Here is a 230,686-nt window from a genome sequence, read left to right as displayed (position 1 = left end):
TTTTTTGCCCGATTTTTTCCTCGATTTTTCGCCAAAAACCACTATATCTTGTGGTAAACCCCCTCTATTTTCCTTCCAAACCACAATCCCGCATCATTATTACCACCTCGACATTCCCCGTCCCCGGAAACATATCCACCCCACAAACTTTCTCCACCCTATACCCTCTATCCTGCAGCACCACCAAATCCCTGACCAAACTGGTTGGTTTACAGGATATATATACAATCCGGTCCACTCCGAAATCAATGATTTTTCCCAATGCCTTTGGATGTATCCCATCCCTGGGCGGATCCACTACAATCAAATCCGGCTTATCCTGAAGCTCATCAATCACTTTGAGCACATCGCCGGCCAGGAACTCGCAGTTCTCCAGTCCGTTGAGCCTGGCGTTTACCTGGGCTGACCTGACTGCTTCCTCTACAATCTCAACGCCTACCACCTTTTTAGCCACAGGCGCCAGTATCTGTGCAATGGTCCCGGTACCGCTGTATAGGTCGAATACCACCCTGTCTTTTGTATCGCCTACGAATCCCCGTGCCGTATCGTACAACACCTCCGCACCAAGGGAATTGGTCTGAAAGAAGGAAAAGGGCGAGATGCGAAAACGCAGCCCCAGCAGTTCTTCGTAAAAGTAATCCTGTCCATAAAGGATGTGGGTAGCATCGCTCTGAACCACATCTGCCAGGGAGTCATTTTCTGTGTGGAGGATGCCCGCCAGCTTGCCGTCCAAAGGAAGGCCCACCAGCTTTTTCGTCCACTCTGCCAGTACCTCTTCCTCCGTCCTTTCACCCAGATAATCCCTCTGTGTGCTGGTCACCAGGTCTACCAGAATTTCCCCTGTCTTTACCGCTCTCCGGACCAGCAGATGGCGAAGATACCCCTGATGCTGTAATTTTTTATAGAATGCAACCCCCAGCTCCTCAAAATATTCTTTTGTGGCTACCAGTATTCTGCAAAAATCCGGATGTACAATCCGGCACTCCGGAGTGGTTACGATATCGTAAAAGCTTCCCCTCTTGTGCATTCCCAATGCCAGCGGACCATCCTTTACCTCATCCCCAAAGGAGAACTCCATTTTGTTGCGGTATCCTGATGAGATGGGACTGGCCTTGATTCCTTGGAACTCATAGGTACCGTCCTCTACCACGGTGTCCAGCAGGGATTTTACCTGCTCCTTTTTAATGTTTAACTGTTCTTCATAGGGCAGGCTCTGGTAAATACAGCCGCCGCATATCCCAAAATGGGGACATGCCTCCTCTGGCTTTTCTGCCGGGGAATGCGCCAGTATCTCCAGGGTTCTGGCTTCCGACTTCCCTTTTCTCCGCTTGGTAATCACACACTGAATTTTCTGGCCTGGTATAGCATTCTTTACCACTACTCTCTCGCCATCTATATGAAGGATCCCCTTATTGGGGAATTCGATTTTTTCTACTGTTCCTTCGTAAATATCGCCTTTTTTCATAAAATATCTCCGTTCTGCCCGCTGCTTAGGCATTTTTTTATGGTCCTCTTTTGCCGTATCATTATATCATGCAATAGGGTCCGCATCAAGCCAGACCCAAAAAGGACCGCCACTTCCGCGGCGGTCCCAACAACTATCCTGTTCTATCATCCTACTGTATATCTTACTGTGTATCTTATGATGGTCTTAAGGCAGCCTCTGCTATTCAGCCTTTTCTGTCTTCTTTTCCTCAGGCTCCTCATCCTCAAAGAAGTCATCGTCAAAATCATCATCGAAATCATCTTCAAAATCTTCCAGATAATCAGGAGTAAAGAAACGGTATACAGCGTATGCAATTCCTGCAACTGCTGCAACTGCTCCAATGATGGCCAGTACCCAGAGAATACAGTTCTTTTTCTTCTCGTCCTCTTCTCTCTTGTGAAGCAGTTCATTGATCCTGCTGGAATTCATCAGTTCTTCTACACGGCTTAATGCCTCTTTGCCCATCTGATCAAACCTGTCTCTGTCAAATCTGTTCATTCTACCCACGTCCTTTCTTATATATAAGCACTGCTGCCCTCTTGCTTGTTTTTAATTATTATATCATGGAAGCTCTTGATTTACTATCCCAATTTATTCAAATTTTATCCAATTGTTTCAATCCAATTTTAATTAAATCCCAGTCCTGGCAGAAATCTGCTGGGCAGATACCTGTTTCAGCCAGGCAGGCGCCCGATTCCGCTGAGCAAATGCCGCTTACCGCCAGGCATCCCAGATGCCAGCACACCCATCAGACCTTTTTCAGCTTGGCAAAGGATGCAAACATTTTCTTCTGGCCCGCACCGTCAAATACCACCGTGACTTCGTAATCCTTACCTCCGTCCCTGATGGACTTCACCGTTCCCTCTCCGAATTTGATGTGCCTGACCCTGTCTCCCTCGCTGTAATCCAGGGTTGCTGCCTTCTGCACTGTAAATGCCTTGCCAAATCCCGGATTTCCCGCTGTGCTGCCGGTGCCCAGACCTGACAAGGGCTGGGATGAGCCGGATGCATATGCGTTATATCCCTTTCCAAAGGTGCTTGTACGCGTATTCCCCGCTGCCGGCTGGTTCCACGGCAGGCCTGCCTCGCCGGAAATACCGGTCTTGCCAAATCCGCCTGCACCGGCACCATTGTTCCGGCTGCCATAGCTTCCCAGCACTGGTTCCAGACGCTCCTCTTCCAGCAACTCACCCGGCACCTCCTCCATAAAACGGCTGGGCTTGCAGTATCTGGTTTCGCCGTTGACCATCCGCTGTCTGGCGCTGGTAATCACCAGCTCATTTTTGGCCCTTGTGATACCCACATAGCAGAGACGGCGCTCCTCCTCCATGTCCGTCTTGTCATCGGAATTTATGGACATCATACTGGGAAACAGCCCATCCTCCAGGCCTACCAGGTACACCTTCGGGAACTCCAGTCCCTTGGCGCTGTGCAGGGTCATGAGGGTGACCCGGTTCTCGGATTCATCCATATTATCTATATCAGCCACCAGGGCCACCTGCTCCAGGAATTCATCCAGAGATGGATGCTCGCTGTCTTCCTCGTAACTCACGGCCTTGTTGACCAGCTCCTCTATATTCTCCAGCCTGGTCTGGGACTCCACCTCTCCCTCTGCCTCCAGCTCCTGCTGGTAGCCGGTCTCGTCCATGATGCCCTCTATCAAGTCCTGGATGGTGTAATCATCTGACTGTGCCCTGGCCCGGAAGCTTTCCATCTGTCCTATAAAGGCTCCGATTTTTTCAGCAGCCTTACCCAAGCCCGGAATCTGCCTGGCCTCCCTGAGAGCATCGTACAGGCTCATGCCATGTTCAGAGGCAAAGATGGTAACCTTCCCCATGGTGGTGGCGCCGATTCCCCGCTTGGGCACATTGATGATGCGCAGCACCGACAAATCATCCACTCCGTTGGCTATGGTCTTTAAGTAGGCCAGAATATCCTTGATTTCCTTTCTCTGATAGAAATTCACGCCTCCCACCAGACGGTAGGGTACGTTGTAAAAGATACACCGCTCTTCCAGAAGACGGGACTGGGCATTGGTGCGGTAGAGCACAGCCTGCTCCTGATAGGCATAGCCGCTGTCCCTTATCTCCCTGGCCACAAAGTCCGCTTCCTCTCTGGCTGTGTCAAACTGTTTAAAACGAATCAAATCCCCTTCGCCATTGGCAGTCCACAGGGTCTTATCCTTACGCCCGCGGTTGTGGCGTATAACGCCGTTGGCCGCATTCAGTATGTTCTGGGTGGACCGGTAATTCTGCTCCAGTTTAATGACCTTTGCCCCGGGAAACATCTCCTCAAAGCTCAGAATATTCCCTATATCCGCCCCCCTGAACCGGTAAATGGACTGGTCGTCATCCCCCACCACACACAGGTTCCTGTACTTGGAAGCCAGCAGGCTGACCAGCTTGAACTGGGCCAGGTTGGTATCCTGGTACTCATCCACCATGATATACTTAAACCGCTCCTGATAATAATTCAGGACCTCACTGTTATTCTGGAATAATTCCACTGTCTTTACAATGAGATCGTCGAAATCCAGTGCATTGTTCTTCTTAAGACGTTTCTGATACTCCTTATATATCTCTCCAATCCTGCGCTGTCTGAAGTCCTGCCCTGCATTTAACAGGAATTCCTCAGGACCGGTGAGCTTGTCCTTCGCAGAGGATATGGTGCCTAACACGGAACGCTCCTTGAACTGCTTGGTATCCACATCCATGGCCTTGAACACCTGTTTCATCAGGGTTTTCTGATCATCGCTGTCATAGATGGAAAAATTCGTGGTATAACCCAGATACTCTATATGCCTGCGCAGGATGCGCACACAGGTGGAGTGGAAGGTGCTGACCCAGATGCTCTCAGCCCCAAAGCCTACCAGCTGGTCCACCCTTTCCCTCATCTCCCCGGCCGCCTTGTTGGTAAATGTGATGGCCAGTATATTCCACGGGTTCACCTGCTTCTCCTCAATCAGATATGCCACCCTGTGGGTCAGCACCCTGGTCTTTCCGGAACCGGCCCCAGCTAAAATAAGGAGAGGCCCTTCCGTTTGAAGGACTGCCTCCTTCTGCATGGGATTCAATGTATCGTAAATACTCATAAATTATGTACCGCCTTTTTAACTGCAATTATGTTTATTAAGTATACCATTCTGAACCCCATCCTGCAAGACCTGCCTTTCGGACGATTGCAGCCGCATTACAGGCAGCTGTCTCTCCATTGCCATATCTCCTGTTTCCTGTCTTACAGGCATTCCCCCATAAACCCGCATAGATTTTCATTTCCCCCTTGTCATCTAGTATTCAATACTATATAATAGATATAGCAATGTGATAAGAATGACAGAGGTGACACATAGATGAAGACAAATGAAGAACGTCTGCAGGACCTGTTTTCCTATCTGGGGAACCTGTCCCATGTCAAGGCGGACGAGATTCCTGATATTGATTTGTACATGGACCAGGTTACCACCTTCATGGACAGCCATTTAAAAGATATGAGACGCCATCCGGGTGATAAAGTCCTGACCAAGACCATGATTAACAATTATGCCAAGAATAATCTTCTGCCTCCCCCGGTGAAGAAGAAGTATTCCAAGGACCACATGCTGATGCTTGTGTTCATATATTATTTTAAAAACCTTCTGTCCTTTAGTGATATTGAAGAGCTTTTCCGTCCTATTACATCAAAGCATTTCTCAGGCCAGACATCCCAACTGTCCCTGGAAGATATCTACAACGAAGTATTTACTTTGGAAAAGGGCGAGATGAATAATCTGAAGTCTGATGTGGCGGCTAAGTTTGCCCGTGCCCAGGATACATTTTCAGATGCTCCTGTGGATGACAAGGACAGGGAATATCTGAAGCTGTTTGCTTTTATCTGCGAGCTGTCCTTTGACGTGTATCTGAAGACACAGATGATTGAAATGATCGCGGATCAGCTCAGGGAGGATGCGCCTGCCCCCCGCAAGAAATAGGTTCCATAACCTGTCAGCCCCGCCTTGACGTACAAAAAATGGATTGCCGGGGCTGCCGGCATACCTATAGAAAACAAAACGGATATCGCAGCAATCCTGCCGCAATATCCGTTTTTTAATACACCCTTTATCATACTCAGCTTTCATTATCCCCTTTGTCTGCCTGCGTTCCCCCTGTGAGCCTGGCGAACACCATGTCGTATCCGTCACTTCCATAATTCAGCGAACGGTTTACCCGGCTGATGGTAGCGGTGGATGCGCCTGTTTTCTCCGCAATCTCCAGGTAGGTCTTGCCTTCCCGCAGCATCTTGGCCACTTCATAGCGCTGGGACAGGGACAGCAGTTCATTGATGGTGCACACATCCTCGAAAAACTTATAACATTCATCCGGAGTCTTTAAAGTTAGTATGGCATCAAATAGATGGTCCACTGCTTCTGTTTTAATTTTCTTGTTCATGTCCTGGTTATCTCTCCTTATAATTCATACGGCCTTCCCCCTCCGCATGTGTATTGTAAAATGATTACAGGTCATATAAGCCCCATACTTGTTCATTTTAGCATATTAAAGTCTGAAAGTCCATACGTGACGGGAGATTTTATAAGGGCATTTTTTCCGGCGCTTTCTCCGCACTTTTTCCAGGTATGTTTTCTGCTATTTTCCCTGACCCTTTCAGGACAGCATGAACTTCTCAACCACAAGTCCCACGCCGTCGTGATTATTGGATGCGGTAATATAATCAGCGGCCTGCCTCACCGGGAGAACAGCATTTTCCATAGCCACGCCCAGACCGGCATACTTAATCATAGTCAGGTCATTGTAACCGTCGCCGCAGGCTATCATCTGCTCCCGGTCAAGCCCCAGCACTTCCAGCAGACGGGCCAGCGACCGGGCCTTATCAATTCCCTTTGGCATGATTTCCAGGAAATACGGCTCGGAACGGTACACGCTGAAATCGCGGCCCATGGCAGCCTTTACCTTAGGCTCCACAGTCACCAGGTAATCGCCGTCATCCAGCATCAGGAACTTGGGGACTTTAAAATCCACATAGGACTTCATGTCTTCCACCTGACGCAGGGGCAGGTGGTTGATGTTGGACTCGGCAATGGCATAGGGGCATTCCACATTGTTAGTAATAATTTCCTCACCCTCATAAGTAAGGATATCTACCCTGTGCTCCTCTGCCAGCCCGATAATCTTCTGATTGGACTCCCTGGGCAGCAGTGAAGAAAACACGGTTTCACCTGTCTTGCAGTTTGTGATCATTCCGCCGTTATAGGACAGGATATAGCTGCCGAAACGTGACAGCTCCAGCTCCCTTGCCAACGGCTCCACGCCGGCCGTGGGCCGCCCGGATGCCAGCACCACCACGTTTCCCGCTTCCTGGGCATTCATCAGGGCCTCTTTTGTCCTGGGTGTGATGATTTTGTCACGGTTGGTCAGTGTACCGTCCAAATCCAGTACGATAATCTTGTAGTCCATCGCCTTTTCTCTCCTGTATCCGATTCTTTATTTCCGGTTATCTGCTTATGCGTTTCCATGGAACCATTTTATCAGAAATACAGCGCAGTGACAACCGGAACAGGTATTCATCCTTATCAGCTAATCCTTATGAGTCTTATCCCGGAGACCGAAATTCAGCTCCACCAAAGCCCTGGGGCGGCCGCCCTTGGCAGCGCTTTCCCTGGCACAGACCGTCCCCAGTCCGGCTGCCTGAATCTTACTGAGAATACGCCTGGCGCTCCTGACCGTGATGCCCAGACATTCCGCCAGTTCCGAAGCGTCAAACACATAGCTCTTCCTCACATCCGCAATAGCCTGAATTTTCAATATGGATTCCATACTGAGTCCGGTCTTTTCGGAAATCGTCTGTATTTTGGGGTCAAAGGATATCATGCTGTACTGAAGCTGCTGCTCCAGGCCCAGGGGGCCCTGGATCTTCTCTTCCTCATCAATCTGGAAGATCCCTCCCTCCCCCTTGCCAAGAGAATATTCCAGGGCTTTCCTGGCATGCATCTCTGCCTGGTAAGCCGTCAGGCCCATGCCCAGGCCTGCATTTACCACCAATCCCAGGTTCTTTCCCTCCCTCTGAAGAATCCTCAGGTCCTTGTGGTTCTTTTTTCCCTTCACCACCCCGGAGTTGGCGTAAATCACGTATTCATCACGCCCAAAGGGGAATACAGATCCCTGGATTCCCCTTACGTAGCGTATCAGTTCCACTTCAAATTCAGCCTTGCTTGCCATGGCACTGTAATACTGGTCCTCCTTCTCCGGGAAGTTGGACATCTGTATCAATTCCACCGCAATCTGCGAATACTCTGCCTGGGCCAGGGCCCAGCCCTTTTCCAGATCGGCCAGGGCATCCCTGACCTGGGAGCGTTTGGGCTCCAGGTAAAAAACCCTGCCGCCCTTTTCTTCTATCATATGATAGACTGCCACATAAGCAGTGACCGCCACATCGGTCATCTTCTTCTCCAGCAGCTCCATATGCCATGCAACATACTCTTCCTCCGCCACACCTGCAAGCAGCGGGCAGGTATATATATTCCTGGGCTGTATGTGAAAGGCATCCAGGATATCCTCAATAATCTGCTTCTCCACCACGTCAATACTGAAGGTGTCGATTTCCCGCCCTTCCCTGACCATTTTCAGAAATACTTCCGCAATACTGCTGGCGGACCGTCTGATGTATGTGTAAGGTTTCTGCATCTGGTGATGCCCCAGCACATAGTCGCAGATGCCGCTTCCGGTAAATATCACGCCGTCGCACTCCTGCTCGCAGGTATCAATGACATCCACGGCCTCCCTTACCAGCTCTCTTGTATATAAACGCACCTCATGACTCTGGTCAATCTGCTGTATTGCTTTCCTGATGATTACGCAGGATTCCCTTGGCCCCACTACTCCCACTATCATTTATACTGTCAACCTCCCGATTCTTTGCGCACAGCGCGCCTTATACCGATTATAAATCAGAAGCATCGTATAAATCAACCACCTGATGATCTTTTAAGAGATTTAGATATTCTTCCTTTGTCAGTGCGGGCCGGAAATCCCTTATGATTTCCTTTCCTTTAGCGCCCTCATCCCACAGCAGATCAATGATGGTAAGGGCCATCATCTTGGCTGGCACAATGTAGGCGGTGTACGGGTCGTCCATCCGGTAATTCTCCGTGTGGAGACCGCCCTTTATGCCGCCTGCCCAGATATGCATACAGGGCATGATCTGGGAAATGTCCCCCAGGTCCGTGGAGCCGGCTGTCTCCCAGTCCTCCACAAACGCATCTTCCCCGGCATGTTCGTAAGCCATCATGTTGTCACGGTACAATCGTGCAATCTGACGGTCCGTGTTCAGAGGCAGATAGCCGATACAGTCGTGAATCTCCACCTTGCCCCCCAACGCCATGGCAGCTGCCTTCATGCTCCGGTTCACCTTATGGGAGGCATCCTCCATGGCGTCAATGGTAAAGGCACGGACCATGATTTCCATGGTAACACGCTCCGGCACCACATTTACCAGGCCTCCGCCCTCCTTGATTACAATGCTTACCCGCACCTTGTCCTCGTCTCTGAAGGTTTCCCTCAGTGCATGAATATTGTTCATGGCCAGCTCCGCCATGTTCAGGGCATTGATTCCCTGTTCCGGGGCAAAACCGGCGTGAGCCGCCTTTCCCAGGAAATGCACGGTCTTGCTGATGAATCCATTGCCCTTGGTGTCCAGGATACAGCATTTTCCCGGCTCCATCTCCATCATATGGCACTGAAGAACCATATCCGTATCGTCCAGGCCACCGCGGTACATAAGCTCCTGTTTTCCTCCCAAATAGTGGATGGTTCCCTGACTCATGAGGCGGTTTCTGTACTCATAATCCACACATTCCTCTGCTGGTATGGCTATAAAGTCAGCGGCGCCCCCCAGGTGCTCCATGACGCCTGACGTAAGGATACCTATTGCTGCCCCGTACATGTTTGCCAGCTGCACATTATGCCCGCAGGCATGAACCATTCCGCCCTCAGCTGCATCCGGGTGGGAGTCGCACATGATGCAGTCCAGCTCTCCCATCACCGCCACCCTGGGCCCGTTTCCCTTGGGACCGGAGGACACACGGCAGCCTGTATAGGATACACCTGTCTCCGGCTCCAGCCCAAGCTTGCAAAAAGCTTCCTCCATAAGTTTTCCCGTCCTGAACTCCTTAAAGCCCAGCTCCGGCGTTTTATAAGCTTCCTTTCCCAGGGCAATGATTTCGTCCCGGTGTTCCTCAATCACATTAAGGCATCTCTGTTTCAGTTCTTCTTTGTCCATATCATCATTCCTTGTCATCTATACTTACAGTTCTGTCATCCGGCTCATGACCCTGGTGGCCTTCCACAGTTCGTCCATATCCAATGCTTCCTGCACAGTATGTACGTCCATCATGCCAACGCTTAATATAAGGCTGCTGCAGCCGTATCCGGCCAATATATTGCCGTCGCTGCCGCCGCCGATAACCATGGGCCTGGGTTCGATTCCCTCCTTCTCCATGGCCTGGGCTGTCATGCGGTACAAATCACTGTCAAGACTTACCTCCAGGGAAGGATATGCCAGTTCATGTTCCATTTCATAGGCGGCCCCCATCTCCAGGCAGGCTGCCTTCAGGCATTCCTCCATGTGAGCCGCTTCATCCCTCAGCTTATCCATGCTGTGGGAACGTATCTCGGCGGTAAATGTCACCTCATCGGTCACGATATTGGTGGCTGCCCCTCCCTCGATCCGCCCGATATTGGATGTGGTCTCCTGGTCAATCCGCCCAATATGCATCCGGCTGATTGCCCTGGACGCTGCCACCACTGCATTGATTCCTTTTTCGGGTTCAATGCCCGCATGGGCCTTACGGCCTCTCACTGTGCACCTTATGGCCTCCATGGCCGGGGCCTTATAAGCAATGATTCCTGCCGGTCCTGTGGCGTCTGCTATGACCATGTTCTTACATGGCAGGCGGGACGGGTCCATGTGTTTGGTCCCCTGCATGCTTGTCTCCTCAGAGACAGTAAACATGATATAAAACTCCTTGTGGGGCCTGTTGGTCTCCGCAATATCTTCCACGATTTCCAGTATGGAGGCCACAGCCCCCTTATCATCTCCCCCCAGGGTGGTGGTTCCGTCCGTGCGGATAATATGTCCATCCACCACCGGTCTCACATCCTTACACGGCTCAATCTGGTCCAGATGGGCCACAAAGCAGAAGGGAGGATTACATGGCTCTCCCTTGACATGGGCGATAATATTTCCGCCGTTTCCTCCATATGCCTTCCCGGCTTCATCTATGGAGGCCTCGATTCCTCTCTCCTTAAAATAGTCCATAAGCCATTGGCACTGCTCCATCTCCCCACCGGAAGGACTGTAAATCTGAACCAATTCCAAAAAACGTTCCTGCATCCGTTCGCGTGACAGCATAGTTATCCTCCTCATTATATAAGCCTTCATATGCACTTAGCGCCCATGTCCCGGGCGCTTGTGCAAAGTATCCTATCCCTTTTTCTTGTCTATCTCTTTTTCTTGTCCATCCCTTTTTCTTATCTGTCTCTGCCTATTATTCTCTGTCTATCAGTTTATGCCTTTCAGTTTATGCCTTTCAGTTTCTGTCTGTCAGTTTCTGCCTGTCAGTCCCTGCTTATCAGTCAACCTGAAGCTCTTTCTTGTAAAGAAGCTTGCCGGCGTAGATGGAGCCAAATACAGCTACCAGAATAACCACATAGGATGGGTTGCCCGGTATGAAGCTTAAGAAGCCCAGCTTCATGAGCCAGTTCATTCCGATGGCGATGATGGCAGCCACCACGCCCAGTTTGGGACGTGTTGCGGCAAACTGTCCGAATACAGCGCCGAAAAGCGCGGGAAGCAGGAAATTAAGCGCCTCCTTCACAGGTGCAGGGAGAATGTTCAGGATAACGCTGCCCGCAACAGCCCCCACGGTAAGAATCACCACATTAACAAGTATGGACGTTGCAATACCGATGGTGGAAATAATGGAGCCTTCCTCCGTACCCATCTCCACTCCGGCCGCCTCCTGAGCCACGGAAGAACACGGCACACGCATGTTGGAGGTATTGCCTGAAAGGAAGGTCAGGTAGGTACCCGGAATGCCCAGAATCGGGAAATAGGAAATGGGCTCAACAATGTAAAATGCTCCGCTTACGCTGATCTGCATCAGAGTGCCGGCGATAATGGCGGACACCGGAGGCATATAGCCCCGGAAGGCCATCACAAGAGCAGGAAGGAATCCTGCGAAAATGCCCAGCAGCAGTGTAATCTTTCCCCATTTCACGATTCCGGGGATATATGTACCAGAATAATAATCGTTTTTCATCTTCTAACCCTCCTTAGATTACGCTGACAGCATATCCGATGAACATGCCGCTGAACATGGCAATTGCAAATGCCCACTCCCTGAGCCAAGCGATATCCCTGGCCCTTGACAGCTTCACCAGTACCATCATGATAACACAGCCAGCTATGGTAGCGATTGCCGGTGCGTTGGTGAAGGTAAGGGAACCCTCTGCCGTAAAGAAGTTGCCGGAAGCCAGGTTGGCAAACGCCCCCAACATGGCGCCTGCGGAAATGATGGGAACCATCTTGGCATTGCCCTTTGACATTAAGTGGTTAACCTTGTCCATCTTATCGCAGAACAGGAAGGTAAAAATCAGCCAGCCCAGCGAACCGCACACCATGGTCCATACGCCGCAGGCAAATGCCATGGTATCCATGGTCTGAAGTGTCTTTCCCATGGCCTGGGCGCCGAATCCGGCCGCCATGGCCTCATAGTTGACAGAACCGATAAATGACAGACGCATCCACGCCACCGGCGCACCCATGGTGACCAGCAGGGATATCATGGTGACCAGGATTACTACGGACGGGCCAATGGATGATATCACGCTGCTCTTGATTGCCTTATGTACCTGGTCCGTGGTAAGGGCCGACTCACTGGCTGCCTTTATAGACCTTTTCATAAACAGAATTGACTGAAATACTACCACCGCTACTGCCAAAGCCGCTGCTGCCCACATCAGAGGGCTGTTGGCATAATCCAAATAATTAACACTTTCGTTCATTCCGACCTCCTTGGTTATTCCCCTTTCCAAAAGCTGCAGTCTTTTGGATTTTCTAGTTTCGGTCATGTCCATAACATGTCCTTATATTTATATTTACTACATTTTATCGGTATTGTCAAGGGTTTTTGTTGAATATTTGTTTGGATGATGGAATGGGATTTGGCATAGGTAGTGCAGAATATCTTAAAGGACGGGGCGGGAGTTGGCTGCGGGCAGCTATCTGCACGGGCGGGAAGGAACAGTGTAAAAGCGCCGGTATTGTTACCGCAAAGGAATATTGCAGTAATAATACCGGCGCTTTACATCAACCGATTCATCTGTCTAATGCTTATTCTGTTTTCCCTTCATACCGCTTCCGGTAATAATCCATGGTCCGGTAGTCAATCACATCCTTCATCTGTTGGGAAAACCCGTCCATTTCCACCGCCTCATATAACTGCGGATTCAGAGCCAGTACATAGCCCTCTTTACGCACAAAAAAACCTTTTCCGGACTGCAGCAAAAAGCGGACCGGGTTTTTTAAGGCTTCTCTGGTACAGCGTTTCTTATCCCATGTACGGAAGTCACTTGTACTCTTATCTTTCGCTAAATCCTTCCAGTTATTTGCCGTATAATAAAACTCCTTATGGCCCCGGTATATATCATCCTCATCAATCTGAGTTTTGACATTGCCATTGTTATAAAATGCCAAAAGGACCGGCATCTTATAGGACTTGGTCATTTGCGTGGTCTCCAGCATCTCCAGAAAATCATTGCCAATACTATTAAATATGGCACGGTTTCTGTCTCCCAGCTCACCCAGGCTATTCAAATACCTCAGATAATGTTTAAACGGACTGTTCTGCAAACCATTACATATCTGGAGTATTTCTTCCTCCATGTAGGTAAACAAATCCATACGGGCCGGCACTCTGCCGCCCAGCATCTCCTTAATACGGAAGTATTCACTGCGGATCCGCTCTTCCTTTTTCGCCCTCTTCTTTGCCATCTCATGGAATAAATCAATCAGACGCAGGTCGAAATCAACCAGACAGTCATCCGGATACTCAAAATCCTGTTGCTGCATTCTTCCGGCTTCCGCACTTGAATAACTTCTTCCGCTTAAAAAGAACGGTGCCGAGCCTGCTTTTTCATAATTACCGATAAAATCCAGTACATTCAGGTATTCCTTATCCCTGCTTTTACGCAGCCCCCGCCCAAGCTGCTGGAGAAATACCACCGGGGATTCTGTGGGTCTCAAAAACATAACCATATCAATTTCGCTGATATCTAACCCTTCATTGAACATATCCACAGAAAAAATAACCTTTAACTCACCACGCTTAAGCTTCTCTATCGCTTCACTTCTCTCAACAGCATACTCGCCGTCTGAATCGCTGTATACAGCTGCCGCCGGAATATTGCGACGGCAGAATTCCTTTGCCATCTGCTCCGCATGTGTGCGTGAACAGCAAAATCCCAACGCCCTTTTTGAGCGGTATTTCATATAGTATTTATAAATCAGTTCGTACTGCCTGCCCTTTATGAATTCCTTTGTCAGTTCTTCCTCATCGTATTTTCCTTTTACAATGCGAATCTTGGAATAGTCCACTGTCTCATCCAGAATTCCATAATAATGAAATGGTACCAGCATACCTTTGTTAATGGCATCTTTCAGGCCAATCTCATAAGGTACGTTATAATCGCATAGCGCGTATATATTTCTTCCATCCATTCTTTCCGGTGTGGCTGTCAGCCCTAACAGGAACCGGGGCTTAAAATATTCCATGATTTTTTTATACTGGTCTGTAACAGCATGATGGAATTCGTCAATAACAATATAATCAAAATAATCCCTGGCAAAGTATGATTCATTGAGATAATCTGTTTTACCCAAACTGGAAACAGAAGCGAAAATCACGGATTTATCCCTTGTTTTCTCTTTACCATAAAAAAAGCCATAATCATCGGAATGTCTCACATTCCTGAAGCTTTCTGCTGCCTGCTTCAGTATTTCTTCCCGGTGGGCCACAAACAGGACTCTTTCATAAGGCTGAGAATCAAACGCAGCCAGATATGTTTTTCCAATACCTGTGGCGGCGCAGATCAATGCCTTCTCCGATCCTTCCAATCGGCTGTTTTTCAGCGCGTACAGAGCTTCTATCTGTGCTCCTCTTGGCTGAAATACCACTTCCCCGTCCGTCTCGTCGTCAAGGCTGTCATACCGTTCCATATCCCGGATAACCGCCGGTCTTTTCCATTCTTTGGAATATTGTTTCAGAACCTCATCATTTATGACGATGGAGTGGTTATAAAACAGATCCTCAAAAGTGCCGCAAAACTGATGAAAATTCCGGCTGTCCCGCCTTTCATCAAAATGATAGTTCCATTCTATACCGGATGTAAGGGCGCTGCGTGATACATTGGATGAACCAATGTATATTTCCCCAAAATCCTTTCTTCGGAATATGTAGGCTTTAGGGTGAAACGACCGTCCCTTTTCGTTGTAAAACCGGAGGTCCACCCGGTCCCCCAACCGTTCCTTTATCAGACACAATGCCCCCGGCTGTGTAATTCCCAGATAATTTCCGGTCAGGATTCTGATTTTTACTCCGCGATTCAGCGCCTGCTCCAAATCATCCAGAATCATACGCACTCCGGACTCCATGAGAAACGACACAATCATATCAATCCGCTCAGCCTTTAGCATGCTGAGCTCCAGCTGGTATAACAGAAATCTTTTTTTATCCCTTCCCCCGGTAATGACCTCACAGGGCCCGATTTCCATTTGAATCTGCCTCAGCGATTCTATTTTTTCCTCAATATCATGTTCAGCCATTTTTCTTCTGCTCTCCCCGGACGGACATCACTCGTTACCCACATCTCCAATATGTCAAACGAATTTACATCTTTTAACAGCTTATCCATCTTTTCTTCCGTCATATCCGTAAAATAACGGCCATTGCGCTCACCCTCAGCTGTACCATACTTGAAGGATGTATACAGTATTCCATGTGATGTCAAAGCACGGGCCATTTTGATAAACACATCCTCCAGTTCTCCATAAGCCAGATGCAGGATGGAAGAACATGCCCAGATTCCATCATAGGCTTCCTTTTCATCTAAATCCTGAAAATACATCAGCCTCACTTCAATTCCTGTATATCCAGAAGCTATCCTGACCAGTTCTTCCGAACCATCCGCGGCATCCGCCTCAAATCCCCTGTCCAGGAAATACTTCGTATCTCTGCCGGAGCCGCACCCGAAATCCAGGATTCTGGCTCCCGGCTTCAGATACGACAGGAAACGCTCCTGCATCTCCTTAAACTCCACATCCCTTGTGCTGTCAGAAAATTCTTTTGCATGTTGGTTGTAATATTGTAATGAATCATTCATGAATACAAATGCTTCCTTTCCTAAATAATCCGGCCGCTGTCCTCTATTTACATGACTACTGTCAATCATATCATTTTTTGACATCACAGGCAATTAAAACTAATTTCTCAGTTCCCAATGTTTTATTCACCGATTCCCTCCAGCCCTAATAGACTATAATATACCAAATCATATAAGGAGCATATTGATGAAAAAAGCAATTAGCATTCTTCTGGCAGCAGCTATGGGCGCCGCTGCCCTAACCGGCTGTTCAAAATCATCCGGCAGTTCATCCTCAGGCAACACCCCGTTGGTCCTCAACGAGGTAGCCCATTCCATCTTCTACGCCCCCCAATACGCAGCCATTGAACTGGGCTACTTTGAGGACGAAGGCATCGACCTGACCCTTGTCAACGGCGCGGGTGCTGATAAGGTTATGACCGCCCTTATCTCCGGCGACGCCCAAATTGGTTTTATGGGCTCCGAAGCCAGCATCTACGTATACCAGGAAGGTTCCCAGGACTATGCGGTGAACTTCGCCCAGCTGACCCAGCGCGCAGGCAACTTCCTGGTGGGACGCCAGCCTGAGGACAATTTTAAGTGGGAAAGCCTGAAAGGCAAGAAGGTTCTTGGCGGACGCGCAGGCGGCATGCCTCAGATGGTCTTTGAGTATATCTTAAAGAAACACGGCATGGATCCCAAGACAGACCTGTCCATTGACCAGAGCATTAACTTCGGGCTGACCGCAGCTGCATTTACCAGCGATGATGCGGACTATACCGTGGAATTTGAGCCTTTTGCAACCACTCTGGAGAGCGAGGGAAGCGGATATGTGGTGGCTTCTCTTGGAACAGAATCCGGATATGTACCTTACACTGCTTACTGTGCCAGGAAGAGTTACGTGGAACAGAACCCGGAAATCATTCAGAAGTTTACCAATGCAATTCAAAAAGGCATGGACTACGTAAACTCCCATTCAGCCGAAGAAATAGCCAAAACCATACAGCCCCAGTTTAAAGAAACACCGGTGGATAAACTCGCGGTTATCGTAGGCCGTTATAAGGACCAGGATACATGGAAGGATGACACCGTATTTGAAAAAGAAAGCTTTGAGCTTCTGGAAAACATTCTGGAAGAGGCAGGCGAACTGTCGGCACGTGTTCCCTATGAAGACCTTGTAACCACACAATTTTCTGAACAGGCGGCAAAATAGACGGCAATACAGCCAGCAATACAGATAGCTGAACAGATAGTAGAACAGATAGCAAAACAGACAGCAGAACAGACAGCAGAACAAACAGTAGAACAAACAGCAGGCCAAACAAATAAAAGCAATCAATCGACAATACGGCAGACAACAAGCCCGACAACAAAACCAGCTAACAAAGTTATGCCCTTTAGCTGGTTTTGTTGTCATTTTCCTTGCTGTCTTTTATTTTTCGCTGCTTTTTACCTTTTCTGTCATTGATTTAGTTTATATCTGTTTTCTGCTTCTTTACTCACCATGTTTTGCCAGCAAAAGCGCTCCACGCCAATCAACCATTATGCTGCCCAAAATACAAGCTTCTTATCCATCCCCATATCCCCAATCCGTTACTCCACAGAGCCTCATATATTTTGCCGAAGGTCATAGAATGCGATGGAATATATAGAAGTTGATAGGGGCACATAGAAACAGTTAACAAAAACATTTGCGGCATTTTAATCCCCGTTAAAAAGGCTGCCATCCATCAGGATGACAGCGAAATTAATACCCCTTATTTCATTACCCTGAATATCAGCCCCTGCAAATAATCCTCTGCACATAAAGCTATTAGCTACTGCCGGTTCAGCTTCCAGGCCCCCACAAGCTTCTTCAGATAATCCATATAACCTGCCTCCCGTATGCTCCCGTTGGTCAGCACATTAACCTCTCCCAGTTTTTTGCCTCCCAGGGAGTACTCCAGCACACCTGCCTTCTGCCCCGGTTCCACCGGAGCGGGTACGGATTCCAAAAGCACCAGCTTTTTCTCAATAGCTCCCAAATCCTCCCCTTTAAGGCTCAGATAGGAAAATGTTCCCTCATAGGTAAGCCCTACCTCATCCTCCACGCCGCCGGTAACCGGCATCTGGGGAAGCGGCAGATGTTCCTTGTCTTCATAGAGCTTGCAGTTTGCATATCCATAGTTGAGAAGGGTCTGGGCGTCTGCAAACCTGGCCTTAAAATCCGGCGCAGCCATGATGGCGGCAATCAGGCGCACCCCGTCCTTTTCCGCTGTGGCAGACAGGCAGTATTTTGCAATGGAGGTGGAACCTGTCTTAAGGCCTGTGACCGTAAAATTAGTTGCCATCTTGAGCAGCTTATTTGTATTGGACAGGCCGAATTCCTTGGTTCCCTGCTTTGTGACATGCGTTATATTCTCCATCCATATGGTGGAATAATTATGTATCTGAGGATATTTATTAATCAGCTCGCGGCTCATGATGGCGATGTCCCTGGCCGTAGTGTAATGGTCCGGGGATTCCGTAAGTCCGCAGCAATCCACGAAATGGGTGTTGGACATGCCAAGGCTGGCTGCCCTTTCATTCATCATCCGTACAAACTCATCCTCGCTGCCTGCTATGTACTCCGCCATGGCCACAGACGCGTCATTGCCGGATGCAATGACAATGCATTTAATCAAGGTTTCCACGGTCTGTTTCTCGCCTTCCTCCAGGAACACCTGGGAACCTCCCATGGATTTGGCGTGGGCGCTGGTAACTACCTCGTCCGTCAGCTGGATCTTTCCGGACTGAAGGGCATCAAAAATCAATATCAGCGTCATAACTTTGGTAACACTGGCCGGGCTTCGCTTTTCATCTGCATCCTTTTCATAGATTACCTGTCCGGTAGATGCTTCCATGAGAATGGCCGATGGAGCGGCTATCTGGACAGCTGCCTGACTCTGGTCCGCAGGCGCTGCCTGGGCATCTCCCGCCGTCTGCACATCTACCGCCTGCGCGTCCCCCGCCGCCTGTACATCCTCCCCTGTCCATCCATCTTCCTGTCCATAGAGGCTGCTCCCTGATACCCCCGCTCCCACGGGGATGGCGATTGCCGGTTCCTGGCCCAGGGCGGCAATCCCGGGATAGGAGGCCAGTATTGCCGCCGAGCATAATATCGCTGCAATCCGTCTCATATTTTCCTCCAATAAAATCATCTGCTACTAATTGTATGGGAGTGGACAGACAGCTTATGCCCGCAAAGCCTTGATTTTTACCGCAAAAAAATGCAGCAGGCCGTGATTGTCTGCCGGCTCCTGCTGCATATACCCCTTTATCTTCTTACCTTATTATATTTATACTTCCTTCAGGGCCTGTCTTAAGTCCTCTGCCATCTTCTCGTACTCAGCGTCTGTGAGCATGGTCCTTCCGCTGTTCATCTCAAAGGTGCCGCCCCATTCTTCACCGCCTTTATATTTGGGGACAATGTGGAAATGCAGGTGATGTCCTGTATCGCCGTAAGCGCCGTAGTTTACCTTGTCCGGCTGGAATACCTTATGTACGGCGCGGGCCACCTGGGCTACCTCTGCAAAGAAATCATTCCTCTCCTCATCGGTCAGGTCAATGAGCTCGCTGACATGCTTCCTATGCGCCAGAACAACCCTTCCCTTCTTGCTCTGCTCCTTAAATACATAGAGAAAGCCTGTCTTCATCTCACACACAGGATAACCGAACTTAGCCACCAGTTCGCCCTGCATACAATATGCGCAATTAGGATCCTTTACCATATCTTCCATGTTCCTGTTCTCCTTTATGTTTATTCATACCAACTTAAACATACCACGGAACAAGTTGAATTTCAATTCCAATATTTGTTTTTTCTTTCATAGTACCCACTTCATGGAATCTATGCTATAATAGGTAGGCAAGTACCAGTTACAGGAGAAATTTTATGAGCAGAGCAGATTTCAGACGCCGGCAGTCCCGCAGGCGCAGGCAGAAGCTTGCACGGATGTCACGGCATCTTCCTACATTTATTTTATTATTAGCAATCACTGTACTGGTAGGGGGCGGCATTTTCGCCCTCTACCGGTTTGTTTTAGCGAAACAGCCGGACGGAACGGTCCAGGTCATAGCCTCATCAGGGAACGGCTCCCCTAATCCGGACGAGGGCAGCAATTCCGACCGCTATCCCGACAGCGGTTCCGGCCCCGCTTCCGGCGGCGACTCATCTAACCAGCCTTTTGCCGAAATTCCCCAGGACGACATTTCCCGGCTCATAGCCCAGGCTGACCGCATCGCCATGGGGTATGATTATGACAAGGCGGCAGAGCTTATCAACTCCAGCGGCCTGGACCTGAATGACTCCCGCATGAAGGAGGCGCTGGCACGGTATGAATCACAGAAGGCCGCCCTGGTTCCAGCTGATATGAACGCTGTCACCCACATTTTTTTCCACTCCCTTATCATGGATACCTCCAAGGCTTTTGACGGGGACTCGGACAGCGCCAACTATAATTCAGTCATGACCACCAAGGACGAATTTCTTAAAATACTGGAGGATATGTACCAGAAGGGCTATGTGCTGGTCCGTATCCACGATGTGGCCTATGAGGCACCTGATGAAAATGGAAACGTTCGTTTTGTAAAGGGAAGCGTCATGCTCCCTGAGGGAAAGAAGCCTTTTGTCATGTCCCAGGACGATGTCTGCTACTATCCCTACATGGACGGGGACGGGTTTGCCAAACGGGTCGTGATTGGCGAGGACGGAAAGCCCACCTGTGAGATGGTCATGGACGACGGCACCACCTCCACGGGTTCCTATGATTTGATTCCGCTTTTGGAGAATTTTATACAGGAACACCCTGACTTTTCCTACAAAGGGGCAAGGGCCATTATCGCGTTTACCGGCTATGAAGGCATACTGGGGTACAGAACCGCCTCCTCCTACCAGGACAGCCCCACCTATGAGGCTGACCGTGAGCAGGCAGCCAGAGTGGCCCAGTGTCTGAAGGATAACGGCTGGGAGCTGGCATCCCACAGCTGGGGCCATCTCCACCTGGGGGTGGCGGATGATCCGGAGGCCGGATTTGCCATTGACGAGGAACGGTTCCGGGCTGATACGGACAAATGGGAGGCTGAGGTGGAATCCCTCATCGGGCCCACTGATATCATCCTTTATCCTTACGGCAACGACATTGCAGACTGGCGCCCCTACCATCAGGACAATCCCCGCTTTGCCTATCTGGAATCCAAGGGATTCCGCTATTTCTGCAATGTGGATGCCAGCAAGCCCTACTGGACGCAGATGGGGACAAACTACTTCCGCATGGCCAGAAGGAACCTGGACGGCTACCGGCTGTATGAGGACCTCATCCAGACAGATCCGTCCAAGAAACGACTGACTGATCTGTTTGACGCAGCCCAGGTATTTGATTCGGCCAGACCCACGCCAGTAAGCTGGAGTTACCAGAAGTAGGGGGTAAGGTCCCACGCTCATATTGTTATCATGCAGGCTTCCTGCCGTTATCAAGCGGCAGGGGCCTGTTTTCTTTTTCCTGCTCCGGGCGAACGGTTTCCCGTTGTCTACATATAATAAATCAAGGAATTGATTTCTAATTGAAAGGAGCTTCTTCATGATTCCCAAACTGGAAGTAAACGGGGTCAGCTATTCCTACCATTCGTTAGATGGTGAGACGCTGGCCCTTGACCATATATCATTTGATGTGTCACCCGGGGAATTCCTGGCTATCGTGGGACCTTCCGGATGCGGCAAGTCCACCCTTCTGTCCATGCTGTGCGGACTGACAAAGCCTGAGGGCGGCACCATCACCATAGACGGCGTCCCCCTGACCAAATCTCCTTCTGCCATTGGATACATGCTGCAGAAGGATCATTTATTTGAATGGAGAAATATTTTCTCCAATATATCCCTTGGCCTTGAAATTCAAAAGCGGTTGGACGAACCTGCCAGGCAGGAACTGCTGGAAATGATGGCAGCCTACGGTCTGGCAGGCTTTGAATATGCCAAACCTTCGGAGCTGTCCGGCGGTATGCGCCAGAGAGCGGCCCTTATACGGACCCTGGCCCTTAAGCCGGACCTTCTTCTCCTGGACGAACCATTTTCAGCCCTGGATTACCAGACCCGGCTGTCTGTGTGTGACGACATCAGCTCCATCATACGCCAGACACACAAGACCGCCATACTTGTAACCCATGACCTGTCTGAGGCCATTAGCGTGGCTGACCGCATCCTGGTCCTGTCTCCCCGTCCCGGCCGGGTCAAAAAAATCCTGTCCATTGATTTTCCGGAAAATTGCATCCGCTCCCTGGACCGCAGGAACTGCCCGGAATTTTCCACTTACTTTAATATGGTATGGAAGGAGCTGAAGACTTATGAATAGAGATAAACAGCCTGTATCAGCCTGCAATATGTCCGTGGCACAGCAGGAATATGTGGCCCGTGAAATACGGCGCCACCGCCAGGTGACCATATGCCGCGTCATGCTGCTGGTCCTTCTTCTGGCCCTGTGGGAGCTGGCGGCCGACATGCACTGGATTGACAGCTTTATTTTCAGCTCCCCTGTGATGATTGCCAAATGCCTGGTTTCCATGGCAAAGGACGGAAGCCTGTTCCTCCACACAGGGGTCACCCTTATGGAAACCCTTATCAGCTTTGCCGTTTGCACCATCTTCGGCCTGGCATGCGCCCTGCTTCTGTGGTCCAGCAAAAGCGTGGCCCAGGTGCTGGAGCCCTTTCTTGTCCTGTTAAACAGCCTCCCTAAATCCGCCCTGGCCCCCCTTTTGATTGTTTGGCTGGGCAATAACATGCGGACCATTGTGGTGGCTGCCGTGTCCGTGGCTGTATTTGGATCCATTCTAACCTTATACACCGGATTTTCCCAGATGGATACGGAGCAAATCAAGTTGATTTATTCCCTGGGAGGCGGAAGGAAGGATGTGCTCTTAAAGGTTCTGCTGCCCGGTTCCCTGCCCCTGGTCATCAGCAATATGAAAGTAAACATCGGGCTGTGTCTGGTGGGTGTGATTATAGGCGAATTCCTGAGCGCAAAAGCAGGCCTGGGATATCTGATCACCTATGGCTCCCAGACCTTTGCCATGACCATGGTGGTGACCTCCATTGTGATCCTCTGCATTGTGTCAGGGGTGCTGTACCAGATTATCGCCTATGCGGAGCTGAAGATTAAAAAGAGACAGTGAGTTAAAACTGTCTCTGGCCTGACAATATAAGGGACAGGAGGAATGACAAACCCTCCTGTCCCTTATATCCTGATTTTATCACAGGCACACTATCCTTTGTTCCAAACAGCCTATCCAGCGTTCTCTGCTGCAAACTGGCTGTTATACAGGGCTGCATAGTAACCGCCCTTTGCCAAAAGCTCCCTGTGGTTTCCCACTTCCTTGATATCCCCATGCTCCATGTACACAATCAGTTCCGCATCCTTTATCGTGGATAAGCGGTGGGCGATGACAAAGCTGGTCCGGCCCTCCATCAGTTTATTCATGGCCTTCTGGATTGCCACCTCGGTTCTTGTATCCACGGATGAGGTTGCCTCGTCCAGAATCAGGATTTCCGGGTCTGACAGGAAGGCCCTGGCAATGGTCAGGAGCTGGCGCTGGCCCTGGGCGATATTGGAAGCCCCCTCATGAAGCTCCATGTCGTAGCCTCCCGGCATAGACATGATGAATCCATTGGCATGGGCTGCCCTGGCAGCGTCTGTCACCTCCTGGTCAGTGGCATCCAGCCTTCCGTAGCGGATGTTCTCTTTTATGGTACCTGCGAACAGCCATGTATCCTGCAGCACCATGCCTATCATGGAGCGCAGGGCCTCCCGTTTCATATCCCGCACATCCACGCCGTCAATGGTAATGCTCCCTCCGTTTACATCGTAAAAACGCAGAATCAGATTGACCAGCGTTGTCTTTCCAGCTCCGGTGGGTCCCACAATGGCAATCTTGTCGCCTGCGTGTACATGCAGGTCCAAATCATGAATCAGGGTCCGATCCTCTGTGTAACCGAACCGCACATGGCTGAAATCCACATTTCCTTCCCGGCTTTCGGGGAATTGCGGCTTCTCTGCTTCCGGCACCTCCTCCTCGGCATCCAGGAACTCAAATACCCTTTGGGCCGCAGCCATGGTGGCCTGCATGATGTTGGCAATGTTGGATACCTGGTTGATGGGCTGGGAGAACTGGCGCAGATACTGGATAAAGGACTGTATCATACCGATGCTCAGCCTGCCGTTGATGCAGAGCCATCCGCTGACAACCGCCACCCCCACATAACCGATGTTGGTCAGTGCCTGTGTTAAGGGCATGATGATGCTGGAAGAAAACTGCGCTCTCCAGCCATTGTTGTAGAGACGGTTGTTTATGTCCTCAAAATTCTCGATGACGTCCTCCTCCTTTCCGAAGGCGGCAATCACGTTCTGTCCGTTGTACATCTCCTCCACATACCCGGTAAGATCCCCCAGCGCGGACTGCTGCCCCTGGAAATACCGCTGGGAATGTTTTACCACCTTCATGCTCACCAGGCCGCAAATCGGGATAACACAAATGCCGATCAGTGTCAGCACCGGGCTGACCACCAGCATCATTACGAATATAAATACCATGGTACAGACGGCTGTGATAACCTGGCTGATGCTCTGCTGAAGGGAGGTATCTATGGTGTCCACATCATTGGTGACGCGGCTCAGCACATCTCCGAATGTATTGCTGTCAAAATAGGCCAGCGGCAGACGGCGGATTTTCTTGTCTACTGCCATGCGCAGATCATGCATTGTGCGCTCCGCCACTCCTGCCACAATGTACTGGCCGGAATAGTTGAACAGAAAGGCCAGTACATACACACAGCCCAATTGTATCAGAACAGTGATGAACGTTCTAAATCCCTGGAGGACCCCGGCGCTGTCCACTGCCACGGCCACCAGCGCATCCATGGCCCTGCCAAGGGTATATGGCCCCTGGGTGGTAAACACGGCTCCCATCACAAGGCAGGCCACCATGAGAATGATTCTGATTCGGTATGGTTTCATAAAACGGAACAGACGGCCCATGGTGCCCTTGGTATTGATTTTCTTATCTGCTGCCCTCACATTCATTTGCTTCATGCACTCATCTCCTCCTCTGACAACTGGCTCCGGACGATTTCCTGGTAGGTGCCGCAGGTATTTAAAAGCTCCCTGTGGGTACCAATTCCCATGACCTTTCCTTCATCCATCACTATAATCCGGTCCGCATTCATGATAGTGCTGACACGCTGTGCTACGATTACCACAGTGGCATTTCCCGTCTCTTTGGACAATGCCTGACGCAGGGCAGAATCCGTTTTGAAATCCAGGGCGGAAAAACTGTCGTCAAACACATATATCTCCGGCTTCCTGACAATGGCCCTGGCAATTGCCAGGCGCTGCCTCTGACCGCCTGAGACATTGCTTCCGCCCTGGGAAATGGATGAGTCAAATCCGTCCGGTTTATCTTCGATGAAATCCGTGGATTGTGCAATGGCGGCCGCTTCCTTCACCCGCTCATCGCTGGCCGAATCATCCCCAAAACGGATATTTTCCATGATGGTGCCCTTAAACAGCAGGGCTTTCTGGGGCACATAACCGATTTTCCGGCGCAGGGTCCTCCTGTCATAATCCTTTACATTGACTCCGTCCACCAGGACCTCGCCCTCCTGGACATCATAAAAGCGGGGAATCAATCCCACCAGCGCCGTCTTTCCGCTTCCTGTACTTCCGATGATAGCCGTGGTCTCTCCCGGCTTAGCCTCAAAGCTGACATGGCTGACAGCCGGCTCTTTTGCCCCCGGAAAATAGAAGCTTACATCGCGGAAGGTGAGATATCCCCTCTGCACGTCTGACAGCTTGGGAACCGCCGGATCCCCGATGGAATTTTCAGTATCCAGCACCTCACAGATACGGTCCGCCGAAGCAGCACATCTGGGATACATGACGAAAATCATGGAAAGCATGGTGACAGACATCATGATCTGCATGACATACTGGATAATTGCCAGGATATCTCCCGGCATCACAGGCTCCGTACCGATTCCCTGGCCCGCGCGCCAGAGAAGCCCCACCACGGTCAGGTTTAATATCAGTATCAGGGACGGTCCCAACAGCGACATGGCATGCATCATTTTCATGGCATTGTTCATCAGGTCCTTGTTGGCGCCGTCAAACCGCTTTTCTTCGTAATCCTCTGTCCCAAATGCCCGGATAACCCGGATGCCGGAAAGCTTTTCCCGCATAATCAGGTTGATTCGGTCAATTCTTGTCTGCATCTTTCTGGAAAGCGGCATGGCTCTCCTGCCAATCAGGCTGATAATCAGCACCATCACCGGCATGGACACCACAAGTATGCTTGACATTTTCGGATTTTTGCTGTAAGCCAGCATGATGCCCACCACGCACATGATAGGCGCTGTCAGAATAACGCGCAGAAACATGACCATGAAATTCTGTACCTGGGTAATGTCGTTGTTGGTGCGCGTAATCAAAGACGCGGTTGAAAATGTGTCGATCTCGGCCTGGGAGAAATATTCCACCTTTGTAAAAATCCTGCTCCTCACATTCCGTCCTAAACCCAACGCGATTCTGGAGGCAAAAAAGCCTGTGGTAATATTACATACCATTCCCAGAATAGCGATTCCCAGCATAATAACGCCGGTGTGAAGAATGTAATTCATATCCTTATCCGCGATTCCCCTGTTGATAATATCTGACAGATAGGTGGGAAGCCCCAGCGTGGCTCCTACTCCGGCCGCCACACTGACCAGCACGCATAGAAGTTCCGGCCGGAACGCGTTCAGCTCCGCAAATATTTTTTTCATGTTGTACCTCCTTGTTCTTGCAAAATAAAAACATCCGGAAAAGCTGTTCAGCTCTGCAAATACTTTTCCAGACATTTTAACCCTTTTAAAATAGTCTCCAAATCTTCTTTGCTCATCGTATCCTTCTCAGAATGACTGCCCATCTGCTCTATCATGCCCTGCACCAACGACCGCCCTTTTTCCGTAAGGGCCACATTTATAAAACGGGCGTCTTTGTCATTCTTTACCATTGTAATATGACCAGCCCGTTCCAGACGCCGGCAGAACATGGAGCAGTTTCCTTTTGTAACATGGAGACTCCTGCTCAGCTGAGTCAGGTTTACCTGTCCGTCCGCCAGAAAGAGATGGTTGAGCACCCTTCCCTGTTCCGGGGTAATGCCGAAGGGCCTGCACTTTTCCTCCACACATTCCCGGACTAGCCAGTTCACCTTGCGAAGCTCCTGAAACCACTGGTCCTTAAAATTAAAAAACGCCATAAGGAACCTTCCTCCCGATTCTCTTAATTTTTGTACTTCCCCAGATAGTTTACATATAAACTATTATAGGATATCATTACAGCCGTTAAAAATAAAGAGCATTTTTATTAAATAAATATAAAAATTCAATAAATTGACGGGACTTACCTTACATTTTTTGAAGTTGACTGCATAATTATTCTCCCGGCAGAGAAACATTTTAGAGGAAAAAATTCAAGAGGAAACTCCAAAAAAATTTGGTTCTATACTGAATGTTGGGGTGTGCTGAAAAGCACACTTCCAACATTCTTTTCGTTGTAATAAAATACATCTATAAGAAGCCTCCTAAACACATTATCCCGACCAAAGTTTAATGTTACGGAGGTGACCCCTTATAGATGTACCCTAATTATACCAAGGCCTTCCTTAACTTGGAAGGTGTTTTTATTAAAAAAGTGGTTCAGGCAGACTCTTTCATTAAAATTTTCATCCAGTCCCAACCGGTAGAACAGACTTGTCCCTGCTGTGGGGCTAAAACTAAACGGATTCATGATTACCGTTTACAAGAAGTCCAGGACATTCCCTTACTGGGAAAACAAGTAATCCTGCTCCTTCGCAAACGCCGCTACCTCTGCCCATACTGCCGCAAACGGTTCACGGAACCCTATTCGTTCCTCCCCAGCTACCACCGCAGGACCCGCAGACTGGCATTTTACATTGTCTCCCTGCTCCGGCAGACCTTTTCCTTAAAACAGATCGCAGAGCTTACCGGTGTTTCCGTCCAGACGGTCTGCCGCCTTCTGGACACGATTTGCTATCCTCCGCCTGACCAGCTTCCACAAGCGCTTTCCATTGACGAATTCAAAGGCAATGCTTCTACCGGTAAATATCAGTGCATTCTGGTTGATCCGAAAAAGCGCCGGATCCTCGACATTCTCCCGGATCGGACACAGAGCCATCTGGCTGATTATTGGCGGAACATTCCCAGGAAAGAACGCCTGAAGGTAAAGTTCTTCGTCTGCGATATGTGGCGCCCCTACACCGAACTTGCACAGACCTTCTTTCCAAACGCTACAATCATCGTGGATAAATATCATTTCATCCGGCAGGTGACATGGGCGATTGAAAATGTACGCAAACGGCTGCAGCGGTCCATGCCGGTTTCTCTGCGTAAGTATTATAAACGCAGCCGGAAACTCATTCTGACCCGCTATAAAAAGCTGAAGGATGAGAACAAACAGGCCTGTGATTTAATGCTTCACTATAGCGAGGATCTGCGTCTGGCACACCGCATGAAAGAGTGGTTTTATGATATCTGCCAGATGGAAGCGTATCGTCAGCAGCAGAGGGAATTTGATGACTGGATTGCGAATGCACAGAGCTGTGGGATCAAGGAATTTGAGGACTGTGCTAAGACCTACAGGGCCTGGCGAAAAGAAATCCTGAATGCCTTTAAATACGGATTGACAAATGGTCCCACAGAAGGATTTAACAACAAGATAAAGGTATTAAAACGGAGCAGCTACGGAATCCGGAATTTCAAACGGTTCCGAACCCGGATACTTCACTGTACATCATAGGATAAAAAGGTCGGTAATGCGGAGGCTTATTTGGCATGCCCAAAATCAGTAAAACCTGGAACTAAACATAAAAAGGGCCCTTTTCATAGAATTGGGGCGGGATTTTAACAAATCCCACCCCAACTATTGACAAAGAGCCAAAAATTTCAGGCCGCCGATACCTCTCATCAAGATATCAGCGGCCTGTTTTCCGGCTCTTATTCCATCTGTTTTGTTATCTGTTTTTTTATCTGCTTTATTATCTGTTTTGTTATCTGTTTTGTTATCTGTTTTACTATTTACTTTATTATCTGCTTCACGGTCTGCTTTGCTTGTCTGTTCTGTTATTTTTTCTGCCTGCATCACACTTTGATCCGCTCCGCAACCTCATTTCCGATTGCAAGGCGCATATTGTTCATTCCGATTATCATGCTGTCCCTTCCGTGCTGGAACACATTGATGGTACTTCCCTCCCTGATGTCATGCTGATGCATAAACTCCATGACCTGGGGATTGCCGAACATCCATTTAATCGTACAGACAGCTCCTGCCTTAACCTCTGATAATGACTGCATAACCACACCTCCGTTGCCTTTTCGTTCATACCCGGTATGAGCAGGGGGTCCCTTTTTCATGCCGGCCCTTCTGTTTAATTATATTGTAAACACCCTGAAGGCTGTTAGTCAACGGCAATGTGGGTTAGGCATTTTTAATCTTTTTTATTTTTTGATGTTTAGTCCTCCGGGTCCGTAAATCCCATCAGCCTGCACACGATGAAGCCGGCTGCATAGGATGCGAACAGACCTACGAAATACAGCGGGAATCTGGTGGTAATGAACGCCAGGGGGATTCCTGACAGCTCAGGAACCTTGGCCGCCACCTTCATCACAGCCATAATACTTCCTCCGATTCCTCCTCCGATACAGGAAGCTATAAACGGCTTTCCAAGGGGAATGGTACAGCCCCACATCAGAGGTTCCCCTATGCCCAGCATACCCACGGGAAGCGCATTCTTAATGGTCTTTTTCAGTCTCTGGTTCTTTGTCTTTAAATATACGTAAAAAGCAGCTCCCACCTGTCCCGCTCCGGCCATACAGGTAACAGGCAGCAGATAGGTGACGCCGAAATCCGCTATAAGCTGGGTGTTGACCGCTATCAGCCCATGGTGCATTCCCGTCATTACCAGAGGCAGATAGATGGCTGAGGCCAGACCGGCCAGCACAGGCACCTTATAGATGATAAAGCTGACAAAGGCTCCTATGGTCTCCGATATGAAACCGCCTATGGGCTGGAATACCATCAGGCCCACAAAGGTCATGACACAGACCGTAATCAGCGGCCGCAGGAACATGTCCAGGAAATCCGGTATGACTTTTTGAAGTTGTTTCTCCAGCAGCACTGCCACATAGGCAATAATCAGTACAGATATCACGCCGCCCCGCCCGGGTGTAATGGACACATGGAACAGCTGTACCCCTGCCAGGGATGAACTGTTCAGTATGGAGGCCAGAACAGCACCGATAATGGGACTTCCGCCGAATTCCTTGGATGTATTATAGCCTACGATGATGGGCAGGATGGTAAAGACTGAGTAGGCCAGCGCGCTCATGATCTTGCCGAAATCCGTATCCTGAAAGCCCGGGAAAAATACATAGGATGATTCATAGACAGCAACCACCAGTCCGCAGGCTATGAATGCGGGGATAATGGGAATGAAAATATTAGCTATCTTTTTCAGCATGTTCTTGTAGGGGACATTGTTCTTAGCCCTGTTTTCCTCTTTCAGGAGAACGGCCTCGTCCACCTCTTCACTTTTAATTTGGGTCATATCGCTCATAAGCTGGGCCACTGCCGCCGCAGTGCCGGGACCCAGCACCACCTGGACATGGCTGCCCTCCTCAATGACCCCCAGTACGCCCTCCAGCTTCTTAAGCTCCTCCCGTTTTATATTTCCCGGATCCTTTACAGTCAGCCTGACCCGGGTATAGCAGTTTGCTATGGTCCTGATATTGGATTCGCCCACCAAATTACAGATTGATTGTGCCAGCTCTTTCTTTGTCATAAGATACCTTCCCCTTTCTTATCTCTTGCCTGTCATACCGTCTTTTTTAGTATCGCCCACTCCTGTACCGCTGAAAAACCTGCCTTCTCATAAATCCTTCTGGCAAAATTGGTTTCCGTCACAAAAATCGTCATGTACTCCGCTCCCATGTTCTTAAGCTCCTGACACAGGCTGAAGAACAGTACATTGCCGATTCCCCTTCCCCCGTCAGCCGGGTCCACTGCCAGTGCCGAAAAGAAACCCCGCCCGTTTTTCTCCGGATACACGGTTCCGGCTGTGCCCATCACCCTGCCGTCCCTGTCCTCCACTATGAGAATCTTCTTATGTTCCCGGATTCCGTCCCGGAATTTTTTCAGGAACGACTGGTCCTTCAGACGCTCAAACATTTCCTCATATCCAAAATTCCCGGCACTGTCAAACCAGGCAACTCTGATTCCCTCCGACTCCAGCTCCATGATGTGTTTCTGTACATCTGCCGGAATGTAAAATTTTTCCAGTTCCAGGTAATAAGAAACCTCTTTTTGGACCAGCTCATACCCCCTTCTCTGAAAAAATATATATCCCGGGGAATCTGTCCTGATTCCCGGCGCCTTGTTGTGCTCATGGCCCTCCCGGTCTATGTACCAGGACATTTTAATAGGGCATTTGTGGCTGATTCTTATTTCATGTTTTCCCTGGCCCTTCAGAAATGCTTCCGCTTTTTCCAAAAGGCTGCTCCCCACACCTCTGCCTTCATATTCCTCTTTTACCACCAGAAGGAATATATAGCCCGGCGTATTGTCCCGGTTTTGTCCCGGCAGGAATTCCTTCTGGCTGATTGCCGCTGCAAACCCTGCCAGGCTGCCGGAATCCGTAAAGGCCAGAATGCATCCCTCGGGGTCAAAATCCGGTTTATCCAAAAGCTCTGCCTTCCATTCTTCCGGTGAATCATAGGCCTTATACCGGATACGCACTGCTTCCTCTTTCCACAGCCGCACCATCTGCGGCAGCATGGTTTCCTTATACGTCCTGTATTGCATTACGAACATACCCCCCAGCTCGATTTAATCTTGTCTTTGCGGATTTTGCACCGCACTGCAGCAGAATCATGGTGATTGCCAGCTTTACGCTTCCCTCCGCCTCCTCCAGACTGTCCCTGGCTTCTTCCCTGGTGCATCCCGTGGCTGTCATGACAATATTTTCCGCCCTAGTTATCAGCTTCATATTTGTCTGCACAACATCCACCATCAGGTTCTGGTAAACCTTGCCGATACCCACCATGCTTCCTGTGGATATCATATTCAGAACCATCTTCTGGACGGTTCCGGCCTTCAGCCTGGTGGAACCCGTAAGGACCTCGGGTCCCGGTACCGGTTCAATGGCAAGGTCTGCCTCCTTTCCTATCTCAGAATCCCGGTTGCAGGACACGGCCACTGTTCTGCATCCAATCTTTTTGGCATACCTGAGGCCGTATATCACATAAGGCGTCCTTCCGCTGGCAGCCAGCCCGATGACGATATCTGCCGGGGACAGATGAATCTCTTTCAGGTCTTCCTCCCCCATGGTCTGGCTGTCCTCTGCTCCCTCCACTGCCCTGACAAAGGCAGGGGTGCCGCCCGCCATCAGGCCCACCACCACGTCCGGCGACACCCCGAAGGTGGGAGGACATTCCACCGCATCCAGCACTCCCAGCCTTCCGCTGGTACCTGCTCCTATATAGATGATCCTTCCCTTTTGTTTCAGACTGTCCGTACACCAGGCAATGGCCTGGGCAATCTGGGGCAGAACCTCCCCTATTGCCTCCACTGCCTTCCCGTCCTCCCGGTTCATAACGGTAACAATTTCCAGGGGTGTCATCTGGTCCAGCCCCATGGTCTCCTTATTCCTGCTTTCTGTTACCAACACTGACAAATCTATCATGGTGTTTCCTCCCCTTACAATGCGTTTTGGTTTTCCTCCGGTCCCTCGGATTTAGCTATATGGGTCTTTCTGAACTGCTCCATACACTCGTCATACCGCTTGTGCACATAAGCCGTATACAGAATATCTATCATGTTCAGCTGGGATATTCTGGATGACATGGCCCCGCTCCTGAATATCAGTTCCGTTGCAGCCACTGCCAGGTTATAATCAGCCAGACGGACCAGAGGCGACTGCTCAAACCTGGATATGGTGATGACCGGCGCCTCCCTCAGCCTGGCCTCCCTGGCACATGTTATCATTTCCTCAGTAAGACCGGAATAGCTGACGATCAGAGCCAGGTCGCAGCTTCGGATGTTTCTGGCCTGCAGGAGCTGGGCATGCCAGTCATCACAAATCACACATGCCTTGTTGACCCTGAGAAGCTTCAGATACATGTCCCTGGCCACCAGCAGGGAAGAACCAATTCCGAACAGATACACGGTCTGGCTCCTGTCCAGCAGCTCCACACATTGATTCAGGATATCCAGGTCCACAAGCTTCCTGGTATTGTCAAGAGACACTATGTTCTTATAGGTCACCTTGTTCACCAGTTCCTCCAGGCTGTCGTCCTTTTTTATCTCCTGCTCCATGGGCCGCGTACTCTCCCTGCGCAGGGCTGACTCATATAACAGGGATTTCTGCAGCTCCTTATAACCGTCAAATCCCATCTTCCTGCACAGGCGGACAATGGTTGCCGCTGAGGAAAATGTTTTATCTGCCAGCTGCTTTATACTGTATCCTGCGGCTTCCTCAGGATTTTCCCTTAAAAATCTGAGGACCCCCTTCTCAGCCCCGCTGGCCTGCGCTGAATATTCCTGTATCCTGACAAGTACACTTTTCATATTGGTTCCTTCCTATGACTTTATATTACTCTTTTAAACACTTTTGTCAATATTATCTGATTTTAATGAAAAAATGTTTCATATTTTGATTTTTTCGCCTTTTATTGCGCGTAAATACTGAAAAGCCGCCGCTTTTTTACTGAGCGGCGGCCTTACCGGACCATAACTATGCAGCATTACCTGGTATGATTTCCTGGAAGCATTAACTGGAAGCATTAACCGAAAACATTAACCGGAAGCATTAACCGGAAGCATTAACCGGAAGCATTAACCGGAAGCATTGACCAACATCCTTAACCGGAAGCATTATTCCCCCTCCGGCCCGGCCTCCTTAGGCAGCCAGTCCGCTTTGACATAGTACAGGAACATACCTGCCGCGCAGATGACCCAGGTAATGGGCCACCCCGCCATGACCACCATCAAACTGTGAGTCATGGGCACTGCCACAAGCAGGTAAATCTGTCTCAGAACCACGAAGCTGCCCAGCATGAAGAACATGGGGACCTTGGAAAGTCCCGCGCCGCGCAGGGCGCCGTTTAGTACCTGGATCACGGGCATCACAATATATGCTCTGGAGAAAATGCGAAGCATACTGCTTCCGTTCCCAATTACCTGGGGATCATTGGTAAACACGCTGATTAACAGGGGCGCTCCGAAATACATTCCCACTGAACCTGCCAGAATAATCAGGGAACTCATAACCCAGGCGGCAAATATTCCCTTCTTCACCCGTTTATACTTGCGTGCTCCGATGTTCTGTCCCACAAAAGTGGTGATAGCCATATTAAAGCTCTGAAGGGGCAGCTGGAGAAATCCGTCAATCCTCAGGGTAGCGGAATATCCGGCCATGGCAGCCGTTCCGAACCGGTTGATATAGGACTGCACCACCACGTTGGAAAATGAGGTGATGCTCTGCTGACAGGCAGCCGGAAAGCCAAAGGCAATGATTTTGCGGATCATTTTCTTGTGGAACCGTATCTTGCGGATTTCCACCTTGTAATCCTCACGGGTATGCATCAGCTTGTGCATGACCATGAATGAGCTCACTGCCTGGGCCATGATGGTGGCAATGGCCACGCCTGCAATGCCCATGTGAAACCCGCACACAAAGGTGAAATCCAGGATGATATTCACGATACTGGCCACTGCCAGATAGAGCAGGGGATGCCTGGAGTCCCCCACCGCGCGCAGTATGCCTGATCCCATATTGTAGAAAAGTGAGAATGTGATTCCACAGAAATAAATCATCAGATATAGAGAAGAATGGGGAAGGACGTCCTCCGGCACCCCGATTGCCCTGAGAAGGGGTCCTGTATACAGCAGTCCCAGCCCGGTAAACACTATGCTCAACAGCCCCGTAAGGGCCATGGCGCTGTGAACCGCCCGGCTCATAGCCTCACCCTGTCTGGCCCCGAAGTATTGGGAAATCACCACTCCCGCGCCGGTGGACAGGCCCATGAAGAACCCCACCAGCATATTGATGACCGGGGTCGAAGCCCCCACCGCCGCCAGGGCGTTGGTATTGACAAAATTTCCTACCACATAGGAATCCACTGTATTGTACAACTGCTGGAAAAAATTCCCTATCAAAAGAGGGATTGAAAACCAGAAAATAGACTGAAAGATACTGCCGTCAATCATATCCGTATTAGCGCTTTGCAAGACACCACCCCATTCCCCAATCATTGGTGACCGCCCCTCCCTGTGCCTTGGAATATAAGACCATTACAAAAAAGAGAAAGCAGTCAATACCGAAGCCGCTCTCTCTATCATACATGATTTTTGTGGATTTTTCTATCTGTTTCTCTTTAATTCCTTCTGCTTTATACCTTTTGTTTTATATCTTCTGTTTCATACCCCCTGTTTCATACTCTCTGTTTCATACCCTCTGTTTCATACCCCCTGTTTCATACCTTCTGCTTTATACCTTCTGCTTTATACCTTCTGTTTTATATCTTCTATTTTATTCATATTACTGCCACACATTTCACTGCCGCCCCTTTTTCTCCGTCTCTTATTCCGTCTCTTACTCCATCCCCTACTCCATCTCCTACTCCATTCCCTTGCCTCATCTCTTACTCCGCCGCCCCTGCAAGCCTCCGCTCCTTTTTAATGCTCCAAGCGTACATGGCGCCTCCTGCCGCCAGCCAGAACACGGTATACAGGGCGGTTCCCGCCAGCTGGGGCCAGGCAGCGTCCCAGCCGATTCCCTTCAGGTTCACAGCCTTCAGTTCCACGGCAATATTGGCAATGGGCGAAAATATCCTGGATGCAATGCTGAGCCATTTGGGCATCAGATAGTACGGGAAAATAAGCCCTGAGGTAAATATAATCAGGTTGCTGCACATCATATACAGCTGCGCAAAGCAGGCCAGCCTTTTGGTAAATGACCCCAGCATCACGCCAAAGGCCACGGCCGCCAGCATGAAAAGCACGGTGCTGAACAGATAGAGCCCGATTTCCCCCCGCAGGGGAATATTCTTATACAGTCCCACCACACACAGCACCACGAACTGGGCCGCCACCGCGCCGCCCGCCACCACGGCCGTCCTGATGATTCCGTCTTTTAATTCCTCCCTCCGCTTTTCCGGGGTAGCCGCTGCCAGAGCTTTCCTTTTTCGTATCATGAGCGGAATAAAAAATGAGATGAGAAAGGTCTGCATGGTGATGGCGGGAACCAGCAGATAGCTCATTTTCCTGATGTAATCGCCCTGTGGTTCATACAAGGTCCTGTCCACGTAAGAAAATGTACCCAGACTGGTCTGGGCCGCCGAGGGGTAAAAGTTGTTTCCCTCCAGCATCTTAAGCTGCATTCCCGCGCTCATGGTACCCAGCACGGATGATGCAGCCCCCACTGCCCCGCCGCCGGTGATGATGTTGGAACAGTCCGCAAATATCACTGCCTGGGGTGATTTCTTCAGGGACATATCCCGGCTGAAATTTTCAGGTATCATGACGCCGGCCTCAATCTTCTTATCCAGGATGGCCTGTTTCAGATCCTGCTCCGAATCCGCATAATATACAATATCCAGAGAGGGATTGATGCCAAACTGCTTCACAATGGACTGGGACAAGGAGGACCGGTCCTCATCCAGGATTCCAAAGGGAATATCCTCTGTGTAATCATTTTTCCAGATGGTAGTAATCAGGAGCATACCGGCCAGCACGGAAATAAACAGACCGATGACCGTGTTTTTTTCTTCCTTCCATATCCTGCTTATCATATGCCGGCCACCCCGTTTTCCGTCCGGGGACCATCTGCGGGCGTTTTTCCCGGCTCTGCCCCGGCATCCCTGAATTTCTTTGCCACTGCAAGCACCATCACCGCGCAGAAGCCCATAAGCCACAGAACATGGTGGGCCTCACTCAGAAAGCTGCGCTCCACCAGGGCCATGTCCCTGAACGGCACAATATAATGGGTATTGGGCATGAACCAGGTAAGAAACTTACAGGGCCATGGCATGGAGATAACCGGAAATGTGTAACCGGCCAACAGCATGGTAAAACTTATGATGCTGCATTTCTGCACTGCCTCCTCGCAGTTTCCTCCGGTACCCAGGTTCTGGAGTATTCCAAAAAGGGTAATGCCGAAGCAGGTGAAAACCGTCATCAGTATGCCGGCCCAGGGCGAACTCTTGTAGGGAAATCCAAAACACAGGGTCTGGGTCACTATACAGCCCAGGGCCGAGACACAGGCAATACCGGTGATAAATCCGGCCTTTTTCATCAGCCTTCCAAAGCTTCCCCTCTCGCACACGCAGGCCCCCACGCATCCGGCTCCAATCTGCACAATGGTAAGGAGGATGCCCTCCATCATCATGTATGCCACATTCTTGGAGGGATTGCTGATGGCCTTTGTCACATATCCCATAGGTGCAATCAGGTTCATGGCTGCCTGGGGCGGTATGCCCTTTCCCTCTGCCAGCTTCAGCATATATCCGCTCTTAATGGTCCCCAGGGCTTCGGCTATGGTACCCCTCATGCCGCTGGCAACTGTTGACAGGGCGCCGTCGTTAAAAATCATGATTTTGGCTTCCCTGCCATTTAACAGATCCTCTGAAAAATGCTCCGGAATCACAATGCCTGCCAGTGCCTTATTATAGTAAAATGCTTCCTTCAGGTCATCCTCCTCATCCGTACACGCAATGACGTCAAATGTCCTGTTATCCGAAATCATCTGAATCAGGCTCTGGACTGTTTCAGAGTGATCATGGTTCACAATAATCGTGGGTACCTTCTGAAAAGGCAGATGCACGAACTCCGCGCCCATAAGCAGACTCAGGATGGTAGGTACCAGAAGAAGAATCAGCATGGGAATCGTTATGTACCGTTTTTTCATAGAAGATGCCAGGCTCCCAGCCTGTTTCATCCATTCTCTCATATACCATCACATCACTTTCCAAAGTCAACATAGGCTGTCATACCGGAACGCAGTTCATCCTGCAGTCCAGTCAGGTTCTCAAAGGTTACCTTGATTCCGTAGGTCAGGATATCCCAGTCAGCTTCATTGGACGCTTTCTTGGTGGCAAAATCCGCTTCCTTATTGATTCGCACCACTTTCCCCTTATATGTATCCTTTCCCAGGGCTGCCAGGGAGATATCCACCTCCTGGTCCAGTTTTACCCGCGGAAGCTTCATTTCATCCACATCACAAGTGATATACGGGGTATAAATGTCAGCAACCACCACGGAGGGAAGTCCGGAAGACACCACATCACCGGACTTGACATTAACCGTTGTCACCAGACCGTCCACAGGTGAGGTAAGGACACATTTATCCAGGGTGGTGTCTATCTGTTTCAGGGCCGCCTTGGCCTGGTCCACTCCGGCCTGGGCCTGGGCAATCTGTTCCGGCGTTGCTCCGTTTTGGGCTTCGGAAAGCTTGCTCTGGGAAATCTCCAGATTGGAGCGCGAGCTGTCCAGGGCTGCCTTGGCAGAAGCCAGGGCTGCCTTCTGGGCATCCACAGAGGACTGGGACACGGCTCCTGCGGGAACCAGCGCCAAGGTCCTCTGATAATCCGCGTCCATTCTTGTGTAGGCAGCCTGGGCATTTTCCAGGTTTGCCTGGGCAATCTGGACCGCCAGCTGCAGCTGTTTCATCTGTTCCTCTGTGGCGCCGTTTAACAGGCTCTGGTAAGCTGCCTGGGCCTGGGCCAGAGCTGCCTGGGCCTGTTCTCTCTGGGCCATCAGGGTATCACTGTCCAGACGGACCAGCTCCTGGCCTTTGGTCACCAGGTCCCCTTCCTCCACCAGGACATCCTTAATCTGTCCCCCGGTCAGAGCGTTAATATTGCTCTCATCCATGGTCACATAAGACTGTACCACCAGATTTTTCTTATTCTTAAATAACAGGTCATCCCCTGTCACATGACCAAAGATGAGCACCAGGACAATGGCGCACAAAATAACGGCTGCCGCCGCCCCTATGATTTTTTTCTTAGATTTTGCCAGTTTCATTGTTATTACAGTTTCTCCCTTCCAATATTTCTTTCATACTCCCTTACATTTCCGACGATTTTGCCCATAATCTGTTCCAGAACCTGTTCCTCCTGGGGCGTGATTCCGGCAAAGATGATTTTCTCCCACTGGTCCATGATGTCCTTCAGTGAATTAGCTGCCTCTTTTCCCTTTTCCGACAGGCAAACCAGCTTTTCTCGTTTATTCTCAGGATTAATCTCCCTTCTGATGTATCCCCGCTCCTCCATGGCAGCCAATACCTTGGCTGTCTGGTATTTATCAATTCCGGACAGGCTGGAAATGGTCTCCTGATTGCTGTATCTGCTGTAGCCTATGACCAGAAGCACGATTCCCTCGGAAAAGGAAAGGCCGCAGGCCCTGAATTTAATGCACAGAAACCTTCGTTTGCTCTTTTCTATCATGGTGGCTATTTCCTGTATGGTACTCACCTCCTTGCAGGGGCTGCCGCAGATACTGTAAAGAAATACCTTCTGCGGCTATCATATGTATTTAACAACTGTTGTGTTTGACAAATATTATATGCATTTTGCAAATGAAAATCAACCCGTTTTTTTTTCACAAAATTACAGCCTAACTTTTAATATTTCTCCGTTTATTTGACGGGATGGTTCATCCCGCCGGCAGCAGGAAAGAAAAATGCCGTGAGAAAGCCGGTTTCCTGATTGGGAATCCGGCTGATTCACGGCATTATCACCATGTTTTCACGGCATTATCACAGCATTGTCACAGCATTGTCACAGCGTTGTCATGGTGTTGTCATATTTTGTTTTATACCTTCGTTGATGACATTCAGCCATCTCATTCCATCATTTTCATAATCAGGTCCGCACAGCCCTCATATCCTAATACAGAGGTATTCAGACAGGCATCATAATTTTCCATATCCCCCCAGTTTTTTCCGGTAAAATAGTGATAATAGTCGCTTCTCTGGCTGTCCCTTTTCTGTATTTCTTCCTCCGCCTTCTCAAAGGCAATGTCATCCACCTCGCATATACGGCGTTTGCGCTTCTCCATGGATGAAGCGTAGATAAACAGTTTAAGTACATCGCATTCTCCGTCCAGGGCGAAATCAGCGCATCTTCCGATAAAAATGCACGGTCCCTTCCGGGCCAGCCTGCGGATGGTGTCAGATACCTCCTTATTGATATCAAAGGGCTCCTGCATCTTATTGTAATTCTGGAACCGGAAGGCATACAGCACCAAATCATGAAGCAGGCTTCCCGTCCGCTTTTCATCCAGCTTTTTCAGTTCCTCGATGCTGATTCCATTGTCTGCCGCCGTCACTGCCAGCAGCTCCCGCCCATAGCAGGGAATCCCCAGGCGCTCCGACAGGATACGGGCCACCTCCCTTCCTCCGCTTCCGTACTGACGCTCAATGGTGATACAACAGTTCCTGCCCATACTCATTCCTTCTTTCTTATATGTCTTTCCTGTATGTATGCAAATGTCCTATCATTATGCAGGACGTCCATATGCCTTATGATACCTCAATTGCATACTTTATCACATGGTCCTTCTTATTCTCAAACACATCATAGGCTTCCATAATGTGTTCAAGCTTTGTTCTGTGGGTAATCAGGCAGCTGGTATCCAGTTTTCCGGCCTTTATCAGTTTCATGATTTCCTCACAGCTGGAAGCGTCCACTCCTCCTGTTTTAAAAACCAGATTCTTCCCGTACATGTCCGGTAAGGGGATCATCTGCGGTTCTTCATATAAAGCCACTACACAGACCACCGCATTGGGCCTGGCAATCCTCCATGCCATCCGGAAGGTATCCCTGCCTCCTGCCACTTCCAATACGGCATCCGCGCCGCGTCCAAGGGTCAGCTTCTTTATCTCCTGTTCCACATCCTGCTTTAACGGGTTGATAATGACATCTGCCAGTCCCTGTTCCTTAGCCAGCTCCAGCCGTTCATCCGACGTATCAATGGCTATGACCACGCCGGGGCCGTAAAGCCTTGCGCACATCAGGGTACACAGCCCGGTAGGACCTGCGCCAATAACAGCTACCGTATCCGCGGGTTTGATTTCCGCCAGGGAAGCCCCCCAGTAACCGGTGGAAAGGATGTCTCCTGTAAACAGCGCCGCCTCATCTGTCACTTCATCGGGTATCTTCGTAAGTCCGTTGTCGGCAAACGGCACCCTGACATATTCGGCCTGGCCGCCGTCAATCCTGCACCCCAGCGCCCATCCCCCGTGTTCATGGGTACAGTTGTTGACATAACCCCGCCTGCAGAAATAACACTCACCGCAGAAAGTTTCTACATTTACGGCAACACGGTCTCCCTGTTTAAACTTTTTTACCGCTTCCCCGGTTTGCTCCACTATGCCCACAAACTCATGTCCCAGTATGGTTCCCGGCACAGCCCTTGGGACAGCTCCGTGCTTTATATGGATATCACTGGAACAGATGGTGGTAAGGGTTACCCTTATGATGGCATCCTGCGGATCCGCCAGCGCAGGAACCGGCCGGTGTTCCAGGGTTATGATGCCATTTTCTTTGTAGACCGCGGCTTTCATTGTCCCGGGCTTGGAATTGCGGGTATGGGGCGCCTGAGACCCGGGCATCTGGGACTGAGACATCTGGGACTGGGACATCTGAGATTGGGACATCTGAGATTGTATATCGCTTTGCATCTTTATTATACCTCCAATGTACTGCTGTTTTCTCTAATATCATCTAATCATATAATGATTAAAAATATTATAGCATATATTACCTGTTCCTAAAAGGACGTCCGTCCTCCTTCTGTCTGCTCCTGTTCCGACCCCCACACCCCCAGGCAGACCGGACTTGGTGGGGTTATTATATCCTAAATCCAAATCTATTTCCACCACGTCAGATTATGAAAAGATTATTAAATTTTATAAAAACACAGCAGTACAGAATCTCTCCGCACTGCTGTGTCCCTTCACTTTATAGTTAATAACATGTTTTACTTAACATGCCTTCTTCTGTCAAATACCGATAAGGTAAGTACGATTCCAGAAAGAAGGAACGTCAGGCTCATCCTGTCCATTATATTACCAGTTTTTGGAAGGGGAGCTAACGGTATCTCACCGTCATCAATAACTGTCATATCCGTCATAGGTGCTTCGGCCAGCGGAACCTGAGTTTCCTCCAGGGTAACTGCTCCGGGGCCTCCATTTGCGGATACATACCTTCTGCCTGATCCGCTTCCTGAGCTGCTGCTTCCGCCGGAACTGCCCGAACTGCTGTTTCCTCCGGTATCAGGGGTGTTACCGCCTGCTGCGGACCACTGGGCTGCAAACACTACGTCATGCTCATACTTAGTGCTCCTGATTTCATTTAAATCAGCAAACGAAATATTCATATCGTCCATAAGCGCAGTCCATCCGGAAAGTGCATAGCCGGAATTGGCTTCAGCCGTAACGGCCCCCTCAGGGCTCACCCCATCCTCCCAAAATACAGGTTCTCCGTCCGCTCCAATAACAATGCGTCCTTCTGAATCAAGCTCTACCAGGCTCTTCCACTCCGTAACGGTTCCATATGCCCCTGTACCGTTGTTCCGGATACGTCCCTGCTGCTCGTTGGAGGATTCAAAGATAAACTGAATCTCATAGGCATCCGGAATTCCATCGGGCTTTTTATCCGGTCCATCGTTATCTGTCATGTAGTAGACGGTTATGGTTCCATTTTCCCTGACGCCCTGAACAGGTTCATAGGACTTCCTGAGCGTTCCGGTATAGATATAATGGTTTCCGTCTGCCCCGTCGATTGATTCAGGAATCAGTCCATTCAGCCTGCCGTCTGCTTCCGGATCCGTCCCAAAGGGCACCTGTTCCAGAAGCTTTCTGTCAAGTATATTCGCGGGAAATTCCTTGTCTGCCATCTCCACATTTACAGTATACATATTAATATCCCAAACTGCTTCAAAGGTAACGCTGCCCGTAAACTCATGGTTGTTGATATCCGGTGCCTGATATAACTGATCGGTCTTAAATCCCGTATCCTGGGATTCCACAACCCTCCAGCCGCTAAATGCGCTTCCCTCCAGTGAAGGAATCAGGTTGTCTGTAATCACCCCATATTTCTGCAGGCTGTAGGTCAGCAGCGGGTCCGTAGAATCATTCAATGTTCCGCCCTTCAAATCAAAAACAACTGCTATGCTGTGCTTCAGCTCTCCGTCCACATGCCATTCATATGGGTCGCCTTCCTCATACTGGATCCTGTACCATAAGATATCGTCCATGGAATAGGTCTTACCGTCCATGGTAAATGTATCGTTCTCCGGCCACTGTGCTATGCGCTCTAAAACCGCCTCACTGCTCTGGTTCAGTTCACCTTCCGGCGCCGGTACCATCACCGGATTCGCATGAAGGAAGCCTTCGCCGAACAATGCATAATTGTAAGAGGGATCCGGCACATTGCCGTCCGGCCTTGCAGCCTTGTCTTTTCTCACAAAGAAGCCGCTCTTGACTGTATCTTCCTCAAATACAGCTGTATATATCATATTCTTTGTAACCGTATCAGGAAGCTGGCTTTCCTGCAGGACCGTTCCATCCATACCCATCCAGCCTGCAAACCGCATTGTCTCATCTATTGGCGTCTTTTCACCGATAAAGCGCTCCAGCCTGTCATTGTATTTATAATCACTCTTTGACTGCTCTGTAAAAGCTCCTTGACTGCCCGGCTTATATGTCACGGTAAACTGCTGCTTAAAGTAAAGTTTTAATGTAGTGGAACCGTCCTCCTTCACCTTGGCTTCTGTGATGTTCCTTCTGCTTGTATCCAGAACATAGGTACACTCACTCTCAACCTTATCCGCCAAATCCTGTTCTGTTACTTTGGCCATCCCATGAAGAGGAACGTCATTTCTTGCATCCGTGTATGTGGGCCGGAATTGATAACGTCCCTGGGACTGCATGTAAAACTCCACATCGTAATGAATGTTCTTATTGTCAAGGAAATTAGCTGTAAATACAGTGTCGCAGTAGAACTTATGCGCAGCTATGTCATCTGTATCATCAAACACATAATTTGGCATCAGCGTTTTATAGCCGGGTTGGCTGGATTTCCAATTGTTAAATGTAAACCCGTCATCCGCAAGGTATTCCACGCCATCCGCAGTCGGCCTTACAGGAGCGTACAGGCTCAGCTCTCCGGCGGAATCTCTCCGTGTAGCCACCTCCATGACAGTTCCTGTCATGGCGCCGTTGGCACCGGCCCTGTAGGTAAAGGTAACCTGGTACCGGTCCGGTATGCCGTCAGGATTTGTAGGCTTTCCGCTGTCCTCCGGATTCGTCTCTCCTTTTTCATCAATGCCATAGTAGACATTCACCACGTTGTCCAGTGTAATCAGTGATACTTTCTTTCCGTCCCCGTCAATGTGGTCCAGGGCATAATGGTGTCCGTTCTTATCCAGGGCAGGTGTCTTATCAAACACAATGTCTGAACCATACTCAGCATTTGTCACATGCTGCGCGTGTTCATACTGCCTGTCAATGCGGAAATCCCCCCGGTCATTCTCAAAGAAGTAATTTACCGTATATTCCAAATCCTGACGAATCCGGCTGGTGACCGTCACTTCATGGTCCCGGGTACGTGACAGGGATACATACCCCAAAGCCGCCGCCCTTTCAAACTCTGCTCCCTGAAGAGACTGGCCGTCCACAGTGATACTGCTGATGGTGTAACCTGTATCCGCACGGAACCTTACCAGCATGGGAAGTATTGCGTCATATCCGTAACTTCCGCCCTGGCTGATGCTGGAGTATTCATCCGAATCCGTAATCAGGGTATACCGCCTGGCCTCCGATGTCACATAGACAGAGTGGCATTCCTTTCTGTCAACGCTTACACTGCCCGCTTCAATGGCATCCTGCAGTTCCTGTCCCTTTAGAGGACGGGCATCTACAAATACTCCGGAAATTCCGTAACCTGTTTTTGCCTCAAAGGTAACCTCTATGGATGCCTCCGGGTCATAGCTGTACGTATAAATCCTATCCTGAGGGTACGTAATCCGGCTGTGCAGGTCTGCGCCGGTGGTAAGGGCATATTCCATGGGACTGGTCTCTACAAATACGCTGTGGTCGCCCTTGCGGTCCACTGAAACAGAATGAGAGGCCAGTGCCTTCAGAAGCTCCGCTCCCTCCAGGGAAACGTCATCCACGATCACCTTGCTGACTCTGTAGCCTGTATTAGCCTTGAACTTAACCACCAGGCATTTGTCCGAATCATAGGTAAAGGTGGTAACCTCCTGTTTAGGTTCTGTAATCCGGCTGTTTTCATCTGCCCCAACGGTCAGCTTGTATTCATTAATCTTACCGGTGACAGATACTATGTGGTCACGGTCCCGATCCACTTCAATGTATCCCCTGGAAACCGCCTCCTTCAGTTCATCTCCTCTGTATTGGCGTAAATCCACCCATATACCGGATATGGAGCAGCCTTCCTTGGCGCCGAATTCCACCTTAAGTTTTTCCGTTCCATCGTAGGTGAAATCCATAGATGGGGTAATCCAGCTGTTATGGTCTGAATATGTGGTCAAATGATAACTGTTTATCCTGGTGGTCACTTCGATGGTATGGCTGCTCTTATAATCAAACAGGTATGCCCCGGCCGCTATGGCGGCTGTCTTTTCAAACCCGCTTAATTCTTTTTCATCTACAATGATATTCTGTATCTGGTAACCTTTCTTTGCCCCGAATTTGACCTTATACATGATGAACTCTTTGTACTCATAGCTCTTTGTCTGAGGGTTAATCCAGGAATTTTCATCTGCCCTAGCCGTCAATGTATAGAGTGTCTTATCTGCCTTGACGAACACTGTGTGGTCCTGCTTACGGTCCAGTGTTATATGACTGTAACCCTGCTGGTCCGCCTCGGCCAATATGGCCTGGATTTCATCCTTTGTGAAGGATTTTCCATCCACGGTAATGCCGGTAACCGAATAGCCCTTGTCTGCTTTAAATTTAACATCCAATGTATCCGTGTCACTGTAGGAATATTTTGTACCCTTAGTAATATCAGCATTCTCAGCCCTGGTTATAAGGTTATATTCCGTCCTGACAGAAGTAACCGATACATAATGGTCCTGTTTGCAGTCCACTTCCACCCAGCCGTTCTGCACAGCCTCATTCAAAGCTTTTCCTGACAGATGTACGCCATCCACCGCGACACCGGATATCCGGTATCCCTGCTTGGCCGTAAAATTTACCCTGATAAGAGAATCTGCGTCGTAAGTATATTGTTTGCCCTGGTCAATGGCAGAGTTTGCGTCGGAAGCCGTGGTAAGCGTATACTGTTTGGGCATCCATTTGGCAGTGAGGACATAGGTAACCGGATTTATATTTATATCCTTCCAAACATCACCCACAAACAGACTGTCACCCTGCTGATATATCTTACTGCCGGCCTGATTCACATTTGTCTCAGCCAGTTCCCATCCAATAAAATCAAAATGATTCTTTTTCAGGTTCCCTGAACCCTTGATATCAATATAGCTGTCTCCATTCTTGATTGCAGGATGGGTATAGGTTCTGTAGTCAACCGGAGCCATTCCTTCTGCTCCATTGCCGTCATACTTTACCTGAATCTTTGCAGGCGTTGCCTGAATTTTAAATTCCCTGTATTGGTAAGCATCATCCCTGTAAGAGTAATGGAACTGGTTGGTACAGCCCATGGATACCGCTTCCGCATTTGCATCCGAAAAATCTCTGCTTGTATGCTCTGTAGAGATGGTTGAGGGCGCGTCTGCAATATCCACATAGATGCCTTCTCCAAACCGTGCTTTTGCCAGCTCTGCCTCGGACCTGCCGTTTCTGTGCTCAAAGGTGGTAGGAGTCACATACCCGGCGGCCGGTTTTACATAGAAGGACACCGTGTCTGTTCTGTCAGTCTGAAGGACCTGTCCTCTTTCCATCTCCAAGAGTCCGCCGCCGTTGATGCTGTACCATAATGATATGTTGGAGGAATCCTGGTTGAATTTGAAATGGAACTGGTTGGCTGCTTCATTGACAATGATGTTGAAATAATCATTGTGCACTACGTTTCCGTACCATATACTGGCCTTTTTGCCGGCTTTCAGCGCTTTAACATCCGCTGCTGAATACCATTTTCCATTCTCATTGATATCCTTCACGTTTTGGATTGAAACCACCCTTGGATCTGATACGAACCATGAGCCTCCATATCTTCTGTCTGCTTTTACCCGGAACGTCTCGTCCTTACTTACTTCCACGGTAGTCCTGGTTATATTTTCTTTGCTTATTACCGCATAGATGGAGAAATGCTCCGCCTCAAAGCTTAACGCATCCACCGCTCTGCCGCCGGACACATCCACTGCGTCCCGGACCTCCTCTAAAGCCTTCACATCCGCGGCTTCTGTCTCCACATGAACAATGGACATTTCTTCGGCAGTCTGGCTGGCTTCCTCTACAGGAACTCCTGAAAATGTAACTGTCACAGCGCCTTCCTGGTTCCAGATTCCAGCGTCCAGCTTCTGGCTTCCAAGCCACAAATTTATATCATAAGCAGCCACTGATGAAACCTGCTTTCCCTCTTCAGAAGCAGCTTCCTGGGCATTTTCCCGTATGGAATCCTCAAGAGCAGAATCCACCCGTTCCGCAGAAGCGGTCACGCCTTTTGGCAATACGCCTTCAGGCGCGTAAAGGTTTATAATCATACCATCATTCACCATAATGGTATCAGAAAATTCCGGATGTTCGTCTGTTTCAGTGGTATATACCTCAATCTCCAGTTCATCCGTCACATCCTCTATGGTGAACCAGGATATATTTTCCGCCGCGTTCCCCGGATCTGCTGAATCCGGGTCAGCTGAATCCCCCGGGGCTCCCGCCTCTAAGAGTTCACCATTGGCCGATACTGACTGTATATCATAGCCAACCTGGGTTTTAACGCCAAATGTAAGGCTTCCGCCTTCCTCAACACCGCGCGGTCCATCTACAATGCGGGCTGTTCCCTGTGAATAGACAGCATATGTTACCTTATAACCCTCGAAATCATTCAATGCTTTCAGCGTATTGACCGTGGTGGTATAAACCCTGGCCGTGCTGCAATACCCGATTCCCACAAGGTCATCGGATGTGGCTGCTTTCACCTTATGGACGTCTTCTGCCTCTGTTTCCTCCGGTGTCCGGGATGGCTCTGTCTCTATGGTAATCACAGGTGTTTCATCGGTTATGATGTCTCCCGTTGATTCAGCCGGAGAGGACTCTTCTGTTTTCCCCTCCTCAGTTTCCTCGCTATCACCAGATTCGCCGGACGGTTCTGAGCCGCTGGGGTGTGCCGGCTGGCTGGGTGTTTCTGCCTCGCCGAATGATTCCGGGGGGCCGGATGGCTCTGGGGTGCCGGATGGCTCCGGATTACCGGATGATTCCGGACTGGCGGATGACTCCTGGTTGCCGGATGATTCCGGATTACCGGATGACTCTGGATTACCGGATGATTCTGGATTACCGGATGACTCTGGATTGCCGGATGATTCCTGACTGGCGGATGACTCCTGGTTACCGGATGATTCCGGATTACTTGATGATTCTTTACTTCCGGATGTTCCCGTCTCACTGGACACATTTGTCTTTCCAGATGTTTTATCTGCACTGCTGCCTTGATTTTCAGCAGTCTCTTTTGTTGTGTTGTCTGCTTTTGCGTTTTCTTTTGGTTCTTCTTTTTCTTTTGTGCCCTCTTCAATTCTCACATCTGAATCATGCTTTTCAGGAAGGGAGGCTGTCTCATCACCTGTCTTTACAGCAACAACAGGCGCATAGTGACGGTTAATGGATGCAACAGGTGTATCATCCTGTTTCTCAGAATGAATCTGCTCCTTATCTGCATTGTCCTTCTGTTCTATTTCTTCTTTTGCGTTATTGGATATTTCCTCGGACTTATCTGTATTCTCAGGCCGGGAGCCTTCTGATTCCTTTTGAGACTCTTCTGTATCCTGTCTGCCTGTGTCTGTACCCTCTGTTGGTGAAGCAGTTGTTTCCTTCTGTCCTTCCTCTCCTGCAGGTGTCTGTGTCTCCTGACTCTGAGAGGTCTGTTCTGTGGTTTCTGCCGGAGTTGGTTCTGCCGGTTCTGACTCTGCTGGATTAGCTTCTGACGAAGTCGTTTCCGATGAGTCAGGTTCTGTCGGAACTGCTTCTGTTGGAATCTCTTCTGACGGTGCTGTTTCTGTTGGTATTGTTTCTGCTGGTATTGTTTCTGACGGTACTGTTTCTGCCGGTTCTGTTTCTGCCGGTTCTGTTTCTGGCGGTACCGTCTCCGCCGGCTTGGATATGATATTTACTTCCTCATCTCCAAATGCAGCCTCGTAGCTTTTAACAGTAAGTTTCTTTGTTCTCTTTACCTTCTCCTTTCCATCCTCCATTCTGGTGATGGACGTGGAACAGCTGATGGAGCTTTCTCCATTATTCACATACAGGAATATAATTTCCTCATCTCCGGTGACCATATACATGTCATCCGCATCCTCCGGAAGCCGGACAAATACACGCAGCTCCGCGTCCATGTCTCCTCCGTCGTATTCCGGATAAATCTCATATATATTTCCTTCACCATAAAATAATGCCTCAAACTGTTCTGTCTTGCCGTTGGTAAAGTCAATATCCCCCTCCTGAAGGGGACTTCCTGCAGCAATTGCTTCTTCAATTGCGGTAACCAGGCCGGAACCGCTCATCTCGAAGGTTACGCTGTCAGAAGATTCCGCTGCATACGCTGTCGTAAGGTCTGTACCAATATTAGTGGTAACCATAACCGCAGCAATCATGGCAGCAAGAAATCTTTTGCATAAACCGTAAGGTTTTCTATGCAGTGCTCTTGATCTTCCTTTCTCCTTCATACCATTTTCTCCTCTTCATACTTAGTCCTATGGTACTAATCATATCAAATGGTACGTTATAGGAAGCGTTAGGTCGGCCAGATAATGGAAATTTTCTTAATGTTTATTTAAATTTGAGAGTCAAGACCACCGGCTTAGCCGGTGGCTTGTTCTGCCCCTATAAGGGGCTGTTATCTGCTTGCGCCCGGAAGGCGCACTGAAAAGTCTGCCAGCTGCACCACATTCTCAGCCGCCCTTAAAAGGGCATATTCAGCGCTTCCTTACTCCGGCTTTGCCCCAATGGGGGCTTGCTGGTTTGCTTTGGCTCCCTACTGACTCTTATGAGTCTTACTTCTTGTTTTTCTTCACCGGCTCACCCGTAAACGGGTCAATGTACTCTACTAACGACATCTGATCATATTCTAAATCTTCCTTTATCTGATTTTGTATATATGCATTTATGGCCGCTGTGTTCTTCCCTACTGTGTCCACGTAATATCCACGGCACCAGAAATGACGATTTCCGTACTTATACTTTAGGTTCGCATGCTTCTCGAATATCATAAGTGAACTTTTTCCTTTGAGATATCCCACTACCTCTGACACAGCATATTTGAGCGGAATACTTACCAGCATATGGATATGATCCGGCATGCATTGCGCCTCGATTATCCCAATCCCTTTTCTTCGGCATAAGGTCCCTAGTATTTGGCCTACATCTGCCTTGATATCCTTATATATTACCTGCCTCCGATATTTTGGTGCAAAAACCAGATGATACTTGCAATCCCATTTAGGTCAGTTTACAAGAGACTACACGCAGACCGTGAAACGGGCTGCTGACAACAAAACGGCGCTATGCTCCCGGCAGGGTGGCATAGCGCCGTTTTGTTGTGGGGGAATCCCAAGGGGGCAAAGCCCCTTTGGGCACACGACTTTGCGTAGCAAAGTGTAGTGTGTTATACGCTCTGTCGGCGTTGCCGTGAAAATGACGTTGCCGCCGGGGAGGGCAACGGCATTTGAAATGGCAGGAAAACAGACTGTGCTTGTAGGGCGAAGGTCGCAAGCGCAAGGCTGTTTTCGTCAGCAGACAGGGCGTATATGAAGCCCCCGTCCCTCGTCCTTCGTCTGGACTTAGGGCCAACTTGGCCCGATGTTGTGTATAGACACCCAGCAAAAATAGCAGAACGGACGGCACCCGTCAAGGCTGAAATGAACGGGCTTGTGCCCGGCCTTGACCGCCGCCCGTCCCGCTGAACGGGTAGACAAGGTGGACAATCCCATACTGTGCTTGTCCGCTGTCAAACTATTGCGGGGCTGTTCGTCCTCTCAAAATTGAAATGGGCGGGAAAGCCATTTTGGGGCTTTCCCGCCTTGATTGCCCATCAGCAAAGACGGGCGAGACTGTCAACGGCGGCGCTGTAAGCGCCGTTCATCTTGACCGTTGACTGGCTCGGCTGGCTTTGCTATCTCCCCGATAAACGGGAAGTTGCACTATTGTTGTATCCATTAGATACGCTTAGCATATATTTCTGCATTTATGTGCCATTCACCATCGTTTTTTACGGTAACATTTTGCCAATGAAAATAGTCGTCCTCGATTTCAACAAAGACCCATTTTCTTCTTTCATCATCAATGAATGTAAGAACTATCCTGTCATCTTGTTTTTTTGCTTCAAGTCGTATTATTTTTCCTGTATAGCCATAAGCGACATCCCATGTATGTGTATTGGGATTGTAGATACGCAGTGATGTTCCATATTCATAATCGGGCAAGATAATAACATCTTGAATTGCCATTCCTTCAAGAACCCATGAAAAATGCCATTCGCCTTTTATCACGTGAGAAATGTTACTGTCAACATAATCAATTTGCCAACTGCCGATAAGTTTCTTAAAATAATTTAATTCTTCAGGTATTGCTATACTTTTTTTCTCGCTTTTTAGTGCTTCAAAAAAATCTTTCATACATTATCCCTCATCTAAAATAAATCCCGATTTGTCCTCTCTATTTTCTCTTACCTCTCTGCGGCAAATAGCTTTTTGCCAATTCGGATTTTTGGACAATCCGGGTCAGCCATTGCTTTTCTTCCTCAGTCAGCTTACTGTACCGCAGCTTTGTCTGCTTGCAGAACACCATCAGCAGTTGTTCCGCACGGCTGCCCTTGAAGTTCGCCACTTCCTCCAAATCCTGCTTGAGTTCGTCCACAATGGTATTCTCCGGGGCGCTGTCGCTCCTGCCCCTGTGGGCTTGCCGTATGTCCTCCATGATAGCGTCAATATCGTGATGTACCCGGCTGCTGAAATAGTCGCCCTCCCTCACATGGGCGGCTTTCAGGACACCGGCGGTCTTGTCATGCTCCCCCGGCTGGTACTTCTCCACGATTTCAGCCCTCGCCACATCTACCCATGCGTTCAAGTTCTGTATCTGTGTGGCGGCGATCCCCTCCACATAAATCTGTATATCGGCCAGCAACTTCACAAAATCCGGGTGCGCCGCCAGCTCACAAAGCAGGGCGGTATCAATTCGCCCGCTTTTCAGCAGGTCTATCATCTTGTCACTCAAACGCAGGTCTGCAAGATCGGCGTTTGAGTGATTTTTTGTTTCCGTCAATCCCAGCAGATAGTCGGCGGTCACGCCGTAAAACTTCGTCAGCTTGATAAGGGCATAGTGGCTGATGTCCTTGAAGTCGTCCGCTTCATAGCTGCCCAGCGCAGATTTGGAGAGTTGTGTCTGCTCCGCAAGCTGTTCCAGCGTCAGTCCACGCTCCACACGCAGGTCTTTTAGGCGTTCCTGTATTGTCAAAGCCATACTATCCCCTCCTAGCTTGCTCAAAAATGAATAAGAAATTGAAAGAGTGCCTTATCAATAAAAGACCATATTTTTATTACGTTTCGTTCGTGCTGCCGATTTCAAGCAAGTTGCCTTCTGGGTCGGCAACATAAAAGTTGCGGATGCCGAAAGGATAAGTGATGGGTTCTCCAGTGGGAAATCGTAAGCCCAACTTCGATAACCGCTCATATTCCGTATCCACATCGGCAAAGCTGGGCAACCAGAGGGCGATTTCAAACGTCTGATTGATTCCCTTTGGAGGAATGTAGCCTTCCCCGATTGCCTTTACAAACTCTTTTCTGCTGTACATGAACAGGGACAGCGCACCACTTGCTGTCTCAAATTCTGCAAAATCTCCACCGTTCCACTCCGTATGAAAACCCAAAGTATCTCTGTAAAACCGAACCATACGTTCTATGTCGCCTACTAATAGGCTCGCTCCTATCCGTACATCTCGTCCGTTCAATATTACCATCTCCTCATTTATCGTTCTATTTTCTTTTATTCTACCACAAATCCGAGAGCGTGGAAATAGTGCGTTTTCCAGCGGGATTTCCAACCTTTCGGATATACGGGACGGGCGGTCAAAAAAGTGTAGACTTGTGTTAGTTCATCGATGGACAAGCACAAGTGAATGACCGTCCGAAAGAGATATTACCGGCTGGGGAAGTACGCCGTGACCCCCGCTTCTGGCCACCTTGACCAGAAGTCACTTCGGGACAAAATGTCCCGAAGTTGGGGAGCGTGCCAACGCTGGAATACGCCGCAGGAATGGGGCAGGAACGGCTTTCGGGAGAACGGCAGTAAAGCAAAAACGGAGGAACGCATGAGCAAAAAACTACCAGAGATAGAGCGAGGGCCGGGTGGTTTCCTGCCCCGCCTGAAACCGGGACAGAAAAAGCGGGCAAACGCCCTTATTCGCAAAACCTGCTGCAACTATGAGAACGGCAACTGCCTGCTGCTGGACGATGGGGAGGAATGTGTCTGCCCCCAGACGCTTTCCTATTCCGTCTGCTGCAAGTGGTTCCGCTGGGCGGTGCTGCCACAGGACAAGGCGCTGGAAGCGGAGATATTCCGCAGCGCCAGCGTGAAGCGGTGCGTGGAGTGCGGGGCGGCTCTTGTCCCCCGTTCCAACCGGGCGATATACTGTGAAGCCTGCGCCAAACGAGTACATAGGCGGCAGAAGAACGCCAGCGACAGGAAGCGGCGCAGGGAAACGGACAAATAGGGGTCTACAAAAGCCCATAAATCAAGGACTTTTAGGGGCTGTTCGGGGCGGGGCTGTATGTTTGTACTCCCCGCCCCGGAAACCACCCCCTAACCGTCCGCAAAAGGAGGTTTGATAGATTGCCGCAATACGCAATCCTGCGATTTGCAAAGCACAAGGGCAACCCGGCAAGGCCGCTGGAAGCCCATCACGAAAGGCAGAAAGAAAAGTATGCCAGCAACCCGGACATTGACACGGCGAAAAGCAAGTACAATTTCCATATCGTCAAGCCGGAAGGCAGATACTACCACTTTATCCAAAGCCGCATTGAGCAGGCCGGGTGCAGGACACGCAAGGACAGCACCCGATTTGTCGATACCATCATCACCGCCAGCCCGGAGTTTTTCAAGGGCAAGCCCCCAAAGGAGATACAAGCCTTTTTCCAGCGGGCGGCTGATTTTCTTATCCAGCGGGTAGGCCGGGAAAATATCGTGTCGGCGGTGGTTCACATGGACGAGAAAACGCCCCACTTGCATTTGACCTTTGTGCCGCTGACAAAGGACAACCGCCTGTGCGCCAAAGAGATTTTGGGCAACCGGGCAAGCCTTACGAAGTGGCAGGACGATTTTTACGCCTATATGGTGGAGAAATACCCAAACTTGGAGCGTGGAGAAAGCGCCAGCAAGACGGGCCGCAAGCATATCCCCACCCGGCTATTCAAGCAGGCGGTCAACCTTTCCAAACAGGCAAAGGCCATTGAAAGGGCGTTAGACGGTATCGGCCCGCTAAACGCCGGGAAGAAGAAAGAGGAAGCCCTCTCCATGCTGAAAAAGTGGTTCCCGCAGATGGAGGACTTCTCCGGGCAACTGAAAAAGCACAAGGTCACGATTGCCGACCTGCTGGAAGAAAACAAGAAGCTGGAAGCAAGGGCAAAGGCCAGCGAAAAAGGCAAATTGAAAGACACGATGGAACGGGCGAAGCTGGAAAGCGAATTACATAATATCCAGCGGGTGCTTGACCGTATTCCGCCCGATGTGCTGGCGGAACTGAAACAACAACAGCAGTATGGAAAGGATAGGTGATTTTATAAGCGGTATCAGGTACAGAAAGGAAACAGAGGTCGTGACTTTTCAGGGAAAGGAAATCACGCTGGAAAATCTCTCCCCGGTATTCACCCCGGAACAGGAAGCGGCGAAACGCCGGGAATTGGAGCAGCAGCTTTATGACGTGTTCCGCAAGTACGCCGACAAGCGGCAGGCGGAGGAAGCCGGGGTGTAAGGTTTTCCAAAGGCAACATTGATTTGCGGGGCTGCTGGCGGTATAATAGTACTGTCAGCAGCTCCGTTTCTTTTTGAAGAAAAGGAGCGACAAATGAACAATCGGATAGACGCAATCTATGCAAGACAATCGGTTGACAAGAAGGACAGCATTTCCATTGAAAGCCAGATTGAGTTTTGCAAATACGAACTGAAAGGCGGTAACTGCAAGGAATACACAGACAAGGGGTACAGCGGCAAGAACACAGACCGCCCGAAATTTCAAGAGTTGGTGCGGGACATTAAGCGGGGCTTGATTGCTAAGGTCGTTGTATACAAACTTGACCGTATCAGCCGTTCCATTCTGGACTTTGCCAACATGATGGAACTGTTCCAGCAGTACAACGTGGAGTTTGTGTCCTCCACGGAAAAGTTTGATACCTCCACCCCTATGGGGCGGGCCATGCTGAATATCTGTATCGTGTTTGCCCAGCTTGAACGGGAAACGATACAGAAGCGGGTGACGGACGCTTACTACTCCCGCAGTCAGAGGGGCTTCAAGATGGGCGGAAAAGCCCCCTACGGCTTCCATACGGAGCCTATCAAGATGGAGGGTATCAACACAAAGAAGCTGGTGGTAAACCCGGAGGAAGCGGCCAATATCCGGCTGATGTTTGAGATGTACACAGACCCGGCAACCTCCTATGGGGACATCACCCGGTACTTTGCTGAACAAGGCATTTTGTTTTACGGCAAGGAACTGATACGCCCCACGCTGGCGCAGATGTTACGCAACCCCGTCTATGTGCAGGCAGACCTTGACGTGTACGAGTTTTTCAAAAGTCAGGGGACGGTGCTCGTCAATGACGCCGCTGACTTTACGGGCATGAACGGGTGCTATCTGTATCAGGGGCGGGACGTGAAGCCGGACAAGCTGCACAATCTCAAAGACCAAATGCTGGTGCTTGCTCCCCATGAGGGGATTGTCCCGTCGGAAACATGGCTGGCGTGCCGCAAGAAGCTGATGAACAACATGAAAATCCAGTCCGCCCGGAAAGCCACACACACATGGCTGGCGGGGAAAATCAAGTGCGGGAACTGCGGCTATGCTCTTATGAGTATCGTCAACCGGGTAGGCCGTCAATATCTCCGCTGCACAAAGCGGCTGGATAACAAAAGCTGTGTCGGGTGCGGCAAGATTTACACCGCTGAACTGGAAACGGTAGTCTATCAGCAGATGGTAAAAAAGCTGGAAAGCCACAAGACGCTGACGGGCAGGAAGAAAGCGGCAAAGGCCAATCCGAAAATCGCCGCCCTGCAAGTGGAACTTGCCCATGTGGACGGCGAGATTGAAAAGCTGGTGGACAGCCTGACAGGGGCAAACAACGTCCTGCTCTCTTATGTGAACGTGAAGATAGCGGAACTGGACGGGCGCAAGCAGGAGCTTGTGAAGCGGATAGCGAACTTGACCGTGGAAGCCCTTAGCCCGGAACAGGTCAGCCAGATTTCCGGCTATCTCGACACTTGGGACAGAGTATTCTTTGACGACAAGCGGCGGGTGGTGGATTTGATGATTACCACCGTAGCCGCAACAAGCGAAGCCCTCAACATTACATGGAAAATCTGACGGGCGGCACATCTCCCGTCAGACCGTTACCCTGTGTAGTCCCTTGTAAACTGTACTTTTGTATGAGCTAAACTGTTATTGTCCATTTTTGGACCTCCTGTGCTTTTTTATTTGTGGTTTGCAGACCTACATCTATTTTAGCACAGGAGTTGCTTTTATCTGAAGATATTCCCTCCACCTGCAGAGCAGGTGGTTTATTTTTACTGTGACACAGTAAAAGAACCCCTGGCCATATTGACCAGGGGTTCCTGTTATACTGCTATTTTGTTTTACATTGACTGTAATGGACTGTTATGAATCCTCTTCTTTACGTTTCTTGCTCAACGCTGTTACCGCAACAAAGATTCCTGATAACATCATGGTCAATGTGGTTCTCATAGATGTCTGACCTGTCTTTGGCAGTGGTGCCAACGGCACTTCGCCGTCATCAATTAAGGTTACATCTACTGGTGATTCTGGAAGAGGTGCTAACGGCACATCTTCTGGAGTGATGGTTGTTGTACCCGGGCCAACGGTTGATGGGTTGTAACGTCCGTTGCCTTCGGTGTTGCCGCTGGGGCCTCCGCCACCGCCAGGACCAGTACCGCCACCGCCGTTAAATCTAAATTGTGCGGTAAACGTGGTACTCTGTGTGAACTCTGCAGCTCTAATTTCATCCGCGTTGGCATAACCCGTGCTTCCGTCTGTCCAGTTATTGAATGAATAGCTTCCGAGGCTGGATACTGTTACGTTAGCATCTGGACTTGCAGGTCTCAGTTCCCTATGGTCATTACCATCTTCTCCTGTAACGATTTCATAGACAGTCTTGACTTCAGTTACCCTTCCTGATACTGTTCCGCGATTTGTGTCTTCCGATACATATTGGAACTTAATCTGGTACTTATCAGGTACTCCGTCTGGTTCATTTGGCACTTCTATACCGATTTCATCAACATCAAAGTATGCGATGAAAGTGGTATTTACCAGATAGGTATTTGACTTCATCTTTGACATGTCAGGAGTGTAGTCATTAATTTCGCTATCGGTCCAGTAGTCAAATGCATATTTATTATCTGCATTTACAATTATGTTGGCCTTTGGACTTGTAGGTGTAGGTTTAATATAGTTGCCATCATTATCTTTGAATGTATGAACTTCCTCTGCATCACCGTCTACGCTACCATTTCCTGCACTTACATAAGTGAATATAATCTGGTACTTATCCGGGATTTCATCCCCATTATCATCTAATGCATAATAAACATTAATAACATTCTTTGATATATCAGTCCCGATTGTCAGAGGCAAATTCTCTACATAATCAAGTGCATACTTTGTTCTCAGCTTTTCTTTATAAGTCGTTACCTGGCTTTCAAATTCTCCGATGCCTGACTCCAAAGCCTGCACATCCTCTATTCCATCATAGAAGTAATGCACACTGTAACTGAAAGTATCCTTGCTGTATACCACGTTTACGACGTCTCCGCCGTCCGCGCTGATATTCGTCGCTCCGCTCCTGGTTCCGGGTACTACATAACCCGCTGGGGCAAACTTGCTTAAATCAGCCGGTATAGCATCTCCAACAGCACCCGTTCCCTCAACTTTTCCAAGAAAATTATTGGCGCTTGTGCTGTCCTTGTAATAGTTCACCGTATATTCATGGGAGATACTCCTATAATACAATTTTAATACAGTATTATTATCACTAACTTCTGCGCTCAAATACTCATAATTTAATGCATATTCTTTAAGACTTGATATGCTTCTTAAATCGGTATATATGGTATATGTTTCACCATAATACCCTTCTATCTGTGTCTTCAGCAACCATCCATTTCGGACATATCCGGCAAAATCAGTTCCTTCTTTCGTAAGTACACCTAACGTAGAACTATCCATTACTCCCGTCAAAGGCTGACCATCTTCGGTTAAATACTGTATCTGTAAGTTCGCTTCATTCGGTTTAATATATATTCTTACTGTTACCGTCTGCGATGAATTAGACCATCCAACGCTGAATCCATTTTCCCAATCAATTTCAACATTGTCGACAGTTACCTTAGAAACAGAATATGCATTATCCAAATTAGGAGTAATATATATACCACTTACTCCCGGATGTTGATCATGATAACTTGTCGACGAAGAACCCATAATATTTCCGCTTAGTTCATCAATAAGCTCATATTTAATTTTTCTTGTATTACCACCAGTATTAGCCCACCAGTCGGAAACGGCAATTTCAACCTGCTTCGCCAATTCAGTTCTCTGTAAGTAATAAAAAACTAACTGATCAGTTGCGGCAAAGTTTTTCCAACTTCCAGAAGATGTATAATATTGAACATTTTCGTTAAAGAACCTTAACTTTTCAATTCTCTGCCCATCATTTACACGGTTAACGCCTGCACCATTGGTTTGATGATTGTTTGTCGGAAGTACTCTTGCATGCCAAAAAATAAGTTCATCGTTTCCCCTATTCCCTGTAGCTGGGGCCATCTCGTCTACTGAGACACCACCATCTCCATACTGATTGAGGTCTGCACTACTAATATTCTTTGACTGTCGTCCATCCGAACCTGTTACTTCCTGGTTGGTAATCCAATACTCTGCATTAATACCAGATGAACCAGCCACTATTATTGTATAAGAATATTCTTGCCAATAACCACTATCTGCCTTTACCGTGGCTGTTCCTGGCACAAGTCCAACTATCTCAATACTACTCCTATTCCGAGCATTGCCACTCGCAAATTTAATAACATCGAAACCTGAAGTAACACTCCAATCTGCATTTAACGGCCTATTTCTACTATCCTCATTATAAAGAGTCAACTTTCCACCAACAGCAATCGTAACCGACTTAAGCTGTTTATTACCACTAACCACTGCATAAATAGTAAAATGTTCTGCCTCAAAAGAAATCTCGCCAACCGTCTGTTCTCCTTGAACATCTACCGTTTCGCTTACAGTCTCAACCTTTACGATATCTTCTGGAGCAAATTCACTTTCCTGGCTGGCTGCCTTTTCTTTCTCTTCCTTATTAGCATCCTGCACTGTTTCAACACATACAACCTCAACAACATCAGCCTCTGCACTCTGTTCTATAATCGGTTTACCTGTGAATGTCACATTTACAAGACGACTTCCACTCCACATCTCAGCATCAAGAAGTTTATCTCCAAGCCACAGATTAATATCATAAGCCATAACTGAAGATACATTCTTTTCCGTATCAGCACTAAGAATCTCCTGAACAGCTGCTTCTACATTATTATTGACACGTACAGCTGTAGCTTTTACTCCTGCTGGCAGCACTCCTTCTTCTGCCATTATGTGGATAACCATTCCGTCATCCATTACAAGTTCTGCATCAAAAGCCGGATGTACGTCAGTTTCCACTGTATAGACTTCAACTTCCTGCTCTTCATATATGTCAGAAACAGTATACCATGCCGTCTGCGAACCATCCTCATTATCTGCTACCGAGTCAGCTACCAAAGCTTCTCCATTAGCCGTAACACTCTCAACTGCAAATCCAATCTGGTTCTTAACCCCAAAGGTTAAACTCTCACCTTCCGCCACACCCCTGGCGCCATCCACAATACGTGCGCTGGCTCCCGGATTAATGGAATAAGTAATCTTGTAACCATCAAAGTCATCCAAAGCCTTCAGCTGATTAATCGTAGTTGTATAAACCTTTGCAGTACTGCAATATCCCATACCAACCAAATCAGTTGTCGATGCCTTATTAACTGTATCCTCCGGCTGAACCTCAGGTTTTGTAACTTCAGAAGGAGTTCCTACCTGAACCGCTTCGGTTGCAGCTGGTGTCTCTGTTGCCTCTGTGGTAGTCTCAGGAGCCGTAGTCTCATCACCCTCAGACGGAACAGTTGTAGTTCCCTCTGTGGTCGTTTCACTCGGGTCTGTGCTCTCGCCTGTCTCGCCGGATGTCTCATCCGGTGCAGCCGTTGTGGATTCTTCCGTATTTCCTTCCTGGGCTTCCGTAGTGCTTTCTGTCTCTGCCGGGGTTGGCGCCTCTGTCTCTTTCTCCGTCGGAGCCTCTGTTTCCTTAACAGGTTCTTCCTTTTCTTCCGGCTCAGCCTCAGGTTCCTTTGCCTCCTCGGCTTTCGGAGCGTCCTCAGCATTGCCTTCCTCATTATCAGCAACTACCGGTGCGTAATGGCGGATAATAGATGCCACCGGCTCGCCGGACACTTCTTCCGGTTCAACTGCTGCTTCCGGTTCAGGAGCTTCTGTTTCTTTTGTTTCTGCTTCTGTAGCTTCTTGAGCTTTTTCCTCAGTGGCTTCCGGGGCTGTGATTGCTTCTTCTGTAGTCGCTTCCTCGGTCGGAGCCACTTCTGAAGATGTCTCAGTCTCACCCTCTGTCGGAGCTGTACTGCCCTCTTCCGGAGCAGTTGTCTGTTCCTCTGTCGGTGCATCTGTAGACTCATTCTCACCCGGAGCAACTGTGGTTGTATCATCTACGGTTCCTTCATCCGTTGGTGCTGTTGTATCAGGAGCAGTGGTTTCCTCAGTTCCTGGTCCGTTTACATCTTCCGGTGCGGGAGCTGTCGTCTCTTCTGCCGGCTTGGAAATGTAGTTAATCTCTTCATCGCCATATGCCGCCTCGAAGCTCTTTACAGTAATCCTCTTGGTCTTTTTGACCTTCTCTACACCATCCTCCATCCTGGTGATGTTGGTGGAGCAGCTGATCGTATCTTCCCCGTTATTCACATATAAGAAGATAATCTCCTCATCGCCGGTCACCATATACATGTCATCGGCATCTTCCGGCAAACGTACGAATACTCTCAGTTCAGCATCCATACTGCCGCCGTCCGGGTCAGGGAATACTTCTAATACTTTCCCCTCTCCGTAGAACAAACTCTCAAATTTAGCAATGTCTCCATTGGTAAAGTCGAGATCGCCCGGTGATATTACATTGCCGTTTTCGATTGCTTCTTCGATCGCTGTCACCAATTGGGAACCAGTCATTTCGAATGTGACAGACTCTGACGACGATGTAGCCGCATAAGCTGCGTTCAGGTCCGCACCTACATTGGTGCATACCATGGCTGCCGCTAACGCGAAGGCCACCAGACGTTTCCGCATGTTATAAACTGATTTCTTTAACATGCCAGACCTTTTTCGTCCTTCCATACTTACACTCCTCTCATACTTTTTCTTTCTACATGATTCCAGATAAATCCAACTGTCTGAAACTAGTATAGCAAATCGCAGTTACAATCTGGTTACAATTTAAGAAAGTTTAAAATTTTTCTTAAATTAATTATGTAATTATAGATTCCCTCGCTATAATCATAGCAAAGAGGGCGTTATACAAAGCGTTATTTACCCCTGTTTTTTCGTTACTTTTTATTTATATCATTGAAATTCTATCTGTTTTTTATAACTTTTCCATCCACTTATATCCATACTTTTCCAATTACAAAACGTTGAAGGCAATCTCAATCAATGAGAAAAAACCTCATTTCTAATTGTAATATCACCAATGTTATGGTAAAATGGTTTTAGATACAAATGACACATATTTTTGAGTTTTTTTCTCACAAATTGAGGTGCTATCATGCTAATCCAGTTCAGTTTTAAAAATTTCAAAGTATTCAAGGAGGAAGTTTTGTTGGATTTCCTACCTGCCTCCATTAATGAACATAAAAACACGCTTCTGAAGGACCCGGCTGACGGAGAATGCATCCTTCCCCTTATCGGAATCTATGGTCCCAACAGCGGAGGCAAGTCCACGGTCCTCAACGCTTTATCCTGTCTCTCATCCCTGGTCACAGCATCTGTAACCGTACCAACCAGAATTAAAGATGTTCATTGTCTGTTTTCATCAGACTGCAAAGACATCCCCACCCAGTTTGACGTGTTATTCCGCAGCCAGGGATTTCTGTTCCGCTATCAGCTCCAGTTCTTAAAGGGAAACATTGCTGAGGAGAATCTGTTCTATGGAAGTCTGGGCGGAAGTGATACGGGTATTCTTTTTAATAGGAAGGAATCCGTCATCCATCCTGGGCGTGAACTCATCTCCTTCCCCCTTAAGGCCGTACCTCCATCAGTAACTTTGCTGTCATGGCTCAATGCCTATACGGACTCCATGCACGCCAAAGCCGCCTATTCCTGGTTCAGCAGAATACAGGGCAGCAGTCCCAGAGAACTGCCTTCCGATGCCGATACACGCCGGAGGCTGTGCGGTATTCTGCAGGATTTGGGACTTGATATAGCAGATTACAGCATCATACCAGACTCTGACCACAAATCTCCTGCTGCAATCCTGGTTCACAGTCCTTATGAAGGCTGTACCTATGAACTTCCATGGGAAGAGGAATCCATGGGCACTAAAAAACTGCTCTCACTGCTGCCCTCAATTCTGACCAGCCTGGATGACGGCAGCCTGATGATGGCAGATGACCTGGACTGTATTCTGCATCCTCACGCGCTCCGTTACCTGATCGCCCTCTATGCCAATCGTGAGAGAAATCCTCATAATGCGCAGTTGCTATTCACCGCCCACAATACTGCCATTCTTCAGCCAGCACAGATGCGCAGGGATGAAATCTGGCTTTGCTGCCGCCAGGAGGGGCAGGATACGGAATTATACCCTCTGTCCAGTTACAAAAAAGAAAACGGCCTCATCCCGCGTAATGATGAAGCCTACGGCAAGCAGTATCTGGAAGGTCGTTACGGGGCCATGCCCAATATACATGCCTAGCGGATTGATTATATGGTTCAGATATACAGATACCATATGCCTTCTGTATCATAAAGAAAGCCGCCGCAGATTCATTTCTGCGACGGCATATTTAATACAAGCTTCACTCTTCTATTGTAATCTTTCTCTGCAAACATTCTATAATAGGCTTCTCTTATAAACTTCTCCTCATTTCTCTATATCAGGCTCTCCGGCATCACCTGGTAATTAAGCTTCACCTTCCTGCCCCCATCCCAAAGATGCAGGTTCCTGTCAATCCGCTCATAAATCCGCAGGCAATACTCATTGGACGTGCCGTTTAGCATAACCAGATATTGGCTGGGATTATAACAGGTAAATAAATCCCCTTTCCTGAGGGACTTTCCGATGGCATCGTGGAGCTTCTCTGACGCGGTTTTTAAAAGCTCTCCGCCTGTATCCAGAGGCTTCCCCTTAGAATCCAGCAAAGTACAGCACAGCAGTACACTGGAAAAATCCACCCGCTCCGCCATACGGGCCAAAAGCCGGTAACAGTCGATAAAGGCCGGGTACGCACAGTAATAAGGCCCGTTAATCCTGTCCCTCTCATGAAGACTGTCTCTTATATCCTTTAGCGTATCGGATGTATAACGAATCTGTCCGCTCATGATACGGAACCGTTCCAGCATCTTCTCGGAAGGAGGCAGTCCCTGTTCCTCAAAATACTGTGAAACAGCTGTATCGTATACCTGCATGGCCTCCTTGAACCGCTTCATGGCAATGAGACAGTCAATTTTCATAATCTGGCATTCCTCATATGGATACAGCTCGCAGGCATAATTACATATCTCCAGAAGTCCGTTGTATTCCCGGTTTTTCTTCATGAGACTGCTGGCAACCCGCAGACAGCTGAAATAAAGCTCCTGATAGCGGACTCCCACCACTGATACCCATTTCTCACCTGCAAGCTGGGCCAGAAATTCCCCCTGATACAGACTACAGGCCCGTTTCAAGAGTGCCTCATCATGGTTGCGCAGGGCCACCTTTGCCGTATTCTCAAAATCCCTGGCATCAATGTACACCGGCAGTTCCCCGCCATCCCATCTGTAGATTCCTCCGTCTGTGCGGATATATTCCCGTGGCGGCAGCTCACTACCCTCCAAAAGTTTGCGGAGCCGGAATACCGTAGCCCGTAAACTCCCCGAAGGATTGGAGCATTCACCATTTCCGTAAAGCATATCCAGAAGCTCCTCCCTGTGTACGCCCTCCTCACCCGAATAAAGCAATATAAGAACCAGCTGCAGTACCTTTCCCGAAGGCCCTCCGGGAATCTGCAGGGGCTTTCTGTTATATTCCAGCATGATGCTTCCCATCATAAAAACGGTCAGGCCTTCCCTGTCTCTGGCCGGATAATATGTACCTTCCTCCTTCATTTGTATCCCCCTTGTGGCAAAGCGTTATTTAATATATAACACATTTTACTACAGATTCTTTTATTTTTCCATTATTTATCCTTCATAAACCAAAAATAGTAAGGAACCTCCACCAAAAGCATGACACTCCAGCCTATGGCACAGGCATATGCAACCCCCAAAAGTCCGATTCCAGGCGTCAGCAGGTATACAAATACCACTCGCAGGCTGGTCTGGACAAAGGTTCCCAACAGTGTGACGCTCATGTTTCCCATTCCCCTGAAAAATCCCTGAATCCCATTGGTAAATGCTGGAAACACATAAAATAACGCCATCAGTCCCAGATAACTGCTGCCCAATGCCACAATTCCTTCATTTCCCGCCGTTACAAACAGCCCCATAAGCGGCCTTCTGAATAATGTGATGGTTATGCAGATAAACACCCAGTAACATGCTTCCAGCATAAGGCCTCTCCTGAATCCCTTCCTGATGCGTTCCTTCCTGCCCGCCCCTCTGTTCTGCGCCACAAATGTGGTAATTCCATGTGAAATGCTCTGCTCAGGGGTAAAGGCATAGTCATCAATACGATTGACCGCGTTGAAGGCCGCAATCATATCCACGCCCAGCGGATTGACAGCACCCTGAATCAACAGCTTTCCGATGGGCTGGCAGGATTGCTGCAAGGCTGTAATACTGCCGTAACGCAGTGTCTGCCTGAGAAGCTGCCTGTCCATGGTGAACTCTCCCCGTCTCAACTGCAGCATGGGAATTTTTCTGTATACATATGTTATGCAGAGAACAGCTGAGGCCGCCTCCGCCACTACCGTGGTAACAGCTGAGCATACGATGCCAAATCCCAGCCCCCCAATAAAAATCAGATCCAAAACCGCGTTTAATATAGAAGAAAAAGCTAAAAACTTAAGTGGTGTTTTGGAATCACCCACACTTTTAAGGGCAGCCGATACCGCGTTATAAAAGTAAGTAAACGGCGCTCCAAGAAAAATAACAGACAGGTAAGAAGCCGCCTTGCCCAGTATCTCATCCGGCACTCCCAGTGCTCCCAGCAGAGACTTTGAGAAAATTCCACCAAGTATGGCTATTATCACCGAAAAATAGCAGCCGAATATGACTGTTGTAGACATTTCCCGTTTCAGTTTTTCTTTCTGGCCTGCTCCATAGAACTCACTCATCAGCACAGACGCACCCATACAGATACCCGATATGCCGAGTATGACAATATTCATCACCGGACTGGCCGTACCTTCCGCTGCCAGCGCTTCCTTTCCTATGAATCTGCCGGCGATGATGGAATCCACTGCATTGTAGGTGAGCTGGAACATATTTCCCAGAATCAGGGGAATGGAATAGTCCACCAGATGTTTTGTAATGCTGCCTTCTGTCATGTTAACTGCCGCCATATGGTACTCCTTCTGACACTCATTTTATGTAAATACACTTACCGCCCAAAAGGCCCGGCAAGACCTTCCGAATCTTTTCAACCTTCTGCCGGGCCTGAATCTATAAAGAATGGAGCGATAATGATATTCTGTTAATAACTGCGCAGCTTATCTTCATCATCTTCCGTGGTCTTATCAATGGAGCGAATCTCCACATCATATCCAAAATGATCGTCTACCTTCACATAAACCTTATCCCCCATCTTGCGGCCTCTTATGGCCTTGCCCAGGGGCGAATCAATACTGATTAATCCCTGAAGGGAATTACCTCTGACAGTAGTTACAAGTTTATAACGTTCCGTCTCATCATCATCAGGAATATAGACCTCCACTGTATCTCCCAGGCCCACTTCGCCTTCCCTGGAATTATTGGATATAATTCTGGCGGTTTTTATCATTTTCTCCAGATAGCGAATCCTGCTCTCATTCCTGTTCTTATCCTGCTTGGCTGCCTTATATTCAAAATTCTCACTTAAATCCCCATGGGCCCTGGCTTCCTTCACTGCCTCCAGGGCTTCCCTGCGTACCACTAATTTGCGGTATTCTATTTCTTCCTGCATTTTCTTTATGTCATTGGCTGTCAGATTATCATACATCCTATTGTTCTAAGTCCTTTCTTTTCCGGTACCGCCGGAATCATTTTTAAAAATTCTCTCTCCGCCATGCTGTTAAGCCTTGCCTTGGGGACTACGGATATTTCCGGAGCTGTCCGCCGGCGCTTAAGTCATACACATTTCCGGGAGCCAGGTTTCCATAATCCACATGGGCAATATATGGATTGGCCTTATTATAATAAGCGGCAAAAATGCGCTCCACATCCTGGTTTGCCGTGGTCTTAAAACACCGGTCCACCATCGTCTGGGGCATCAGCCCTGTCACGGACAAGTCCACCTTATACCAATTGCCTCCTGCTTCCACGTAAACAAACATGTGGTCCTTATCATTATCATCCGGCGCACAGAAGCAGTTAAGGCCCATGGACCTGGCAAGCATCTGGTATGCCACGGAAATGCCTTCGCAGACAGCCTTATGATTCACCAGGCAGCCATAGGCTGTGAAGGACAGGTCTCCGGAAGTGTCCTCCCCGTTCACAAACCGGTTATACAATCCTGTATCATAGGTGCAGCCCGAGGCAATGTAAAGAGCCGCATGCTTTGCCCGTTCCAGTTCACTGACATCTCTCCACCGGTAGCTGTTCAGATAATCACGGATCACCAGGGCCAGTGCATTGCGCCGCTGTTTATAGATATCGCTTCCCACATTTTCCTGATACAGGGCCACCTGGCCCAGCACCAGAAGGCTGTCGCCGTCCACAGCCATTTCCCCTGTTCCTATCTGGTCGCTTTCCCCGTACAATGCCTTGCACAAATCATCGGAAAGCCCAAAATAATTGTACAGCCCATAATTATAATCCTGGCGCAGGCGCCTTTCCATCACAGGTTCACCCTTTGCATTCCATCCCATGATAACGTCCACATATTGAAGCCCGGCCTGGTCCAGGTAGTCCTTCAGAGGGTAATTGGCATCATAGGATGCTTCCCATCCTCCAACTGTCCACGCTCCGTCCGGTCCCACCTGGTACCCGTCCGGCGTGACTGTGTCCGTCAGCATCCTGCCGTTTGCGTCAAAATAATACCATTTTCCATCTGTACTCTGCATCCATCCCCTGGCATAGGAACCGTCGTCTTTCTGGTATCTCCATGATCCGTCCGCCTGGGACCAGGCTCCCGCATACACAGGAGTGGTTAATAAAAAGGCTGCGGCGGATGCCGCTGCCAGCAGCCGTATCATTGACCGGCCTATATTTGAGTGCTTTATGCCCGGTTGTTTCATACCGGGTTCCATCATACCAGATTTCTTCATACCGGGTTTCTTCATACCAGGTTTCTCCATACCCGGGTTCTCCATACCCGGTTTCTCCGCTCCCTTCATGTCTGCCTGCCTCCTGCTGAATCGTCTTACCATAATCTGTCTCCTGCTTTTATAAATTATTTATTTTCCCTTTAGTTTCTTTATTGATTCTTTAGCGTGTGCTCAAACTTTGGCCACATTTTCCCTGTATAGTAATACTTGTAAGGCGATAGACCTTTTACTATACAGGAAAACACTTTTTCATACCTATGACCGGCAGCTCCCCTTCTGCCGGTCCCCTCCAAATGAAAGATAAGTTTACCGATTCAGGTAAACTTATTTTTTTATGCGCATATGCTATAAAGAAATCATTTTTACAGGAGACCATTATGGCCAACCAATCCGTCACTCCTGCTGACATCTTTGCTGATTTGCTGCGCTTTCGGGCCCCTGCCGCCATTGCCTGGGTCAGAGGCGGGGATGCCGCGCCTAACTTAAGCGGCCTGGTAAAATTCTACCAGACTCCTTACAGTGGTGTGCTGGTGGAAGCCGAAATCTTCAATCTGCCCAACAAACAGGAACCCGGCTCCACAGACTTTTATGCCATGCACATCCACCAGAACGGTGATTGCTCTGATGACTTCACCAAAACAGGGGACCACTACAATCCGTCCGGCGAACCTCATCCGGACCACGCAGGCGACCTGCTTCCCCTTCTTGGAAACGAAGGTTATGCCTGGCTTTCCTTCTATGACAAGCGCTTCTCCACAGATGACATTATCGGCAGGTCCATCGTCATTCACAGTCATGCCGACGACTTTACATCCCAGCCCTCCGGAAACTCCGGGACCAAAATCGGATGTGGTGTCATTGAAAAAGCGGATTATCTAAAAGTATAGCACAATGGCAGGAAAATATCATCCCCGCAGTTTTCACAAAAACATCCGGGATAAACATTCAGGAAATACGGCAGAACAAATTAAAAGCAGAAAGTACCGGATACCGCCATTAATACGTGCGGAATCCGGCACCCTCCAGGATATCCAGGTCCCGGAATACAGCAGCTGCCGCTGTCTCGTACTCTTCCAGTCTCTGGGATTTCTTTATTCTCTTAATATATTTTCCATTGTCAGAAAAGATTTGAATCATACAGGCCCACAATTCCTTCATTTTAAACAGGACGTTTCTGTCTCCGGACATGATTTGGCGGTAGCCCTCGTATATCATCTGGTGGAATCGCTTTAAGGTTTCTTTGTCAGTTCCCGGACCACCGGAATTCCTCCCTGCCGCAATCCTGTCCAGCAGTCCGGGATTGGATATGATCCCGCGGCCCAGCATTACTCTATCCAATTCCGGATAATCTCCGCATAATGTCTCATAGTCAGATATAGTAAATATATCCCCATTATAGCACACCGGTGACCGGCTGCCGTCAAACCCGCCGCGAAATGCCGGCATATTTGGGGTATTCTTATAATAATCCGTGCGGACTCTGGGATGAAGGATTAATTCCTTCAGCGGATACCGGTTATAAATTTCTAAAAGTCCCGTGAATTCATCCGGCGATATCAGCCCCAGCCTGGTTTTCACAGACACCTCCATGCCCATCTCATCCATCTTCCCGCACACCTCGTCCAGAAACCGATCCAGGCTGTCCGGCCGCCCCAGGAAACCGGCCCCCTTGTGTTTGGATACCACGGTGCCTGATGGACAGCCCAGATTCAGGTTTATCTCAGAATATCCGTACTCCTGTAATTCCTTGGCTGTCTGTATAAAATCCCCTGCCTGATTTGTGAGTATCTGCGGGACAACGTACATACCCTGGTTGTGTTCCGGCAGGATGTCGTTTAACTCCCTGAAGCTTAGTTTGCTGTTGGCCTTTGGAGACAGGAATGGGGTGAAGTACTTGTCCATGGCATGATAGCAGGCATGGTATGCATTGCGGTATATATAGCCGGTAAGGCCTTCCATGGGCGCTAAATAATATTTCATAGACGGATTATCCCTCTCATTCATTTTTATTGCTGTTCTCTATTTTGTAAATCATTTTCCGTAGAACCTGTTAAATCCATTTTAACTCCATACCTTCCCTGCAAAATATGATTTGGAGACCAAACAAATATTGATATCTTTCTGAGTGTAAAAATTGCATTATCTTTTCTCTATCATTCTGAATAGCCTCTTCACTTGACCACCAACCTTTACATTCAATAATCAAAATATTATTTTCGTTATTTCCCCGTTTATGTAAAATCAAATCCGGATAACAGCCATTAGGCCAGCCTGGCAGCCGCTTAATCATATCAATATCCCGATTATATTCCGCATCTAAATCATATTTTTTTAGAAAGCTGTTTGATTCTATATATTTATTTAAGTATGTACCAAATCTAAAACAAATACTGCGTTCATGGGCATGGACATCTAAGTATGTCTTATCACTAATCAGACTGCTATCCACTAAATATAACTCATTTCCAGCTTTTTTTAGGCACTTGATAATTTCTTCTTTCAACTTTTCCTTAAAATCTATTTTATATATTTCTCTGTGGTCCTCACCGTATTCACACATAATTTCCTCATTTCTAACGGCAGGTATCGTTAGCCGCTGTATCTGCAAACAGCTGGACAGAGATAAATAGCCAGCAACCAGCCTAAGTTACTCCTCTTCAAAAACAGAACCCCCAGGAAGCTGCAACTCCCTGAGGGTTCGTCTGTGCATCATTGGAACACATTCGCTTTTCTCTGCTGTGATTATATTACGCCATATAATTAAAAATGTCAATATGCTGTTGACTCTTTCCAGCAGGAAGGAGGTGCTCACATGGACAACATAATAGCTTTCCTTATCTCAGTCTTGGCAGGTATCGTTGGCCACTTTATCTGCAAATAGCTAGACCGGAATAAATAGCAACAGCTAGCCTAGGTTATCCCAACCACCAAGTATTTCCTATATCTTCAAAAAGCCTTATTCCGTAAGCGTTATATTAGAATTTCCCAGCTTTAGAGGCTTCTTCGATGCTAACCGCAATCGCCACCGTCATACCAACCATTGGGTTATTGCCGGCACCGATAAGACCCATCATCTCTACGTGTGCAGGCACGGAAGAGGAACCGGCGAACTGAGCATCTGAATGCATACGTCCCATTGTGTCAGTCATACCGTAGGAAGCAGGACCGGCTGCCATGTTGTCAGGATGCAGGGTACGGCCTGTACCGCCGCCGGATGCCACGGAGAAATACTTTTTGCCCTTCTCTACGCATTCCTTCTTATAGGTTCCTGCAACCGGGTGCTGGAATCTGGTTGGGTTGGTGGAGTTACCGGTAATGGAAACATCCACGCCTTCCTTCCACATGATAGCAACGCCTTCTGTTACGTCGTTAGCGCCGTAGCAGTTAACCTTTGCGCGAAGTCCCTCGGAGTAAGACTTTCTCCACAGCTCCTTAACCTCGCCTGTATAGTAATCCATCTCTGTCTCTACATAGGTAAATCCATTGATTCTGGAGATAATCTGTGCAGCGTCCTTTCCTAAACCGTTCAGGATAACACGCAGTGGTTTCTGACGAACCTTGTTTGCCTTCTCAGCGATACCGATAGCGCCCTCAGCAGCAGCAAAGGACTCATGGCCTGCCAGGAAGCAGAAGCAGTCGGTCTCTTCTTCCAGAAGCATCTTGCCCAGGTTGCCGTGTCCTAAACCAACCTTACGCTGGTCAGCAACAGAACCTGGAATACAGAATGACTGAAGGCCCTCGCCGATAGCTGCTGCCGCGTCTGCAGCCCTTCTGCAGTCCTTCTTAATAGCAATAGCAGCACCTACTATGTATGCCCAGCAAGCGTTCTCAAAGCAGATTGGCTGGATTTTCTTAACCTGATCATATACGTCCAGGCCTGCATCTTTCGTAATCTTCTCAGCTTCTTCAATGGAAGCAATGCCATAGCTGTTTAATACAGAATTGATTTTGTCAATTCTTCTCTCATATGATTCAAATAATGCCATCTTCTTATTCCTCCTATTCGGTCTTCATCATTCTTTACGTGGATCGATAATCTTAACAGCGTCAGCAACGCGGCCGTACTGGCCCTGTGCCTTCTCCCATGCTGTGTTAGGATCGTCGCCCTTCTTGATGAAATCAGTCATCTTGCCAAGGCTTACGAACTGATAACCAATGATCTGATCGTCTGCATCCAGTGCAATACCGGTTACATAACCCTCAGCCATCTCCAAATAGCGGGGACCTTTCTTCAGGGTTCCGTACATGGTTCCAACCTGGGAACGGAGGCCCTTTCCTAAATCTTCCAGACCAGCTCCTACAGGAAGTCCATCCTCAGAGAATGCACTCTGTGTTCTTCCGTATACAATCTGAAGGAACAGTTCTCTCATAGCTGTATTGATAGCGTCACATACCAAGTCTGTATTTAAAGCTTCTAACACAGTACGTCCCGGCAGAATCTCTGCTGCCATAGCGGCGGAGTGTGTCATACCTGAACATCCGATGGTCTCAACCAGGGCTTCCTGGATGATTCCTTCCTTTACATTCAGTGTCAGCTTGCAGGCACCCTGCTGAGGAGCACACCAGCCTACGCCGTGGGTCAGGCCGGAAATGTCTTTGACTTCTTTTGATTTTACCCATTTTGCTTCTTCCGGAATTGGAGCAGCGCCATGATGAACGCCCTGTGCAACTGTGCACATCTCTTCTACTTCATGTGAATAAATCATGTGTTAAAACTCCTTTCAAAAATGAATTTGATCAAGTACAGTGCCCATTCGTTAAATTTATCACATCATACTTGGTTCTATTCTCTCACAAAATCCGACATTTTACAAGCATATTTTTTTGATTTTTGCCCCCTAAACTTTGGCCCTGAACTTTACCCCAACCGGCGCCTATGCCTTCATCCTCTTCATGATATGAAGATAATACACAAAGAAAATGATTCCTTTTACAATACTTGAAATAGTCAGTGCCCACCAAATGCCGTTCAGTCCCATGGCTGTTCCTCCCAGAATCACGGCAAGCGGAATGCGCGAAGCTGTGAGGATAATGGTTATGACAGATGCCTCCATCGTCTTTCCCATGCCGGACAGGGCGCCTACGGTCATCAGCTCCACGCACATGAACATTTCCGAAAAACCAATAATCCGAAGATAATCAGCTCCGGCCGGTATGACCTCTGCCTCATGAATAAACAGGCTGAATATGGGCGCCGCTCCAAATATGAGAAGGCAGGTGGTAAAAATGCCCCATATAAACATGATGGCAGATGCTGTCATGTAACCTTTCTTTACCCGCTTCAGGTTTCCCGCGCCATAGTTCTGCCCGACAAATGCATTGATAGCTGTCCCAAAACCATCTGCCGTCATCCAGGATATGGATTCAATCTGGCCGCCTACTCTCTGGACTGCAACCGCCGTATCCCCCCATGCAGTGACGAACCTGGTAAGGACCATAGAGATTCCGCAGTACAGCATACTCTGAATTGCTGCCGGAAATCCAATCCTTACCATGGTTTTAATATTAGATAAAGGAGTGGGAATCCAAACCCGCATCTGGGATGCCAGTACAGGGTCCCTTCTCATAGAAATAACCAGGACCAGAGCCACGATGAACTGGGCTGTCACCGTTGCAATGGCTGCACCGGCCACTCCCATGCCGGGAATTGGCCCCAGGCCGAAGATAAGCAGTGGGTCCAACACAATATTGGCTCCCATGCCGATACAGTTGGCCACAAAAGGAGTTCTGCTGTTGCCGGAAGCCGTATAAAGACCCGTCAGTGTCTGTCCAATAAATGCAAAGAGAATAAGGCCGCATGCGATTCTCAGATACACAATTGCATCTTCCACCACCAGGTTTGAATTAAGATGGAAAAAGTCTATCAGAGGCCCTGCAAAAAGATTTGTTATGATTCCATACACAGCAGCCAGCACCAAAGCCAATTGCAGGGCTCCCTTTCCGTACTGGACCGCCTCCCTGCGGTTTCCTTCTCCATAGGCATGGGCAGACTTCACCTGGCCTCCCATCCTGGCCAGGGTTGCAACGCCGGAGGACAGCCAGGTATACATGGCTGCCGCACCAACCGCTGCCACCGCATCGCTTCCCACCATACCAATCCAGGCCATATCCGTCAGATTATACGCAGTCTGGACCAGAGACGTGGCCATGATTGGAAGGGCCAGCTCAGTCAGAGATGTGAGTATATTTCCATTTAGTAAGTCGATATTCTTTTTCACTAATGCCACCTATTGTCATCGTATTTGCATAGATCTTCTATTACTATACTATCTTTCTGCTTTATATGCAATATACATGGCGCAAGGGTCAGCGTTAACTTTCTGTATTTGACTTTTTTGGTTCTTCTTGGTGTAAGTGAAAAGTCAGCCATACTGAGAGATTCCGTTACAACAGATCCCTCTCATGCATAAAACCCGAAAAAACACCGGCTAACATCCTCTAAAAATACTTATTACGGATGTCACATACCATACAGCAGCGCCTGCACAATCAGATATTGATCTTTGCCATAGCAGGTCGAAAGCGTTATAAGCTTCTCATCCCCTCCCGGAATGATTCCCGTTTCATAGAGGGACGCTGCCCCCATCTTTTCAAGATAAGGCAGCCACTCTTCTTCCATAAAGTTAGTGCCGTAGGCTCCGGCGTCGCTCTGATGGCGGATCTGACATGAAAAGACAGGACATTCCACCCACTTTCCCCTGTAAAATATCTGTATAACAGGGTTTTCCCGGAAAAAAGCTTCCTCACCATATTGTTTCAAACCTGCAAACATGCTTCCGTCCTTCATATTATGTCCGTACAGCACCGTATTGTCCACAGCCAGGGGAACAGCCGAGGAATCGGCAAAAACACAGCCTGTTATATGCTGTTCCTGATAAAAGTTATGATTCAGATAATACTCATTATCTTCATGCCTCACCACCGGGTAATCAATGTTAGTTCCAGGTACAGCCAGCCAGAACTGGTATTCCGGATTGATGGAAGCAAGGGCTTCTTCATTTAAAGGAGATTTCCCATCAGGACTTTCCTCATCCGTTTTTTTCTCTGCGTCAGAATCTCTCCCTCCGCCAGCACCTCTCTCCTCATCAACATCTCTCTCCTCACCAGCTTCTCTCCCCTCTCCAGCTTCTCTTTCCTCACCAGCCTCTCTCTCCTCACCAGCCTCTCTCTCCTCACCAGCTTCTCTTTCCTGTCCCTCATTCTGCCCCCTTCCATATGCCTCGTCCTGCACCATACCATATATTCGGCGCCCATCGGCATAATCCATTCCCATCTTCACCAGAAAATGCATGCTGAACACAACGCCCGCAAAAAACATGAACATAACCGCCGCCATGCCATAAGGTCTGGTATTCTTTATCATAGCCAGAACCATAGCTGCAATCAATGCCACAAAACAAATCCCGGCTGCAGGCACAGTTACTCCCATGGAAAAAAATGGCTGTACATTATTTTTAATAACATACCTCTCATCAATCCCCGAATCTCCAATCTGACCGCTCTCTTCATCCCCTTTGCTGTCATTCAAAAATACGTTCCGGCTTACCTCCCCTCCATAAACCGCAGTGCAGTCCGCAACCATTTTGCGTCCAATTGCTGTCAAATTCCGGCATAGCACTCCATCACTTTCATATACCCCGCCATTCCACTGAAATTGGTCAATTCTATACGCCTCTGAATCCAGGCCTGCCTGTCCTAAAATTTCTGCCTCATAGTCCATCAGGCTCTCCCTAATCTCCTCCTTCTGTGTTTCAATCCTCACACCGCCAACTTCATAAAAACCTGCATCATAATCCCTCACCTTTAAATCCAGCCGAAATCCGTCCTCCCAATGCTTATCAGAAAAATGATAACTCACAAGGGGCAGAAGGACATTCCGCTCCTTTCCCGATATCTCGTCCCTGGCCAGTACCCAGGCGGTTTGCGGGACAGGTTCTATGTTTTCCATGGAGGAATATACTATTTTCCCTGAGACAGATATACTATCTGTTTCCTCCGCCAGAACATCAAAAGCCAGATAAACTGTTACGGGTATCAAAACCAGAATAAATATCACCCATTTCCTGCCCTTACTCCATTCCCTCTTCTGTTTCATACACAGACACATACTGAAGCCCGCCATACATAAAACTGCCATTGCGGCGGCCGCTGCCACGGGCAGGTCGTCTCCGGTCCTTACTGTATCCCTGGGACCGGATCCAAAATGATATGTCCCTTTTCCAAACCGGCTGCCGACTTGATACACAGCAGTAATACTTCCAATTTTCCTGACCGGCGGTTTTTCCTTCCAATTATATATGGTTACGCTTCCCTGCATCACTGCTTCGCCCTGTATTCTCCCCTCTGCATCCATCGTAAACTCATATACCTTATCAGACCTCTCATACCCCAAAGGGGCTTCTGTCTCACGAATCACATACAGGCCCGGTGTTGTCAAACGGCAGGTAAATGTACCATCTGCTCCGGTTACGGCTTCGGTTATAGTTCCAGCCGCAGATCCGTTTATCCCCTTGCCCGTATTCTCCGGCTCCTGGTCCCAGACACGGTTTTCTCCCTTCCCGATCCTGAACCTGGCTCCCATAAGAGGCAGACCGCTGTCTCCATCCAGCTTTGTAACCGTAAATTCCAGTTCCTTGTCCACAACCTCATATGCGCCCCTTATGACATCACTTCCATTGACGGTAAAACTGAATATGCCGGGATTTAATGCATATCCGCCCGGCGCCTTTGTTTCCCGGAAGGTGTATGTACCATTGTCAGGCCTTCTTATGCGGAATGTTCCTGTACTGTCGCTGACAGAGGTACCGATTACACGGCCCGTCTGGTCATAAAATGTAAATTCTGCCCCCTGGAGTACCTTTCCTGAAACATCTGTTTTCTTAAATGTAATGTACTCTGCCTTTGGTCTCGGCCTGTTTCCCCCGCCTCCGCCGGATGAGGATGCTGTCTGGTTCTCAAACCTGAATACCTGAACCATGTTATGCAATTCATTTCCGGCCTTCTGGTCCATCTCCGGTCCTTCTGTCCCTGACCATTCTTTTACCACGATTTCCCTGTCCTCTGTTCTCTCATAGCCGGATGGGGCCTGAAGTTCGTGGATGATATATGTGCCTGGTTTCAGACCGTAAAACTGCTGCCCCCTTCCCGCCTCGGATGTCCACTCCCGAATCACCCTTCCATCAGACTTATCAATGAGCTGCAATCTAGCGCCTCCCAGGAGTTTTCCTGTTTCTGCCGACGTCTTTTCCACATCTATAATGGTTGTATAATTGCGCATGACCAGATGGGGAATCCCGGTCATACCATCACTGATAGTGAACTCAATGGGCGTTTCCTGCAGTTTATATCCCTCCGGCGCCTTCACCTCAATCAGACGGTATTGTCCTTCACTCAGGTTCTTTGTATAATGCCCCTGCCTGCCGCTAACCCATTCCTCCGCTGTCTCCCATCCGGATTCTGTCCTGCGTTCGATTCGCAGCAGCGCGCCTTCCAGCATTTCCTCCGTATCTCCGGACAGCTTATCCGTAATTACCCGGTTGGAATCATTGGTGGGGTTATATTCCCAGACAATGAGGTCTGTCAGTTCATTCCTGTAATGAAACTGGAACTCATATGGTTCAAGTGTCAGCATGTGCCCTGGGGCTGCCTTTATCTCACTGCACACATAGGTATAAGGTTTAAAATTTCCATCCCGGTCCATGTATCCAATGGGTTGCGGTTCAAACTGCGCCTGTCCCAGCTGGTCCGTGGTCACGGTACCGCATATGGCGCCGGTTGTCTGGTTCACAAGGCAAAACTCAGCCCCCATCAATTTTTCATCCGGCTTATCTGAATCGCTTTTTATGATTCGGAGAATTCCATCCGGAATTTCATCTGTCATTTCTGTTTTTTGCAGGACCTGGCTGTCCGCAATGGTAAAGGGAATATCTACAGATTGCAGGAATCCGTACGGGGTTATTATCTCCCTGAGTATATAATCACCTTCCGGGATATACTCCAGTGTATGGGGTTTTAAATCTCCCGGCTGGAAACCGGCAGGGATAAGCCCCTGTTCCCCATCCTCCTCCGTATATCTTCCGTCCAGCCCCGAAATCCATACCGCCTCTATATCCTGATATTGTCCGTCTTCTGAGGGCTGGTGGAGCACAAGAGGTATTTCCGATACATTTCCCTTTTCATCCACCGGATACACAGCAAGTTTTGCACCGTTTACCTCCTTGCCGCCGGTAATATCCACCTTGGAAACCTCCAGCTTAAGAGGCTTATCCCCCATCTGAAAATATTGTATCTCTTCTAAGTGTCCTGTTTCTTCTATATTAATAAGTATAGGGTCCGCTGTGGCATAGCCCTCGGGATTTTCTGTCTCTGCCAGCACATAATTTCCTGCAGGCAGATATTCCAGGCGCACGGTGCCTTGCTCTGTATAATAATACCGTCCCTGGTATGTGCCGGGAATCTCCCGGAAGTCATAATCATACTTCATAATTGGATGATTTCCGCCTGCGTCCGGGACCACGCGGCCAGTTGCTGCCACATCCTGCCCGTCCTTATAGGTTGCGGCCCGGAAGGTGAATATCCTTCCTGTCTCATCGTACCTGGGAATTCCATGTTCCAGCACCGGAAATCCTTTTTCATCCAGTATGGGCCGGTATAAAGTCAGGTATGCTTCGCTGTCCCCGTAGATTACATCGCCATTTTTTGTGTCGTATTTCAGAATATCTATGGATGTAAAATCATCCTCCATCTCAAAGCTCTGTACATCCCCTGTTTCCAAAACGTCAATATTTACGGCCTCAGACTGGACATACCCCTGTTCATAGGGACAAATGGTTTCCTCCAGCACGTAATACCCAACAGGAATGTGGTCGATCCAGTGAGGCTTAGTTGTCGTTGCCGGCTCCCCATGTTCATCCAATTTTATATTTCCGTCATCATCGTACTGATATCCGCTAATCCATGAAGCATAGACCTGGCCTTTTTTGTATGTGCCGTCCTGTTCCCTGTGAGGGCTGCCGTCACTGTCCAGACCGGCCCGGTACAGGGTCATGACTGCTCCCCTTATTTCCTTCTGCGTCCGCACATCCAGCTTCGCAAATGCGGTCTTGGTAAATTCATTCTGCAGGAAATATTTCTGCACCTGGTCTGTATCCTGAAGTACAAGCCCCATATACCTGGCCTGGATATATCCCTGGTCATAGGGAACTCCCTGCTCTTCCAGTATATAGGATCCAAAGGGCAGGCGGGCAATCAAATGTCTGGCGCCGGAAGTTTCCTGAGTTCCATTAGAATCCATACTGCTGTCTGTTGTCCAGGACTCATCCTTTGTCACTACATTTCCGCTTGTATAATAGATGGGCAGGCCATTCTCATCATCCACAGTTGTTTTGTTGTCATAGATGGTTTGTCCATTTTCATCTTTTAATACCTGTATGGATTTGACCAGTATCTTATTTCCCTCATCATCCGCCGTGTATGCCAGCATACGGCCATAATCATCATAGACATATGCCATGCCGGTAACGGAGTCCGCAAAGCACAGCGGATTTCCTTTTTTATCCAGTACCAGCAGTTCGCCCGTATCCGGGTCCTCCCTGGTATCCACCTGAGTCAAATCATGGAAATACAGATTTACAGGGTCATTATCCACAATAACAGCATCCCATACATCCCACGATGCTGTATGTGTTTTCACGGCACCGCCCGGACTGTTTTCCTCTCCAACCACGCGTATTTCCTTATGGGTACCGGTATTTGTGTCCGTGATCCCCGTTACCTTGCCGTCCTTGACAGAAGCGCTTACCCCCTTATAGACATGTTCCCCTATTTTTTCAATTTCCATGGCATGGTACAGGGACAAGACTGCGCCGGATACGGAAATGTCAAACCGGATTCCCCTGCCTGTAAAGGTACCGTCCAGCCGGTACAATGGTTTTACACCGGACATTGCCTTAAGCTCCTTCTCCGTACCCTCCACTATATGTTCTGAGTATTCGTCAAATGACTTGGTCACGTATCCATCCCACTGCATTGTCTTCGGATTGTAAGCAATATCCCTTACATCCCCCCGTTCCTCCAGCTTCTCTTTACGGCCGCTTACCTTATAAACCAGCAGATCTCCGGCATCATTTACCGTAACATCCGTCTCAAAACCTCCGCTTGATTCCACCCTGCCCTGGTCATCGGTCTTCTGAAGAATATTCTGGTTTCCCACCAGTGAATCCCCGTCCTCCACCTTGTGAATTTCCATCCTGGAAGGATAGTCCTCCACCTTTATCCGGCTGACCGTACTGGTACGGACTTTATTGGTGCTGCCGGCCACCGGAATGGCGTACTGGTATCTCACAGCTGTTTCCTCTTCCCACCCATCCGTGGTTCCGTCTGCGTTTCTTCTTTCCCTGTAAAATGATACGTTGTCCGCATATACTTCAAAGGCCACCGGACGGCTCTTCCCATATCCCTTCGGGGCCTGAATCTCTACCAGCACATAGACGCCTGCCCCCAATGGTTTATATGTCTCTATGTATCCCACGGGTACCTTTTTCACCTGACCGTCAACGACCAGTTCCCTGATGGTGGAATATGCCCTGAAAACTCCTGTCTCATTTCCCTCCTGGTCTTCCTGCCTAATCAGCTGGCTTTCATCATACTGGGGAATCCCATCCTTATCCAGGCGCACAGGCAGGTCGTCCGTGCTCCCATTGTTCTTACCTACTCTCGGATACAGGATCCTTCTTCCGTCTGCATCCGCCACAGGATTTCCCTGCCAGTCCACCGCCTCGCCGTACAGCACATTTCCGGACCCTGTCACGGTGCCCATTCCCTCTTTTTCCACCTCTCTCTTGGCCGCATATATTTTAAACAATGCACCGTCATGAATAATGGAATCACCTGTCTCGGAATCCAGTTTCTCAATACGGAGTCTGGAATTAAAATACTCATCTTCAAAATCCTCCTGGGCAAACGCCACGAAATTAAAATCCCGGCCATTTCCGGAGGGAATCAGCGTCTCCACATTTCCTGTGTCCGGGTTAATTCTGTCCACCGCAGGGGGAAGCACGGTCCACGGAACCAGCATAGAGGCAAATTTGCCGTCAACAGCGGTCTGCATCCCTTTCATCGTTGCCACCTGGTCCCTGACCTCCCACTGTCCGTCCTCGGTTTCGTAGCCGTCGTAGATTACCCCTTCCATTATTCCGGCATCCTCGCTCTGGGAGGTATATCCGGCATAATATCCCTTTACAGTATCATTTCTGCCATCCATGTACTCTTCTTCATAGGGAGCATGGGACGTCAGGCTGCGGCCCGGCCGCATATCCTTGTCCAGACCATATTTATATATCTCAAATTTTCCATCCTGCCCATTGGCCTGTATGATGTGGGTCTCCTCATTAAAGCGTATCTTATATTTACGAATCAGGTCATCCGGTGTATCTGTACTGTCATACCGGAAATAAGGACTGCCTGTCTGGTAATTGACATCTGTTTCCCCTGTGCCTTCATCCTGGCCGATATCCGGCACAAAGGGAAGGGTTATTTCCCTGGGATAGTCCCTGGTAAAATGCCGGTTAGCCAGCTCCCGGTCCACATCCGCGGGAACCTGTTCCACAATGACGTATGTGCCGTAGGCAAGCATGATGGAATGATTAAAATAATCGTCCTTCCCATTCCTGGTATTGCATTGCAGCGTGGTCACATCACCATCCGCCCCTCCACCTGCATCGCTGTCCCAGGCAATAGCCAGCCTGTTATCCAGTCCGGAAAAAACAGACAGATAGCTCCCGGCCTCATCCGCAGCCCGAAGAAGGGCCTTTTCGTAGGCTGTATCGCTGTTAAGCCCAGGTTCCGCCGTAAGAATTTCCGCTTTATAGGCATCTATATCATAGTAGTCCACAGCAAACTGCTGTATTGCCTCCTGGGGCTTTTTCCCTTTTTCCACCTGCACTGCCGCGTACATGGCATCAAAGAATTTCGTGTAGTCATAGCTTCCGTCCTCTTTTGTTTCCAACAGCCGCTGCCCGCTTCCATCCCTGGGAGGAAGAAAAATTTTCTGGACATCTCCTTTGAAATCCGCCGTCCCTATATCTTCTGAAATGATATTGCCGGCACTGTCCACAAAGATATTTTCCAGGTTACTTTTCAGATATGCCTTGAATTTAAACTGATTCAGCAGTTTTGCGCCCTGGGAACTGCTGCCTCCGTTAAACAATCCCAGCAGCACGGTCAGCGGGTCATTGTGAACAGATCCGTACGTATTTACTCCGTCATAGGATGACTGGGAAATATCTTTTGTGACCTTTACGGACTGCTTTATAACTCTCTGCAATACCTGCAGCGGACTGGAACCAGTGCCCGCTTCCTGTACCGGCTGATTCTGCCCTGGATAATTCAATGCCTGGAATACAACATAGCTTCCTTCATCCAAAAGAGGAACCGCAGCCAAGGCGCTTACCCCGGCTCCTGCTATGTCTGTCAGATACTGGCTGTAAGGCAATTCCTCCCCTTCCCAATCAATGGTCTTCTCTCTTGTCACTACCCGGAATTCCGTATATTCCGGCTCTGTCCTGTCCTTCCAGTCTATGGTATTCTCCACATGAACCGCATAGTTTCCCGTGGCCCAATCATAGACAGCAGAAACCGGCTCAGGCTTATCCGTTTCGTATGTCTCTGTCCTGTCCTCATACTCATAGACCCGCTCCATGAGAGGAATGGGATTTCCCTCTCTGTCAAGGACAATATCCCCTTCGCTGTAAGTCTCATACAGCGGCTGATACACGGTTTCGGCCGCAGCTTCTATATCACTTCCAAAAGGAATGACCTGGTTTATTTCCCTTTTTTCTTTTATTGATGCAACGGCGCTTTTCAGGCTGTATTCACCCTTTTGATACTCAATCCAGTAACCAACCTTCCCGGCAGGCCCCCCTGACACCTCTGCTGTCTTTCGGACATACAGCTTACGGTTCACAAAATCATAAACCGCAGGGAAGCCGGCATGGCCCAATGAATAATCGTGACGAAGCAAGGCAAAAAAGCTGCCCTCTATCTCATATATATCCTCCACATACCCGCAGTCAAAGAAGTTATGGACTGTGTACCAATCCATGATTTCCTCTGCGGCCTGAGCATTGGTCTGACCCGAAAGCCGGATTTGGGTCCATGGCGAAATGTCTGTAACCGGTCTGTATCCAAGCTGTCCCAACATGCCGTTAACCTGTTTTGACAGATAATGAGGTTCAATGGCCTGCCCCCATTTACTCATATCAGCCGGTACAGCCGTACCGCTGGGATATGGGGCTGTCCGGAAGCGGTAGGGCAGAGTCTCCCCATAGGGAGTCCGCTCCCCCGTGTCACTGTCTGTAGCAGTATCCAGCCGGATAATGGGATTACCGTCAGCCCCTATCTTATACTCCCCTCCTTTTGCCGTCTGATAGACAGGCCTGCCCTGCTGATCTACTTTTGGCTGAAGAGAACTGCCCAAAACCGCCTTGTACGTCTTTGTCTCTGTCCCGGTCCTTATTTCATAAAATTCCGCTCCCTGTGGATATCCGGTCAGGATGATATCATATCCATTTTCAGTTTTATAGCTCTCCACTATAAAATCATTCCAGGAACCGTCTGCATCCATGGAATTATAATCGGACAAACCTCCTGATATACGGGCCTGCCCGGCCTCATGGATCCTGTTTACTATATCCTGGGTGCGGTTGCTCTCCTTTAAGGAAATGCCGTTGACAGATAACTCATACCCCTCTGACCTGCTAAGCTCCATCACATAATAACTGCCCATAATAAGGGGCCGCCCAATCCACTGGTCTTCATTGGAAAGCACATAATCAGGATAAACAACTGTACCAAATCCTTGGGCTGAGGAGGTGACAGAGGAACCATTATATAGATTCTCAGGTCCGGTGGCGTTCTCCGGTGCGATTATAGTTCCATCATCACTCAACCGGGTGCCTGGTTTCTCCGTGTACGCCAGGAAAGAGGCATTTCCCTGTTTATCCGTGGCTGCTACGGCTGTCAAATCATTCTGATTATAAATAGTGCCGGATTTTCCATCCGGGTGAATGATATCCTGGGCCGCAAACAGTCCATAGACAGCACCCTCCAGCGTGGCATCCCCCTGGGTCAGTCCATAACTTTTATCCCCGTCCGCACGGTACAGCTCCAAATCTCTTTTATTGATATGCAGCCTGCCCTCTGTCCGATGGTCCCACACCTTAAAGGTGTAAAGAATCGTATCCGGTTCCCCATAAGCCGATACATCCAAGGCTCCCAGATCATCGTCCATAAATGACGGCAGGGATACTGATATGGTGTCGTCGTCATCCTCTTCTCCGGAAAACAGGGATCTGATAAACCGCACTGCACGGTTTCCTTCCTCTTCAGGTTCTTCATCTCCGTTCCCAGTGTCTGCCTGGAAATACGCAGCCATGCCAAAGGACGGTGAAATCGGATTTCTGGCATATTCGTATTCTTCATAAATTTGGCTTTGACCGCCATCCTCCTCATCCCCATCACGTTGACTGGTGCCGTCCTGATTTTCTATATGAGAATTCCCTTCAGCCTCATCCCGGATATCCGCAGTTTCTGTGGTGCTGTCTTGTATCTCATGCTTTTCCTTGTCTGTGGTGTTGTCTGCGGTGTTGTCTGTACTGTTTTCTGAGCTGATTTCTATATTGATTTCTGTGTCTGCGTCTGCTTTACCATTTGTGTCTTTATTTATTTCTTCATTCATTTCTTTTTTTGTATCTTCATCTGTTTCATACTTTATATTTTCATTTGCCGTATCTTCTGGTTTGTTTTGGGATTGATGTTTGGAATTAACTGTGTGTTCTTCTGATGAAATGCCGGAAAATAGAATGGTTTTTCCATGGCTTGATTTTAATAGAATAGGGGATGCGGACATGGAATATGATTGGACCTGAAGGTTTCCGCTTTTCTGTTCTTCCTTCTTTTGGCTCCCACTGTCTTGATCCTCCCTATATGAAGTTTCATTTTTCTGACGGCTGTCTCCTGTCTTTTCACTTATAGAACCGTCGCTTTTTGGGCCTCCGCTCCCGGTGTTCTCTGGCCCCGCTCCTTCACTTCCGGAGTTCCCGGTCTCTGACCCTGCGCCTTCATTCCCGGTGCTCTCTGGCCCCGCTCCTTCACTCCCGGAATTCCCGGTCTCCGGACCTGCTCCTCCATTCCCGGTGCTCTCTGGCCTCGCTCCTCCACTTCCGGAATTTCCGGTCTCCGGCCCTGCGCCTCCACTCCCAGAGTTCTCTGTCTCTGTTTCTCCCCCTTCGGAGTTTCCTGTTTCTGGCCCTGCGCCTCCACTTGCGGAGTTCCCGGTCTCTGTTCCTCCGCTTTCCACATCCTCTTTGTTGCCATTTTCCGGATTTTTTTCCGTCATCTCTCCATCTTTCTCCTCCTCACCTTCCGGATTTCCATTGCCGTCCTCATCTTGTCCTCCGTCTCCGGATGTATCTTCTTCCTCTCCCTGTGTTCCATCTCCAGCCTCCTGATCTCCCGCACTGCCGGAAGTATTTTCCTGGTCCCCGAAAATGCCGCCGGCAGCTGCTCCGTCCGCAGGAATCTCCGGTTTCTTTTTTTCCTTTTCATCTCCCCATAAACTGAATATGCTGCGCTGTTCCCCAAGCTCCATCTCCAGGGCATCCGGAACCGGATATTTGTAAGCTCTTCTTTCCCTCATTGCCGCCACGTAAGTGTACACAGGCTCCACTGCCTTTCCCACAAAAGAGCCTGGCCTGTATACAGCTGGCCGCGCGCTTCCTCCCGCCTGGGCGGCTGACAGTACAACCGTTTCTATCTCCTTATCATCGTTGTGCAGTCCATGGAGAATATATCCTGTCCTGGCTGTCTTTTCCTGCAAATGGTAACTGTATTCCAATTCTATGAACCGTTCATACGTCTCATCCCGATCCGCCAGCATGGCTTCCATAGCCGAAGTGTCCTGTTCTCGGTTGTCCTCATCATTGTTCAGGGCATGGAAATCACAAGTGGCTGCACACAATTCCTGTTCTGCCCTCCACTGTCCGCGAAGCCGGTCATTTTCTTCGTCACAGCTGCAATCCTCATCCTCCTCATGGTCGCACTCAGTCCATTCCGGTGCAGGATGACCCATACAGTATGTTTTGCTGTAATTATAATATCTGGTATCGCTATGCCTTGCATATCCATCCGGATCCGTGGTCAATATATCACAGACATAATCGTTTTCCGGTTCCGGCGACATGCAGTTTAAGTAGACCTGCCCGCTGGTCCCATCTGGTTCACCTTCCTCATATCCCTGTTCATTTACCTGAGAAAAATCAAAATCCTCCCACACGTTGAACACCGTTCCCTCTAACGGTTGATTCGTCTCAGCACAATATTTCTCCAAATCAATGTTGTAATTGCTCTGAAAAGTTTCAGAATGGCGGCATAATTCCAAATCACTGCTGCCCGGCAGAACCGCATCTGTTCCAACCGAAAAGGAGACAGATGCCATGGGCCGGTTAAAATCCAGCCATCCCAACTGCTTCTGAAGGTTTTCAGATGCAGCAGGGGTAAAGATATAAGCATAAAAACGGTTTTCTATGCCCTGGATCTGCGCGGACATAATTGTTCCCTGGGGCTCCTGGTTTCCATTGTACTGAAATGTCACACTTCTGCCATCCGGCGCAAGTTTATATGACCACTGATTATCCGGAAAGGACCAGGAAGTGTCCTGAAGCTGCGGACAGCTGCTGATATCCAGTGTAAGCTCATAATGCCCGTCTTTCAAAGTCATTTTTTGGACAGAACCAGTCCACGCAGGAAGGGAAGAACTGCCCGTCCCATTAAACTGGGCTTCCCCCTCCAGTATGTGAGCCTTCATTTCCTCATAATAGACCATAACCATGGGATCCCCATTCATTACTGCCTGGAATTTTTCCATGGCCTGCTTCTGCAATGCCCAGTTATGTTCATATCCATTCATGCATCCCCAGTAATAAACCTGGACTACCCCGTAGCGCGCCGGAACATAATAGTTGTCCGATACCAGCCATTCATAGGCAAGCACCATGGACAGATAACGCTCAAATGGCCCGATGACAGGAACCGGCTTCCCCGGCTCCACATAATATTGCTCGTATTTGGCCGGACTTCCGTCCGGCAGTTTGTGGCCTTCCTGTATACATAATGCAGGCAGCGCCCCAGCCCCTTCACCCACCTGGTAAATGTTCATATCCCGGTGTGTCCTTCCGAATGCATTCAGATTCTTCCCCCGGAACACCTGGCGGTATGGGTTTAAATTAATCAAATCCCCGGCTCCGCTGGTGGTCCGTATTGCTGTACATACCAATACTGTTGCAAGGAACAATGCCATCATGCGTTTCAGTGTCTTCATTATCCTCATTTTTTCTCCTCCGGTAAAAAACCTTATACTACATGCCTTTGACGAATATCTGTGAAATATAGATATATCCGCCGCTCTCACAGACACCTGCCCCTGTCTCCGTCCATCTGTCATCCAGCAATTGCTTCTTATGGCTCTCCGAATCCATCCATTTTTCGACCGCCGCCTCTGCAATCATTTCCATACTGTCCCTGGAATACAGCTTTGCCAGGTTTTCTGCGGAGGAATAACGTTCCACGGTTATTGCCGTATCAAACTTACTTTTATCGGGACGCGTGTGACTGAAATATATACATGCCTCCTCTGCCCTGGCAGCAGCATTTTCCATTAATTCCTGATTAACAGATAATACGTTTTCCCCTCTTTTCTGTCTCTCGGCATTGACTAATTCAATAATACGGTATGCTGATTCATCTGTCGAAATATCTTCTGTTGAGGTTGGGTTAGTTCTCTGATGTTCCGGTTCTTCTCCGTTCCATGTTCTGTTTTTACCATTTATCCGGTTTGCCATATCCGTAAACTGTATGTACTCTGTTTCCGACATATTTATCTGCCATGTTCTGTTATCTGCTCCGGCCATCTCCTCCCTCTGGATCACCCCATCCATTATCCAGGCTCCTTCTTCATTTACCGGCTGTCCATCCGGCGCCGTGGTATCTGAAATCATGTATCCGTCCGGGCCAAAATAATAATGTTCCGCCATTCCGTCCTGATTGCCGTCCAGCCACTGCCAGCAGTTCTCAGGATAGCTTCCAATGTCATTCTTCCACCGCCACCCATTGCCATCCTGCATCCACTGACCGGCATAAACCGGCATTGCTGCCATGATTGATAACAGGACCGACAGGACGGGTAATGTAATACCCTGTCTGAATATTCGGTTGATATCAATTCTCTTGGCGGCCTTCTTTTTAACTGTTTTCTTTTCGGTTGTTTCTCTTCCCATTATGTTACTTCCCCTTATATCACTTTCCGCAATTTTTCTTCCCGCTATTTCACTCCCCCGCTATTTCACTCCCCCGCTATTTCACTTCCCACTATTTCACACCCCGCTATTTCACTTCCCGCTATTTCACTTCCCACTATTTCACTTCCCACTATTTCACTTCCCACTATTTCACTCCCGTTATTTCACTACCCGTTATTTCACCCCCCGCTATTTCACCCCCCGCTATTTCACCCCCCGCTATTTCACCCCCCGCTATTTCACTCCCCGCTATTTCACTCCCCGCTATTTCTCCTCCAATCATTTCCCCCAGTCTTTTCCCCATCTCTTAATTCCCTATCGTCATGGCCTGTCCTGTCATCTTTTTTTCAACCTATTCTTTTTCAGCCCTTTCACTTTCATCTTTTCCTCTCCGGTCATTTTTTTCCAGGCCACATCTCTTTCAGCTATCCTGCTCTCCTCCTCCCACAAAATCCCATTTTCTTACTCACACCTACATTTTCCTTCACATAAAACAGCACTAAACATTTTTCCTCTCCCTAATCCATCTGAAATTCCATCTCCCATTTTCATCATCCTCCCTGCAATCCACACCGCCCCCGCAATAACAGCAAACCGAGCCTCACAATACATAAATGCGGATCCGTCCCCCATTTTTCATCAGCAGATATTTCCATCCGCGCCCGGTTATTAACCAACGCACAGCCAAATCTTATAAAGCCCCTTGGTTTGACCTCATATCAGCTGGAATACCGGTTTTTCTCCGCCCGCTGCTGCTGTTAAGTTTATTTCTGGCGGTTCTCCCCCGTCACCATCCGCATACACCACCTGTAAAGGCAGGGGAATTTTCACCTTTTTTAGCTAAAATGAAGTTTCAAGGCGCGCAAAATAATATGATTCAATTTTCAAGTACAAACAATCCCTCTGATTTTTCAAGAATATTGATTAACGAACACAACTGACTACTGATAAACAGTACTGATTTTAAGAAACTTACAGATATAATCCAAACACACCGCTGCATACTGAATAAGGCAATAAAACACGCATCACCACCTTTTTTAATCATCCCTACGTGAAAAACGGCTGAACCAGCCAAACGATCATGAAACTGCTAATAAGAATCCTGCACAGAGACTTCCGTGCGATTTTATATAGAATATCATATATACCCTTAAAGCGTCAATACCCAACTCATTTTTATTTCTCTCCACAACTCGTTTTTATTTCTCTCCGCAGAACTATTTCTCTTCTGTTTTCGCGGGAGAAATGTAAAAGTAAAATCCGTTGTCTTCCACTCCTGCTACCGCTGCCATCACCACACTCCACCAACAATCCACCCACCCACCAACACCCACACACCAACACCACAGCCACACATACCAAACTCCATAAACCACACACACCATCGCCCAATCCACCACTACAAAAAAACCGGCATCCAGGCTCTTCTGTCCACAACAGACATACCCCGGATACCGGCTTTCTATATTTCAGATACTATATTTACCTATTTATTTCCATTAAGGTATTCATCAATTCCTCTTGCACCTGCGCGGCCTGCCTCCATGGCAAGGATTACGGTTGCAGCGCCTGTTACGGCATCGCCGCCTGCATATACGCCTTCCTTGGTGGTCTTGCCATTGCTCTCATCTGCAATGATACATTTCCACTTGTTGGTCTCAAGGCCTTCTGTGGTGGAAGAAATCAGTGGGTTTGGAGAGGTTCCAAGGGACATGATGACAGCGTCCACATCAATGGTGTAATCCGATCCGGCAACCTCTACCGGTCTGCGGCGGCCTGATGCATCGGGCTCGCCCAGTTCCATCTTGCGCACTACCATTCCCTTAACCCAGCCGTTGTCGTCGGTCAGAATCTCTACCGGATTGGTCAGCAGATTGAAGATAATTCCCTCTTCTTTTGCATGATGTACTTCCTCCACACGGGCAGGCAGCTCAGCTTCGCTTCTTCTGTACACTACATGCACCTCTGCGCCCAGACGGAGTGCTGTTCTGGCAGCATCCATGGCAACGTTTCCGCCGCCTACAACTGCTACCTTCTTGCCCAGGTAGATTGGCGTATCGTAATCATCACGGAAGGCCTTCATCAGGTTGCTTCTGGTCAGATACTCGTTGGCAGAGAATACACCGTTGGCGTTCTCACCTGGAATTCCCATGAACTTGGGAAGTCCTGCGCCGGAACCGATGAATACGGCCTTAAAGCCTTCCTCATCCATCAGCTCGTCTATGGTCACGGATTTACCAATGATAACATTGGTCTCAATCTTAACGCCCAGTTTCCTTACGTTGTCGATTTCAGGCTGTACCACACCGGACTTTGGAAGACGGAATTCAGGAATTCCATATGTAAGCACGCCGCCTGGCTCATGAAGGGCCTCGAAGATGGTTACTTCGTATCCCATCTTTGCAAGGTCGCCTGCGCAGGTAAGTCCTGCAGGGCCGGAACCGATTACAGCTACCTTGATGCCGTTGGTTTTCTCTGGCTTAGCCGGTACGAATCCATTTTCCCTGGACCAGTCTGCCACGAAACGCTCCAGCTTTCCGATGGATATAGGCTCGCCTTTGATGCCGCGGATACATTTGCCTTCGCACTGGCTCTCCTGAGGGCATACACGTCCGCATACTGCGGGAAGGGCGCTGGATTCTGCTATGGTATTTGCTGCATCCTCAAATTTTCCTTCTTTTACTTCTGCAATGAACTTTGGTATATTGATAGCAACCGGGCATCCCTGGATACATTTTGCATTCTTACAGTTAATGCAGCGGGAAGCTTCTTCCTGGGCTTCTTCCTGGTTATATCCCAGACATACTTCCTTAAAATTCGTTGCCCTCTCCTTTGGGTCCTGTTCCCTTACGGGTATCTTCTTTAATACGTCCATTATTCCTCACCTCCGCAGTTTCCGCATCCGCCGTGATGGGTAGCACCCTCACGCAGCCTTAAGATGGCTCTGCCCTCTTCTGTCTTGTACATCTGCTGGCGCTTCATGGCCTGGTCGAAATCTACCAGATGGCCGTCAAACTCAGGTCCGTCCACACATGCGAACTTCACTTCCCCGCCAACGCTTACACGGCAGGCGCCGCACATTCCTGTGCCGTCCACCATGATTGGGTTCATGCTGACGATGGTTGGGATTCCCAGCTCCTTGGTGAGCTTGCAGACAAATTTCATCATAATCATAGGTCCGATGGCAACACAGACATCGTACTTCTTGCCCTGGTTCTCCACCAAATCCTTGACAACGTCGGTTACCATGCCCTTGCGCACATAGGAACCGTCATCTGTGGTAATGTAGAGGTTTCCTGCAACAGATCTCATTTCCTCTTCCAAAATCAGCATGTCCTTGGTCTTGGCGCCTTCCACCACATCCACGTCAATGCCGCGCTCTTTCAGCCATTTTACCTGTGGGTAAACAGGCGCGCTTCCCACGCCGCCGGCTACAAAGAGATAACGTCTCTTCTTTACTTCCTCCAGGTCATCCTTCACGAATTCGGAAGGCTGTCCCAGGGGACCTACGAAATCTGCGAAGCTGTCTCCGGCCTTCAGTCCGGCCATACGCTCTGTGGATGCTCCCACAATCTGGAACACGATGGTTACCAGGCCCTTCTCACGGTCGTAGTCACAGATGGTTAACGGGATTCTCTCTCCTACTTCGTCCATCTTGACAATTACAAATTCGCCTGGTTGACAGGCCCTGGCTATACGCGGTGCTTCCACGTCCATCAGATATATCTTATCTGCCAGGCATTCTGATTTTACAATCTTATACATGGTTCTCCTCCTAGTAATATATACTCGCGTCCTCAGCTGGATTTCGCCGCGCATCCGGACGTGACATTCATTGTTATTCCACCCGGATCTGGTAGCTCTTCTGCCAGTTTTCCCATCCGGGCAACGATATGATTCCCCTTCTGTCCTTCAATTCCCCCTTATATCCATCTGATGCGCAGATACCGTACCATGGTTCCAGACATACAAAGGGATGGGTGGCCTCCATTGTCCATATTCCCAAATATGGGAAATCGCTGCATTCCAACGTCACATAGGGGCTTCCATCCACCATCAGGCTCACGCTGCTGACCTGTGCTTCATCAAACATATATGTAAGAGCTGTATCGAAAAATCCTTTTGTCAGCGGCACCCGGCCCTCTGACAGCTTCAAATTTCCCTGAAGTTCTTCCTTCTCATAGCCGTTCGCATTAGGCGCAAGATAATGGAGACAATCCGTAAACCGTCCCTCCCTGCACCCTCTCCGGTTAAACTCAAAGGTGAAATCGTATATGTTTTTCCCTTCCGGCACCTGAAAAGCAGGATGTCCGCCCATCATAAACAGCATCTCGCCTGAATCCGTATTGGCAACCTTCCACATAACCTCGATGGTTCTGCCTTCCAGCCTGTGACCAATCTCCACCTCGAAATGGAACGGATACTTTTCATATGTCTCCGGCGTGTCCTTCAAACGGAACCAGCATTCGTCCATATCACAGAGAAGAGGTTCAAAATCCATATCCCTTGCAAAGCCGTGGGGCGTCATGCCGTATTCTTTCCCATCATGGACATACGCTCCCTCATAACATTTTCCCACAAACGGAAAAAGCACAGGGGCGTGTCTGTTCCACACAGACGGTTCAGCGCACCAAAGCACTTCGCGGTCCGCTTTCTTGTCATAAATCCTGGTAAGTTCTGCACCGCGGCGGGCAACAGTAACTAGAAGCTCATCATTTTCAAGTGTAAATAATGTTCCATCCTGTTTCACTATATATTCCCCCGTTCTCCTGTTTTTTAAGAAGCTTGTGAGAATTTACCCTCGCACAAGCTTTATATTAACATTTTCTGCTTCATGTTACAACCGGTTTTTAAATTTTTTCAAAAATTATTTTCTTTTTTTCAGCGTGTTGAACAATTTTTTTATTACTTTTTTCTCCGGAACCTCCGGAAGGTATAACAGAGGTCAAAATAGGTCTGTTCGTCCCCCTCTTCCGCCAGATACCATCCCTCTTCCTCTTCCAAATCAGGAAAGTATGCATCCCCGTCATAGGTATAATCAATACTGGTCACATGGGCCGTTGTGCAATAGGGAAGGAACTGCCGGTAAACGCTCTCCCCTCCTATGATATAGATATCACCTTCATCGTAATCCTTAAGCGCCTTAAGCGCCTCCTCCAGGCTGTGGCAGACCACTGCGCCCTTTACCTTATACTGCATATCATGGGTCAGGACAATATTTACCCGGTTTCCAAAGGGCTGTCCTCCCGGCAGTCCCTCCAGGGTCCTGCGCCCCATGACCACCACCTTGCCGGCCGTCTCCTTAAGAAACATCTGCCGGTCGGCCGGAATCGTCACCAGTGGCCTGCCGTCCTTGCCGATGGCCCAATGCCTGTCCGCTGTCACGCAAAGATTCAATATCCCCTCACCTTACCCTTCTGTATATTCTGAATTCAAAGGAAATGCCCTCATGCTCCCTGCCATCGCTTACCGACTCCAGTTTCCAGTTTTCATCCTGATCCAGATTTTCAAAATCCGTGTCCACCTCAAAGGTCCTGTGGATGTAGGTCACATATGCCTTATTGCAGTAGGGAAGAAACTCCCTGTATATCATGCCCCCGCCGATGATGAACACATCATCCTCATTACAGTCCTTTAATGCCTCCAGCACATCCTCCGCCCTGTGGTACACCTGCACACCCTCAGGAGAATACGATTCATTTCTGGACAAAACCATATTTACGCGGTTCTTCAGGGGCTTTCCACCGGGAAAGCTCTCCAGGGTCCTGCGTCCCATGACCACGGTCCTGCCACTGGTGGTCTCTCTGAAATACTTCATATCCTCCGGGAGATGCGCAAGGAGACCGCCGTCCTTACCTATTCCCCATTTCTCATCCACTGCAACAATCAGATTCATATGTGAATACCTCCCATTTTCTTCCAGGTATCTGTTTATCCCTGTCCCGTTCACCGGTCTTGACCGATTATATCATGAAACCCTTTGAAAGAAAAGGTGTCCTCTGTTATAATGATTCCATATTTAAAATGGAGGACAATGAACATGAGCTACGCAGACCAGATATTCATACAAAACTGCAACGATATATTAGAACACGGCGTCTGGGATACAGACTATGACGTGCGTCCGGTATGGGAGGACGGCACCCCGGCCCACACCATCAAGCGCTTTGGCATCGTGAACCGCTACGATCTTACCAGGGAATTTCCCGTCATCACCCTGCGGCGCACTGCCTTTAAGTCGGCAGTGGACGAGCTTCTGTGGATATGGCAGAAAAAATCCAACAACATCCATGACCTGAACAGCCACATCTGGGATTCATGGGCAGATGAGAACGGCAGCATAGGCAAGGCCTACGGCTACCAGCTGGGTGTAAAGCACCATTATAAGGAAGGGGATTTTGACCAGGTAGACCGCATCCTGTATGACCTGAAGCACAATCCCTTAAGCCGCCGGATCATGTCCAATATCTACAACCACCATGATCTATGCGAAATGAACCTCTATCCCTGCGCCTACAGCATGACCTTCAATGTCTCCGGTAATACCCTGAACGGTATCTTAAACCAGCGCTCCCAGGATATGCTGACAGCCAACAGCTGGAACGTATGCCAGTATGCGGTCCTGCTCCACATGCTGGCGCAGGTAAGCGGCCTGAAACCCGGTGAATTGGTCCATGTTATTGCAGACGCCCATATCTACGACCGGCATATACCCATGGTGGAGGAGTTGCTGAAACGGGAGCCTTACCCAGGTCCAACCCTGTCCATGGACACTTCCATCCAGAATTTCTATCAGTTCACCACTGACAGCTTCCGGCTGGAACATTATCAGTATCACACCTTTAGCGGGAAGATTCCTGTGGCTATATAGGCAGGAAATAAGGAAAGACGGATGGACCGTGGGAATGGTCATCCGTCTTTTCTTATTTCCATCTGCCTCTCCCCAGCGCAGGTGACACCGTATTTTTCTTAAAACAACCCCTCATTCTTCTGCTCCAGCACCTTAATTCCATGGTAGAACATTTCATTATAAGGCGTAGGCACTCCCAGCTCACGGCCCATACGGATGATGGTGCCTCCGAACATTTCCACCTCGGTCTTGCGGCCTGCCTCAATGTCCTGGAGGGTGGACGGTTTATTTTTAGGAGGCACGTCCTTAAGCACGCTGGCCTGTTTTTCCATATCCTTTTCCGAGAGGTCGATTCCTTTCTTTTGCGCAATGGCTATGACCTCCCTCATCAGCTTCTCACGGATAAAATTGGCATCTGCGCTGACACTCCAGGCCCCAAAGGGGATGCCCAGGACAGCGGCGCTCTGGTTCTCACTGACATTGCACATGTATTTATACCAGATGGCCCGCTCCATATCCTCCGGAACAACGGTACGTATGCCCGCCCCCTCAAACAGCTCCTTCACAGCCTGTACCCTGGGGGACACTGTCTCATTGTGCTTCTCCCCCATTTCAATCCGGGCAACCTTTGGATTAAAGGAGGCGCACCCGTCCTTCATGACCACGCTTACCTTTGCCAGGGAATACAGCAGATTATCCCATCCAAATACCGCTGCCACCTTTTCCTCTGCCTCCACCCCGTTTAACGGGGCCATGATAAGGGTATCCGGCCCAATCTGGTTTCTCATGTCCTCCAAAGCCTGGGACAGGGCAGGAAACTTGGTGATGATAATAGCTAAATCCGGATAATCCTGACCGCAGGTTTCCTCCGGGGATACGATGTTGAAATGGTGGCGGACCCCATTGACCATGACGCCTTCCTGTTCCAGACGTTCACGGCGGCTGCCCCCTGCAATCACACGCAGATTATCTCCCATCAGAGGCCCCAGATGACTGGCCAGGAAACAGCCAATGGCTCCCAGTCCAATGAGGGATACGGTTCTTATTTCTCTTTTCTGATTCATCCTTATTCCTTCTTTCATACGTTTATACTCATCTGAAGCGCAAGGGAATAAATAATGCGCTCTTTTACATGTTTCTCAGTCAGCTGGGTCAATGCGCGCTCATAATAGTCCAGCTGGACTCTGTAGCGCTCTGCCAGCATCTTTTCCCCTTGTTCCGGACTTCCCTCCGGCACATGGTCTGTTTTATAGTCAATAAGGACCAGTCCGTCCTCTTCCTCCAGATAGGCGTCGATGATTCCCTGGATAAGTACCAGCTCGTCGGAATCACCAAGGCCCATTTCCCTGGCAGGTATGCCTATGATAAACTGCTGCTCCTTATGGATGCGTCCCTCTGCCTGTGCTTTCGCCATACGCGTCCCCAAGGAACTGGACAGGAAATTCCATATGACATTGGGATTAATAAAGTCACGGGCTTCCTGGTCCAGAAATCCGTTCTCCAGAAGCTCATCCACCACCGGCTTTACCTCTGACAGGCTGTGTATCTCATGGAACCGGATATGCTCCAGAACCGCGTGGTATGCGGTTCCCCGCAGAGCTCCGCGGTTTGGGCCGGATGAAGATGGTTTATTCTGTTCTCCTGATTCCCTGAATCCGGAGCCTGCCACATCCTGTTTTCCCCTCAGCGCCGTCAGCTCACCAAGGGCTGCCCCCTCCAGATTGTCACGGTCCGTGCCAATGGCATCCTCTGCCCGTCCTATCTGGCTCTGTTTTTTGAGCTCGGATACAGACACCATAGCGTACAGTCCGGTATCTGATTCATAAGGGTATTCATATTCCAGGACTTTTCTGAGATGTGTTCCAAATGCTGCATCATACACCCTCTCCCCATCCAGGTTCAGAAGGTCTTCCTTTTTCATCTTCCGTATGATTTGCCGGGTAATTTCCTCGCCAATCAGATCTTTTACCTGAATCTGACGCATTTCCATGTGGGCGGCAGGAATAGCGGGCTGGGCCATAAGGAGCCAGTCCAGGCAGGAATTGGCTGAAGCCAGTATGGTATAGGGCAGCTGGCCCTGGGACAGGGGAATGTCCTTCCATTTTCCCAGCTTATTCTCCAGTGACTTATCCGCGGCTGTCATAATCAGCTTTTCCTTGGCCCTGGTCATGGCCACATAAAGGACCCTGAGCTCCTCCCCCATTGTTTCCAGCTCCAGCCGGCGCTTCAATGCCTGCTTTTTAAGAGTCGGCGCCTTGACCCGCAGCTCCAGGTCCAGGAAATCTGCCGCAGCCCCTAAATCCGCATCCAGAAGAATCTGTCCGTACGCATCCTGCTTGTTAAACCGCTTTCCCAGGCCAGCCAGAAATACCACTGGGAATTCCAGACCTTTGCTCTTGTGAATACTCATGATGCGCACCGTATTGTCCTGCTCACCGGCCACGCTGGCCTCACCGAAATCCGTATCAAATTTCTTCAGTTTTTCAATGTACCTTACAAAATGAAACAGACCCTTGTAGCTGGTGGATTCATAGGCAGCTGCCTTTTCCACCAGCATGTCCAGGTTGGCCCGTCTCGTCTCCCCGGCCGGCATGGCGGATACATAGTCGTAATATCCGCTCTCCTTGTATACCCGGTACAGCAGCTCATGGATAGGCAGATGCCTTGCCTCCCCCCGCAGCCGTTCCATAAGGAGTGACAGCTTAAGGGATTTAAGGGAAATGGAATGGGCTGCCTCTGCCGGTATGCTGCATAATCCCACTGTGATTAAACCTTCTTCCCTGTCAGGATTTTCCTCCGGCCCCGGCCCTTTTCCCGGCCCCAGACCTTCCTCCTGCTCCGGTTCTTCCTCCGGCCCCGGCCCTTCTCCCGGCCTCAGTCCTTCCTCCTGCTCCAGTTCTTCCTCCGGCACCGGCCCTTCCTCCAGCCAGAGCCTCCATGCCCCGTATACGCCCCGGTCCTGGCCCTTTTGGGAATTCCGCTTGTAGGCGGCCATCATCCAGGCCATCTCCTCATCATCCATCCCCACAATGGGCGAGCGCATAACGGCTGCCAGCGGAATATCCTGCATGGGATTATCAACAACAGACAGAAGGCTGAGAACCGTCTCCACCTCAACCGTGTTGAAATATCCTGTCCTGGTCTGGGCAAAAGCCGGGATGCCTTCATTCATCAGCACATTTACAAATACCTCCGACCATCCCGTCATGCTTCTGAGCAGGATAACCACGTCGCCGTAACGGGCCCTGCGGTAAGCTCCCCTGGATTTGTCCCACACCAAAATCCCCTGGCCTTGGCTTACCAGCTGGCGTATCCTTCCGGCAATCAGTCTGGCTTCCAGCTCTTTTGCCGTATAATCAAGGGAGTCTTCATCCAGCTGCTTCAGTGCTTCCGCACCCGTATCCACCATGAGAAGCTCCGTAGGCGTTCCTGCAAGGAAGGAAACAGGGCCGGATTCCTGCGTGTCAGACTCCCCCTCTTCCAGTCCCGGGCCACAAACCGTTTTCCTGTTCACTTCCTCAAATACCGCTCCGGGATAAAGGGCTGTCTCAGGCGTGTATGTGATTCCTCCCAGATTCTTTGTCATGATTTGATAAAACACATCATTGACACTGGTCAGCACAGACTCCCTGCTCCGGAAGTTCTGCTGTAATTCAATCATTTGGTACGGTCCGCCCTGCCTGGAATATTTTTCATATTTATCCATAAAAAGCTCCGGCCTGGCCAGACGGAACCTGTATATGCTCTGCTTCACATCCCCCACCATAAATACGTTGGGATAACCGAACCGCTCCCTGGAAATGCTGGTGATCAATGCTTCCTGGACATAATTGCTGTCCTGGTATTCGTCCACCAATATCTCCTCATACTGCCGGCTGAGCTCGTCTGCCACCTGGGACGGATGACGGGAAACCCTTTCTTCCCCGTTTCCGGTTTCCTCCCGCACATACAGAACCTCCAGCGCCAGATGCTCCAAATCATTAAAATCCAGCACGTTCCGCTCCCGCTTGGCATCCCTGTATGCCTGGTCGAACATGCCTGTAAGCCTTAAGAGCTCCCGGATGACCCTTCTGGTCCCTCTCATGCTTTCCACGACTTCCTGCGGACTCTGCTGGCCGTAGAGCTCCCTGCATTTTGCCACGGCCTTCTTGATCCGGTCCCTGCATGCGCTTACAAATGCCTTCTTATCACCGTCAATATCCTTGCTCCGGATGGATGCCAGCCGGTCGAAGCTCATGTTCTGCAGGCTGTTATACAGGGCTTCAAAGCTGCCTGTGGAAGCGGCCCTTCCTATGGCCTCGATTTTACTTCTGTCGCTTATGAGCATGGGCTCGTATGCCAGGGGGCCGTTTTCCTCCAGGCACACATTAAGGGCTTCCCCCAGCTGCCCGGAAAGCTCTGCCATCTGTCTGGCCACATCCTCCATCAGGAACACCATCCAGGGGCTTTCCTCCATTTCCCCGATGCTTTCCTCCTCCAGCTCCTTCTGACAGGCTGCAAGCCATTCCTGCGGCCATGGATGGCTCTGGGAAAACTGCCATGCCTGGAGAATCACATCCTCAATTCCCCTGTCTGACTTTCCCCGTCCGAAATGCTCCACGAACCTTCCAAACTCCTCATCCGCCTCATCGTAACAGTTTTCCAGCATTTCCCCCATGCAGTCCCCCCGCAGAAGGGACAGCTCCCCCTCATCCCCGATACGGAAGGCCGGATCTATGTCCAGGCTGTTATAATGGCTGCGGATGATATTCAGGCAGAAGCTGTCAATGGTGGTAATCTGGGCCTGGGGGATCAGGGCTGCCTGGAGCCACAGATGCTCATCCTCAGGACGTTCCTTCAGCTTCTGCTCCACTGCGGCGCCTATCCTCTCCCGCATCTCAGCCGCAGCTGCATTGGTAAACGTCATTACCAGCAGCTGGTCAATATCCAGTGGGCGGTCTCCTTCGCTTATCATCTGGATGATACGTTCCACCAGCACGGCCGTCTTACCGCTGCCCGCTGCCGCGGACACCAGAAGGTTCCTGTTTCTGCTGTCTATAACCTCTTGCTGTTTACTGGTCCAATTCACTGCCATCTGTTTCCTCGTCTCCTTCAGATTCCAATTCCGCCCAGATTTCCTCAGGCTTAAGTCCCTTGAGCTTGCGGTATCCATAGCCTGCTGTCTTGGTATCGAACCCGCACACTGCATGGTAGGGGCAATAGTCGCAGGCTGTCCTGTTTCCCTGTTTGTAAGGCTTTAAGTCCACATTTCCCATCAGTATATCCTGCCCCGCTTCCCTGAGCCTCCGGTTCACAAACCGGCGCAGATCCTGAAAACGTCTGGTGCTGGCCACGGACGAGCGGCTTTCCTGGACATAGCCATCCTTAATCGCTACGGGTATCACATCGGATTCCTTCTCTATCTCCCGGTCCAGATGCCGGATAATATCCAGTTCACTGTTTACCAGACCGTTCATCCTGAGCTGCTTTAATATCTGTTTTTCGATATCCCTTTCATCCATTCCTTCCTGCTTATCCGCTATCGGGTCACCTATGTGGTAGTAGAAGATACCGGCAGGAACCACCTCCTTGTCCGGATGTCTCCTCTCCTCCATCTCCACCGCCGCATCCATATAGACCACCAGCTGAAGCTGCAATCCATAAAACAGGGCAGCCAGGTCAAAGGATGTGGTTCCTGACTTATAGTCAATAATCTTTACATAGACATGGTCCTCATCCCTGCACAGGTCCATGCGGTCAATACGTCCGCGAAGCTGCAGCTCTTCATCCTCTGACAGACCGATGCGCATGGCCTTCAGGTTATCAATGGCTGAAAAGGACACCTCGAATCCCACCGGCTCAAAGTCCCCCTTTTTCACCTGCTCTGCCAGAGCCCATATGGTGCGGTCCGTAATCCGTTCCACCCTGCCTGCCAGATACGCGTTGCGGGCTGAGCTGGACATGATTGTGTTGCCGTATTCCTCCGTTACCTGGGTCACGCATTCCTTTACAAGGCTCTTTCTCCCCTCTTCGGTCAGCTCCCGCCAATCCTGCCCTCTGTCCTTCATGGAGGCAAAGCATCTGTCGATGGACTGGTGGAACAGGTTGCCCATGTCCACTGCCTCCAGCTCGTACTCCTGCCGCTCCATCAGTTCCAGACCATACCGCAGGAAATGGGCGTAGGCACAGGAGGCGAACTGCTCCAGCCGGGTTACGCTGCCCTGCAGTTCCCTGCCGTAAAGGGCTCTGGCAGCTGCCCGTCCGATTCCCCTTTCCTCATAGGAATAAAAAGCAGCGTCCACCAGCTGCCTCACCTTATCCCGGTGCTCCTGCGATGTATAAAAATGCTGGAAGAGCTGCATAAAGGCAGCGTCCTCCCGCTCCCTGTCATCCTCCCCCTGTTCCTGCATTCCCCGAAGCCCCTGTATAAGCAGCTCCCTGGCATCCCTCCCGGTCCGCACCGGCCATTCCACGGAATGCTCGTCCAGGGTTTTCATTCCGGGAAACAGCTTTCCCACTTCTCCCATAAGATTGGAGGGTCTCTGGCTCTTGCCGTCCGGCGTAAGTCCGGCATAGGTGAGCACCAGCTGTCGGGAGGGCTTTGACATCATAAGATACAGATAAAATTTCTGGATGCAGCCATCCTCCTTTACCGTGGGAGCCAGCTCTATATCCATTTTCCTGAGAGCCGCCCTGTCACGGTCCGATAAAAGGCTTCCCCCGTTCTTTCTCTGGGGCACCGTTCCCTCGTTTACTCCTACGAAAAACAGTACCTTCACTGCTTCCAGACGGCTTCGGGTGATATCACCCACCATAACCTGGTCAACCGTGGCCGGAATCACACCCACCTGGATTTCCTGGAAACCGGCGTCCAGAATCTGGATATAGTTCTTCATATCCGCTTTTTCCGCGCCCAAAAGCCCTTCCAGCCGCTCAAACAGTTCCAGTACGCGGTCATAGACCTGGCCGTATTCCCTGGCCAGGTTCTCATCCCCCGGCTCTTTTCGCTCCAGAAAGAAATCCCTGTACTCCTCCAGCTTTTCCCTCAGCTCCATATGCTCCAGGAACTGGCGAAGAGCTGCCGTCACAGAGGCAATGGTGGCTCCCTCTGCCTTAAATGCCTCCCGCAGAGGCCGCAGAGGCTCCAGTATCCACATGCGGTATTGGTTCAGCTCCTTCAGGTTCAGCTTTTCACCGCCTCTGTACTGCCGTTCCCAACAGGAATCCCAGCGCTTCCACCCCCGGATGCCCAGGGCCCGCACATAATTTTCCAGCCGGTCCGTCATCTGCTCTGCATGTTCCCTGGAACCGTTGAATCCGCTCCCAGCATCTGCCTCCCCTGCATCCCCGGACGTATCTGCCGCTGTATCTGCCGCCGCTCTCTCCTCTGTACTCCCAGCCTTATCATACACCAGTCCTGTTTTCAGATACCGGAACGCGCTCTCATAAGAGAAATCCTTCACCATCTCTAACGCTGCCCGTATCAGCTCCACCATGGGATTTTCCAGAATACTCTTCTTATCATCCAGGAAATAGGGAATCCCGGCCTCATCAAACTGGTGGGCCAGCTCCCGTCCATAGGATGGAAGGTCCCCGGTAATGACGGCGGCATCCCGGTAACGCATCCCTTCCTCCTTTATCATCTGCTCAATCCTGCTGCACACGTAGGCAGCCTCCCCTGCCGGGTTGCGTCCCTTGTACACCTGGATGCGCTCTTCCTTTCCCTCCCAGGTCCTGCCGGAGTACCGGTACAGGTTCTGTTCCAGAAAATCCAGTTCCGGGCTCTCATCATATCTCCAGGCCGGACGCCGGCTGCAGATTATGTCCTCCTTCTTCGGGATTCCATGCTGCTTTGCCATGGAGGCCACGCGGCACACCGTATGACGGCTCATATAAAACAGATGCTGGATACTGCTCTCCTTGTAGGCGTTTTCCCTGGAATCAATGGTAACCGTACATACCACCTCCCTGGCGTGCATCAGGAACAGCTCCACCAGCCTGTACTGGACCGGAGTAAAGCCGGTATATCCGTCCAGAAGAATGATGCTGTCTTTGAGGGGTTCCCACTTTGGAAGCTCCCTGCACAGGATGTCCAGAATCTCCTCAGCCGTGATATAGTGGCTCTCTATATACTCCCTGAAACCGCTGTAAATTACCTCCAGGTCCTCAAGCTTCTGGGCCAGAAGAGGAGAATCCGCCTCCCCCCGCACGTCCCTCAGCATATCCGGTGTGATACCGTACTGGTACAGCTCCGAGATCTGTGACTTAAGCTGGCCGATGAAGCCGGTCTGCTCCAGATGCCCACTGTAGAGGGACAGCTTTCCTCTCTTTAACCCGGCCACCTTGCGCAGCACCATGGATTTTCCCATATCATCCAGCACAACCGGGATTCTGACCCCCAGGTCCTCGAATACCCGGTAAGCCAGACGCTTAAAGCTGAGGATATCTATATTCATAATCCCGTGTCTGGGATGGAGACGGATGATTTCCTTCTGTGTCTGCATGGTAAACTGCTCCGGCACCACAACCAGGTACTTTTGTTCCGGATGCTCCATGGACTCCTTTATGACCCGGTCATAGAGCATTCTGGTCTTTCCTGAGCCTGCTCCTCCCAATATAAACTGCAACGCCACTTTTCTCTCTCCTTCCAGCAGACGGGACAACGAAAACTTCTCATATTTCCCCGCCCTGCAACATAAGCTTTAACAAACTATCTTAGAGGTCCTGACTATGAGCTCTAAAACCAAAATTGTGGTACTAAGGATGAAGGAAATCATCTACACCGCAATCTTCGTAGGCCTTGCCATCCTTTTAATTACCCTCTGTTTCATCATGTTCCGGCCTGGGAAGGACAACGTTTCCGTTTCCGCTGAACCTGCCGGCTACCTGCCGGGCGTATACAGCGCGGCACTGACCCTTGGCAGCGAAGATGTGAATGTAAAGGTAACTGTGGATAAGAACCGCATCACCTCCATTGACCTGGTTCCCTTAAGCGAGGCTGTCACCACCATGTACCCGCTGATGCAGCCCACCCTGGATGATCTGGCCAGCCAGATTATAAGCAATCAGTCCACGGAGAACCTTACATATCCCAGCACCTCCCGCTATACCTCCACTGCCCTCCTGAATGCCATCAACACGGCGCTGGACAAAGCAAAAGTGGATTGATAAAAAGCGGGCAGATGTTTCCCAAAGCACTCCGGCACGTCTAAAAGCTCCTGCCCCTTGTCATGAAGGCGGGGGCTTTTCCGACGTACCAAATGTAAAAAACGGCAGATTGCTCTACCGTCTTATCCTACAAAAGAATATGTTTTATCGTACCATGATTCCCGACCCGTGTCAAGTTGGCAAACCCAAGACCTGAACCTACACAAACCTCAAGACCTGAAGCAGCAGTTTCGCCGCCTCAGGCCTTCTTTCTATCACAGTTTTGTTATCAGGATCCCACCTTTTCCATGAATCCCATGTAGTTCATCTGGAGCCGGAATATATCGTTGGCTGTCAGCCCCTCCAGGGCTCCCTCCATGAAGTAGCGTTCCCCGGCCATATCCACCTTATCCCGCCTGACATCGCCGCCGGCAATAAAGGTGGGGACGCCATCCCCGCTGTGATCCCCCACCTTACAGGGTGTGGAATGGTCTGCCGTAAAGGAAATATAGCATTGTTCCAAATCCAGCTCATTAAGAAGATAGCCCAGCATTTGGTCTGTCTGTTCCACAATCTCCTTCTTCTTATCCGGACGGTTATCGTGGCCCGCCAGATCCGTGCCCTTGATATGGAGCACCACCCAGTCGTATTTCTTTTCCTTTAGAAGCTCTGCCGCCAGCCTGGCCTTTCCCATAAGGTCCGTGTCAAAGCTTCCTGTAAAGCTGTCCCTGATATAGTAATCCATACCTGCCAGCCGGGCAATACCTCCCACTGTTTTATCTCCTGCCACACAGGCGGCCCTGATTTTGTACCTGTCCTTCAGGGAAACCATCTCCGTCTTCTGTCCGGCTCCCCTGGTCAGGATGATATTGGCCGGCTTAAGCCCCTTTTGGATCCTCTCCTTATTAATGGGATGCTCCTTTAAGATGCCGTATGCTTTTTTTGTGAATTCCCACAGGGCATCTGCTGTCTTCTGCGCCTTCTCACTGCCGTCCAAAGCCCTGGGGCCCGATACCTTCTTCCCCTCCTCCGTGGTACCGGGGTCCGTACAGCTGATAGCATCGCTTAATCCCTCTCCTCTGAGAACCACTGCAATCCGGTGCTCCGTCAGTTCTTTTGCCAGCACCCGGGTCCCGTCAGACAGCACCATGCCGTTTACGGCCTGTGCCAGAAACTCCGTACCCTGGCTGATTCGCCCGGCCCTGCGGTCCACCACCGCCATATCCTCTGTAACAGTTGCAAAATTTCCTCTGAACGCCACGTCCCCGTCCATCAGCTCCAGCCCACCACTGCTGGCCTCTAAGGGTCCCCTGCCTCTATACACCCTGCTGCTGTCATAGCCGAATATCTGCAGATGGCCCACATCCGTGCCCACGGGAATCCCCGGCGCAATGGGGTATACATTTCCGCACATACCCATTTGAAGCAGACGCTCCATATTAGGGGTGGAGGCGCTCTCAAGCGGCGTCATTCCCCCCAGCACCGGATCCGGTCTGTCTCCCAGGCCGTCCATGATGATTAATAATCCCTGTTTCTTTCTCATTATGAGTTGCCTCCCATCTTCTTTTTCGCAGCCAGTTCCTTTGCCTCCTTCAGCATCCCCTTATTTTTATACAGGAAATAAGCTGAAATCAGAATCGTGGCTCCCCACATGGACAGCGCCAGATTGCCTCCTGCTTTCTTTATATTCACCGTCATCTCACATTCCCGGCCAACGGGAACCTCCCCAAACACATAGGCGCCGTACTTTACGCCCTGGTCCGTAAATATGCCATACTCCTCCTCGGGGTCGTATCCAACGATTCCCGCCAGTTCATATCCCTCTGGCACCGCCAGTTCCAGGCTGTAGGAACCGATTGACACCGGTGCCGTGTTTACCATGGAATATGTAACTGCCTTCAGATTGCCCGGGGCTGTGCCGCTTGTCTTGGCCGCCTTCATCTTGTAAGTCCCTTCCTGGTGCCAGTTCAGGGTAAGTTCCACCGGAAAATCCGCCTCATCAAAATCCGCTACCAGATAAGATGTCATGCCTGAATGCTGCTCCTTCGGTTCACCCTTAAGGGTACCTGCCCCTTCCTGGACAGACACCAGCTCTGCATCCTGGTACATTGGTACTGCCAGACGTCCCTGGCTGTCGGTCACGCCTTTTATATGGGAGATAACAGCTGCATCCTCCCCCTCCGGCGCCAACCTGTCCGCCATCTCTATCATGGTTCCCAGCTGCGCACCGCCCGGTTCCCCACTGCCTGATTCCTCCGCCATGGCAGTGACCGCAAGGCCCATGCTGAGTGCTGCTGCCACCATAAACGTAATATATCCTTTTCCCTTCATATTGACCTCCTACATAATCCCTATCATTTTAAACCAGGTAAATGACGCCGCCACCATAATGCCCCATTTTGCCAGCAGGGTCAGGACACCGTATGTCATTTCCTCCAGGACCGTGAATTTTCCTGTGCTGTAATATGTCAGGTTCACCTTGCTGTGAGGCGGAAGCGTGATGGTATCGCATATCATGAAGGACGCCGGCAGGGCCAGGGCCACAGGATTGAATCCCGCCACCTGCGCAATGGATATAATGGTGGGAATCAGAATGATGGTACGAACCGTCTTGCTGGTGAACACAAAGTGGGAGAAGCTTGCAATAAAAATAATTACCGCGTAAAGAACCATGAAGCTCATATGCTCCACTCCCAGCTTGTCAAACACGCTGTTTAAGACCCAGGTAGCCACGCCTGTATCGTCCAGGGCCAGCCCTCCCGCATAAGCGCCGCAGCTGAAAATCATCAGATCCCAGGGTATCTTTGCTTCCTTCCAGGTCAATATCCCTACATGGGGCATGAGGAAGATGGCTGCCGACACAATGGCTACCACAACCAGGGATATGTCGAAACCAAACATGGCTCCATGGTACTCGTCTGTTGCCCACAAAAAGATGGTGATAAGAAAGATAATCAGGGCCCGCACTTCCACTCCGTTCATTTTTCCCAGTCCCTTGTACTCTTCCTCCAGGGCCGTCATCTTCTCCGCGGAAGCAGAACGGTTTCCCGTCTTAAAGAGCATTTTTCCGATAAGGAAGCTGGCTGCCAGTGTGATAATGGCAACCGGAGCAGAGGCAATGAACCACTTCATCCAGGAAATCTCCGTACCTGTCAGGTCCTTGATAAAGCTGATAGCCAGAATCTGGGAGGATGTAGCCGTCACAATGGCTCCGGTGGAAAGGTTGTTGGCCTGTATCCCCTGCAATGCCATAAGCTTTCCAAAATTCCGGTCTTGGGGCGTAGTGTTTCCCACCTCAAAGACCTCCATAATCATCATGACAATGGGAAGAAGCATCACAGCCCTGGCTGTTGTGGACGGCACCACAAAGGCAATGAGGAAATTGGTTACCATCAGCACAATCAGCACTGTGTTGACGCTCTTTCCAAACCGCGTGACCAGAAACAATGCCAGACGTTTTGCAAGTCCGCTCTTTTCCATGCCCGAAGCAATGACAAAGGCTGCTATCATCAGCCAGATTACTTCATAGCCAAACACGCCCAGGGTGGCTTTTTCTGTCCAGGCCCCTGCTGCCGGAAGCAGAAAAATCACAATCAGTGAAGTTACATAGTTTGGAATCCCGTTGCTCACCCACAGAATCAGTGCAAACGCAAAGATGCCCATGGCCATCTTGCCTGAATAGGACAGTCCCGCGGGAGTCCTCATGGTCCAAATCAGCGTCAGTGCCACCAACGCTGCCGGTAGCCCGAAATACGCCATGCGCATTTCAAAAGGGCTTTTCTGTTTTTTTACCTTTGCCGGTACGCTGCTCAAAATACCCACTCTCCTTTTTGTACCGTCTCCGGTACTCTGTTTGATTTTGTATTGCTTTGATGTTACCATTGTAGTCTTAATCCCTGGTCAGATCCAATCAATAATCCTTATATCCTGTCATAACAGAACGTTATAGTTACCATTTTAGTCCCGCCTCCCATAAGACTTCTTTATAGTTGGCTTTTTCCCTTTGATTTCTCATTAAAAATCCTATACTTTTTCCTCTGTTTCCGCTAAAATACAATTAATAATGTTTATGGATTGGAGGAAACACACATGGATTTGGAATCCTTGGAGAGTTTTCTGGAGGTGGAGAAGCATAAGAATTTCACAAAAGCGGCAGAAAGCCTGTTCTGTACCCAGGCAGCGGTCTCCATGCGCATCAAGCGACTGGAAACAGCCCTGGAATGCGGCCTGTTCAAACGCTGCGGCCGGCGTGTGGAGCTGACCAGAGAGGGAGAGATTTTCCTGCCCTATGCCAGGCAGATGGTGAATACCTGGAAGTCTGCGTCGGAACACCTGTTGCAGACCAGGCTGATGGAGGAAAGCGAGATACGGATCACCTCCTCCAGCACGCCCGGAACCTACATCATACCCTCGCTGATTTACCTGTTCCGCCAGTCCTATCCCTACATAACAGTGATCAACCACATCCAGTACACCCGCAGCGCCATATCAGATGTGATTGGGGGAAATTTCTCCCTGGGCATTATCTCCCAGCCCGCCTCGGTGGGCACGGACGTGCTTTGCTGCGAGCCGCTGATGGAGGACCCCCTTGTGCTGGTAGTCCATCCCCAGCACCCGTGGGCGGAAAAAAGGGGGATTCTCTTTAAAGAAATCACGGAAGAAACCTTGCTGATATCCAATCCCAATACGTCCCTGGTGAATTATCTGGAAAAGGAGGGCCGCCTTTCCTTAGAACCTTCCAGGCTTTATGTGGCCGGCAACATCGAGGCCATCAAACGCGGGATACGCAACCACCAGGGAATTTCCATCATGTCTGAGTATGCGGTGCGCCAGGAACTGGAGCTGGGCCTTTTAAAGCAGGTTCCCCTTCTGGATCATCCGGGACTGAAGCGGCAGCTCTATACCATTTTCCGTAAGGATACCCGGTTTAAACTGTCCACCAGTCTGTTTTTGGAATTTTTCAGGAAGGCCGCGGAGGATAACCGGCTTCTGTCCCAGTTATAGACAGGTTCATGCTTCCATACTTAACCATCAGTTAAGAAAATCCTCCCGCTGTTTAACGGCGCCTCCATTGTGCAGCGCCGTTCTATGGTTTATACTAACCATATCCGGCCGGACAAATATGTTTTAGCGAAGGAGAGATTATAAGATGGATATAAAACTAGGTCCGCGCATTGCGTCACTGCGCAGAGCCAAATCCATGACGCAGGAGCAGCTGGCCCTTTCCCTGGGCGTATCGCCTCCTGCTGTCAGCAAATGGGAGACAGGCGCCTCCTGCCCGGACATTTCACTTTTATGCCCTCTGGCCCGCGCTCTGGAAACCAATGTGGATACCCTGCTGCAGTTTGAGGAAACTCTTACAGAAGAACAGATTGACGCCCGGCTGAACGAAATCGTTGAGACAGCCAGAAACCATGGGTATGAAGCTGCGGACGGCATGGTACAGTCACTTCTGCATACCTATCCCTCAAGTATCCCCTTAAAGTCCAGGGCAGTTACCCTGTTTGACCTGTTCGCGATGCTGTTTCCCGCCCAGCCCCAAGAGATTAGGAATGGCTGGACGAAACAGAAGAAACAGCTTTTAGAGGACGTGCGGGCAAGCGGCGCCGCTGCCTGCTGGCAGGCGGCAGTATCCCACCTGGCCTCCATCGCCATTTCGGAAGGCGAGCTGGAGAAGGCAGAGAGCCTTTTAAAGGAACTGCCCCAGCACACCACTGACTCCACCTCTATCTGGGCCATGCTGTACCTGAAAAAAGGAGAAGCTTCCCAGGCATTGGAGGTCATACAGAAACGCCTGTATGTGCTGACACGCCAGGTACAAAACTTCCTGATTCAGATGATGAACCCGGAAATGACCCCAGACACCGCAAGGACACTGGAACTGTGCGTTATTTACCGCCAGCTGGAGGAGCTGCTGGGCGTTGGAAACGGCATGAGTCCCGGCTTCTTTGCCCAGGCTTACCAGCGGGCCGGACAAGACCAGCAGGCGTTGGACAGCATGATTCAGTTTGTGGACGCCATCACCGGCACTGTCCAGAAGCCCAATCCCATCCTGTTCTCTCCTGCGGTAAAGATAGACGGGGAACATCCTGCCGCCACAAAGGAAATGCGTGAATTGTTCCTGAAGAGTCTGCTGGATGATGGGTATTATAAACAGTTTCATGATAATAAACGGTTTATGGACGCAGTGGATAAGCTCAGGGGTAGTATTCAGGAAGACACAGCCTGAGCATCTTATATGGAAAAAGGACAGCCGCTTGGTAAAAATACCTGTCAGGCTGTCCTTTATACATTTTTTATATCATCACTGCACATCTTCCACCCAGCACATCTTGGCGGACTTCTCAATATGAGCCCTCATGACTGCTTCCGCTTCATCCGGATCTCCTCGTTTCAGGCTGTCAATGATTCTCTTGTGGAATTCAATTCCATCCTGGTGTCCCTCCTGCTGCGTTACAATTCCTCTCAGCAGAATTGTCTTCCAAAGACTCACCATGGAGTTAATGAAACAAATCAGCAGCGGATTTCCGGTTGCCTCGGCTATACAGATATGAAACTGGATGTCATAGTCAATGCGTTTATCCCATACATCCTTACTTTCAATCATTCCCTGCAGATACTGTTCCAGCTTCTCAAAATCCAAATCATCCTTTTTTTCAGCCACAACCCTGCTGGCATAGGGCTCCAGCAGCTTGCGCATCTCATATACATCCATATATCCGATATCATCCAGCCGCAGCATGCGGTTGAGAATCTCTGTAACACTTCCGCTTTCAGGCTTTGCTATAAAGGTGCCTTCACCGTTCTTCTGCACAATCAGCTGTCTTTCCTTAAGCAGTTTCAAAGATTCTCTCATGACATTACGGCTGATTCCGAATTTCAATGCCAGCTCCTGCTCACTTGGAAGCCGTTCCCCCTGCCGCAGCGAATTACTCAGAATCATGTCCTCCATACGGTCAGCCACTGTCTCATATAAATTTTTCTTCTTTACTTTGAAATCCAGATCTTCCATATACATTACCCATCTCTATCTTATTATTCTAAAAACCCCGGCGGTTACATGTCCCCCTCCTACTTATCTTAATACAACAACAGAAAAGTTACAAGAATTTTATCGGCCAAAGAGTCTCGGCAGCCACATAATGACATCCGGCACAAACGTTACAAGTATCAGCACCAGGACCATCACAAAAACCATGGGCATGACTTCTTTTATGATGGTGTTCATCTTCTCTCCGCTGATTCCTGTCACAATAAATAATAGCATGCCAAATGGCGGTGTACAAAGTCCAATCATGGTATTCAGCGTAAACACCACCCCGAAATGAACCATGTCGATACCAAAGGACTGGGCTATCGGACATAGGATAGGCAGCAATACCAGCTGTAAAACAGCTGAATCCAGCAGCATCCCCAGTATGAACAGCAGTATGTTGACAAAAACAAGAAAGGAAACCTTTGTGGTGGCAAAAGACAGAATCAGATTTCCTGCCAGAGACGGAAGATTCTCCACTGCAATCACATAAGAAAACACATAAGCAGCACCCAGCATAATGCCAATCTGTCCCGTAGACTTCACCGTATTCTTCAATACCTGGATAAACTCTGACAGTGTTATGGAACGGTACGCAAAAACGGATATGAGCAGGGCGTATAGGGCTGCCACTGCCCCGGCCTCTGTGGCAGTCATGATGCCTGTATAAATTCCCATCAGAAGGATGATGGGGGTTAGGAGGGCAGGAACCGCGCTCACCGTCATTTTGATGAATTCCATCCCGGCATATTTTCTTCCGCTGGGATAATTTCTCTTATTAGCAATATAGCAGACATAAATACACAGAGCCAGGGCCAGTATAATTCCAGGCACCATGCCTGCCAGAAACAGGTTGCCGATGGATGCGCCTGCAATGACCCCGTATATTACCAGGGGGATGCTGGGAGGGAAGATGGGGCCTATTACAGCGGAACCAGCTGTTATGGCTGCGCTAAACCCGTCATCATATCCCTCCTTTCGCATGGCCTCAATTTCCATGATTCCAAGTCCCGATGCATCAGCCACCGCGGAACCTGTCATTCCTGAAAATATCAGGGATGCAATGACATTCACATGTCCCAGGCCGCCCTTCCACCGGCCCACCAGAACCTTGGAAAAGTCAAATATCTTATCCGTTACCTTGCTGGAATTCATGATATTCGCAGCAAAGATAAAAAGCGGGACTGCCAGCAGAATAAAGTTATTGTACATCTTACTGGTAAAAATTTCCACCACCACACTGGGGTCCATACCTTTCACAGCCAGATAGAGCGTGGAGGATATAATCATTCCTATGGCTATCGGCATCCTGATGACAAAACACACCACCAGCAAACCAAGGGAAATCATCATGGCATGGCTCATACTGCCTTTCCTCCTTTCCGAAATTCCTTATAACAGCCTGCCAGGTCCCCGCAGTACCGGACAATGGTAATAATCTGAAACACGAAAAATCCCAGATATACAAATCCCAGAGGAACCTTGAAAACCGTGCTGTACCTGGTAAAATAAAACCTGTAAAACTCCAGTGCCGACGGTACCAGATAGACCAGCAGGCCAACTATCAGGATATCCTGAAGGAAACGGAACAGCCTCCTGACCTTCTCCCCCACAAGTTCATAAATTACAGAAAAAACAATATTATCATCTGTCCGCTGTGCATAGCAGCATCCCAACGTAATAATCCATACATAGGAAATCTGCGCCAGCTCATAAGGCCATACCAGGGGATTATTAAATATGTATCTGGATATAATCTGCAGGATGAATGCCACAAACAGCAGAATAAACCAGCACATAGGCATGTAAATCTCTATAAAATCCATGACAGCCTGAAAGCATTTCTTCCATACGTCCATTCAGAATACCTCTCATTAATATTTCAAATCCTTTATCTGATGATACAATTCCATATCCCAATCTTTTACCATATCCTTGTCGTTCAAATAATAGTTCTCAGAATACTCCATGAACGCATTCAGGTCCGGTTCAATAACCGTTAATCCCTGCTCCTTCAGGAACGTAATTGCTTCCTGTTCCTGCTTCAGGTTTGCCTCATCGCACCACGCTGTGGCTGTCTTAACTGCCTCTGTCATGATATCCCTGTATTCCTGGGGAAGAGACTGCCATTTCTCCTCATTGATTGCGATGCACATAGGCTCAATCACATGACCTGTAAGAACAATCTGGCTGGTCACCTCATACCATTTCTGTGCAATGGTGGTAGGCAGAGGATTCTCCTGTCCGTCAATGGCGCCTGTCTGAAGTCCCTGGTATATTTCTGCGTAAGCCATAGGTGTGGGATTAGCCCCCAGCGCCTTCCCCATAAAGAGCCATGCAGAAGAATTAGGCATCCTTAAATTGACACCGTTTAAATCTTCCGGTTTTGTAATCTCTCTGCCAATATCCCTCATATCCAGATGGCGGGCTCCGCAGTAAAGTGCTGACAGCCAGCGCACATTTAATTTCTCAGCCACATCATCCGCTACCTTCTGGCCAATCTCTCCATCCATAACTGCCCTCATGTGCTGTTCATTCTGAAAAATATAGGCTGCCGTAAACATAGTCAGGTACGGCATCTGGTCGGATATCAGGAACGGTGAGCTGAACATCATGTCAAGGCTTCCCCTGGCAACAGCATCCACCTCTCCCTCTTGGGTCATCAGGCTTCCGTTTTCGTGGATTTCCATTGTAAATTTACCATTGGTTTTTTCTGATATCTCATCTGCTATCATATGCATGGCCTTTACATAATTTACATCGCCGCTGGACTGTGTGGAAAATACCAGCTTTACCTCCGGCAGCTCTGCGCCCGCATCTGTCTGCGGCTGCTCTGAGGCATCAGGGGCTGCTTCTGTCTTTGCCTGCGCCTGCGATGGGCTCTTTGTCTCAGATGTCTTTTGGCCGCACGCAGCCAGACCTGCGGTCATTGCAAGCACTAATGCGATACTAATTATGCGTTTCTTCATAGCGTTTATCCTCCCTATTTTGCCTGAATCTGTCTCAACATGTTTAGTTCCTTTCGGGCGCCGTCCATAATATGTACATAATCTGAACCAGCCGATATCACGTTAATGCCCTTTTCATGCCAGTAGCGTATGATTTCCGGGTCATCGCTGCCTGTGGATACGCCGGAAGACTTTCCGCTCTCATTGATGATCGCCACCGCCTCATCAACCAGGCTGCTGGTATGGTCCTCAAATACACGGTTCAGCTCCCCTATGGAGCCGGACAAGTCGCAGGGCCCCAGAATAAAGCAGTCCACATAAGGGTTCTTGACCATTTCTTTCAGATTCTTTACTGCTGTCTTTGTCTCAATCTGTACACACCGGACCAGCTGCTGCCTGGATGACTCTATAAATGAATCCGCATCATCCAGCCCGTACCTCACTGCCCGCAAGGGGCCAAATCCCCTAATCCCATAAGGCGGATACAGGGTGGCCTGCATGGCAGCGTCCAGCTCCTGGGCTGTATTGACCATCGGAATGATGATTCCCGTAGGGCCCATCTCCAGCACTCTTTTTGCCAATACCTGGTTATTCCATGGAATACGAACCAGTGTATCCGTACCGCCTGCCTTTGCACCCATCAGATGGTACAGCAGCACCTGGTAATCAATGGCTGTGTGCTCGGTGTCAATCCACAAAAAATCATATCCCAATCCGGCACACATCTCACTGATACAGGGTTCTGTCAGGCATATATGCATCCCTGACAATTCATCCCTGTCTCTCAGCTTCTCCTTTAAAGTTTTCATGTTTACCTCCTCCAATGTACTTACGGCATTAGCTATACAGCTATACTACTAGTATATAGCTATACAGCTTTTTGTCAAGTAATGATGTGTGACTTTATTTAAATCCAGCATTTTACCCCAACTATTTTGTGCACTTTTACCACAACAGCCATCCTTCAATCGAGTAGGAGGCGGTGATTAACCGCCGTCCTCTCACACCACCGTGCGTACCGTTCGGTACACGGCGGTTTCAACAGTTGACGTGCACTGACTGATAAGCTGTGGCTAAATCATAAAAGCCACTGCTTATCAGTCTTTCTTTTGTCATTGCCATATTTACCGCTACCGTTTGCGTGGTAAACCAATATCCTCTCCGGCTGTTTCCTGCCTGCCATGCCAAATCTTCCGGCACTCCCATTTTCCGCAGGTTCTTCACCTTGGTTCTCGGTTTCTTCCATTGTTTCCATATACACATTCGGATTCTGTGGTATAGCCACTTATTGAGTTCTTCTATCCGCTTCTTCATTTCCGCAATCCCGTAATAATTCAGCCAGCCACACATATACACTTTTATCTTTGCTAATGCAGGGCGTATGCTCTGAACAGACCTTCGGGAACTAAGTTCTTTCAGCTTTGACTTCATTTTCTTCCATGACTTTCCATGAACCCGGACATATATGCCCTTTCCGTTCTTTCCCAATGTAAAGCCAAGGAATTTAAAAGTTCGGATTGCAAACACGCTGACTACACGGCTTTTCTCTTGGTTCACTTTCAATTTCAGCGGCCCTTCCAGATATTTCGTGCTCGTCTCCATCAGTCTCTTGGCAGCTCTCTCGCTTTTCGCCAGCAGCACGATGTCGTCCGCGTAACGGACAAATACAATTCCACGCTTCTGATACTCCTGGTCAAACTCATTCAGATAGATGTTTGCCAGCAGGGGGGAAAGATTTCCTCCTTGCGGCGAACCTTCTTCTGTTTCCATGACTACTCCGTTTTCCATCACGCCACTCTTTAAGTACCTCTTAATCCACTGGATTACCCTTTCGTCCCTCACATTTCTGCGCAGGATATTCAGGAGTATCTCATGGTTCAGGGTATCAAAGTATTTCGACAAGTCCAATGCTACCCCATGGATATATCCCTGCTCTGCATACTCTTTCACCTTCTGAATGGCATCTTTCGCGCTTCTTCCCGGGCGATAACCGTAACTGTTCTCCGAGACCAACGGCTCGTAGACCGGTGTAAGGCGCTGTGTTATGGCCTGTTGGAAAATGCGGTCTTTTACGGTTGGAATACCCAGCTTTCGTATTCCACCGTCTGGCTTGGGAATCTCCACTCGTCTTACCGGGTCGGGGGTGTACTTTCCCCTTCTGATTCTCTCGACACCTCACGATGAACACCCCTGCCTTCGGCTATATCCTTCCCACCACCGGGCGGATTCCGGACTTTCACCAGTTAGAGACGTGCGCCGCCGGGCGCACTGAAAAAACCGCCGCTCCCAATCACTGAGAGCGGCGGTCCGCATCATTCCCGATAAAATCCCATCCTCTCACCAAAGATGTCTTATCAGGAATTCTTATTCATTTTCCTTCCGGAATTTTTTACTCTTAAACACATACACATGGGCAGCCAATGTGACTCCGAACACAACCAGCAGTATGTTTTCCGCCACATCCGGAAACCGGTTCATGCCCACTCCTAAGCTGCATGCAGCATCCACAAGGAATATCCACTTTTCCACCTGAAACACCTTATCCAGGTTGTAGTCCTCCTTTTTGGTGGAGCCCATAAACATGAGAAAATCCTTTCCTGTAAAGAGACATATACCCTCTGCCAGGCACAGAGCCCCCATAAACATATACAATGTATCCATCTTCCGGTCCTTATGCCTTTACTGTACTTGTATGATTCTGCTCCACAAACCTGCGGATGTTGGAAGCATTGGCAAACTTCTGCACGATGCCGTCACTGACAATCACCAGGGTAGGCGCCTGCATGATGCCGAATTTTTCCGCCAAGTCAGGACGCTCCTCCGCATCAATAATCTGGTAATCCTGTCCCTTTAAGAACTCCTTTGCCGATACGCAGTTGGGGCAGGTCTTGGTGGTAAAGAGATACAGGTGAGTCAAGGCGCCTCCCTTCTCCTTCCCCTGATGGGAACTCTCTGTTCTGGCAATGTCCGTCCTCTCCCTGGTATCTGCCGTGATTCTGGACACGCCATGCTTTAACTGGGATTGGCCTATGTTGTAGTTGGTACGGTTCTTGTATTCCTGGGTCTTGCCTTCGTTCCAGTTCTGGACCGGACGGTAATAGCCGGTAATACGGCTGTAGACCTCTGCCTTCTCCCCGCAGATTGGACAGGTAAAATGCTCCCCAATCAAGTATCCGTGGCACTTGCAGATGGAATAGGTAGGCGACAATGTATAGTAAGGCAGCTTGTAGTTCTCAGCAACCGTGCGCACCAGATTGGCCGCGGCCTTCCAGTCAGGCATCTTCTCGCCCAGGAACGCGTGGAACACAGTTCCTGATGTATACAGGGTCTGAAGCTCATCCTGGATGTCCAAAGCGTCAAATACATCCTCCGTATAATCCACGGGAAGATGGGAACTGTTGGTGTAATACGGCGTATCCCCCTCTTCTCCGGCAGTGATAATGTCGGGATAGCGCTGCTTGTCATGCTTGGCCAGACGGTAGGTGGTGGACTCAGCCGGCGTAGCCTCCAGGTTGTAAAGGTCGCCGTACAGCTCCTGGTAATCCGACAGGCGTTCCCTCATGTGGTTCAGCACGTTCTTGGTAAACTCCTGGCACTCCCTGTGAGTCATATCCTTTCTGACCCATCTGGCATTGAGGCCTGCCTCGTTCATGCCTATGAGACCGATGGTGGAAAAATGGTTCTCAAAGGTGCCCAGATATCTCTTGGTGTAGGGATACAGCCCCTGGTTCAAAAGCTTTGTTATGACCTGGCGCTTGGTCTTTAAGGAACGGGCAGACACATCCATCATGTGGTCCAGCCTTGCATAGAAGTCAGCCTCGTCCTTGGCCTGGTAAGCGATTCTTGGCATGTTGATGGTCACCACGCCCACGGAACCGGTGCTCTCGCCGGAGCCGAAGAATCCGCCTGTCTTCTTGCGCAGCTCCCTGAGGTCCAGACGGAGACGGCAGCACATGCTGCGGACATCGCTTGGCTGCATATCACTGTTGATATAGTTGGAGAAGTAGGGCGTTCCGTACTTGGATGTCATCTCAAACAGAAGCCGGTTGTTCTCTGTATCTGACCAGTCAAATTCATTGGTAATGGAATAGGTGGGGATGGGGTACTGGAACCCGCGTCCGTTGGCATCACCTTCAATCATAGTCTCGATGAATGCCTTGTTAATCAGGTCCATCTCTTTTTTGCAGTCTTTATACTTAAAGTCCGTCTCTCTACCGCCGACAATGGCATTCATCTCTGCCATGTCATCCGGAACAGTCCAGTCCAGGGTGATGTTGGAGAAAGGTGCCTGGGTGCCCCAGCGGCTGGGGGTGTTCACTCCATAGATAAAGGACTCAATGCACTTTTTCACCTCCGGATAGCTTAAATTATCTGCTTTTACAAAGGGAGCAAGGTATGTATCAAAGGAAGAAAATGCCTGGGCTCCGGCCCATTCATTCTGCATGATTCCAAGGAAGTTGACCATCTGGTTGCAGAGCACGGACAGATGCTTTGCCGGCGAGGAGGTAATCTTTCCCGTGATGCCTCCCAGGCCTTCCATAAGGAGCTGCTTTAAGGACCAGCCCGCACAGTATCCGGTAAGCATGGACAAATCGTGGATGTGGATGTCCGCATTGCGGTGAGCTTCCGCTATCTCCTGGTCGTAAATTTCACTGAGCCAGTAGTTGGCAGTCACGGCCCCGGAGTTGCTGAGAATCAGCCCTCCCACGGAATAGGTAACCGTGGAATTCTCCTTTACGCGCCAGTCCTCCACCTTTACATAGCTGTTCACCACGTCCTTGTAATCCAGGATCGTGCTGTTCATGTTCCGTATCTTTTCCCGCTGCTTCCTATATAAAATGTAAGCCTTTGCCACATCTGTGTATCCGGTCTGTTCAAGGACATGCTCCACGCTGTCCTGGATTTCTTCCACAGAAATCCTTCCATCCTTCATCTTATTCTGAAAATCCGCAGTCACCCTTAAGGATAATAACTCCAGAATCTCATTGTTGTAATCTTTGGATGTTGCCCTGAATGCCTTTTTGATGGCCTCTGTTATCTTATTCAGACTAAACTCGGCAACTTCCCCATCCCTTTTAACTACCTGAATCATACCACTTGCTCCTTTCAACCCACGTACACTTTATTCGACCCTTTTTCCGCGTCTGGTAAACCCGGAATGATACAGCTGTTTCACAGCTGTGAAAACGCAGGGCCCGCTCCATGTGGAGCGAGCTACGCACCCATTATAGCAGATGGAAATACAAAACACAATATCTATGAATAACTTTTTATATTATCCCAGATATTGTGTCTTATTAACTGTACTTATAACTCTTTTTTCCAAATCCCTGCAAAACCTTATACCTGCGTGGTTTTTCGGACAGGGGGCATTTTTTATATTTCCAATTAAATTCAATTGGAATACAGCTTTCCGAAAAGCTCTGCCGGCACATATGCCTTTACTGCAATTCCATCCTCCTGGTATTCCTCCTCCAGAAGCTGACCGTACTTGCGGATGGTCTGGATACGCCCTGCCTGGCTGTATGGAAAAACTTTTTCCAACAGAATCCGCCTGCTGCGTATAATGGCCTGGAGCACCTTCTGCAGTTCTTCCAGTCCCTCTCCTGTCCTGGCCGATATCCTCACCTGGTAGTCTGATGAAAAATCCCTGGGAATCTGCATGACACCGCTGTTCTCCCCGGCCTCCAGCTCACGGAAACGGTCCACCTTATTGAACACGGTGACTATGGTCTTATCCACAATCTCCAGTTCCTCCAGCGTCTCCTTCACCACGTGCATCTGCATGTCCATCTGCGGATTGGAGCAGTCCACCACATGGAGGACGATATCGCTGTAGCGCGCCTCCTCCAGCGTACTCTTAAAGGCTTCAATCAGATGATGGGGAAGCTTGCGGATAAATCCCACGGTGTCTGTAAGCAGTATCTGCTGGCCATCCTCCAGGGTATAGCTCCTGGTGGTGGGGTCCAGGGTGGCAAAAAGCTTATCCTCCGCCAGGATTCCCGCCCCGGTCAGACGGTTGAGCAGGGTGGACTTTCCTGCATTGGTATAGCCCACAATCGCCGCGGAAAGAGCAAAATTCTTCTCTCTCTGCTGCCTGGTCACCTCCCGGTGGCGCTTCACATCAGCCAGTTCCTCTTTAAGCTGGCCGATTCGCTGATGGATAAGCCTGCGGTCTGTTTCCAGCTTTTTCTCACCGGGACCTCTGGTTCCTATGCCGCCTCCCAGACGGGACAAGGAATTGCGCATTCCCACCAGACGCACGGCCCTGTATTTTAACTGGGCCAGCTCCACCTGAATCTTGCCCTCTCTTGTGCTGGCCCGTGAAGCAAAGATATCCAGTATGACCATGGTCCTGTCCATGACCTTGGTGTCCAGAGCATCCTCCAGGTTCCTGAGCTGGGCCGGTGACAGCTCATCATCGCAGATAACGCCTGTGGCCCGGGTATCCCATAACAGCTCTCTCACCTCGTCTATCTTACCCTTCCCCAGATAGGTGCCCGGATGTACCCTTTCCCGGTTCTGGATGATTCTGGCCACAGTTACAGCCCCTGCCGTGGAGGCCAGCTCTTCCAGCTCATCCAGGGAAGCGGGCGTGTCCTCCTCCTCGGCAGTGCTCACCGCCACCAGTATTACCTTTTCCTGCAGTTCACTCAAATCAATTAATTCTGCCATTCCTACCTCGTTTTCAAAAATGCAATCTCATGCTCCGCATCTTCATTGGAGCCAAACTCCTTTACAAAGTCCTCAAATAATGCCAGGGCTTTGTCGTACTGCTGTAAGTGTTCGCAGGCAGCGGCCCGGTTATACGAAAGCTCCTTCAAAAGTTCCCTGAAGCCGTCTGCTTCTGCCGCGACAGCCGGCGCGTTTTCCCCGCCTGCCCCTTCCCCGGCGTCCCCATCCTTCGTTTCTTTTTTGTCCGTCTCCTTGCCTGTTTTCCGGTCTTTCTCCTGTAGAGCCACAGCCTGGGCAGCAGCCGCTACCTGGTACCCTTTGTCAAAAGAATCATAAGCACTCTGGTAATCCTCTGCAGCCATCTGGCATAGACCCATTTGATTATAGATTTCACCATGTTCCATCCCATCCTTCAGTGCGTCTTCATAAAGCGCCATGGCCTTATCGTATTCCTTCGCGTCCACACAGGCGCTTCCTGCGGCCAGCAGGGCCTCCTGCCTGCCGGGCACCGGCTTGTCCTTCTTATCCAGCGCCTTAGCCTCCTGGTAGCGCTCAAGGGCATTATCCGTATCTCCAAGCCGGGCATAGCAGCTGCTCTGCCTGTACATATACTCCGGTGTGTCCGGCTTCATCTCCAGAAGAAGGTCATAGGTGTGGATAGCCGCATTATAATCCTTTAACAGAAACTCTGCATCCGCCCTGTATAAGAGCACATCCCGGTTGAAATCCTCTGCTCCCTTGCCAGACTTTTCAAGAGCCGTATCAAAGGATCCGATGGCCCCTGCATAATCTCCTGCCTCCAGCTTCTCTATACCCTCTGCACGGAACTGGCGCTTCTTGGAGGTGGTCATATGCGCCACCAGCCGGAATGTTCCCGCTGCAATCAACCCCACGAGAAAGATGCAGACTGCCCACGCAATGACCGCCCTGATAATCCGGTTTCTCCTGCGGCGCCTGCGCGCTGCATTGGAAACCGGCCTTTTTCCTCCGTATCCGGGGTGCTGCCCCTTTGACTGGGGCCTGCGCCCGCTGCTGTATGACCTCTGTCCACGACTTCCCATATGTTTCTACCTACCTTGCATCCGTACTTCCAAAACCGCCGTTGCGCACATCACTGCATTCGTCGTCCGCGGTGATGCCGTAAGGAATGAAAATTCCCTGTGCAAATCCGGCGCCCTGTCCCAGCTCCACAGTCTTTCCCTCCCTGGAATCATTGGTCACCTTAATGAACATATGGCCTTCATTGTCTGAATAAAAATAATCGCTGTCAATGATTCCCACCGTGTTGTTCAGCTGGAGCCTGAATTTAAATCCCAGGCTGCTGCGCGGAAAAATCTGGAGCACCCAGCCAGTGTCAATCTCCGCCCTGACGCCGGTGGGGACCTTCATGCTCTCACCAGGGGCCAGGGTAAGGGGAACCGGAGTAAAGAAATCATATCCAGCGGAGCCGGAAGTGGCTCTGGCCGGAAGCCGGATCCCTTCATAAATATGTATTATCTCTTCCTCCGATGTATCCGGGAAAGCATCAGCCCAATCTGCCTTAAACTGTTCAAAACTAACTTTATGAAATTTCGCAATTCTCTGCATAATTTTCTCCTGTCTCTTTCATACTTTTACGTAACAGTCCATCCGATACTGCCTGTCCGTTTCTCTCAGTCAAGAAGATACGCCGTCTGAACTGTGGCACTTTTACAAGTCTATCATACTCCTATGGAATTTTCTACTTTATTTTTTATTCCTTCTTTATTAGAAACTTTGATATATTCATATTCATTACAATCATATAGGAACTTCACTTTTAGAAGTATTACACCGAACAGAGGGACATCTATGAAAATTTCCTACAATTCCCAGCCGCAGAGAAATCTCATTGGCAACCAGATTTTCAAGCTGCGCAAAAGCAGAAAACTATCCCAGAAGGAAATGGCTGCCCAGCTACAGGTGCAGGGCTATTATTTCAGCGAACTGACCATACTCAGAATAGAGAAGGGCAAACGTCTTGTGACGGACATTGAGCTTAAGATACTTTGCGATTATTTCCGCATCACCCCTAACGATCTGTTGGGATATGGTGATGGCGGCCGTCTGGTATAGCAATGCATTGTACGTGTATTTATGCATTATATAGTGAATTCCCCCACTACTACATTTCAGCCTAATGTTTTTTTCACCTCTGGGATACAATAATACAAAAGATTTTGTAGATAATAGACTATGGTGGTGAAAAACATGATGAGTTATGAGCTGGAGCGCATAGAAGAGCTTTGCAGAGAGCGGGGATGGAGTCATTACCGCCTGGCACTGGAGATGGATACTTCCCCCAATAATATAGGCAACCTGTTCAGACGTACCACGGTTCCCAGTATACCGACCATACGGCGTATCTGCGAAGTCATGGGGATAACCATGGCCCAGTTCTACAGCACCGACGGCATACAGGTTACCCTGAACGAACAGCAGAGGCGGATTATGGACCTGTATGATAAATTGGACCCTCTGGATAAATCAAAGGCAGAAGCCTACATGGAAGGACTGTCAGCCAAGGCAAAAGATATATAGCGGTAAAACGGCGGTTAAAAGCAGCCCCGGACCAGCGTATCGGAACTCCCTTACGCCGGCTGGGCTGCTTTTTTTCGTGTTTGTTATGTTTTTTTGCGCATTAATTTTGTTTTTTGTTTTTCTTACCTGTTTTTCTTACGGTCGTTCTCACTGGTAAAGGGATGAAAAATATCCATAAATTGGCAGTCCATCAGGATAAGCCATACCATAAGGCACGGTCCAAGAACATTTTCAGCCATCCCCCCATCAATGAAGGACCTTCATCAAAGCCAGGACCATCAGCAGGACGCCGCTAATCCAGGACAGGTCGCACCGGAAGCGTGAGGCCACCTTGCGCCCCAGCCACAGGCCGCCGTACATCATACATACTCCCACGGCAAATGACAGTGCCAGGGTTGCGGCCACAGGAATATCAAGCAGGGCTGCCATGGTTCCGGCCACCAGGCTGTCAATGGACATGGCCAGAGCCAGGAATACGGTCTCCTTCCATCCAAGGGACTGGGAGCCGTCCACGTCCGCCGCCATGGGGTCTCCGTAAATATTGACTATGACCTTCAGTCCAGACAGGGAAAAGCTGAGATTACGGCGGATACAGCAATGGCGGTTGATATAGGCCTTAATGCTGTAATCCAGGAACTTGATGAATCCCAGCAGAAACAGGCTTACAAAGCAGATAATCCTGGTCACATCCCCCGGAAGGACAGAGCTTATAACGTTTCCCAGCCCCAGGGCCAGCCCCAGGCATCCGCTGCATATACCGTTTAACAAAGCTACCTTTCCCCAGCCCACATGGACCCGGTTGGCTCCATATGCAAGGCTGGCCACAAAGGTATCTGTACAGAGAGCAAATACTAAAATCAGACTTCCAAGCATGATATCAACTTTTTCTTTTTATTTTAGTATATTCCTCATGTACTGCTTTGGGAATCTCCTCTGTGTACAAACACGGGGCATCAGGCTTCCGGTTCCCGGGCCACGGCTGTTTCCTCAGCCGTCGCGGCGGCTTCCATGGCAGTCCCGGCCGTCTCAGCGGCTTCCATGGCGGTCTCGGCCGTCTCAGCGGCTTCCATGGCGGTCTCGGCCGTCTCAGCGGTTTCCATGGCGGTCTCGGCCGTCTCAGCGGCTTCCCCAGATGCAGCCTCAACCGTCAGTTCCTCCAGCTTAAGCTGCAGCTCCTCCTCCACCTCCGCCTTGATCTCCGCTTCCTGCTCAGGACCCAAATCCGGCAAATCCTGGACCGATCCCACGCCGAACCTGCGCAGAAATTCCTCTGTGGTGGCAAAAAGAGCCGGCCGGCCGGGCGCGTCCAGGCGGCCCACCTCGTATACCAGGTTGTATTCCACCAGACGGTTCACCGCGTGGTCTGACTTGACGCCTCGTATCTTCTCAATCTCCATCTTGGTCACAGGCTGCTTATAGGCAATGATGGACAGGGTCTCAAGCACCACTTCCGTCAGCACCTGTTTTTTGGGGGCAGAGGCCACCCGTATCAGGTTTTCGTAGTAGGCTGCCTTGGTACACATCTGGTAGCTGTCCTCCAGCTGGGTTATCTCCATGCCGCTTCTGGCTGACCTGTACCGCTTTATCAGGCGCTCCACTGCCTTCCTGGCCACTTCTTCCGGCTGGCCGATGGATGCCGCCAGCTGGCGAAGCTCCACCGACCTTCCCATGGTAAAGAGCACTGCCTCTATAACCGCCTCCTGCTCTTTTTCATCCTCTGTAGGAGGAAAGGCAAGCTCCATCTGCCCTTCCTGCTCCTTTGCTTCTCTTTTCTCACTTCCGGCCAGCTTTCCGGTGCGGGTTTCAACCACGCCGGCTCCGGCCTCCAGGGCTTCTATTCTGTCTTTACTACTCATAAGATTCCATCCATCATCCTTCAAAATCACCCAGTTGGGCCAAATCCAGCTCCTCTTCCTCGCCTTCCTGCTCCAGGGTCTCTATGTCCATGTCCCCAAAGGTCTCCTCCTGGCTCAAATGAATCTTTCCTATCTTCATAAGCTCCAAAACCGCCAGGAAGGTAACCACCACCTCCAGCTTGTCCGGCTGTCCCTCCAGAAGTTCCCTGAAGCTGAATCTGCGCTTCCTCCTGGCGTAAAGAAGCACGTTTCCTATCTTCTGTTCCAGGCTTACGGGTTCCCTGTGTATGGTTCCGAAATTGCTCCGGATAGGGTCAATCTTGTCCTCCTTGCGCTTCATTACCTGCTCAAAGATTCTCTGGAGCTTAGCCAGCGTAAGTCCGTCAAGGAGCTTGTCCAGGTCCACCGGAGGCTCATATTTGGCAACCTCCGGCGGCAGGGTGGAGGGCTTATAGAGATGCTTTAGAGCCCCATCCTCCCTGTCAGCCAGTTCATCGGCCATCAGCCTGTACTTCTTATATTCCAGTAAGCGCATAACCAGCTCTGCCCTGGGGTCTATTTCCTCCCCTTCCTCATCCACTTCCTTGGGAAGGAGCATCTTAGCCTTAATGTCAAGCAGCGTGGCCGCCATTACCAGGAACTCGCTGACAATATTTAAGTCCTCCCGCTCCATATGGCGCACATAGTCCAGGTACTGGGCCGTGATTTCCACAATGGGAATATCATATATGTTTATCTTATTTTTCTCAATGAGGTGGAGCAGCAGATCCAAGGGACCTTCAAAATGCTCCAGCTTATAGGATATGGTTTCCATTCTTTCACCTGTAAGTGGCATTCATTTTATGGTTTTTTATGCCTGTCACGCCCTTCTCAAACGGATTAGCACCAGCTGGGGCCTGTTGTTCAGGCGGATGTTAATAGAGTGGGTTCCCAGTCCCCGGCTGACAATCATCCGCTTCCCGTCCCGTTCAAAATCCCCGGCGCACCAGGGTAAGAAAAACTGGTACTGGGGCGTCATGACTCCCCCCAGTCCCGGTATGCGGATGGTGCCTCCGTGAAAATGTCCGGCCAGAGTCAAATCCGCTCCCCAGCGGGCATAGGAATCAAAATACAGAGGGGAATGGGCCAGAAGAATGGTGAAGGGCTCCTCCTTGCAGTCAGACGGTCCTTTGCCCAGTTTCCGTTCCAGATAGCCCGGGGGCATGGGCGGCACCTTCTGGTACAGGGCCTTCCGGTAGAAACAGGGGGCTAAATCCAGACCGGCAATCCTTAAGTCCCTTCCCAGAAAAGCACAGCTGTCCTCCAGGTAGCTGACGCCCATGGCGGTCATGGCATCCCTGTACTCCTCGTAGAGGTCCCCGTATAAGCTGCGCTCCCACACCATGCGGTTCTCATGGTTTCCGTTGCCGCAGTAAACCGGATAGCTGGCTGCCAGCTGGCGGAACAGCTTCAGCGGGACCTTTATGTCCCGCTTTCCCTTGCAGACCATCATATCTCCGCCGGATAATACCGCGTCCGGATTCAGACGGTGAATCGCTGCCACCAGTTCCCCGTTGTCCCGGCCAAACTCGTTATTGTGAAGGTCGGACAGGAATATCAGGTTCCTGTCCCTTTCCAGTTTAGGGGAAATGATCTCTGTCACTTCCACTGAAAAATGCTTTTTTTCGTACTCGGACCGTAGCATACAGGCAGCGCCTGCCGCTGCGGCCAGGGAAACGGCTTCTTTCCACATATAATTCATTCCTTTATTAGATGACAGCTTCTTTTCCGGGGCTGCTATGGCTGCTTTAATGACAGACTGCCGTTCTCAAAAAGGCCGATGACATCTGTAAGACTGTCACAGCAGGCGGTCAGCAGATTCCGGATTTCTTCATCCGGCTGGTCCTGGTCAGGTATCATCACTGGATTAAAACCGCCTGCTGCGGCTGCCTTGATTCCGTTAAAGCTGTCTTCCAGGACAACGCATGCCCCGGGATCCACCCCCAGCCGCCGGGCTGCCAGCAGGAAGATGGCCGGGTTTGGCTTTGCTTCCTTCACCATGTCCCCGTATATGTAATCGTCAAAATACTTCTCCACGCCGGCTCCCCTGACATTGCCCTGGGTCCAGCTTTCACTGCTGGCCGTGGCCACGGCTGTCTTTATGTTGTGGTCTTTCAGGTATATAAGCAGTTCCTTAAGGCCCTTTTTTACCGGGACGCCATGCTCCGCAATCCAGCGGTAGGAGTATTGGCGCTTCTCTTCCCGGAACCTGTCATAGTCCTTCATGGCCTCCTCACCGAACTGCTGTGTGCAGACCTGTTTTACCTTGTCAGGTTTGCATCCCCGGATTCCCCGCAGGAAATTGCCGTCCACATGGATTCCGTATTTAGGTCCTACTTCAAACCAGGATGTGGCGGCCAGGCTTTCCGTGTCAAACATAAGTCCGTCCTGGTCGAATATGACTGCTTGAATTGGATTTGGCATATATCTGTTCTCCTTAATAGGTGGTAATCAGTTTTCAGTCTCATTTGCAAAGCGCGGCCGGCCCTGATTTGGCTGTGTTCCTTCAGGGCCCCGGGCTTTGCCTGCGTGGACATTATACCACCCACTCACCCTCTTTGTAAAATCTTATTTTGTCTGTGGGCTACTTTGCCTGCTTATTCTTCTGCATATTATCCTGCAGATACCACGGCGCCAGCTCCTTGCGGGCAAAATAGCCCTGGTCGTGACGGCATACAGGACAGTACTGAGGGGGTTCTTCTCCTTCATATATATATCCGCAGTTGGTGCAGATCCAGGTCTCCTTCTGAGGGCTCACATACAGGTTCCCGGCTCCCAGCAGATCTGCCAGATACTGGAAACGCTCACCGTGGGTCTTCTCAATCTCCGCAATCATGCGGAAGGTGGCTGCAATCTGGGAAAAGCCTTCCTTCTGCGCAATGTCTCCAAAGGATTTGTACACCACGTCATGCTCCTCGTATTCGTTGTGTGCGGCCGCATTCAGCTGGGCCAGGGTATTCTTTTCCAAATCCACCGGATAACCTCCGTCTATGAATATGGTTTCCTTATCTAACGGCTTCAGATAGTCATAAAATATTTCCGCATGTTCCTTTTCCTGGTCTGCAGTGTAGCGGAATACCGCCTCCACCATGGGCATCTTCTGCTCCTTTGCCAGCCCCGCCGCAAAGGTATAACGGTTCCTGGCCTGGCTCTCTCCCGCAAAGGCTCTCATAAGATTCTTAGCTGTCTCGCTGGTCTTAAAATCAGTCATGGATTTTCCTCCTAATTATATATGAAAACAGTGTGACATATGGTCATTCCTACTATTCCCATTCTTCTCTCTTTTATTCCCATTTCTGCCAATCCTCCTTGTATTTATACCCGCTTCATGGTATAATCCATTTATTGATAATAGCCACTGAAAAGCCCGGTTTTACGGACTTTAACAGCCAAAAGGAGGATAAGCCATGATACGCTATGACCGGCTGTGGGCAACCATGGAAGCCCAGGGCATGACTCAGTACAGACTGATCAAACATTATAATTTCAGCGCGGGCCAGATAGGACGGCTGAAAAAAAACATGCATGTATCCACCCACACCCTGGATACCCTCTGCACACTGCTGGGCTGTGATATCAGCGATATCATAGAGTACATCCCGGAAGGGAGTCCCGCCCCGGAGGAACCTTCTGTCCCCGAAGCCGGTTCCGCGGAAAAGGAGACATCCTCCAAATCCAGAAAATCCGACTCCCCCAAAGGCGATAAGCCAAAGAAGTCTGAACCCAAGAAATCCGCGAAATCAAAAAAGGGCGATAAAAAGGCGGCCAAGGAAGGAAAAGAGGGAAAAAAGGGGAAGGAAGGCAAGAAGAACAAGTAAAATATATTCTCCCAACACAAGGAACAGGGGTGGATGCTGGTCTGTCTGCATCCACCCCTGCGCACGTCACACGCTCTGCACTGGAAGTCCAAAAAGCCTTCCGGCATTCTCTCCCATGATTTTTCTTCTCACTTCTTCATCATACCCGGAAAGCATCCTGTCATATTCCCTAATTACATCTGCCGCATCATAAAATGGCGTGTCTGAACCAAACAGGATTCTGTCAGGTCCCAGCGTATCAATGGCCGCCTTTACTTTGGCTGCAGGTATGGCGCTTCCCACCAGATACATATTGGGATTACGGGCCGCTGTTTCGATAACCCTTTGGCTCACATCAGGTTCACCTGCCCCTCCCATATGCACCATAAGAAACTTAGTGTCCGGAAATGCCCTGGCTGCCCGCTCCGCCCGGATAGGATCCGTAAAATCAGGATAGTCCGCTCCGATATGAAACGCTATCATACCATTGCGGGCCGCAACTACTTCCATGACAGACATGGCTTCCGGACAGTCTATATAATACTCATTCTGCGCCCCGTTCAGCTTTACGCCCGCGCACCCATACTCCTCCAGGCATAACCGGGCGTCTTCCCTGGCTTTTTCAGCCCCTTCCCGTATATTGGCCCAGCCAAAGGGAACTATTCTCTTGTTTTTCTGTGCCTCCCTTCCTATATACCGGTTGCTCTCCGTCACATCCACCACTCCCTGCGGCAGCAGCCAGACTATGGCATGAGCCACCCCGGCGCGTTCCATCCGTTCTTCCCACTGACAGGCATTTATGCTTTTATCAAAATTACTATAAGGCGAAACATGTGTATCCGCGTCAAATATGTATCTCTTTTCCATTGCCTCTCCTTACTGTCTCTGGTCCATCTGTGCCAATAGCTGAATTACATGGGCTGTCCTTTCGTCTGTATCGCCTGCCGCCTCCAAGAATGCCTTCAGAAGATCCTTCGCCAGCCACTCTCCCACCACCTTTTCGCCAATGCACATCACATTTACATGATCGTGCTCCACACATTGATGGGCACACTGGTAATCATGGACAATGGACGCCCTGATTCCGGGTATTTTGTTGCACGCAACCGAAGCACCCACTCCGGTTCCGCAAAACATAATACCGCGTTCCGCCGTCCCTTCAAGAACCGGCCGGCACACAGCCCTTGCCACCTCCGGAAAAAAGACTACATCCTCCGCTCCATTGTTCCCGTTGTCGATGATTGTATGTCCCAGTGATTCCAGATACGGAATCATCTTTACCTTCAGTCCATAACCGGCATGATCACTTCCCACCGAAATTACCATATTCCATTTCTCCTTCCAAATTATGCGGCCCCTATCTGGATTTACCCAAATACGCCTCCGTTACACGCTTATCATTTATCAAATCCTTTGATTTTCCGGACAGTGATATATTCCCGCGTTCCAGTATATACGCCCTGTCAGACACCTTAAGGGCCAGCTTTGCATTTTGTTCCACCAGTAGTACCGGTGTTCCCGATTTATTTATCTCTACAATCTTCTCAAACAGCTCATCAATCACCAGAGGGGCCAGCCCCATGGACGGCTCATCTAACATAAGCAGTCTTGGATGACCCATAATTGCCCGACCGATAGCTAACATCTGCTGTTCTCCTCCGGAGAGGGACCAGGCCAGCTGCTTCCTGCGTTCCAAAAGTCTCGGAAATATATCGTAAACATAGTCCAGATCTCCCTTATTATTACCTGCGGACAGGCGGACTCCTTTATTAGCCGCAGTTCCCACCAGGAGATTCTGTTCTACCGTAAGACCAGGAAATACATGTCTCCCTTCAGGCACATGAAGCACGCCTTTCCTGGCAATTTTATCAGGCGCCAGCTTGCTGATATTTTCTCCTGCCAGTTCAATTTTCCCCTCTTTTGTGACATGACCCGAGACCGAATTGAGAAGCGTGGTTTTCCCAGCACCGTTGCTTCCAATCAAGGCAACTATTTCATGTTCCCTTACCTCCAGGCTGATTCCATGAAGGGCTTCTATTCTCCCGTAATTAGCAATCAGATTCTCAATTTTCAGCACTGCCTCCACCTCCCAGATATGCCGTTATCACTGCCTCGTTCATCTGAATCTCCTTTGGGGTTCCCGTGGCAATCTGGCATCCGAAATTAAGTACTGTAATTCTGTCGCAAACCGACATCACCAAATCCATGGCGTGCTCAATCAAAAGTACTGCAATCTTCTTCTCCACCGCCTTATCAATCAGGGCCACGATATAGTCCATCTCCTTGTGGTTCAGCCCTGCCGCGGGTTCATCCAGAAGGAGCACCACCGGTTCGCATAGAATGGCCCGTACGATTTCCAACATCTTCTGCTGTCCATAGGCCAGCTGGTCTACCTGGTCCGTAAGGTCCACTCCATCAAGGCCGGCACAGGCAAGAAGCTGGGCCAGCTCCTGCTCCACATTTTTATTTTTCCCCCTTCTCCTGGCCGCCAGGTCCACTCCCATAAAGATATTAGTCCTGATATCGCACCGGTTAAGAAGCCTTGGATGCTGGAACGTTCTGGCTATACCCATTTTAGCCCGTCGGTGGGTGGCAAACCTGGTTATCTTTCCTCCGTCCAGATATATGTCTCCCCCGTCCGCCATATAAATACCGGTAATCAGGTTAAGAAGAGTGGTCTTGCCTGCCCCGTTTGGTCCAATCAGGCCAAATACCTCCCCTCTGAAAAGCTGAATGCATATATCAGAGGCGGCAACTACCCCGCCGAAATTCTTGCTGACATTATCTAACCGTAAAACGGCCTGTTCTTCCTTTAATGTATCTGGCATAGAACTCTTTCCCTCCCCCTATGATTCCCTCCGGCTGGACAATCATCAAGATCATGATTCCTGTGCCATAGATAAACTGCATATAATTCTGTAAGGGCCGTACCCATTCCTGCAGCAGGGAAATGATCAGGGTACCGATGATTGCCCCCACCGGAGACATGGTGCCTCCAAGCATGATCATAATTAAATACATGGTAGACTGCTGATACGTAAATGTCTGGTAGCTCAAATACCCCGAAAGGAACGCATACATTGCTCCTGCCGCCCCGCACAGGGCGCCTGAAATCGCGAATGCAATGCTTTTTGTCAAAAGACTGTTAATCCCCAGACAGTTGGCCGCCATCTCGTTATCACGTATGGCCATGAATGACCGTCCCAGAGGGGAATGAAACAGGATTCTGATACCCAGACTGGCCAGCATGCAGACAATCAGTATCAAAAAAAACTTACGATTCTCCGTATTGGCGGCAAAGCCTGCAATAGAGAAAACAGGGATGTCTGATATTCCCAGGGCACCTCCCGTCACAGGCACCCAGTTCATAAAAAGTCCATTCAGAATCGTCATCAGGCCCACTGATGCAAAGGTAAAATAATACTGCTTTAGCCTGAAAAACGCAAACCCCAGTATAAAGGCGAACGCAGCGGTACCCGTGGTAGCAATGATGAAGGCGGCAGCCGATCCCAGCCCCAGCTTAAGGACCATGTTGGCTGTAATATATGCGCCTACGCCCCACAGACCGGCCTGAGCAAAGGAGTTCTGTCCGCAGAGCCCCAAAAGCACATATACGCTCAATACACAAAGATATGTAATCAGAGTTATATTAAATACCCTCATCATATAACTGGATGAAACCGCAGGCAGTATGCTGCATCCCAGGCCAATGGCCATCAATGTAAGAATATAAGGTTTCTTAACTGATCTGATTCCTTCCAACATATAAGTCACCTACGCTTTCTCCTGGATTTTTTCACCAAATATCCCCTGGGGCCGGAACATCAGAACCGCAATCAATACCACGTAAATCAGTACCAGCTGATACGTACTGGATATATAAGCTCCTCCAAAGGCCTCCACCAGCCCTACGATCAATCCCCCCAACACAGCTCCGGGTACGCTGCCGAAGCCGCCTATGACAATAGCAGCAAAAGCCTTGGCGCCGGCAGTGGCTCCCATTGTATTATTAAGGAAGAAAATAGGCGCCAGCAGTCCTCCCCCGATTCCGGTAATCATGGCTGACAGGGCGAACGTCAGGCCTATGGACACAATCACAGGTACTCCTGTCAGTGATGCCATATACTGGTCCTGAGCCGTTGCCTGCATAATATTACCCACAAATGTCTTTTCCAGAAGCATATATACCAGAGCCATTATGATTGCAGAGATGGCAATGATTGCCACATTCTGCCACTGTATCGTTGCCTGGCCCAGATGGGCGGTTCCCTGAATCACCCGGTCCATTGTCACAGGAATGGACCCCCATATAAGCCTGGCCCCTTCCTTAAATACAATGGACGCCCCCATTGCGCTGACGATAATTGCCTTTGCCTGGGCACTGCGCAGGGGCCAATAGGAGGTCCTCATGAACAGAATGCCTACCACCCCCATGCTGAGGGATGCCAGCACCAGCGAAAGTACGATTGGAAGGTTCAGTATTTTATTAAATGTATAACAAAAATACCCCCCAAACATCAAAAACTCACCCTGCGCAAAATTCATGACGCCCACAGACCGGAAAATCAGCACCATTCCTATGGCTATCAAACCGTATATGATTCCCATGGAAACACCTGCCACAAGTAACTGAACATTCATGCACCTGATTCCTCCCCTCCACAATACTCACCACGTTTTCTCTGTTCACACCGTATTTACTCAATGACTTTTTCCGAGGTGATTTCCGAAATAATTTCCGCCTTGCCTTTTACAACCTTTACAAGCAGTCCGCCTCGTCCGCAGTCACCGTTTGTCCGGCAGTCATATTTCGTAATGGCTCCCTGATAATCGCCAATGGTATTCATAGCTTCCCTGACCGCTTCTCTGTCCGTGGAACCGGCCAACGTGATGGCTTCGCAGATTACGGATATATGGTCGTATATCTGGGCTGCCGCCTTTCCGCAGTCATCGCCGTAAAGCTCCTTATACTTTTCAGCCAGCGCAGCACCCTTTGGATTCGGTGTATTCGGTACCCATGCGCTTGCGCAATATACATTGTCATTTAATTCCCCGGCCAGCTGGATGGTCACAGGGTCTGCAAATCCGTTGGAGCCCAGTATAGGAGCTTCTATTCCAAGGGAGCGGATCTGCTGAATCAAAATAGCGGCTTCCGTCTGGAACGCGGCCCCGATGATTGCATCAGCGCCTGATGCCTGTACCTGTGCGATATGGGAAGAAAAGTCCTTTGTCCCTGTCGTAAAAGGTACGGTTACCACCGGTTCTATACCGTAGGATTTAAGGGCCTCTGTGAACAGTCTTGCCTGATCCGCAGAAGAAGTCTCTGTGTCATGCATAACCGCATAACTCTTAATTCCCAGCTCTTCCACCGAATATTTAATCAGGGCAGCGCAAAGCGTATCGTCGCAGGCTCTTAACTGGAACAAATACGGATTATCATTATTACACATGTTCTTCAAAGTGGGGGAAGAACCCTGAGCCGTGGTCAGTATCTTAAATTCCAGTGCGCTGGGCGACTGTGCCATACCGTCATTGGAACTGTCCGGACCCACAATAGCCACAATACTGTCATCCGAAGCCAGCTTACGGTAAGCGTTTACAGCACCCACATCCGTTCCCAAAGCATCCTCAATCACAATTTCAATGGGACGCCCCAGAACGCCTCCCTGAGTGTTGATTTCCTCGGTTATGATTTTTGCCGCATTGGAGGCATATTCTCCTTCCAGCGAACGATCCCCCGTGAGAACTGTTGTCAGGCCAATACGGATGGGGTCACCGGAAGCGGATGGCTCCTGGCTCTCTTGGGCCTGTTCCGTATCGGAAGCTTCTGATTTTACAGCAGCCGTTTCAGTTTCTGCCGCCGCAGATGATTCTGTCTTAGTGCCGCATCCGGCCACTATCCCCGCCATTAACACGGCCAATGTTACTGCTAACATTTTCTTCATAAAAATACCTCCATATTCTGATGTTCTTCCCCTGGTTCACATCGCGCTTCGTGTAATCGTTTACACGACTAATAATAATATATTTTATCGTATATGTCAATTTATTTGTATTAAAAGTTATATTTTTATGCATTTCATACATTATTTATCCTATTTTTTATGCATAATAACATTTTGTGTAATTGATTACACATTTGGCATATTTTTCATTGCGTTCCTCTGCCACATCAAGTATAATAAGAAAAGAGGATCCCCCCCGGCCCGTCCGGGTATCTTCCATTACAGCAGCATAGTTTGAAGGAGTTTCTTATGGCAAAAATTACCATCCGGGATATAGCAAAACAATCCGGAGTATCCACCGCCACTGTCTCACGGGTATTGAACAACAGCCCCAAAGTGTCGCCGGAAGTACGCAGCACCATATTAAGGGTTATCGAAGAACTGGGTTACCATCCCAGTCAGGCTGCCCGCGAATTAAAAAATAAAAGCTCAAAGACCATCGCCCTGGTGATTGCAGATGGTACAAACGAATATTACTTCCAGATTGCCCAAGCCATCATACATGCAATCCAGGAGGAGGGCTATACTCTTTTCATCTGCAACTCATTTAATAACAGTGAGATTGAACGCAATTATCTGATGATGCTCTCAGAACGCAAAATTGACGGACTTGTCCTAAACAGCTGCGGTGGCAACAATGAACTGATTGTAAGCTTAAGCCAGAAAATACCCACTGTCCTGATACACCGTCGGATTGATCATCCCGGATTTGTCGGGGATTTTGCCAATGCAGACTTCGGCATCAGCACTTACGAGATGACCATGGAGCTGATACGAAACCGTCATACAAAAATAGGCATCATATGCGGCCCCACCCAGTTCAGCTCTGCCGCTGAACGGCTTCAGCAGTTTAAGCGCGCCATGGCCTCCATACACATTACGGTGGACAGGGATTATCGTTACTTTCTGGAAGGCCCCCATGACTCTGCCTTTGGATATGAAGCCTTGGAACAATTTTTAAGGCTCCCCCACCCGCCTACCGCCTTGGTGGCTGCCCATAATGAAACCTGCATCGGTGCCCTGAGATACTGCCGCGATCACAACATCCCCATTCCTGAGACCCTGTCCATTGTAGCTCCATGTAATGTAAACCTGTGCGACCTGTTCTATGTCCAGCCGACCTATGCCCTGCCTGACACCTGGGCTTTAGGGTTCAGAATTGGCCAGATGCTTCTGGAACGGATTCAGAGTGAAAACCAACTTCTTAACAGGGAGGCCATCTATATTCCAAGAATCATACAGGGCAATAGTGTCTCCTGTCCGGGAGACCCCCGGTAAATCAGCTGACAGCGAATTAATTAAAACCATATTATAACAGACGGGTTGAAATTTCTGAATTTTCACTCCGTCTGTTGTTTATTTTCCACCTTTTTGTGGGATTGTCGGATTTACTTTCCCAGCCCAAATGCTAAAATTAAGTTATGAAAAATGTGGTGCAGCAAAAAAATATGTTTAAGGGAGGAATGTTCATATGAGAAAATTTCAAAAAGCAACCGCAGTCATCATGGCAGCAGCCCTGGCAGCCACCGGCTGCAGCTCCGGCGGGGCAAAGACCAGCGACACCCAGCAGCCTTCCGGCACAGAGGCAGCCAAGACAGAGGCGGCTGGTGACGCTGCTAAGACAGAGGCAGCCAAGGACGCTGCTTCCGGTGATGAGGAGCCGGTTCTGGTAGTCTACACGGCCAGAAGCGAGGCCCTCAACAATGCCGTGATTCCTGAGTTTGAAAAGGATACGGGAATCAAGGTGGAGGTGGTAGTGGCAGGTACCGGAGAGCTGTTAAAGAGGGCCCAGTCTGAAAAGGATAACCCCCTGGGCGATATATTCTGGGTGGCTGACCAGACCATGCTCTCCGCCTCCAAGGATCTGTTTATGGAATATGTATCGCCTGAGGATGAAAACATGCTGGATGCGTTCCGCAACACCACCGGTTACTTCACTCCTGCATTTGCGGACCCGACGGTCATGATTGTCAATAAGGACTTGAAGGGCGACATGAAGATTGAAGGCTTTGAGGATTTATTAAACCCTGAGTTAAAGGGCAAGATTGCATTCGGGGATCCTGTAAACTCCAGCTCCGCATTCCAGTCCCTGTTAGCCATGCTCTATGGCATGGGAAAGGACGGAGACCCGTTATCTGACGAGGCATGGGCCTATGTAGACCAGTTCATCGCAAACCTGGACGGCAAGATGGCCAACAGCTCCAGCCAGGTATACAAAGGCGTTGCCGAAGGCGAGTATGTGGTGGGCCTGACCTGGGAAGACCCGGCTGCCAACTATGTGAAGGAAGGCGCTGCGGTTGAGGTGGTATTCCCCAAAGAAGGAGCCATATTCCCCGGCGAGTCCGTACAGATTTTAAAGGACTGCAAGCATCCTGAGAATGCAAAGAAATTTGTGGACTATATGCTCTCCGAGAAGATTCAGAATGCAGTGGGCTCCAACCTGACTGTAAGGCCTCTCAGAAAGGATGCCAAGCTGGCTGACTACATGACGCCCCAGTCTGAAATCAAACTGTTTGATAACTACGACGAGGGCTGGGTTGCTGAGCACAAAACGGAAATTACCAACCTCTTCAGCGAGCATATGGAGACATCCATGGACTAACCCTTTGCCCGCTCATCTGACAGAACACACAGCACCGGCATAACCATGCCCCCAAAGGACTGCCCATTACGCTGACCACATGATTCCATCACCGCCCATCATCTCTTGGGGGTCTGAAACGGTCAGCTGAGGCAGTCCTTTTTATCTGAAAAACCAAAAACAAGGAGGGTTACAAACCATGAGTGTAGCTATCAGCATAGAAAATGTAATCAAACGGTTCGGAAAGGACACCATTATTAACGGCCTGTCCTTAGACGTAAGGCCCGGTGAATTCTTCACCCTCTTAGGGCCTTCCGGATGCGGCAAAACCACCCTGCTGCGCATGATTATAGGATTCAATTCCATTGAGGGCGGCGAAATCAAAATTGACGGCAAGGTCATCAACAACATCCCCACCAACAAGAGAAATATGGGCATGGTATTCCAGAACTATGCCATTTTCCCCCACATGTCGGTCCGGGACAATGTGGCCTTCGGCCTTAAGAACCGCAAGGTACCCCAGGACCAGATTGAGTCCCAGGTGGACGAAATCCTTAAAGTAGTAAAGATTGACCACCTGAAAAAGCGGATGCCCTCCAAGCTGTCCGGCGGCCAGCAGCAGCGTGTGGCCCTGGCCAGAGCCATTGTCATCCACCCGGAGGTGCTGCTTATGGACGAACCCCTGTCCAACCTGGACGCCAAGCTGAGGGTGGAGATGAGAAACGCCATCAAGCGGATCCAGCAGCAGGTGGGCATCACCACCATATATGTGACCCATGACCAGGAGGAGGCCCTGGCTGTATCGGACCGCATCGCAGTCATGAACGGCGGCGTCATCCAGCAGATTGACACCCCCAAGAACGTGTACCAGCGGCCCTCCAATATCTTTGTTTCCACCTTCATCGGACTGTCCAACATCATGGACGGGCGCATTGAGGCAAGGGACGGGCAGACACTGCTTCACATCGGGGATTACAGCGTGCCCATGGAGAACCTTTCCCGCAGCGCGCAGGACGGCCAGGCCGTGAAGGTATCCATCCGTCCTGAAGAATTCATCATCAGCCGGGAGGACAGCGGCGGCATACCTGCGGTTGTGCGAAGCAGCGTGTTCCTCGGCATCACCACCCACTACTTTGTGGAAACAGCGGACGGCAGGGAGATGGAGGTCATACAGAACTCCGATATCTGGGATATCATCCCGGACCACACCCCCATCCGCCTGGGCGTACAGCCCCATAAAATCAACGTGTTCACTGAGGACGGCAGTCAAAGCCTTATTGTCAGGAGGGACCATTCATGAGATATGCAGGAGAGAAAAAATTAAATATATGGGTTGCAATGGCACTGGGAATCCTGGCCCTGTTCCTTCTCTTCGTGGTCTACCCCCTGGTGCTGGTGCTCTATAAAAGCGTTCTTTCTGAGGACGGAAACTTAAGCTTTGCCTATTTTACTAAATTCTTCGCAAGAAAATACTACTGGAGCACCCTGGTAAACAGCTTTAAGGTCACCATTGTATCCACCGTGGTGGCTGCCGTTCTGGGGCTGGCCATGGCCTACGTGCTGCGGAGCGTACAGATCAAAGGAAGTAAATACCTGAACATCCTGATTGTCATTTCCTACCTGTCCCCGCCTTTCATAGGGGCCTATGCATGGATTCAGCTGTTGGGGCGCAACGGCTTCTTCACCAAGATACTCAACAGCCTCTTTCACATAAAGCTGGGCGGCATCTATGGGTTTGCGGGCATTGTACTGGTATTCTCCCTCCAGTCCTTCCCCCTGGTGTACATGTACATATCCGGCGCCCTGAAAAACCTGGACAATTCCCTGAACGAGGCAGCCGAAAGCCTTGGCTGCACCGCATTCCAGAGAGTGATGCAGATCATCGTCCCCCTGGTAATGCCCACCATGCTGGCCAGCTCCCTGCTGGTGTTCATGCGCGTGTTCTCTGACTTTGGTACTCCCATGCTCATCGGCGAGGGCTATAAGACCTTTCCGGTGCTGATTTACAGCCAGTTCATGGGGGAGGTCAGCACGGACGACCATTTTGCCGCCGCGCTCTGCGTCATTGTCATCGGCATAACCCTGGTTCTCTTCTTCCTCCAGCGCTATCTGGGCAGCCGATTCACCTACTCCATGACCGCCTTAAAGCCCATGGTGGCGGAAAAATGCACCGGCACACGCAACATCCTGTCCCATCTGTTTGTGTACGCAGTGGTGCTCATCGCCATCCTGCCCCAGATTACAGTCATCGTCACCTCCTTCCTGGCAACAGGCGGAGGAACCGTATACACAGGAGGCTTTTCCCTGGAAAACTACAGGAACACCCTGTTCTCCAAGAACAATAACACAGCTATTTTCAACACCTACCTGTTCGGAATATGCGCCATTGCCATTGTGGTGGTGTTCGGTATCCTCATATCCTACCTGACAGTCAGGAAGAGGTCCTTCCTCACCGGCATCCTGGACACGGTGACCATGTTCCCCTACATCATCCCCGGCTCTGTCCTGGGCATTTCCTTCCTGTATGCCTTTAACAGCAAACCCCTGCTGCTCAGCGGCACTGCCATTATTATCATCATATCCCTGTCCATACGGCGGATGCCCTATACCATCCGCTCCAGCACCGCAATCATCGGTCAGATCAGTCCCAGCGTGGAGGAAGCCGCCATCAGTCTGGGGTGCACCGAGACGAAATCCTTTGTGAAGGTCACGGTACCCATGATGATGTCCGGGGTGCTCTCCGGGGCCATTATGAGCTGGATCACCTTAATCAGCGAGCTCAGTTCCTCCATCATCCTTTATACCAGCAAGACCCAGACCCTGACCGTAGCCATCTACGCCGAGGTCATCCGCAGCAACTTCGGCAATGCCGCGGCCTACTCCACCATCCTGACCCTGACAAGCATCCTGTCCCTGCTGGTGTTTTTCAAGGTCACAGGCAGCAACGACATCAGCATTTAGTCTCTATCTATGATATAATAGGAGGTACAGTGTCCTGAGGGCACTGTACTTCACTACTTCCGGGAGGTACCCGCCATGGCAGGCAACCAGTACAGGGATTACATCAAGCGTTCTTTCCTTAAATATGCATGCTCCATCATCTCACTGCTCTTTGTGCTGATGGGGCTGTTCCTGTTCATCAATGTCCAGTGGATCAGCGTGGGAAGCAACCGGAAGAACAACGCCCTTCTGGCATCCGCCCTGGACAGCCAGGTGTCATCCTATAAGGAAGGTTTGGAACACTTTTCCACAGATTACCGCTTTTTGGATGCCCTGAAACCGGGAAATGCGGATGCCGCCACCCAGGTCAACCGGCTGCTCTACGGTTTTACCACATCCCAGCCCATACGAAGCACCTTTGCCCTTACAGATACAGAGGGACACATGGTAAGCTCCAGCCTATTTGAGGGAAACCGCGAAATATTCCTGAACAGCGCCGTCTATAAGAGCCTGGTGGAAAAAATGCAGGAAGCCCCTGACCTGACCCATACCATGCCCAGCCGCCTGAATTTTGCACACGGACAGGAAGGGGACCTGCTCATGGCCCGCCCCGTCGCAGACGCAGACGGAATCTGCGGATACCTGTTTTTCGATTTGATGGATGAACAGATTTACGAGGCTGTGCGGGAATGCCCGTTAGACGACGTGGTCATCACAGACAGGTATGACAACCTGGTTTTTGCAGTGGGAAGGCAGAATGCGGACCCCATGGAAAAATATCCTGCCGGCAAATACAGGATGGATTGGCAGAAGGGCAATATTGTAAAGGTCAACAACAAGCATTACCACATACACAAGGAAGTCCTTCCTGAGAGCTCCCTGATTCTGTACACACTGGTATCCATGGAATTCCAGCGCAGCCTTGTGACCTACGGCATTCTGTTTCTGGGGCTGGCCGGAATACTTATGGTCATCATGATTCCGCCCCTGACCCTGCGCATAACCAAAAAGAACCTGCAGGCCATTGACGAGCTCCAGGCCTCGGTGGAGGAAATGGGGCGGGGAAATATGGATTACCGCCTGAAAAGCCAGGTATTTGACGAATTCCGGATGCTCAACGACGCGTTCCGCAACATGGTGATTCAGCGCGAGGAGCTGATGCTTCACAACAGCGAGCTGGCGGAGCGCAAGCGCACCATGGAAATCAAGCAGCTGGAGGAACAGTTTAACCCCCATTTTATCTTCAATGTATTGGAGACTCTCCGGTATGAGATTGCCATTGACTCCCAGAAGGCTTCGGAGATGGTCATGGCCTTTGCCAACCTGATGCGCTACAGCGTATATTACGGGAGCACCATTGTGCCCCTGCAGACCGACATTGAATACATCAACGACTATCTCCTGCTTCAGAAAATGCGCTATAACCGCAGGCTCAATTACCATATCGACATCCCGGAGGAACTGATGGACTTAATGATTCCAAAGCTGCTCCTGCAGCCTGTGGTGGAGAATTCCCTGGTCCACGGAATGAAGGATAAACACTGTGTATCCGTCACCATCACGGCCCGTAAAAAGGACAGCACACTGGTGCTGAGCGTGGAGGACAACGGCAGCGGCATCAGCCCGGAAAAGCTGAAGGAGCTGCGGGAAGCCCTGGATCAGGAGGATATTTACAGGGAACATATCGGATTATATAATTCCCACCGGGTGGTGCGGCTTCTCTACGGCCCTTCCTACGGCCTGACCATTGAGAGTTCCCCCGGAAACGGAACGCGGGTAAGCGTCACCCTTCCCGCGGATATGGAGGAGGATACATATGTATAAGGTCCTGATTGTGGAGGACGAAGACATCATACGCAAAGGCCTGCTGTTCATGGTAAACTGGCAGGAGGCGGACTGCGTGGTGGTGGGAGAGGCAGTGGACGGTCTGGAGGGACTGGAAAAAATCAGGGAAACAAACCCGGATATTGTGGTGGTGGACATCAACATGCCTGTAAAGGACGGTCTTTCCATGCTGGAGGACAGCATAGAGGAGTACGGCTATGACGCCGTCATTGTGTCCGGCTACAGCGATTTTGAATACGCCAGGAAGGCTATCCGCCTGGGAGTCACGGAATATCTTTTAAAGCCAGTGAATTTTAACGAACTCTATGACGCTCTCAGAAAGATTAAAGACAAGCAGCAGGCAGCGGCCAGGCTCAGGCATGAGCTGAAGCAGCTGGACATGGAAAAGCGTAAGTTAGGCATACTGGATGAACCGGAAACAGGGGACAGTCCCGAAGGGAACCGCCATGTGGAGTACATGATGGACTGCATCCGGAACCACTACAGTTCCCACCTTTCTCTTACGGATATCAGCGAGCAGTGCGGCATGTCCTGCACCTACTTAAACTCCAAGTTTAAAAGCTTTACAGGTTATACCTTCAACGACTATCTGAACCGCTACCGGATGCAGAAGGCCGTGGACCTGCTGAAGGAAAATAAATACAAGGTCTACGAAATCGCAGACCTTGTGGGCTTCTCGGACTATAAATATTTCATCAAAGTATTTAAAAAATATGTAGGATGCTCTCCGGTCAAGTTCATGGAAAGCGGAGGAGCCGGGCCTACTCCTTAAAATCCGCGCAGAGATTGGGCCGGTGGATATCCAGCACCATGGGCAGGTTCCCTTCGGAAAACCGCTTGTCCAGCGCCTCCATGCCATACTCCAGCTTATACTCAATCTCTTCCCTGTATGCAGGTATAACCATGTAGAAGTTTACCTTCCTGCCGTCCTTTGCCTCCATGCTGCCCATATCGCCGCCGGTCTGTACCAGGACCACGCCGCCCATTCCGGTATCCGGCGCCAGAGGCTCATAATCAGGACCATTGGGAATGGTGTGCCCCCATCCCAGCCAGGTGCTGTACTCATGGGGAAAACGGGCCAGATACTTAATCAGTCCGATGGGCCAGTATTCCTCCTGCGCAATGTCGCTGTTGATCTGGCCTGCCTCACCCGGATTCCACTCCTTTGGAAGGAACATATACAGTTCCCCGTACCTGAGGTCCTCCCTGTCCTGGATTTCCTCCGGCAGAGTCATAGGCATATCGCTCATGCCCGTGGTATACATTACATAGTAGGGATGGGTTTCATCGGGCCGCATAATGTTCACATCAATGTGGACCAAATCCGATAAAAGCTCATGGAACACAAATTCCTCCCGGTTGGGAAACAGTCCCTGAAAATGGGCATTTATCTCCTCTGCGTATACACCATAAGCCTCCGGCGGCCTCCAGCCCTCATTCTCCTTATCCTCATAGCGGTAAATAGGCGAACCGCCCTTTGACACCTCATCTGCTTTTGGTCCCTTCTTAAACAGCTTGTCCAACAGTCCCATCTGTATCCTCCTATGTGTTTTTATTCTTATAGTACTGCTGCTTTCTCATGTACATGTTCTTGTCCGCCCTGCGGCACGTGCTGTAGAGATCCGCATCAGCCTTGGGGTCATAGATGGAATATCCCCAGGAAAAGGTGAATTCCGGCATGGATGCCTCCCTGTTAAACATGTCCCCGAACCGTCTCATGAAATCCTGTATCTTATCCCGGTCCGCATCCGGCATCACCACCACAAACTCGTCGCCCCCAATGCGGTACATTACTGCCTCCCTGGTCCGCATATTGAGATATGCCTTTGAAACGCAGGTAATGTAGACATCTCCGGCATCATGCCCCAGGGTATCGTTTACATGCTTAAGGCCATTTAAATCCAGAAGGATGAATCCTGTTCCCTCCTGGGCCTTCCCGGCAATGCGGTTTCCTATATCCAGCTGATATGCGTTCCGGTTTTTAAGCTGGGTCAGGTAATCCGTATTTGACATATCCCGGTAAAAGGGATTGGATATGCGCCTGAACAACAGTCTGGAGGCGAGACAGGCCCCAAGGCTGAACAGCAGGATAAACAGCGGAAGCAGGAGACGCAGGCTCCGGTAGGTATCATACTGATGGCCTGCCTCGAACTCGATTCCCACCACTCCCAGCACCTGTTCCCCATCATATATGGGCATGTAGGTGATAAATATTTTTCCCCATTCCGTGTCCTTAATCCGGTCCGGAAGCACCTTCTGTCCGTCCAGTGCCCGCTGCATGTCCGGGTAAATCTCATGCTCAATCAGGTCCCCCGGATAGCGGAAGTCCGGCTCCGATTGATCCAGGCAGTCGATAAGATACACGAACTCGCCGTCCTCATTCATCTTTGCGGTGTAGAGATACCGGACACCGGAAATCTCCCTGATCCTCTGGAAAGCTTCATGGGCCTGCTTATAGACATCTCCCTCCATATCTTCCCTGGTCCGTACCTGGTCAAAGGTGCTCTTATCCAGACGTTTCTCCACATATCCGTATATGGCCTCTGCCTGGTCCCTCAGACTGATCAGGGTATCATTGTATGTAATTCTGTACTGAAACCAAAAAATGGAGAATGTCAACAGGGCCACTACAATTGCAGTGAATAGGGATACCTGTATGTCCACTCTCCTCCATATGCTGGGCTTCATTTTGATTTTCTCCTTGGTCATGGCTGCATTCCATCCATCTGGTATTATTTTACATTATACTATCTGGTGCATCCTTTGTCTATTTAAGGATTTATTACTTTACTCTCCACCGGCACCATAACCTTTACTATATACTGTTCGTACTCCTTCACCGTCAGCTCATCCAGCATCAAATCCTCATACCACATCTGGCCCAGCCGGATCCCCCGCTCCCCCGCAAAGGCGCTGATGAGGCGGTAGGGCTTTTCCATGTCCCACAAATGCCCCCTGCTGTACAGCTCCACATAGACTCCCTCCGGCCGGCTCTGAACCCGGCGGGAGGCAGTTTTCTTATCCAGCCTGGTATACACCTTCACATAGCGGTCATATATGCCCCGGTCCATGTCCTCTCCCAGGTAAATGGATCCCACCGCGCCCACTGTGTCATGGTACTTTTCCTGCATTCTCACATGCTCCGCAATCTCCACCGCAGCCTTCCGCTCCGACCCCGCGCTGATGTCCGACACAAGCAGGTATTCCCTGTCCCTCTCCACCAGCCTTGGCTCATCCAGAGCAGCCTTCATGGCCAGCTGCACCGACTCCTCCTCATGAAGGATGAAGCGCTTCATATTCTTAAGACGCCGTATCTCCTCGTCAATCTGGCGCTTCTTCCCGTCCATCATGGACATGAAACGCTCCGGGGAACGGTTTTCCATATACTCCTTGATTTCCCCCAGGGACATCCCCAACTTCTGCAGGGCACGAATCACCTCGAACATGTCCATCTGCCATACAAAATAATACCTGTATCCGTTCTCCTCCTTTAGGGCCGGTGAAAACAGGCCTATTTCGTCGTAGTGGAACAGCGTATGTTTCCTGACCCCCAGAATCCTGGCAAATTCTCCGGTGGTAAAGTATAGTTCCGACTGTTTTTCCATTTTCGCAAATCTCCTCTTGACTATCGGGTTACCCTATAGCATATGATAATACCTGCGGCTGAAATAATCAATATCCAACAGTACTTATTTTATTGAATCAAAACAGGAGTGTTAATATGAGTCATTCATTATCAAAAAAATTTACCTTCGGGTCCCTGCTGCTGTTTGCGCTGCCCACCACTATCATGATGGTGGTGATGTCCCTGTACACCATTGTGGACGGGGTCTTCGTATCCCGTTTCGTCAGCACCAACGCCCTTTCATCGGTCAATATCGTCTACCCCGTGATTAACATCGTACTTGGCATATCCGTCATGCTGTCCACGGGAAGCAATGCCATTGTGGCAAAAAAAATGGGGGAAGGACGGCCTGACAGCGCCAGGGAAACCTTCACCACCATTATCCTGCTGAATATCATAATCGGGCTGGTCTTTGCCGTCCTTGGGAACCTGGCGGCCGTACCCCTTTCCCGTATGCTGGGAGCCAGCGACCTGCTTCTTAAGGACTGCGTCACCTACCTGCGCTGGCAGCTGGCGTTTGCTCCCTCCCTCATGCTTCAGATTCAGTTTCAGATGTTTTTTGTAACAGAGGGAAAGCCCGGCATCGGATTGTTCCTCACCCTGCTGGCAGGCATTGCCAACGCAGTGCTGGACTATGTGCTGATTGTACCCATGGGAATGGGTATTGCCGGTGCAGCCATCGCCACGGTAACCGGGTACTCCATTCCGGCCCTTATCGGCCTCATTTACTTTGCCGCTGCCAGAAAGAGCCTGTGGTTCGTACGGCCCCGCATTGTAAAAAAGGAGCTGGGAGAAACCTGTCTCAACGGTTCTTCCGAGATGGTGACCAACCTTTCCTCCGGTGTCATCACCTTCCTGTTCAATCTGCTGATGATGCACTTTGCAGGCGAGGACGGGGTGGCCGCCATCACCATCATCCAGTATTCCCAGTTTCTGCTAAATGCACTGTTCATGGGATTTTCCCAGGGCGTGTCCCCTGTTATCAGCTTTAACTACGGAAGCCAGAACCATCAGCAGCTCAGACAGGTATTTAAAACCTCTCTCATTTTCACGGCAGCTTCCTCCCTGGCCGTTTTCCTCATGGCCCAGCTGGGCGGCAGTCTGGTGGTAGAGATTTTCGCGCGCAGGGGCACGCCTGTCTATGAACTGGCAAGGCACGGATTCATGATATTTGCATGCAGCTTTCTTTTTTCCGGCTTCACCATCTTTGCCTCCGCCCTGTTCACAGCCCTGTCCGACGGACGTATATCCGCCATCATCTCCTTCGTGCGCACCTTTGGCCTGATTATCACCAGCCTGCTGGTGCTGCCCTTTATCATCGGGATGGACGGCGTGTGGCTGGCCATTCCCATTGCAGAGTTCGGGGGAATCCTGCTGTGTCTTTATTTTTTACGCAAGTACAGGACCAAATATCACTATGCCTGATTGTTTAACTGCCCCTTAAAAAGGGGGATGGCCCGGCGCTTTGATACAAAGCAGTCCGGGCCGGCGTCATTTCTGACATATCCAGCATAAACCATGGAGCCGCTCTAAGGTCAAGGCAATTTCATCCGTGGAGATAATTGTAAGGTTTCTTACGAATTCTCATGACACCCCTTTGATAAACTTGGTGGGAGATTTGGAGGTATACTTTTTGAACACGGAGCAGAAATGCTTGTAGTCCGTAAATCCGGTGGCCTCTGATATCTCACTGATTCTGTACTGTCTGGTGCCCAGCATCACAATGGCCTGCTGTACCCTGTATTTATTGAGAAAGTCCAGGAAGGTCTGTCCCGTGACCTCCTTGAATTTCCTGCTCAGATAGCTGGCGCTGACTCCCAGGTCATCGGAGATGGATTCTATGCTCAGCTTCCTGGCAAAATCCTCCCGTATGGCTGTTATGGCCCTGGATACATACTGGTTCTCCGACAAATCCAGCTGCATGTAGTACTCCAGGTTTAAGTTGCCCCCCTCTATCTCCGCCTGCTCCATCACATGCTCCACCTGGCGGCTGCTCACGATTTCCTCCCCCAGCCGTTCCATGATGCCTGCCAGGGCCTCCTCGTCCACAGGCTTTAACAGGTACTCGCAGACCCTGGCCTCGATGGCACGCCTAGCATACTCAAAATCCGCGTAGCTGGTCAGGAGAATGCTCTTAAACCTAACCTGCTCCGAGGCTTTCTTTATCATCTCTATGCCGTCCATAAAGGGCATGCAGATATCCGTTATGACCACATCCGGCCTGTGCTCCAGAATCTTCTCATATCCGTCCTGGCCGTCGGCAGCCTCTGCCACTACCACGCAGTCCATGGACAGCCAGTCCGTGGTATAGACCAGCCCCTTTCGTATCATCTCTTCATCTTCCGCAATCAACACACGCAACATCCGTCTGATTCCTCTCTTTTCACCGGCAGGGTCACCACCAGGGTGGTGCCGTGTCCCTCCGCGCTTCTGATCTCCACCCCGTAGGGGCGACCGTACAGGATGTCAATTCTTCTGTGAATGTTATACAGTCCCGAATGCCTTCTGGGATTTTCCTTCTGCTCCAGCAGGGCTGTCAGCTCGCTTAGGGTTCCCTGAGGGATTCCCACCCCGTCGTCACGGCATATCATGATCAGCTTTCCCTCATGGATATAGGCTTTCAGCTCCACAGTCAGGTTGAGCTGCTTTCCAAACCCGTATTTCACCGCATTCTCTATCATGGGCTGGAGCACCAGCTTGGGAATCCGCAGGTCCATGGCTTCCGGCTCCATGTCAATCCTGCACCGGAACCGTTCCCCGAACCTGCGTTTTAATATGGTCAGATAGGATTCCAGGTGCTCCAAGTCCTCCTTTAGCGTCACCTCTGCCTTGCTGCCGTCCAGACTGTAGCGCAGAAGGTTTGACAGACTGAAGACCATCCGCTCCGCTGTTGCCGGCTCCAGCTTGCACATGTACCGGATGTTCTCCAGGGTATTGTACAGGAAATGGGGATTGAACTGGGATTCCAGCTGCTTGTTCTGGGCCATGGACACCAGCTCCGCCATCTTTTTGTTGTTCTCCATCTGGATTCTCAGGCTCTGTATGGTCTCGTTATAGGCGTCGGCAATGATTTTGAACTCATTGTCGCTCTGTATCCGTATAACGCCTTCCAGATCCCCGTCCCTGGCATTCTCCATCACATCCAGGATTTTATAGAAATCCTCTGTCTTTTTCTCCGTCACCTTCCTGGAGTTGAGAAGCATCCACAGGGTCATGAGCACCAGGGCCGTGATGACCAGGCCGCTGCCCAGGCCCAGGGAAATGACGATGTTCTGGATATCGGAGATGGAATACACGGTAAACCCGCCCCTGGGAACCTGCTGCCTGGATACCAGGTACATCTGTTTCTCATGGTTTAAATACCGGCCCGACTCCCTGAGGACCTTTATGACCTGGTTGCTGCTGTTTAAGAAGCTGTAATTACTGCTGACATAAGCCCAGCCAAAGGGATCGGCGATAATGGTCTGTATATCCGGCTTGTCCACAAGGGCCTTAAACTGGCTGCTGGGAATGGAACACAGGATATATCCCAGTTTCCGGTTCCCGTCCATCACGCTCCGGCCTATGGCAATCGTACTGTCGCCGCTCTTCCATCCTTCTGCCAGCCTGAGAGCCGTCTTATGGGGCTCCCGGTCCATATCGTCAAATATCCCCCAGGACACATCCTCCGGCACATCCAGGAACTGGGGGAGGTCACTCCGGCTGGACAGAAGAATGTTCCTGCTGCTGTCCATGACAAACAAATCCCCCTCCAGTCCCAGACTGTTAGTGATGCCGTAAAATATCCCAAACAGCTCAGCCTTCCCGTCCGGATCGCGGATGTTGTCAAAGCAGCCGGGCTGCGAAGCCATTTCCTCCACGCCCCCCTCATAGCGGGCCAGCACATTGTCCAGCAATCCTGCCACATACCGGTTGTGCTCAATATTGCCGCTCCTTTTCCCGTGAAGCAGCACGGTCATGAAAAGCATGCCGCATACCATGGTAAATATGACCGCCGGGACAATGGCGTAGGCGATAAACATGCGCTCCAGCTCGTGGCGGAAATACCGTTCCTTCTTCACTGGCTTCCCACCTCCCCGGACATGCCCCCATCCTCCTCAAGCACTCTGCTGTAAATAGAGGCAAAATGCTCCAGCCACATCCCTTTTCTGGAATTCACCTCGTCCTCCCTGCTGTATATGATGTGGATGTCCTCCTTATCCGGCAGATAGGAAGGTTCCTCCACATCCATTCTCACAGAACGGCGGTCCAGCCTCATGGAGATAACGGTCTGTGCATCCCTGCCCGTGACAAAGTCCACAAACTCCCTGGCCTCCTTCATATGGCGGCTGCCCTTTACGATACAGACGCTGTCCGGCGTGGAGATAACCCCCTCCTTCATATACACCAGCTTTACCGGTCCCCTGTCCGCCACATAGTGGGCGGCCGCCTCCTCAAAGGTCAGGCCCACGGCGTATTTTCCCTGGGCCACCCCCTGATACACCTCCCCGGAACCGCCTAACAGAATGCCGTCCAGGTTCCGGCAGAAGTCCTCCACGTAATCCCAGCCCTGCTCCGGCTCCCCGTCCCCCATCGCATAGAGCATATTGATAAGATGCTCATAGGCCGAGGACGACGTGGCAGGATCGCACATGGCGATTCTGCCTTTCAGCTCCGGCTGTAACAAATCCTCATAGCCCTCCACCTTCACATCCCCAATCAGGTTTGTATTTACCATGATTACACTGGGAATATCCGTGAACCGGCTCATATTGCCTTCCCTGTTCTTAAACTCATCCCGCACCATATCCTCATTGCAGCTTATGTACGCCTCAAACAGCTCCCTCTTGGGACTGGTGGTGGACAGGGAACCTCCCCAGAATATATCGCAGGGAGGATCGCTCCCCTCCTCCGCCATCTTAAGCAGCTCCCCTGTGCCTCCGGTCTGGACATAGACCCGTATTCCGGTCCGCCCCTCAAATTCAGCCACAATGGGGTTGATGAACTCAAGGGGATGGGGGCAGTAAATCACCAGCTCCTCATCCCCTGCATGGTCCCTGCCAGCCCCATGCTCCGTGCCTGCCCCAGAGTCCGTGCCAGCCCCATGCTCCGTGCTTGCTGCACGATCCGCACCTGCCCTATGGCCCGCAGCCGCAGAAGTCCTGCTGCCTGCGCAGCCGGCCAGGCAGAGGGACATTCCTATCACTGCAATATATATGCTCCAACTCTTTTTCATACGCATCCGATTCCTCATACTGCCTATTGTACCAATGCGTCTACAGGATGTAAACCCCCTTGGGATCGAAATCCAGGTATGCCTTCTCCCCTACCTCGTATATCCTGCGGTTTACAGGATTGTAATCCGTAATCTGAATCTCCATGTTCCCCACCATGACCTGATAATACTGATAGGATCCCATAAAGGTGGACAGGGTGACAGTGCCTTCCAAAAGCCCCTGCTCCGCCAGGGTGGCTCCCTCAGGCCGGATAACCAGCACCGCGTCATCCCCCGGCCCTGCCTTTGCGAAATTGTTCACCGTAAGCTCCTGACCCACCACGTCGATGACCGCTTTCTCGCCGCTTGCGGACCTGACCCTGGCCTCCAGGAAATTAGCTTCCCCGATAAAGTCCGCCACGAACCTGGAGTTGGGATGGTAGTAAATCTCTCTGGGGGTCCCAATCTGCTCCACCTTTCCCTTGCTCATGATAATGATTTTATCGGAAATACTCATGGCCTCGGACTGGTCATGGGTCACGTAGATGGCCGTAATGCCTACCTTCTGCTGGATTTTGCGGATTTCCGTCCTCATGGTGACCCTCAGCTTGGCGTCCAGATTGCTTAATGGTTCGTCAAAGAGCAGTACGCTGGGCTCAATGACAAGGGCTCTGGCCAGGGCCACACGCTGCTGCTGGCCGCCGGAAAGCTGGTTGGTCATACGTGACTCCATGCCCTCCATCTCCACCAGCTTAAGGATGTTCATGACTCTCTCATGAATCTCCTCCTTGGGGAGCTTGCGTATCTTAAGGCCATAGGCCACATTGTCAAATACATTGTAATGGGGCAGAAGGGCATAGCTCTGGAACACCATGGCCGTATCCCTCTTATTGGGTGTCAGGGCATTGATAGCCTCATCCCCCAGGTAGATATCCCCCTCATCCGGGCTCTCAAATCCCGCAATCATGCGCAGGGTAGTGGTCTTGCCGCACCCGGAAGGCCCCAGGAGTGTCACGAAGCTTCCGGGCTCGATATCCAGGGTGGTATCCTGCACCGCATAGAATTCCTTTCCTGTCTTTGGATCTGTATATATTTTGGAAATGTGTTCCAGACGAACACCCTTTTTCTGTTTCTCCATATCAACTTTCCTCCTTGCTATGAGCACTTGGCGTCTGTCTTTTAGACGCTTACGTGCGATGCATGCCACTGGCGCTTTGCGGGCGTCCTTTGGCCGCTTAGCGCAGCGTCCCGCTATGAGCGCTTAATTCTCCTGCTTTATCTTCCTGCTGACTCCAAAGAACTTCATCAGTGTATTCATGATAAGCACCGCGCCGTAGGTTATGATAATCAGAACGGTTGCATAGGCGCATGCCACGCCGTAATTTCCCTTCTCGGCCTGCTCATTGATCTGGCAGGTGATGAGCAGGAAATCGGGCGTCACCAGAAGAATGATGGCGGAAATTGCCGTGATGCTCCGCACAAAGGCAGTCACCAGTCCGCTGAAAAAGGAATCCTTAATCAGGGGAAGGGTTACGGTCATAAACACCTTGGCAGAGTTAGCGCCCATATCGTAGGCTGATTCCTCGATGGACTTGTCTATCTGGCGCAGGGCTGAGATACCGCTCCTGGTGCCGGTGGGAAGGCTTCGCACAATGAATACGATAATCAGGATCAGGCCGGTGCCGTAAAGGCCGCTCATGACGCCGGTCCTGAACAGACCGTTGGCATAACCCCTGATATATCCGATACCCAGCACAGTGCCGGGAACCGCCATGGCCAGCATGGATACAAATTCGATGAACCCTTTGGCCTTAAACCGTTTCTTTACCACCAGGTAAGAGATGACCATGGACAGGAAAGCTGTCAGGGGAGCCGCAATCAGGGACAGGACAAAGGAGTCCTTAAAAGCCTTAAGTCCGCTGGTCTTAAACATATATTGGAACCATTTAAGGCTCAGGCTGTAATCCCTGCCCCAGAGGGTAAACAGCGCGCCAAAGGGCACCATAATGTACATCAGCATGACAAAGGCCGACACGGCGCCGCAGAAAAAGGTCAGGGGAACCGTAACGCTCTTATCCTCTATGAGCATCCTCATACGGGAAGCTTTTCCCGTAAGGGTGGCTGCGGTTTTCTTCTCAAGGTAATACTTCTGGATCAGGAACAGGACCACGGTCAGGGATAAAAGCACCACGGACATGGCAGCGGCTCCGGTGGAGTCATAGGCCCCTGTTACCTGCAGGTAAATGGTGGTAGCCAGTGTGTCGTAGGAACCTCCAATCAGCATGGGGTTGGCAAAATCCGCCACGGACTCGATAAAGGTTACCAGGAATGCATTGCCCAGTCCGGGAAGGAGAAGCGGGAATGTGACGCTGGTAAACACCTTCCACCGGGAGGCTCCCATGTCCCTGGTTGCCTCCTCCAGGGAGGGGTCGATATTCTTAAGGAGTCCCTTAAGCATCAGATAGCATACAGGGAAAAAGGTCAGTGTCTGCACAATGGCAATTCCCTTAAGCCCATATACATTGGAATCATAGATTCCCAAAAGGGAGCGGGTGATGATGCCGCTTCGTCCGAACAGCATAATCATGGACAGAGACAGCACAAAAGGAGGAGAAACAACGGGAAGCATGGAAACCATGGCAAACAGCTTCTCAAGCACCTTTGTCTTAAGCTTTACATACACCTCCACATAGGCAAACAGCAGGCCGATGGCTGTGGATGCGATTCCCGTAATCATGCCTAACACCAGGGTGTTTTTGAAAGCCTTCTGGAACCGCTCCAGGCTCAGCACCCTCCCGAATACCTCCAGGGTAATCTTACCTTCCGAATAAAAGCTGTCTACCAGCAGCATCAGAAGGGGGTACAGGATAAACAATGCCAGGAATACCAGCAGTACCACAATCATACTCACCAGTATGGGGTCTGAAAAAAATTTCTTGCGCTCCAGCTCAGCGCTCTGTTTTCTGGCCACAATGAGGCCCCCTTTCCCGAGGAATTCTTTCCTCTTGATTTCTTTCCTCTCTGTTTCTTATGATCCCTTTTGCCGAACCAGGACCATAATGTAACAAATGCTGCGTAATGAATGATGTCAACCATTACGCAGCACCCGTTTGCAGGCTTACACTACATTACGTTTCCAAGTGCCGGACACCGGCAGAAGCTCTGCCTATTCTGTCAAGAAACGGCTGGAGTCCGCGCTGTCGGAGGAGCTTCCAAGAGCTGCGAAGAAGTCCTCTACATACTTGGCACTGTTTTCCTTTGCATCCTCAAAATCATAGTCAATGGTATTGTTCATATCCAGACCAAATTTTGTAGCTTCCTCAGGCTGGGTGGCATTGCTTAATACCAGGAACTGATAGGAGCCATTCTCCTTGGCGTGGTCCACACAGTCAGGAGACAGGGCGTATTCAATCCACAGCTTGGCTGCGTTTGGATGTGCGCATCCGTTGAAGATGGCGGTAGCGCCCACCTCAAAGGAGGTGCCGTCCTCAGGAACGATTAACTGGATATTGTCATAGCCCTGAAGAATCTGGTAAATGCCGTCATGAAGGAAACCGATTCCGATTACGCACTCGCCCGGGCCTACCATCTTGGATGGGCCGGAACCGGACTTGGTATACTGGGAAATGTTCTTGTCCAGGGCCTTGAAATATTCCATGGCCTCATCGTGTCCCTTCATCTGAACCATGGTGTTGATGAGCAGTTTTGCCGTGCCGGCCGTGTTGGGGTTGGACAGCATGATAAGTCCCTTGTACTCTTCCTTGGTAAGGTCATCCCATGTCTTGGGAGCTTCCAGGCCCAGACGGTCCAGTTCTTCCGTATTGACCATGAAGCCCAGGATTCCCTTATAGATACCATACCAGCAGTTGGTCGGATCCTTGTACTGGTCACCGATCAGGTTCTTGGCATTGATGGCATTGTACTCCATCAGAAGACCGTCAGCCACTGCCTCGTTATAGGGGTCTGTAGTTCCGCCAAACCATACGTCGGCAGACGGCTTGCCTGCTTCCTCGGATATCTTGGTATAAACCTCTGATGTGGAAAGTCTCTGGTATTTCGTCTTGATTCCGTACAGCTTCTCAAAATTCTGGCAGGCAGCAGACAGATATTCCTCCTCGCAGGAGCCGTATACCGTCAGTTCGCCTTCCGCCTTGGCTGCCTCGATGAGGGCGTCCATGTCCCCGCCCGCAGCCTCAGCTGCTGTGGTTTCTGCCGCGTCCTCCTTGCTCTCTTCCTTTGCAGCCTCCGAAGCTGCTGCCGTGGTGGTCTCAGGCGCGGCCGTGGTTTCCGCCGGCTTGCTGCCGCCTCCGCAGGCAGTAAGGCTTAAAGCCATGGAGCATGCCAACAAAAGTGCCAGTTTTTTCTTCATAATAATACCCTCCTTCTCATTTCTGATGATTTCATCATAGCAGAAAAGAAGGAGGGTAAAAACCGCTTTTTAAGTAATTTTGTCGTAATTTCTGAACATGCCTTCTGTTTTTTTATCTAATATCCACAACCTTATCCGTTTACAGACATGCATCCAGCATTCTCAGCAGTTCCTCCACACGAATGGGCTTGGACAGGTGTCCGTTCATGCCGCTGTCCAGGGACTTCCTGCTGTCCTGATCAAAGGCATTGGCTGTCATGGCGATAATGGGAATGGTTCTGGAATCCGGCCGCTCCATGGTGCGGATACGTCTGGTAGCCTCGATTCCGTCCATCACAGGCATGCGTATATCCATGAGCACCGCGTTATAATATCCCGGTTCATGATTTCCGAAGGCATCCAGGGCAGCCTGCCCATTTTCCGCTGTCTCCACCAGAAAGCCCTCCATCTCCAGAAGCGACTGTGCAATCTCCTGGTTTAACAGGTTATCCTCCACAACCAGCAAACGCTTGCCATGGAAATCATGGTGCTCCGGCTCTCTGCTGCGGGGCCTCTGCCCGTCCAGCTTTCCAATGGGCAGAGTCAGGGTAAAATAGAACTCCGATCCCTCTCCCAGGACGCTTCGTACTCCCAGCGTGCCTCCCATCATCTGGACCAGGCGGCTGGAAATAGCAAGCCCCAGCCCGGTTCCCCCGTATTTGACAGAAGTGTTTTTCTCCGCCTGCTCAAAGGCATTGAAAATGCTGTCCATAGCTTCTGAAGCAATGCCGATTCCCGTGTCCTTTACGGAAAATGTGAGACGCTGGCCTCCGGAGCTTCCTTCCTCCGGTGTGATGGAAAATATCACGTCCCCTCCCTCTCCTGTAAACTTGACGGCATTTCCGATAATATTAATCAGCACCTGTTCCAGCCGCAGGCGGTCCGTCACAAGAGCCAGTCCCTGACAGCATCTGTTTTCCACAATAAACCGCAGCCCCTTCTGCTCTGCCTGGGGCCGCATCATGCCCTCCAGGGATCTGACGAAATCCTCCATGTCCATGGGCTGTACATTCAACTCCATCTTTCCGCTCTCAATACGGGACATGTCCAGGATATCATTGATAAGGCTGATGAGATACTGGTTGGATGTCTCTAATTTATCCAGGCATTCCAGCACCCGGTCCCTGTCATCCGCCACATTTCTGGCTATGGAGGTCATGCCCACTATGGCGTTAAGCGGCGTGCGTATCTCATGGCTCATCCGCGACAGGAAATCCGTCTTGGCCTGGCTTACGGCATCCGCCCTGGCTTTCATCACAAAGGACGGAATGATTTTGCTCAGCTCCTCCAAAAGCTTCCTCTGCTCGTCGTTCCAGCTGTATCCGTCCGTCTTCACCTCAAAGCTCAGAATGCCGGCAAACATGCCCTGGTTCCATATGGCTGCCTGGAGACAGCTCATGGACGACTCATCATAGACAGCGTGTCTGTTCAGGCCTGACGGGTCAAATTGACCGGGCCACTGCTCATACTGCTCCCTTGTAATGTAAAAGGTCTTATGCATCATCAGGTCTGTCTTATCCCTGGCCCACTGGTAGCTGAAGCGGCAGGTCAGATAATCACGGTCCACATCCAGAAGAGACACCCGGTCCAGGCCGAACGTCTTGCCCAGCCTGGCAAAGAGCAGCTGCACCGCGTCGTTTAAATTTCTTGCCTTTCCCAGAAGGTCCAGGGCAAAGGAGACCAGGTCCTCCCTCTGCTCGGTCAGGCCCTGCTCTATGGTATTGAGCTGGTGTTTCTCCGTATAAAGGTCCGTCAGCATCTCCCCCAGCTCGTTGGAGGTGTCCAGATAACAGGCCGCATTGCCCTGACAGTTTTCCTTCACATATTTAAGAGTGCTCTCCGCACACCGGTACAGGCCGCTGTACTCGTCCACCACCTCGGTGGCGCACATGCCGATGCTGACCGATATGCTGATGTCCTTGTCCGACTGAAGCAACAGCTCCCGGACCCTGGCCGCGACGCGGGGACCTGTCACCGTTGCCCCGGCCTTTCCCCTGCCCTTTAACACCAGCATGAACTCGTCGCCACCCATACGCACCCTTATATCATCCGGCTCCGTCTCAGCCCGCAGGATATCGGCCACCTCCTGGAGAACGGCATTGGCAAAGGCAACGCCTTCCTCCTGGTTGATGCGGGTAAAGTTATCCATGTCCAGAAGCATGAGGGCGCAGCGCTCTCCCAGGGGTTTTTGGGCCATATACTCCTGGGCTATCCTGGTCCCGGCCTCCCTGTTCCACAGTCCGGTCAGTAAATCCTTGGATTTGGCCTCCTCCAAAGCCAAAGCCATGGTCTGTTCCTTTGTAATGTCCTCTATGATTCCCAGAACGGTTCCGTTCTGTCCGTTTTCTCCGTATTCCACCGCGGACATGGTCACCCGGCACCAGGAATCCTTGACAGTCAGAAACTGGGCGGAGGCAGTTCGTTTTCCGCTGTGGATGTCCTCGTACATCCGGATAAAATCCCTGCGGCCTCCAGGGACCACCATCTCCTGTGCAAAGCTGTCCGGCATATTCACATACCGGCTGCCGCACTGGTACCGGGCGCTGGTCCTGTCCGGAATGACGCAGGTCCGCCGGTCCGGGTAATAGTAAAACTCGCACAGGGATGTGTGCTCCAAAGCCATATTCAGTATGGCGCTGTTTGCCTCGGCCAGCTCCTTAAGCTGCTGGTTCTGGTGTTCGGTGCGCTTGCGGATGTCAATGTCCAGAAATACGCTCTGGGCAATCAGCTCCCCGTCCCCGTCCTCCACCATCTCCAGTTTTCCCAGTATCCAACAGGACGTTCCGTCTTTCTGGCGGACACGGTACTGGAAATTCATGCTGTCGCCTGCCTTTTCCAGATTGTCCAGCTGGTCCAGCTTCATCTGGTAATCCGCTTCGGCAATCAGCTCCTTCCATTGCCAGACTCCGTGGGACCAGAACTCCTCCGGCTCATATCCCAGAATCCGTATGCTCTCCCGGTTGGCATTCTTAAACACCACACGTTCCCGGTCCAGCGGCTTCCACTGCATGATGCCGCACAGAACCGACTGGAACAGCTGGTCGTACCGGCCGGCCTGGCGTTCCTTTTCCCGGTTCTCCTGTTTCAGCCGCTCCTCGGCCTCCACCTCGGCGGAAATATCCCGGACCACGCTCAGGCAGATATCTCTTCCATCCTCTGCCTGGGCAAAATTCCCGGTCTCATATACATGGATATACCGGCCGTTCTTTTTCCGGATGCGGTAGCGCACCCCATAATCCCGGACTTTGCCAAAGGCGTCCCGGACCACCCCGTACACCCTTTCCCGGTCCTGGGGATGGATGCAGTTACCCACCATGCCCTGACTGTCCTGGCTGAACTCTTCATATGTATATCCCAGACAGTCCAGCATCCTGTCATTGACATAGTACAGCGGAAAGCCCGGTTCAAAGTAGGTGCCCAGCATACCTCCTGGGATAGTCTTCCCCAGCAGCTCCAGGGCGCTTCTGCCCATGCGGCGGGCATACTCCTCACTTACGGATTCCGCAAAGGAAAGGGGAAAGAATTCACCCTCCTCCTGAAAATCAGCGGGTACGGACGCGTGGATGGAAGACACTTTAAAACCTTCCGCTGTGCGGACACAGGTGGATGTAACGCGCACGCCCATGGCAAAGTTCTCGCCGTCGGGAAGTATGCGCACCACAGTAAGCCTGCCCTGCATGACGGCGCAGTCAGGGGTGAGGCTGTTCTCCCTTATATCCTCCCATATAAGCTGGTAGGCGTCCGGGTCCAGTGAAAACTCCTGTTCCAGTGCTTCAAGTACCTGTTCCTTTCCGCAGGAATACTCACCCTTGCCAGTGCCAATCCACTGTACATCATCCATCAGCCAGTCAAGCGTGGCTTCCACATTCCGGTTTACCATGTATTCCTTAAAAAAGGCCCTGGTGGTATTCTCCGCATCCCGCGGTTGTTTCCCCATCTTCCTAGTCCTCCCCTTAGACTGCAGCAGGCAGCCGTTTGCGTGTATTGTTTCAATATATAAAAACATTCTAACACATTCCTGTTAAAATAAAAAGGAGAATACCATTCCCCTTTTTAATACTGTCTTTTTAATACCACCCGCTTTTACCCCCTCTTCCTTTTCACTGTCACATAAAAGCAGTTCATTCCGTCCTTATACTCCACCCCAATCCTGGCCCTGTGGCTCCTGGCTGTCTCTGCCGCTATGGCCAGTCCCAGGCCATAACCACTTGTGCTGCTTCTGGCGCTGTCGTCCCTGTAAAACCTTCTGAAAATCAATGTGCGCTTATCCTCAGGTATGGGTTCTCCCTGGCTGCACACCCACAGCCTGGCCCTGCTGCGGCCTGTCTTCTCCAGCCTTATCTGCGCCCGTCCCCTGGGTACGCAGTATTTAACCGCGTTGTCCATCAGGGCCTTAATCAGCTGCCCCATCCGGCAGGGGTTTCCCATCATCAGCACATCATCTTCTATGTCATACTCCAGAACCTTTTCCTCCTGGTAAAACACAGGTTCAAAGGTCAGTATCTTCTCCATAACCAGCTCGCTTAAGCTGAACCGGGTAAATTCTCCCTTCCCCGGTACATAGGAATCGTTCCTGGCCAGAAGCAGGAGACTTTCCACCAGGGCGCGCATTTCCCTGCACTCCTGGTTTACATGCTCCATCCACTTGTCCGCCTCTGCCGATATGCCTGCATACCGCTCCTGTAAAAGCTCTGCATTGGCCGTAATCACGGTCAGCGGCGTTTTTAGCTCATGGGAAGCATCCGCCACGAACTGCTTCTGCATGCGGACAGACTCCTCCACCGGCTTTACGGCCCACCGGGAAAAGAAATAGGACAGCGCGAAGAACCCAAGCCACACAGCCACACAGGCCATTCCGCCGTATTTCATGATCCCGTTTCTCAGTGAATCCTCATAGGTGGTATCTGCAAATGCGATCATATAACCGGCCGGCTGGCTGATTCTTAAATACCTCAGATGGTATGCGTCCAGTATTCCCATGTCCTCCTCCCCGTTCATGCCCAGGACAGCCATCTGCTCCAGGAATTCCGGTTCCCAGTAAGCACCATATCCTTCCTTCAGCGACACCACACCGTCCTCCCCCACCAGAACAGTGAAATACGGCATCCGTACCGGCGGCATGGCAGCAAATATCAGGGACTGTTCCTCCCCTGATACCACCCTGGACAGCGCCAGGCTCCCCTGGTCATTTACCCTGTGCTTCACCACAGAGGTCACTGCGCAGAAGGTTATTCCTATGACCGCTGTCACCACCAGCATATTGTAAATGATAAACTTAAGCCGAAGCCTGCCTATTTCCCTCATCACAGCACCTCCCTGCCGTCCTTTTCCACTATCCTGTATCCCAGCTTGCGTATGGTGACAATCATCACATCCGCCTTGAGGAAATCCAGCTTCTTTCTCAGAAAAGATATGTAAATCTCCACATTGTTCTCCACTGCCTCCGCGTCATTTCCCCATACTTTGGACAAAAGGGTGTCCTTGGAAACCACCATATCCCGGTTCACCATCAGAATACGCATGATGTCATATTCCTTTTTGCCCAGCTGTATGCTTTTGTGCGGCCCTCTTAAGGTGTAGTCCGCCTGGCTTAAGGATACATTTCCCAGGTTCAGGTTTTCGGGTATCATCTCCCCCCTGCGCCTTAAAATGGTCTTCATGACAGCCAGAAGCTCCTGCATGTCAAAGGGCTTGGTCAAATAATAATCAGCTCCGCTTTCCAGCCCCGTCACCCTGTCCTCCAGCTCGCTTTTCGCTGTCAGTATCAGTACGGGAACCTGGCATCCCATTTTTCTGGCCTCCCGCAACAGGGTGATTCCGTCCATTCCGGGCAGCATCAGGTCCAGGACAGCTGCGTCATAGCCGCCGTCCTTTAACAGCCAGCAGCCGGTATTGCCGTCCCCGCAGATATCGCAGTCATACCAATGCTTTAATATGTCACGGATGGACTCAGCCAGCCGTCTGTTATCCTCCACAATCAAAACTCTCATCTATATCCACTCCCTGTGTTGCGCCATGTCTGAAAAATCCACCTGTATTCTCTCGCAATTCTGTATGAACCGCAAGAGAACAGAGGTGGATTTCACAGATAATTCACAAACCTGTACCGCTCTTTTACCTGCTGCGTATCTCCCTTCTCATAAAGCTGATGTAGGAAGCGGCGAACACCACGGCCGTCAGCGCCAGCAGGCCTGTCAGATGGGGCCATACCAGCAGGCAGCTCTGTCCCAGTGACAGATAACCGCTGATGGCGCCCGACAGCTGCTGGGGCAGGATGATATTGGTGGACCGCACCATGGGATTCATGATGGTGGAAACCGCCTCACTGTAAAGGTAATAAGGCGACAAGCGGTTCAGGCTCATCTGGCAGCTGTAATTATCCAGAATCTGCCCTGCCGATGCAGCCTGCCCCATGGGATACAGGGCATTGGCCACAATGCTCACCACCAGGGTCATAAACAGCGCGAAGAAGATCCACAGCGCAATCACAATCATAGCTGATGTGGCTGCATGGCGGCACAGCACGGAACAGAGGATAGACAGCGCCAGCCAGAAGCAGATATACACAGAGGTGAAAAACAGCAGCACCAGCACTCTTCCCGCTTCCTCGGCAGAAGGCGGCACCCCGGTGGCCAAAAGTCCCACAGAACCTGCGATGAGTCCCATGGAAAAGACCATGAGGAAGATGATTGTGGCGCCTGCCAGGAATTTCCCGTTTATAACTGCATCGCGGTAAATAGGCTGCGCCACCAGACGGTTAAGCGTCCCCTCGGATCGTTCGCTGTTGATGGCGTCAAATCCCAGGCTCAGCCCCACAAAAGGTCCCAGCAAAGCAATGAAAGAGGTAAAGGACGGGATGGAGCTTCCGCTTAAGGTGAACAGCTTCAGGAAAATGTAGCTGGAATCAGACGCAACCGCATCCGAAAGGCCGGTCAGCGCCCCGTATATGCTGGCGCAGCTGGTCAGCAGAATCAGTCCCAGCACAATCAGGAACCGTTTGCTGCGTATGTGGTCCGACATCTCCTTTCGGTATAAGGCCGCCATGCCGCCCATGCCATTACACGGTCTTATCTGTGTACCTTTGTCTGGCATATTCTTACCGCTGTTCCCTGCCGAAAGAAAGGAATCCTTTATTTTTCTTTTGATTGAGACCACCATTTTTCTGCTCTCCTTTCTCAAAATATCTGCGGTAAATTTCATCCAGGTCATTTCCCCGCTGTCTTAAGTGGCGCAGGGTATAGCCTTTTTCCAGGGTCCTGCGGTTTAACTCCCTGCACAGGTCTGACCTGGAATGGACTACATAGAAATCGCCGGTCCGCTCCACCTGCTCCACATTGCCAAGGCTCCTTAGCAGTTCCTCGAATCCGCTGTCATCGGGAAAAGCAGCTGCCTCCAGGGCATAATGCCCTTCACGGCGCATCTGCCCTGCCAGCTCGTCAATCCTTCCGCAGGCAATGAGCCTGCCGTCCACAAACAGCCCCACCCGGTCGCAAATCTGCTGAATCTGATAAAGCTGGTGGGATGATATGAGAATGGTCCTTTTATCATCCTCCGCCAGGCTGCGTATCAGGGTCATCAGCTCCCGCATTCCTTCCGGGTCGATTCCCAGGGTGGGCTCATCCATGATGACCACCTTCGGATCCTTCATCAGGACATCGGCAATTCCCAGACGCTGTCTCATTCCCCGTGAATAGGTTCCCGCCTTCTGGTCGGCTGCCTCCGTCATGCCCACCTTTTCCAGAAGCTCCTCCATCCGGCGGTCTGTCACATCACTGGGCAGTCCGTTCAGCTGCCCTGTAAACCGCAGGTTCTCCCGTCCTGTCATGTCGGAGTAAAACCCCACATTATCCGGCAGATACCCCACCATCCGCTTGACGTCGATGGCCTGTCTGGCGCAGTCCTTCCCGTCTATGTACGCACTGCCGCCCGTGGGCTCGGTCAGCCCTAACAGCATAAGGGTGGTGGTGGTTTTTCCGGCTCCGTTTGGTCCCAGCAGCCCGAATATTTCCCCCCGCCGGATTTCCAGTGTCAAATCACAGACCGCTTCCTTCTCCCCGTAGGATTTGGACAGGTGTTCGGTCCGTATCATCATTTCTTCCTCATAATCCATAACAATGACCCCTTTCCAGCCAACTATCCATACAAGCTACCTTCTGCCGTATTTGCGGAACACATAGCCCAGGCCTCCGGCCGTACACAGGATGATGACAACTGCCACCACACCCCAGATTGTCGTGGTCTTAACCGATACCCTGAAATCAGCGTTTGACTGGGTCTGCTCGCAGGATGCCGTAAACGTGTTCACATAGTCCCCTGTGATTGCTTCCGAAGAAGGCTTTACATGGGCAATAACTTCTGTGGTGCTTCCTGCGGGAATGGACGGGATCATGTTGTTCTCCGTATTGTAGGTCACGGTCCAGCCGGTGGGCAGGGATGAGTTAAGCGTCACATTCTCCAGATCCACGTTGCCTGTATTGGTAATGTTAAGCGTCACATCCGAAGACCTCCCTGCATAGGCGTCAAAGCTCAGGCGGCCGTCCGGGGTGGAAACCTTAAGGCCGTAGCTGCCTGTAATAACCACCTTCAGGCTGGTGTCAAGGGTCTCCTCCGCCGATACAGCACTGCAGGATATGTCATATTCCCCTGCCGCAACCCCCTCAGGCGGCGTCACCGACACTGTCATACCCTTGCTGGCGCCGGACTCCACCTCCAGGGCAGCCACCTTGGCTGTCTCACCGGTGGGGGTAAAGCTTACACCCCAGCCGGAGGGTGCATTGGATGATAAGCTGTAGGACTGCGTCTTAAGTCCATTGTTAATCAGTGTGGTGCTGAAAGAGAAACTGGTCCCCGTGGTTCCCTCCTGCTGGGGGTATTCCGAGGTAAAGCTTCCCTTTCCCGCATTCATCTCATTTACCATAAACGAGACGGGCAGACTGGCTGTGAGACCCCCGCCCGCAGACGCCTTTACCTCCACCGTGTAAGTCCCCTCTGTCAGCTCCTTTGGAACCGTCACATGAAGGGTCACCTGGGCTCCCTCTTCTCCGTTCTTTACATGGACGCGGCTCACCTGATAGCTGCCGCCCTGGAGATATCCCTCCCATCCCTCAGGCATGGCAGTGATCTCCAAATCCGCATTCAGACTGGCCCCTGTGTAGTTCTCCAGTGTGACAGGAATATTCAGGCTGTCTCCCGGCTTTACCGATATTCCCGGATAGTCCGTATTCAGGTCCAGACCGCCGGCTCCGTAAACCGTATGCGTACCCATGAATACCAGGAATACGGCCGCCATAAGGACGGCCAGAACCCCAAAACGCTTACCTGTTCCATCCCTTCTGATTACCATTGCTTCCTCCATAATTTCCTCCTTTTGCCCAATGGGGCATCTGTATTTTCTACCAGTTATCATAACGTTGAAACCTTTAGCCAACCTTTAATAAGTTTGAAAATACTGTGAAAAAACAGGAGAAGCAGAATCCTTGCCGGTACGCAAAAAAAGGAGCCGCGCGGTTCAATAAACGCAGCTCCTTATGTACAGCCTGTCAATCCGTCTCCATTGCCGTCTCTCTGTTTCATTCAGACGGCTTTACAACACACCAGTTTCCCTTCCGCTTACAGCGGTACAGAACATGACGAATGCCCCATATATTCTTTTACCGCCAGGTTGGCCTTTTCCACGGTCCGCTCCTCGTCCACGCGGACCAGCCTTCCCTCCTTTACAACGATTTCCCCGTTCACCACCGTGTAATCCACACTGCCCTTAAGCCCTACGGTACACAGCATGGATTTGGGGTCAAACTGGGCGCCGGTCAGTTCCATCCGGTTCATGTCCACCAGGAAAAAGTCTGCCGCCATTCCCACTGCTATCTGTCCCAGGTCATCCCTTCCCAGCACGCGGGCGCTTCCCCTGGTCGCTATCTTCAGGATGTCATAAGCAGACGGCGCCTGCCGGCTCCACCAGAGCCGGTGAAGCAGATAGGCCACCCGCATCTCCTCCAGAAGGTTGGAGCCGTCATTGCTGGCAGAACCGTCCACAGCCAGCCCCAGGGGCACTCCAAGCTCCAGCATCTTAGGCACCAGCGCAACGCCGGAAGATAACTTCATGTTGGATATAGGGCAATGTGCTACCCCGGTCCCGGTCTCAGCCAGCCGTTTCAGTTCATCCTCAGTGAAATGGATTCCATGGGCAAACCACACATCCTCCCCCATCCATCCCAGGCTCTCCATATACTCCAGGGGCCGCATCCCGAAACGCTCCGTTGTGAACCGCTCCTCGTCCTTTGTCTCAGCCAGATGGGTGTGGAGCCTGACTCCCAGCTCTCTGGCCAGCTGTGCCGATTCCTTTAAAAGCGTCCCAGTCACACTGAAAGGGGAGCAGGGCGCCAACGCCACCTGGTGCATGGAATACCTGCTTTTGTCGTGAAATTTCTTCACGGCCCGTTCTGAATCCTTCAGAATCTGGTCCACGGTCTGCACCACGCTGTCCGGAGGCAGCCCGCCGTCCTTCACGCTCAAATCCATACTCCCTCTGGTGGCATGGAAACGGATTCCCAGGGCATCCGCTGCCCCGAACTGGGCGTCCAGCAGCCCGTCCCCGGCTGACCCGGGAAACACATAGTGGTGGTCCAGACAGGTGGTGCAGCCTGTTTTCAACAGCTCTCCCATGCCTGTAAGCGCACTGTAACAGACCACGTCCTCATCCACGTGCTTCCATATCTCATATAATGTTTTCAGCCATGGAAATAACTCCATGTTCTGTACCTGCGGTAAATTGCGGCTGAACGTCTGATATAAATGATGGTGTGTATTGATAAGTCCGGGATACATCACCATATTAGATGCGTCAATCACATCCTCCGCTGTTCCTGATTCCAGTGTTCCTGATTCCAGTGTTCCTGCTTCCTGTCCGATTCCGGCAATGACTCCGTCCCGGATGAACACATCCACACCGTCAAGCAGTCTGTCATCCCCGTCACATGTAACAAGATGCTTAACGTTCTTTACGAGTAAGGTTCCTTTCATGATTACCTCCTGATGTAAATTCATAAACAATCTTTGCTTCATAGACTATATGACTGGTATACTGCCGGCGGCACGGGTGTCCACGATGCATCCATACGGATTCAGTATCCGTGATACTAAACGTATGCCCGTGGTCCCAGCTATGTTTTAAACAGCGATATAGATATGATTTTTTCAAAGAACAATTGATACTCTAACAATATAACAGTCATTTAAAAGGAAATCAATATCTAATGCGGCCAATCTTCCTGCAGATATTTTATGCACATCCAACAATGCAGGCGGATGATGTCAGAGTGTGTCTGAACATTCTTTCCCGCTATCCGCACGCCCCTGATATTCGCTTTTTATGATTTCATACATATCTTCCGGGCTTTCTTTGCAGCCGTTTTGAAGCCATAATTTGATAATTTTTGTGATTCCGCTTTTAAAAAATTCCATATGGTATTCAATAAAACGATTCTCAAAATGCTGCCGTGCAAGGTTAATATCGTAAGTAATAATCTTATAGCTGTCGTCATACCCCAGTTTGAAATAGGTCTTATAGAATATCTGGTTATCCTTTATGTGGCGGAACAATTTAAGATAATCGTTACTGTTGAATCCCCGGGTGATTTCATTTTGGTACAAGTCAGATAAGTTATGTTCCAGCTTGTCCCGTATAGAGTCAGCCAATCCGTAAATATCCGTATAATTTGCATAAAAAGTCGTGCGGTTTAATCCGGCCAGCTTACAAATATCCGATACACTGATTTCATTTAGCTCGTTAGTCTGAAGCAAACTGATAAAAACCTTTTCAATCCGTTCAATGGACTCTTTCTTCCGTTTGTTATTGGGTGTATTCATAAAATCCCCTTTATCTCAACACTTGTCCCGTTATTGGTGATTGTTTTTTGTTTTATAAATGCATTATACTATATCCAGATTAAACCAACAAGCGTTGATTTAATAAAAATAAAGGAGGTACTTTACATGAAAAAAAGTAGTTTTGCCGCAATGATATCAGGAACCGTAAGCGGGGTGCTGTTCGCTCTCGGCATGTGTATGGCTCTTATCCCGGAGTGGGGGGCTTTCAAACCAGGGCTTGCCTTAGGAAGTGCTGGTCTGGCGCTGGCTTTGATTACAGTGCTTATATGGAGAAGAATGGAGCATAAAGAGCCTGTCCGATTTTCAGGAAAGGTGATCTTGTCAATTGTGATAGGAATTGCCGGTGCAATGGCGTTTGGAGTTGGGATGTGCTTTAGCATGATATGGGGTAAAATGACTGCCGGGATTGTAATTGGCCTTGCCGGAATTGTAATTCTGCTTTGCTTAATTCCACTGGCTATAGGCATAAAAGAATGAAATCAGGCCGGATAATTCCCCCGCTATTGCTCTTAATCATTTGTACTCTTAATTACTGCAGATTTGTATGGCAGAGAAATATGAAAAGAAAGGATAATAATTTATGGCAACATCAAAACTTGTAAAAACAAATGAAAAAATCGCTGAAGCACTTACGGAAGTCTTTTTCAACATTGAGCACGGTGTAGTAGACAGATACATCAAAATTGAAGATACCTTTGTAGAAACCTATCTTGCAAAAGAAGGCGAAACAACAGCCGAAGCCAAAGAACGGCTGCTGCAGGAACGGGCACAGCGGAAACAGGCACAGCGGGAAGGCTGATGAACAGTGTATTTAACGACGCTTTCCAGTTTATGCTGTAAAATGTTTACAGGTCATGTTCTGACCAAAATCCTGCCTGACTCCCACCCTGATTTCATAAAAACCTGAGGCACAATATAAGATTAGATGAAACAACTTGACAGATTCCTCATTAAAATTTAGAGTATAAAGAACAGGAATATACCCATCAGGGAATGATTGTTATTCTTAAAAAGAACAGCGGCAGCCAGGGCAACGTAATATACGCTTTGCGGTGTTCCACATTTATGACCACTTATTACATTTTTGTATGTATATTTCTTTCGTTATCTGAGTCTTATTAGCTCTAATTATTTATTCAAACAAGCCATCTAACCTTGGGGCACAATATGAGAATAGATAAAGGCACCAGACAGAACCCACATTAAAATTCAGAACATAAGAAACACGAATATCCGCCTTTGGCGGATAAGGTGGAGGACATACCAAACCTGGAGAAAGACTTAAACTGTTCTTATCCGGCAGAGCCAATGGAGGGGCTTTTTCTCAAAATGGTAAAAGGACAATTAGAAAAAACAGAAAAGAATCCTAACGATTACTTATGGAATAGCTTTTGATTCCTAATCCGCAATCGTGACCGGGCTGTGGCTGGCTCTGCCGATTTTAAGGATATTCCTAATAGTAAACGCATTTTGCAGCGCTGCGGTTTTGTTGAACGCTTGAAAATAATTTATATTTTGAGGAGGTTTTGCATGAGCAATTCAGTTATATTTAGTCCCGGCACGTTTTTTCATGGAACCAGAGCGGATTTAAGCGTGGGGGATCTGTTGGTGCCGGGGTATTTATCTAATTATGATGAAAACAGGGTTGCCAACTATGTTTATTTTACAGGGACCTTGGACGCTGCCATCTGGGGAGCAGAGCTGGCTTCGGGAGATGGAAAGCAGCGGATTTTTGTTGTGGAGCCAACGGGAGAATTTGAAGACGACCCAAATGTAACGGATAAGAAATTTCCCGGGAACCCGACAAAGTCATACCGAACAACCCAGCCGTTAAAAATTGTTGCTGAAGCTATGGGATGGAAAGGACATTCACCGGAAGTATTGCAGGGTATGCGCGATCATTTGAAACAGTTAGATGAGATGGGAATTAAAGCTGTCGAATAAAATATTATCCTTGGGCCGGTTTATGGGTCTGTCCCAGATTTAAAAAATAATCATCCTAAAAGCCCGGCAAGGGCTGCCCCTTAGAGGCAGCCCTTGCCGGGCTTTATAAAAATCAGATTACATACTTGTACCATAAATCATATTTGGCAGGAACAGCACCAGATCCGGGAAGAATACGCAGATAGCCAGCGTGGCCATAATAGCTATGAACAACGGCAGCGAATACTTCGTGGTCTCCTGCACCGAGCAGTCCATGATATTGGAACAGGTGTATAACGCAACTCCAACAGGAGGCGTGGAACAGCCCATGGTAACAATGGTCATCATGATGATGCCGAAGTGAACCGGGTCAATTCCGTACTGTGTGATAATCGGAATCAGTATGGGGGTAACGATCAGGGTAATGACCGTTGTCTCCATGAACATACCGAACACAGTCAGCATAATTAAAATCAGCAGCAGAAGCACGTATTTATTGCTGGTCAGACCTACCAGCAAAGTGGTCAGGGTCTTTGGCAGCTGGTCAAATACAACGCCGTAGCTGAATATGCCGGAGAAAGCCAGAATCATGGTAATCACGGATAAATCCTTTACGCTGTCCACAATACATTTCTTAAACTTCTCTAGGTTCAGTTCCTTATAAATAAAGATACCTACGAACAGTGCGTAGAATACGGCAAAGGCACCGGATTCCGACGGGGTCATGACACCGAAACGAATCAGCACAATCAGCAGGATTGGGAACATAAGCGCCCATATACTCTCAAAACAGGACTTGATGATAACCCCTGGAGGTGACGGCTTGTCATGGTCAGGCTGATATCCGTAGTGGCGCGCGGACCAGGATGTGGCAATCATCATGAAGATACACATAATGATGCCTGGAAGGAATCCGGCTACGAACAGGCGGCCAATGGAAACCTCACCCACAGTGCCGTACAGAATCAGGCCCATGGAAGGCGGAATCGTGGCTACAATCAGTCCTGACAGACAGTTGATTGCAGCGGCCCAGCCCGGCGCGTAGCCTCTCTTTGTCATCTCAGGCCCAAGGATACGGCATTCCATGGCTGCATCTGCAACTGCGGAACCGGATACGCCGCCCATCAGGGTTGAGAGAACCACGGAAACCTGTCCAATGGAACCGTACATATGGCCGGTCAGCACGTTTGCCAGCTTTACCAGACGTGATGTGATACCTGTGTTGTTCATCAGGTTGCCGGCAAAAATAAACAGCGGAATCGCAAGCATGGTAAAGGACTGGGTGGTGGACAGGGATTTCTGCACCAGAATCGTCCACGGAATCTCAGGCCTCATCAGGAAGAAGGAAAATCCGGACACTGCAATGGCAAAGGCCACCGGCATTCCGAGGAACAGGAGTATTAAGAAAAATCCAACAGCACTTAACATTAATTAACCCCCCATTCTTTCATTGGTTTCCTGATATCACCGAGCATCTTGCCAATCATGCTGAAAAACATCAGCAGGGAGCCCACCGGTACTGCCAGAGTACACCAGGCATAGCTCATCTTCAGGGTATTAAAGGTACGGTTCCAGCTCTGGGATACCAGCAGGAATCCGTAAACAATCAGTATCAATAAAAACAGCAGCATGAAAACGTCAAACACCAGCATCAGAGTCTTCTGGACCGCCTTGGGGAACCGGTTGGACAGCATGTCGATTCGAATCAGGCCGCCGCTCTTGATGATGATATCAGAGCCGATAAAGGTCAGCCATCCAAATGCCAGCAGCGAAACATCCTGAGCCCAGTTCACCGGCATTCCGATGGTTCTGGCCACTGCGGACCAGAACACCAGAACGGCAATCATGCATAACATTGCACCGGCCAGAAGCTCCTCTGTCTTTAAAATAACAGCAGAAATTTTTTTCATTTAAAAGCTTCCTTTCTGTATTGCGGAATGTACCTTGGAATTAGTTGGTCTTACCAATCTCCTTGTACAGTTTATCTCTCAGTTCAGCATAGCCAAGTTTCTCATATACAGGATCAACGGCTGCCTTAAATGGAGCAAGGTCAGGCTCTACGATGGTCATTCCTGCTTCAACCATTGCCTTCTCAGCCTCGTCAGCCTCTGTCATTACGTCAGCAGCTGTTTCCTGGCCAACCTCGATGGAGGTCTCAACCAGCAGTGTCTGCAAATCTTCCGGCAGGCTCTCAAACCAGCTCTGGCCGCAGATTAATCCCTGCATCAGCTGGAAGTGTCCTGTCTTGGACTGATACTTGCACACTTCATACAGTCTGGATGGATATGTAGATGTGTTTTGTGCCTCGCAGCCCTCCAGTGCCTTGGACTGGATTCCGTTGTAAACCTCGCCCCATGACATGGAAATAGGAGTAGCGCCCATGGCCTGGATGGTCTCGGTACATACTTCCTGTCCGATGGTACGGATTCTCATGCCCTTTAAGTCCTCTGGCGTGTTGATTGGCTTGTTTGTCATAAAATGGCGCGGGCCGTCGTAGAATGTAAAGGACAGGATTTTAATTCCATGGTCCTTGGACAGGGAATCTGTCCAGCCCTTAAATGTATCGGTCTGTGTTATCTTATAGCACTCCTCGTAGTTATCTGCAAAGTAACCCATCATCAGAATGGAGAAATCCTTCACATACTGTCCCATACGGGAAGCATCTGTGTTAACTGCAACATTAGCGCCCTGGATGGCCTGCTCCAGCACATCCTCGTCACTGCCAAGCTGGCCGGACGGGAACACACTTACCTTCAGCCTGCCGCCTGATTTCTCATTTAACACATCAGCCAGCTTCTGGTAGTTCCTGGTAATCAGGGCCTGCTCTGTCTGGGAAGTTGAAATCTTTAACTCATATACCTTGTCATCGCCTGCAGCAGCCTCACTGCTGTCCCCTTCCTTTGCCTGGGTTGCAGCTGGCTGGGCATTTCCCATACCCGGCATGCCGTTACATGCCGTAACTGCCATCATTGCTGCGGTAAGAACACCTGCTAATAATACTCTCTTTTTCATTGTTATCCCCTTTCCTTACGTTGTCCAGCGTAACAGCTTTCGCTAAACGTTTACATATTTTCCTCATTTAGTATAAACGTTTACATATTTTCCATCAAGTAGTTTCTGCAAAAAAGTTTAACAGAATTTTAACGTTATTTTTATGCAATCTTCACAATTCGACTTATTTTTTAAAAGTTCCTGTTTTTTTTCTGCTTTCATTTTGACATTATTTCAAGAAACCTTTACAATAACTGTGTATACATTTTCAGTGAATCACAGGGAGGTGGACCGGAATATGGTAACAATCAAAGACGTGGCAAAAAGATGCGGCTATTCCGTCTGCACGGTTTCCCGCGCCCTTTCCGGCAAAGGATACTTAAAAGAAGAGACAAAGCAGAAAATACTGGAAACAGTTGCGGAACTGGGATACCGGCCCAACACCCTGGCTGTCAACCTGAAGACCGGACGCCGCCAAGCTCTGGCTCTGGTCCTGCCTTCCCTGACTAATATCTACTACACCAAGCTGGAACAGTACCTGGAAGCCTGTGCAGCAGAAAAGGGCTATATCATTTACCTGAACAACACGGAATACAGCCTGGAAAAAGAAAAACAGATTTTAGAAAATTTAATCGGCATGGATATAGCCGGGGTCATCATTACCCCGGTCACCAGCCAGCATGACCATATCATGAACCTGGCAAAGTACGACATCCCTTATGTGTATTTAAACCGCTCCTTCGAGGATGATATAGAGCACTGCCTCCGTCTGGACAACAAAAAAGCCGCCTACGAGGCGGTTTCCTACATGATTAAGCTGGGGCATAAAAATATCGGCGGCATCTTCCAGAGCTTTGACAACCTCACCTACCGGGACCGCTATGACGGCATGGCCCAGGCCCTTAAGGAGCACGGGCTGGACTGCCGCCCCAGCCACATGCTCTTTGACATCAACCCGGAGGATATGGGGACCACTCCCGGCCGGATCCTGCAGCTGCTTCAAAAGCCCGACCGCCCTGAGGCGATCTTTGCCTGCAACGACATGACCGCCTTCAATATCTACCGGGCCTGTTACATCCTTGGGCTGCGGATTCCGGACCATTTGTCCGTATTTGGCTACGATGACTGTATCATGGCTAATTTTGTGACTCCGCCCCTGTCAACGGTCAGCATCCCTGTCCGCAAACTGGCAGGAACCGCCATTGACTTTATCCACGGTTATCTGGAATCCGGGGTCCGGGCAGAGCTTCCCATATTAAAAGCCTCCCTGATTATCCGCAATTCCGTACGCAACCTGAATCTGGATTAGAGCTTGTCCATATCCTTTCCCGGATACACCATCACCATCTGGACGCTGCCTTCAGGCCGTATTTGGTACGCTTTTACCCCGGCTGCAATCAGGAAGCTGTCTCCTGCCTTAAGGCGGATCACCTGTCCACTCTCTTCCATGGTGCAGCTTCCGGCACACACCACGCCCAGATTGAATTTCCGGTTATGCCCCACCAGTGCCGGCCCGTTCACCTCCAGTTTTTCCACAAAGAAGCAGGAGGTCAGCGTCCCGTCCACCAGCCGCACCCGCCGGAAGGCGTCTGTTGCCTCCAATACACGGGGCTCTATCCTGCATTTTTCCATGATTTCTTCTTTGGAATACTCTGTATAATCAAAAATATCCAGGCAAAAGTCCAGCCCCCGTCCCATAAACCGGCCGTCCTCCGGCACAACGATTCCCTCCCGCTCGAACTCACACCGCACCACCAAATCAGACGGCTCCATAATTTCCAGCATAGTGATTCCCTCGCCAATGGCATGAGGCATTCCGCCCGGAATATACCAGACCTCCCCCACCTGCACCGGGATCTTCTCAAAGCAGCCGTCCATCCGGGCCTTGTCCTGTTTCTCCACAATTTCCCTCCACCCATCTCTTCCGGGCGTATGCTGGAATCCCAGACGTATGTATGGGCTTATACCGTCCCTCACATGGAGAATATAGTAGCATTCAAGCTTTCCATAAGGCATTCCCATCACTTCATTGGCAAACTGGGTGGAAGGGTGGGCCTGTACATGAAGCCGCATGGCTGAATCCAGAATCTTAAGCAGGAAGCTGAGGCGCCAGCCCCCCTCCCTACCGGCGGCGCCCAGGTAAAACTCCCGGTCATCGTCTATTATGTCCCGCAGAAACCTGGGACCGTCCGCGGTCTCCACCACAGCCATCCCTTCGTGTGCAATGGGTTCCATTCCCGGATTGGAGGCTTCCACCATGGAGCCCACCCATTCCTCCGGCATATTGTTGTCCTCCTGCCGGGCCTTTCCATGGAGCCGGTCAATTCCCGCACCCCCTGTGTAATTTCTCCGTACCCTGTTTTCGGGCAGTTTCATAAGTCCTGTTGCCATCGCGGCCTTCCTCCTGTCATTGTGTATATGTCTATCGTATCTGCCGGATTTTTTCAATCAGGTCCAGATATTCCCCGCCGTATTTCCGGTATACCGGCTCCATTGCCTGGCTCCAGGCCTGCGGATCCTCCGGCTCAAGGATAGTTACCCCCTCCTTCTCCAGCGCCTCATAAGCCTTCTGATCCGCTTCTTCAATGGCCGTTCTGTTATACTCCTGGGTCTCCTTTGCCGCCTGAACCAGCGCGTCCTGATATTCCTTCTTCAGATTTTTCCAGGTTATTTTGCTCACCAGAATCACTCCGGGGGTATAGGTATGCCTGTCCTTCACATAATAAGGGGCAACCTTATAAAACTTATTATAATAATAGCTCACCGGCGGGTTCTCCGCCCCGTCAATGGTCCCTGACTCCAGAGCCGTATAGAGCTCCGCATAAGCAATGGGCACTGCCTCCGCCCCCAGAGCTTCCACGGTATCGCCCATCATGGACGCCACCTGGACCCGGATTTTAAGCCCCTTCATATCCTCCAGCCTGCACACCGGTCTGTCGGTGGTAAAGAAGTTCCTGGCTCCTTCATCCAGATAGGCCAGGCCAATCATTCCGGTGCAGTCCTGGATATTATCCAGTATTTCCCTGCCCAAATCACTGCTGCAAACCTTCCAGAAGTGCTCCCTGTCCCGGAAAACATAGGGCAGCACCAGGGCAGACATCATGGGATTCCCGCTGTCCACCAGGGACATGCTGTTGCCCCGGTACAAATCAAGCGCCCCCATCTCCATGGACTGGTAACAGCGCGCATCGTCCCCCAGCTGTCCGGAAGGATAGATTTCCACCATGACCTTGCCGCCGGTGAGTTCACTGACCCGGTCGGCAAAGTACTGGGCCGAATCCGTGAGCACATGGCCTTCCGGATTCACCTCGCCGTAACAGAGCACAATCTCCGGTTCATTGTCCGCACCCGCAGCCCCCCTATTTTCTAAAATACCGTAGCCGCCCGCCAGGCCTGCAATCAGCGCTGCGGCCGCAGCCCCTATCAACCACTGTTTTTTCAACACGTTCCTCCTGTCCCGGACCGGTCATTTTCCGAATTTGCACAAACATTACCGCCTGAACATCATTCCCTCTGAATCTTCATTTCCGAAAAAAACTCTACATGATACTTTAAATTATCCCCGTTAAAATTAAGCTGGCCCAGCTTTTCAAAACGCCTGGCTGCCTCTGAGGTCTTGACCCGTATACCTGGTATCTGGTTGATTCCCCGGATAATTGTCATCAGGCTGCGGCCAAAATTCAGTTTTACCGAAACATCCTGATACCCTAAAAGGGTCTCCAGCTCCTCAATCATCTCCGTAAGAAGCTCGCAGCTCAGGTCCTGGTCCTCCAGGGACAGGGATTTGATGATCTGTTCCTCCAGGCCGCAGATCCGTTTCATGCCCTCCGTCATGCTGTCAAAGGCAAGGCGAGCCTCCTGCGCAGAATACTCCCTGATAAAGGAAGCCGCCTCCCCATAGGCTTCCGTCAGCCGTTCCATGCCTTCATAAGCGCCGCTGACACCGCAGGCCACCGGGATTTTCCTCTCCTCTGCCAGGTAATCCCTTGCGCGGGTAATGCAGCCGGTCAGCTCCGTAAACCCATCCTGCTGCTGAGAATAGAGGCAGATCACCATCTGGTCCATCCAGATGCTGTTAAGCACCGTCACCCCTGCCATGTGAAAATAATTTTTCAGCACCTCCTGGGAAAATCCTCCCATGCTAATCAGGGCCGGACTGGAAATAAGCACTACCTTAAACCACCCCGGTCCCACTCCCCACATGGCAAACTCTTTTTCCAGTTTATTCCTGTCCCTGCGGCCAAAGAACACATCCCACAGCAAATCCTTTTCCAGATCCCGGTAAAAATCAAAGGCTGACTTTCCATCCTCCACCAGGTAATTGGAATAGGACAGCATGGACAAGGTATCCTCCCGTTCCCTTACCCTGGCAATGACCTTATCCAGTGTCTCCCGAAGCTCCGAGTCCAAATAGGGTTTCAGCAGATAATCCGTCACCCCCAGCTTGATTGCCTGTTTGGCAAAGGAGAAATCACTGTAAGCGGATATCAGCACAATCTGGATATCCGGATGCCTTTTGCGCACCTCCTCTGCTGTCTTAAGCCCGTTCATCCGGGGCATCTTGATGTCTAAAAGCACAATCTGGGGCTTGCATTCCTCCAGCTTCTCCATCAAATCCATACCGTCCACTGCCTTGTAGACAATCTCCAGCAAGCCGGGATAACTCTCCTTTATAACCTTCTCCAGATAATTCCGCTCGTACTGCTCGTCATCTGCCAATATTACACGCAACATAACCCTTTCCTCCTAATGCCTGTCTGATTTATAAAGCTTCAGCGTAATCTTCGTAATTCCCTCCGTCCTCTGGATATGCAGCACATCCTCTTTCCGGTAAAACAGCCTTAACCGTTCCTCCACATTTTTCAGGCCGATGGAAGTTTTGGGGATGGGCGTATCCCTGCGGGCCGGCTGGCTCGGATCCTCCGGAAAACCCACACCGTTGTCCGCCACCACAGCCTCAATATAATCCGGCTTCTCGGTAATCAGTATATCCACCTTCCCCCCGTTCACCCGGTCCTTCAGCCCGTGCTGGATACTGTTCTCCACCAGAGGCTGGATTGTCAGCGGAGGAATCATCACATCCTCGTCCATAAATGACTTGCGTACATCCAGACAGAAGGTCACCCTTCCCTTTAAATGCAGCTTCTGTATATACAGATATGACTGAAGCAGCTCAATCTCAGCATCCAGCGGAATGGATACCGTGTTGATTTCAATGCTGCTCCGCAGTATTTTGGAGATGGCCTTGACCAGCTGAATGGAGGTATCCCGCTCTCCCAGCTGGATACTGCGGATTACCAGGCTCAGGGTGTTAAACAGGAAATGGGGATTCATCTGCATCTGCAGCTCCCGGATCTTCGCCTCAGCCAGCCGTTCCTTCATCTGGTGTGTCTCATGCAATTCCGTGATCATGGTTCTGATTTGCCGCTTCATCTGGTCAAATGTGGCGGATACCTGGTTCAGCTCCGCATAAGGCGTCTCCTCGATATCCGCTGCCTCCAGGTTATTGTTCATAATTTCCCTGGCAGCGTCCGTCAGCCGTTTGATGGAATTCAGGATACTGGTGCTCATCTGATGGTTCAGCACCATGCCAAAGAGACTGGCTGCCATGAAAAACACGATCAGGATGCTGTTTGTAAGTCCCAGGGTTCTGCTGTGGCTGGCAAAGGCAGTGTTCAGGTACTCCAGGTACTGGCTCATCAACTGGTTCAGGCACCGCTCAATCTCCAAATCCACCTCGTCCAAATCAGCCATCAGGCTGGGATAGTAGTCCCCGTCAGGCCGGATGTAGGACTCTGCCATCTCCCGCCTGTGCTCAGCCACCTGCCCCACAATCCGGTACATCATCTTGCACTTCCGGTCATTTCGCATCTTTTCATCCAGTCCCCGCAGCTGGCTGTCAAACAGCTCGCACTCGTCGTAGTACTGCTTAAGCATCCCCTCGTCGTGGCTCTTGCTGTACAGCTTAAAGTAGGTCTGTCTCCTGTTATTGATAGCCAGCAGCCCGTTTACCTGCTGGTAATCCTGTAAAAGCCCGTTGTAGCGGCGGGAGGATCCCACATTCACAAGGGCGTTGGATGCTATGAAGATAAAGGCCACCAGCAGCAGAATCACATGGTTCCTTGTCATTTCTTTTCGTATGGATTTCATGAATCGTTTCTCACTTTTCTGCGGGGGATTTTTCCCGGATGATTTTTCTTCTGAGGTTATTCTACAACGGCAGGAGAAGAAAAACAAGTCAGACTGAGTCTGACTTGCTGGGGCCTGTGTGGGGGCAGGTATAAACCTGCCTTATGCTATTTTGTCTGCCCCTATCTCCATCACATACGGCTGGATCCAGTAAAACGCAGCTCCCTGGAATTTCAGTGTTACTTCCGTATCGCCTTCCTCATAAAAAATCCGGAAACCGCTCAGAACGCCCTTCTCATCAAAATCATACCGTTCACGTTCCCATCTTCCCCATCTTAACTTTCTCTGGCAGAGCAGTCCCTTTAACGCCAGCTCCCTCTCTTCATGCACTGCCTCCACGTCGATGTACACAGCGGGTCTCTCTGTCACTTTGGCATTTCCCTGTCCGTCCTCTGATTCTATTGTCTGGGGCTTCATCCTGGTAATACCAAGAATACGCACAGAACCGTCTTTCCACGGAATGGTTTCCTCTAATTCTTTATAGTCCTCCGGGACAGGCAGGGTGACTGGCTCAGATTCCTCACTGTTCAAAAACGTGATTCCCGGAATATGAATCCGGAAAGACCCATTCTGTTCCTCCTGGGGAACATCGAACAGGCATCTGAGGCGCCGTCCGTATTGCTTTATATCCGACAGCCGGTAATGTCCCATATTGTCCCAATAAGGATTGGCAGACAACTCCTTTATTTCATACTGTCTGCCGCTGCCGGATATGGTTGGCATATCCAGGGGCGGTGTGTCCGTATCCAGGGACGGCGTTTTGTAACCAATAATTATGGACGGCCTTCCCTCATCACTGTACACATACCAGGATATCAGGATTCCCTCCTTTACCTTTTCCCCCATACTTATAATGGATATACCGTCATGGGTATCTATGCTTCCATTCTCCTCTTTTGCCAGTTCCTCCAGCGTCCCATATTCAGGCACACTTTTCAGGGCAAATTCCACCGGCTTTTCAAAATCAAAAAGCCAGATCGCATAGCCTGACAAAAGCTCTTCGGAGACAGGAGCTGATGGGAGCTCAAATCTTGCCTCTATGATATAACGGATGTTCCCATATTCCTCAAAATAAGCCGAATAGTCAGCATACACCGATTCCACAGGCTTAATTCCGCCTTCCGGAATGCCGGGACCTGTGAGGAACAGGCCTTCGCCTGATTTCCAAAGTTCGTCCTGATATTTCTCCGAAACAATCATGGTCCCGTCACTTAGCGTAAAATACCGGCTGTCTGCGGGAGGTTCTCCGCCTGCCGGGATTTTCTGTACTTCCCCATAGTCATCCAAAACCATACTCACAAGCAGCTCCTGCTTCTGGTGGAGGGCAGATGTCAGGGATATGGTCTTTTCCTTTTGGGGCAGCTTGGATTCAACTACAGCATCCAATTCGTATACCGGATATTCCGATTGAATGATTCCATATTTTGAGGCAAACTGATACGGCAGACCAGAGACCTGCCCCTGGGATTTGGGCACCTGGTTCACTCCCGGTTCCTGCTGCCCTTGCGTTTCCTGCTTCCCTTGCGCGTCCTCCTCCGTTTCCTGATTCACCTTTGATTCCGGCACCGGTTCCTGGGCCGTACCGGCCACTGGCTTGGAAACATTCTCTCTCGTTCCAGAGCCCGCTGCCTCTCCCTCCGTTCCTCCTCCCAACCGGCAGCCGGACAGCAAAACAGCCAGCAGACCTGCTGTCATAAGAATAGATATTGTGCTTCTCTTCATGGCGAGTCCTCCTCTCTCCAATAAAATCCACATATATTTATCTGTTTTTATCATAACAGGGCTGCTGCCTGTATTTATTTCTTATTTCTTACATCTTACGAATATTAAGATTAACTTTAGCAGCTGGAAGCTCTCATGGTTCATGATAAACATTTCATTTCCAGCAATTTTTGTATATCACAGAAATGAGCTTCACCGGCAACGCGGTAGTGGATCCATCCGCCATCACCACAAGGGTATTTGTTGTCGATACATTCCTGAGTTTCTTTCTCAACCTGGTCATATACCAAATGAAATTGTGCGTTTGACAACCGAATCATAACGGTAAAGGCGCCATTCTCCGCAAACACATTGCAAATCAGCTTTTTCTTCTTTCTATGGGCAACAGCCCAGCCATATTTATTCCCATAGGGAAAAGTAATCTCCTGCACAGTGCTGCATGTATCTGACAACCACTCATTGATTCGGATAAACAACTCCATACCTTTGCCGCAGTACGCGGCCATATCATCAAATGCCGGTTTATTCTGCTTGTCAAGCATTCTTTCATACATGGTAAACCTCCCTCTATCCCCTTTTCTGAAGCCATGATTATCAGCCCGATTCTTTTGCTCCAAAGGCGATAAGCATATGTTTCTTTGATTGTAATATCAGGGTGCGTTTCTGTCAAATGCAACAGCTTTTTTCAATTGGCCGGCAAAAACGTAAGCACCAGCCGTTAGCCCGGGGTATCTATTCCAAAACCAGGCTCTCCAAAAAGCAAAAAGAATCTCCCAAAAGCCGCAGCTTTTAGGAGATTCGCTTTATAATACAATACACGCAGCATCCTTTCTATACTGATATTACTGCACCCACGCCCCGCTCTCATCCACCCGCGAGCCATCCGGCGTGGTTGTGTTGGTCAGCATGGCGCCGTCCGCGCCCAGATAGAACCACTGGCCGTTTTCTTCCACCTTTTCCCACTGGTTCCTGGCCATGGCTCCGTTGGAGCGCAGGAAATACCATTTGCCGTTTACCTGGCGCCATCCCTTGGCCATATATGTATTGGAATCAATCCAGTAGGAAACACCGTCTGCCGTAACCCACTCATTGGCAGCCTTGGCCCCGTTATCCTTCACATAGTACCATCCATTGCTGTCCTGTACCCAGCCCTTGGCTGAGGATGTTCCCGGACCGGCATTTCCCGTGCCGGAAGAACTGCCTGTCGTGCCTGCGTTATCTGAACTGCCTGTACTGCCTGCGCTGCCGCTTAAAGCACCTGCCTTCACCAGTTCATATCCGTAATCGAACAATGCCTTCGTATCCGTATAATGAGTCGATTTGCTTTTCATAATAACGGCAATCAATCTGACTCCGTCCTTCTCCACTGCTGTCACCAGGGTATTTCCCGCTTTGGACGTATAACCGGTCTTTCCTCCGATAACGCCCGGATAATACCTGGCATCGTTGGGGTTCAGCATCTTGTGTCCAATGGTCACGGTAAGCCCGGAAGAATTCTTTATGGTAGCAGGCAGCGTATACGTGCGCGTGGACGCCACCGTCTTCACCACATCATTCTGAAACGCCGCCCTTGCAATCAGAGCCATATCATGGGGTGTGGTGTAATGATTGGAGTCATTGAGGCCGTGAGGATTTGTAAAATGTGTATTGGTACACCCCAGGGCCGCTGCCTTGGCGTTCATCATCTCCGCAAATTTGGCATTGCTGCCAGCCACATGTTCCGCAAGGGCATTTCCCACTTCATTGGCTGATTTGAGAAGCAGGGCATAAAGACACTGGCGCACAGTCATCACATCCCCTGCCGTCATATTGATGGATACAGCGCCCGCTTCCAGGTTCGTGGTAGCTGTTGCTGAAAATGTGACCTTGTCATCCAGACTGCAGTTCTCCGCCACCAGCAGGGCTGTCATCAGCTTGGTGATACTTGCCGGATAGAACTGTTTGTCCCCGTTCTTGGAAAACAGGACGGTTCCCGTGGCAGCATCCATGAGCACGGCTCCCTCCGAAGCTATCTCCGGCTTCTGCACGGAAGCTGCGGCCGTCTGGTCAAAGGTCCCGGCAGCCTGGCTGGCTGACGGATTCTGCGACGGACTTCCCAATAAAGAGGGGCTTTCTGACGGGGAGGGGGTTCCTGACGTGGAAGGACTCCCTGAGGTGGACGGGCTTCCTGACGGGGACGGGCTCCCTGAGGTGGACGGGCTTCCTGACGAGGACGGGCTTCCTGACGGGGACGGACTTCCTGATGAGGATGGCCCGTCAGATGAAATGACCGCTCCGTCACTTCCGGATTCCGAACCCGGTCCCTGGGACGATACCATCCCCTGGTCAGAGGTCTGGTTCCCGGACTGGAAGGAAGATACCTGGCTTTCTTCCAAAGGCGTGATGGCAGCCGGATTAGCTGAAGCTGCCATACTCATCAACAGGGTACAGCTGGTGCATATACATAAAAATGATTTCCATTTCTTAAGTCTCATAATATCTCTCCCATACAGCAGGTCATTCTGAACAAAACTAGAGATATTATACCATACTTCATGGTTACAAAAAACATCTATTTCTGACGATAAATTTACGATATATATATTTTTTCTTTAATTGCACAGGCAGATTTTTTCTTTCCATCCCCCCGCATTCCATTATACAGTGGTTCCCCATGCCTTCATTCCATTGTTTTACTATGCCTTATCCTGCCTTCCTGCCGGAATGTGTTTCATATCCGTTCCGGAACATGGTGCAGGAACACCTTAATTCACGGATGTCAGATCTCTATAAAATTCTATGTATCCGCATTCCGTGCATACATAAGCGATTGTTGGCCCCAGCTGGTTTTTAGAATCGGGAATACGGTCCAGTTCATCCACCCATACAAGGTGTGTTCTGATTCGGTTTATCTCCATCTGGCCTGAACATTTTGGACACCGCATATGCACTTACCTCCTTTGTCGTTTTTTTCATTATACGATGGTTTAGGTGAAAATAAAAGCCCCCTGGGCTGTATGCCCGATGTCCATCCACACTCCCTGTATCCAGTTATCTGCTATTTCTCCTGGCTCCGGCACAAATACCCCTCAATCATCTCCAGCTCATCCAGATATATACAATTTGGAATCCCGTTGTTTCTCACCGCCTCCACACACTGGCCAAGCCCCATCCACATGACGCTCTCCACCTCTTCTTTCTGAAGGGTAAGACGGTCTGCATCCACTGGTTTGCTGTACACATACACAGCACTGACTTCACTGTCCCTGAACATCCTCCCGTAAAACACTTCTTCCATATATCCCTTGTGATACCCGGCAAATTCCAGGTCCTCCTCCCCGGCCTCAATTCCCAGCTCCTCCTTCAGTTCACGGATGGCGGACGGCAGGAATTCATCACCGGCCTGCACATGGCCTGCCGAGGAAATGTCATAACAGCCAGGATAGGAATCCTTTCCCCTGCTCCGCTTCTGCAGCAGAAGATCGTATGTTTTATCCTTATTTTTCCTCACAACCCATATATGGGCAGTCCTGTGGGGAACCCCGTCCATGTGGACCAGGCTCCGCTCCCGGACCACTCCAGTCTTCTTTCCGTCCGCATCCAGTACATCGAACAATTCCAACTGTTTTCCGTTCAGAACAGCCTCACTCAGCCGGTCTCCCTGGTAAGCCAGTTTCAGTGAAAAGAAGGGGGCATCCTCATTTAACAGCTTAAAAAAGATTTTATCCCCTTCCCACAGATTCAGGGACAGCACGTCCTCCTTCTTTACCCACTCCAGCGTACCCTCGTTGCAGGGAATCATTTCCCCCTCATATTTGTCCGCAGTATACAGACACATGTACTCTGTATCCCAGCCCTCCGCGATGAATGTGACCAGCCCCCTGAACCGCCAGGATGTGAGAGTAAGTCCTGTTTCCTCTCTCACTTCCCTGAGCAGGCAGTCCTCCGGGCTCTCGTCCCCTTCAAAATGCCCGCCCACTCCAATCCACTTATCCTTATTCACGTCATTCTTTTTGCTGATTCTGTGGAGCATCAGATATGCCCCCGCTTTTTCTATATAGCACAGCGTTGTCAGCCTGCTTTTTTGTTCCATATGCCTGTCCTCCCGTTAAAACCCGCCCATGGCGGGCGATCTGAAATACCCGTCGGAGCAGCTCCGACGGGTATCATTATAAACCAATTCTTCTTATGCTTCAATCATTATGCCCGCATCCCTATTCTTCAATTGAATAGTTGGGAGCCTCCTTGGTAATATGGATATCATGAGGATGGCTCTCCTTTAAGGACGCAGCGGAAATCTTTACAAACTGGGCTGTCTCCTGAAGAGTTGTGATGTCCTGGGCGCCGCAGTATCCCATACCGGAGCGCAGGCCGCCCAAGAGCTGGAACACAGTATCCTCCACCATTCCCTTATAAGCCACGCGACCTTCCACGCCTTCGGGCACCAGCTTCTTTGCATCTGTCTGGAAATAGCGGTCCTTGCTTCCGTTTTCCATGGCAGCAATGGATCCCATGCCGCGGTATACCTTATACTTACGTCCCTGGTACAGCTCAAAGGTGCCCGGGCTTTCGTCACATCCCGCGAAGATGCTTCCCATCATACACACGCTGCCGCCTGCCGCAATGGCCTTTGTCACATCGCCGGAATACTTGATTCCTCCATCCGCGATAATGGGTACGCCGTACTCCTTGGCAACGCTGTAGCAGTTCATCACCGCCGTAACCTGGGGCACGCCAATGCCTGCCACCACGCGGGTGGTACAGATGGAACCAGGTCCTATGCCTACCTTGACGGAATCGGCCCCAGCCTCAATCAGCGCTCTGGTGGCCTCTGCCGTGGCAACATTTCCAGCCACCACCTGAAGGTCCGGATATGCTTCCTTAATCATCTTCACGCAGCGGATTACATTGGCTGAATGGCCATGGGCGGAGTCCAGAACCACCACGTCCACCTTTGCGTCCACCAATGCTCCTACACGTTCCAGCACATTGGCAGTGATGCCAACGGCAGCGCCGCACAGCAGACGTCCCTGTGCGTCCTTTGCGGACAACGGATACTTAATCTGCTTCTCAATGTCCTTGATGGTGATAAGGCCTTTCAAATTGAAATCATCGTCCACAATCGGCAGCTTCTCCACTCTTGCCTTTGCTAAAATGGCCTTTGCTTCCTTTAAGGTTACGCCCTCCCTGGCTGTAACCAGGTTCTTTGTGGTCATGCACTCCTTGATGGGACGGTCAAAATCCTCCTCAAACTTTAAATCACGGTTGGTAATAATGCCCACCAGCTTCCTGCCCTCTGTGATGGGAACGCCGGATATGCGGAATTTTGCCATCAGATCGTTGGCATCCTTAAGAGTGTGCTCCGGTGAAAGGAAAAATGGGTCTGTGATAACACCGTTTTCAGAACGCTTAACCCGGTCCACTTCCTCGGCCTGGGCTTCAATGGACATATTCTTATGAATGATACCGATACCTCCCTGCCTGGCCATGGCGATGGCCATGCGGTGCTCTGTTACCGTATCCATGCCGGCGCTCATAAGCGGGATGTTCAGTTTAATCTTCTTTGTCAAATGTGTGGTCAGGTCTACCTGGTTGGGAATCACTTCTGAAAATGCCGGTACCAGAAGTACATCATCAAAGGTTATGCCTTCGCCGATAATTGTACCCATTATAAATTTCCTCTCTTTCTGCGTGTATGATTTGATATGTTTTGTCAGAATATTGATAGTCCGTGAACTGTCCGTTTCTTATTAGTATCTTATACTAGCAAATTTTATCTGGCTTGTCAAACCAAAACAGAGAGAAATATTCATTGATTTTACTAATAGGGTTCCATCAGCCATTCTAATATCCCCCTGCGGCTGTCTGCCAGCAGGTTAGTACTGCCAGCTCCATATCAGACAACCTTATCCGGGTTCAGGATCAGATTGGGATCAAAGGCCTTTTTAATCCGCCTCATCAGGCCAATCTGCGTGTCCCCCAGCTGTTCTTTCAGATATTCCTTCTTGGCATACCCTATGCCGTGTTCCCCTGATACTGCCCCTCCATATTCCCGCGCCCTTGCGTACATCATCTCAAAGCCCAGACTCAGTTTTTCTTTCCACTCATCCTCTGCCAGGTCATCCCGGCAAAGATACACATGAAGGTTTCCGTCGCCTGCGTGGCCAAAGCTGGGAATCCGCAGATTCAGTATCCCGGCCACCTCATGGGTGTATTTGATAAAATCCGCCACCCGGTCCCTGGGCACCACCACATCACACTCATCCATCTGGGTGGTGGACGCCTTGATTGCTTCTAAAAATGCCCCTCTGGCGTTCCACACGCTCTGTTTCCTCTCCTGTGTATCCACGATGAACACGTCCAAAGCCCCGTGTTCCAGGCACAGGTCCGCCACCTCCTGGTACTCCGCCCGCACCTGCTCTGCATTTCTTCCGTCAAATGTGAGCAGGATATAGGCGTCATTCCTGGTATCCGGGAACCGTTTGCCCAGATATTCCTCCGCAAACAGGATGGTCTCCCGCTCCATAAACTCAATGGCCGTGGCCTGTATCTGCGCCTCCACAATCACTGGCACCATCTCTATGGCCTGCTCCATATCTGCAAATGGAACCAGAAGGCTCACTGTCTTACCCGGAAGGGGAACCAATTTAAGCACGGCCCGGGTGATGACCCCAAGTGTTCCCTCAGATCCAATCATCAGATTTAACAGACTGTATCCGGAACTGTTCTTAACCGTCTTACCGCCAAATTCTACCACCTCGCCTGTGGGCAGCACCACTGTCAGCGCCCTCACGTAATCCCTTGTGACGCCATATTTTACGGCCCGCATTCCGCCTGCATTGGTGCTGATATTTCCGCCTATGGTCGCTGATTTCTCACCTGGATCCGGAGGATAAAAAAGCCCGTTTTCCTCCACGTACTGCGCCAGATCCATTAAAAGCACCCCCGGTTCCACTGTCACAGTAAGGTTCCTGCGGTCCAGCTCCAGAATATGGTTCATCTGTGTGGTCTCCAGCATAATGCCTCCGTGGATAGCGACAGCCGCCCCCACCAGCCCTGTGCCGGAGCCTCTGGTAACCACGGGAATTCCCTCCCGACTGGCATAGGCCATGATGTCCGAAACCTCTCCGGTGGACAATACCCTTACAAGGGCTTCGGGAGCGCGCTCCACTCCCCCCAGCTCATCGTGGCTGTAATCCTGGCTTATATCGGATCCGGTCAGGACCCGTCCGTCCTCTGTCACCTTTTTCAAATAAGCGATATCCCTCTCATCCAGTTTCCTGTACCCCATCACGTACCCTCCTTAACCGTCTTAAGCAGCCGTGGAAGTATCTCATACCAGTCCCCCACCAGGCCGATGTTGGCAATGTCAAAAACCGGAGCCTTCCTGTCCGTGTTAATGGCAATGATGCACTCAGCACCCCTCATGCCCGCCGCAAACTGTACGGAACCGGAGATACCTATGGTAATGATGAGCTTTGGCTTCACCGTTCTGCCGCTGAGTCCAATCTGGCGCCTGGCGTCAAACCAGCCGCACTCAATCAAAGGCCTGGTGCACGCCAGCTGTGCGTCCAGCGCAGCGGCCAGTTCCCTTATTAACTCCAAATCCGCCTGACTTTTTACACCCCTTCCAACAGCCACAATCACCTCTGCCTCCGATATGTCAATCTCCTTTGGCTTATGTATGATTTCCTCTACCCTGATTCTCCGGTCAATCATGCCGTCCGTCACCTCCATGGTACGGATGGTGCCTGAGGGATCCTTTGTCACCGGAGGCGCGGAAAATATCTTATACCGGACCGTGCAGAACTGCGGCCGGTTCTTCGGCGTCACAATCTGAGCCATAATATTTCCCCCAAAGGCAGGACGGATCTGCACCAGATCCGTATTCTCCTTCATTTCCAGGACCGTACAGTCTGCTGTCAGCCCTGTCCTAAACCGCGCCGCTACCCTGGGAGCCAGGGAGCGCCCTGCGTTGGTGGCCCCCACCAGGATGGACGACGGCCTGATTCTGGTTATGAAATCCGCAAATACATTGGCGTATGTGAGGACGGAGAAATGTTCCAGCTCCTTCCTGTCATACACAAAGACCTGGTCCACCCCGTATGCCAGCAGTTCCTCTGCCTTTTCTCCCACCCGATACCCCATAAACAGCGCATACACAGGATGGCCTGTGACGGCTGCCAGTTCCCTGGCCTTGCCGATCAGCTCAAATGTCACGGGATGTACGGCCTTTCCATTGTATTCCACGTACACAGCCACTGCGCGCCATTCATCCTTATTAATCCCCGGTTCCTGTGTTTCCATATATTCCACGGCCCCGCCAGGACCTTTCTTCACACACAGCCTGCACATTCTGCAGCCGGAGTCAATTTCCACCTTTCCATCCCTGCAGCTGATGGCACCAAAGGGACATATGTCAATGAGCTGGCGGATGCTGTCTTCATCCAGCTGTTCCTGGTGAATCCTCAGTTCAGCCATAATCCTCTCTCCTTTCTGTCCATACAACTATATAAACTTTGTTTCTCTCAGCACATGATACATCTTATCAGCAAGCACATCAGGGCTTCCGTCGAACATTTCCCTGCATTCACTCTTCTCCGGCGGGAATATACGCTCCACCTGGGTGGGCGATCCGGACAAACCATAGTGGCTCTCATCCTGGTCCTCCAGGTCCGTAAGGGAAAACTCCCTCAAATATCCCTCCCGCAGTTCCTTTTCCCGTTTATAGGAAGGGAGCCTCGGCGTATTCACATCCTTGTCCATGGTAATCAGGCATGGCAAATCCATGGCCTGTATCTGTTCATATCCGTCCATATTCATACGCACCCGTATCCGTCCCTCCCCTGTCTCCCTGATTTCCAGAACATTGGAGGCATGGGGTATTCCCAACCACTGGGCCACCTCCGGCCCTACCTGTGCCGTGTCCCCGTCCGTGGTCTGTTTGCCGCAGAGAATGAGATCATACTCCCCCATCCTGCGTATGCCCTGGGATAAGGTATAGCTGGTAGCCACCACGTCTGCACCTGCAAATTTCCTGTCGCTGATCAGTCCCGCACGGTCAGCCCCCATGCACATACACTCCTTTAACGCCTCCCTGGCCTGTCCCGGCCCCATGGTGATGACATCCACGGTACCCCCCAGCTGCTCTTTCAACCCAAGGGCGGACTCCATGGCATAGAGATCATACGGATTCAGCTTGGACTGGGTCCCGTCCCGCTTCAGCACTCCGGTTACCGGGTCCACCTCCACATTGGCGGTATCCGGCACCTGCTTCACGCACACAATACATTTCATAAATCCCTCTCCTTAAAAAATCGGTGCATGTATCACCTGTTTCCAATACATGCACCGATATCATAAATGACCGTACCTATTACATTTTCGTCAATTACTCCATGTCTGCAAGTAATTTCTCGATCTTTTTCTTATTGGCGTCATCCAGCTCGCCCAACGGCTTGCGGGGCAGACCTACATCCAGGCCCTGTGCCTGTAAGGTGTACTTACAGATTTCCTGCCAGTGGGGAACCCCGTTGACCTTATCATAGAAGAAATAATCAATATATGGCTGGATATTGTTCTGGGCTGCAATGGCTGCATCCACATCTTTTGCGAAGCAGGCATCCTGAAGTCTGCGGCACTGCTTTGGAAGTACGGCCGGGAAACCTGACAGCCAGCCGTCCGCTCCGGCCAGGAGGCCTTCCATGGCAGCATAGTCATGTCCGTAGAATACAGTCAGGTCATCCTTGCAGTGGTACTTCAGTTCGTGGACCCTGTTGGGGTCGCCGTGGGCTGCCTTGATGCACTGTATGGTACCGTCATCCACCAGCTCCTTGACCTCCTGTACGCTCAGCTCATAGCCGGCAAACCAGGGATTGTTGTAAACCATGATTTCGATATCCAGCGCTTCCCTTAAATCCCTGAAATGCTGCATAACTGCCTTCTTATGAGGATTCAGGTAGAATGGAAGGATCACCATGACACAGTCAGCACCGTGGTCCTGTGCGAACTTGCTCATCTTGATGGTATTCAGGGTATCGTATCTGCCTGTACCGCATACCAGAGGAACCTGACCGCCTAAGAAACCAGATACATGTTCAATGATTTCCCTCTGCTCTTCCATGTTCATGGCAATGTTCTCGCCAGTGCTTCCGCAGATGGAAATAGACTGTGCGCCATTATCCAGCAGCCAGGTCAGGTACTTCTCCATACCCTTCTTGTTGTAAGTCTGGTCTGCATTCCAGATGGTCATGGATGCCGGGCAGATACCGTAAGGTTTCTTGATTGTGTCTTTCACTTTCATAGCTTTCTCCCTTTCCCCCAAGTTACACTTGGAATAAAAATTTTGTTGGTGTGAATATGTAATTTTAAATTAAAAATAAAAAATTAAATATTTTAAATTATTATTTTGCCTGATTTAAAACTAACACATCTTTCGTGTAATGTCAACAAAAAAATTAAATATTTTTTATTTTCTTGTTCACCTTCCACAACGGCAGGATAAAGGCAGAAACGCCCTTTATCCGCCCAGATAGGATTTTTTGATGGTATCACTTTTAGCCAGCTCCTCACTGGAGGCAGTAATTACCATACGCCCATTTTCCAGCACGTAACAGCGGCTGGATACTTCCAGGGCCATGAAGGCGTTCTGCTCCACAATCAGGATCGGCAGATGCTTTTCCTTGTTGATTCTCAAAAATATATCAAACATATCGTCCACAATCACGGGAGCCAGGCCCAGGGATGGTTCATCGCACATCAGGAGCTTGGGATCTCCCATCAGCCCTCTGGCTATAGCTAACATCTGCTGCTCACCGCCGCTTAAGGATCCCGCCTTCTGGCCCATTCTCTCCTTCAGGCGCGGAAACAAGTCATACATCTCCTCAATTTTGGCATTCATTTCCTTCTTGGACCGCTTTATGCTGTAGCTCCCCATCTCAAGGTTCTCCAGGACTGTCATGTTGGAGAATATTTCCCTTCCCTCCGGAATCTGCACCACTCCGGTCCTGGTTATGCTGTGTGTGGGCAGATTGGTTATATCCTGTCCGTTAAACTCCACATTGCCCTTTTTTACCTTCACCCAGCCCACGATACAGTTCATAAGCGTGGTCTTTCCAGCGCCGTTTGAACCGATGATGGATATAATTTCGTCATCGCCTATTTCAAGGGAAATATCATGCAATGCACAGACATCGCCGTAATAAGCGTCAATCCCATTGACTTTTAACATAAGAATCCCTCCGATTATCTGGAATCCTGCTCCACATACCGGCTTCCCAGGTATGCGCGGATAACCTCTTCATTGCTCTGTACTTCCTTTGGCGTGCCTTCTGCTATCATGCGCCCGAAACTCAGCACAGTTATGTAGTCGCTGATTTTCATGACCACATCCATGTTGTGCTCAATCATGAAAAACGAGTATCCGTCCTCATAGGCCTTATAGATAACATCCACCAGCTCGGCCCGCTCCGACGGGTTAAGGCCGGCCGCAGGCTCATCCAGAAGAATCAGTTTGGGATCATTCATCATGGCCCGTCCAATCTCCGATATCTTCTGGCGTCCATAGGGCAGGTTCTTCATCAGAGAGCCCCGCAGCTCATACATGCCGATGCGTTTAAGGACCTCTTCAGCCTTCTCCTTAAGCCTCTTTTCCTCTGCCCGTGATCCTCTGATGTCAAAAATCCCCCGCATCATTCCCATGGGGGCCTGCTGGTGACCCCCCACCATCACATTCTCAAGCAGAGTCATGGTTGGAAATACTTTTATGTTCTGAAAGGTCCTTCCGATTCCCTGCCTGGCAATATCATGGGTGGTCATGCCGGTAATGTCCTTTCCCCCAAATTCCACCTTGCCTGACGTCAGAGGCAGCACTCCTGTAATCAGGTTTACGGTGGTGGTCTTGCCTGCTCCGTTTGGTCCGATGAGGGCGTGTATGGTGTGCTCCTTCATGTCGATGCTGACATTGTCAACCGCCACAAGGCCCTGGAATTTTTTTGTGATTCCCGTCACTTTCAACAGACTTTCCATTCTCTTATTCACCGCCTTCTGCATAGCTCTTTCCGCTGATTCTCTGATACATCTTCATGAACAGGCCTGTTGCCGCACTCACCCAGCCGTCCGGGAAGAATATGGCCCCCAGCAGGATGATAGAACAGAACACGATTTGATAGTAATTGCCCAGGAAACGCAGCATTTCCGGAAGGATGGTGACAATGGCTGATCCAAATATAGTTCCCACCACGGACCCCAGTCCTCCCACCATCAGCATAACCACATAGTTGGTGGACAAATCCAGGTTAAAGGTGGATGGGTTTATATAGCCCATATAGTGGGCATACATGGCTCCTGCCACGGTACCGAATATAGATGCCACGGTAAATGCCTTGATCTTGCAGGAAGCGATGTCCACACCGCTCATCTCCACTGCCTCCACGTTATCCCGCAGGGATTTGAAAATCCTCCCCCACTTGGAATAGGCAATGCGCCAGGCAATAAAAAAAGCAATGGCGGTAAATACCAGAAACAGGTAATACATTTCCTTCTGGCTCTGTATCTGGTAGCTTCCGATGTTATAGGGCCGTATATTGCGGATGCCCTGGGTGCCTCCCGTGAATTTCGGCGTATTGGAAATCAGCAGGCGCACCACCTCCCCGAATCCAATGGTGGTCAGGGACAGATATACCCCCCTGACTCTCAGGCTGGGATATCCCAGTCCCCTGCCGATAAGGATTCCCATGATAACTGCCGCAATCAGCCCCAGCCAGGGCGTCAGATTCGTGTATCTGGTAAACAGGGCAGAGGAATAAGCGCCCAGCGCAAAGATTCCCGCTGTGCCCAGATTCATCTGGCCGGTCAGACCAGTGATGAAATTCAGGCCTAATACCACGATAATATTGATGAGCACGCGGTTAAGGACCATCATGTAGTAATCATTTTTAATGAATATCGGCAGAAAAGCGCCAATCACAAGGGCTCCCACGGCGAAATGCAGTGATTTAAGTTTCAGCTTTTTCTTCATCTTCCCTTACTCCTTTCACGCCTTCTTGCCTAAGAATCCGCTGGGATGTACCAGCAGGAATATGATTAACAGGACAAATGACACAATATCTTTATAGACAGCCGGAAGAACCACCACCGCCAGGTTTTCCACCACTCCGATGAACAGACCGCCCAGGATGGCTCCAGGCAGGTATCCGAATCCTCCGATGACTCCGGCTGAAAAACCTTTGAGGCCTATGCTGGCTGCCATGGTGGTGGAAATATTGAACAGCGGTATGATCAGCATTCCGATGACGCTGCATATAATGGAGCTGACTGCCGTTGTCACGCAGATGTTCTGGGCCACATTGATGCCCATAAGGGCCGCGGCCTTCTTATTCTGGGCCACACAGCGCATGGCCTTTCCTATTTTTGTAAAATTCATAAACAACTGAAGGGCCGCCACTACCAGGATTGCCACCACACATATGATGACATTGGCCTTTGTGACCATGAGTGTACCGATCTTAATGGTACCGCTGAGCCAGTTCTCAATGGTGAAGGGAACCGGTCCGTATATAAGCCGGATGGCCTCTGCCAGAATCCTGCCTAACATCATGGTTCCCATGACAGCAAAGATATTGGAACGCATATGCCGCAGCGGATTGAAGATTCCGGAAGCGATTACAGACCCCAGAATTCCCATGAGCATGAAAGTAAGCACAATGGCTAAGGGCTTGTTCATATTGAATTTAATGATGAAGGTAGCTGCAAATATATACGCCCCCACGGTGATGATTTTGTCATGGCTGAAGTTAAGCAGTCCTGTGGAATTCCATATCAGGGTATACTCGATGGCAACCAGGGCATAGATGAATCCCATGGCAATACCGCTTATCAATAGCTGAAGTATAGTGCCCATCATTTACCTCCTTTTCGTCATGACAGGGGCCGGATTCAGATTCAGGCCGGGTCCGTCCCCTGTCCTCCATAAGCCAGAAACTATTCCACAGAAACAGCTTTAATAAACTTTGGAATCTTGTTTTCAATCCGGGCCACATTGATATTGTGGACTAAATCATTATTCTCGTCACAGGTAATGACTCCTACGGGTACCTTTAAGTCTTTCAGTCCCTTGACAGCTTCCATAACAGCCTTGCGGTCCGTGGTTCCTGCTGCTTTGATTCCTTCTAAAAGGGCCACTGCGCCGCCGTAATAGGATGCTGCGTATAATTCCGGTTCGATCTCATACTTTTTCTCAAAGTTCTCTTTAAATGCAACAAGGGTGGGGTCGTCGCTGGTGGATACATAATCCGTCACTCCATACCAGCCTTCTATGTATTCCGCCTTACACATATCAATTACCTGCTGCATGGTAACGCCCGGAGAAGACACTACCTGCACATCCAGTCCCAGCTCGTATATCTGGCGGGCATGGATTGCCAGCTCCGCGTCGTGGGTCCATATGATGACCGTATCCACGCCCGCGTCCTTCATCTTCATAACCTGAGGAGTAAAGTCCTTGTCTCCCGTGTTATGTCCTTCTTCCACATACTCCATGCCATTGTCCGCACAGTATTGCTTGATAACGCCCTCTGCTCCTGTTCCAAAATCGTCATTGTTAAAGAACAGTCCCAGTTTCTTGCAGCCAAGCTCTTTTGCGTAGGCTGCCGCCGCCTCTGCGAAAATACTGTCAGAAGCCCTGCAGCGGAACAGATAATCATTGTCCAGAGTACTGATCTGCGGTGTGGTGCCGCCTGTGAAGGCAGCTACGCCCGCCTGCTTTACCACTGCCTCCACTGCCAGGGCATTGGTGCTTCTGTGGGGTCCCACGATACCCACCACGCCTTCGCCGATCAGCTTATTGGCACAGGTAACAGCCATGTCCTGGAGGGTCTGGTCGTCCACAATAGTCAGTTCTATCTGCTTTCCGTTGATACCGCCTGCTGCGTTGTACTCGTCCACAGCCATCTGTACCCCCTGGTTCATACGCTCCCCGTTCAGCGGATTGTCTCCTGTCATCATAGAAATAAGGCCAATCTTGATGACATCGCCCTCATCCGCGGAAACCTCACCGCCGGAGGATGCCTGGGTATCCCCTGCCTGGGAACCTGCGCTGCCGGAAGATGCCCCCTGCTGTCCTCCGCATGCTGCCAGTGACAATGCCAGGCTTACACTCAACGTAACTGCTGCCCATTTTTTCAACATAATACCTTCTCCTTTACTTTTGAATTTTTATGTTTTTAGTTACATGATATACTTAAAACCATCCCGGATTTGTTCCAGAAGTTCCATGTCATCCGGAATCGTAACCCGGTGAACATACGTAATCAGCTCCTCCAGCCCATCTTGGGGCACCCCGGCCTCCCTTATGCTGACAGGTATGCCCACCTCCCTGAGAAAAGCCTTCAGTTCTTCTATTTCCGCCTCAGGACTTCCGTTGACAGCCAGCTGAAGAGGCAGGGCCATGGCAACAATTTCCCCGTGAAGATATTTTCTTCTCACGTCCTTGTACATACAGCAGACTGCATCATAAAAATTATGGGCAACGGCCAGCTGCTTGCCTCCTGTGGACAGGTCTGACACCATGCCGGTCAGCATGATATTCATGTTCACCATATCATCTATGAGCATGCTGTCCTTCCCGTCATCGAAATCCTTAAGGGCCTGTCTGGTGTCCCTCATGTACTTACTGTAGGTAAAATCCGCAATCTTTGTGGCTATCTCCGAGGTGGCAATCATACCTTCATCCTTCAGATGGGCCATGGTAAAGCTAAATTCCGGTTTTTTTGCCATGGCATCCACGATGCCCGACACAAAATAGCGCCTTGGACAATCATTGACAACCAAATCCATGTCCACAATGACCCCGCTGATTTCATGATTCAGGAAACCGCTGTGGTCTACATTGCCGTCCTCGCCGTATACCACATACAGAACAGCGTAGGCCGCGCATGTGGCTGCGGATGTGGGTATGGTAAAGATACTGGCATCTGCCATATCCCCGGCTGCCTTGGCAATGTCTATGATACGGCCGCCCCCGATTCCTGCCACGATTTCAGCTCCCGATTCCCTGACCCTGGCAGCTACCTCTCCAAAGTTCTTTTCCGTGGAAGGTCCCTCAAATATCTCCGACTGAAATGTAATCCCGGATTTCCTGAGACTTTCCTCCAGGACCTGGCTGGACTTTCCCTTCACCACATCGTCCCCGTACAGCAGGTAAGCCTTCTTTCCGAAAAATACCATCTCCTCTCCCGCACGCTTCAGTGCGCCATGGCACTGGATATAACGTCCGGCCCCTACCTGAATATGTTTACCTTCAAACATCTCTGTCCTCTCCTTTAACGCAATTTTTAATTTGTTATGGCAAAATAATAAATTAAAAATTAAAATTTTTTATTTGAGAGTACACGTTACTAAACTAAGTGCCGGACAACCCATGAACTCCTGACCTGAATTCATGGAAACATGGATTGCCTGATTCTTAGCTTAATGCCAAACTTCTTATATATTAGATTACTGCATATAGATTACTGTTTTTTAAGCTGCTTCGTCCTGGAGCGCTGCGTGTCTTGGTCTGCTGCGTCTTAGACTGCCGCGTCTTGGTCTGCTGCTTCTTGGTCTGCTGCGTCTTGGTCTGCTGCTTCTTGGTCTGCTGCGTCTTTGATGACTGCATTTACTGCTTCCGCATCTGTTACTTCTGATTGGTGATGATGTAGAATATGTTGTTTATATGGCCGGCAATCATCTTTTCAGACTGCTCCATATCCTTATTCCTTAAGTACTCCAGCAGTTTATAATGGTCATCCACTGTGGAACGGAAATTCCTGTTTCTCAATGGCAGCACAAGGTAATTGGCCACCAGGAACTGGCCCTGTATCCTCTTATACAGCTCTGACAGATATTCATTCCTGGCCCCGGATACCAGCACACGGTGAAACCTCAGGTCTGTCTTGGACAGCTCCAGGAAATCCCCCTTATCCAGATACTCCTCACACTTTTTAGCACATATCTCTAGCTGGTCAAGCAATGAGGACACATCTGCTGCCGCTGAAAGATAATGCTCTATGGCATGCTTTTCAATCATAAGCCTTACATCACAGATATTCTTAATCTGGTTCTGGTCAAAGGTGGGAACCACCACACGCCCGTTGCTGAGCTTTTCCAGTACTCCGTCATTGACTAAAAGCTTCACCGCCTGAACCACCGGTGTTCTGCTGACTTCATACTTTTCGCATAAAACGTCAAGTGAGATAGCGTCATCCATCTTATATTCACCGAGGATAAAACTATCAATAATCTGATCGTAGATAATCTTATCTAAATTCTTTTTTACCCTCATCTCAACAACTCCTTTGCTCGTACTATCATTATAAAGGATAGAATGAAATAATGCAATATTAAATTTTTAATTTTTAATTTATTTTTGTTGCTAATATACATTCTCTCCCTGTTTATCTCGTTCATCTTTAGTCAAATTGCGGATTGTTATCTTCATCCCCCATTGATATACTGGTTATAATCTATAAACCAGCGCTGTATTGTATCCATAACAGTGATTAGAGTGCCTGATACCACCATAATTCACACAATGCAGTGCACACCAACAGAAGCGGAGGGGTTTTGTATGAAACTGGAAAACATCTCAGATGTAAAAGCTTTTTTTGAAGCAGTGGACCAGTGTAAAGGAAAAATCGAACTGGTATCCCCGGAGGGCGACAGGATTAACCTAAAGTCAAAGCTATCCCAGTATCTTTCCATTGCCAATATGTGTTCCAACGGATATATTAGAGAATTGGAATTAGTGGTTCATGAAAAAGAGGACATGGACCGGCTGATAGAATTCATGTTAAGCGGTGAAAACCTGAAATAGAGCAAAATAAAAAGACAGGCCGCCGGGACAGCTGTTATTCCGCTGTCCCCGGCGGCCTGTTCTCTACCGACCTGCCCTATATGCCCATTGCCCTACATCACAAGCTTTCGCGGAAAGGTTCTGCGCATGGCTCCTATCATTCTCTCATTTGGTTCAATCAGTACCTTAAAATGGTCCGGACCCTTCTGGTATATAAGGGCGTACACCTTGGCATCCTTCCTGCCGGACGAAAAATCCTTTATCTTCATGCCCTGCTTCTCATAATCCTTAAGCACAAAGGAATCTGCCGGCGCCACAATCTGGATGTCATCCTTCTCACAGTCAAATATCTTCTTTCTCTTTGCCTTTCCCAGGATACGGTCCACCGACAGACCGCCCTCTGCAAACAGATATTCAAACTCCACACTCAGGTTCAGGAACACAAAATAGGTAGCCACACCTGCTATGGTCATAACAATTACTCCAAACACAGTCTGCAGCGCTGAAAGGACGGAAAATATACAGACCACAATCATGAGTATTTTTACAGGAACGGCATATGCCGGATCTTTTCTCTTCACAAGCCACTCTACATAGTTATCATCGTTCATAATGTCTCTCCTTTATCATTTTGCATATTACACATTATACAATACTTTATCCCATTTTTCCAGTCATATCATTCTTATGCCGGAGGAAAGAAAGAGCCTGCTCCATATTTTCCACGGTCCTGTGATTGATAAAATGTTCAATCTTTTCCACCAGCTCCAGTTCATCCTCCGTATGGTTGAGGGTACAGAAAAAATCCTGGAGCACCCGGTGTCTGTGCAGCAGATACCTGCCCTCCTCATATCCCTTATCCGTGACCATGATGGAGCCGTATTTCTTGAAATCAATATATCCGGCTTTTCTCAGATTATCCAACATTTTTGAGGCGGATGAGGGCCGTACGTGAAGGCTGGCAGCCAGGGAACTGACACGGATGGGTTCCCCCTCTTCCTCCATTCTGCACACCATCTCCAGATAATCCTCCATGGATGAAGTCATCTCATCGGAAGCAGAGCGTTCATATCCTTTCATGGTATAGAATCCATCTTTATCAGTAACCAAAGTGTCCCTCCTGTAATACTATATGAGTAAGAAAAAGTTTCCCTATCCTAAATCTATTGCGAGGTATTGTAATTATGAAAGAATTTCTATGTTTGAATGATATAAAACCCGGAAACCGGGCACGTGTAAAAGAGCTTACTTCCACAGGCAGCATACGCAGGCGTCTTCTGGATATCGGCCTGGTTGAAAATACGGAGGTGGAGTGCCTTGGGCAAAGCCCTCTGGGAGACCCCTGCGCCTACCTGATTCGCGGTGCTGTCATCGCCATACGCTCAGAGGACTGCCGCGGGATACTGGTTCAGCCCTGCACTGGTTTCAGCGAGCAGGAGGTAATGGAGGGCTGCACCAGCCTGTGAATTATCTCCCCAAAAACAGCTGTCGTAAGAAACATCATCTGACTCAGGTCAGATATGGAATTGCCTAATAAAAAAAGAAAAAGGAGTATTAAAATGGGTCTGACCAAACAATCCGTCGGAATGGGAGCTGTGGATTCCGGACTGGAGATAAAAAAACAGACACCTGATGATAAAATAATCGCCATAGCAGGCAACCCCAATGTAGGTAAAAGCACCCTTTTCAACAATCTCACGGGAATGAACCAGCATACCGGAAACTGGCCTGGAAAAACCGTGACCAATGCCCAGGGCTACTGTAAGACAAAGGAGCACAGCTACGTGCTGGTAGATATCCCCGGCACCTATTCCCTCATGGCCCACTCCGCGGAGGAGGAAGTGGCCCGCAACTTTATCTGTTTTGGCGGAAGCGACGGGGTTGTGGTTGTGTGCGACGCCACCTGCCTGGAGCGCAACCTGAACCTGGTACTTCAGACCATGGAAATATCGGACCGGGTCCTGGTATGTGTGAACCTGATGGACGAAGCCGCCCGCAAGAATATCACCATTGACTTGAAGGGGCTGTCGGAAAAGCTGGGCGTACCGGTGGCCGGCACCATTGCCAGGAAAAAGCGAAGCCTTGACCAGCTGATGAAACAGCTGGATGACCTGGTGGAAGGTACACAAACCGCCTCTCCCTACCAGGTGGAGTACTCCCCCATTATTGAACAGGCCATCGCCATGGCAGAGCCTGCCGTAAAGGCCAGGGTGGAGGGAAAGGTCAGCTCACGCTGGCTCACCTTAAAGCTTCTGGACAGCGACCCGTCCCTTATGAAAGAATTAAGGGAATATCTGAATGAGGATATACTGGAAGTGCCTGAGATAAGCCTTGCCCTGTCACAGGCCAGGGAGCATCTGGCCAAGTACGGCATTACCAATGAAATTCTAAAGGACCGCATCGTGGCTGCCCTGGTGGCATCGGCAGAAAAAATATGCCGTGATACGGTCCAGTTCCACAAAAACGGCTACAATGAGGGGGACCGTAAGCTGGATAAGATTCTCACCAGCCGGTTTACAGGCTATCCCGTCATGATAGGAATGCTGGCCGTGGTATTCTGGCTCACCATCACAGGCGCCAATTACCCCTCCCAGATGCTGGCGGACGCCCTGTTCCGCCTCCAGGATCAGCTCACCAAAGCCTTCATGGCCGCAGGCGCCCCCCAATGGCTTCACGGGCTGCTGATATTGGGAGTCTACCGGGTTCTGGCCTGGGTTGTCTCGGTAATGCTGCCGCCCATGGCCATCTTCTTTCCTCTGTTTACCCTGTTGGAGGACTCGGGTTATCTGCCCAGGATTGCCTATAACCTGGATAAACCCTTTAAGAGCTGCCATGCCTGCGGCAAACAGGCTTTAACCATGTGTATGGGATTCGGATGCAACGCAGCGGGCATTGTGGGATGCCGTATCATTGATTCCCCCAGAGAACGGCTTATTGCCATGATAACCAACAACTTTGTGCCATGCAATGGAAGGTTTCCGCCACCATACAAAGGGAAACAAAAATGTTCCTCGGCGCTGACAATGAAGAAACAGCCGAATTAATCCTACCTATATATGGCTTTGAAGATTGGGCTTTAAAACTGAAGGCCTATCGTAAAAAGAACCATATCACACAACAAGAGCTTGCACAGCTTATGGACGTAAAACATCTTACTCTCCGCAGTTGGGAACAAAAACAAGCAAAGCCACCTTACAATGTATGGCGGCTTCACAAACACTTATTTGATGATTCCATCAAGCTCACGTGATTTTAGGTTATCCAGTATTTTATCAATGACGGCTATCTTATCATCGGTCGTTAGATTAGAACTGTTTAGCCTGCGTTCCACCACCTGTAAATGGAATTCATTGATTTTATCGGAAAGTGCGTGCAGATCCATATTGTCAGGAATATGGACAATAACATTCTGAACACAGTTCCTTTTCACTCACGCTCTCCCTTCGATAAATACCAGTCATTTTATGTTATGAAAATATCGGTATGTCCTATTACATCTTACGAAGCTGTTCCAATCTGGCACAGCTTCATTTTATGCTATAAGCAAGTCGAACAGCCTTGGCAAAGCTTACGGGAATCCACCTCTGCACTAATTTCTTTTACACCTCCGGGTCCACCTCCATAAGCAATTTATATTCTGGGTGCTCCTTTAACGAAAGGTCATATTTAATCGTGCCATATTATGTCAAAACCATGCCATTTTATATAAGTTGCTTTTCTTCATAACGCCTACTGCCACATGACTTAAGTCAGAACCAAGCCCTGTTTCTGCCTCTCCTCCCAAAATGTCCCACTTGTGTCCGTTCCCATATCCAAGCTGATTCTTAACGAGACATCAACCGCCCTCATATCTCTACAATCTAAGTGTCCTATGTACTCCAACAGTCTTGACTTATCGATTGTGCGAATTTGTTCCAACATAATAATGGAATCCTTTTGCAGAACGGAATTCCGGTTAATAAATACATGGGTCGGCAATGGATGCTTCTCCATCCGGCTTGTAACTGCTGCCACAATTACGGTCGGGCTGTAACGGTTTCCCACATTATTCTGAACAATGAGGACTGGGCGTACCCCTCCCTGTTCACAGCCGACCACTGGACTTAAATCCGCATAGTAAAAATCTCCCCTGCATAACATTCTCTTCTCCCCTTCCTTTCTTTTTGACAGTCTCTGACTTTACATTTAGCGATATATCTCACCTGTACCAATTGTCTGCGCCGCTCTGACCCCACAATCGATATCTGGAGTGGAAATAATATAGCAGCAACTGGTCCATTAGATGCTTGTCCACATATAAATATCTGGGATGTTGATTAACTAATGTTCTTTAAGGCCCTTCTCATATTGAGGTAGGCCCTTAAATTAGCCTCTTGAAACAAATCTTTCATTTACTCTTCATTAATGACATTTCATTCACATATACCTTGTCTGTATCCTCATATCGTTCTCAATGCCACATTCATGCAGCCGGCCCTGACAGGCGGCTGCATGAGCTGGCATCGAAATCACCTTCTTTACAAGTTATTCTGCGCTTCTATTCGACACTACTCCCCGAAGCTTGTCCAGACAGACTATTGGATCCAGACAGGGCAGCCAACCCGCCTGCCTGCGGCTGACAGGCATCATAGGAGTTCCACCTCCGCCAGGTTCTCTGGCGGCCGCCCTCATTGCGTGGTCCCCGGCCAAGGGGGCTGTGACTGGACGGAAGTATCATTATAGGCTATCCGGGATTGTGGCGATTCAATCCGCCATGGATTGATTTTGAGACAGGTAGTTGCCGCTCTTGCCTTAAACCCAGGAAAAGATATATAGGTTATTTGACGGAATCCATTTTCCGCAGGCAGTCACCGCGTACCTCTCTTGTCGCTTCTGCTCCTCGCATCCGGATAGCTAATGTAACGAATTGGCTGGATATGAAATTTTCAATGTACACCTGTAAGGGACTTATGAAATAAAATACCCTCTACTATTTAAAAGCCGAAAAATACCACAAGTGATAACCAACTTTTTAAAAAAATTTTGAGATAGAATAATATTTGATTTTTTCATATTATTATGGTATAATTAGGCCATAATTAATTCGAATTGAGAGGTGAGTTTATGCCACAGATTATTCCGATTAAGGATTTAAAGAATACTTCCGACATTTCTGATTTATGTCATACATCCCAGGAACCGATTTTCATCACAAAGAATGGTTATGGCGATATGGTAATTATGAGTATGGAAACATATGAGAACACGGTTTGGAAATCCAGCCTTTACCGCGGTCTGGAAGTTTCCGAAGAGCAAATACATTCAGGAAGGACTAAGGACGCCAGGGCATCCCTGGATGAGCTGAAGGATAAATATGGATTATAAACTGCACATTACAGAACAGGCGGTTGAGCAACTGGACTGGATCATCAGTTATCTTGTTTCCAATTTAAAGAATCCTACCGCTGCCCGCAAGCTTTTATCTGAAATTGAAATCATTTACAGTTATTTGGAATCAGACCCCCATATCTACCCTCAATGTGACGATCCGTTTCTACGGACAAAGGGTTACCACAAAGCAACTGTCAATCATTTTCAATATGTAATACTTTTCTTAATTGATGATAAAAGCAGAACTGTCTATATATCCGGATTATTTCACGAAAAAGAAAATTATGGCCAGAAACTATAGACATCTGATTCCATCGTCTCAAGGGCTAAATAACAATATGATTTATAAAAAGGGCAGCCATTCTGGTTTACGCCTGAATGGCTGCCCTATATTAATACTTGGAAACTCTACAGCTTCATCCATATCCTTAACTGTTTTAGAATCTTCTCTTTGCGTTTATGAACCGCTGCCTGCGATATTCCAAGCTGCTTTGCCAGGACACGCTCTGATACCCCCTGATAATACAGCCGGTACAGCAGATCCCGTTCTTCATCTGTTAATTTTACCAATGCAGGATACAGTTTGTCCGTGTATATATTATGGATGGCTTTATCCTCTATAGATAACCCGGAATCATCATATAGCAGTTCCTCTCCCAGCATCTCATCCGTATCCAGGGACTGATAATGCAGGATCTCATATGGTACCTCCCTAGTCAGGTACTTCTTTCTCCGAATTACCCGGTAATGCTTCATGTACATATCTTCGGTGACTTCCATCAGCGAATTCTGAATGCACACAAAATACACATTTCCTTCAAGCTTCTTATGTGAAACGTATTTCTGATATTCATCATATGTGACTTCCGATAATATTCCATTTTTCCTGATATAATATCTCCTGTCTTTCATTTTCTTACCTCCGGCTCTAAATATCAAGTCCAGAACCGAAGGCGGTGATCTGCAACGCAGCGCTTCTTCATCATTAAAAAATGAGCCGCCTATCCCACAATCACTTGTGAAATATGCAGCCCATCTCTGATCATTGTAAATCTCATCCGCACAGAATGTACTTTCAGAAGCCCGTCTACCTGCTCCTCTTCTATGTGAATTTCCGTTATCCCAATCACCTGTGCATTGAATTGGAATATAGTGGTTTCTGTCCGGTATATCCCTTTTAGGATCACCGCCGATACCATCAACTCCTTACCATGGCACTACATGATTTAGGGCATCCGTTTTTCAACCATTTTCTTTATTGATAACGGAAACATGCCCTGTGGTTTTCCATACTTCGTCTAAAAGCTGCAAAATCCTATTTGATAAGCAATTTCCTGTCATCAGCATGCGTTATCCTCCCTTCCTTTCTGCTGTTTTATCTCATGGTAGGACACTTTTCAACAATTTCTTCTGCAATCATTATAACAATTTGACCTGTAGAAATTAGATATGAAAAAATTCCATTACCGTATCCAGTAAAGCTTCCAATATAATCTGCATGGACTGACTGAAGGTGATATCTTCGAGCTCATCCATTAGACAATAAAATAATTCACAGATAGTTTTATCATCTTCATTTCGCCGTTTTGCCACCGAAAGCAGCATATATCTGGTAAATACGATTGCCACATGGGCATTTAAGGCATCATATGAGATACTTCGGCATTCTTTTACCAGTTTCAGATAAGATTTGCAGGATTTGAAAAACACCTCGATGTCCCAACGTTTTCCATAAACACGGATGAGCTCTTCTTCCGAAAGATTCGTATCCGTGCTGATTAGGGCCAGCCAGTCTTTCCGGTTGCTCTTATTGCGGACACACACGATTCTGGCCGGAAGAGCCTCGTCATCTTTTTTCAGAGTGACATTTACGGAAAGCAGGTATTTTGAACGTCCGCGCCGTTTCCGGTTTTTGCTGTAGATCTGCTTGATATTAAGGTTTTGCCCTTCATACAGATACTTTGTTTTGTTCTTTTTTATCAAGGCAATGGTATCCATATGGCACTTTTCTTTTAAGGAAATCAGTGTCTTAGGGGATGAAAACCAGCTGTCGAACAGAACATATTTGGCAGAAAGACCAACCGCCTGAGCGGATGCAATCAGTTCCAGCATGACATCAGTCGCTTTCCGGCGCAATTGGCTGCGGCGTTTTCCAGCAATGGAACGGCCATCGAATTTTTTGCAGGGCAAATCAGGTTCTTGTTTTCCGCTGCTAAAAGCAGACAATAGGTGACCGGGACAAAGGAGTTTCCATCCGACCAGCCCAAAGTAAACATACGGTATCCTTTTTTATATTTCATGGAGCAATGGTCAAAAACGTTTGCCAAAAATTCGGTTTTTTTAGAGCGTGACCGTTCAAACAGGCTGTCATCTATAATGAAGACATCTTTCCGTTTTTCATCAGTAAGTGTTTTCATGAAATCGTTAATGATTTTGGAAGCTAGAAGCACAGTAAAACGCTGCCAGTTTGTTTTCACGCTGTTCAAAAAACGATAAAGGGTGTTTTTTGAGAATCCTTCTTCAAAAGTTTTCGTTTTTCTCTGCATATAGTGACTGCGGTCAGAAAAGAGCAGGCATAACAAGTAGCGAAAGATTGTCATGACAGGAATCCCCTTTTCCTTACCTGCATTACACTGAAAGAGAAGTTTCCCGATTTGAAACTCGTTGATAAATTTTGATACAAAATCAAAAATCTCATTTTCCTTATGCCGATTATATGGTATACTTGACATAGCATGAATCTCCTTGCTGTGTAATTGTTTCTGGACAATTCAATTATACCATGCAAGCTGGATTTGTGCCTTTTTTATGCGTTAAAGTATTGAGTTTTCAAGGTTCATCACACCAAATGGTGTGGGAAGTTTGAGTTATGTATATAATCTGTATGTTCCCTCCATCAATACTTCCGTCCCTGAGTACGGTTGATGTGTCCTCAGAAAGACCATTATCATGTATCCCCCTACCCTCCATTGGCATTACCCAATCTCTTCGGTGTCGGGTAAGGGAACCACCTTACACTCATTCCCTCCCCAAAGAACGGAACGTGCGGCTTTCACCGCATTTCACTCACGCATCTATAACGCATAATAAACTATCTGCGTAGCTCGATTGGCACATATCGCTTTTCTTCCTGTCAAATCGGTGTTTCTTCGCTCGATTTTCTAAGTACTCCTGTTCAAGAAAGGGGGTTTTATTAAGTGTCATTTGCCCCTTTCATACTATTGGCATGTCCATCATCAGGAACAGGATGTTCTTTTCTGTCATATACGTCCATTTTCTTCCTTTATGTGTCTTCCGATATTTATTAACTATCCACTGTTTTCCCTTGTTTGGATGTCTCCTTTTCGCCCATCTCCATAACATTTTCCATATACGATGGTCTATTGTGCTAAAGGATTTCTTAGCCCAGGTAGCGTGATGGTAATTCGCCCATCCCCGGATAATCTCATTCACCCTGCTGATTAAAATTTCTTGCTTTATAGTTTGACTGTTCTTAATCAGTTCACTGACTTTCTGTGTGATTTTACACATGGATTTGTGGGACGGCATGATGATTAGCTTTCCTTTGAACTTTCGGAAAATCCATCTCAGGAAATCAAAACCTTCATCTATATGTGTAATCACTGTTTTCTCCTTTGACAGGGTCAGTCTTCTTGGTTTTAGGAAGTCTTCTATCATTCGTTTGATATCTTCCAGTGTTTCCTTATCCGATGCTGTAACTATAAAATCATCCGCACTATGCCGAATTCGGCATAGTTTCAACTTCGGTATAGTCCGCATACCTCACAAACCGCAATCCCCGTTTCTCCAACTCCTGCTATCTCCTGCTGGATTACCCTGTCCATGACGGTTGGTATCCCGAGTTTTCTCCTGCTTCCGTTTGGCTTGGGGATTTCTACTCGTCTTACTGGCTGAGGATGGTACTCCCTCTTCCTGATTTGCTCCCTGATACTGTCCCAGTTCTCACGGATATATCCGTCGAGTTCTTTAATCTCCATGCCGTCCACTCCGCCTGCTCCTTTATTGGCGCAGACCTTCTCGTATGCTTCGTTCATGTTTCTGTTGTCCAGTATCTTTTCTAACAGTTCCGACATGCTTTGTGTGCTTCGCTCCTTTCCGCTCCCTGTGATAAGTCCTATATTTTCGCGTTTACAGCTCCTATACGTTTCGCCTACATCCGCTGTCAGATATCCACAGGTACATACATTCGTCTGCACGGTTACATTGTTCAGCCCTTCAGCAATTTTTTTTAACAAGATTGCCTACTATGGCTTCTGCTGACTTCTCACGATAAATCGTTTTCAACCGCAAGCGGGATACTTCAACCACTTCAACCAATACTTACGTCCGTGAGACCTCACGGGATAAGTCCGTGTTCTTTCCTCGTCTACCCTCCTAATTTACGCACATAGGTTACGGCTACCTTTAGGGCTTCGTTGCTTTAAGCCAACTTACCCGCCATGCACGCCTTATTATCAGGTTTCTGTCCGTAGGGCTACGATTTCGCTATCCCTTCTTCTCGCCCACATCTCACGATATGAACCTTGGGAGTCGCTATAAAGTTCGTCGGTAGCTACGCCTATGTGGACTTTCACCACAGAACACGGGCATGCCCGTCATACTTTATTAAACCGTACCATTGCTGATACGGCTCTACAAATACTATTGACTTATTTTCATTTTTCATCTATTTCAAAGGCATAAATATTATTCCTCTGTACTTTTATCAATCCAGTTATCCCCATCATAGTTCAAAATCTGTTCTGATAATTTTTTAATATATGGTTGTGCTTTTTCTCTTTAATTCTTTTCCATCAAAGTCAGGCCCTCAGATATCTGTGCTATCAATTCTGTTGCTTCTGACTGACAGGTATGCCCCTTTATTTTATACGGCAAGGAAGGAAGTTGGCTATTTTATAGCTATTGTCAATGATTGCATTGATTCCATAGAAAATTTCAATCTCAAAGCACAGCAAAAGATGGTAGAATAATGATAGATTTTCTACAGATTGGAGTTCCTGCCTTGAATAAACTGATGATCCAGATGGAGGGCATTGTAAAACGGTTCGGCTCCATCACAGCTCTTGATAACATGAATTTTCATGCCTACGGCGGAGAGATTACAGCCATTGTCGGCGACAATGGTTCCGGAAAAAGCACGCTGATTCAGATCCTCACCGGATGCCTGAAGCCGGATCAGGGTGTCATCCAGATTAAAGACCGTGTATTTCATTCTCTTACCGCAAAGGAGGCAATGGAGCAGGGAATTACAGCCGTCTATCAGGATCTGGCCCTTGACAACTGCAAGGATTGCGCCGGCAATCTTTTTTTAGGACGTGAGCTTCTGCATTTCGGTATTTTTCTTGATCACAGAGCCATGTATCAGGAAACAGAAAAGCTTCTGAGACAGTTCCATATCCGTATTCCGGATATCCGGCAGCCGGTAGAGAAAATGTCAGGTGGGCAACGCCAGGCCGTCGCCATTGCGCGGGCCGTCTATCAGAATGGCGATATTATGATTTTTGATGAACCTACCTCGGCAATGGGAATGAAGGAGACGGAACGGATTATGAATCTGTTTCGCACCTTAAAGAAACAGGGAAAAACCATTATCCTGATCAGCCACAACTTGTTTCAGGTCTATGACATTTCCGACCGGATATGCGTAATCAAAAACGGCAGACAGGTGGATTTCTTCCTGACAAGGGACAGTTCCCCGGAACAGCTGTACCAGTCGATTATTGAAAGGGAAGAACAGGCGGATGATGAAAAAATGGATGAGTAAATACTCGCAGCAGCTTTTTCTGTCTGCTGTGCTGCTTATTATCTGCGCGGTTCTTGCAGGAAAAAGCGAATACTTCTTTACATGGAAAAATATACGAAATATCCTGGAGGCAGCCAGTTACCGGATGATTCTGGCAGTCGGCATGACCTTTGTCATTGCATCCGGAGTAATGGATCTGTCCGCCGGTTCCATTGTGTCTCTCTGCGGAGTCCTGACAGCGCTGGCTCTCCATGGGGGAATTGAAATTTGGGCGGCTGTCCTCACAGGCATTGCGGCAGGAGGCCTGATGGGGGCTTTAAATGGCGCCCTCATTCACTGTACGGGAATTAATTTTTTCGTACTCACCCTGGCCTCCGGCGGTATGCTCCGCGGAATTTCCCTGATGATTACGGACGGAAAACCCATTACCAAGTTTGGAAAGGCTTTTATGCAGTTGGGAATCGGCCGCATCGGGGAATTCCAGTTTCCGGTGCTTTTCGCCCTGACACTGATTCTTCTGTCCTCTCCCCTGATGTTTCATGTAAAATGGGGAAATTACGTACAGGCCCTGGGCGGCAGTGAGACGGCGCTGAAGCGGTCGGGAGTGCGGACCGGCTTCTACCGCATATCCGTTCACGTTTTTTTAGGTATTACGGCGGCCGTCACAGCAGTGATTATCACAGCACGCCTGAATTCTGCTGAGCCAAACGCCGGCATGAACATGGAGCTGGACGCCATCACGGCAGTGATTATGGGAGGCACGCCGATCCGCGGCGGAAACGCCAGCATTGCCGGAACTGTCCTGGCTGTGCTGATATTGGGAATTATCAGAAACGGGCTGACGCTTTTAAGCGTGTCCTCTGATTTCCAGCAATGGGTCACAGGCTTTCTGTTGCTGGCGTCTGTACTTATTTCAGAGATTAGAGTCTGGAATACAAGGGCTTTAATAAAATAGTAACTATTTATTATTAAAATTCAAAAAGGTTAAGGAGGTTATCATGAGAAAATTTATTACAGGCTTATTGGCAGCCGGATGTATAGCAGCGGTATTAACCGGATGCAGCAGCTCAGGCGGCGCAAAGGAAACGTCTGCTCCGGAAACATCTGCGGCAGCTGCGAAGGAAACAGAATCAGAGCCCGCCAAGGAGGCTGTTTCTGCTACCGTTGCTGAGACTGAATCAGCTGACAAGGCCGGGCTGCTGCTGGCTGATGTGGAAAAGAGGATGAACGAGGCTCTGGGAGAGCTCCCCAAAAGCGGCCAGGGCGAAAAGATAGGTGTTCTTATCAGCTCCACCTCCAATGAGTTCTGGGGAACCATGAAGACACGCTACGAGGAAGCGGCAGAGGATCTCGGAATTGAGATAAGGGTATTTGAGGCAGATGCCGAAGATGACACCCAGGGCCAGTTAGACGCCTTAAACACCATGGTTACAATGGGTTTTGACGCCATTATCCTGTCTCCTATTGACGGAACGAATCTGATTCCGGGCATCGTAGCTGCCAATGAGGCAGAGATACCTGTCATAAATCTTGGACCCGGCGTAGACGCAGAAGCCCTGGCTGACGCAGGCGGTCATCTGGACGGTAAAATCACTGTAAATTTTGAGGAGCAGGGCAGCACTGTAGCCAATGACATGATTTCCAGAATGGAGGATGGTGGAAAGGTTGCCATTCTAGCAGGGCTGGAAGGAGCAGGACAGAGTGTTGGAAGGACAAATGGAGCCAAAACTGTTTTCGAGAACACAGAAGGCGTGGAGTTGGTAGCTGCGCAGGCCTGTGACTGGGATACAGAAAAAGCCTACGAGGCCACTAAGGACATTCTCACAGCGCACCCGGATCTGAAGGGAATCTTTGCCTGCAACGACAACATGGCGTTAGCTGCTGTTCAGGCTCTTCAGGAAATGGGCAATAAGGATGTTATGGTTTACGGCGTAGACTACACCACTGACGCAAAGGCAGCCATTGAGGACGGAACCATGATGGGAAGCATGACCTACTCCAGCGCTATTTACACAAAGGCGGCTGAGGAGATGGCTATGCTCATCGTCCAGGGAAAAACCTTTAAAGATCCGGTTTACCTGCCTTTGACACTTGTCACTCAGGACAATGTCGCTGATTTTGAAGGCTGGAAATAAAAATGAAATACTTAATTGAAACAGCGCTTCTGACTCACGGTCTGCGCTCTCTGACAAATAATTACCTCCTTGAAAACTGGACGCTTCCAGAGGCCCTTATTGCCTGGATTTACAAAGGAGAAATCAAAATCGGAACCATCACTAAGTATCTCTCCTTCCGGACAGAGGCTCAATCCGCCATAAGAATTGATTGCAGTATCCTGGAGAATGCTCTTAAAAACGGAGTCTCCGGCGCGCTCACTGCCTCCGGAACCATGGCGGTATGCAAAAAGCTCGGTATCCCGGCTGCGGTTACCTGCGGCATGGGCGGTATCGGAGAGATCAAGGGTGAGGAGCTTTGCCCAGATCTCCCCGCTTTAGCTGAAATCCCTATCATTCTGATATCCACCGGGCCCAAGGATATGCTGGAACGGAAAGCCACAGTATCCTGGCTCACCTCCCACGGTGTCCAGGTCATCGGAGCGAACCGCGGCTTCTGTACAGGATATTTGTTTCACGGCGAGCCTGTAAAACTCCAGGGAGTGCTCAGATCTGCCGGCTGCCGGACAAAGGCAGGAATGCCGGAGGGGGAGCTTTGCCCCCCGCTTCTGATTATTAATGAAATCCCGGAAAAACTGAGGGTGTCTGACCGTCAGATCCTGACAGAGGCCATCATAGAAGGAAAACGGGCGGAACAGGAGGGCCGATACTACCATCCGGCCGCCAACGGCAAAATAGATGAGATGACAAACGGATATTCCTCCGAAATTCAGCTGGCATCCCTTCTGGACAATGCGCGGCTGGCAGGACAGATAGAATCAAGCAGGTAAAAAATGTCCGGAATTATAATATACCTAAATATTTCCAATTTACAGACAATTTAAGAAAGCTGTAAGCCCTATAAATGCAATATTTAGTACCCTATGAGAATATGCAAGAATCGCTCAATTAGTAACAAATTAGTAACAATAATTATATCCCGTTTGAGGCAGGTGGACAATGACTAATATATCAGAAAAGGGAGTGCCCATTTTAGGCGCTCCCCAGCATTTTTTACAAAGGTATTCCTTTTAATCCGTTTATTAAATAATAGACTCGCATCACAGATGCACTGAAGTTCTTTGCAACAAGAAATTCAAGGATGGCAGTTACATTTTTGTCGTATTGTTCCATGTGGTATCACCTCCATAAATTTGATGATTCTTTTATCAAGGATAAGGCTGATTATTATCCACATCTTTTATTGAAAAATACTTTGATTTATGCTATCTATGGCAAAAGATAAGGATAAAAATATCCTATGTATAAGCTGAGATTATTGGTAAAGCAGCACCGTCCATCTTCCAGATAGGTCTCTGCTGCATCACGCCGGTTGAGAACATAGTTGACTGCTTTGTCCATCCGGGTATTCAGAACAGGCTTCTGTTGGTTGAGCCATGACCAAAAAGCCTCCAGAACGGGCTTTTCCTTCTCGAGGCGTAGCTACTTGCGCTTTTCATAATCACCGGGGTACTTTTTGTTAATGGAGTCCTCTATGACAAACAAACGGCTGCAGTACTGGACACCCTGTACTGCAGGCTGGCTGTAATCATACTGCTTTCCTTTCGGCACGGCATCGATAAAATACCGGCGGATATGGGCCCAGCAGGAACAACGTTTGATCCCTGGCAGGCTGTTGTACCCCTGATAACCGTCGGTTTCCAGATACCCGCTGTAGCCTTCCAGGAATTCCTTTGCCTGGCTGCCGCTCCTGGTCGGGGAATAACCATACAGGATGAGTGCCGGGTACCCATCCTCACCACTTCGAAACAGCCACATAAATGACTGGGACTGGGCTTTACGCCCTTCCTCATTCAGCACCTGGACGTTTCCGGTGGAAGTAATCATACAACGGCTGGAAATAGTTCTGTGAGCAGTAGATGTTCTAGTTGGCAAAGGTGGTCCGGCTGATCTGAGCGCCATACTGTTTCCAGTCCTTTTCCTAGCGGTAAAGAGGGAGCCCGTTGGCGTACTTCTGGTACATCGTCCACGCAACAGTGGATGCCGAGGCAGGGCCTTTCCCAATCATGGTCGCCGGAACCTGGGACTTTATGATCACAGGTTTTTCTGTATCTCCATGGCCTTCTTTGCAGGAGGGGCATCCATAACTCTGGCTGTAGTATTCAATGACTTTACATGTGGCTGGAACGAATTCCAGTTCCCGGCGGACATACTCCTCGCCGATCAGGACCATCTGCGTGCCGCAGACTGGACAGACCTGTTCTTCTTCTGGAAGAGGGATGACTACTTTTTCCACCCTCAGACCTTTGAAGAGATCATCATGGGCTGCTTTCTTTTTACGGGTATTCTCCCTGATCACAGTCTCTTCTTCCAACAGGGACGGATCCTGTTCTATTTCTGCTTCATCAAAAAGATTCTGTTGTCCTGGAATGTCATCGGCTCTTCTTTCGCTGGATGGGCCGAAAAGTTTTTGAGTAAGATAGTCTACCTGTTCCTGCAATGCTTTTTCACGGCTGGACTTTTCGTCAATCATAAGACGGAGGGATTTGATTAGCTCCGTCTGTTCAGATACCATTGTGTTCAGTTGTAAGATTGTATCTTTCAGTTCTCTGAGCTGGATATTTTTTGCACTGGAAGCCATCGTTTCTCTCCTGGGATTTCATAACCTTATTATATCAAAAGCGGGGCCGTTATCAAGGGAAAATACAACCTGGAAACTGCTAGTTTTCACTCCGCTTTCAGTGCTTTGGGCTGGTCAATATCGATTCCAGACATCAGCCAGTCAAACTCCCTCCAGGAAAGATTCCGGACCTCTGACTGCTTCCTGGGCCATTGATAACCGCCGTGGATAGCCAGCCGCTTATAGATCAGAACGAATCCGTCCGCTTCCCGGAACAAAGCTTTGATCCTGTCCCGTCTTCTTCCGTAGAAAAGGAAGAGAGCACTGGACAATGGATCCATCTTAAGCTGGTCTTCTATGATGGCACAGAGCCCATCGATGGATTTGCGCATATCGGTGTAGCCGCACACAATGTAGATCTTCTTAAGTTCGGAAATGTCGCCTAACATAAGAACTCCAAAAGCATCTGAAAGGTTCTGGTAAGCAGAGCAGGCTCAGCATCATTACGGATACGGATAGTGATATCCTTCACAGCAATTTCGATCGTATGTGAATTGTTAAAGTACGTTTCCTGCATCTTTGATGACTCATGTTGTTCCGGAAAAGAATGCGGTACAAGGTCAATGGGAATGACGTCTTGTTTCGGACGCGGATCCTCAAGATGACCGTTGCAATGCCGTTTTCACGGCACCAGTCAGCATCTGTCATGCCGCTCTGGCGGCATTCATTAATCCGCCTAATCTGTTCCGGCATTAGAACACGGGTTTTGCGAGTAACTGACATAACCTATCCTCCATAAATGTAATGAAATAATCTAAATATCTTTCGACTACTATTATAAGTTAAACAGGAGGGCTATGAAATCCGGTGGAATATTTGGCGCTTACCTTATTACTGTACATTGGGTCGAATAGATTCTCATTTGCAGCAATCCAGTCAATGATGAACTGATAAGCTCTCTCTGCCTGAGACACCTCTGCCTCCATTTTAAGAAATCCCACCCCTTCCAGCAGGTCAACGGCCTTCTCCCCTGGGAATAGGCATTCCCCTGCCAGCTGATCCGCCAGGAGGATACAGGCAATGCTCTGACCTGCTTTCCCGTGCTCTGTGCCAGGATAAATAGTTTTTGGCAAAGAACCTTATGCCGTCCTATCAATTCTGTGTCCGTAATCCCTTGAACATGCCGCACAAACTTCTCTCCAGCATGTCCATTATGTTCCCTGACAGTCTCCAGGACATGTGCAAAATCTGTAAATAACGGATTATCAATCTCTCGCTGCTGTTCCTCAACAGCCTTCCTTTTTCCTTGCCTTCCGTCATCGCATAAATCAACTTCTCCAGGTTCCCTCTTGAAAGCTGTGTCTCATCTACAAATACGGGTAGGCTCTTCATTAGGACTGCCCTGCTTGTACAATAATTGATGGTGGAATCCACGGACAGGATAAGCTCGTCCGGAATACCCCAGATGGAGGCCGCCACCATAAAGGCCACCGTCTTTCCAGTCCCGAAAGCTCCCCAGAGATGGAGTACGAAACAGAGACAGTTGATTTTCTTAATCAGGATGGAAGCCAGGCTTGCATCCATCAGCATCTGTACAAATAGGTTCTTCCTATATTCCATACACCCCTTCTGCCAGGTATCAAATGAGCCGCGGGGGCCTACGGCCTGCACGGTTTTTGCCTGTGCGTTGTCCCCATCAAACATGATGTCCTTGACGTAGGGAAAGAACTGTTTCCCAATCCATGCGAAATGGGACACGGCTTTCGTAACCGGCAGGCTATCCTCATTTATCCTGTACATGTCAGATATGTAATTCACAAGGTTCTTCGCTTTCTGATCATTGACAACCACGCCCAGGTTGGCAAGCGTGACGATCTTAGTCTTGGAGCAGCATTCCGCCGGCTCCACCTTGATATCTTTCCACATGAATTTTCCATTCCTCCTGACACTGAATGCAATATCATATTTCTGTTCCCCTGTCTCAATATTCTTCGTAAGCCCGACCGGCAGTATTTGTTGATAGGAAACATCTATGAGGACGGGAGGGTCCGTATCCTTCTTTCCCTGCACCCACTTATATACCCCTTCCTTATTGCATATCCAGTCCTCACACCTAAGCTGGATAGGAGCATCCACGAACTGGGTTATTCCTTCTTTAGTCGGCGGGGCCTTCCCCGAATACGGTGCTGTTGACTTCTGGTACTTAAGGGCGCTCTCTACTTTCTGCTTAATCTCTTTATCCGTCAAAGGCGGGAAACACCTGGTTCCATTCTCGGTCATTGCTGCAGCCAGAATGGCCTCATCTGACAATCCTTTGGCTTGTAAACTGCAGGCCAGGCGGAAAATAGTGTTATCCCGGCTGCCTTCTCAATGACAAATTCATCCGGGGCCTGTTCCCATTCATACCGATTACCATTTTCATGTATACTGGATGGAGCCACAAAGTAACCACCGTCCCCACATATATCAACTGCCGGTTATCGTCCGTCATGTATCTGGCAGTTGCCCCTGCTCTGCTTCCCAGTCCCTTAAAGTCTCGTTGCCATGCTTTCCTTTTTCCTTGTCAATATCCAAATCAATGACAATAAGTCCGCCGCTAACTTGGCCAGTTGCTATTCCAATGTTATAATTCGGATTCTTCATCCACCACTTGTCAATCTGGTTAAAATCCGTTGTGGCATCCTGAAATCCGTGTTGTGTGGCAGGATTTTTGGATTTCGGAACTAAGGGGAACACTGCCATCCCCACTTTCGCATAAGCCAGCGCATATTGTCTTAAACTATAGTCTTTCAACATCCTTTACCTGCCCTCCATTTAAAAGTATGATAAAACCTCATCTGGTACTTTCAGAACCAGCTTAACATTATCTTCTCCGTAGTCCTCAGTAGCATGTGTTGGGTTTGAATTAACCAGTTGCTATATATAAAGGCTTGCGTCGTTACACCGTTAATGGCCCCTATTTGGATAAAAATGTATTTTAATTAACTTTTTATCCCATTATTTTTCTGTTAATTTATTATTTTTATATTATTTTTCATTCTTCTATTGTAATATTGCTAAATTATCGTATACTTAAGTAAAGGAGGTGAATCCATGGAAACTAGAATACTTATCGTTAGCAAGGATTCCTATTTAAGAAACCAACTATACCAAATTTTGTATACTGCCAGCTATGACTGCTATCTTGCATCTACCAGTCTTGCAGCTTCTGTTATCTGTAAAATGTTTACTCCCGATGTCATTATGATTGACATAATTTTACCCTTCAGAGATATAGCAGAGCTTTTGAAAATGGTACCTGCCGATTGTTCCTGCAACGTTATTGCTATTAAGCCAAATCTTTTCCCTCAACCATTAATTGATTACGACATAAAATATAATCTTTCTCAACCACTTGATTACTCATCAACTATGAATTTATTTTCAACATTGCCAAATCAGCCCTAATTAATATCTTTCTTTTCATATCAAATCCACATCATATCTGATATTAATTTATAAAAATTTTAAATAACTGTCTTTTTATATTTTAGACATACCTAAGACATATATTTCATATATGCTTAGACTATCAAATGGTCAGAGCTTTGATTTTATATATTTGTCCCTAAGCCGGTGAGGCACAATTATGAGCCTCACCGGCTCTCCCCACAGGAAAGGATGGAAATATAGAATATCTGCAAATACATGTTTCATCATAATCAGGAGGTGTTCGCTATGAAAAATGAATTTTATACTTTACTAATGGTGTCCGGATGCAAAAAAACCTTAAAAGGATTTTCCAATACTGATAACCATGGGGATTTTCTTTTATTCCCAATGGAGTTTTCACCGTTCTTTAGCATTGGCACTTTTCTTGAAAGTCCTACCGGCCCTATCCGAATCAATGAAATGGGAGAGTTTCTGATCTTTAAAACCAACATGCTGCGGTTGTACTATAAACCGCTCCCTCTATTACCCTCCTCCAATCGACCAGTATCATGTTTAAAATCATCCAGGATAACTAGTCTATTGCCATGTCCACCAAAATTTTAAGTAACAGCAGTTGATACCACAGAAATTACATCTCATTCCGTTCCCTCTGCCTTTATCTTAACTTGTGACGTCATAAGTTCCGGATCCAATCCCTTTACAAACACCACCGGCGCCCAATGGTCCGTCTTATACTGCACCGCGCGCTGTACCTTTGGCAGGGTAAGGGCGGCCCCATCCATAAGATACCGCAGGGGATGCGCTGGCTCCCGGTAGGCCACTCCCTCATGCAACAGCTCCGTCATCAGGTCAAAGGCTTCCGCATTCCAGCCACTCCAGAACACTACATGTTCGCAGACATCCGAACAGGACAGCAGTTTTCCTTTGTAGTCATAGCCCTTCTTCTCAAACAGCCACTGCAGTTCCGCATAGCTGGCCGATTCATTCTTGTTTATGTAGTCCACCACAATTTTCTTTATCTCTTCTTTATTCATGTTGTTCTCCCTTCTGTTGCGATATCGCAATGGATAATACGTGGTTATTGCGTTTATATTTGCAATACCTACACTCCCCACTCATTCTTAAGCTGGTTCAGCAGCTTCATTTCCTCAGATGTGTCTTTCCCCAGTTCTGTGTGATGTTTATAACTAAGTTGGAAACACAGAATAGACGGCAGTTCCTCTGGTGTTATGTGTTTAACTGTTATATCTTTCAACTACATGTCGCTACCCCCTCATTCCCTTGCTTGTTCCTCTACCACGTACCTGTCTCATGCCCAGGATGAAGTAGTACACATTCCATACTGCATTTACATACCTCCCATTGAGGAACACTACAATTACATTGATTAGATTCTCCTTGACCATGTCATCCTTGCCTGTGGCATGTTCTATGTCCCACTTCTGTTGCACCGGTACAACCTTTCCAGTATTTTCAAGAACTGTTTTCAGTAACCCCTTGAGGTCATCTATCTCCTCCATGGCTTTGTCATAGCTTTCTAGCATTCGGTTATATCGTTCTTCTGATATAAAGCGCCTAAATATTGGGTAGGTAGCCAAGGAACCATTTCCCATTCATAATGGTAGTAAGTAGTTTTTTACTACACTATCCTATTGGTAATCTTATATCCGATAGGATGATGAAACGGAGGAGGTTCCATGACAAAGCGCCGGATCTATCGTTCTGAGCAAGAATGGCTCCAAATTATCACGGAGGGCCGCCAGAGCGGCTTGACGGATCATGCATGGTGTGAACTACATAACATCAGCAACAGTTCTTTTTATAATGCTGCAACCAGGCTGCGTAAAAAGGCCTGCCAGATTCCCGAACCAGAAAAAACGTCCTATGTTCTGGATTTCACCTCCCACCAGGAGGTGGTAAAAATTGATATTATTCCAAGTCCTCTTTTATCTGATTTTGGATGTATGCCTTTATTGCCGCCGTATTCTTTCCTACTGTGTCCACGTAATATCCACGGCACCAGAAATGACGGTTTCCGTACTTATACTTTAGGTTCGCATGCTTCTCGAATATCATGAGTGAACTTTTTCCTTTGAGATATCCCACCACCTCTGATACTGAATATTTGGGCGGAATGCTTACCAGCATATGAATATGATCTGGCATGCATTGTGCCTCGATTATCTCGATTCCTTTTCTTCGGCATAATGTCCCAAGGATTTGTCCTACATCTGCCTTGATATCTTTATAGATTACCTGTCTACGATATTTTGGTGCAAAAACCAGATGATACTTGCAATCCCATTTAGGTCAGTTTACAAGGAACTACACGCAGACCACGAAACGGGGGCTGCTGACAACAAATAAAGGCTGAGTATCAAGCACCGGGAAAGTGCGGGATATTCAGCCTGTTTTGTTGTCAGGGGTTTCCAAAGGGGCTTGCCCCTTGGCACACGACTTTGCTCGCAAAGTGTAGTGTGTTATACGCTCTGTCGGCGTTGCCGTGAAAATGCCGTTGCCGCCGGAGAGGGCAAGGGCATTTGAAGCGGCAGGAAAGCAGGGCTGTGATTGCGTGGCGTGGAGCCGCAAACGCAGGACTGGTTTTATCAGCAGACAGGGCGTATATGAAAGCCCCCGTTCCTCGTCCCACGCCGGACTTCGGGACAAAATGTCCCGAACTTGTGGACACACTCACGAAAAAACAGACGGATTTTTCTCTCAAAATTGAAATGGGCGGGAAGCCGTTTTAGGGCTTTGCTATTTCCCCGATAAACTTGAAGTTGTACTTATGCACAGGCAATCAAGCATCCCGTTTAATCAAAGCGGCATCGGAGTCCGGGCAATCACAATGACTGCCAAAACAGCGCCCGCAAACGCTGCTGCGCCGATAACTGCCGCCGTTTTTTTGCTGAGGTTCTTCTTTACTGCCTTACAGATTAGCATGGCGCAAACCACGCAAACAGCCGCAACCGCAAGCGCAATAACCAGCGTCTCCCATAACCATGAAAGTTCGTATAATATTCTCATTCGCTCACCATACCTTTCTCTTGCAAACTGGAAGTTACTTTTTCATATACACGCCTTTGCCAAATCCCGATTTATCCCTTTACTTTCTCCCCCGCTGCGGTTTTGGGTTTTTCAGCAAGTCCGACTTCTGCGCAATCCTTTTCAGCCACTTTCTTTCTTCCTCCGACAGCTTCCCATAGTTCAGCTTGAGCCGTTTACAGATAAACGCCATCGCCGCCTGTTCCGGGTCGCTGCCCGGAGTGGACGCTGCTTCTGCGGCTTGCAAAAAATCTTCCAGAGGATTGTCCTCCGGGACGCTGAAAAAATCGTCCTTATGGGCTTCCCGCAGGTCAAGGGCTATGCCGTTTATGTCCTGCTGTATTACATAGCGGCAAAAGCTGTCATCGTCAATATGGGCGGCGATAAGCTGCCTTAGCTGCGGGTCGGACAAGCCGGGATTGTGCTGCTTCATAATGGTTGCGCTCATAATATCCACAATGGCATTTGCGCTCTGTACCTGCTTGACTGCCGTTCCGTTCACATAGATTTCAAGGTCAGCCATGAGCCGGGGGAAATCCGGGTGTACCGCCAGTTCACACAAGAGGAAATTATCCACCAGCCCGCTTTTCAACAGTTCAATCATATCATCACTCACACGCAGGTCTGCAAGATCGGCGTTTGGGTGATTTTTTGTTTCGGACAGCCCCAGCAGGTAATCGGCGGTCACGCTGTAAAACTTCGCCAGCTTGATAAGGGCATAGTGGCTGATGTCCTTAAAATCCTCCGCTTCATAACTGCCCAGCGCAGACTTGGAGAGGTGGGTCTGCTCCGCAAGCTGTTCCAGCGTCAGCCCACGCTCTACACGCAGGTCTTTTAGGCGCTCTTGAATGGTTAAAGCCATATTTTGTTCCTCATTATATTGCCGTTATCATATTTTCTAACTTAAATCTTTCGAGCTGCGGAATGTTCTTGGCAGAAATATTTAGGCCATATTCTGGTTTCGACTTTTTACCCTCGTATGAATGGTAAACAAAAGTATTACTACTGTCGTTATCCCATGTGGTCGCAGGAATTAAATATTCTATGGGGTGTTCGCCATCATTTAGCAAAAGCAAGAACAAGTAAAGTGATTGGTCTGAAATATCAAAATATTCCTCCCGCATAAAAACATAGCCTGTTCCTTTGCGAATGGCTTTAACTTGAAACTTCAAAAATCCTCTCTTGCTTTCTGCAATAAAATCTATTCCATGGTCATCAACCTCGGAAGTATAAATGCTCACTCCATAAGAGGCTAATGACATTTTTGCGTAGTATTCACAGAACGTCCCCAGCTTTTGCCGGGTGAGGTCACTTCTTGACCAATTTAGGTTATACATTTCATTTCCACCTCCTGCTACATTTCTCTTTTTCATTCTACCACAATTCCGAGAGCGTGGAAATAGGCAGTTTTTTTGGCGGATTTCCTACCTCTTGGATATACGGGACGAACGGTCATTTAGGTGTAGACTTAGGGTAGTTCATCGATGGACAGCACCTTGAAAACCGAATGACCGTCCGAAAAGAAATACCCCGGCCGGGGAAGCACCGCAAGGAGACGGACTTCTGGACACTTTGTCCAGAGGTCACTTCGGGACAAGTGTCCAGAAGCTGCGGGGAGCGTGCCAACGCCGGAACACGCCGCAGGAATGGGGCAGGAAGCCTTTTCGGGGCGAACGGCAAAAGCGAAAAATGGAGGGAACGCATGAGAGATAACCCCTATAAAGACTTGCCACCGCTGGAACGCAGGCCGGACGGTTCCCTTTACCGCATGACCCCAGCGCAGCGGAAACAGGCAAACGCCCTGATCCGCCGGGAGTGCTGCTGTTATGAGGACGGGAACTGTATGTTCCTTGACGATGGGGACACCTGCACCTGTCCGCAGACGGTTTCTTTCTCGGTCTGCTGTAAGTGGTTCCGCTGGGCGGTTTTGCCGCTGGACAAGACGCTGGAAGCGGAGATTTTCCGGGATAAGGACTTGAAACGCTGTGCGGTCTGCGGCGGTGTGTTCGTCCCTAAATCCAACCGGGCAAAGTACTGCCCCGACTGCGCCGCCAGAGTTCACAGGCGGCAGAAAACAGAAAGTGAACGGAAAAGGAGGTCTACTGTGGACAGTTAGGGGCTGAAAAGTCCTTGATTTTCAAGGCTTTGCAAGCACAGAACAGGGGCAGGCAATAGAAACTACCGTCTGCCCCCGGAAACAGGCTTCTAACCGTCCACAAAACACGATATGGCAAACACCATTTATATCCATCAGCCGGAAAAGGCGGTCAGCTTTACCCGGCTTCCCAATTTCCTTTTTGAAGCCCCCACATTCACACCCCTGTCCAACGAAGCAAAGGTTCTGTACGCCTTTATCCTGCGCCGGACAGACCTATCCCGAAAAAACGGCTGGGCAGATGAATACGGGCGGATTTACCTCTACTATCCCATTAACGAGGTAGTGGAGCTGCTCCACTGCGGGCGGCAGAAAGCGGTCAATACCCTGCGGGAGCTACAATATGCCGGACTGGTGGAAATCCAGAAGCAGGGCTGTGGAAAACCCAACCGCATTTATCCAAAATCCTATGAAGCGGTTTCAAACACCGACTTCAAGAAATCCGGTTATGGAACGCCGGAGGACTGAAAACCGCACTCATAGAGTACGATAATCAATCCTCTTGAAGTACGAAAACCGGACGGTATATAGAAATACAGAGATTAAAACGATTTTATTTATATCTATTCCATTCCAATCCTATCAGAGATAGTTTCGGCGGGATTTTCCCTGTGGAAAACCCGCTGGAAAAGAATGGAACGAGGAAAGGAGCAGAATGGCACAACACGCAATCTTGCGGTTTGAGAAACACAAGGGCAACCCGGCAAGGCCGCTGGAAGCCCATCACGAACGGCAAAAGGAACAGTACGCCAGCAATCCCGACATTGACACCAGCCGGAGCAAATACAACTTCCACATTGTTAAGCCGGAGAGCAGGTACTACCACTTTATACAGAACCGTATTGAACAAGCTGGCTGCCGCACCCGTAAGGATAGTACCCGGTTTGTGGATACGCTGATTACCGCCAGCCCGGAGTTTTTCAAGAAGAAGCCCCCAAAGGAGATACAGGAATTTTTCCATAGGGCGGCTGATTTCTTAATCGGGCGGGTAGGCCGGGAAAATATCGTATCGGCAGTGGTACACATGGACGAGAAAACACCCCACCTGCATTTGGTCTTTGTCCCTCTGACAGAGGACAACCGCCTGTGCGCTAAGGAGATTATCGGCAACAGAGCCAATCTCTCAAAATGGCAGGACGATTTTCACGCCTATATGGTGGAGAAATATCCCGACTTGGAGCGTGGGGAAAGTGCCAGCAAGACAGGCAGGAAGCATATCCCCACCCGTCTGTTCAAGCAGGCGGTCAATCTATCCAAACAGGCAAGAGCCATTGAAGCCACGCTGGACGGCATTAACCCGCTGAATGCCGGAAAGAAAAAAGAGGAAGCCCTCTCCATGCTGAAAAAGTGGTTCCCACAGATGGGGAATTTCTCCGGGCAGTTGAAAAAATACAAGGTCACAATCAATGACCTGTTAGCGGAAAATGAAAAGCTGGAAGCAAGGGCAAAAGCCAGTGAAAAAGGCAAGATGAAAGATGCGATGGAACGGGCAAAGCTGAAAAGCGAACTGGACAATTTACAGCGGCTGGTTGACCGTATCCCGCCGGATATACTGGCGGAACTGAAACGGCAGCAGCGGCAGCATGGAAAGGAAAGGTGATTTTATAAGTACCACTATCAGATACAAAAAGGAAACGGAAGTCGTGACTTTTCAAGGCAGGGAAATCACGCTGGAAAACCTCTCCCCGGTGTTCACGCCGGAGCAGGAAGCGGCAAAACGCCGGGAACTGGAACAGCAACTTTATGAGGTGTTCCGCAAGTATGCCGACAAACGGCAGAGTGAGGAAGCCGGGGCATAAGGTTTTCCAAAGCCATCGTTGATTTGCGGGGCTGCTGACGGTATAATAAAGGTGTCAGCAGCTCCGTTTCTTTTTTAAGAAAAGGAGCGACAATATGAATAATCGAATAGACGCAATCTATGCAAGGCAATCGGTAGACAAAAAGGACAGCATTTCCATTGAAAGCCAGATTGAATTTTGCAAATACGAGTTGAAAGGCGGTAACTGCAAGGAATACACAGACAAGGGGTACAGCGGCAAGAACACAGACCGTCCGAAGTTTCAAGAACTGGTGCGGGACATCAAGCGGGGCTTGATTGCAAAAGTCGTGGTTTACAAACTCGACCGTATCAGCCGTTCCATTCTGGACTTTGCCAACATGATGGAGCTGTTCCAGCAGTACAATGTGGAGTTTGTGTCCTCTACGGAAAAGTTTGATACCTCCACCCCGATGGGGCGGGCTATGTTGAATATCTGTATTGTGTTCGCCCAGTTGGAACGGGAAACGATACAGAAGCGGGTAACGGACGCATACTATTCCCGCAGTCAGCGGGGCTTCAAAATGGGCGGCAAGGCTCCTTACGGCTTCCACACCGAGCCTATCAAAATGGATGGTATCAATACAAAAAAGCTGGTGGTAAATCCAGACGAAGCGGCAAATATCCGGCTGATGTTTGAGATGTATGCTCAGCCCACAACCTCCTACGGGGACATTACCCGGTACTTTGCCGAACAGGGGATTTTATTCAACGGCAAAGAGCTGATACGCCCCACGCTGGCGCAGATGTTACGCAATCCTGTCTATGTGCAGGCAGACCTTGATGTGTACGAATTTTTCAAAAGTCAAGGGACGGTCATTGTCAATGACGCTGCCGATTTTACTGGCATGAACGGCTGCTATCTGTATCAAGGGCGAGATGTGAAGCCCAGCAAAAAGAACGACTTGAAAGACCAAATGCTGGTACTGGCTCCCCATGAGGGCATTGTTCCCTCCGACATCTGGCTGACCTGCCGCAAGAAGCTGATGAACAACATGAAAATCCAGTCTGCCCGAAAAGCTACCCATACATGGCTGGCGGGAAAAATCAAGTGCGGGAACTGCGGGTATGCCCTTATGAGTATCTTCAATCCCTCCGGCAAGCAATACCTTCGCTGTACGAAACGGCTGGATAACAAGAGTTGTCCGGGGTGCGGGAAAATCATTACTTCGGAACTGGAAGCGGTTGTTTATCAGCAGATGATAAAGAAACTGGCAAGCTACAAGACGCTGACAGGCAGAAAGAAAGCGGCAAAGGCAAACCCTAAAATTGCCGCCCTGCAAGTGGAACTTCTCCATGTGGACAGCGAGATTGAAAAGCTGGTGGACAGTCTGACGGGTGCAAACAATGTTCTGCTCTCCTATGTGAATGTGAAGATAGCGGAACTGGACGGGCGCAAACAGGAACTTGTGAAGCAGATAGCCGAGTTGACGGTGGAAGCCATCAGCCCGGAACAGGTCAATCAGATTTCCGGCTACCTCGACACATGGGACAATGTATCCTTTGACGACAAGCGGCGGGTGGTGGATTTGATGATTACCACCGTTGCCGCTACAAGCGACAGCTTGAACATCACATGGAAAATCTGATGGGTGGAACCCCTCCCGTCAGATACCTACCCTGTGTAGTCCCTTGTAAACTGTACTTTTGTGTGCGCTAAACTATTATTGTCCATTTTGGACCTCCTGTGCTTTTTATTTGTGGTTTGCAGACCTACATCTAGTTTAGCACAGGAGTTGCTTTTATCTGAAGATATTCCCTCCACCTGCAGAGCAGGTGGTTTATTTTTACTGTGACACAATAGAAAAGCGTCGCAATCCCTTTTAGGACTGCGACGCTCGATTAGCCTGCTTGCTCTTATTTTTGTTTTTTCCACGGCAAAGCTGTCCACCCTTGTCGGGCAGATATGAATACAGGCTATTGTCGTAAGAAATATATTCGCCGTCCAAAAACTGTTCAAAAAACTGTTCCCGGAAAAACATATGCCATGGATTGGATGCCAGCAGATAAAACAGGATATACAGCAAGCATTTTCGATGTACTGAAAAAGTTGTTTCTTTTGTGGCACCGACTACCAATACCCGCTTTTTCATGTTGGCCTCCTTTCCACAAAAAGCAATGAGCCGTTGTCCAAAGTTGGATAACGGCTCTTGCTTAAATACTTATAAAGTTATTCAATAAGAGCTTGAGATTATCCCTTCAAAGACAGCTCTTTATTGTTAAATATGCACTTGTCAGTTACACTCGTACCCTTGTAACCTTAATACTTTCCCTGCCCTGCAAGCACCTCGGTAGCCCCTGCCAAATAAAGAGGTTCGGTTTGGAAATCCGTACCCGTATCTTCCCTCAGTTCTTTCCGACGTTTGTTGATCTTCATAAATTTTGTTCGTTCTGCATTTTTCTCTGCATTGTATTTATAAAGACATTAACTTATATGCTCACATCCGCTGTAATCCGCGCAGCCATACATCTCGAACGTCTGGGTATAACTATCCTGTTCTTTGCTCTCCGTCCGGATATGCCGCAGTTCCCTCCACCATGACTAACTGGCAATTGAACATATGCTTCTCTTTCATCCGCATAAACGTTGCTTCCAGGTCGGTCTTGGAATAGCCTTTACGGTCTTTCCCCATGAGCTCAAAGCATTCATTCCTTATATTCCATCAGACGGCTCCCACACAGCTCCAGCTCATCATAGAGCTTCTGGATTTCCGTTTTCTGTTTTCCCTTCCCATAAACGAATCGGATTCCATCCCTTTCAGTTGTCCGTTTTAGGTTTTCCTGCAATTTCAGGAGCTCAAGCGGGGAACATCTGTCGATCTCTATGAGCGTATGATTAGAAAACCAGTTGATAAGTTCGGCCAAGTTGGGTATGAACTTTTGTAGTGTAATTATTTATTCGCATACTTAATTATATCACGGATGGCGGACTCTTCGGAGTGCGTTTTTCCATTTCCCGGCACCAGAAAGGAGCATATCATAGACTATTCATCTACTTTTGCAGACAGCTCCCTACTGATTAATTGTTTCTGGCTTCTTCCATGGCTTTCTCACCAATTGCCTGGGCATCCTTCAGGGCGCTGTCCAAATCCTTTTCTCCGCTGAATACCAGGTCCAGCTGTTCGCCCAGAGCATCCAGCGCATTGATGCCTCCGATATTCCTGGTTCCCTGGAACCCGTTATCCATATTATCAAAGCAAAGCTGTTTGATAGGTTTTTCCGCCAGAACAGCAGCAAATACCGGGGCATGCTGGGCTGACCTGCGCACGGGTATGTAGCCTGTCTGGGCTGCAAAATAAGCGGTATTCTCTGTATTGGTCAGGAATTTAATAAAATCCCATGCCGCCTGCTTCTGCTCTTTGCTTCCTGTGTTGAATACAGTTATATTGGTTCCATAGTAGAGCTGGTCATTTGTCTTATAGGCTGGAAGGGCTGCCGCATTGATCATGATTCCCTCCAATGTATCGTTTTCAATATAGGGAAGGGCTGAAGTGGATGCCACGCACATGGCCGCGCGACCCTGCTGCACAGGAACATTGGCATTCTTGTCCTCACCTGCAAACCTTACTGTTTTTGCCTGGAACATACTGTTCAGGAACTGGATAGCTTCCTTGGTCTCAGGCGTATCAAAGTAAAGCTCGTTGGTCTCCTCATTCATGGTCCTGCCACCGCACTGCTTCAGCCAGGGCGCAATATCCGTGGACAGGTTGTTTGCAAACACGGTGCCGTAAACATCCGGTTCCCCGTCCCCATCCGTATCCTTTGTCAGCTTTTTATTGGCAGCTTCCCATTCTTCCCATGTCGTGGGAACCTCCACGCCTGCCTCCTCCAGCATTCCTTCATTATAATACAGCACCATCATGCTCTTATTAAAAGGCATAGCATACTGCTTACCATCCCAGATGCCATCATCAAAAAACATTTTCGGGATATCATCATAATCTTCCTGGATAAATCCGGCTCCCTCCGCCTGCATATAGGGCGTCAGGTCTTCAACCAAATCCTTGGAAATATACCAAGAGAGCCGGTTGGAATACACCTGGGCCATGGTTGGCAGCTGGTCTGCCTTGGCAGAGGCCATTAATTTGTCGAACAAATCCAGGTAGCCGCCCTGGTTCACAAGGGTTACCTTTACATCGGGACGCCCTGCCATAAAATCATCTGCTATCTTCTGGATTGCCTCTTCATTGACGCCGCTCATTGCATGCCACCATGTGATTTCCACCTGGCTGTCCCCGGCATTTTCCTGTTTCTGCGCCTCGGACTGCGTCTGTGCAGGCGTCCCGGCGGGCGCTGCTGTCTCCTGTTTGCTGCCGCAGGCAGCCATGGAGCACACCATGGCTGCTGCCATGAACCCCAACATCATTTTTCTCATGTTCTTTTCCTCCAATATACATATTGTTTTTATGAAAAACCATTTGGTTTTTTCCGTATTCCATCCACTGTCATCACCCTTTTAAGCCGGCGCTGCTCACCCCCCGGATAATATATTTCCGGGCAAAAAAATATACCAGCAGTATGGGTGAGATAATCATAAGTGAAAATGCCATCAGCGTATTATACTGTACGCCGGCCTCTGTGGAAAATGCAGCCAGCGCTACGGGCAGGGTTCTCATTTCATTGGTATTGGTCACAATCAACGGCCACATATAGGAATTCCAGCTGTTAATGAGTTTGAGCAGTGCAATCGCCACTATGGTAGGCTTGCTCATGGGGACCATGACAGTGATTAGATACCGAAATCTGCGGCATCCGTCTATACGGGCAGCCTTATAATAAGCAGCCGGTATGGATGAAAACTGCTGCTTCAGCAAAAAGATGGAAAACACGCTGGCGCACCATGGCAGAATAAGGGCTTTATATGTATTAATCCAACCCAAATCCGCCAGCGTCACATAATTAGGTATAATCAGTATCTCCCCCGGCACCATCATGGTTGCCACCAGGAGCATGAACAGAGCGTCCCTGCCCTTAAAATCCATCTGGGAAAATGCATAGGCAGCCAGTATGGTGGTGACCAATTCCCCTGCCGTGATTGCAAGGGAGACTATGGCACTGTTGAAAAAATAAACTGCAAAAGGGGCTGCGCGGTACGCATCCACATAATTTTCCCACATAATGACAGACGGGAAACATTTAGGAGGCATCATCAGAACCTCCCTGGACGGTTTCAGCGAGGTAAGAAGCATCCACACAAAGGGCAGCAGCACAAAGGCAGCTCCGGCCAGCAAGATACAATATCCCCCGGCCCTTGCAGCACGTTTCTTTAATCCCATGATTTCCTCCTTCTGGACAGCAGAAACTGCAGCAGTGTAATTGCAAAAATCAACAGAAACAAAAAGAAGGCTGCGGCTGCGGCTATAGAGAATTCCCAATGCTCGTAAAATTTATTAAATATGTAGTAGACAATGGTAAGACCGCTCCTGGACGGTCCCGGCTTATGGTTATACATGACATAGACTTCATCAAATGTCTTAAAACATCCAATGACCGTGGTTATGGAGAGGAATATAAGAATTGGCTTCAGCATGGGAATGGTCACATGCCAGAACCGGTTCATGGTCCTGGCCCCGTCCACCCGTGCAGCGCTATAGTACCTTTTATCAATTCCCTGAAGGGCTGCCAGAAAGATAATAATCCTGTACCCCAATCCTTTCCATATGCACAATGCCACCAGTATGGGCATGGTCATGTGCCTGTCCGTCATCCAGGCGATTTTCTTTCCTCCAAAAAAACGTATAACCCCATTTACCAGACCGTAATCCTTGTTAAGCATCCAGCTCCACACAATGGATACCGCCACCATGGAAGTGACAAAGGGCAGAAAGTAAACA

At 49.5% G+C, this 230,686-nt stretch carries 196 protein-coding genes and 5 pseudogenes (1 of these 201 only partly in view); 47 read left to right on the top strand and 154 right to left on the bottom strand.

Features of this window, described 5'->3' with window-relative positions:
• Positions 1-64: 64 nt before the first annotated feature.
• From rlmD to CGC65_RS30915, 4 genes are all read right to left on the bottom strand, one after another.
• Positions 65-1,465, bottom strand: coding sequence for a 23S rRNA (uracil(1939)-C(5))-methyltransferase RlmD (rlmD, locus tag CGC65_RS08685; RefSeq protein WP_038282656.1), 1,401 nt, complete (start codon positions 1,463-1,465; stop codon positions 65-67).
• 201 nt (positions 1,466-1,666) lie between these two features.
• Positions 1,667-1,984 (bottom strand): hypothetical protein, encoded by a 318-nt coding sequence (locus CGC65_RS08680; RefSeq protein ID WP_002565899.1) that lies wholly within the window; start codon positions 1,982-1,984, stop codon positions 1,667-1,669.
• 250 nt (positions 1,985-2,234) lie between these two features.
• A complete protein-coding gene (gene pcrA / locus CGC65_RS08675; RefSeq protein WP_002565898.1) occupies positions 2,235-4,577 on the bottom strand; it encodes a DNA helicase PcrA in 2,343 nt (780 codons plus the stop codon).
• A gap of 37 nt (positions 4,578-4,614) precedes the next feature.
• Positions 4,615-4,758 carry a hypothetical protein gene (locus CGC65_RS30915; RefSeq protein ID WP_007038638.1) on the bottom strand — a complete coding sequence of 48 codons (144 nt, stop codon included), beginning with the start codon at positions 4,756-4,758 and terminating at the stop codon, positions 4,615-4,617.
• Positions 4,759-4,835: 77 nt separating this feature from the next.
• Between CGC65_RS30915 and CGC65_RS08670 the strand changes: the two genes are divergently transcribed.
• Positions 4,836-5,453, top strand: coding sequence for a DUF1836 domain-containing protein (locus CGC65_RS08670; protein WP_002565897.1), 618 nt, complete (start codon positions 4,836-4,838; stop codon positions 5,451-5,453).
• Positions 5,454-5,589: 136 nt separating this feature from the next.
• On the opposite strand, the gene CGC65_RS08665 is transcribed toward CGC65_RS08670, so the two are convergent.
• From CGC65_RS08665 to CGC65_RS08625, 9 genes are all read right to left on the bottom strand, one after another.
• Positions 5,590-5,910, bottom strand: coding sequence for a YerC/YecD family TrpR-related protein (locus CGC65_RS08665; protein ID WP_002565896.1), 321 nt, complete (start codon positions 5,908-5,910; stop codon positions 5,590-5,592).
• A 213-nt stretch (positions 5,911-6,123) separates the two neighbouring features.
• Positions 6,124-6,933 (bottom strand): Cof-type HAD-IIB family hydrolase, encoded by an 810-nt coding sequence (locus tag CGC65_RS08660; RefSeq protein WP_002565895.1) that lies wholly within the window; start codon positions 6,931-6,933, stop codon positions 6,124-6,126.
• A 120-nt stretch (positions 6,934-7,053) separates the two neighbouring features.
• On the bottom strand, positions 7,054-8,367 hold the full coding sequence (locus tag CGC65_RS08655) for a hypothetical protein (protein WP_002565894.1): 1,314 nt from the start codon (positions 8,365-8,367) through the stop codon (positions 7,054-7,056).
• Between the two features lie 49 nt (positions 8,368-8,416).
• On the bottom strand, positions 8,417-9,754 hold the full coding sequence (locus tag CGC65_RS08650; RefSeq protein ID WP_002565893.1) for an amidohydrolase: 1,338 nt from the start codon (positions 9,752-9,754) through the stop codon (positions 8,417-8,419).
• A gap of 24 nt (positions 9,755-9,778) precedes the next feature.
• Positions 9,779-10,885 carry a M20/M25/M40 family metallo-hydrolase gene (locus tag CGC65_RS08645; RefSeq protein WP_002565892.1) on the bottom strand — a complete coding sequence of 369 codons (1,107 nt, stop codon included), beginning with the start codon at positions 10,883-10,885 and terminating at the stop codon, positions 9,779-9,781.
• 220 nt (positions 10,886-11,105) lie between these two features.
• A complete protein-coding gene (locus CGC65_RS08640) occupies positions 11,106-11,795 on the bottom strand; it encodes a hypothetical protein (protein WP_002565891.1) in 690 nt (229 codons plus the stop codon).
• 13 nt (positions 11,796-11,808) lie between these two features.
• On the bottom strand, positions 11,809-12,612 hold the full coding sequence (locus tag CGC65_RS08635; RefSeq protein WP_002565890.1) for a DUF5058 family protein: 804 nt from the start codon (positions 12,610-12,612) through the stop codon (positions 11,809-11,811).
• A 256-nt stretch (positions 12,613-12,868) separates the two neighbouring features.
• Complete coding sequence (locus CGC65_RS08630; RefSeq protein ID WP_007038634.1) at positions 12,869-15,358, bottom strand: DEAD/DEAH box helicase family protein; 2,490 nt, start codon at positions 15,356-15,358, stop codon at positions 12,869-12,871.
• A complete protein-coding gene (locus CGC65_RS08625; RefSeq protein WP_002565888.1) occupies positions 15,328-15,915 on the bottom strand; it encodes a class I SAM-dependent methyltransferase in 588 nt (195 codons plus the stop codon). The genes CGC65_RS08630 and CGC65_RS08625 overlap by 31 nt, the downstream gene beginning before the upstream one ends.
• 187 nt (positions 15,916-16,102) lie before the next feature.
• Here CGC65_RS08625 and CGC65_RS08620 point away from each other — a divergent pair, with 187 nt between their 5' ends.
• Positions 16,103-17,107, top strand: a complete 1,005-nt coding sequence (locus CGC65_RS08620) for an ABC transporter substrate-binding protein (RefSeq protein ID WP_002565887.1) — start codon at positions 16,103-16,105, stop codon at positions 17,105-17,107.
• 604 nt (positions 17,108-17,711) lie between these two features.
• Here CGC65_RS08620 and CGC65_RS08615 read toward each other — a convergent pair.
• The gene (locus CGC65_RS08615; protein ID WP_002565886.1) at positions 17,712-19,052 is read right to left on the bottom strand and encodes a D-alanyl-D-alanine carboxypeptidase family protein; all 1,341 of its coding nucleotides are present in this window, start codon (positions 19,050-19,052) and stop codon (positions 17,712-17,714) included.
• A 159-nt stretch (positions 19,053-19,211) separates the two neighbouring features.
• Positions 19,212-19,652, bottom strand: coding sequence for an HIT family protein (locus CGC65_RS08610; RefSeq protein ID WP_002565885.1), 441 nt, complete (start codon positions 19,650-19,652; stop codon positions 19,212-19,214).
• Between the two features lie 155 nt (positions 19,653-19,807).
• Between CGC65_RS08610 and CGC65_RS08605 the strand changes: the two genes are divergently transcribed.
• From CGC65_RS08605 to CGC65_RS08595, 3 genes are all read left to right on the top strand, one after another.
• A complete protein-coding gene (locus CGC65_RS08605; RefSeq protein ID WP_002565884.1) occupies positions 19,808-21,334 on the top strand; it encodes a polysaccharide deacetylase family protein in 1,527 nt (508 codons plus the stop codon).
• Between the two features lie 157 nt (positions 21,335-21,491).
• Positions 21,492-22,259 carry an ABC transporter ATP-binding protein gene (locus CGC65_RS08600; protein WP_002565883.1) on the top strand — a complete coding sequence of 256 codons (768 nt, stop codon included), beginning with the start codon at positions 21,492-21,494 and terminating at the stop codon, positions 22,257-22,259.
• Positions 22,252-23,076, top strand: a complete 825-nt coding sequence (locus tag CGC65_RS08595) for an ABC transporter permease (protein ID WP_002565882.1) — start codon at positions 22,252-22,254, stop codon at positions 23,074-23,076. The genes CGC65_RS08600 and CGC65_RS08595 overlap by 8 nt, the downstream gene beginning before the upstream one ends.
• A 110-nt stretch (positions 23,077-23,186) precedes the next feature.
• On the opposite strand, the gene CGC65_RS08590 is transcribed toward CGC65_RS08595, so the two are convergent.
• From CGC65_RS08590 to CGC65_RS08580, 3 genes are read right to left on the bottom strand one after another with little or no spacing between them, the layout of a single operon-like run.
• A complete protein-coding gene (locus CGC65_RS08590) occupies positions 23,187-24,989 on the bottom strand; it encodes an ABC transporter ATP-binding protein (protein ID WP_002578470.1) in 1,803 nt (600 codons plus the stop codon).
• Entirely contained in the window at positions 24,986-26,716 is a 1,731-nt protein-coding gene (locus tag CGC65_RS08585) for an ABC transporter ATP-binding protein (RefSeq protein ID WP_002565880.1), read from the bottom strand. The genes CGC65_RS08590 and CGC65_RS08585 overlap by 4 nt, the downstream gene beginning before the upstream one ends.
• Positions 26,717-26,763: 47 nt before the next feature.
• Positions 26,764-27,192 (bottom strand): MarR family winged helix-turn-helix transcriptional regulator, encoded by a 429-nt coding sequence (locus CGC65_RS08580; protein ID WP_002565879.1) that lies wholly within the window; start codon positions 27,190-27,192, stop codon positions 26,764-26,766.
• Between the two features lie 377 nt (positions 27,193-27,569).
• Here CGC65_RS08580 and CGC65_RS08575 point away from each other — a divergent pair, with 377 nt between their 5' ends.
• A complete protein-coding gene (locus tag CGC65_RS08575) occupies positions 27,570-28,751 on the top strand; it encodes an ISL3 family transposase (RefSeq protein ID WP_093979905.1) in 1,182 nt (393 codons plus the stop codon).
• 123 nt (positions 28,752-28,874) lie between these two features.
• On the opposite strand, the gene CGC65_RS08565 is transcribed toward CGC65_RS08575, so the two are convergent.
• The 18 genes from CGC65_RS08565 to CGC65_RS08470 all read right to left on the bottom strand — a co-directional run bounded on the left by CGC65_RS08565 (position 28,875) and on the right by CGC65_RS08470 (position 53,155).
• The gene (locus CGC65_RS08565) at positions 28,875-29,093 is read right to left on the bottom strand and encodes a hypothetical protein (RefSeq protein WP_002565877.1); all 219 of its coding nucleotides are present in this window, start codon (positions 29,091-29,093) and stop codon (positions 28,875-28,877) included.
• Positions 29,093-29,305 carry a FeoA family protein gene (locus CGC65_RS08560; RefSeq protein WP_021893973.1) on the bottom strand — a complete coding sequence of 71 codons (213 nt, stop codon included), beginning with the start codon at positions 29,303-29,305 and terminating at the stop codon, positions 29,093-29,095. Before CGC65_RS08560 ends, CGC65_RS08565 begins: the two co-directional genes overlap by 1 nt.
• A 158-nt stretch (positions 29,306-29,463) precedes the next feature.
• Positions 29,464-30,792, bottom strand: a complete 1,329-nt coding sequence (locus CGC65_RS08555) for a PTS transporter subunit EIIC (protein WP_002565875.1) — start codon at positions 30,790-30,792, stop codon at positions 29,464-29,466.
• A gap of 32 nt (positions 30,793-30,824) precedes the next feature.
• Positions 30,825-31,811, bottom strand: a complete 987-nt coding sequence (locus CGC65_RS08550; protein ID WP_002565874.1) for a GNAT family N-acetyltransferase — start codon at positions 31,809-31,811, stop codon at positions 30,825-30,827.
• Positions 31,792-32,691 carry an N-acetylmuramic acid 6-phosphate etherase gene (gene murQ / locus CGC65_RS08545; RefSeq protein ID WP_002565873.1) on the bottom strand — a complete coding sequence of 300 codons (900 nt, stop codon included), beginning with the start codon at positions 32,689-32,691 and terminating at the stop codon, positions 31,792-31,794. Before murQ ends, CGC65_RS08550 begins: the two co-directional genes overlap by 20 nt.
• Positions 32,692-32,705: 14 nt before the next feature.
• Positions 32,706-33,575 carry a MurR/RpiR family transcriptional regulator gene (locus CGC65_RS08540; protein WP_002565872.1) on the bottom strand — a complete coding sequence of 290 codons (870 nt, stop codon included), beginning with the start codon at positions 33,573-33,575 and terminating at the stop codon, positions 32,706-32,708.
• A gap of 306 nt (positions 33,576-33,881) precedes the next feature.
• The gene (locus tag CGC65_RS08535) at positions 33,882-35,261 is read right to left on the bottom strand and encodes an MATE family efflux transporter (protein WP_002565871.1); all 1,380 of its coding nucleotides are present in this window, start codon (positions 35,259-35,261) and stop codon (positions 33,882-33,884) included.
• Positions 35,262-35,650: 389 nt separating this feature from the next.
• Positions 35,651-36,799 (bottom strand): ABC transporter permease, encoded by a 1,149-nt coding sequence (locus CGC65_RS08530; RefSeq protein ID WP_002565870.1) that lies wholly within the window; start codon positions 36,797-36,799, stop codon positions 35,651-35,653.
• Positions 36,796-37,944 (bottom strand): ABC transporter permease, encoded by a 1,149-nt coding sequence (locus tag CGC65_RS08525; RefSeq protein ID WP_038282582.1) that lies wholly within the window; start codon positions 37,942-37,944, stop codon positions 36,796-36,798. The genes CGC65_RS08530 and CGC65_RS08525 overlap by 4 nt, the downstream gene beginning before the upstream one ends.
• A 23-nt stretch (positions 37,945-37,967) precedes the next feature.
• Complete coding sequence (locus tag CGC65_RS08520; RefSeq protein WP_002565868.1) at positions 37,968-39,032, bottom strand: HlyD family secretion protein; 1,065 nt, start codon at positions 39,030-39,032, stop codon at positions 37,968-37,970.
• Between the two features lie 5 nt (positions 39,033-39,037).
• The gene (locus tag CGC65_RS08515) at positions 39,038-39,454 is read right to left on the bottom strand and encodes a MarR family winged helix-turn-helix transcriptional regulator (protein ID WP_002565867.1); all 417 of its coding nucleotides are present in this window, start codon (positions 39,452-39,454) and stop codon (positions 39,038-39,040) included.
• Between the two features lie 397 nt (positions 39,455-39,851).
• Positions 39,852-40,454, bottom strand: a complete 603-nt coding sequence (locus tag CGC65_RS08510; RefSeq protein ID WP_002565866.1) for a cytidylate kinase-like family protein — start codon at positions 40,452-40,454, stop codon at positions 39,852-39,854.
• Positions 40,455-40,530: 76 nt separating this feature from the next.
• Positions 40,531-41,574 carry an alcohol dehydrogenase gene (locus CGC65_RS08505; RefSeq protein ID WP_320945500.1) on the bottom strand — a complete coding sequence of 348 codons (1,044 nt, stop codon included), beginning with the start codon at positions 41,572-41,574 and terminating at the stop codon, positions 40,531-40,533.
• A gap of 416 nt (positions 41,575-41,990) precedes the next feature.
• On the bottom strand, positions 41,991-49,877 hold the full coding sequence (locus CGC65_RS08500) for a doubled motif LPXTG anchor domain-containing protein (RefSeq protein WP_002565864.1): 7,887 nt from the start codon (positions 49,875-49,877) through the stop codon (positions 41,991-41,993).
• A gap of 327 nt (positions 49,878-50,204) precedes the next feature.
• On the bottom strand, positions 50,205-50,630 hold the full coding sequence (tnpA, locus tag CGC65_RS08495; RefSeq protein ID WP_048928823.1) for an IS200/IS605 family transposase: 426 nt from the start codon (positions 50,628-50,630) through the stop codon (positions 50,205-50,207).
• Positions 50,631-51,365: 735 nt separating this feature from the next.
• Positions 51,366-51,824, bottom strand: coding sequence for a hypothetical protein (locus CGC65_RS08480; RefSeq protein WP_002565862.1), 459 nt, complete (start codon positions 51,822-51,824; stop codon positions 51,366-51,368).
• A gap of 40 nt (positions 51,825-51,864) precedes the next feature.
• Complete coding sequence (locus tag CGC65_RS08475; protein WP_002565861.1) at positions 51,865-52,668, bottom strand: helix-turn-helix domain-containing protein; 804 nt, start codon at positions 52,666-52,668, stop codon at positions 51,865-51,867.
• Between the two features lie 76 nt (positions 52,669-52,744).
• Positions 52,745-53,155 (bottom strand): VOC family protein, encoded by a 411-nt coding sequence (locus CGC65_RS08470; protein WP_002565860.1) that lies wholly within the window; start codon positions 53,153-53,155, stop codon positions 52,745-52,747.
• A 360-nt stretch (positions 53,156-53,515) separates the two neighbouring features.
• On the opposite strand from CGC65_RS08470, the gene CGC65_RS08465 reads away from it, so the two are divergent.
• From CGC65_RS08465 to CGC65_RS08450, 4 genes are all read left to right on the top strand, one after another.
• Positions 53,516-53,917, top strand: coding sequence for a cysteine-rich VLP domain-containing protein (locus CGC65_RS08465; protein ID WP_002565859.1), 402 nt, complete (start codon positions 53,516-53,518; stop codon positions 53,915-53,917).
• A gap of 119 nt (positions 53,918-54,036) precedes the next feature.
• Entirely contained in the window at positions 54,037-54,978 is a 942-nt protein-coding gene (gene mobV / locus CGC65_RS08460; protein WP_002565858.1) for a MobV family relaxase, read from the top strand.
• A gap of 40 nt (positions 54,979-55,018) precedes the next feature.
• A complete protein-coding gene (locus CGC65_RS08455; RefSeq protein WP_002565857.1) occupies positions 55,019-55,174 on the top strand; it encodes a hypothetical protein in 156 nt (51 codons plus the stop codon).
• A gap of 93 nt (positions 55,175-55,267) precedes the next feature.
• Complete coding sequence (locus CGC65_RS08450) at positions 55,268-56,779, top strand: recombinase family protein (protein ID WP_002565856.1); 1,512 nt, start codon at positions 55,268-55,270, stop codon at positions 56,777-56,779.
• Positions 56,780-57,070: 291 nt separating this feature from the next.
• Here the strand turns inward: CGC65_RS08450 and CGC65_RS31700 are convergent, their stop codons facing one another.
• On the bottom strand, positions 57,071-61,918 hold the full coding sequence (locus tag CGC65_RS31700) for a doubled motif LPXTG anchor domain-containing protein (RefSeq protein WP_007036865.1): 4,848 nt from the start codon (positions 61,916-61,918) through the stop codon (positions 57,071-57,073).
• A gap of 427 nt (positions 61,919-62,345) precedes the next feature.
• Between CGC65_RS31700 and CGC65_RS08440 the strand changes: the two genes are divergently transcribed.
• Positions 62,346-63,491 carry an AAA family ATPase gene (locus tag CGC65_RS08440; RefSeq protein ID WP_002569837.1) on the top strand — a complete coding sequence of 382 codons (1,146 nt, stop codon included), beginning with the start codon at positions 62,346-62,348 and terminating at the stop codon, positions 63,489-63,491.
• A 176-nt stretch (positions 63,492-63,667) separates the two neighbouring features.
• Here CGC65_RS08440 and CGC65_RS08435 read toward each other — a convergent pair whose 3' ends face one another.
• The 4 genes from CGC65_RS08435 to CGC65_RS08420 form a co-directional block, all read right to left on the bottom strand.
• Positions 63,668-64,882, bottom strand: a complete 1,215-nt coding sequence (locus CGC65_RS08435; protein WP_002569838.1) for an AfsR/SARP family transcriptional regulator — start codon at positions 64,880-64,882, stop codon at positions 63,668-63,670.
• Positions 64,883-64,953: 71 nt separating this feature from the next.
• The gene (locus CGC65_RS08430) at positions 64,954-66,279 is read right to left on the bottom strand and encodes an MATE family efflux transporter (RefSeq protein WP_002569839.1); all 1,326 of its coding nucleotides are present in this window, start codon (positions 66,277-66,279) and stop codon (positions 64,954-64,956) included.
• 131 nt (positions 66,280-66,410) lie between these two features.
• Positions 66,411-66,914, bottom strand: coding sequence for a transcription elongation factor GreA (greA, locus tag CGC65_RS08425; protein ID WP_002569840.1), 504 nt, complete (start codon positions 66,912-66,914; stop codon positions 66,411-66,413).
• A 91-nt stretch (positions 66,915-67,005) separates the two neighbouring features.
• Positions 67,006-68,283, bottom strand: a complete 1,278-nt coding sequence (locus CGC65_RS08420; protein WP_002569841.1) for a hypothetical protein — start codon at positions 68,281-68,283, stop codon at positions 67,006-67,008.
• 275 nt (positions 68,284-68,558) lie between these two features.
• Here CGC65_RS08420 and CGC65_RS08415 point away from each other — a divergent pair, with 275 nt between their 5' ends.
• Positions 68,559-69,068, top strand: coding sequence for a superoxide dismutase family protein (locus CGC65_RS08415; protein WP_002569842.1), 510 nt, complete (start codon positions 68,559-68,561; stop codon positions 69,066-69,068).
• 109 nt (positions 69,069-69,177) lie between these two features.
• On the opposite strand, the gene CGC65_RS08410 is transcribed toward CGC65_RS08415, so the two are convergent.
• From CGC65_RS08410 to CGC65_RS08355, 13 genes are all read right to left on the bottom strand, one after another.
• Positions 69,178-70,161 carry a tRNA dihydrouridine synthase gene (locus CGC65_RS08410; protein ID WP_002569843.1) on the bottom strand — a complete coding sequence of 328 codons (984 nt, stop codon included), beginning with the start codon at positions 70,159-70,161 and terminating at the stop codon, positions 69,178-69,180.
• Positions 70,162-70,231: 70 nt separating this feature from the next.
• Positions 70,232-70,741, bottom strand: a complete 510-nt coding sequence (locus CGC65_RS08405) for a hypothetical protein (protein ID WP_002569844.1) — start codon at positions 70,739-70,741, stop codon at positions 70,232-70,234.
• Between the two features lie 415 nt (positions 70,742-71,156).
• Positions 71,157-72,167, bottom strand: a complete 1,011-nt coding sequence (locus tag CGC65_RS08400; RefSeq protein ID WP_002569845.1) for a GGGtGRT protein — start codon at positions 72,165-72,167, stop codon at positions 71,157-71,159.
• A 27-nt stretch (positions 72,168-72,194) separates the two neighbouring features.
• Positions 72,195-72,887 carry an iron-sulfur cluster assembly scaffold protein gene (locus CGC65_RS08395; RefSeq protein WP_002569846.1) on the bottom strand — a complete coding sequence of 231 codons (693 nt, stop codon included), beginning with the start codon at positions 72,885-72,887 and terminating at the stop codon, positions 72,195-72,197.
• A 168-nt stretch (positions 72,888-73,055) separates the two neighbouring features.
• Complete coding sequence (locus CGC65_RS08390; protein ID WP_007036872.1) at positions 73,056-74,408, bottom strand: MATE family efflux transporter; 1,353 nt, start codon at positions 74,406-74,408, stop codon at positions 73,056-73,058.
• Between the two features lie 233 nt (positions 74,409-74,641).
• A complete protein-coding gene (locus CGC65_RS08385) occupies positions 74,642-87,565 on the bottom strand; it encodes a SpaA isopeptide-forming pilin-related protein (RefSeq protein ID WP_002578380.1) in 12,924 nt (4,307 codons plus the stop codon).
• A gap of 28 nt (positions 87,566-87,593) precedes the next feature.
• Positions 87,594-88,511: a CAP domain-containing protein gene (locus CGC65_RS08380; protein WP_002569850.1), complete on the bottom strand. Its 918-nt coding sequence runs from the start codon at positions 88,509-88,511 to the stop codon at positions 87,594-87,596.
• Positions 88,512-88,677: 166 nt separating this feature from the next.
• Positions 88,678-88,836 carry a hypothetical protein gene (locus CGC65_RS30910; protein WP_157747313.1) on the bottom strand — a complete coding sequence of 53 codons (159 nt, stop codon included), beginning with the start codon at positions 88,834-88,836 and terminating at the stop codon, positions 88,678-88,680.
• 1,185 nt (positions 88,837-90,021) lie between these two features.
• A complete protein-coding gene (gltA, locus tag CGC65_RS08375) occupies positions 90,022-91,410 on the bottom strand; it encodes an NADPH-dependent glutamate synthase (RefSeq protein ID WP_002569851.1) in 1,389 nt (462 codons plus the stop codon).
• A complete protein-coding gene (locus CGC65_RS08370) occupies positions 91,410-92,300 on the bottom strand; it encodes a sulfide/dihydroorotate dehydrogenase-like FAD/NAD-binding protein (protein ID WP_002569852.1) in 891 nt (296 codons plus the stop codon). Before CGC65_RS08370 ends, gltA begins: the two co-directional genes overlap by 1 nt.
• Positions 92,301-92,373: 73 nt before the next feature.
• Entirely contained in the window at positions 92,374-93,285 is a 912-nt protein-coding gene (locus CGC65_RS08365) for an aldose 1-epimerase family protein (protein ID WP_002569853.1), read from the bottom strand.
• Positions 93,286-93,440: 155 nt separating this feature from the next.
• On the bottom strand, positions 93,441-93,932 hold the full coding sequence (locus tag CGC65_RS08360; protein WP_002569854.1) for a dihydrofolate reductase: 492 nt from the start codon (positions 93,930-93,932) through the stop codon (positions 93,441-93,443).
• 7 nt (positions 93,933-93,939) lie between these two features.
• Positions 93,940-94,431, bottom strand: coding sequence for a dihydrofolate reductase (locus tag CGC65_RS08355; RefSeq protein WP_002569855.1), 492 nt, complete (start codon positions 94,429-94,431; stop codon positions 93,940-93,942).
• Positions 94,432-94,575: 144 nt separating this feature from the next.
• Between CGC65_RS08355 and thyA the strand changes: the two genes are divergently transcribed.
• Positions 94,576-95,406, top strand: coding sequence for a thymidylate synthase (thyA, locus tag CGC65_RS08350; protein ID WP_002569856.1), 831 nt, complete (start codon positions 94,576-94,578; stop codon positions 95,404-95,406).
• 98 nt (positions 95,407-95,504) lie between these two features.
• Here thyA and CGC65_RS08345 read toward each other — a convergent pair whose 3' ends face one another.
• From CGC65_RS08345 to CGC65_RS08335, 3 genes are read right to left on the bottom strand one after another with little or no spacing between them, the layout of a single operon-like run.
• The gene (locus CGC65_RS08345) at positions 95,505-96,449 is read right to left on the bottom strand and encodes a ketopantoate reductase family protein (protein ID WP_002569857.1); all 945 of its coding nucleotides are present in this window, start codon (positions 96,447-96,449) and stop codon (positions 95,505-95,507) included.
• Between the two features lie 14 nt (positions 96,450-96,463).
• Positions 96,464-100,459 (bottom strand): UvrD-helicase domain-containing protein, encoded by a 3,996-nt coding sequence (locus CGC65_RS08340; RefSeq protein ID WP_002569858.1) that lies wholly within the window; start codon positions 100,457-100,459, stop codon positions 96,464-96,466.
• Positions 100,437-103,997, bottom strand: coding sequence for a PD-(D/E)XK nuclease family protein (locus CGC65_RS08335; RefSeq protein ID WP_002569859.1), 3,561 nt, complete (start codon positions 103,995-103,997; stop codon positions 100,437-100,439). Before CGC65_RS08335 ends, CGC65_RS08340 begins: the two co-directional genes overlap by 23 nt.
• A gap of 97 nt (positions 103,998-104,094) precedes the next feature.
• Between CGC65_RS08335 and CGC65_RS08330 the strand changes: the two genes are divergently transcribed.
• Positions 104,095-104,532: an FMN-binding protein gene (locus CGC65_RS08330; protein WP_002569860.1), complete on the top strand. Its 438-nt coding sequence runs from the start codon at positions 104,095-104,097 to the stop codon at positions 104,530-104,532.
• Between the two features lie 268 nt (positions 104,533-104,800).
• Here the strand turns inward: CGC65_RS08330 and apgM are convergent, their stop codons facing one another.
• Genes apgM through CGC65_RS08315 form a run of 3 tightly spaced genes read right to left on the bottom strand, consistent with a single transcriptional unit; the run spans position 104,801 to position 108,333 of the window.
• Positions 104,801-106,054, bottom strand: a complete 1,254-nt coding sequence (apgM, locus tag CGC65_RS08325) for a 2,3-bisphosphoglycerate-independent phosphoglycerate mutase (RefSeq protein WP_002569861.1) — start codon at positions 106,052-106,054, stop codon at positions 104,801-104,803.
• The gene (locus CGC65_RS08320) at positions 106,054-106,842 is read right to left on the bottom strand and encodes a hypothetical protein (protein WP_002569862.1); all 789 of its coding nucleotides are present in this window, start codon (positions 106,840-106,842) and stop codon (positions 106,054-106,056) included. Before CGC65_RS08320 ends, apgM begins: the two co-directional genes overlap by 1 nt.
• A 9-nt stretch (positions 106,843-106,851) precedes the next feature.
• Positions 106,852-108,333: an SLC13 family permease gene (locus tag CGC65_RS08315; RefSeq protein ID WP_227160505.1), complete on the bottom strand. Its 1,482-nt coding sequence runs from the start codon at positions 108,331-108,333 to the stop codon at positions 106,852-106,854.
• Positions 108,334-108,600: 267 nt separating this feature from the next.
• Here CGC65_RS08315 and CGC65_RS08310 point away from each other — a divergent pair, with 267 nt between their 5' ends.
• Together CGC65_RS08310 and CGC65_RS08305 are read left to right on the top strand one after the other, a co-directional pair.
• Complete coding sequence (locus CGC65_RS08310; protein ID WP_002569864.1) at positions 108,601-109,515, top strand: LysR family transcriptional regulator; 915 nt, start codon at positions 108,601-108,603, stop codon at positions 109,513-109,515.
• A gap of 145 nt (positions 109,516-109,660) precedes the next feature.
• Entirely contained in the window at positions 109,661-110,740 is a 1,080-nt protein-coding gene (locus tag CGC65_RS08305) for a helix-turn-helix domain-containing protein (protein WP_002569865.1), read from the top strand.
• Between the two features lie 75 nt (positions 110,741-110,815).
• Here CGC65_RS08305 and CGC65_RS08300 read toward each other — a convergent pair whose 3' ends face one another.
• The 11 genes and pseudogenes from CGC65_RS08300 to CGC65_RS08250 all read right to left on the bottom strand — a co-directional run bounded on the left by CGC65_RS08300 (position 110,816) and on the right by CGC65_RS08250 (position 122,754).
• The gene (locus CGC65_RS08300) at positions 110,816-111,529 is read right to left on the bottom strand and encodes a FadR/GntR family transcriptional regulator (protein WP_002569866.1); all 714 of its coding nucleotides are present in this window, start codon (positions 111,527-111,529) and stop codon (positions 110,816-110,818) included.
• Positions 111,530-111,622: 93 nt separating this feature from the next.
• On the bottom strand, positions 111,623-112,909 hold the full coding sequence (locus tag CGC65_RS08295; RefSeq protein ID WP_002569867.1) for a TRAP transporter large permease: 1,287 nt from the start codon (positions 112,907-112,909) through the stop codon (positions 111,623-111,625).
• Positions 112,906-113,403: a TRAP transporter small permease gene (locus CGC65_RS08290; protein WP_002569868.1), complete on the bottom strand. Its 498-nt coding sequence runs from the start codon at positions 113,401-113,403 to the stop codon at positions 112,906-112,908. Before CGC65_RS08290 ends, CGC65_RS08295 begins: the two co-directional genes overlap by 4 nt.
• 15 nt (positions 113,404-113,418) lie before the next feature.
• Complete coding sequence (locus CGC65_RS08285) at positions 113,419-114,513, bottom strand: DctP family TRAP transporter solute-binding subunit (RefSeq protein ID WP_002569869.1); 1,095 nt, start codon at positions 114,511-114,513, stop codon at positions 113,419-113,421.
• A 14-nt stretch (positions 114,514-114,527) separates the two neighbouring features.
• Entirely contained in the window at positions 114,528-115,301 is a 774-nt protein-coding gene (locus tag CGC65_RS08280) for an HpcH/HpaI aldolase family protein (protein WP_002569870.1), read from the bottom strand.
• Between the two features lie 229 nt (positions 115,302-115,530).
• Positions 115,531-116,664, bottom strand: a pseudogene (gene ltrA, locus CGC65_RS08275) (group II intron reverse transcriptase/maturase); the annotation flags it as partial.
• 192 nt (positions 116,665-116,856) lie between these two features.
• Entirely contained in the window at positions 116,857-117,153 is a 297-nt protein-coding gene (locus CGC65_RS08270) for a hypothetical protein (RefSeq protein ID WP_002569872.1), read from the bottom strand.
• Between the two features lie 10 nt (positions 117,154-117,163).
• Entirely contained in the window at positions 117,164-119,584 is a 2,421-nt protein-coding gene (locus tag CGC65_RS08265) for a ribonucleoside triphosphate reductase (protein WP_002569873.1), read from the bottom strand.
• Positions 119,585-119,886: 302 nt separating this feature from the next.
• Positions 119,887-121,167, bottom strand: coding sequence for a GTPase HflX (gene hflX, locus CGC65_RS08260; RefSeq protein ID WP_002569874.1), 1,281 nt, complete (start codon positions 121,165-121,167; stop codon positions 119,887-119,889).
• Between the two features lie 2 nt (positions 121,168-121,169).
• The gene (locus tag CGC65_RS08255; RefSeq protein ID WP_002569875.1) at positions 121,170-122,228 is read right to left on the bottom strand and encodes a tetratricopeptide repeat protein; all 1,059 of its coding nucleotides are present in this window, start codon (positions 122,226-122,228) and stop codon (positions 121,170-121,172) included.
• Positions 122,229-122,238: 10 nt separating this feature from the next.
• The gene (locus CGC65_RS08250; RefSeq protein ID WP_002569876.1) at positions 122,239-122,754 is read right to left on the bottom strand and encodes a dCTP deaminase/dUTPase family protein; all 516 of its coding nucleotides are present in this window, start codon (positions 122,752-122,754) and stop codon (positions 122,239-122,241) included.
• A 243-nt stretch (positions 122,755-122,997) separates the two neighbouring features.
• Between CGC65_RS08250 and CGC65_RS08245 the strand changes: the two genes are divergently transcribed.
• Entirely contained in the window at positions 122,998-123,261 is a 264-nt protein-coding gene (locus CGC65_RS08245) for a helix-turn-helix transcriptional regulator (RefSeq protein ID WP_002569877.1), read from the top strand.
• Between the two features lie 135 nt (positions 123,262-123,396).
• Positions 123,397-123,726 carry a helix-turn-helix domain-containing protein gene (locus CGC65_RS08240; RefSeq protein ID WP_002569878.1) on the top strand — a complete coding sequence of 110 codons (330 nt, stop codon included), beginning with the start codon at positions 123,397-123,399 and terminating at the stop codon, positions 123,724-123,726.
• Positions 123,727-123,972: 246 nt separating this feature from the next.
• Here CGC65_RS08240 and CGC65_RS08235 read toward each other — a convergent pair whose 3' ends face one another.
• The 6 genes from CGC65_RS08235 to rbr all read right to left on the bottom strand — a co-directional run bounded on the left by CGC65_RS08235 (position 123,973) and on the right by rbr (position 128,832).
• Positions 123,973-124,599, bottom strand: a complete 627-nt coding sequence (locus CGC65_RS08235) for a manganese efflux pump (protein ID WP_002569879.1) — start codon at positions 124,597-124,599, stop codon at positions 123,973-123,975.
• Between the two features lie 80 nt (positions 124,600-124,679).
• The gene (gene scpB, locus CGC65_RS08230) at positions 124,680-125,582 is read right to left on the bottom strand and encodes an SMC-Scp complex subunit ScpB (protein ID WP_002569880.1); all 903 of its coding nucleotides are present in this window, start codon (positions 125,580-125,582) and stop codon (positions 124,680-124,682) included.
• Between the two features lie 13 nt (positions 125,583-125,595).
• Positions 125,596-126,396: a segregation and condensation protein A gene (locus CGC65_RS08225; RefSeq protein ID WP_002569881.1), complete on the bottom strand. Its 801-nt coding sequence runs from the start codon at positions 126,394-126,396 to the stop codon at positions 125,596-125,598.
• A 45-nt stretch (positions 126,397-126,441) separates the two neighbouring features.
• Positions 126,442-127,314, bottom strand: coding sequence for a metallophosphoesterase (locus CGC65_RS08220; protein WP_002569882.1), 873 nt, complete (start codon positions 127,312-127,314; stop codon positions 126,442-126,444).
• Positions 127,315-127,358: 44 nt separating this feature from the next.
• Positions 127,359-128,045, bottom strand: coding sequence for an HAD family hydrolase (locus tag CGC65_RS08215; RefSeq protein WP_002569883.1), 687 nt, complete (start codon positions 128,043-128,045; stop codon positions 127,359-127,361).
• 160 nt (positions 128,046-128,205) lie between these two features.
• A complete protein-coding gene (gene rbr / locus CGC65_RS08210) occupies positions 128,206-128,832 on the bottom strand; it encodes a rubrerythrin (RefSeq protein ID WP_002569884.1) in 627 nt (208 codons plus the stop codon).
• A gap of 196 nt (positions 128,833-129,028) precedes the next feature.
• Between rbr and CGC65_RS08205 the strand changes: the two genes are divergently transcribed.
• A complete protein-coding gene (locus CGC65_RS08205) occupies positions 129,029-129,439 on the top strand; it encodes a helix-turn-helix domain-containing protein (RefSeq protein WP_002569885.1) in 411 nt (136 codons plus the stop codon).
• A gap of 66 nt (positions 129,440-129,505) precedes the next feature.
• Here the strand turns inward: CGC65_RS08205 and CGC65_RS08200 are convergent, their stop codons facing one another.
• Genes CGC65_RS08200 through CGC65_RS08170 form a run of 7 tightly spaced genes read right to left on the bottom strand, consistent with a single transcriptional unit; the run spans position 129,506 to position 135,363 of the window.
• Entirely contained in the window at positions 129,506-130,285 is a 780-nt protein-coding gene (locus tag CGC65_RS08200; protein WP_002569886.1) for an amidohydrolase family protein, read from the bottom strand.
• Positions 130,286-130,294: 9 nt separating this feature from the next.
• Positions 130,295-130,744, bottom strand: a complete 450-nt coding sequence (locus CGC65_RS08195) for an RpiB/LacA/LacB family sugar-phosphate isomerase (protein WP_002569887.1) — start codon at positions 130,742-130,744, stop codon at positions 130,295-130,297.
• Between the two features lie 31 nt (positions 130,745-130,775).
• Positions 130,776-131,495, bottom strand: a complete 720-nt coding sequence (locus CGC65_RS08190) for an ABC transporter ATP-binding protein (protein ID WP_002569888.1) — start codon at positions 131,493-131,495, stop codon at positions 130,776-130,778.
• On the bottom strand, positions 131,482-132,246 hold the full coding sequence (locus tag CGC65_RS08185; protein WP_002569889.1) for an ABC transporter ATP-binding protein: 765 nt from the start codon (positions 132,244-132,246) through the stop codon (positions 131,482-131,484). Before CGC65_RS08185 ends, CGC65_RS08190 begins: the two co-directional genes overlap by 14 nt.
• On the bottom strand, positions 132,200-133,183 hold the full coding sequence (locus CGC65_RS08180) for a branched-chain amino acid ABC transporter permease (RefSeq protein ID WP_007038360.1): 984 nt from the start codon (positions 133,181-133,183) through the stop codon (positions 132,200-132,202). Before CGC65_RS08180 ends, CGC65_RS08185 begins: the two co-directional genes overlap by 47 nt.
• A gap of 9 nt (positions 133,184-133,192) precedes the next feature.
• Positions 133,193-134,059 (bottom strand): branched-chain amino acid ABC transporter permease, encoded by an 867-nt coding sequence (locus tag CGC65_RS08175; RefSeq protein WP_002569891.1) that lies wholly within the window; start codon positions 134,057-134,059, stop codon positions 133,193-133,195.
• 56 nt (positions 134,060-134,115) lie between these two features.
• Positions 134,116-135,363, bottom strand: coding sequence for an ABC transporter substrate-binding protein (locus CGC65_RS08170; RefSeq protein ID WP_002569892.1), 1,248 nt, complete (start codon positions 135,361-135,363; stop codon positions 134,116-134,118).
• Between the two features lie 309 nt (positions 135,364-135,672).
• On the opposite strand from CGC65_RS08170, the gene CGC65_RS08165 reads away from it, so the two are divergent.
• The 6 genes from CGC65_RS08165 (at position 135,673) to CGC65_RS08140 (ending at position 143,561) form a co-directional block, all read left to right on the top strand.
• On the top strand, positions 135,673-136,701 hold the full coding sequence (locus CGC65_RS08165) for a LacI family DNA-binding transcriptional regulator (protein WP_002569893.1): 1,029 nt from the start codon (positions 135,673-135,675) through the stop codon (positions 136,699-136,701).
• A 193-nt stretch (positions 136,702-136,894) separates the two neighbouring features.
• Positions 136,895-138,025 carry an extracellular solute-binding protein gene (locus CGC65_RS08160; RefSeq protein ID WP_002569894.1) on the top strand — a complete coding sequence of 377 codons (1,131 nt, stop codon included), beginning with the start codon at positions 136,895-136,897 and terminating at the stop codon, positions 138,023-138,025.
• Between the two features lie 178 nt (positions 138,026-138,203).
• Positions 138,204-139,304, top strand: coding sequence for an ABC transporter ATP-binding protein (locus CGC65_RS08155; RefSeq protein ID WP_002569895.1), 1,101 nt, complete (start codon positions 138,204-138,206; stop codon positions 139,302-139,304).
• Complete coding sequence (locus tag CGC65_RS08150; protein WP_002569896.1) at positions 139,301-140,965, top strand: ABC transporter permease; 1,665 nt, start codon at positions 139,301-139,303, stop codon at positions 140,963-140,965. Before CGC65_RS08155 ends, CGC65_RS08150 begins: the two co-directional genes overlap by 4 nt.
• Positions 140,966-141,040: 75 nt before the next feature.
• A complete protein-coding gene (locus CGC65_RS08145; RefSeq protein ID WP_002569897.1) occupies positions 141,041-142,768 on the top strand; it encodes a sensor histidine kinase in 1,728 nt (575 codons plus the stop codon).
• Positions 142,761-143,561 carry a response regulator transcription factor gene (locus tag CGC65_RS08140; protein ID WP_002569898.1) on the top strand — a complete coding sequence of 267 codons (801 nt, stop codon included), beginning with the start codon at positions 142,761-142,763 and terminating at the stop codon, positions 143,559-143,561. The genes CGC65_RS08145 and CGC65_RS08140 overlap by 8 nt, the downstream gene beginning before the upstream one ends.
• Here CGC65_RS08140 and CGC65_RS08135 read toward each other — a convergent pair.
• The 3 genes from CGC65_RS08135 to CGC65_RS08125 form a co-directional block, all read right to left on the bottom strand.
• Positions 143,551-144,321: a suppressor of fused domain protein gene (locus CGC65_RS08135; RefSeq protein WP_002569899.1), complete on the bottom strand. Its 771-nt coding sequence runs from the start codon at positions 144,319-144,321 to the stop codon at positions 143,551-143,553. The two genes, CGC65_RS08140 and CGC65_RS08135, sit on opposite strands and share 11 nt — an antisense overlap.
• 10 nt (positions 144,322-144,331) lie before the next feature.
• Positions 144,332-145,477: a GGDEF domain-containing protein gene (locus tag CGC65_RS08130; protein ID WP_002569900.1), complete on the bottom strand. Its 1,146-nt coding sequence runs from the start codon at positions 145,475-145,477 to the stop codon at positions 144,332-144,334.
• Between the two features lie 83 nt (positions 145,478-145,560).
• Positions 145,561-146,394, bottom strand: a complete 834-nt coding sequence (locus CGC65_RS08125; protein ID WP_002569901.1) for a MerR family transcriptional regulator — start codon at positions 146,392-146,394, stop codon at positions 145,561-145,563.
• A 116-nt stretch (positions 146,395-146,510) separates the two neighbouring features.
• Between CGC65_RS08125 and CGC65_RS08120 the strand changes: the two genes are divergently transcribed.
• Positions 146,511-147,839 carry an MATE family efflux transporter gene (locus CGC65_RS08120; protein WP_002569902.1) on the top strand — a complete coding sequence of 443 codons (1,329 nt, stop codon included), beginning with the start codon at positions 146,511-146,513 and terminating at the stop codon, positions 147,837-147,839.
• Between the two features lie 159 nt (positions 147,840-147,998).
• On the opposite strand, the gene CGC65_RS08115 is transcribed toward CGC65_RS08120, so the two are convergent.
• The 14 genes from CGC65_RS08115 to CGC65_RS08050 form a co-directional block, all read right to left on the bottom strand.
• Positions 147,999-148,778: a response regulator transcription factor gene (locus tag CGC65_RS08115; RefSeq protein WP_002569903.1), complete on the bottom strand. Its 780-nt coding sequence runs from the start codon at positions 148,776-148,778 to the stop codon at positions 147,999-148,001.
• The gene (locus tag CGC65_RS08110) at positions 148,763-150,475 is read right to left on the bottom strand and encodes a sensor histidine kinase (protein ID WP_002569904.1); all 1,713 of its coding nucleotides are present in this window, start codon (positions 150,473-150,475) and stop codon (positions 148,763-148,765) included. Before CGC65_RS08110 ends, CGC65_RS08115 begins: the two co-directional genes overlap by 16 nt.
• A complete protein-coding gene (locus CGC65_RS08105; protein ID WP_002569905.1) occupies positions 150,472-151,635 on the bottom strand; it encodes an extracellular solute-binding protein in 1,164 nt (387 codons plus the stop codon). Before CGC65_RS08105 ends, CGC65_RS08110 begins: the two co-directional genes overlap by 4 nt.
• A gap of 34 nt (positions 151,636-151,669) precedes the next feature.
• The gene (locus tag CGC65_RS08100) at positions 151,670-152,746 is read right to left on the bottom strand and encodes an ABC transporter ATP-binding protein (protein WP_002569906.1); all 1,077 of its coding nucleotides are present in this window, start codon (positions 152,744-152,746) and stop codon (positions 151,670-151,672) included.
• Between the two features lie 123 nt (positions 152,747-152,869).
• Entirely contained in the window at positions 152,870-154,579 is a 1,710-nt protein-coding gene (locus CGC65_RS08095) for an ABC transporter permease (protein WP_002569907.1), read from the bottom strand.
• 195 nt (positions 154,580-154,774) lie between these two features.
• A complete protein-coding gene (locus CGC65_RS08090; protein ID WP_002569908.1) occupies positions 154,775-155,977 on the bottom strand; it encodes an ABC transporter substrate-binding protein in 1,203 nt (400 codons plus the stop codon).
• A 139-nt stretch (positions 155,978-156,116) separates the two neighbouring features.
• Positions 156,117-159,953 carry an ATP-binding protein gene (locus tag CGC65_RS08085; protein WP_235622290.1) on the bottom strand — a complete coding sequence of 1,279 codons (3,837 nt, stop codon included), beginning with the start codon at positions 159,951-159,953 and terminating at the stop codon, positions 156,117-156,119.
• A 146-nt stretch (positions 159,954-160,099) separates the two neighbouring features.
• On the bottom strand, positions 160,100-161,320 hold the full coding sequence (locus CGC65_RS08080; protein WP_002569910.1) for a sensor histidine kinase: 1,221 nt from the start codon (positions 161,318-161,320) through the stop codon (positions 160,100-160,102).
• Positions 161,320-162,006, bottom strand: coding sequence for a response regulator transcription factor (locus tag CGC65_RS08075; protein WP_002569911.1), 687 nt, complete (start codon positions 162,004-162,006; stop codon positions 161,320-161,322). Before CGC65_RS08075 ends, CGC65_RS08080 begins: the two co-directional genes overlap by 1 nt.
• 124 nt (positions 162,007-162,130) lie before the next feature.
• Positions 162,131-163,174, bottom strand: coding sequence for an ABC transporter permease (locus CGC65_RS08070; protein WP_002569912.1), 1,044 nt, complete (start codon positions 163,172-163,174; stop codon positions 162,131-162,133).
• Positions 163,113-164,126, bottom strand: a complete 1,014-nt coding sequence (locus tag CGC65_RS08065) for an ABC transporter ATP-binding protein (protein WP_002569913.1) — start codon at positions 164,124-164,126, stop codon at positions 163,113-163,115. Before CGC65_RS08065 ends, CGC65_RS08070 begins: the two co-directional genes overlap by 62 nt.
• A gap of 36 nt (positions 164,127-164,162) precedes the next feature.
• A complete protein-coding gene (locus tag CGC65_RS08060) occupies positions 164,163-165,371 on the bottom strand; it encodes a COG1470 family protein (protein WP_002569914.1) in 1,209 nt (402 codons plus the stop codon).
• A 254-nt stretch (positions 165,372-165,625) separates the two neighbouring features.
• Positions 165,626-167,035, bottom strand: coding sequence for an 8-oxoguanine deaminase (locus tag CGC65_RS08055; protein ID WP_002569915.1), 1,410 nt, complete (start codon positions 167,033-167,035; stop codon positions 165,626-165,628).
• Between the two features lie 291 nt (positions 167,036-167,326).
• Positions 167,327-167,881 (bottom strand): TetR/AcrR family transcriptional regulator, encoded by a 555-nt coding sequence (locus tag CGC65_RS08050; RefSeq protein WP_002569916.1) that lies wholly within the window; start codon positions 167,879-167,881, stop codon positions 167,327-167,329.
• Between the two features lie 126 nt (positions 167,882-168,007).
• On the opposite strand from CGC65_RS08050, the gene CGC65_RS08045 reads away from it, so the two are divergent.
• From CGC65_RS08045 to arr, 3 genes are all read left to right on the top strand, one after another.
• A complete protein-coding gene (locus CGC65_RS08045) occupies positions 168,008-168,379 on the top strand; it encodes a hypothetical protein (protein WP_002569917.1) in 372 nt (123 codons plus the stop codon).
• A gap of 103 nt (positions 168,380-168,482) precedes the next feature.
• Positions 168,483-168,701 carry a hypothetical protein gene (locus CGC65_RS08040; RefSeq protein WP_002569918.1) on the top strand — a complete coding sequence of 73 codons (219 nt, stop codon included), beginning with the start codon at positions 168,483-168,485 and terminating at the stop codon, positions 168,699-168,701.
• A gap of 731 nt (positions 168,702-169,432) precedes the next feature.
• Positions 169,433-169,846, top strand: a complete 414-nt coding sequence (arr, locus tag CGC65_RS08030) for an NAD(+)--rifampin ADP-ribosyltransferase (RefSeq protein ID WP_002569919.1) — start codon at positions 169,433-169,435, stop codon at positions 169,844-169,846.
• Positions 169,847-169,963: 117 nt separating this feature from the next.
• Here the strand turns inward: arr and CGC65_RS08025 are convergent, their stop codons facing one another.
• The 3 genes from CGC65_RS08025 to CGC65_RS08015 are packed head-to-tail and all read right to left on the bottom strand — an operon-like array spanning position 169,964 to position 172,837.
• Positions 169,964-171,253, bottom strand: a complete 1,290-nt coding sequence (locus tag CGC65_RS08025) for a TRAP transporter large permease (protein ID WP_002569920.1) — start codon at positions 171,251-171,253, stop codon at positions 169,964-169,966.
• On the bottom strand, positions 171,253-171,735 hold the full coding sequence (locus CGC65_RS08020; RefSeq protein WP_002569921.1) for a TRAP transporter small permease: 483 nt from the start codon (positions 171,733-171,735) through the stop codon (positions 171,253-171,255). Before CGC65_RS08020 ends, CGC65_RS08025 begins: the two co-directional genes overlap by 1 nt.
• Positions 171,736-171,775: 40 nt before the next feature.
• Positions 171,776-172,837: a C4-dicarboxylate TRAP transporter substrate-binding protein gene (locus CGC65_RS08015; RefSeq protein ID WP_002569922.1), complete on the bottom strand. Its 1,062-nt coding sequence runs from the start codon at positions 172,835-172,837 to the stop codon at positions 171,776-171,778.
• A gap of 277 nt (positions 172,838-173,114) precedes the next feature.
• Here CGC65_RS08015 and CGC65_RS08010 point away from each other — a divergent pair, with 277 nt between their 5' ends.
• Positions 173,115-174,125: a LacI family DNA-binding transcriptional regulator gene (locus tag CGC65_RS08010; protein ID WP_002569923.1), complete on the top strand. Its 1,011-nt coding sequence runs from the start codon at positions 173,115-173,117 to the stop codon at positions 174,123-174,125.
• Here CGC65_RS08010 and CGC65_RS08005 read toward each other — a convergent pair.
• From CGC65_RS08005 to CGC65_RS07905, 22 genes are all read right to left on the bottom strand, one after another.
• Positions 174,122-175,207, bottom strand: coding sequence for a class I mannose-6-phosphate isomerase (locus CGC65_RS08005; protein WP_002569924.1), 1,086 nt, complete (start codon positions 175,205-175,207; stop codon positions 174,122-174,124). The two genes, CGC65_RS08010 and CGC65_RS08005, sit on opposite strands and share 4 nt — an antisense overlap.
• 31 nt (positions 175,208-175,238) lie before the next feature.
• Positions 175,239-176,258, bottom strand: coding sequence for a TRAP transporter substrate-binding protein (locus CGC65_RS08000; protein WP_002569925.1), 1,020 nt, complete (start codon positions 176,256-176,258; stop codon positions 175,239-175,241).
• Positions 176,259-176,320: 62 nt separating this feature from the next.
• Positions 176,321-177,550, bottom strand: coding sequence for a response regulator (locus CGC65_RS07995; RefSeq protein ID WP_002569926.1), 1,230 nt, complete (start codon positions 177,548-177,550; stop codon positions 176,321-176,323).
• Between the two features lie 12 nt (positions 177,551-177,562).
• The gene (locus CGC65_RS07990; protein ID WP_007038374.1) at positions 177,563-178,966 is read right to left on the bottom strand and encodes a sensor histidine kinase; all 1,404 of its coding nucleotides are present in this window, start codon (positions 178,964-178,966) and stop codon (positions 177,563-177,565) included.
• A 141-nt stretch (positions 178,967-179,107) separates the two neighbouring features.
• A complete protein-coding gene (locus CGC65_RS07985; protein ID WP_002569928.1) occupies positions 179,108-180,727 on the bottom strand; it encodes a hypothetical protein in 1,620 nt (539 codons plus the stop codon).
• Positions 180,728-180,867: 140 nt separating this feature from the next.
• Positions 180,868-181,281 carry a DUF3788 domain-containing protein gene (locus tag CGC65_RS07980; protein ID WP_002569929.1) on the bottom strand — a complete coding sequence of 138 codons (414 nt, stop codon included), beginning with the start codon at positions 181,279-181,281 and terminating at the stop codon, positions 180,868-180,870.
• A 288-nt stretch (positions 181,282-181,569) separates the two neighbouring features.
• Positions 181,570-183,201, bottom strand: a complete 1,632-nt coding sequence (locus CGC65_RS07975) for a serine hydrolase (RefSeq protein WP_002569930.1) — start codon at positions 183,199-183,201, stop codon at positions 181,570-181,572.
• Positions 183,202-183,471: 270 nt separating this feature from the next.
• Positions 183,472-183,651 (bottom strand): hypothetical protein, encoded by a 180-nt coding sequence (locus CGC65_RS07970; RefSeq protein WP_002569931.1) that lies wholly within the window; start codon positions 183,649-183,651, stop codon positions 183,472-183,474.
• A 113-nt stretch (positions 183,652-183,764) separates the two neighbouring features.
• The gene (locus tag CGC65_RS07965; RefSeq protein WP_002569932.1) at positions 183,765-184,799 is read right to left on the bottom strand and encodes an NUDIX domain-containing protein; all 1,035 of its coding nucleotides are present in this window, start codon (positions 184,797-184,799) and stop codon (positions 183,765-183,767) included.
• A 121-nt stretch (positions 184,800-184,920) separates the two neighbouring features.
• Positions 184,921-186,375: an IMP dehydrogenase gene (gene guaB, locus CGC65_RS07960; RefSeq protein ID WP_002569933.1), complete on the bottom strand. Its 1,455-nt coding sequence runs from the start codon at positions 186,373-186,375 to the stop codon at positions 184,921-184,923.
• Between the two features lie 227 nt (positions 186,376-186,602).
• Positions 186,603-187,997: an FAD-binding oxidoreductase gene (locus CGC65_RS07955; protein ID WP_002569934.1), complete on the bottom strand. Its 1,395-nt coding sequence runs from the start codon at positions 187,995-187,997 to the stop codon at positions 186,603-186,605.
• Positions 187,997-189,187 carry an electron transfer flavoprotein subunit alpha gene (locus CGC65_RS07950; RefSeq protein ID WP_002569935.1) on the bottom strand — a complete coding sequence of 397 codons (1,191 nt, stop codon included), beginning with the start codon at positions 189,185-189,187 and terminating at the stop codon, positions 187,997-187,999. The genes CGC65_RS07955 and CGC65_RS07950 overlap by 1 nt, the downstream gene beginning before the upstream one ends.
• A gap of 27 nt (positions 189,188-189,214) precedes the next feature.
• On the bottom strand, positions 189,215-190,003 hold the full coding sequence (locus tag CGC65_RS07945) for an electron transfer flavoprotein subunit beta/FixA family protein (RefSeq protein WP_002569936.1): 789 nt from the start codon (positions 190,001-190,003) through the stop codon (positions 189,215-189,217).
• A gap of 94 nt (positions 190,004-190,097) precedes the next feature.
• Positions 190,098-191,009, bottom strand: a complete 912-nt coding sequence (locus CGC65_RS07940; protein ID WP_002569937.1) for a dihydrodipicolinate synthase family protein — start codon at positions 191,007-191,009, stop codon at positions 190,098-190,100.
• 216 nt (positions 191,010-191,225) lie between these two features.
• Entirely contained in the window at positions 191,226-191,936 is a 711-nt protein-coding gene (locus tag CGC65_RS07935) for an ABC transporter ATP-binding protein (RefSeq protein ID WP_002569938.1), read from the bottom strand.
• A gap of 14 nt (positions 191,937-191,950) precedes the next feature.
• Positions 191,951-192,733, bottom strand: a complete 783-nt coding sequence (locus tag CGC65_RS07930; protein WP_330361558.1) for an ABC transporter ATP-binding protein — start codon at positions 192,731-192,733, stop codon at positions 191,951-191,953.
• Positions 192,734-192,737: 4 nt separating this feature from the next.
• Positions 192,738-193,724, bottom strand: coding sequence for a branched-chain amino acid ABC transporter permease (locus tag CGC65_RS07925; RefSeq protein ID WP_002569940.1), 987 nt, complete (start codon positions 193,722-193,724; stop codon positions 192,738-192,740).
• A 15-nt stretch (positions 193,725-193,739) separates the two neighbouring features.
• Positions 193,740-194,609, bottom strand: coding sequence for a branched-chain amino acid ABC transporter permease (locus CGC65_RS07920; RefSeq protein WP_007038383.1), 870 nt, complete (start codon positions 194,607-194,609; stop codon positions 193,740-193,742).
• A 77-nt stretch (positions 194,610-194,686) separates the two neighbouring features.
• Positions 194,687-195,892, bottom strand: a complete 1,206-nt coding sequence (locus CGC65_RS07915) for an ABC transporter substrate-binding protein (protein ID WP_002569942.1) — start codon at positions 195,890-195,892, stop codon at positions 194,687-194,689.
• Between the two features lie 39 nt (positions 195,893-195,931).
• Positions 195,932-197,011: an iron-containing alcohol dehydrogenase family protein gene (locus tag CGC65_RS07910; RefSeq protein WP_002578382.1), complete on the bottom strand. Its 1,080-nt coding sequence runs from the start codon at positions 197,009-197,011 to the stop codon at positions 195,932-195,934.
• Between the two features lie 184 nt (positions 197,012-197,195).
• On the bottom strand, positions 197,196-197,360 hold the full coding sequence (locus CGC65_RS31245; protein WP_002569944.1) for a hypothetical protein: 165 nt from the start codon (positions 197,358-197,360) through the stop codon (positions 197,196-197,198).
• An 18-nt stretch (positions 197,361-197,378) separates the two neighbouring features.
• Positions 197,379-198,026, bottom strand: a complete 648-nt coding sequence (locus CGC65_RS07905; protein WP_002569945.1) for a GntR family transcriptional regulator — start codon at positions 198,024-198,026, stop codon at positions 197,379-197,381.
• Positions 198,027-198,311: 285 nt separating this feature from the next.
• Between CGC65_RS07905 and CGC65_RS07900 the strand changes: the two genes are divergently transcribed.
• Positions 198,312-198,557 carry a hypothetical protein gene (locus CGC65_RS07900; RefSeq protein WP_002569946.1) on the top strand — a complete coding sequence of 82 codons (246 nt, stop codon included), beginning with the start codon at positions 198,312-198,314 and terminating at the stop codon, positions 198,555-198,557.
• Between the two features lie 92 nt (positions 198,558-198,649).
• Here CGC65_RS07900 and CGC65_RS07895 read toward each other — a convergent pair whose 3' ends face one another.
• Both CGC65_RS07895 and CGC65_RS07890 read right to left on the bottom strand, forming a co-directional pair.
• The gene (locus CGC65_RS07895) at positions 198,650-199,147 is read right to left on the bottom strand and encodes a DUF6106 family protein (protein WP_002569947.1); all 498 of its coding nucleotides are present in this window, start codon (positions 199,145-199,147) and stop codon (positions 198,650-198,652) included.
• A gap of 46 nt (positions 199,148-199,193) precedes the next feature.
• Positions 199,194-199,646 (bottom strand): metal-dependent transcriptional regulator, encoded by a 453-nt coding sequence (locus CGC65_RS07890; RefSeq protein WP_002569948.1) that lies wholly within the window; start codon positions 199,644-199,646, stop codon positions 199,194-199,196.
• A gap of 74 nt (positions 199,647-199,720) precedes the next feature.
• Here CGC65_RS07890 and CGC65_RS07885 point away from each other — a divergent pair, with 74 nt between their 5' ends.
• The 3 genes from CGC65_RS07885 to CGC65_RS32690 all read left to right on the top strand — a co-directional run bounded on the left by CGC65_RS07885 (position 199,721) and on the right by CGC65_RS32690 (position 201,786).
• A complete protein-coding gene (locus CGC65_RS07885) occupies positions 199,721-200,002 on the top strand; it encodes a FeoA family protein (RefSeq protein ID WP_002569949.1) in 282 nt (93 codons plus the stop codon).
• Between the two features lie 93 nt (positions 200,003-200,095).
• Positions 200,096-201,580, top strand: a complete 1,485-nt coding sequence (gene feoB / locus CGC65_RS32415; protein ID WP_002569950.1) for a ferrous iron transporter B — start codon at positions 200,096-200,098, stop codon at positions 201,578-201,580.
• Complete coding sequence (locus CGC65_RS32690) at positions 201,499-201,786, top strand: helix-turn-helix domain-containing protein (RefSeq protein ID WP_080548734.1); 288 nt, start codon at positions 201,499-201,501, stop codon at positions 201,784-201,786. The genes feoB and CGC65_RS32690 overlap by 82 nt, the downstream gene beginning before the upstream one ends.
• Here CGC65_RS32690 and CGC65_RS07870 read toward each other — a convergent pair.
• Together CGC65_RS07870 and CGC65_RS07865 are read right to left on the bottom strand one after the other, a co-directional pair.
• Positions 201,757-201,966 (bottom strand): hypothetical protein, encoded by a 210-nt coding sequence (locus CGC65_RS07870; protein WP_002569951.1) that lies wholly within the window; start codon positions 201,964-201,966, stop codon positions 201,757-201,759. The genes CGC65_RS32690 and CGC65_RS07870 overlap by 30 nt on opposite strands.
• 314 nt (positions 201,967-202,280) lie before the next feature.
• On the bottom strand, positions 202,281-202,676 hold the full coding sequence (locus CGC65_RS07865; protein ID WP_002569952.1) for a type II toxin-antitoxin system PemK/MazF family toxin: 396 nt from the start codon (positions 202,674-202,676) through the stop codon (positions 202,281-202,283).
• Between the two features lie 963 nt (positions 202,677-203,639).
• Between CGC65_RS07865 and CGC65_RS07860 the strand changes: the two genes are divergently transcribed.
• On the top strand, positions 203,640-203,900 hold the full coding sequence (locus tag CGC65_RS07860; RefSeq protein WP_002569953.1) for a type II toxin-antitoxin system Phd/YefM family antitoxin: 261 nt from the start codon (positions 203,640-203,642) through the stop codon (positions 203,898-203,900).
• Positions 203,890-204,207, top strand: coding sequence for a type II toxin-antitoxin system RelE/ParE family toxin (locus CGC65_RS07855; RefSeq protein WP_002569954.1), 318 nt, complete (start codon positions 203,890-203,892; stop codon positions 204,205-204,207). Before CGC65_RS07860 ends, CGC65_RS07855 begins: the two co-directional genes overlap by 11 nt.
• A gap of 107 nt (positions 204,208-204,314) precedes the next feature.
• On the opposite strand, the gene CGC65_RS07850 is transcribed toward CGC65_RS07855, so the two are convergent.
• From CGC65_RS07850 to CGC65_RS07825, 4 genes and pseudogenes are all read right to left on the bottom strand, one after another.
• A complete protein-coding gene (locus tag CGC65_RS07850) occupies positions 204,315-204,818 on the bottom strand; it encodes a sigma factor-like helix-turn-helix DNA-binding protein (protein WP_002569955.1) in 504 nt (167 codons plus the stop codon).
• A 534-nt stretch (positions 204,819-205,352) separates the two neighbouring features.
• A pseudogene (locus CGC65_RS32780) lies at positions 205,353-206,638 on the bottom strand (IS4 family transposase); the annotation flags it as partial.
• Between the two features lie 481 nt (positions 206,639-207,119).
• Positions 207,120-207,584, bottom strand: coding sequence for a group II intron maturase-specific domain-containing protein (locus CGC65_RS07830; protein ID WP_227898692.1), 465 nt, complete (start codon positions 207,582-207,584; stop codon positions 207,120-207,122).
• Positions 207,585-207,664: 80 nt separating this feature from the next.
• Positions 207,665-208,162, bottom strand: coding sequence for a reverse transcriptase family protein (locus CGC65_RS07825; protein WP_002569961.1), 498 nt, complete (start codon positions 208,160-208,162; stop codon positions 207,665-207,667).
• A gap of 767 nt (positions 208,163-208,929) precedes the next feature.
• On the opposite strand from CGC65_RS07825, the gene CGC65_RS07820 reads away from it, so the two are divergent.
• The 4 genes from CGC65_RS07820 to CGC65_RS07805 are packed head-to-tail and all read left to right on the top strand — an operon-like array spanning position 208,930 to position 212,614.
• Positions 208,930-209,691, top strand: coding sequence for an ATP-binding cassette domain-containing protein (locus CGC65_RS07820; RefSeq protein WP_002569962.1), 762 nt, complete (start codon positions 208,930-208,932; stop codon positions 209,689-209,691).
• Positions 209,669-210,625: an ABC transporter permease gene (locus tag CGC65_RS07815; protein ID WP_007038394.1), complete on the top strand. Its 957-nt coding sequence runs from the start codon at positions 209,669-209,671 to the stop codon at positions 210,623-210,625. Before CGC65_RS07820 ends, CGC65_RS07815 begins: the two co-directional genes overlap by 23 nt.
• Before the next feature lie 43 nt (positions 210,626-210,668).
• On the top strand, positions 210,669-211,805 hold the full coding sequence (locus CGC65_RS07810; protein ID WP_002569964.1) for a sugar ABC transporter substrate-binding protein: 1,137 nt from the start codon (positions 210,669-210,671) through the stop codon (positions 211,803-211,805).
• A 2-nt stretch (positions 211,806-211,807) separates the two neighbouring features.
• A complete protein-coding gene (locus CGC65_RS07805) occupies positions 211,808-212,614 on the top strand; it encodes a pseudouridine-5'-phosphate glycosidase (protein ID WP_002569965.1) in 807 nt (268 codons plus the stop codon).
• 439 nt (positions 212,615-213,053) lie between these two features.
• Here CGC65_RS07805 and CGC65_RS32410 read toward each other — a convergent pair whose 3' ends face one another.
• The 8 genes and pseudogenes from CGC65_RS32410 to CGC65_RS32035 form a co-directional block, all read right to left on the bottom strand.
• Positions 213,054-213,239, bottom strand: coding sequence for an IS66 family transposase (locus CGC65_RS32410; protein ID WP_242981889.1), 186 nt, complete (start codon positions 213,237-213,239; stop codon positions 213,054-213,056).
• Between the two features lie 27 nt (positions 213,240-213,266).
• Complete coding sequence (locus tag CGC65_RS31680; RefSeq protein WP_242981841.1) at positions 213,267-213,644, bottom strand: IS66 family transposase; 378 nt, start codon at positions 213,642-213,644, stop codon at positions 213,267-213,269.
• A gap of 121 nt (positions 213,645-213,765) precedes the next feature.
• Positions 213,766-214,425: an IS66 family transposase zinc-finger binding domain-containing protein gene (locus CGC65_RS31675; RefSeq protein WP_002569968.1), complete on the bottom strand. Its 660-nt coding sequence runs from the start codon at positions 214,423-214,425 to the stop codon at positions 213,766-213,768.
• Between the two features lie 86 nt (positions 214,426-214,511).
• Positions 214,512-214,853, bottom strand: a complete 342-nt coding sequence (gene tnpB / locus CGC65_RS07795; RefSeq protein ID WP_002569969.1) for an IS66 family insertion sequence element accessory protein TnpB — start codon at positions 214,851-214,853, stop codon at positions 214,512-214,514.
• Between the two features lie 393 nt (positions 214,854-215,246).
• A complete protein-coding gene (locus CGC65_RS07785) occupies positions 215,247-215,537 on the bottom strand; it encodes a hypothetical protein (RefSeq protein WP_002569971.1) in 291 nt (96 codons plus the stop codon).
• A 19-nt stretch (positions 215,538-215,556) separates the two neighbouring features.
• Positions 215,557-216,759: pseudogene (locus CGC65_RS07780) on the bottom strand (DUF927 domain-containing protein); the annotation flags it as partial.
• Complete coding sequence (locus CGC65_RS32685) at positions 216,681-216,869, bottom strand: bifunctional DNA primase/polymerase (protein WP_080548735.1); 189 nt, start codon at positions 216,867-216,869, stop codon at positions 216,681-216,683. The gene CGC65_RS32685 and the pseudogene CGC65_RS07780, both read right to left, overlap by 79 nt.
• 22 nt (positions 216,870-216,891) lie before the next feature.
• Positions 216,892-217,200 (bottom strand): bifunctional DNA primase/polymerase, encoded by a 309-nt coding sequence (locus CGC65_RS32035; protein WP_002569973.1) that lies wholly within the window; start codon positions 217,198-217,200, stop codon positions 216,892-216,894.
• Positions 217,201-217,497: 297 nt separating this feature from the next.
• Here CGC65_RS32035 and CGC65_RS07765 point away from each other — a divergent pair, with 297 nt between their 5' ends.
• Positions 217,498-217,851 (top strand): ANTAR domain-containing protein, encoded by a 354-nt coding sequence (locus tag CGC65_RS07765; RefSeq protein WP_002569974.1) that lies wholly within the window; start codon positions 217,498-217,500, stop codon positions 217,849-217,851.
• Between the two features lie 620 nt (positions 217,852-218,471).
• On the opposite strand, the gene CGC65_RS07755 is transcribed toward CGC65_RS07765, so the two are convergent.
• The 3 genes from CGC65_RS07755 to CGC65_RS07750 all read right to left on the bottom strand — a co-directional run bounded on the left by CGC65_RS07755 (position 218,472) and on the right by CGC65_RS07750 (position 219,380).
• Positions 218,472-218,870, bottom strand: a complete 399-nt coding sequence (locus CGC65_RS07755) for a hypothetical protein (RefSeq protein WP_002569976.1) — start codon at positions 218,868-218,870, stop codon at positions 218,472-218,474.
• A 68-nt stretch (positions 218,871-218,938) separates the two neighbouring features.
• Positions 218,939-219,091: a hypothetical protein gene (locus CGC65_RS30900; RefSeq protein WP_007038404.1), complete on the bottom strand. Its 153-nt coding sequence runs from the start codon at positions 219,089-219,091 to the stop codon at positions 218,939-218,941.
• A 10-nt stretch (positions 219,092-219,101) separates the two neighbouring features.
• Positions 219,102-219,380 carry a hypothetical protein gene (locus CGC65_RS07750; RefSeq protein WP_002569977.1) on the bottom strand — a complete coding sequence of 93 codons (279 nt, stop codon included), beginning with the start codon at positions 219,378-219,380 and terminating at the stop codon, positions 219,102-219,104.
• A 153-nt stretch (positions 219,381-219,533) separates the two neighbouring features.
• Between CGC65_RS07750 and tnpA (CGC65_RS32680) the strand changes: the two are divergent.
• A pseudogene (tnpA, locus tag CGC65_RS32680) lies at positions 219,534-219,692 on the top strand (IS66 family insertion sequence element accessory protein TnpA); the annotation flags it as partial.
• A gap of 73 nt (positions 219,693-219,765) precedes the next feature.
• On the opposite strand, the gene tnpA (CGC65_RS07740) reads toward tnpA (CGC65_RS32680), so the two are convergent.
• From tnpA (CGC65_RS07740) to CGC65_RS07720, 4 genes are all read right to left on the bottom strand, one after another.
• Positions 219,766-220,122: an IS200/IS605 family transposase gene (gene tnpA, locus CGC65_RS07740; protein ID WP_048928825.1), complete on the bottom strand. Its 357-nt coding sequence runs from the start codon at positions 220,120-220,122 to the stop codon at positions 219,766-219,768.
• 531 nt (positions 220,123-220,653) lie between these two features.
• A complete protein-coding gene (locus CGC65_RS07730; RefSeq protein WP_003503778.1) occupies positions 220,654-220,863 on the bottom strand; it encodes a hypothetical protein in 210 nt (69 codons plus the stop codon).
• A gap of 79 nt (positions 220,864-220,942) precedes the next feature.
• A complete protein-coding gene (locus CGC65_RS07725; protein ID WP_006772920.1) occupies positions 220,943-221,743 on the bottom strand; it encodes a helix-turn-helix domain-containing protein in 801 nt (266 codons plus the stop codon).
• 13 nt (positions 221,744-221,756) lie between these two features.
• The gene (locus CGC65_RS07720) at positions 221,757-222,254 is read right to left on the bottom strand and encodes a hypothetical protein (protein ID WP_006772919.1); all 498 of its coding nucleotides are present in this window, start codon (positions 222,252-222,254) and stop codon (positions 221,757-221,759) included.
• Positions 222,255-222,583: 329 nt separating this feature from the next.
• Between CGC65_RS07720 and CGC65_RS07715 the strand changes: the two genes are divergently transcribed.
• From CGC65_RS07715 to CGC65_RS07690, 5 genes are all read left to right on the top strand, one after another.
• On the top strand, positions 222,584-222,997 hold the full coding sequence (locus CGC65_RS07715; RefSeq protein ID WP_009256047.1) for a cysteine-rich VLP domain-containing protein: 414 nt from the start codon (positions 222,584-222,586) through the stop codon (positions 222,995-222,997).
• Between the two features lie 111 nt (positions 222,998-223,108).
• Positions 223,109-223,504 (top strand): replication initiator protein A, encoded by a 396-nt coding sequence (locus CGC65_RS07710; protein ID WP_006772917.1) that lies wholly within the window; start codon positions 223,109-223,111, stop codon positions 223,502-223,504.
• A 187-nt stretch (positions 223,505-223,691) separates the two neighbouring features.
• The gene (mobV, locus tag CGC65_RS07700) at positions 223,692-224,636 is read left to right on the top strand and encodes a MobV family relaxase (protein WP_006772916.1); all 945 of its coding nucleotides are present in this window, start codon (positions 223,692-223,694) and stop codon (positions 224,634-224,636) included.
• 43 nt (positions 224,637-224,679) lie between these two features.
• Complete coding sequence (locus tag CGC65_RS07695; RefSeq protein ID WP_187383133.1) at positions 224,680-224,835, top strand: hypothetical protein; 156 nt, start codon at positions 224,680-224,682, stop codon at positions 224,833-224,835.
• A gap of 94 nt (positions 224,836-224,929) precedes the next feature.
• A complete protein-coding gene (locus tag CGC65_RS07690) occupies positions 224,930-226,441 on the top strand; it encodes a recombinase family protein (protein WP_006772914.1) in 1,512 nt (503 codons plus the stop codon).
• A 234-nt stretch (positions 226,442-226,675) separates the two neighbouring features.
• On the opposite strand, the gene CGC65_RS07680 is transcribed toward CGC65_RS07690, so the two are convergent.
• From CGC65_RS07680 to CGC65_RS07660, 5 genes and pseudogenes are all read right to left on the bottom strand, one after another.
• Entirely contained in the window at positions 226,676-226,945 is a 270-nt protein-coding gene (locus CGC65_RS07680) for a hypothetical protein (protein ID WP_002569980.1), read from the bottom strand.
• Between the two features lie 221 nt (positions 226,946-227,166).
• Positions 227,167-227,693, bottom strand: a pseudogene (locus tag CGC65_RS32775) (IS1182 family transposase); the annotation flags it as partial.
• Positions 227,694-227,871: 178 nt separating this feature from the next.
• Positions 227,872-229,227: an ABC transporter substrate-binding protein gene (locus CGC65_RS07670; RefSeq protein ID WP_007038414.1), complete on the bottom strand. Its 1,356-nt coding sequence runs from the start codon at positions 229,225-229,227 to the stop codon at positions 227,872-227,874.
• A 73-nt stretch (positions 229,228-229,300) separates the two neighbouring features.
• Positions 229,301-230,128: a carbohydrate ABC transporter permease gene (locus CGC65_RS07665; protein ID WP_002569982.1), complete on the bottom strand. Its 828-nt coding sequence runs from the start codon at positions 230,126-230,128 to the stop codon at positions 229,301-229,303.
• Positions 230,119-230,686 carry the 3' portion of a carbohydrate ABC transporter permease gene (locus CGC65_RS07660; protein WP_227898691.1) on the bottom strand. The gene runs 380 nt beyond the window's last position, so the window shows 568 of its 948 coding nt (coding positions 381-948); its start codon lies off the right edge, out of view; it ends in the stop codon at positions 230,119-230,121. The genes CGC65_RS07665 and CGC65_RS07660 overlap by 10 nt, the downstream gene beginning before the upstream one ends.

This window comes from Enterocloster bolteae (assembly GCF_002234575.2).
GTDB classification, from domain to species: Bacteria; Bacillota; Clostridia; order Lachnospirales; family Lachnospiraceae; genus Enterocloster; species Enterocloster bolteae.
The sequence above is the reverse complement of the archived record's forward strand: the minus strand, read 5'-3'. Positions and strand labels throughout refer to the sequence as shown.

What these genes read in the sequence shown, in the direction of transcription:
- rlmD (WP_038282656.1), bottom strand. Translation starts at nt 1,465, where the DNA reads ATGAAAAAAGGCGATATTTACGAAGGAACAGTAGAAAAAATCGAATTC.
- CGC65_RS08680 (WP_002565899.1), bottom strand. Translation starts at nt 1,984, where the DNA reads ATGAACAGATTTGACAGAGACAGGTTTGATCAGATGGGCAAAGAGGCA.
- pcrA (WP_002565898.1), bottom strand. Translation starts at nt 4,577, where the DNA reads ATGAGTATTTACGATACATTGAATCCCATGCAGAAGGAGGCAGTCCTT.
- CGC65_RS30915 (WP_007038638.1), bottom strand. Translation starts at nt 4,758, where the DNA reads ATGAAAATCTATGCGGGTTTATGGGGGAATGCCTGTAAGACAGGAAAC.
- CGC65_RS08670 (WP_002565897.1), top strand. Translation starts at nt 4,836, where the DNA reads ATGAAGACAAATGAAGAACGTCTGCAGGACCTGTTTTCCTATCTGGGG.
- CGC65_RS08665 (WP_002565896.1), bottom strand. Translation starts at nt 5,910, where the DNA reads ATGAACAAGAAAATTAAAACAGAAGCAGTGGACCATCTATTTGATGCC.
- CGC65_RS08660 (WP_002565895.1), bottom strand. Translation starts at nt 6,933, where the DNA reads ATGGACTACAAGATTATCGTACTGGATTTGGACGGTACACTGACCAAC.
- CGC65_RS08655 (WP_002565894.1), bottom strand. Translation starts at nt 8,367, where the DNA reads ATGATAGTGGGAGTAGTGGGGCCAAGGGAATCCTGCGTAATCATCAGG.
- CGC65_RS08650 (WP_002565893.1), bottom strand. Translation starts at nt 9,754, where the DNA reads ATGGACAAAGAAGAACTGAAACAGAGATGCCTTAATGTGATTGAGGAA.
- CGC65_RS08645 (WP_002565892.1), bottom strand. Translation starts at nt 10,885, where the DNA reads ATGCTGTCACGCGAACGGATGCAGGAACGTTTTTTGGAATTGGTTCAG.
- CGC65_RS08640 (WP_002565891.1), bottom strand. Translation starts at nt 11,795, where the DNA reads ATGAAAAACGATTATTATTCTGGTACATATATCCCCGGAATCGTGAAA.
- CGC65_RS08635 (WP_002565890.1), bottom strand. Translation starts at nt 12,612, where the DNA reads ATGGACATGACCGAAACTAGAAAATCCAAAAGACTGCAGCTTTTGGAA.
- CGC65_RS08630 (WP_007038634.1), bottom strand. Translation starts at nt 15,358, where the DNA reads ATGGCTGAACATGATATTGAGGAAAAAATAGAATCGCTGAGGCAGATT.
- CGC65_RS08625 (WP_002565888.1), bottom strand. Translation starts at nt 15,915, where the DNA reads ATGAATGATTCATTACAATATTACAACCAACATGCAAAAGAATTTTCT.
- CGC65_RS08620 (WP_002565887.1), top strand. Translation starts at nt 16,103, where the DNA reads ATGAAAAAAGCAATTAGCATTCTTCTGGCAGCAGCTATGGGCGCCGCT.
- CGC65_RS08615 (WP_002565886.1), bottom strand. Translation starts at nt 19,052, where the DNA reads ATGAGACGGATTGCAGCGATATTATGCTCGGCGGCAATACTGGCCTCC.
- CGC65_RS08610 (WP_002565885.1), bottom strand. Translation starts at nt 19,652, where the DNA reads ATGGAAGATATGGTAAAGGATCCTAATTGCGCATATTGTATGCAGGGC.
- CGC65_RS08605 (WP_002565884.1), top strand. Translation starts at nt 19,808, where the DNA reads ATGAGCAGAGCAGATTTCAGACGCCGGCAGTCCCGCAGGCGCAGGCAG.
- CGC65_RS08600 (WP_002565883.1), top strand. Translation starts at nt 21,492, where the DNA reads ATGATTCCCAAACTGGAAGTAAACGGGGTCAGCTATTCCTACCATTCG.
- CGC65_RS08595 (WP_002565882.1), top strand. Translation starts at nt 22,252, where the DNA reads ATGAATAGAGATAAACAGCCTGTATCAGCCTGCAATATGTCCGTGGCA.
- CGC65_RS08590 (WP_002578470.1), bottom strand. Translation starts at nt 24,989, where the DNA reads ATGAAGCAAATGAATGTGAGGGCAGCAGATAAGAAAATCAATACCAAG.
- CGC65_RS08585 (WP_002565880.1), bottom strand. Translation starts at nt 26,716, where the DNA reads ATGAAAAAAATATTTGCGGAGCTGAACGCGTTCCGGCCGGAACTTCTA.
- CGC65_RS08580 (WP_002565879.1), bottom strand. Translation starts at nt 27,192, where the DNA reads ATGGCGTTTTTTAATTTTAAGGACCAGTGGTTTCAGGAGCTTCGCAAG.
- CGC65_RS08575 (WP_093979905.1), top strand. Translation starts at nt 27,570, where the DNA reads ATGTACCCTAATTATACCAAGGCCTTCCTTAACTTGGAAGGTGTTTTT.
- CGC65_RS08565 (WP_002565877.1), bottom strand. Translation starts at nt 29,093, where the DNA reads ATGCAGGCAGAAAAAATAACAGAACAGACAAGCAAAGCAGACCGTGAA.
- CGC65_RS08560 (WP_021893973.1), bottom strand. Translation starts at nt 29,305, where the DNA reads ATGCAGTCATTATCAGAGGTTAAGGCAGGAGCTGTCTGTACGATTAAA.
- CGC65_RS08555 (WP_002565875.1), bottom strand. Translation starts at nt 30,792, where the DNA reads ATGACAAAGAAAGAGCTGGCACAATCAATCTGTAATTTGGTGGGCGAA.
- CGC65_RS08550 (WP_002565874.1), bottom strand. Translation starts at nt 31,811, where the DNA reads ATGCAATACAGGACGTATAAGGAAACCATGCTGCCGCAGATGGTGCGG.
- murQ (WP_002565873.1), bottom strand. Translation starts at nt 32,691, where the DNA reads ATGATAGATTTGTCAGTGTTGGTAACAGAAAGCAGGAATAAGGAGACC.
- CGC65_RS08540 (WP_002565872.1), bottom strand. Translation starts at nt 33,575, where the DNA reads ATGAAAAGTGTACTTGTCAGGATACAGGAATATTCAGCGCAGGCCAGC.
- CGC65_RS08535 (WP_002565871.1), bottom strand. Translation starts at nt 35,261, where the DNA reads ATGATTGGGGAATGGGGTGGTGTCTTGCAAAGCGCTAATACGGATATG.
- CGC65_RS08530 (WP_002565870.1), bottom strand. Translation starts at nt 36,799, where the DNA reads ATGATAAGCAGGATATGGAAGGAAGAAAAAAACACGGTCATCGGTCTG.
- CGC65_RS08525 (WP_038282582.1), bottom strand. Translation starts at nt 37,944, where the DNA reads ATGAAACAGGCTGGGAGCCTGGCATCTTCTATGAAAAAACGGTACATA.
- CGC65_RS08520 (WP_002565868.1), bottom strand. Translation starts at nt 39,032, where the DNA reads ATGAAACTGGCAAAATCTAAGAAAAAAATCATAGGGGCGGCGGCAGCC.
- CGC65_RS08515 (WP_002565867.1), bottom strand. Translation starts at nt 39,454, where the DNA reads ATGATAGAAAAGAGCAAACGAAGGTTTCTGTGCATTAAATTCAGGGCC.
- CGC65_RS08510 (WP_002565866.1), bottom strand. Translation starts at nt 40,454, where the DNA reads ATGGGCAGGAACTGTTGTATCACCATTGAGCGTCAGTACGGAAGCGGA.
- CGC65_RS08505 (WP_320945500.1), bottom strand. Translation starts at nt 41,574, where the DNA reads ATGAAAGCCGCGGTCTACAAAGAAAATGGCATCATAACCCTGGAACAC.
- CGC65_RS08500 (WP_002565864.1), bottom strand. Translation starts at nt 49,877, where the DNA reads ATGAAGGAGAAAGGAAGATCAAGAGCACTGCATAGAAAACCTTACGGT.
- CGC65_RS08480 (WP_002565862.1), bottom strand. Translation starts at nt 51,824, where the DNA reads ATGAAAGATTTTTTTGAAGCACTAAAAAGCGAGAAAAAAAGTATAGCA.
- CGC65_RS08475 (WP_002565861.1), bottom strand. Translation starts at nt 52,668, where the DNA reads ATGGCTTTGACAATACAGGAACGCCTAAAAGACCTGCGTGTGGAGCGT.
- CGC65_RS08465 (WP_002565859.1), top strand. Translation starts at nt 53,516, where the DNA reads ATGAGCAAAAAACTACCAGAGATAGAGCGAGGGCCGGGTGGTTTCCTG.
- CGC65_RS08450 (WP_002565856.1), top strand. Translation starts at nt 55,268, where the DNA reads ATGAACAATCGGATAGACGCAATCTATGCAAGACAATCGGTTGACAAG.
- CGC65_RS31700 (WP_007036865.1), bottom strand. Translation starts at nt 61,918, where the DNA reads ATGGAAGGACGAAAAAGGTCTGGCATGTTAAAGAAATCAGTTTATAAC.
- CGC65_RS08440 (WP_002569837.1), top strand. Translation starts at nt 62,346, where the DNA reads ATGCTAATCCAGTTCAGTTTTAAAAATTTCAAAGTATTCAAGGAGGAA.
- CGC65_RS08435 (WP_002569838.1), bottom strand. Translation starts at nt 64,882, where the DNA reads ATGAAGGAGGAAGGTACATATTATCCGGCCAGAGACAGGGAAGGCCTG.
- CGC65_RS08430 (WP_002569839.1), bottom strand. Translation starts at nt 66,279, where the DNA reads ATGGCGGCAGTTAACATGACAGAAGGCAGCATTACAAAACATCTGGTG.
- greA (WP_002569840.1), bottom strand. Translation starts at nt 66,914, where the DNA reads ATGTATGATAATCTGACAGCCAATGACATAAAGAAAATGCAGGAAGAA.
- CGC65_RS08420 (WP_002569841.1), bottom strand. Translation starts at nt 68,283, where the DNA reads ATGGTAAGACGATTCAGCAGGAGGCAGGCAGACATGAAGGGAGCGGAG.
- CGC65_RS08415 (WP_002569842.1), top strand. Translation starts at nt 68,559, where the DNA reads ATGGCCAACCAATCCGTCACTCCTGCTGACATCTTTGCTGATTTGCTG.
- CGC65_RS08410 (WP_002569843.1), bottom strand. Translation starts at nt 70,161, where the DNA reads ATGAAATATTATTTAGCGCCCATGGAAGGCCTTACCGGCTATATATAC.
- CGC65_RS08405 (WP_002569844.1), bottom strand. Translation starts at nt 70,741, where the DNA reads ATGTGTGAATACGGTGAGGACCACAGAGAAATATATAAAATAGATTTT.
- CGC65_RS08400 (WP_002569845.1), bottom strand. Translation starts at nt 72,167, where the DNA reads ATGGCATTATTTGAATCATATGAGAGAAGAATTGACAAAATCAATTCT.
- CGC65_RS08395 (WP_002569846.1), bottom strand. Translation starts at nt 72,887, where the DNA reads ATGATTTATTCACATGAAGTAGAAGAGATGTGCACAGTTGCACAGGGC.
- CGC65_RS08385 (WP_002578380.1), bottom strand. Translation starts at nt 87,565, where the DNA reads ATGAGGATAATGAAGACACTGAAACGCATGATGGCATTGTTCCTTGCA.
- CGC65_RS08380 (WP_002569850.1), bottom strand. Translation starts at nt 88,511, where the DNA reads ATGGGAAGAGAAACAACCGAAAAGAAAACAGTTAAAAAGAAGGCCGCC.
- CGC65_RS30910 (WP_157747313.1), bottom strand. Translation starts at nt 88,836, where the DNA reads ATGGGGAAAAGACTGGGGGAAATGATTGGAGGAGAAATAGCGGGGAGT.
- gltA (WP_002569851.1), bottom strand. Translation starts at nt 91,410, where the DNA reads ATGGACGTATTAAAGAAGATACCCGTAAGGGAACAGGACCCAAAGGAG.
- CGC65_RS08370 (WP_002569852.1), bottom strand. Translation starts at nt 92,300, where the DNA reads ATGTATAAGATTGTAAAATCAGAATGCCTGGCAGATAAGATATATCTG.
- CGC65_RS08355 (WP_002569855.1), bottom strand. Translation starts at nt 94,431, where the DNA reads ATGAATCTGATTGTTGCAGTGGATGAGAAATGGGGAATAGGTAAGGAC.
- thyA (WP_002569856.1), top strand. Translation starts at nt 94,576, where the DNA reads ATGAGCTACGCAGACCAGATATTCATACAAAACTGCAACGATATATTA.
- CGC65_RS08345 (WP_002569857.1), bottom strand. Translation starts at nt 96,449, where the DNA reads ATGAATCAGAAAAGAGAAATAAGAACCGTATCCCTCATTGGACTGGGA.
- CGC65_RS08340 (WP_002569858.1), bottom strand. Translation starts at nt 100,459, where the DNA reads ATGGCAGTGAATTGGACCAGTAAACAGCAAGAGGTTATAGACAGCAGA.
- CGC65_RS08330 (WP_002569860.1), top strand. Translation starts at nt 104,095, where the DNA reads ATGAGCTCTAAAACCAAAATTGTGGTACTAAGGATGAAGGAAATCATC.
- apgM (WP_002569861.1), bottom strand. Translation starts at nt 106,054, where the DNA reads ATGAGAAAGAAACAGGGATTATTAATCATCATGGACGGCCTGGGAGAC.
- CGC65_RS08320 (WP_002569862.1), bottom strand. Translation starts at nt 106,842, where the DNA reads ATGAAGGGAAAAGGATATATTACGTTTATGGTGGCAGCAGCACTCAGC.
- CGC65_RS08310 (WP_002569864.1), top strand. Translation starts at nt 108,601, where the DNA reads ATGGATTTGGAATCCTTGGAGAGTTTTCTGGAGGTGGAGAAGCATAAG.
- CGC65_RS08305 (WP_002569865.1), top strand. Translation starts at nt 109,661, where the DNA reads ATGGATATAAAACTAGGTCCGCGCATTGCGTCACTGCGCAGAGCCAAA.
- CGC65_RS08300 (WP_002569866.1), bottom strand. Translation starts at nt 111,529, where the DNA reads ATGTATATGGAAGATCTGGATTTCAAAGTAAAGAAGAAAAATTTATAT.
- CGC65_RS08295 (WP_002569867.1), bottom strand. Translation starts at nt 112,909, where the DNA reads ATGAGCCATGCCATGATGATTTCCCTTGGTTTGCTGGTGGTGTGTTTT.
- CGC65_RS08290 (WP_002569868.1), bottom strand. Translation starts at nt 113,403, where the DNA reads ATGGACGTATGGAAGAAATGCTTTCAGGCTGTCATGGATTTTATAGAG.
- CGC65_RS08285 (WP_002569869.1), bottom strand. Translation starts at nt 114,513, where the DNA reads ATGAAGAAACGCATAATTAGTATCGCATTAGTGCTTGCAATGACCGCA.
- CGC65_RS08280 (WP_002569870.1), bottom strand. Translation starts at nt 115,301, where the DNA reads ATGAAAACTTTAAAGGAGAAGCTGAGAGACAGGGATGAATTGTCAGGG.
- CGC65_RS08270 (WP_002569872.1), bottom strand. Translation starts at nt 117,153, where the DNA reads ATGGATACATTGTATATGTTTATGGGGGCTCTGTGCCTGGCAGAGGGT.
- CGC65_RS08265 (WP_002569873.1), bottom strand. Translation starts at nt 119,584, where the DNA reads ATGATTCAGGTAGTTAAAAGGGATGGGGAAGTTGCCGAGTTTAGTCTG.
- hflX (WP_002569874.1), bottom strand. Translation starts at nt 121,167, where the DNA reads ATGGCAGAATTAATTGATTTGAGTGAACTGCAGGAAAAGGTAATACTG.
- CGC65_RS08255 (WP_002569875.1), bottom strand. Translation starts at nt 122,228, where the DNA reads ATGGGAAGTCGTGGACAGAGGTCATACAGCAGCGGGCGCAGGCCCCAG.
- CGC65_RS08250 (WP_002569876.1), bottom strand. Translation starts at nt 122,754, where the DNA reads ATGCAGAGAATTGCGAAATTTCATAAAGTTAGTTTTGAACAGTTTAAG.
- CGC65_RS08245 (WP_002569877.1), top strand. Translation starts at nt 122,998, where the DNA reads ATGAAAATTTCCTACAATTCCCAGCCGCAGAGAAATCTCATTGGCAAC.
- CGC65_RS08240 (WP_002569878.1), top strand. Translation starts at nt 123,397, where the DNA reads ATGATGAGTTATGAGCTGGAGCGCATAGAAGAGCTTTGCAGAGAGCGG.
- CGC65_RS08235 (WP_002569879.1), bottom strand. Translation starts at nt 124,599, where the DNA reads ATGCTTGGAAGTCTGATTTTAGTATTTGCTCTCTGTACAGATACCTTT.
- scpB (WP_002569880.1), bottom strand. Translation starts at nt 125,582, where the DNA reads ATGAGTAGTAAAGACAGAATAGAAGCCCTGGAGGCCGGAGCCGGCGTG.
- CGC65_RS08225 (WP_002569881.1), bottom strand. Translation starts at nt 126,396, where the DNA reads ATGGAAACCATATCCTATAAGCTGGAGCATTTTGAAGGTCCCTTGGAT.
- CGC65_RS08220 (WP_002569882.1), bottom strand. Translation starts at nt 127,314, where the DNA reads ATGTGGAAAGAAGCCGTTTCCCTGGCCGCAGCGGCAGGCGCTGCCTGT.
- CGC65_RS08215 (WP_002569883.1), bottom strand. Translation starts at nt 128,045, where the DNA reads ATGCCAAATCCAATTCAAGCAGTCATATTCGACCAGGACGGACTTATG.
- rbr (WP_002569884.1), bottom strand. Translation starts at nt 128,832, where the DNA reads ATGACTGATTTTAAGACCAGCGAGACAGCTAAGAATCTTATGAGAGCC.
- CGC65_RS08205 (WP_002569885.1), top strand. Translation starts at nt 129,029, where the DNA reads ATGATACGCTATGACCGGCTGTGGGCAACCATGGAAGCCCAGGGCATG.
- CGC65_RS08200 (WP_002569886.1), bottom strand. Translation starts at nt 130,285, where the DNA reads ATGGAAAAGAGATACATATTTGACGCGGATACACATGTTTCGCCTTAT.
- CGC65_RS08195 (WP_002569887.1), bottom strand. Translation starts at nt 130,744, where the DNA reads ATGGTAATTTCGGTGGGAAGTGATCATGCCGGTTATGGACTGAAGGTA.
- CGC65_RS08185 (WP_002569889.1), bottom strand. Translation starts at nt 132,246, where the DNA reads ATGCCAGATACATTAAAGGAAGAACAGGCCGTTTTACGGTTAGATAAT.
- CGC65_RS08180 (WP_007038360.1), bottom strand. Translation starts at nt 133,183, where the DNA reads ATGTTGGAAGGAATCAGATCAGTTAAGAAACCTTATATTCTTACATTG.
- CGC65_RS08175 (WP_002569891.1), bottom strand. Translation starts at nt 134,059, where the DNA reads ATGAATGTTCAGTTACTTGTGGCAGGTGTTTCCATGGGAATCATATAC.
- CGC65_RS08170 (WP_002569892.1), bottom strand. Translation starts at nt 135,363, where the DNA reads ATGAAGAAAATGTTAGCAGTAACATTGGCCGTGTTAATGGCGGGGATA.
- CGC65_RS08165 (WP_002569893.1), top strand. Translation starts at nt 135,673, where the DNA reads ATGGCAAAAATTACCATCCGGGATATAGCAAAACAATCCGGAGTATCC.
- CGC65_RS08160 (WP_002569894.1), top strand. Translation starts at nt 136,895, where the DNA reads ATGAGAAAATTTCAAAAAGCAACCGCAGTCATCATGGCAGCAGCCCTG.
- CGC65_RS08155 (WP_002569895.1), top strand. Translation starts at nt 138,204, where the DNA reads ATGAGTGTAGCTATCAGCATAGAAAATGTAATCAAACGGTTCGGAAAG.
- CGC65_RS08150 (WP_002569896.1), top strand. Translation starts at nt 139,301, where the DNA reads ATGAGATATGCAGGAGAGAAAAAATTAAATATATGGGTTGCAATGGCA.
- CGC65_RS08145 (WP_002569897.1), top strand. Translation starts at nt 141,041, where the DNA reads ATGGCAGGCAACCAGTACAGGGATTACATCAAGCGTTCTTTCCTTAAA.
- CGC65_RS08140 (WP_002569898.1), top strand. Translation starts at nt 142,761, where the DNA reads ATGTATAAGGTCCTGATTGTGGAGGACGAAGACATCATACGCAAAGGC.
- CGC65_RS08135 (WP_002569899.1), bottom strand. Translation starts at nt 144,321, where the DNA reads ATGGGACTGTTGGACAAGCTGTTTAAGAAGGGACCAAAAGCAGATGAG.
- CGC65_RS08130 (WP_002569900.1), bottom strand. Translation starts at nt 145,477, where the DNA reads ATGAAGCCCAGCATATGGAGGAGAGTGGACATACAGGTATCCCTATTC.
- CGC65_RS08125 (WP_002569901.1), bottom strand. Translation starts at nt 146,394, where the DNA reads ATGGAAAAACAGTCGGAACTATACTTTACCACCGGAGAATTTGCCAGG.
- CGC65_RS08120 (WP_002569902.1), top strand. Translation starts at nt 146,511, where the DNA reads ATGAGTCATTCATTATCAAAAAAATTTACCTTCGGGTCCCTGCTGCTG.
- CGC65_RS08115 (WP_002569903.1), bottom strand. Translation starts at nt 148,778, where the DNA reads ATGTTGCGTGTGTTGATTGCGGAAGATGAAGAGATGATACGAAAGGGG.
- CGC65_RS08105 (WP_002569905.1), bottom strand. Translation starts at nt 151,635, where the DNA reads ATGCGTATGAAAAAGAGTTGGAGCATATATATTGCAGTGATAGGAATG.
- CGC65_RS08100 (WP_002569906.1), bottom strand. Translation starts at nt 152,746, where the DNA reads ATGGAGAAACAGAAAAAGGGTGTTCGTCTGGAACACATTTCCAAAATA.
- CGC65_RS08090 (WP_002569908.1), bottom strand. Translation starts at nt 155,977, where the DNA reads ATGAAGAAAAAACTGGCACTTTTGTTGGCATGCTCCATGGCTTTAAGC.
- CGC65_RS08085 (WP_235622290.1), bottom strand. Translation starts at nt 159,953, where the DNA reads ATGGGGAAACAACCGCGGGATGCGGAGAATACCACCAGGGCCTTTTTT.
- CGC65_RS08080 (WP_002569910.1), bottom strand. Translation starts at nt 161,320, where the DNA reads ATGAGGGAAATAGGCAGGCTTCGGCTTAAGTTTATCATTTACAATATG.
- CGC65_RS08075 (WP_002569911.1), bottom strand. Translation starts at nt 162,006, where the DNA reads ATGAGAGTTTTGATTGTGGAGGATAACAGACGGCTGGCTGAGTCCATC.
- CGC65_RS08070 (WP_002569912.1), bottom strand. Translation starts at nt 163,174, where the DNA reads ATGGTGGTCTCAATCAAAAGAAAAATAAAGGATTCCTTTCTTTCGGCA.
- CGC65_RS08065 (WP_002569913.1), bottom strand. Translation starts at nt 164,126, where the DNA reads ATGGATTATGAGGAAGAAATGATGATACGGACCGAACACCTGTCCAAA.
- CGC65_RS08060 (WP_002569914.1), bottom strand. Translation starts at nt 165,371, where the DNA reads ATGGAGGAAGCAATGGTAATCAGAAGGGATGGAACAGGTAAGCGTTTT.
- CGC65_RS08055 (WP_002569915.1), bottom strand. Translation starts at nt 167,035, where the DNA reads ATGAAAGGAACCTTACTCGTAAAGAACGTTAAGCATCTTGTTACATGT.
- CGC65_RS08050 (WP_002569916.1), bottom strand. Translation starts at nt 167,881, where the DNA reads ATGAATACACCCAATAACAAACGGAAGAAAGAGTCCATTGAACGGATT.
- CGC65_RS08045 (WP_002569917.1), top strand. Translation starts at nt 168,008, where the DNA reads ATGAAAAAAAGTAGTTTTGCCGCAATGATATCAGGAACCGTAAGCGGG.
- CGC65_RS08040 (WP_002569918.1), top strand. Translation starts at nt 168,483, where the DNA reads ATGGCAACATCAAAACTTGTAAAAACAAATGAAAAAATCGCTGAAGCA.
- arr (WP_002569919.1), top strand. Translation starts at nt 169,433, where the DNA reads ATGAGCAATTCAGTTATATTTAGTCCCGGCACGTTTTTTCATGGAACC.
- CGC65_RS08025 (WP_002569920.1), bottom strand. Translation starts at nt 171,253, where the DNA reads ATGTTAAGTGCTGTTGGATTTTTCTTAATACTCCTGTTCCTCGGAATG.
- CGC65_RS08020 (WP_002569921.1), bottom strand. Translation starts at nt 171,735, where the DNA reads ATGAAAAAAATTTCTGCTGTTATTTTAAAGACAGAGGAGCTTCTGGCC.
- CGC65_RS08015 (WP_002569922.1), bottom strand. Translation starts at nt 172,837, where the DNA reads ATGAAAAAGAGAGTATTATTAGCAGGTGTTCTTACCGCAGCAATGATG.
- CGC65_RS08010 (WP_002569923.1), top strand. Translation starts at nt 173,115, where the DNA reads ATGGTAACAATCAAAGACGTGGCAAAAAGATGCGGCTATTCCGTCTGC.
- CGC65_RS08005 (WP_002569924.1), bottom strand. Translation starts at nt 175,207, where the DNA reads ATGGCAACAGGACTTATGAAACTGCCCGAAAACAGGGTACGGAGAAAT.
- CGC65_RS07995 (WP_002569926.1), bottom strand. Translation starts at nt 177,550, where the DNA reads ATGTTGCGTGTAATATTGGCAGATGACGAGCAGTACGAGCGGAATTAT.
- CGC65_RS07990 (WP_007038374.1), bottom strand. Translation starts at nt 178,966, where the DNA reads ATGAAATCCATACGAAAAGAAATGACAAGGAACCATGTGATTCTGCTG.
- CGC65_RS07985 (WP_002569928.1), bottom strand. Translation starts at nt 180,727, where the DNA reads ATGAAGAGAAGCACAATATCTATTCTTATGACAGCAGGTCTGCTGGCT.
- CGC65_RS07980 (WP_002569929.1), bottom strand. Translation starts at nt 181,281, where the DNA reads ATGTATGAAAGAATGCTTGACAAGCAGAATAAACCGGCATTTGATGAT.
- CGC65_RS07975 (WP_002569930.1), bottom strand. Translation starts at nt 183,201, where the DNA reads ATGAGACTTAAGAAATGGAAATCATTTTTATGTATATGCACCAGCTGT.
- CGC65_RS07970 (WP_002569931.1), bottom strand. Translation starts at nt 183,651, where the DNA reads ATGCGGTGTCCAAAATGTTCAGGCCAGATGGAGATAAACCGAATCAGA.
- CGC65_RS07965 (WP_002569932.1), bottom strand. Translation starts at nt 184,799, where the DNA reads ATGGAACAAAAAAGCAGGCTGACAACGCTGTGCTATATAGAAAAAGCG.
- guaB (WP_002569933.1), bottom strand. Translation starts at nt 186,375, where the DNA reads ATGGGTACAATTATCGGCGAAGGCATAACCTTTGATGATGTACTTCTG.
- CGC65_RS07955 (WP_002569934.1), bottom strand. Translation starts at nt 187,997, where the DNA reads ATGGGGTACAGGAAACTGGATGAGAGGGATATCGCTTATTTGAAAAAG.
- CGC65_RS07950 (WP_002569935.1), bottom strand. Translation starts at nt 189,187, where the DNA reads ATGGCTGAACTGAGGATTCACCAGGAACAGCTGGATGAAGACAGCATC.
- CGC65_RS07945 (WP_002569936.1), bottom strand. Translation starts at nt 190,003, where the DNA reads ATGAAATGTATTGTGTGCGTGAAGCAGGTGCCGGATACCGCCAATGTG.
- CGC65_RS07940 (WP_002569937.1), bottom strand. Translation starts at nt 191,009, where the DNA reads ATGAAAGTGAAAGACACAATCAAGAAACCTTACGGTATCTGCCCGGCA.
- CGC65_RS07935 (WP_002569938.1), bottom strand. Translation starts at nt 191,936, where the DNA reads ATGTTAAAAGTCAATGGGATTGACGCTTATTACGGCGATGTCTGTGCA.
- CGC65_RS07930 (WP_330361558.1), bottom strand. Translation starts at nt 192,733, where the DNA reads ATGGAAAGTCTGTTGAAAGTGACGGGAATCACAAAAAAATTCCAGGGC.
- CGC65_RS07925 (WP_002569940.1), bottom strand. Translation starts at nt 193,724, where the DNA reads ATGAAGAAAAAGCTGAAACTTAAATCACTGCATTTCGCCGTGGGAGCC.
- CGC65_RS07920 (WP_007038383.1), bottom strand. Translation starts at nt 194,609, where the DNA reads ATGATGGGCACTATACTTCAGCTATTGATAAGCGGTATTGCCATGGGA.
- CGC65_RS07915 (WP_002569942.1), bottom strand. Translation starts at nt 195,892, where the DNA reads ATGTTGAAAAAATGGGCAGCAGTTACGTTGAGTGTAAGCCTGGCATTG.
- CGC65_RS07910 (WP_002578382.1), bottom strand. Translation starts at nt 197,011, where the DNA reads ATGTTTGAAGGTAAACATATTCAGGTAGGGGCCGGACGTTATATCCAG.
- CGC65_RS31245 (WP_002569944.1), bottom strand. Translation starts at nt 197,360, where the DNA reads ATGCAGTCATCAAAGACGCAGCAGACCAAGAAGCAGCAGACCAAGACG.
- CGC65_RS07905 (WP_002569945.1), bottom strand. Translation starts at nt 198,026, where the DNA reads ATGAGGGTAAAAAAGAATTTAGATAAGATTATCTACGATCAGATTATT.
- CGC65_RS07900 (WP_002569946.1), top strand. Translation starts at nt 198,312, where the DNA reads ATGAAACTGGAAAACATCTCAGATGTAAAAGCTTTTTTTGAAGCAGTG.
- CGC65_RS07895 (WP_002569947.1), bottom strand. Translation starts at nt 199,147, where the DNA reads ATGAACGATGATAACTATGTAGAGTGGCTTGTGAAGAGAAAAGATCCG.
- CGC65_RS07885 (WP_002569949.1), top strand. Translation starts at nt 199,721, where the DNA reads ATGAAAGAATTTCTATGTTTGAATGATATAAAACCCGGAAACCGGGCA.
- feoB (WP_002569950.1), top strand. Translation starts at nt 200,096, where the DNA reads ATGGGTCTGACCAAACAATCCGTCGGAATGGGAGCTGTGGATTCCGGA.
- CGC65_RS32690 (WP_080548734.1), top strand. Translation starts at nt 201,499, where the DNA reads ATGCAATGGAAGGTTTCCGCCACCATACAAAGGGAAACAAAAATGTTC.
- CGC65_RS07865 (WP_002569952.1), bottom strand. Translation starts at nt 202,676, where the DNA reads ATGTTATGCAGGGGAGATTTTTACTATGCGGATTTAAGTCCAGTGGTC.
- CGC65_RS07860 (WP_002569953.1), top strand. Translation starts at nt 203,640, where the DNA reads ATGCCACAGATTATTCCGATTAAGGATTTAAAGAATACTTCCGACATT.
- CGC65_RS07855 (WP_002569954.1), top strand. Translation starts at nt 203,890, where the DNA reads ATGGATTATAAACTGCACATTACAGAACAGGCGGTTGAGCAACTGGAC.
- CGC65_RS07850 (WP_002569955.1), bottom strand. Translation starts at nt 204,818, where the DNA reads ATGAAAGACAGGAGATATTATATCAGGAAAAATGGAATATTATCGGAA.
- CGC65_RS07830 (WP_227898692.1), bottom strand. Translation starts at nt 207,584, where the DNA reads ATGATAGAAGACTTCCTAAAACCAAGAAGACTGACCCTGTCAAAGGAG.
- CGC65_RS07815 (WP_007038394.1), top strand. Translation starts at nt 209,669, where the DNA reads ATGATGAAAAAATGGATGAGTAAATACTCGCAGCAGCTTTTTCTGTCT.
- CGC65_RS07810 (WP_002569964.1), top strand. Translation starts at nt 210,669, where the DNA reads ATGAGAAAATTTATTACAGGCTTATTGGCAGCCGGATGTATAGCAGCG.
- CGC65_RS07805 (WP_002569965.1), top strand. Translation starts at nt 211,808, where the DNA reads ATGAAATACTTAATTGAAACAGCGCTTCTGACTCACGGTCTGCGCTCT.
- CGC65_RS31675 (WP_002569968.1), bottom strand. Translation starts at nt 214,425, where the DNA reads ATGGCTTCCAGTGCAAAAAATATCCAGCTCAGAGAACTGAAAGATACA.
- tnpB (WP_002569969.1), bottom strand. Translation starts at nt 214,853, where the DNA reads ATGTTAGGCGACATTTCCGAACTTAAGAAGATCTACATTGTGTGCGGC.
- CGC65_RS32035 (WP_002569973.1), bottom strand. Translation starts at nt 217,200, where the DNA reads ATGTTGAAAGACTATAGTTTAAGACAATATGCGCTGGCTTATGCGAAA.
- CGC65_RS07765 (WP_002569974.1), top strand. Translation starts at nt 217,498, where the DNA reads ATGGAAACTAGAATACTTATCGTTAGCAAGGATTCCTATTTAAGAAAC.
- CGC65_RS07755 (WP_002569976.1), bottom strand. Translation starts at nt 218,870, where the DNA reads ATGAATAAAGAAGAGATAAAGAAAATTGTGGTGGACTACATAAACAAG.
- CGC65_RS07750 (WP_002569977.1), bottom strand. Translation starts at nt 219,380, where the DNA reads ATGCTAGAAAGCTATGACAAAGCCATGGAGGAGATAGATGACCTCAAG.
- CGC65_RS07730 (WP_003503778.1), bottom strand. Translation starts at nt 220,863, where the DNA reads ATGAGAATATTATACGAACTTTCATGGTTATGGGAGACGCTGGTTATT.
- CGC65_RS07725 (WP_006772920.1), bottom strand. Translation starts at nt 221,743, where the DNA reads ATGGCTTTAACCATTCAAGAGCGCCTAAAAGACCTGCGTGTAGAGCGT.
- CGC65_RS07720 (WP_006772919.1), bottom strand. Translation starts at nt 222,254, where the DNA reads ATGAAAAAGAGAAATGTAGCAGGAGGTGGAAATGAAATGTATAACCTA.
- CGC65_RS07715 (WP_009256047.1), top strand. Translation starts at nt 222,584, where the DNA reads ATGAGAGATAACCCCTATAAAGACTTGCCACCGCTGGAACGCAGGCCG.
- CGC65_RS07710 (WP_006772917.1), top strand. Translation starts at nt 223,109, where the DNA reads ATGGCAAACACCATTTATATCCATCAGCCGGAAAAGGCGGTCAGCTTT.
- mobV (WP_006772916.1), top strand. Translation starts at nt 223,692, where the DNA reads ATGGCACAACACGCAATCTTGCGGTTTGAGAAACACAAGGGCAACCCG.
- CGC65_RS07690 (WP_006772914.1), top strand. Translation starts at nt 224,930, where the DNA reads ATGAATAATCGAATAGACGCAATCTATGCAAGGCAATCGGTAGACAAA.
- CGC65_RS07680 (WP_002569980.1), bottom strand. Translation starts at nt 226,945, where the DNA reads ATGAAAAAGCGGGTATTGGTAGTCGGTGCCACAAAAGAAACAACTTTT.
- CGC65_RS07670 (WP_007038414.1), bottom strand. Translation starts at nt 229,227, where the DNA reads ATGAGAAAAATGATGTTGGGGTTCATGGCAGCAGCCATGGTGTGCTCC.
- CGC65_RS07665 (WP_002569982.1), bottom strand. Translation starts at nt 230,128, where the DNA reads ATGGGATTAAAGAAACGTGCTGCAAGGGCCGGGGGATATTGTATCTTG.